The sequence below is a fragment of the Proteus sp. FME41 genome, from assembly GCF_014897315.1.
In the GTDB taxonomy this organism is placed as follows: Bacteria; Pseudomonadota; Gammaproteobacteria; order Enterobacterales; family Enterobacteriaceae; genus Proteus.
The window spans coordinates 346,030-535,782 of sequence record NZ_JABUYL010000001.1 but is presented as its reverse complement, the minus strand read 5'-3'; the positions used below and the strand labels follow the sequence as shown (position 1 = coordinate 535,782).

At 35.9% G+C, this 189,753-nt stretch carries 193 protein-coding genes, 3 tRNA genes, 5 pseudogenes and 1 other annotated feature (1 of these 202 only partly in view); of the genes and pseudogenes, 79 read left to right on the top strand and 122 right to left on the bottom strand.

Features of this window, described 5'->3' with window-relative positions; all coding sequences use genetic code 11:
* The 6 genes and pseudogenes from INT04_RS02640 to INT04_RS02615 form a co-directional block, all read right to left on the bottom strand.
* Positions 1–962 (bottom strand): annotated as a pseudogene (locus INT04_RS02640) (hypothetical protein); the annotation flags it as partial.
* Positions 963–1,407: 445 nt separating this feature from the next.
* Positions 1,408–1,947: an Ail/Lom family outer membrane beta-barrel protein gene (locus tag INT04_RS02635; protein WP_193014579.1), complete on the bottom strand. Its 540-nt coding sequence runs from the start codon at positions 1,945–1,947 to the stop codon at positions 1,408–1,410.
* Between the two features lie 334 nt (positions 1,948–2,281).
* Positions 2,282–2,818 (bottom strand): Ail/Lom family outer membrane beta-barrel protein, encoded by a 537-nt coding sequence (locus tag INT04_RS02630; protein ID WP_193014578.1) that lies wholly within the window; start codon positions 2,816–2,818, stop codon positions 2,282–2,284.
* 296 nt (positions 2,819–3,114) lie between these two features.
* Positions 3,115–3,714 (bottom strand): pentapeptide repeat-containing protein, encoded by a 600-nt coding sequence (locus tag INT04_RS02625; RefSeq protein ID WP_193014577.1) that lies wholly within the window; start codon positions 3,712–3,714, stop codon positions 3,115–3,117.
* Between the two features lie 59 nt (positions 3,715–3,773).
* Positions 3,774–4,091 (bottom strand): hypothetical protein, encoded by a 318-nt coding sequence (locus tag INT04_RS02620; protein ID WP_193014576.1) that lies wholly within the window; start codon positions 4,089–4,091, stop codon positions 3,774–3,776.
* Positions 4,092–4,160: 69 nt separating this feature from the next.
* Positions 4,161–4,457 carry a putative quinol monooxygenase gene (locus INT04_RS02615; RefSeq protein ID WP_193014575.1) on the bottom strand — a complete coding sequence of 99 codons (297 nt, stop codon included), beginning with the start codon at positions 4,455–4,457 and terminating at the stop codon, positions 4,161–4,163.
* A 342-nt stretch (positions 4,458–4,799) separates the two neighbouring features.
* Here INT04_RS02615 and leuE point away from each other — a divergent pair, with 342 nt between their 5' ends.
* From leuE to ttcA, 3 genes are all read left to right on the top strand, one after another.
* Entirely contained in the window at positions 4,800–5,441 is a 642-nt protein-coding gene (gene leuE / locus INT04_RS02610; protein WP_193014574.1) for a leucine efflux protein LeuE, read from the top strand.
* A gap of 278 nt (positions 5,442–5,719) precedes the next feature.
* On the top strand, positions 5,720–6,277 hold the full coding sequence (locus tag INT04_RS02605) for a 4Fe-4S dicluster domain-containing protein (RefSeq protein WP_193014573.1): 558 nt from the start codon (positions 5,720–5,722) through the stop codon (positions 6,275–6,277).
* A 290-nt stretch (positions 6,278–6,567) separates the two neighbouring features.
* Positions 6,568–7,491 (top strand): tRNA 2-thiocytidine(32) synthetase TtcA, encoded by a 924-nt coding sequence (ttcA, locus tag INT04_RS02600; RefSeq protein ID WP_193014572.1) that lies wholly within the window; start codon positions 6,568–6,570, stop codon positions 7,489–7,491.
* 310 nt (positions 7,492–7,801) lie between these two features.
* Here the strand turns inward: ttcA and zntB are convergent, their stop codons facing one another.
* The gene (zntB, locus tag INT04_RS02595; RefSeq protein ID WP_193014571.1) at positions 7,802–8,785 is read right to left on the bottom strand and encodes a zinc transporter ZntB; all 984 of its coding nucleotides are present in this window, start codon (positions 8,783–8,785) and stop codon (positions 7,802–7,804) included.
* 377 nt (positions 8,786–9,162) lie between these two features.
* On the opposite strand from zntB, the gene INT04_RS02590 reads away from it, so the two are divergent.
* The gene (locus INT04_RS02590; protein ID WP_193014570.1) at positions 9,163–9,504 is read left to right on the top strand and encodes a DUF4377 domain-containing protein; all 342 of its coding nucleotides are present in this window, start codon (positions 9,163–9,165) and stop codon (positions 9,502–9,504) included.
* A gap of 264 nt (positions 9,505–9,768) precedes the next feature.
* On the top strand, positions 9,769–10,329 hold the full coding sequence (locus INT04_RS02585) for an Ail/Lom family outer membrane beta-barrel protein (protein ID WP_193014569.1): 561 nt from the start codon (positions 9,769–9,771) through the stop codon (positions 10,327–10,329).
* A 650-nt stretch (positions 10,330–10,979) separates the two neighbouring features.
* Here INT04_RS02585 and INT04_RS02580 read toward each other — a convergent pair.
* A complete protein-coding gene (locus tag INT04_RS02580; protein ID WP_193014568.1) occupies positions 10,980–12,599 on the bottom strand; it encodes a peptide ABC transporter substrate-binding protein in 1,620 nt (539 codons plus the stop codon).
* Positions 12,600–12,823: 224 nt separating this feature from the next.
* Between INT04_RS02580 and tpx the strand changes: the two genes are divergently transcribed.
* On the top strand, positions 12,824–13,327 hold the full coding sequence (tpx, locus tag INT04_RS02575) for a thiol peroxidase (RefSeq protein WP_193014567.1): 504 nt from the start codon (positions 12,824–12,826) through the stop codon (positions 13,325–13,327).
* 69 nt (positions 13,328–13,396) lie between these two features.
* Here the strand turns inward: tpx and tyrR are convergent, their stop codons facing one another.
* The 8 genes from tyrR to pspA all read right to left on the bottom strand — a co-directional run bounded on the left by tyrR (position 13,397) and on the right by pspA (position 20,087).
* Positions 13,397–14,962 (bottom strand): transcriptional regulator TyrR, encoded by a 1,566-nt coding sequence (gene tyrR, locus INT04_RS02570; protein WP_193014566.1) that lies wholly within the window; start codon positions 14,960–14,962, stop codon positions 13,397–13,399.
* A 154-nt stretch (positions 14,963–15,116) separates the two neighbouring features.
* Positions 15,117–15,536, bottom strand: coding sequence for a hypothetical protein (locus INT04_RS02565; RefSeq protein WP_226893918.1), 420 nt, complete (start codon positions 15,534–15,536; stop codon positions 15,117–15,119).
* A gap of 470 nt (positions 15,537–16,006) precedes the next feature.
* Positions 16,007–17,050: a YcjF family protein gene (locus tag INT04_RS02560; protein ID WP_193014565.1), complete on the bottom strand. Its 1,044-nt coding sequence runs from the start codon at positions 17,048–17,050 to the stop codon at positions 16,007–16,009.
* Positions 17,047–18,441, bottom strand: a complete 1,395-nt coding sequence (locus INT04_RS02555; protein WP_193014564.1) for a YcjX family protein — start codon at positions 18,439–18,441, stop codon at positions 17,047–17,049. Before INT04_RS02555 ends, INT04_RS02560 begins: the two co-directional genes overlap by 4 nt.
* Complete coding sequence (pspD, locus tag INT04_RS02550) at positions 18,422–18,676, bottom strand: phage shock protein PspD (protein ID WP_193014563.1); 255 nt, start codon at positions 18,674–18,676, stop codon at positions 18,422–18,424. The genes INT04_RS02555 and pspD overlap by 20 nt, the downstream gene beginning before the upstream one ends.
* A gap of 119 nt (positions 18,677–18,795) precedes the next feature.
* Positions 18,796–19,152: an envelope stress response membrane protein PspC gene (gene pspC / locus INT04_RS02545; RefSeq protein WP_193014562.1), complete on the bottom strand. Its 357-nt coding sequence runs from the start codon at positions 19,150–19,152 to the stop codon at positions 18,796–18,798.
* A complete protein-coding gene (pspB, locus tag INT04_RS02540; RefSeq protein ID WP_193014561.1) occupies positions 19,152–19,382 on the bottom strand; it encodes an envelope stress response membrane protein PspB in 231 nt (76 codons plus the stop codon). The genes pspC and pspB overlap by 1 nt, the downstream gene beginning before the upstream one ends.
* 36 nt (positions 19,383–19,418) lie before the next feature.
* A complete protein-coding gene (gene pspA / locus INT04_RS02535; RefSeq protein WP_193014560.1) occupies positions 19,419–20,087 on the bottom strand; it encodes a phage shock protein PspA in 669 nt (222 codons plus the stop codon).
* A gap of 218 nt (positions 20,088–20,305) precedes the next feature.
* Here pspA and pspF point away from each other — a divergent pair, with 218 nt between their 5' ends.
* The 10 genes from pspF to INT04_RS02485 all read left to right on the top strand — a co-directional run bounded on the left by pspF (position 20,306) and on the right by INT04_RS02485 (position 30,663).
* Positions 20,306–21,319: a phage shock protein operon transcriptional activator gene (gene pspF / locus INT04_RS02530; RefSeq protein ID WP_193014559.1), complete on the top strand. Its 1,014-nt coding sequence runs from the start codon at positions 20,306–20,308 to the stop codon at positions 21,317–21,319.
* Between the two features lie 305 nt (positions 21,320–21,624).
* Positions 21,625–23,310 carry an ABC transporter substrate-binding protein SapA gene (sapA, locus tag INT04_RS02525; RefSeq protein ID WP_193014558.1) on the top strand — a complete coding sequence of 562 codons (1,686 nt, stop codon included), beginning with the start codon at positions 21,625–21,627 and terminating at the stop codon, positions 23,308–23,310.
* 3 nt (positions 23,311–23,313) lie between these two features.
* Positions 23,314–24,279 carry a putrescine export ABC transporter permease SapB gene (gene sapB / locus INT04_RS02520; RefSeq protein ID WP_193014557.1) on the top strand — a complete coding sequence of 322 codons (966 nt, stop codon included), beginning with the start codon at positions 23,314–23,316 and terminating at the stop codon, positions 24,277–24,279.
* Positions 24,266–25,159, top strand: coding sequence for a putrescine export ABC transporter permease SapC (gene sapC / locus INT04_RS02515; protein WP_193014556.1), 894 nt, complete (start codon positions 24,266–24,268; stop codon positions 25,157–25,159). Before sapB ends, sapC begins: the two co-directional genes overlap by 14 nt.
* Complete coding sequence (gene sapD, locus INT04_RS02510; protein WP_193014555.1) at positions 25,159–26,160, top strand: putrescine export ABC transporter ATP-binding protein SapD; 1,002 nt, start codon at positions 25,159–25,161, stop codon at positions 26,158–26,160. The genes sapC and sapD overlap by 1 nt, the downstream gene beginning before the upstream one ends.
* Entirely contained in the window at positions 26,150–26,959 is an 810-nt protein-coding gene (sapF, locus tag INT04_RS02505) for a putrescine export ABC transporter ATP-binding protein SapF (protein WP_193014554.1), read from the top strand. The genes sapD and sapF overlap by 11 nt, the downstream gene beginning before the upstream one ends.
* Before the next feature lie 207 nt (positions 26,960–27,166).
* On the top strand, positions 27,167–27,955 hold the full coding sequence (gene fabI / locus INT04_RS02500) for an enoyl-ACP reductase FabI (RefSeq protein WP_193014553.1): 789 nt from the start codon (positions 27,167–27,169) through the stop codon (positions 27,953–27,955).
* A gap of 167 nt (positions 27,956–28,122) precedes the next feature.
* A complete protein-coding gene (locus INT04_RS02495) occupies positions 28,123–28,827 on the top strand; it encodes a DUF3592 domain-containing protein (RefSeq protein WP_193014552.1) in 705 nt (234 codons plus the stop codon).
* A gap of 205 nt (positions 28,828–29,032) precedes the next feature.
* Positions 29,033–29,644, top strand: coding sequence for a glutathione transferase GstA (gene gstA, locus INT04_RS02490; RefSeq protein ID WP_193014551.1), 612 nt, complete (start codon positions 29,033–29,035; stop codon positions 29,642–29,644).
* Between the two features lie 470 nt (positions 29,645–30,114).
* A complete protein-coding gene (locus INT04_RS02485; RefSeq protein ID WP_226893940.1) occupies positions 30,115–30,663 on the top strand; it encodes a DUF4304 domain-containing protein in 549 nt (182 codons plus the stop codon).
* A 92-nt stretch (positions 30,664–30,755) separates the two neighbouring features.
* On the opposite strand, the gene pdxY is transcribed toward INT04_RS02485, so the two are convergent.
* The 4 genes from pdxY to anmK form a co-directional block, all read right to left on the bottom strand.
* A complete protein-coding gene (gene pdxY / locus INT04_RS02480) occupies positions 30,756–31,625 on the bottom strand; it encodes a pyridoxal kinase PdxY (RefSeq protein ID WP_193014549.1) in 870 nt (289 codons plus the stop codon).
* Between the two features lie 122 nt (positions 31,626–31,747).
* Positions 31,748–33,022, bottom strand: coding sequence for a tyrosine--tRNA ligase (gene tyrS / locus INT04_RS02475; RefSeq protein ID WP_193014548.1), 1,275 nt, complete (start codon positions 33,020–33,022; stop codon positions 31,748–31,750).
* Between the two features lie 132 nt (positions 33,023–33,154).
* Complete coding sequence (pdxH, locus tag INT04_RS02470; RefSeq protein ID WP_193014547.1) at positions 33,155–33,808, bottom strand: pyridoxamine 5'-phosphate oxidase; 654 nt, start codon at positions 33,806–33,808, stop codon at positions 33,155–33,157.
* A 43-nt stretch (positions 33,809–33,851) separates the two neighbouring features.
* The gene (anmK, locus tag INT04_RS02465; RefSeq protein WP_193014546.1) at positions 33,852–34,964 is read right to left on the bottom strand and encodes an anhydro-N-acetylmuramic acid kinase; all 1,113 of its coding nucleotides are present in this window, start codon (positions 34,962–34,964) and stop codon (positions 33,852–33,854) included.
* A 219-nt stretch (positions 34,965–35,183) separates the two neighbouring features.
* Here anmK and INT04_RS02460 point away from each other — a divergent pair, with 219 nt between their 5' ends.
* Complete coding sequence (locus INT04_RS02460; RefSeq protein WP_193014545.1) at positions 35,184–35,651, top strand: glycine zipper 2TM domain-containing protein; 468 nt, start codon at positions 35,184–35,186, stop codon at positions 35,649–35,651.
* Positions 35,652–35,847: 196 nt separating this feature from the next.
* Here the strand turns inward: INT04_RS02460 and slyA are convergent, their stop codons facing one another.
* Complete coding sequence (slyA, locus tag INT04_RS02455) at positions 35,848–36,276, bottom strand: transcriptional regulator SlyA (protein WP_193014544.1); 429 nt, start codon at positions 36,274–36,276, stop codon at positions 35,848–35,850.
* Between the two features lie 449 nt (positions 36,277–36,725).
* Complete coding sequence (locus tag INT04_RS02450) at positions 36,726–36,965, bottom strand: DUF1289 domain-containing protein (protein ID WP_193014543.1); 240 nt, start codon at positions 36,963–36,965, stop codon at positions 36,726–36,728.
* 182 nt (positions 36,966–37,147) lie between these two features.
* Between INT04_RS02450 and gloA the strand changes: the two genes are divergently transcribed.
* Together gloA and rnt are read left to right on the top strand one after the other, a co-directional pair.
* Complete coding sequence (gloA, locus tag INT04_RS02445; protein WP_193014542.1) at positions 37,148–37,555, top strand: lactoylglutathione lyase; 408 nt, start codon at positions 37,148–37,150, stop codon at positions 37,553–37,555.
* Positions 37,556–37,652: 97 nt separating this feature from the next.
* The gene (gene rnt, locus INT04_RS02440) at positions 37,653–38,291 is read left to right on the top strand and encodes a ribonuclease T (RefSeq protein WP_193014541.1); all 639 of its coding nucleotides are present in this window, start codon (positions 37,653–37,655) and stop codon (positions 38,289–38,291) included.
* Positions 38,292–38,424: 133 nt separating this feature from the next.
* Here the strand turns inward: rnt and INT04_RS02435 are convergent, their stop codons facing one another.
* From INT04_RS02435 to INT04_RS02415, 5 genes are all read right to left on the bottom strand, one after another.
* Positions 38,425–38,766, bottom strand: a complete 342-nt coding sequence (locus INT04_RS02435) for a Grx4 family monothiol glutaredoxin (protein WP_193014540.1) — start codon at positions 38,764–38,766, stop codon at positions 38,425–38,427.
* Positions 38,767–39,160: 394 nt separating this feature from the next.
* Entirely contained in the window at positions 39,161–39,625 is a 465-nt protein-coding gene (locus INT04_RS02430) for an OB-fold protein (protein WP_193014539.1), read from the bottom strand.
* 558 nt (positions 39,626–40,183) lie between these two features.
* Positions 40,184–40,579 (bottom strand): hypothetical protein, encoded by a 396-nt coding sequence (locus tag INT04_RS02425; protein ID WP_193014538.1) that lies wholly within the window; start codon positions 40,577–40,579, stop codon positions 40,184–40,186.
* Between the two features lie 162 nt (positions 40,580–40,741).
* Complete coding sequence (locus INT04_RS02420; RefSeq protein ID WP_193014537.1) at positions 40,742–41,098, bottom strand: hypothetical protein; 357 nt, start codon at positions 41,096–41,098, stop codon at positions 40,742–40,744.
* A gap of 40 nt (positions 41,099–41,138) precedes the next feature.
* Positions 41,139–41,657 (bottom strand): hypothetical protein, encoded by a 519-nt coding sequence (locus INT04_RS02415; RefSeq protein ID WP_193014536.1) that lies wholly within the window; start codon positions 41,655–41,657, stop codon positions 41,139–41,141.
* Positions 41,658–41,980: 323 nt separating this feature from the next.
* Here INT04_RS02415 and INT04_RS02410 point away from each other — a divergent pair, with 323 nt between their 5' ends.
* Both INT04_RS02410 and sodB read left to right on the top strand, forming a co-directional pair.
* Positions 41,981–42,799, top strand: a complete 819-nt coding sequence (locus INT04_RS02410; protein WP_193014535.1) for a sulfite exporter TauE/SafE family protein — start codon at positions 41,981–41,983, stop codon at positions 42,797–42,799.
* Between the two features lie 257 nt (positions 42,800–43,056).
* The gene (gene sodB / locus INT04_RS02405) at positions 43,057–43,635 is read left to right on the top strand and encodes a superoxide dismutase [Fe] (protein ID WP_193014534.1); all 579 of its coding nucleotides are present in this window, start codon (positions 43,057–43,059) and stop codon (positions 43,633–43,635) included.
* A 137-nt stretch (positions 43,636–43,772) separates the two neighbouring features.
* Here the strand turns inward: sodB and INT04_RS19530 are convergent, their stop codons facing one another.
* Positions 43,773–43,856 carry a YnhF family membrane protein gene (locus INT04_RS19530; protein WP_102949514.1) on the bottom strand — a complete coding sequence of 28 codons (84 nt, stop codon included), beginning with the start codon at positions 43,854–43,856 and terminating at the stop codon, positions 43,773–43,775.
* A 267-nt stretch (positions 43,857–44,123) separates the two neighbouring features.
* Between INT04_RS19530 and purR the strand changes: the two genes are divergently transcribed.
* The gene (gene purR, locus INT04_RS02395; protein ID WP_193014533.1) at positions 44,124–45,149 is read left to right on the top strand and encodes an HTH-type transcriptional repressor PurR; all 1,026 of its coding nucleotides are present in this window, start codon (positions 44,124–44,126) and stop codon (positions 45,147–45,149) included.
* 22 nt (positions 45,150–45,171) lie between these two features.
* Here purR and punR read toward each other — a convergent pair whose 3' ends face one another.
* Entirely contained in the window at positions 45,172–46,074 is a 903-nt protein-coding gene (gene punR / locus INT04_RS02390; protein WP_193014532.1) for a DNA-binding transcriptional activator PunR, read from the bottom strand.
* 118 nt (positions 46,075–46,192) lie between these two features.
* On the opposite strand from punR, the gene punC reads away from it, so the two are divergent.
* Positions 46,193–47,410 (top strand): purine nucleoside transporter PunC, encoded by a 1,218-nt coding sequence (gene punC / locus INT04_RS02385; RefSeq protein ID WP_193014531.1) that lies wholly within the window; start codon positions 46,193–46,195, stop codon positions 47,408–47,410.
* Between the two features lie 307 nt (positions 47,411–47,717).
* Positions 47,718–48,872, top strand: coding sequence for a cyclopropane fatty acyl phospholipid synthase (gene cfa / locus INT04_RS02380; protein ID WP_193014530.1), 1,155 nt, complete (start codon positions 47,718–47,720; stop codon positions 48,870–48,872).
* Between the two features lie 102 nt (positions 48,873–48,974).
* On the opposite strand, the gene INT04_RS02375 is transcribed toward cfa, so the two are convergent.
* Positions 48,975–49,634 (bottom strand): riboflavin synthase subunit alpha, encoded by a 660-nt coding sequence (locus INT04_RS02375; protein WP_193014529.1) that lies wholly within the window; start codon positions 49,632–49,634, stop codon positions 48,975–48,977.
* A 313-nt stretch (positions 49,635–49,947) separates the two neighbouring features.
* Between INT04_RS02375 and INT04_RS02370 the strand changes: the two genes are divergently transcribed.
* The 7 genes from INT04_RS02370 to INT04_RS02340 all read left to right on the top strand — a co-directional run bounded on the left by INT04_RS02370 (position 49,948) and on the right by INT04_RS02340 (position 55,351).
* Positions 49,948–51,321, top strand: coding sequence for an MATE family efflux transporter (locus INT04_RS02370; RefSeq protein WP_193014528.1), 1,374 nt, complete (start codon positions 49,948–49,950; stop codon positions 51,319–51,321).
* Between the two features lie 149 nt (positions 51,322–51,470).
* A tRNA-Val gene (locus tag INT04_RS02365) sits at positions 51,471–51,547 on the top strand.
* A 29-nt stretch (positions 51,548–51,576) separates the two neighbouring features.
* A tRNA-Val gene (locus tag INT04_RS02360) sits at positions 51,577–51,653 on the top strand.
* A gap of 29 nt (positions 51,654–51,682) precedes the next feature.
* A tRNA-Val gene (locus INT04_RS02355) sits at positions 51,683–51,759 on the top strand.
* Between the two features lie 463 nt (positions 51,760–52,222).
* Positions 52,223–53,635, top strand: a complete 1,413-nt coding sequence (pykF, locus tag INT04_RS02350; RefSeq protein ID WP_193014527.1) for a pyruvate kinase PykF — start codon at positions 52,223–52,225, stop codon at positions 53,633–53,635.
* A 152-nt stretch (positions 53,636–53,787) separates the two neighbouring features.
* Positions 53,788–54,846, top strand: a complete 1,059-nt coding sequence (locus tag INT04_RS02345) for a linear amide C-N hydrolase (protein WP_193014526.1) — start codon at positions 53,788–53,790, stop codon at positions 54,844–54,846.
* A gap of 265 nt (positions 54,847–55,111) precedes the next feature.
* Complete coding sequence (locus tag INT04_RS02340; protein WP_193014525.1) at positions 55,112–55,351, top strand: Lpp/OprI family alanine-zipper lipoprotein; 240 nt, start codon at positions 55,112–55,114, stop codon at positions 55,349–55,351.
* A gap of 94 nt (positions 55,352–55,445) precedes the next feature.
* On the opposite strand, the gene INT04_RS02335 is transcribed toward INT04_RS02340, so the two are convergent.
* From INT04_RS02335 to INT04_RS02285, 11 genes are all read right to left on the bottom strand, one after another.
* Positions 55,446–56,150, bottom strand: a complete 705-nt coding sequence (locus INT04_RS02335; RefSeq protein WP_193014524.1) for a hypothetical protein — start codon at positions 56,148–56,150, stop codon at positions 55,446–55,448.
* 162 nt (positions 56,151–56,312) lie between these two features.
* Positions 56,313–57,230 (bottom strand): L,D-transpeptidase family protein, encoded by a 918-nt coding sequence (locus INT04_RS02330; RefSeq protein WP_193014523.1) that lies wholly within the window; start codon positions 57,228–57,230, stop codon positions 56,313–56,315.
* A gap of 117 nt (positions 57,231–57,347) precedes the next feature.
* The gene (sufE, locus tag INT04_RS02325) at positions 57,348–57,776 is read right to left on the bottom strand and encodes a cysteine desulfuration protein SufE (protein WP_193014522.1); all 429 of its coding nucleotides are present in this window, start codon (positions 57,774–57,776) and stop codon (positions 57,348–57,350) included.
* Positions 57,777–57,799: 23 nt separating this feature from the next.
* Positions 57,800–59,038, bottom strand: a complete 1,239-nt coding sequence (gene sufS / locus INT04_RS02320) for a cysteine desulfurase SufS (RefSeq protein WP_193014521.1) — start codon at positions 59,036–59,038, stop codon at positions 57,800–57,802.
* Positions 59,039–59,048: 10 nt separating this feature from the next.
* Positions 59,049–60,356, bottom strand: coding sequence for a Fe-S cluster assembly protein SufD (gene sufD, locus INT04_RS02315; protein WP_193014520.1), 1,308 nt, complete (start codon positions 60,354–60,356; stop codon positions 59,049–59,051).
* Positions 60,331–61,077 (bottom strand): Fe-S cluster assembly ATPase SufC, encoded by a 747-nt coding sequence (gene sufC, locus INT04_RS02310; protein WP_193014519.1) that lies wholly within the window; start codon positions 61,075–61,077, stop codon positions 60,331–60,333. Before sufC ends, sufD begins: the two co-directional genes overlap by 26 nt.
* 44 nt (positions 61,078–61,121) lie before the next feature.
* Positions 61,122–62,624: a Fe-S cluster assembly protein SufB gene (gene sufB / locus INT04_RS02305; protein ID WP_193014518.1), complete on the bottom strand. Its 1,503-nt coding sequence runs from the start codon at positions 62,622–62,624 to the stop codon at positions 61,122–61,124.
* Between the two features lie 17 nt (positions 62,625–62,641).
* Complete coding sequence (sufA, locus tag INT04_RS02300; RefSeq protein ID WP_193014517.1) at positions 62,642–63,010, bottom strand: Fe-S cluster assembly scaffold SufA; 369 nt, start codon at positions 63,008–63,010, stop codon at positions 62,642–62,644.
* Positions 63,011–63,427: 417 nt separating this feature from the next.
* Positions 63,428–64,048, bottom strand: coding sequence for a hypothetical protein (locus tag INT04_RS02295; protein ID WP_193014516.1), 621 nt, complete (start codon positions 64,046–64,048; stop codon positions 63,428–63,430).
* A 170-nt stretch (positions 64,049–64,218) separates the two neighbouring features.
* Positions 64,219–64,632 carry a 1,4-dihydroxy-2-naphthoyl-CoA hydrolase gene (gene menI, locus INT04_RS02290; protein ID WP_193014515.1) on the bottom strand — a complete coding sequence of 138 codons (414 nt, stop codon included), beginning with the start codon at positions 64,630–64,632 and terminating at the stop codon, positions 64,219–64,221.
* The gene (locus INT04_RS02285) at positions 64,629–67,685 is read right to left on the bottom strand and encodes an FAD-binding and (Fe-S)-binding domain-containing protein (protein WP_193014514.1); all 3,057 of its coding nucleotides are present in this window, start codon (positions 67,683–67,685) and stop codon (positions 64,629–64,631) included. Before INT04_RS02285 ends, menI begins: the two co-directional genes overlap by 4 nt.
* A 216-nt stretch (positions 67,686–67,901) precedes the next feature.
* Here INT04_RS02285 and ydiK point away from each other — a divergent pair, with 216 nt between their 5' ends.
* A complete protein-coding gene (ydiK, locus tag INT04_RS02280) occupies positions 67,902–69,014 on the top strand; it encodes an AI-2E family transporter YdiK (RefSeq protein WP_193014513.1) in 1,113 nt (370 codons plus the stop codon).
* Between the two features lie 454 nt (positions 69,015–69,468).
* Here the strand turns inward: ydiK and ppsA are convergent, their stop codons facing one another.
* A complete protein-coding gene (gene ppsA, locus INT04_RS02275) occupies positions 69,469–71,841 on the bottom strand; it encodes a phosphoenolpyruvate synthase (protein ID WP_193014512.1) in 2,373 nt (790 codons plus the stop codon).
* Between the two features lie 220 nt (positions 71,842–72,061).
* On the opposite strand from ppsA, the gene INT04_RS02270 reads away from it, so the two are divergent.
* The 10 genes from INT04_RS02270 to INT04_RS02225 all read left to right on the top strand — a co-directional run bounded on the left by INT04_RS02270 (position 72,062) and on the right by INT04_RS02225 (position 83,573).
* Positions 72,062–72,928, top strand: coding sequence for a pyruvate, water dikinase regulatory protein (locus tag INT04_RS02270; protein ID WP_193014511.1), 867 nt, complete (start codon positions 72,062–72,064; stop codon positions 72,926–72,928).
* Between the two features lie 121 nt (positions 72,929–73,049).
* Positions 73,050–74,099, top strand: coding sequence for a 3-deoxy-7-phosphoheptulonate synthase (locus INT04_RS02265; RefSeq protein ID WP_193014510.1), 1,050 nt, complete (start codon positions 73,050–73,052; stop codon positions 74,097–74,099).
* Between the two features lie 339 nt (positions 74,100–74,438).
* A complete protein-coding gene (gene hemP / locus INT04_RS02260) occupies positions 74,439–74,600 on the top strand; it encodes a hemin uptake protein HemP (protein ID WP_319022954.1) in 162 nt (53 codons plus the stop codon).
* Between the two features lie 80 nt (positions 74,601–74,680).
* A complete protein-coding gene (locus INT04_RS02255) occupies positions 74,681–76,867 on the top strand; it encodes a TonB-dependent receptor domain-containing protein (protein WP_193014508.1) in 2,187 nt (728 codons plus the stop codon).
* Positions 76,868–76,937: 70 nt separating this feature from the next.
* Positions 76,938–78,965 carry a TonB-dependent hemoglobin/transferrin/lactoferrin family receptor gene (locus INT04_RS02250; protein ID WP_193014507.1) on the top strand — a complete coding sequence of 676 codons (2,028 nt, stop codon included), beginning with the start codon at positions 76,938–76,940 and terminating at the stop codon, positions 78,963–78,965.
* A gap of 39 nt (positions 78,966–79,004) precedes the next feature.
* Positions 79,005–80,054 (top strand): hemin-degrading factor, encoded by a 1,050-nt coding sequence (locus tag INT04_RS02245; RefSeq protein WP_193014506.1) that lies wholly within the window; start codon positions 79,005–79,007, stop codon positions 80,052–80,054.
* Positions 80,055–80,069: 15 nt separating this feature from the next.
* Complete coding sequence (locus tag INT04_RS02240; RefSeq protein ID WP_193014505.1) at positions 80,070–80,885, top strand: heme/hemin ABC transporter substrate-binding protein; 816 nt, start codon at positions 80,070–80,072, stop codon at positions 80,883–80,885.
* Positions 80,885–81,889, top strand: coding sequence for a FecCD family ABC transporter permease (locus INT04_RS02235; protein WP_193014504.1), 1,005 nt, complete (start codon positions 80,885–80,887; stop codon positions 81,887–81,889). The genes INT04_RS02240 and INT04_RS02235 overlap by 1 nt, the downstream gene beginning before the upstream one ends.
* On the top strand, positions 81,886–82,680 hold the full coding sequence (locus INT04_RS02230; RefSeq protein ID WP_193014503.1) for a heme ABC transporter ATP-binding protein: 795 nt from the start codon (positions 81,886–81,888) through the stop codon (positions 82,678–82,680). The genes INT04_RS02235 and INT04_RS02230 overlap by 4 nt, the downstream gene beginning before the upstream one ends.
* Positions 82,681–83,204: 524 nt before the next feature.
* On the top strand, positions 83,205–83,573 hold the full coding sequence (locus INT04_RS02225) for a helix-turn-helix domain-containing protein (protein WP_193014502.1): 369 nt from the start codon (positions 83,205–83,207) through the stop codon (positions 83,571–83,573).
* A 75-nt stretch (positions 83,574–83,648) separates the two neighbouring features.
* On the opposite strand, the gene INT04_RS02220 is transcribed toward INT04_RS02225, so the two are convergent.
* From INT04_RS02220 to INT04_RS02130, 19 genes are all read right to left on the bottom strand, one after another.
* Positions 83,649–84,668 (bottom strand): lipoate--protein ligase A, encoded by a 1,020-nt coding sequence (locus tag INT04_RS02220; RefSeq protein WP_193014501.1) that lies wholly within the window; start codon positions 84,666–84,668, stop codon positions 83,649–83,651.
* A 77-nt stretch (positions 84,669–84,745) separates the two neighbouring features.
* Positions 84,746–85,237, bottom strand: a complete 492-nt coding sequence (locus INT04_RS02215; RefSeq protein WP_193014500.1) for an NlpC/P60 family protein — start codon at positions 85,235–85,237, stop codon at positions 84,746–84,748.
* 150 nt (positions 85,238–85,387) lie between these two features.
* A complete protein-coding gene (gene arnF / locus INT04_RS02210) occupies positions 85,388–85,786 on the bottom strand; it encodes a 4-amino-4-deoxy-L-arabinose-phosphoundecaprenol flippase subunit ArnF (RefSeq protein ID WP_193014499.1) in 399 nt (132 codons plus the stop codon).
* On the bottom strand, positions 85,783–86,124 hold the full coding sequence (gene arnE, locus INT04_RS02205) for a 4-amino-4-deoxy-L-arabinose-phosphoundecaprenol flippase subunit ArnE (RefSeq protein ID WP_193014498.1): 342 nt from the start codon (positions 86,122–86,124) through the stop codon (positions 85,783–85,785). The genes arnF and arnE overlap by 4 nt, the downstream gene beginning before the upstream one ends.
* On the bottom strand, positions 86,124–87,788 hold the full coding sequence (gene arnT / locus INT04_RS02200) for a lipid IV(A) 4-amino-4-deoxy-L-arabinosyltransferase (protein WP_193014497.1): 1,665 nt from the start codon (positions 87,786–87,788) through the stop codon (positions 86,124–86,126). The genes arnE and arnT overlap by 1 nt, the downstream gene beginning before the upstream one ends.
* 7 nt (positions 87,789–87,795) lie before the next feature.
* Entirely contained in the window at positions 87,796–88,689 is an 894-nt protein-coding gene (gene arnD / locus INT04_RS02195) for a 4-deoxy-4-formamido-L-arabinose-phosphoundecaprenol deformylase (protein ID WP_193014496.1), read from the bottom strand.
* 9 nt (positions 88,690–88,698) lie between these two features.
* Entirely contained in the window at positions 88,699–90,681 is a 1,983-nt protein-coding gene (gene arnA, locus INT04_RS02190) for a bifunctional UDP-4-amino-4-deoxy-L-arabinose formyltransferase/UDP-glucuronic acid oxidase ArnA (RefSeq protein ID WP_193014495.1), read from the bottom strand.
* A complete protein-coding gene (gene arnC, locus INT04_RS02185) occupies positions 90,681–91,661 on the bottom strand; it encodes an undecaprenyl-phosphate 4-deoxy-4-formamido-L-arabinose transferase (RefSeq protein ID WP_193014494.1) in 981 nt (326 codons plus the stop codon). Before arnC ends, arnA begins: the two co-directional genes overlap by 1 nt.
* Complete coding sequence (arnB, locus tag INT04_RS02180; RefSeq protein ID WP_193014493.1) at positions 91,662–92,807, bottom strand: UDP-4-amino-4-deoxy-L-arabinose aminotransferase; 1,146 nt, start codon at positions 92,805–92,807, stop codon at positions 91,662–91,664. It lies immediately after the preceding gene.
* 132 nt (positions 92,808–92,939) lie between these two features.
* Complete coding sequence (locus INT04_RS02175; RefSeq protein WP_193014492.1) at positions 92,940–93,689, bottom strand: ATP-binding cassette domain-containing protein; 750 nt, start codon at positions 93,687–93,689, stop codon at positions 92,940–92,942.
* Between the two features lies 1 nt (position 93,690).
* On the bottom strand, positions 93,691–94,704 hold the full coding sequence (btuC, locus tag INT04_RS02170; protein ID WP_193014491.1) for a vitamin B12 ABC transporter permease BtuC: 1,014 nt from the start codon (positions 94,702–94,704) through the stop codon (positions 93,691–93,693).
* Positions 94,705–95,060: 356 nt separating this feature from the next.
* Positions 95,061–95,357 (bottom strand): integration host factor subunit alpha, encoded by a 297-nt coding sequence (gene ihfA / locus INT04_RS02165; RefSeq protein WP_023582381.1) that lies wholly within the window; start codon positions 95,355–95,357, stop codon positions 95,061–95,063.
* 4 nt (positions 95,358–95,361) lie between these two features.
* Positions 95,362–97,749: a phenylalanine--tRNA ligase subunit beta gene (gene pheT, locus INT04_RS02160; protein WP_193014490.1), complete on the bottom strand. Its 2,388-nt coding sequence runs from the start codon at positions 97,747–97,749 to the stop codon at positions 95,362–95,364.
* A gap of 14 nt (positions 97,750–97,763) precedes the next feature.
* Positions 97,764–98,747, bottom strand: a complete 984-nt coding sequence (gene pheS, locus INT04_RS02155; RefSeq protein ID WP_193014489.1) for a phenylalanine--tRNA ligase subunit alpha — start codon at positions 98,745–98,747, stop codon at positions 97,764–97,766.
* Between the two features lie 100 nt (positions 98,748–98,847).
* Positions 98,848–98,970, bottom strand: a sequence feature (Phe leader region).
* Between the two features lie 108 nt (positions 98,971–99,078).
* The gene (gene rplT, locus INT04_RS02150) at positions 99,079–99,435 is read right to left on the bottom strand and encodes a 50S ribosomal protein L20 (protein ID WP_036937406.1); all 357 of its coding nucleotides are present in this window, start codon (positions 99,433–99,435) and stop codon (positions 99,079–99,081) included.
* A 40-nt stretch (positions 99,436–99,475) separates the two neighbouring features.
* Positions 99,476–99,673 carry a 50S ribosomal protein L35 gene (rpmI, locus tag INT04_RS02145; RefSeq protein ID WP_004263702.1) on the bottom strand — a complete coding sequence of 66 codons (198 nt, stop codon included), beginning with the start codon at positions 99,671–99,673 and terminating at the stop codon, positions 99,476–99,478.
* Positions 99,674–99,767: 94 nt separating this feature from the next.
* Positions 99,768–100,307, bottom strand: coding sequence for a translation initiation factor IF-3 (infC, locus tag INT04_RS02140; protein WP_193014608.1), 540 nt, complete (start codon positions 100,305–100,307; stop codon positions 99,768–99,770).
* Positions 100,308–100,310: 3 nt separating this feature from the next.
* Positions 100,311–102,239 (bottom strand): threonine--tRNA ligase, encoded by a 1,929-nt coding sequence (gene thrS, locus INT04_RS02135; protein WP_193014488.1) that lies wholly within the window; start codon positions 102,237–102,239, stop codon positions 100,311–100,313.
* 265 nt (positions 102,240–102,504) lie between these two features.
* A complete protein-coding gene (locus tag INT04_RS02130) occupies positions 102,505–103,845 on the bottom strand; it encodes a hypothetical protein (RefSeq protein ID WP_193014487.1) in 1,341 nt (446 codons plus the stop codon).
* A 311-nt stretch (positions 103,846–104,156) separates the two neighbouring features.
* Between INT04_RS02130 and INT04_RS02125 the strand changes: the two genes are divergently transcribed.
* On the top strand, positions 104,157–104,597 hold the full coding sequence (locus tag INT04_RS02125; protein WP_193014486.1) for a PACE efflux transporter: 441 nt from the start codon (positions 104,157–104,159) through the stop codon (positions 104,595–104,597).
* A 4-nt stretch (positions 104,598–104,601) separates the two neighbouring features.
* Here INT04_RS02125 and INT04_RS02120 read toward each other — a convergent pair whose 3' ends face one another.
* Positions 104,602–105,291, bottom strand: coding sequence for an AraC family transcriptional regulator (locus INT04_RS02120; protein ID WP_193014485.1), 690 nt, complete (start codon positions 105,289–105,291; stop codon positions 104,602–104,604).
* A gap of 136 nt (positions 105,292–105,427) precedes the next feature.
* The gene (locus tag INT04_RS02115; RefSeq protein WP_088495790.1) at positions 105,428–105,766 is read right to left on the bottom strand and encodes a tRNA-binding protein; all 339 of its coding nucleotides are present in this window, start codon (positions 105,764–105,766) and stop codon (positions 105,428–105,430) included.
* 266 nt (positions 105,767–106,032) lie between these two features.
* Between INT04_RS02115 and INT04_RS02110 the strand changes: the two genes are divergently transcribed.
* A complete protein-coding gene (locus INT04_RS02110; RefSeq protein ID WP_193014484.1) occupies positions 106,033–106,629 on the top strand; it encodes a GNAT family N-acetyltransferase in 597 nt (198 codons plus the stop codon).
* A gap of 97 nt (positions 106,630–106,726) precedes the next feature.
* Positions 106,727–107,440, top strand: coding sequence for a MarC family NAAT transporter (locus INT04_RS02105; protein ID WP_193014483.1), 714 nt, complete (start codon positions 106,727–106,729; stop codon positions 107,438–107,440).
* Here INT04_RS02105 and INT04_RS02100 read toward each other — a convergent pair.
* A complete protein-coding gene (locus INT04_RS02100; RefSeq protein ID WP_193014482.1) occupies positions 107,437–108,108 on the bottom strand; it encodes a transglycosylase SLT domain-containing protein in 672 nt (223 codons plus the stop codon). The genes INT04_RS02105 and INT04_RS02100 overlap by 4 nt on opposite strands.
* Positions 108,109–108,326: 218 nt before the next feature.
* Between INT04_RS02100 and INT04_RS02095 the strand changes: the two are divergent.
* Positions 108,327–108,509, top strand: a pseudogene (locus INT04_RS02095) (IS3 family transposase); the annotation flags it as partial.
* A gap of 107 nt (positions 108,510–108,616) precedes the next feature.
* Here the strand turns inward: INT04_RS02095 and INT04_RS02090 are convergent.
* On the bottom strand, positions 108,617–108,880 hold the full coding sequence (locus INT04_RS02090; protein ID WP_193014481.1) for a hypothetical protein: 264 nt from the start codon (positions 108,878–108,880) through the stop codon (positions 108,617–108,619).
* The gene (locus INT04_RS02085; RefSeq protein WP_226893917.1) at positions 108,870–110,003 is read right to left on the bottom strand and encodes a PAAR domain-containing protein; all 1,134 of its coding nucleotides are present in this window, start codon (positions 110,001–110,003) and stop codon (positions 108,870–108,872) included. The genes INT04_RS02090 and INT04_RS02085 overlap by 11 nt, the downstream gene beginning before the upstream one ends.
* A gap of 237 nt (positions 110,004–110,240) precedes the next feature.
* Between INT04_RS02085 and INT04_RS02080 the strand changes: the two genes are divergently transcribed.
* On the top strand, positions 110,241–110,450 hold the full coding sequence (locus tag INT04_RS02080; RefSeq protein WP_193014479.1) for a hypothetical protein: 210 nt from the start codon (positions 110,241–110,243) through the stop codon (positions 110,448–110,450).
* 195 nt (positions 110,451–110,645) lie between these two features.
* Here INT04_RS02080 and INT04_RS02075 read toward each other — a convergent pair whose 3' ends face one another.
* Positions 110,646–110,996 carry a DUF2628 domain-containing protein gene (locus tag INT04_RS02075; protein WP_226893916.1) on the bottom strand — a complete coding sequence of 117 codons (351 nt, stop codon included), beginning with the start codon at positions 110,994–110,996 and terminating at the stop codon, positions 110,646–110,648.
* 112 nt (positions 110,997–111,108) lie between these two features.
* Here INT04_RS02075 and INT04_RS02070 point away from each other — a divergent pair, with 112 nt between their 5' ends.
* The 6 genes from INT04_RS02070 (at position 111,109) to INT04_RS02045 (ending at position 116,705) form a co-directional block, all read left to right on the top strand.
* Entirely contained in the window at positions 111,109–111,840 is a 732-nt protein-coding gene (locus INT04_RS02070) for a tyrosine-type recombinase/integrase (RefSeq protein ID WP_193014478.1), read from the top strand.
* A gap of 328 nt (positions 111,841–112,168) precedes the next feature.
* On the top strand, positions 112,169–113,026 hold the full coding sequence (locus INT04_RS02065; protein ID WP_226893915.1) for a metal ABC transporter substrate-binding protein: 858 nt from the start codon (positions 112,169–112,171) through the stop codon (positions 113,024–113,026).
* Positions 113,023–113,910, top strand: coding sequence for a manganese/iron ABC transporter ATP-binding protein (locus INT04_RS02060; RefSeq protein ID WP_193014476.1), 888 nt, complete (start codon positions 113,023–113,025; stop codon positions 113,908–113,910). Before INT04_RS02065 ends, INT04_RS02060 begins: the two co-directional genes overlap by 4 nt.
* Positions 113,911–113,912: 2 nt before the next feature.
* Positions 113,913–114,824, top strand: coding sequence for a metal ABC transporter permease (locus tag INT04_RS02055; RefSeq protein WP_193014475.1), 912 nt, complete (start codon positions 113,913–113,915; stop codon positions 114,822–114,824).
* Positions 114,821–115,678, top strand: coding sequence for a metal ABC transporter permease (locus tag INT04_RS02050; protein WP_193014474.1), 858 nt, complete (start codon positions 114,821–114,823; stop codon positions 115,676–115,678). Before INT04_RS02055 ends, INT04_RS02050 begins: the two co-directional genes overlap by 4 nt.
* Before the next feature lie 154 nt (positions 115,679–115,832).
* The gene (locus tag INT04_RS02045; RefSeq protein ID WP_193014473.1) at positions 115,833–116,705 is read left to right on the top strand and encodes a fructosamine kinase family protein; all 873 of its coding nucleotides are present in this window, start codon (positions 115,833–115,835) and stop codon (positions 116,703–116,705) included.
* Between the two features lie 132 nt (positions 116,706–116,837).
* Here INT04_RS02045 and INT04_RS02040 read toward each other — a convergent pair whose 3' ends face one another.
* Complete coding sequence (locus INT04_RS02040) at positions 116,838–117,377, bottom strand: YniB family protein (protein WP_193014472.1); 540 nt, start codon at positions 117,375–117,377, stop codon at positions 116,838–116,840.
* Positions 117,378–117,576: 199 nt separating this feature from the next.
* Between INT04_RS02040 and hxpB the strand changes: the two genes are divergently transcribed.
* The 4 genes from hxpB to INT04_RS02020 all read left to right on the top strand — a co-directional run bounded on the left by hxpB (position 117,577) and on the right by INT04_RS02020 (position 121,761).
* The gene (hxpB, locus tag INT04_RS02035) at positions 117,577–118,245 is read left to right on the top strand and encodes a hexitol phosphatase HxpB (RefSeq protein ID WP_193014471.1); all 669 of its coding nucleotides are present in this window, start codon (positions 117,577–117,579) and stop codon (positions 118,243–118,245) included.
* Between the two features lie 308 nt (positions 118,246–118,553).
* Positions 118,554–119,120, top strand: coding sequence for a metal-dependent hydrolase (locus INT04_RS02030; protein ID WP_193014605.1), 567 nt, complete (start codon positions 118,554–118,556; stop codon positions 119,118–119,120).
* Between the two features lie 243 nt (positions 119,121–119,363).
* A complete protein-coding gene (locus INT04_RS02025) occupies positions 119,364–120,755 on the top strand; it encodes an L-cystine transporter (RefSeq protein WP_193014470.1) in 1,392 nt (463 codons plus the stop codon).
* A gap of 142 nt (positions 120,756–120,897) precedes the next feature.
* Positions 120,898–121,761 carry a hypothetical protein gene (locus tag INT04_RS02020; protein ID WP_226944466.1) on the top strand — a complete coding sequence of 288 codons (864 nt, stop codon included), beginning with the start codon at positions 120,898–120,900 and terminating at the stop codon, positions 121,759–121,761.
* A gap of 86 nt (positions 121,762–121,847) precedes the next feature.
* Here INT04_RS02020 and htpX read toward each other — a convergent pair whose 3' ends face one another.
* From htpX to INT04_RS01995, 5 genes are all read right to left on the bottom strand, one after another.
* The gene (gene htpX, locus INT04_RS02015; RefSeq protein ID WP_193014469.1) at positions 121,848–122,726 is read right to left on the bottom strand and encodes a protease HtpX; all 879 of its coding nucleotides are present in this window, start codon (positions 122,724–122,726) and stop codon (positions 121,848–121,850) included.
* Between the two features lie 422 nt (positions 122,727–123,148).
* Complete coding sequence (locus tag INT04_RS02010) at positions 123,149–124,501, bottom strand: OprD family outer membrane porin (protein WP_193014468.1); 1,353 nt, start codon at positions 124,499–124,501, stop codon at positions 123,149–123,151.
* 946 nt (positions 124,502–125,447) lie between these two features.
* Positions 125,448–127,508 carry a carboxy terminal-processing peptidase gene (prc, locus tag INT04_RS02005; protein ID WP_193014467.1) on the bottom strand — a complete coding sequence of 687 codons (2,061 nt, stop codon included), beginning with the start codon at positions 127,506–127,508 and terminating at the stop codon, positions 125,448–125,450.
* A gap of 19 nt (positions 127,509–127,527) precedes the next feature.
* Positions 127,528–128,220 (bottom strand): RNA chaperone ProQ, encoded by a 693-nt coding sequence (proQ, locus tag INT04_RS02000; RefSeq protein ID WP_193014466.1) that lies wholly within the window; start codon positions 128,218–128,220, stop codon positions 127,528–127,530.
* Positions 128,221–128,315: 95 nt separating this feature from the next.
* Positions 128,316–128,813 carry a GAF domain-containing protein gene (locus INT04_RS01995; RefSeq protein WP_193014465.1) on the bottom strand — a complete coding sequence of 166 codons (498 nt, stop codon included), beginning with the start codon at positions 128,811–128,813 and terminating at the stop codon, positions 128,316–128,318.
* A 264-nt stretch (positions 128,814–129,077) separates the two neighbouring features.
* Here INT04_RS01995 and yebS point away from each other — a divergent pair, with 264 nt between their 5' ends.
* From yebS to INT04_RS01980, 3 genes are all read left to right on the top strand, one after another.
* Positions 129,078–130,346 carry a membrane integrity lipid transport subunit YebS gene (gene yebS / locus INT04_RS01990; protein ID WP_193014464.1) on the top strand — a complete coding sequence of 423 codons (1,269 nt, stop codon included), beginning with the start codon at positions 129,078–129,080 and terminating at the stop codon, positions 130,344–130,346.
* Positions 130,288–132,606, top strand: coding sequence for a PqiB family protein (locus tag INT04_RS01985; protein ID WP_193014463.1), 2,319 nt, complete (start codon positions 130,288–130,290; stop codon positions 132,604–132,606). The genes yebS and INT04_RS01985 overlap by 59 nt, the downstream gene beginning before the upstream one ends.
* A 209-nt stretch (positions 132,607–132,815) precedes the next feature.
* Positions 132,816–133,058: a DUF1480 family protein gene (locus INT04_RS01980; protein WP_193014462.1), complete on the top strand. Its 243-nt coding sequence runs from the start codon at positions 132,816–132,818 to the stop codon at positions 133,056–133,058.
* A gap of 303 nt (positions 133,059–133,361) precedes the next feature.
* On the opposite strand, the gene INT04_RS01975 is transcribed toward INT04_RS01980, so the two are convergent.
* The 4 genes from INT04_RS01975 to ftnA all read right to left on the bottom strand — a co-directional run bounded on the left by INT04_RS01975 (position 133,362) and on the right by ftnA (position 135,964).
* Entirely contained in the window at positions 133,362–133,703 is a 342-nt protein-coding gene (locus INT04_RS01975) for a YebY family protein (protein ID WP_193014461.1), read from the bottom strand.
* Between the two features lie 46 nt (positions 133,704–133,749).
* On the bottom strand, positions 133,750–134,646 hold the full coding sequence (gene copD, locus INT04_RS01970) for a copper homeostasis membrane protein CopD (protein WP_193014460.1): 897 nt from the start codon (positions 134,644–134,646) through the stop codon (positions 133,750–133,752).
* Complete coding sequence (copC, locus tag INT04_RS01965) at positions 134,646–135,038, bottom strand: copper homeostasis periplasmic binding protein CopC (protein ID WP_193014459.1); 393 nt, start codon at positions 135,036–135,038, stop codon at positions 134,646–134,648. Before copC ends, copD begins: the two co-directional genes overlap by 1 nt.
* A gap of 422 nt (positions 135,039–135,460) precedes the next feature.
* Positions 135,461–135,964, bottom strand: coding sequence for a non-heme ferritin (ftnA, locus tag INT04_RS01960; protein ID WP_193014458.1), 504 nt, complete (start codon positions 135,962–135,964; stop codon positions 135,461–135,463).
* Positions 135,965–136,665: 701 nt separating this feature from the next.
* On the opposite strand from ftnA, the gene INT04_RS01955 reads away from it, so the two are divergent.
* From INT04_RS01955 to INT04_RS01935, 5 genes are all read left to right on the top strand, one after another.
* Entirely contained in the window at positions 136,666–137,100 is a 435-nt protein-coding gene (locus INT04_RS01955) for a universal stress protein (RefSeq protein ID WP_193014457.1), read from the top strand.
* 305 nt (positions 137,101–137,405) lie between these two features.
* Positions 137,406–137,786 (top strand): DUF2628 domain-containing protein, encoded by a 381-nt coding sequence (locus tag INT04_RS01950; RefSeq protein WP_193014456.1) that lies wholly within the window; start codon positions 137,406–137,408, stop codon positions 137,784–137,786.
* A gap of 273 nt (positions 137,787–138,059) precedes the next feature.
* Positions 138,060–138,620, top strand: a complete 561-nt coding sequence (gene cyaB / locus INT04_RS01945) for a class IV adenylate cyclase (RefSeq protein WP_193014455.1) — start codon at positions 138,060–138,062, stop codon at positions 138,618–138,620.
* A 459-nt stretch (positions 138,621–139,079) separates the two neighbouring features.
* Positions 139,080–139,679, top strand: a complete 600-nt coding sequence (gene nqrE, locus INT04_RS01940) for an NADH:ubiquinone reductase (Na(+)-transporting) subunit E (RefSeq protein ID WP_193014454.1) — start codon at positions 139,080–139,082, stop codon at positions 139,677–139,679.
* A gap of 709 nt (positions 139,680–140,388) precedes the next feature.
* Positions 140,389–141,987 carry a methyl-accepting chemotaxis protein gene (locus INT04_RS01935; RefSeq protein ID WP_193014453.1) on the top strand — a complete coding sequence of 533 codons (1,599 nt, stop codon included), beginning with the start codon at positions 140,389–140,391 and terminating at the stop codon, positions 141,985–141,987.
* 99 nt (positions 141,988–142,086) lie between these two features.
* Here the strand turns inward: INT04_RS01935 and INT04_RS01930 are convergent, their stop codons facing one another.
* A complete protein-coding gene (locus tag INT04_RS01930; protein WP_193014452.1) occupies positions 142,087–142,824 on the bottom strand; it encodes a phosphatase in 738 nt (245 codons plus the stop codon).
* Between the two features lie 276 nt (positions 142,825–143,100).
* On the opposite strand from INT04_RS01930, the gene INT04_RS01925 reads away from it, so the two are divergent.
* Entirely contained in the window at positions 143,101–143,535 is a 435-nt protein-coding gene (locus tag INT04_RS01925; RefSeq protein ID WP_193014451.1) for a hypothetical protein, read from the top strand.
* Between the two features lie 77 nt (positions 143,536–143,612).
* Here INT04_RS01925 and INT04_RS01920 read toward each other — a convergent pair whose 3' ends face one another.
* The 4 genes from INT04_RS01920 to INT04_RS01905 form a co-directional block, all read right to left on the bottom strand.
* Positions 143,613–144,476 carry a lipase family alpha/beta hydrolase gene (locus tag INT04_RS01920; protein ID WP_193014450.1) on the bottom strand — a complete coding sequence of 288 codons (864 nt, stop codon included), beginning with the start codon at positions 144,474–144,476 and terminating at the stop codon, positions 143,613–143,615.
* 193 nt (positions 144,477–144,669) lie between these two features.
* Entirely contained in the window at positions 144,670–145,014 is a 345-nt protein-coding gene (locus INT04_RS01915; protein ID WP_226893914.1) for an antiterminator Q family protein, read from the bottom strand.
* A 270-nt stretch (positions 145,015–145,284) separates the two neighbouring features.
* Positions 145,285–146,061: a type I methionyl aminopeptidase gene (gene map / locus INT04_RS01910; protein ID WP_193014449.1), complete on the bottom strand. Its 777-nt coding sequence runs from the start codon at positions 146,059–146,061 to the stop codon at positions 145,285–145,287.
* Positions 146,062–146,078: 17 nt separating this feature from the next.
* Positions 146,079–146,276: a ParD-like family protein gene (locus tag INT04_RS01905; protein ID WP_193014448.1), complete on the bottom strand. Its 198-nt coding sequence runs from the start codon at positions 146,274–146,276 to the stop codon at positions 146,079–146,081.
* A gap of 362 nt (positions 146,277–146,638) precedes the next feature.
* On the opposite strand from INT04_RS01905, the gene INT04_RS01900 reads away from it, so the two are divergent.
* Both INT04_RS01900 and INT04_RS01895 read left to right on the top strand, forming a co-directional pair.
* Positions 146,639–147,394, top strand: a complete 756-nt coding sequence (locus INT04_RS01900) for a hypothetical protein (protein WP_193014447.1) — start codon at positions 146,639–146,641, stop codon at positions 147,392–147,394.
* A 228-nt stretch (positions 147,395–147,622) separates the two neighbouring features.
* Positions 147,623–148,162 (top strand): AAA family ATPase, encoded by a 540-nt coding sequence (locus INT04_RS01895; RefSeq protein ID WP_193014446.1) that lies wholly within the window; start codon positions 147,623–147,625, stop codon positions 148,160–148,162.
* A gap of 50 nt (positions 148,163–148,212) precedes the next feature.
* Here the strand turns inward: INT04_RS01895 and INT04_RS01890 are convergent, their stop codons facing one another.
* The 4 genes from INT04_RS01890 to INT04_RS01875 form a co-directional block, all read right to left on the bottom strand.
* Positions 148,213–148,458, bottom strand: coding sequence for a hypothetical protein (locus INT04_RS01890; RefSeq protein WP_193014445.1), 246 nt, complete (start codon positions 148,456–148,458; stop codon positions 148,213–148,215).
* 42 nt (positions 148,459–148,500) lie between these two features.
* Positions 148,501–148,902: a hypothetical protein gene (locus INT04_RS01885; protein ID WP_193014444.1), complete on the bottom strand. Its 402-nt coding sequence runs from the start codon at positions 148,900–148,902 to the stop codon at positions 148,501–148,503.
* A 348-nt stretch (positions 148,903–149,250) separates the two neighbouring features.
* The gene (locus INT04_RS01880) at positions 149,251–149,784 is read right to left on the bottom strand and encodes a dihydrofolate reductase family protein (protein WP_193014443.1); all 534 of its coding nucleotides are present in this window, start codon (positions 149,782–149,784) and stop codon (positions 149,251–149,253) included.
* Between the two features lie 215 nt (positions 149,785–149,999).
* Complete coding sequence (locus INT04_RS01875) at positions 150,000–150,281, bottom strand: DUF5339 domain-containing protein (RefSeq protein ID WP_193014442.1); 282 nt, start codon at positions 150,279–150,281, stop codon at positions 150,000–150,002.
* 916 nt (positions 150,282–151,197) lie between these two features.
* Between INT04_RS01875 and yedE the strand changes: the two genes are divergently transcribed.
* Together yedE and INT04_RS01865 are read left to right on the top strand one after the other, a co-directional pair.
* Positions 151,198–152,283 (top strand): YedE family putative selenium transporter, encoded by a 1,086-nt coding sequence (gene yedE, locus INT04_RS01870; RefSeq protein WP_193014441.1) that lies wholly within the window; start codon positions 151,198–151,200, stop codon positions 152,281–152,283.
* Positions 152,273–152,524, top strand: coding sequence for a putative Se/S carrier-like protein (locus INT04_RS01865; RefSeq protein ID WP_193014440.1), 252 nt, complete (start codon positions 152,273–152,275; stop codon positions 152,522–152,524). Before yedE ends, INT04_RS01865 begins: the two co-directional genes overlap by 11 nt.
* Positions 152,525–152,718: 194 nt before the next feature.
* Here the strand turns inward: INT04_RS01865 and INT04_RS01860 are convergent, their stop codons facing one another.
* The 8 genes from INT04_RS01860 to cspA all read right to left on the bottom strand — a co-directional run bounded on the left by INT04_RS01860 (position 152,719) and on the right by cspA (position 156,754).
* Complete coding sequence (locus INT04_RS01860) at positions 152,719–152,940, bottom strand: YdcH family protein (RefSeq protein WP_036937520.1); 222 nt, start codon at positions 152,938–152,940, stop codon at positions 152,719–152,721.
* A gap of 238 nt (positions 152,941–153,178) precedes the next feature.
* On the bottom strand, positions 153,179–153,517 hold the full coding sequence (locus INT04_RS01855) for a hypothetical protein (RefSeq protein WP_193014439.1): 339 nt from the start codon (positions 153,515–153,517) through the stop codon (positions 153,179–153,181).
* 500 nt (positions 153,518–154,017) lie between these two features.
* The gene (locus INT04_RS01850; protein ID WP_193014438.1) at positions 154,018–154,359 is read right to left on the bottom strand and encodes a hypothetical protein; all 342 of its coding nucleotides are present in this window, start codon (positions 154,357–154,359) and stop codon (positions 154,018–154,020) included.
* A 53-nt stretch (positions 154,360–154,412) separates the two neighbouring features.
* A complete protein-coding gene (locus INT04_RS01845; RefSeq protein ID WP_193014437.1) occupies positions 154,413–154,571 on the bottom strand; it encodes a hypothetical protein in 159 nt (52 codons plus the stop codon).
* A 256-nt stretch (positions 154,572–154,827) separates the two neighbouring features.
* Positions 154,828–155,337: a GNAT family N-acetyltransferase gene (locus INT04_RS01840; RefSeq protein WP_193014436.1), complete on the bottom strand. Its 510-nt coding sequence runs from the start codon at positions 155,335–155,337 to the stop codon at positions 154,828–154,830.
* Between the two features lie 98 nt (positions 155,338–155,435).
* On the bottom strand, positions 155,436–155,795 hold the full coding sequence (locus INT04_RS01835) for an MmcQ/YjbR family DNA-binding protein (protein WP_193014435.1): 360 nt from the start codon (positions 155,793–155,795) through the stop codon (positions 155,436–155,438).
* Positions 155,796–156,393: 598 nt separating this feature from the next.
* Positions 156,394–156,534, bottom strand: coding sequence for a hypothetical protein (locus INT04_RS19290; protein WP_413465692.1), 141 nt, complete (start codon positions 156,532–156,534; stop codon positions 156,394–156,396).
* 7 nt (positions 156,535–156,541) lie between these two features.
* Positions 156,542–156,754: an RNA chaperone/antiterminator CspA gene (cspA, locus tag INT04_RS01830; RefSeq protein WP_193014434.1), complete on the bottom strand. Its 213-nt coding sequence runs from the start codon at positions 156,752–156,754 to the stop codon at positions 156,542–156,544.
* A gap of 1,770 nt (positions 156,755–158,524) precedes the next feature.
* Between cspA and INT04_RS01825 the strand changes: the two genes are divergently transcribed.
* Entirely contained in the window at positions 158,525–159,088 is a 564-nt protein-coding gene (locus tag INT04_RS01825; RefSeq protein WP_226893912.1) for a hypothetical protein, read from the top strand.
* Positions 159,089–160,428: 1,340 nt separating this feature from the next.
* Here the strand turns inward: INT04_RS01825 and INT04_RS01820 are convergent.
* The 3 genes from INT04_RS01820 to INT04_RS01810 form a co-directional block, all read right to left on the bottom strand.
* A complete protein-coding gene (locus INT04_RS01820; protein WP_193014433.1) occupies positions 160,429–160,887 on the bottom strand; it encodes an Hsp20 family protein in 459 nt (152 codons plus the stop codon).
* 203 nt (positions 160,888–161,090) lie between these two features.
* The gene (locus INT04_RS19475) at positions 161,091–161,393 is read right to left on the bottom strand and encodes a glycoside hydrolase family protein (RefSeq protein ID WP_193014432.1); all 303 of its coding nucleotides are present in this window, start codon (positions 161,391–161,393) and stop codon (positions 161,091–161,093) included.
* 150 nt (positions 161,394–161,543) lie between these two features.
* Positions 161,544–161,831, bottom strand: coding sequence for a hypothetical protein (locus INT04_RS01810; protein ID WP_193014431.1), 288 nt, complete (start codon positions 161,829–161,831; stop codon positions 161,544–161,546).
* Positions 161,832–161,869: 38 nt separating this feature from the next.
* Here INT04_RS01810 and INT04_RS01805 point away from each other — a divergent pair, with 38 nt between their 5' ends.
* Complete coding sequence (locus tag INT04_RS01805; protein WP_193014430.1) at positions 161,870–162,997, top strand: phage integrase Arm DNA-binding domain-containing protein; 1,128 nt, start codon at positions 161,870–161,872, stop codon at positions 162,995–162,997.
* A 303-nt stretch (positions 162,998–163,300) separates the two neighbouring features.
* Here INT04_RS01805 and INT04_RS01800 read toward each other — a convergent pair.
* A pseudogene (locus INT04_RS01800) lies at positions 163,301–163,468 on the bottom strand (NADP-dependent isocitrate dehydrogenase); the annotation flags it as partial.
* Positions 163,469–163,827: 359 nt separating this feature from the next.
* On the opposite strand from INT04_RS01800, the gene INT04_RS01795 reads away from it, so the two are divergent.
* On the top strand, positions 163,828–166,047 hold the full coding sequence (locus INT04_RS01795; protein ID WP_193014429.1) for a retron Eco8 family effector endonuclease: 2,220 nt from the start codon (positions 163,828–163,830) through the stop codon (positions 166,045–166,047).
* Between the two features lie 143 nt (positions 166,048–166,190).
* Entirely contained in the window at positions 166,191–167,372 is a 1,182-nt protein-coding gene (locus INT04_RS01790) for a reverse transcriptase domain-containing protein (RefSeq protein ID WP_193014428.1), read from the top strand.
* 198 nt (positions 167,373–167,570) lie between these two features.
* On the opposite strand, the gene INT04_RS01785 is transcribed toward INT04_RS01790, so the two are convergent.
* The 7 genes from INT04_RS01785 to INT04_RS01755 are packed head-to-tail and all read right to left on the bottom strand — an operon-like array spanning position 167,571 to position 174,000.
* Positions 167,571–168,212, bottom strand: coding sequence for a hypothetical protein (locus INT04_RS01785; protein ID WP_193014427.1), 642 nt, complete (start codon positions 168,210–168,212; stop codon positions 167,571–167,573).
* Positions 168,209–168,472, bottom strand: coding sequence for a hypothetical protein (locus INT04_RS01780; protein WP_004242500.1), 264 nt, complete (start codon positions 168,470–168,472; stop codon positions 168,209–168,211). The genes INT04_RS01785 and INT04_RS01780 overlap by 4 nt, the downstream gene beginning before the upstream one ends.
* Positions 168,457–168,708: a hypothetical protein gene (locus INT04_RS01775; protein ID WP_004242498.1), complete on the bottom strand. Its 252-nt coding sequence runs from the start codon at positions 168,706–168,708 to the stop codon at positions 168,457–168,459. The genes INT04_RS01780 and INT04_RS01775 overlap by 16 nt, the downstream gene beginning before the upstream one ends.
* 3 nt (positions 168,709–168,711) lie before the next feature.
* Entirely contained in the window at positions 168,712–172,374 is a 3,663-nt protein-coding gene (locus INT04_RS01770; protein WP_193014426.1) for a DUF1983 domain-containing protein, read from the bottom strand.
* A complete protein-coding gene (locus tag INT04_RS01765) occupies positions 172,374–172,772 on the bottom strand; it encodes a DUF6950 family protein (RefSeq protein ID WP_193014425.1) in 399 nt (132 codons plus the stop codon). Before INT04_RS01765 ends, INT04_RS01770 begins: the two co-directional genes overlap by 1 nt.
* A gap of 56 nt (positions 172,773–172,828) precedes the next feature.
* Positions 172,829–173,410, bottom strand: coding sequence for a hypothetical protein (locus tag INT04_RS01760; RefSeq protein ID WP_193014424.1), 582 nt, complete (start codon positions 173,408–173,410; stop codon positions 172,829–172,831).
* On the bottom strand, positions 173,410–174,000 hold the full coding sequence (locus INT04_RS01755; protein ID WP_193014599.1) for a hypothetical protein: 591 nt from the start codon (positions 173,998–174,000) through the stop codon (positions 173,410–173,412). Before INT04_RS01755 ends, INT04_RS01760 begins: the two co-directional genes overlap by 1 nt.
* A gap of 151 nt (positions 174,001–174,151) precedes the next feature.
* Here INT04_RS01755 and INT04_RS01750 point away from each other — a divergent pair, with 151 nt between their 5' ends.
* Positions 174,152–174,343, top strand: a complete 192-nt coding sequence (locus tag INT04_RS01750) for a YqaE/Pmp3 family membrane protein (protein WP_004242485.1) — start codon at positions 174,152–174,154, stop codon at positions 174,341–174,343.
* A 24-nt stretch (positions 174,344–174,367) separates the two neighbouring features.
* On the opposite strand, the gene INT04_RS01745 is transcribed toward INT04_RS01750, so the two are convergent.
* The 7 genes and pseudogenes from INT04_RS01745 to INT04_RS01715 form a co-directional block, all read right to left on the bottom strand.
* Complete coding sequence (locus INT04_RS01745) at positions 174,368–174,598, bottom strand: DUF4035 domain-containing protein (RefSeq protein WP_004251574.1); 231 nt, start codon at positions 174,596–174,598, stop codon at positions 174,368–174,370.
* 160 nt (positions 174,599–174,758) lie between these two features.
* Positions 174,759–175,925 carry a phage major capsid protein gene (locus INT04_RS01740; protein ID WP_193014422.1) on the bottom strand — a complete coding sequence of 389 codons (1,167 nt, stop codon included), beginning with the start codon at positions 175,923–175,925 and terminating at the stop codon, positions 174,759–174,761.
* A gap of 3 nt (positions 175,926–175,928) precedes the next feature.
* Positions 175,929–176,597, bottom strand: coding sequence for an HK97 family phage prohead protease (locus INT04_RS01735; protein WP_193014421.1), 669 nt, complete (start codon positions 176,595–176,597; stop codon positions 175,929–175,931).
* 17 nt (positions 176,598–176,614) lie between these two features.
* The gene (locus tag INT04_RS01730; RefSeq protein ID WP_193014420.1) at positions 176,615–177,883 is read right to left on the bottom strand and encodes a phage portal protein; all 1,269 of its coding nucleotides are present in this window, start codon (positions 177,881–177,883) and stop codon (positions 176,615–176,617) included.
* Positions 177,883–179,615 (bottom strand): annotated as a pseudogene (locus tag INT04_RS01725) (terminase large subunit). Before INT04_RS01725 ends, INT04_RS01730 begins: the two are co-directional and overlap by 1 nt.
* Entirely contained in the window at positions 179,569–180,036 is a 468-nt protein-coding gene (locus INT04_RS01720) for a phage terminase small subunit P27 family (protein ID WP_193014419.1), read from the bottom strand. Before INT04_RS01720 ends, INT04_RS01725 begins: the two are co-directional and overlap by 47 nt.
* A 118-nt stretch (positions 180,037–180,154) precedes the next feature.
* Positions 180,155–180,493 (bottom strand): HNH endonuclease, encoded by a 339-nt coding sequence (locus INT04_RS01715; protein ID WP_109395512.1) that lies wholly within the window; start codon positions 180,491–180,493, stop codon positions 180,155–180,157.
* 280 nt (positions 180,494–180,773) lie between these two features.
* Between INT04_RS01715 and INT04_RS01710 the strand changes: the two genes are divergently transcribed.
* The gene (locus tag INT04_RS01710) at positions 180,774–181,085 is read left to right on the top strand and encodes a hypothetical protein (RefSeq protein ID WP_193014418.1); all 312 of its coding nucleotides are present in this window, start codon (positions 180,774–180,776) and stop codon (positions 181,083–181,085) included.
* A 353-nt stretch (positions 181,086–181,438) separates the two neighbouring features.
* Positions 181,439–182,020: a hypothetical protein gene (locus INT04_RS01705; protein WP_193014417.1), complete on the top strand. Its 582-nt coding sequence runs from the start codon at positions 181,439–181,441 to the stop codon at positions 182,018–182,020.
* A gap of 43 nt (positions 182,021–182,063) precedes the next feature.
* Here the strand turns inward: INT04_RS01705 and INT04_RS01700 are convergent, their stop codons facing one another.
* The 5 genes from INT04_RS01700 to INT04_RS01680 form a co-directional block, all read right to left on the bottom strand.
* Positions 182,064–182,528: a lysis protein gene (locus tag INT04_RS01700; protein WP_193014416.1), complete on the bottom strand. Its 465-nt coding sequence runs from the start codon at positions 182,526–182,528 to the stop codon at positions 182,064–182,066.
* A 2-nt stretch (positions 182,529–182,530) separates the two neighbouring features.
* Positions 182,531–182,689, bottom strand: a complete 159-nt coding sequence (locus INT04_RS01695) for a hypothetical protein (RefSeq protein WP_193014415.1) — start codon at positions 182,687–182,689, stop codon at positions 182,531–182,533.
* Positions 182,671–183,141 carry a lysozyme gene (locus INT04_RS01690; protein ID WP_193014414.1) on the bottom strand — a complete coding sequence of 157 codons (471 nt, stop codon included), beginning with the start codon at positions 183,139–183,141 and terminating at the stop codon, positions 182,671–182,673. Before INT04_RS01690 ends, INT04_RS01695 begins: the two co-directional genes overlap by 19 nt.
* Complete coding sequence (locus INT04_RS01685; protein ID WP_193014413.1) at positions 183,141–183,410, bottom strand: hypothetical protein; 270 nt, start codon at positions 183,408–183,410, stop codon at positions 183,141–183,143. Before INT04_RS01685 ends, INT04_RS01690 begins: the two co-directional genes overlap by 1 nt.
* A 184-nt stretch (positions 183,411–183,594) precedes the next feature.
* The gene (locus tag INT04_RS01680; protein WP_193014412.1) at positions 183,595–183,897 is read right to left on the bottom strand and encodes a hypothetical protein; all 303 of its coding nucleotides are present in this window, start codon (positions 183,895–183,897) and stop codon (positions 183,595–183,597) included.
* 21 nt (positions 183,898–183,918) lie between these two features.
* Here INT04_RS01680 and INT04_RS01675 point away from each other — a divergent pair, with 21 nt between their 5' ends.
* Positions 183,919–184,473 carry a hypothetical protein gene (locus tag INT04_RS01675; RefSeq protein WP_058336192.1) on the top strand — a complete coding sequence of 185 codons (555 nt, stop codon included), beginning with the start codon at positions 183,919–183,921 and terminating at the stop codon, positions 184,471–184,473.
* A 149-nt stretch (positions 184,474–184,622) separates the two neighbouring features.
* Here the strand turns inward: INT04_RS01675 and INT04_RS01670 are convergent, their stop codons facing one another.
* The 3 genes and pseudogenes from INT04_RS01670 to INT04_RS01660 form a co-directional block, all read right to left on the bottom strand.
* Positions 184,623–185,045, bottom strand: coding sequence for a hypothetical protein (locus tag INT04_RS01670; protein WP_193014411.1), 423 nt, complete (start codon positions 185,043–185,045; stop codon positions 184,623–184,625).
* Between the two features lie 578 nt (positions 185,046–185,623).
* On the bottom strand, positions 185,624–186,133 hold the full coding sequence (locus tag INT04_RS01665) for a hypothetical protein (RefSeq protein WP_193014410.1): 510 nt from the start codon (positions 186,131–186,133) through the stop codon (positions 185,624–185,626).
* Positions 186,134–186,702: 569 nt separating this feature from the next.
* A pseudogene (locus INT04_RS01660) lies at positions 186,703–187,065 on the bottom strand (Hsp20 family protein).
* A 405-nt stretch (positions 187,066–187,470) separates the two neighbouring features.
* Here INT04_RS01660 and INT04_RS01655 point away from each other — a divergent pair.
* Positions 187,471–188,559 (top strand): Fic family protein, encoded by a 1,089-nt coding sequence (locus INT04_RS01655; protein ID WP_193014409.1) that lies wholly within the window; start codon positions 187,471–187,473, stop codon positions 188,557–188,559.
* Between the two features lie 7 nt (positions 188,560–188,566).
* Here the strand turns inward: INT04_RS01655 and INT04_RS01650 are convergent, their stop codons facing one another.
* Entirely contained in the window at positions 188,567–188,767 is a 201-nt protein-coding gene (locus INT04_RS01650) for a hypothetical protein (RefSeq protein ID WP_193014408.1), read from the bottom strand.
* 288 nt (positions 188,768–189,055) lie between these two features.
* Positions 189,056–189,753: the 3' portion of a helix-turn-helix domain-containing protein gene (locus INT04_RS01645; protein WP_193014407.1), read on the bottom strand. 415 nt of this gene lie beyond the right edge of the window; only the last 698 of its 1,113 coding nucleotides appear in the window; its start codon lies beyond the right edge, outside the window; it ends in the stop codon at positions 189,056–189,058.

The window sequence follows — 189,753 nt, the reverse complement described above, 5'->3', positions numbered from 1 at the left end:
GTTGCCGTCGTTTTGGCCTCTGTTGCCGTTGTTAATGCCGTCGTTGCCGTCGTTTGGGCCTCTGTTGCCGTTGTTAATGCCGTTGTTGCCGTCGTTTTGGCCTCTGTTGCTGTCGTTTTAGCCTCTGTTGCCGTTTCATTTACCGCTTTTAACTGAGCAATATTTGCCACATCAGTATCTTCGGCGCCGCCTGCAACATTAGTGATTCGACGATAAGTATCTTGTTCACCAAAATCGCCACTTACTGCTTTTTGCCCTATTGATAATTCCCCAATATTTTGTCCAGCTCTATCGTTATCTTTCAAAAATAAGGCTTTATCTTCAGACATTTTTCCAGCAACAGAGTTACCCCCTAATGCAATAGAATCTTTTGCATCATTAACCACTCTTGCATCCGCACCAATGGCAACACTGTGGTTAGTTTTTAAACCACCAAATAACTCATCACCTTTGCCTGCATTAGCATTGTTACCAATACTGATACCACCGTTACTCTGTTTTGCAGCGTCACCAATTGCTATACCACCTAAACCATCTGAAACCGCCTTAGAACCGAAAGCAAGTGATCCTTCACCTTTAGCAACAGCGGCATTACCAAATGCAATTGCAGGAGCGCCTTGTTGACCTTCTGCATCACCATCAGCATAAGCACTATTACCTATTGCAATATCAGAATCATATTTTGCAACAGGTGGTCTTGCTTTATTATTAGGAAGGAATTTATTCGGATTTTCAATGGGGATCTCTTTATCATCGGCAGTATTACCAATGATAATTGAATTATTTTTAACGTCAGTATCAATAAATCCAGAGCCTATTTTAACGCCATCTGATTGTTCAACAATAGCTGTCGATACATTTGGCATCGAAATTGGAATATCAAGGTTTTCGTTATTATCTATAGGTGCTGCTTGTGCAAAAAAAGGTGCGAGGGCTAATACAATCAATGATTTTTTAAACATGATAGAACCTCAATGGTTTAAGCGAAGCAGCCTTGAATATAGCGTGAGTAAATAAAAACTTTCGACTAAAGATAAATCAATAAAAGACAGTATTTGGTTTTTTATTATTTAATCTAAAAAAGAATAGCTTCATTTTATTCTTATTTAGATTAATCACACATGTCACAAAAAATGAAAATTAAGTAAAAAACACATAATCAGTTAATAATCTCCTCCATAACTAAAAAAACAGAGTTAATAATTGTAGTGTTGAAAATTTCATTTTAGAATTACACAGATAAAAAGAAAGAAATTCAGTATGAGTTAGATCACTAAAATGAAATTTATCTTTAGAGAAAAATATATTTAGTAGATAAAAATTAATGTTTAATTTATTTTCATTTTATAGAAACGAAAAAAGGCCACATAATGTGGCCTTTAAAGAAGAAACCTATTTTAAATAAGATTAAAAACGATAACCTAAACCCACCACCCAAGTACCAAATTCGATATTACTTAGCTTTGAATACTCGTAAGAAGCGTCAATTGCTAAGTTAGGAACTGGATTATATTGTAATCCAACACCATAGCTATTAGATACTTTATTAAAGTTAATATTTTGATAGTTAGCATCAAACTCTAAATTCATTTTAACTGAGCTAACACCAATTAAGCCATAAACATTAATATATTCACCTAAACGATAACTAGGCCCAACAGATAATAAATAATAATCATAATGTATATTCCCTTTATTAGAATTAAGATTAAAAGAATATTTTTCTTTATTATAGACAAATGAACCGATTACACCCCAGTTATCATCTAACTTATAATCATATTTAATATTAACGCCTTTAGGTGAATCTGTAACCCTTTTGCTATCTAGTTTCATCTCACTTTGCGCATAGCCTAATGACAATGTATTTTTCAGTATTGCAGTCGCATTAAATGTTGTTATTGATAAAAAAACAGCAGTAATTGGAATAACTAATATATTTTTCATTAGAAACCTAAGTATTATTTAAAATTTGGCTGTGAGATGAATTAACCAAATATAATTTCAATTATATTTAATTTTAATCACCATCATTTAAATCGCACTTGAAATAATAAATCAAAATAAAAAACAGATGAACATTTTATTTTCTATACAATAGCAATAAAAATATTATTATTAACAACAATCAATATAGAGGGGTTTTAGTTAAAGAAAGGGAAATAAAAAGCATTTAAAATTAAAAACAATCATTAATTTTAATATTATTGAAATTTTATCTTATATAAAATCAAAAGGCCACATAACGTGACCTTTTAAAATATAATTTATTGACTAAATATTAGAATCGATAACCAACCCCTAAAACCCAAGTACCGAATTTTGCATCATCTAATTTTGAGTACTCATAAGATGCATCAATAGCTACGTTTGGGATTGGATTAACTTGTAATCCTAATCCATAAGCCATAGATGTTTTACTGTATTCATCATTACCATAATAATATTTATCTTCTTGATTAGCATGACCAAGACCAATTAAACCATAAGCACTAAAATAGTCATTAAAACGATAGCTAGGGCCAGCTGTTAATGAAACATAATCAATTTCAGTTGAGCCAATTTTTCCCCAGCGACTATAAAAATTATAGGTTAATTTTGTATATGTCAGTGATCCAATAACACCCCAATCATTATCAAATTCATGGTTATATTTAAAGTTAATGCCTTTAGGATTATCAGCAAATTTATTGCCATCTAATTTAATTGAGCTTTGAGCATAACCTACAGACAAAGTATTATCTAATGCGGCTTGAACACCAAAAGAAAATGTAGAAATAGCTAGCGCAGAAGCAGCAAAAAATAAATTACGTTTCATCTTTATTCTCTATATAAAAAGGACAGATACAATGGAGCTAAATTTAGCTCTCTTATAAATTAAGCATAATATTTGATAAATATTATTTATAAATAATACGATATTAATAATTTATTATAAAGGCATTCTTATTAATAAAAGAATAATTAAAACACTATCCCAATTAACAATAAACCTACCGTATTTTTCACCATTCTTAAGTAAATATTAAGATTATAAGCTTAGCCACTATCAATAAAGTGACTTAAATAACACCACTGTATTTGCTTTAAATATGATTTTTTAATTCTTCACTGCTAATCGACCAATTTAATATCAAGATACCTTAATAGCTCAAGAGCTTCGATTTTAGAAAATATTGCTTTTTCAATTTTATTCTGGTGAATATCGATACCAAAAGAATGAGAGCCAGTAAAATCAACGCTCTCTAAATTTGTTTGCATAAACAAACTATTCGAAAAATCAGAATTTATCATCACTGATTTTTGAAGATCTGTATTTCTAAAGTCGATGTCATGTAATCGGCATTCTTCAAAAATAGATTCACTCAATTTTAATCCAAAAAAATTACAGCCACTTAAAATACTATTTTTAAAACTGAGTTGTGAATAAAGATCAAATTTAGGCCAATACGCTTTTGTCCAATCAATGCCAACAAGTTTACACTCAACAAATTGAGTATTAGAAAATCGAGTATTAGGGATATTCGCTAAACTTAAATTACAACGTTCAAATAAGCAATGCACAAATTTGCAGTGAGATATTTTAGCTGATGAAAAATCACACTGATAGAATTCACACTCTTCAAATATTATTTCGTTGAGCATTAATTCACTAATATCAAGCTTAGTAAATATTTTCTCTAAATATTCCTGATTATCTTCTAAATTTCCCATATCTCCCCCGATAAAAATGATAAAAAAAAGGACTCTCTTTATTTTAATATTCTTCTTTTTTATGCATAATTAGCAAGTTGCATTTTTAACCAGAATTTTTGTTGGCATAAATTAAAAAACTCTTTTCTATAAGGTGAAATATATTTGTTATTTGACTCAATAATTTCCCATGTGATCCAGCACTCAGGGCATTGGGTATCATTATCATAATGTTCTGTTTCTATCTCTTCAGTACATTTAAGAATAACACCATCATTAAATAACCAAGCCTGTGTTGCTCGAATTATTTCAGTCAAATCATCCCGACACTTGTGGGAGCTTAAAATTTGATAGCCCTCTTCTTGGTTTACAATTTGAGAAATATACTTCGCTAACATCATCATCTCTCTTGTTTTATTTCTTATTATTTAGTGTATTCACTCTAAATGAGACAAGTTTTATTACTTTTAATTTTCATCAAAAGCATCAGCCATAAGCAAAAATTTAGGTTTGGCTTTTGTATAAGCATTAATCATAGGAACTAGTCGCTGAAAATGCTCACTTGCACAATGTATATCAAGCGCAGCATGATCTGGCCATTGTTCAACAAAGACAAAGTGACCTGGATCTTTTTCATCAACATATAAATTATAGCTAATACAAAGAGGCTCTTTCTTAGTCGCTTCAACAAGCTCACGATAAAGAGGTAAAACAATTTCTATCGCTTCTGTTTTAATAAAATCTTCAGCAATTACTTTTAACATCACATTCTCCTTACCGTAATTGAATAACACAAAACACTGTATAAAAACACAGATAAATATAGCCTAGTTAACTTAAGAGATCTAGACTTTTTACATAAGAAAAATACTTCTTATAATTAAACCCTTACTCTTTTTTAGCAAGACGCAATGTATAAAAAAATAAAACGATGCAGCAACCAGTTTAAAATAATAAAAAAGGTCTGTTTTTCATACAGTAGGCAGTAAATATCAAATATTTATTCTCAATATCGATAAAAATATGCGTTTAAATAATACTGATTCTCTTTATATAATAGTCATTCATTAAGTGATACAGAGAAAGTAAGATTTTTGGGGGTTAACGTGTGGCTTGAACAATTTGGTGTACTCAATATCTGGACATACCTTGCAGGCATGTTTTTTATTATCCTTGTACCTGGTCCTAATACTCTCTATGTGTTAAAAACAAGCGCATCCGGTGGTGTTAGTGATGGCTATCGTGCTGCATTTGGTGTCTTTTTAGGTGATGCTATTCTTATTTTTCTCGCCTTTATTGGTGTTGCATCGGTCATAAAAGCCTCCCCTGTGCTGTTTACTCTTGTGCGATTTTTAGGTGCTTTTTATCTTCTCTATTTAGGTATAAAAATTATCCATGCAACTTTTTTCTCAAAGAAAGCGCATGTAGAACAAACAACTGGTGTGCAAAAGCATGTTTTTAGAAAAGCACTTACATTAAGTTTGACTAATCCTAAAGCAATTTTATTTTATATTTCTTTTTTCGTACAATTTATCGATTTTAATTATGCTCACACTGGATTATCTTATTTAATTCTAGCTTCTATGCTTGAAACTTTTAGTTTCATTTATCTCTCTTTTTTAATATTTGGTGGCGTAGCTCTTGCTCGTTTCTTTGGTTCACGTAAAAATATGACAAAATTAGGCAATGGTGTTATCGGGCTTTTCTTTATGGGTTTTGCGACTAAATTAGCGACATTATCATCATAATTATTGAAAATAGATTTTAATTAGAGAAAAGGCAATCATTATATAGATTGCCTTTTTTCTATCCATTTATTAAGCCTATTTACGTATATTAATAAGTGTATTCACCCATTACTTATTAAATACTATTCATTCTCATTCTATTTCAATTAAAAAAAACGTTTTTTATTTTATTCTTTTTATTAAATTTTAATTATTTGATATAAATTTGATTAATATTACTAAAAGACTCTTCATACGGATATATCATAAAATACATATCCTTATAGATAGGTATTGAGATGAATAGCCAAATTGTTATTGATTCTAAAAAATGTATTGGCTGTAAGACCTGTGAAGTAGTTTGTTCAGTTGGCCATACATTTGAAAAGGACGGAAATGATTTCCTCAATAAAAAGAATTTTCATCCTAGAATTCATATTATTAAATTAATGCATCAGTTTACAGCCTCAGTTTGTCATCAATGTGAAGATGCACCTTGTGCTCAAGCTTGCCAAACAAAAGCATTAGTCCGTGGTGAAAATTTTGTTGAAACACATCCTGAAAATTGTATTGGTTGTAGGGCTTGTCTTTTAGCTTGTCCGTTTGGTGCAATTGAACTTGAGAAAAAAGAACAGACTCCTCAAACTTCATTTTTAGACCTTGGTCAATACTTTCAAATTGATATCGTTAAATGTGACTTATGTCATCATAGAGAGCAAGGTCCTGCTTGTGTAGAATTTTGCCCTCAAGACGCTTTAATGCTTGTCTCTGAAAATGAACTGACACAATTAACGGCTGAACGTAGAAAAAAATCTATTTTACGTGAAGATGTTAATATGCATGGAATAACACTTTAATCTCTTAATAGCCTTATCCGTTATATAAGGCTATTACTCTCTCTTTTTGGTTGCTCTGAAGTTGCTTAACTGTAGTTATTTATATCGAAACTACCCAACCATCTGGTATCATTGGCAACTTATCAATTTTCTTGCCATAAATAACTTTGTGTTTCAAACACTTTACCGGTTGAGATAATAAATATCTCATTGATTTTTAATGTTTTTTAAACTTAAAAAAACAGTAATGTAAAGACAAAGTCTTGGTTAGCAAGTTACAGAATAATCAGCAACGATATAGAACCGTAAAAATGAGCATCCCAAAAGAGCAATATAATTTCAACAAGCTACAAAAACGCTTACGCCGTGATGTTGGGCAAGCTATCGCTGACTTTAATATGATTGAAGATGGCGACAAAATCATGGTCTGTCTTTCTGGTGGTAAAGATAGCTACACGCTACTTTCTATCTTGATGAGCCTGCAAAAAAGTGCGCCAATTCACTTTTCGCTTATTGCAGTAAACTTAGATCAAAAACAACCCGGATTTCCTGAACATATTTTACCTGAATATTTAAATGAGCTTGGTGTAGAATATAAAATTGTTGAAGAAAATACTTATGGAATTGTCAAAGATATCATTCCTGAAGGTAAAACAACCTGCTCTTTATGTTCTCGTTTACGCCGTGGTATTTTATATCGCACAGCAACAGAATTAGGCGCAACTAAAATCGCTTTAGGCCATCATCGCGATGATATCTTAGAAACGTTATTCTTGAATATGTTTTATGGTGGCAAACTTAAAAGTATGCCACCTAAATTAATGAGCGATGATGGCAAGCATATCGTTATTCGTCCCCTCGCTTATGCACGAGAAAAAGATATTGAACGTTTCGCGCAAGCAAAACAATTCCCTATTATTCCGTGTAATCTTTGTGGTTCACAACCTAATCTTCAACGTCAAGTTATTAAAGAAATGCTAAAGGATTGGGATAAACGCTACCCAGGTCGCATTGAAACTATGTTTAGAGCAACACAAAATATTGTCCCGTCTCATCTCTGTGATACACATTTATTTGATTTCGCCAATATTAAACATGGTGATGAAGTCATTAATGGCGGTGATTTGGCCTTCGATAAAGATGAGATCCCTGCAATTCCAGTGATGTTCCAAGAAGATGATAATGAACGCCCTGATTTTAGCCAAAATAAGCTTGATATTATTGAAGTAAAATAATGTGTTATCTCCTGAGCCTTGCCATTTTCAAGGCTTAGGATTTTTGTGATGAAATAATTACCAACAATAAATTTAAGCAAAAAAAAACCGATGTTAATAAACATCGGTGTAATAATGGTCAATTATTCTGTATTAAGAACTCAATATGAGAAAAACTACAATTATGGAGCACAACGTTCATCGCTCAACGTTGTATTCACCTGCGAGAGTTATAATGCCAGATGTTGTATTTTAAAAAATTGATATATCTCAAACAGGACTAGAGAATTCTTTTTTAAATCCATTTAGTTACGATTAATTCTCTGAAAATTTACAACCATCTACTACGTTTTAACCACCAAGTAACAATCACAATCAAAACAAAGAGTGATAGACAAAATACGGTAAAACCATAAGGAAATTCATTTCCTGGGATCCCGCCCAAATTGACACCAAATAACCCTGTAAGAAAAGTGGTGGGTAAAAATAGCATTGCCATAAGTGACATTGTATAAGTTCGTCTATTCATCGCATCAGCCATCATTGATGTAATTTCGTCAGCGATAACTGCAGTACGAGAAATACTGCTGTCTAAATCTTCTAAACGCCGGGAAAGTCTTTCTGATATTTCTAACATCGTTACTCTATCACTATCACTCATCCAAGGAAGTTTCTCGATAGAGAGTCTTGAAAAGACATCTCTTTGTGGTGCCATATAACGACGTAAAACAATCAATTGTTTTCGGAGTAATGCCAATTCGCCTCTTGCCGGTATTTGTTGATCGAGGATCATATCTTCAAGTTCAATTAATTGATCATGTAAAGTTTCGACAAATTCCCCGATTTCATCAGTGACAGCATCCGCCATGGTAATTAACCAATCACCGCTACTTTCAGGCCCATTGCCTACATCTAAAGTATGAATAACAGAATCAACAGAATTAACTCGACGATGACGACTAGACACTATTGTTTGGCTATTAATATAAATTCTAAATGCCACAAGTTCATCAGGTCGATCATCTGGATTATTATTAATTGTTTGCAAATTGATGACGATACCTTCACCAATACGTTGAGCCTTTGGTCTAACATTTTCCGCTAATAAGATATCTTTAGCTATGGCTGGAAGTAGTTCTGTCTCTTGTATCCATTGAGCACTTTGTGGTTTGCGGTAATCTAAATGTATCCACAGCGGATTTTCATTAGTTGCAACCGTCTCAGACGTTATTTCAATTACTCCCCCATGCCCATTAAGTTGCGCAGTATAAATTGCATCTGAATCATGCAAGACAGAGTCATTAATTGTTTTCATTTAGTTTCCTCCATAATCTTTGCGTTAAAAACGCTATCTTAATTCAGTGTTCAACTGTCAAATAATAATGTGTCTATCTTCACTTTATATAATTATTTTTCAATATGTTATTCTATTTATCTTCTAATATATTGTATATCAACACTATTTTTTATAATTACGCTCCTGTTTTTATTTGTATTTTTTACTTTAGGATTATTACACTAAATCTAATGCTGATAGTTACGCTACTATATCAATAGTTGAAATGCCTAGAGATAACTTATTTTATTTACAAGAGAAAAAGTTATTTGCTGTAATTTATAATAATTATCAGTCTGGTGTATACTAAATCTTATCTAATACATTTGTTGTACCCTAAAAATAAGGTCATCAATATGAAAAAGTTTCTCGCTATTCCTTTATTTTTACTTTTAGCTGGATGCAATGACGCAACGTCAACAGAAAATGCAAACACTGCAGCGGCTGCTGATACAACAAAAACACTTCTCGTCGATTCACAACTTTATGACTGTGTGGGTGTTGCTCCAATGAAATGCATGAAAGTGAAAGAACTCCCTTCTGGTGAATGGTCACTATTCTATCAAAACATTGAAGGTTTTGAGTATAAAGCAGGCACGGAATACACATTAAAAGTGAATGTGACAGATGTCCCTAATCCTCCGGCAGATGCACCAAGTGTAAAATATACGCTAGTCGAGATTGTAGATAAGAAATAGCCTCTCCTACTAACACTCACAATAAGCAATACACGCTATTGTGAGTGCCTTTTATTAAGATTATTTTGCTGATAACCTCTATTAAGTAAGTTTAATTAAATTTATGTTATTTTAATAATATGCTATTTATATGACTTTAATTTTATTAAGCATTTAAAATAAGCCTGCAAACTATTTTTAAGAGTAATTTCAAACAATTAATATTGAAATAAATGCTTAATTTACTAAAAATAGAGCTTCTTACCTCAACATAGAACCTCTATAATGAATAAATTAATTCTTATTTTAATTAGCTTCGCTTTATCTTATACCTCTACATCACATGCTTACAATAAAACGCATACTCTCTATGGGGGGTATATTTATGGGAAAATAAAAGGTGATACTGCAAAAGGACCGATTATTAGTTATCGTTATGAAACAGAAAATACTTGGGGACTATTAGTTTCCCTGCTCTATTTGAACTCAGATCATAAAGAGCCTTTTAATGATCCCCGTTTTACCCTTCCATCAATAATAAAATACAGAAATAAAACGACGGCTCTATTAGTCGGCCCGACTTATAGATTATCATCAAAAATTTCCATCTATGCCCAAATGGGCCCTAATAAATTGAAACATCAAGAAGATAAGTATCATCCTGAAATAAACACAACAGATACACATATTGTTAATACAACAAGCGTTATTGGTCATATTGGCATCGATTATAACCCACTAAAAGATGTTTCACTTAATTTTGGCTACCTTTACTCAGATACCACAGCAAACAAACGTCACATTGAGTTAAATAGCTTACAATTATCTCTGGGATATCGTTTTTAAATTTTATTTAAAAAATGTTGGTAATCAGTAATTTAATTTAACAATAGCAAAGAAATAAATAGAGAGCTCATATACAAAACTCTTCAACATTACAATAAATACATTAACTTTTATTGCCATTAAGTATTTACATCTATAAATAAAAGATACTGCAATATTTAACATCAAGCACATTGCACAATTAGTCAAAACAATACTGCAAAAATGTATTAACATAGTCCCTGCAATGTTTATTCCTTTTGAGTCTCCTTCTGTTTTTTATAACAGAGGGATTTTTTTTGTTATAAATATTTTATTAATCACTGTAACAGTTAGATACAATAAAAAGCGTGCAAAAAAAGGATTAAGAATATATTTTATATTCAGACAATAAATAATCTTGCTTTATTTTGCTACGCCCATTTTTAAAAGGGGTTCTTTTTTGTTTATGTCACCTACTTATTTTTCATTTCTTCATCTCAATTATTATTTATTAATAAGAATAAATGATAATTATTATTTTTTATTATCTATTAGATAAAAAACGCCCTAAATCGAACACTCAAATTAGGGCATTTTTCATTTTTATGATCCATTAGAGGATTATTTAAACTTTTTATTTAAACTCTTTATCTAAACTGAGATTTAATTCGTTAATCATACTGTTTAAATTAATGTTTTAAGATATAGAATGTATGACTATAAGCAACATCTTCAGGGTTCTCAATAGGGTAGCCTTTTAGCCACGGTTTTATTAATCGCCCATTTGTATATTGATAAATAGGTGCAATTGGCGCATCTTCAGCAATAATTTGCTCTGCTTTGTTGTAGAGGCTATTTCGTTCATTTTCATCAATTGCCATACCTGATAACATCAATATTTCATCATATTGCTTATTTTGGTATTTAGGAATATTACCCGTATGTTTAGAGCCTAACAAACTTAAAAAGGTCGATGGCTCGTTATAATCACCGACCCATGAAGCTCTAATCACATCAAAATCACCTGTATTTCTGCTGTCTATATACGTTTTCCATTCTTGATTTCGTAATTCAACTTTAACACCTAATTTTTTCTTCCACATGGAAGCGACTGCAATAGCAATTTTCTGATGATTTTCTGAATTATTATATAGCAATGATAATTTTAATGGGTTATGAGGACCATACCCTGCAGCTGCTAATAATATTTTTGCTTGGCTATCTAATTCATCCTGACTATATTCATCATAAATTGTCGGCTCTGGCGTGAAATTTGCCGTCACATCAGGCGTAAAACGGTTAGCTGATCTTTCACCTGTCCCTAATACCTTTTCAGTAATAATTTTTCTATCAATTGCCATCGCTAACGCTTTACGTACACGAATATCTTTTGTTGGCCCTGATTGAGTATTGAAAGCATAATAATAAGTACCTAATTGGTCGGGAATATAAACTTCATTAGGAATATCTTTCATTAATTTATGGTATAAATTTTTAGGAAACGACTCTGTTATATCAATATCGCCTGCTAGATAACGTTTAGTCGCATGTGACTCATGATTAATAGGAACAAAAGTAACTTTTGTTAACACTGTATTTTGATGATCCCAATAATAAGGATTAGGTGTTAATACAATTTTTTCATTAACCACTCTATCTTTTAAAATAAAGGCGCCATTACCGACTAGATTTCCAACGTTGATCCACTTTGCGCCATACTTTTCAACACTATGACGTGGTACAGGGTATAACGAAAAATTAGTCGTTAAACTTGGAAAGTAAGAAATGGGCCGATCTAACGTTACTTTTAACGTTTTTTCATCAATCGCTTCTACGCCTAATGCACTTGGCTTTAATTTTCCATCAATAATTTTTTGGGCATTTTCAATAGAAGCAAGTGATGCATACCACGCAAAAGGAGACAGATTTTTAGGATCAACTAACCTTTGCCAGCTATAGACAAAATCTGTAGCCGTGACTTTCTCTCCATTTGACCATTTGGCATTATCACGTAAAGTAAAGATCCACACACGGTTATCTTCTGTGCGCCAACGCTCAGCAACACCAGGAATAGGACGCCCGTGTTCATCCTCTATCGTCAATCCTTCAAATAAATCACGTTGTACCTGTGCCTCTGTTAATCCTACAGCATTAATAGGGTCAAGAGATGCGGGCTCATCTTTTAAATGTCGAACGACTTCCTGTTTATTATCGAGAATCGTTCCTGCTGGCACTACCGCCGCATTTACCTGCGGTAGGAGTAATCCTTGAACGACAAGTGCACATGATATGACGAATGTTTTGCGCATGTCTGTTTCGTCCTGTAGTCTGTATGAGAATGAACTGCACAATTATAAGAGCCTGATAAAAAGGCACAATCACTGATTACAAATATTTTATAAATTTTTATGTTTTTGGTGAGTACTATGCAAATAGTGACAAATTTTAATAATGGTTAAACATTAACAAGAATTTTCGTTAATAATTTAGTATTAATAATAGTAAGTCTGATAACTCATAGAGGAGAACAACAATGGCACATCAAGTTACTTTACAAGGAAATGCTGTAACACTGGCAGGCAAATTTCCAGCAGTAGGCCAAAAAGCAGCAGATTTTTCTTTGGTGGGTAAAGATCTTAATGATGTTTCTTTAGCAAACTTTGCGGGTAAACGTAAAGTTCTCAATATTTTTCCAAGTGTAGATACGGGTGTTTGTGCTGCAAGTGTTCGCCAATTTAATAAAGTAGCAAATGAATTAAACAACACCGTTGTTTTATGCATTTCAGCTGACTTACCTTTTGCTCAAGCTCGTTTTTGCGGTGCTGAAGGTTTAGATAATGTTGTCACATTATCAACAATGCGCGGTGCTGAATTTAAAGAGAATTATGGTGTTGCAATTACATCAGGCCCATTAGCTGGCTTAACAAGCCGTGCAGTTATTATTTTAGATGAAAATAATACGGTTATCTATACTCAGCTTGTTGATGAAATTACAACTGAACCTAATTATGATAATGCATTAAATACATTGAAATAATACGTTATATATAAAAATAGACGAGCGTTATGCTCGTCTATTTTTTATTCAGAAACCTTAAACCGTAATTTAGTTTTCAGTTTTTTCATTCTTTTTATTAGTGAGGTTATATTCTCTTAGTTTATTTGCAATTGCTGTATGAGAAATACCTAGGCGTTTTGCTAATTTACGCGTACTCGGATAATCACGATATAAACGTGCTAAAATCGAAGCTTCAAAACGCTTCGTCATTTCATCTAATGAGCCCTCTAATAAATCCTCATCAAATAAAACATCTGTGGTGTGTTCTGGTAAGGTAATATCTTGAACTCTTAGTGTATTTCCTACTACTTGAGACATCGCTTGATAAATAATATTACGTAATTGACGAACATTTCCAGGCCAAGAATATTGTGTTAAATAAGCAGAAAACTCAGTAGAAATCGATGGCATACCTATTTTTTGTTCTTGACAATATTGGTTAATAAAATGAGTTGCAAGTGGCATGATATCGTCTTTTCTCTCTCTTAAAGGCGGTAACGTCAACGTTAAGACATTTAATCGATAATAAAGATCTTCTCTAAATAATCCTTTCTGCACAAGCTCCCACAAATTTTTTTGTGTCGCACAAATAATACGTACATCAACTTTTACTTCATGTTCTTCACCGACTCGGCGAAATGTTCCATCATTTAGAAAACGTAATAACTTAATTTGCATTTGAGGCGACATTTCACCAATTTCATCAAGTAAAACTGTTCCCCCCGTTGCTTGTTCAAAAAAGCCAGTTTTACCTTCTATTGCATTAGGATAAGCACCTGCGGCATAACCAAATAATTCACTTTCAACAACATCATCGGGCAATGAGGCACAATTTAAGCCTAAAAATGGGTATCTTAAGCGATTGCTTAGAAGATGACAGGCCTTAGCAAGTAGGTCTTTTCCGGTTCCCGTATCACCAACAAGTAATAGTGGGTCATCCATAATGGCCATTTTACGAGCACGTTCAATCAACTGCTTCATTTTTGGTGTTACGGCAATGATTTGATCAAATCCACTTTGGTCATTCACCATTAACTTTGGATGATCATAAATTATTCCGCGATATTTCAATAATACAAAGGCCCCTACACAATGATTATACTGATTATCATCTGTTATTTTTATAGGCACTATTTCCATTTCAAAACTTTGTTTTTTTAACGTTATTGGAACCATTTGAATCAAATGTTCTTTTTGTTCCAAAAAACGATGAATATTAAAATTAGGAATGAGTTGATTAAATGTTTTTTCAGAATCATCGTCTGGAGCAAGCCCAAATAGGTGTCGAGTCGCTGGATTTAATAACTTAACCTTGCCTTTCGTATCAATAGAAAAGACAGGAACAGGTACGGATTCTAATAATGTCCAAATTGCTCGGTGTTCTTGTTCTGACGGCATAAAAGCCACGGTACGAACATCAATAACACCTTTGATTCTTCTTATTTCAGCCATAAGCGGTTGAAATATATTAAAATCTATTTGGGAAAAATTCAGGTAAATAAGACCTATTGGAAATATTTCGATTCCACGTAAATCGATATTTTTTAATACGAGCAGATCTAATAATTCTCGGGTTAACCCGATGCGATCTTCACAAGTGACCTCTAAACGCATTATAAACCTTCTTAATACTGAGTGACCCTGAACTAATTCTAGATATTATACATAAATATCAACGAAATAAAGTGCCTTGTCAGCAAAGGTTGACACCACTAGCATTTATTTTTACACAACTAAATTAAAATTTTGATTTTCAACCCACCATTTTTTATGCTTTAAAGAAACCAAATAACGAAAATGAAGCCTTTTTTATTATTTTTTTTAGCTCAAAATCAATAAGATATTCGATATCTTTTATTAAAGGGCTTATTTCTCGGCGGATCATTTTTTTGATAGTTTTACATCCATTTTCAAAACAAAAAAGCAGGTATTCTAATGCGTTTATCGCCTTCTCTTTTTTATCTTGTTCTGATAGATATTCAAAAAATTGCGACGTATCTTTAATTTGAAATGACTTAGACTGTTCTTGATGTTGTTTCTTTTTAATTTCGTCAATCGTTTCACTCAGAATAGGAATTAAAATACTTAGGTTATTATCAAGTACAATAACATTTAAAGCTGAGCTAATATAAATTCTACGTCTTTGTTTTGATAATTTTTTGATAACTGAAATAGGCATCTCTTTCATTATCTGGCCTCATTAATTATATTTTTACTTTTCTATTCTTGAAATCATAATGTAATACCAGAAGAAAAATCTGATATTACTTTTTTATAAAAATGTCATTTAATATGATACAGCATACTAATTTTTAAAAATCTTTCTTTCAAAAAATAATTTTCACCATCAAAAAATGAATAAAATACAATGAAATACAAAGAGCTATAGTAAATAACTCTTCGTGTTTTTAATATTATAGTTTTTTAAACAAGCTTTTTTTATCATTTTAAATAAAGCATTATAGCGAAAATTTATTTATTACAATAGTTTTCATTATGGAATATGAATATTTAGACTTATATTTTATCCGCATGGTCTTTTTATATAAATAATTCTTTTTTTCATAAAAAAAACACCCAAAATGAGTGTGCAAATTTCGGGTGTTTTTCAATAATCTGTATTCTTTATAAAGAAGAAAATAATAATAATGTTATATTTTACTCTTTTTTCTTACTACCTATCGTACTTTTTAATTTACCGATTAGTTCTTTCCTAAAATCACCCAGCTTAGGTTTGTTATCATCCATCCAAGGTAAAGGACGACATAACTCCATTGCTTTAATTCCCAAACGTGCTGTTAATAAGCCAGCACCGATACCTTGAGCCGCTCGTGTTGATAACCGAGCAGCAAGATCTTGAGAGAGCCAATCCATTCCTACTTCTCTCACTAATTCGGTAGCACCAGCAAATGCAATATTGACTAAAACCAGACGAAATAATTTTAAGCGGCTATAGTAACCCAGTTCTATGCCGTAAATTTCAGCAATACGATTAATTAAACGTATATTGCGCCAACCAATAAAGGCCATATCAACCATGGCAAGCGGGCTTACTGCGATCATTAAGGTAGATTCAGCCGCAGAGCGGCTAATTTCAGCTCTCGCCTGCTTATCTAAAATAGGTTGAACTAATTGGCTATAAAGCGTTAATACTTCGCTATCATTATGCGTATCATGCAGTGCACTTTGCCAACGAATTAATGCAGGATGTTGTGAATGAATACCCGCTTGCTTCGCCAATTTTTCACAAAAAAGCCGGCCATTTCCTATGCCGTGACTATAAAGTAGCTCTTTGGCTTTATCTCGTTCATCCGCACGTTGGCGTAAACGATAAATACGGCACCACTCTGTTATTATAGAGCCGATTCCAGCAACAACAATTAGCCCTCCTGCACTTGCTGCACCTAATGCAATCCAATCAGAGTTTATCCAAGATTCATAAATCCACTGCCCTGTTTGGGCAATAACACTAACCCCTAAAATTGTACTCGCAACTGTTAATAACCGTTTCCATACACTTTTTTTAGGCTTTAAAATAGACTGAACATCACCTTCTAATTGTCCTTCGTTTTCTGCCTCTAATTGTGGATCTATAGGTAGAAATTGTTCATTTTCCTGAAAGCCAATACCTTTTTTTAAGGTTACTTCTTCTTGAAGTATGGGCTCTTTAAAATCAATTCGTGATTTTAATGGCTCATTCATTTTAATTTATCCCCTAACAAAAATTCCATTGCACTATCCATGCGAATATGAGGAACCGCACTATCTCTTGATATTTGTTGTGGTCTAAAAGATTCAAAACTAAAACCTTGTTTCTGCCAAAACTCTTTTTCAGGTAATCGTTTAGGCACTTCACCTGGAAAATACACTAAAGGCTTGTTATCACTTAAACGGAATCCTTTTAATGCTGGAATTTTTTCACCTTGGTGATCAACAATACCGCTTTCTGTTGCTGCAATAGAGGCGAGTCCCATACAATCAATACTTATTCCTTCAAAAATAGCATTTTGTTTAGCATCTTGAATAAGTTGCTGAAGCAATGAAACTAAATTTTCATGTTGATCAATCGTAATATGATCAGCCTTAGTCGCTGCAAATAAAAGTTTATCAATACAAGGCGAAAATAAACGTCTTAGTAATGTTCTTTTACCATAATGAAAACTACGCATTAATTGTGTTAAGGCTTGTCGCATATCATTAAAAACATCTGCGCCTTGATTAAGAGGTTGCAAGCAATCCACTAAAACAATTTGTCTATCAAAGCCCTGAAAATGGTCACGATAAAAACCTTTTACCACATGCTGACCATAATATTCATAACGCTGCTTTAGCATACCGATATTCGTGCGTTTATCTGCACTCTTTAATTTAGTAATATCGTATTGTTGCAAATCTATCCATGGAAAAAACTGTAAAACAGGGGCACCAGCTAATTCACCTGGCAAAACAAAACGGCCCGGCTGAATAAAATGAAGCCCTTCTTTTTTACATGACAATAAATATTCAGTGTAAGCAGCTGCAATATCCGCTAATAATGTTTCATCAGCGGGTGCGAAAGGATCACATTTTTTAAGAAGTGATTGCCAATTTTGTTCTGGTGATGTTCTTTGGTGATTAACCTTATTTATTTGCTCTGACCATTCAAAATAGTCTTGTTCAAGCATTGGCAAATCTAATAACCACTCACCCGGGTAATCCACAATTTCTAAATAAAGTGATGATGTTTCTTTTATAAAACGGGTTAATGACTCACTAGAACGATAACGAAGCTGCAAACGAATTTCACTCACCCCTTTCGTAGGAACAGGCCAACTTGGTGGCGTGTGATAAAGTGATTCCATACCTTCATCATAAGTAAAACGGGGAATATTTAAATTATGTTGGGGAATACGTTTTACACCCAATAATTGCTTATTTCGTGCAGCAGAAAATAGCGGTAAACGAGCCCCTGTATGTACATTAATAAGTTGATTAACTAAAGAGGTAATAAATGCCGTTTTGCCACTTCGGCTTAATCCAGTTACGGCTAAGCGAAGATGTCTGTCAACACCACGATTAATAAAAGCTGTAAGTTCATTTTGTAGGCGTTTCATGTTTCTCCCAAGACACTTGACGCGATAGCTTATTTAAACCTGCTTTAATGACAGGCTCCGCTATCAATAGAACCAACCAACGTAACGGTTTGCGACTTACACATTTTAATATACCGCCAGTTATTGCCGCTGGCCCAAATAAAGTCAATAACATTAACCCAAATGTTAACCCTTTTTTGATAAATTGGGTGAGTTTATTTGTTTTTAAAGTGGCATCGAATTGATTGATATTCATAGCACCCTCCTTAATCAGGAATTTAACACTCTTACAAAAACTACGCTAAAAAAGAGAAAACAACTCAAAGAAAGACGCTCCTAAATCGGAGCGTCATATCAGATTAAATGGCTAAAATATTACAGATCTCGAAAGCGTTTATTTAACTGATAAGTAGAAGAAGTAATATAACGTTCCATTTGTTGTAAACGTTTTTCACCTTGTGTTAATTGACTATCAACGCCACTTAAAATTTCTTTTAAACTTTCTTGTTGCTCATCACCTTGCTGGTAATTAGCTGGCGCTGGTTCCATAAAGAAACTCAAAACAAGATAAGCAACAATTGTTAAGCCAAAAAATCCAGCAAAGAGCGCAATTACCGCAATAACCCTGACAAGTAAAACAGGAATATTAAAATAATGGGCAAGGCCTGCACATACACCACGGATCACGCCTTCTTGTGGCAAGCGATACAATTGTTTGCTTTGTACCGTCATTATGATTGCCTCCAGTTAGGATGTTCTGCATCAAGTATTTGTTCTAGCGTCTTAATGCGTTCCTGCATTTGCTGAGCCTTATCCACCAGCGCGCTCAGTCGCTGCATTTCTTGTTGGGTTAACTGAACATTCCCACCACTTTTCTGATTGCTGTAATGCAACCACAGCCAGATAGGGAGAACAAATAAAATAAAAATGGTCAGTGGTATTCCCAGAAATATATAGCCCATTACATATCCTTTATAAGATGGTTATTACGCTTGCTGTTACTCTTTGTTGATATTGATTTTAGCTTTTAATGCCGCTAATTGCGCGCTAATTTCATCATCAGCTTTTAATTCAGCAAACTGTTGGTCTAATGATTTCTCTTTACCTAACCCATAACTTTGAGCTTCACCTTCCATATGGTCAATACGTCGCTCAAATTGTTCAAAACGTGCCATTGCTGCATCCATCTTACCGCTGTCTAATTGACGACGAACTTGACGTGATGAATTTGCTGCTTGATGACGAACCACTAAAGATTGCTGTTTAGCACGTGTTTCTGTTAATTTATTTTCTAACTCGTTAATTTCACCTTTTAAGCGAGTTAACGTCTCATCAATAATAATCAACTCATGTTTTAATGTGTCATTAACTGATGCAATGCGTTGTTTTTCAATCAATGCTGCACGAGCTAAATCTTCTTTATCTTTAACTAACGCTAATTCAGCTTTATCTTGCCAATCCTTAATTTGTTTTTCCGCTTGTTCGATACGGCGTTCTAAACCTTTCTTTTCTGCTAAAGTGCGTGCAGAAGTGGTTCGAATCTCAACTAACATGTCTTCCATTTCTTGGATCATTAAGCGGATCATTTTTTCAGGATCTTCCGCTTTATCTAATAAAGAAGCGACGTTGGCATTAATAATGTCAGCAAAACGTGAAAATATACCCATGATGTTATCCTTAATAGCTATGCTAATTAGTAACGTTAAATTATTTCATTAAATGGCGCTATCAATGATAACGCTCGGCTTACTCTAGTTAATACAATTTACATGCCAACTTTGAAACTTCACTTAACTTATTAATAATAGATGATTTATTCTATTCGTCTATTTTCCACACATCTGATAAAGTGGTAAAAAATACCTTGCTATGGTGAATTTAACCAATGAATGAGAATTTAGAGACAATAATCGGTGTTGATAGTCAATTTATTGATGTATTAGAACAGACCTCTGCGCTTGCTCAATTAAAAAAGCCTGTCTTAATAATTGGTGAACGAGGCACGGGTAAAGAATTAATTGCACATCGGCTGCATTATCTCGCCCCTTGGTGGCAAGGGCCTTTTATTTCGATCAACTGTTCTGCACTTAATGACAACTTGCTTGATTCTGAGCTTTTTGGTCATGAAGCGGGTGCCTTTACTGGTGCTAAAAATCGCCATCAAGGTCGATTTGAACGTGCTGATGGTGGCTCTCTTTTTCTTGATGAATTAGCAACGGCTCCTATGCTGGTACAAGAGAAATTACTTCGTGTCATTGAATACGGTCATTTAGAGCGGGTGGGTGGTAGTCAATCACTGCATGTTGATGTTAGGCTTATCTGTGCAACAAATGCTGATTTACCGGCAATGGCTGAAGAAGGTAAATTTCGTGCCGATTTACTGGATAGATTAGCTTTTGATGTTATTCGGTTGCCCCCGCTAAGAGAGCGTCGGGCAGATATTATGTTACTTGCTGAAAATTTTGCTATTTCGATGTGTCAAGAATTGGGACTCCCCTTTTTTCCTGGCTTTAGTGATAATGCATGCCAAGTGCTTTTAGACTATGCATGGCCTGGTAATATTCGTGAACTAAAAAATGTTGTAGAACGTTCAGTTTATCGCCATGGCACCAGTGATAAAGTACTAGATAATATTATTATTAACCCTTTCGCTGGCCTTCAAACATCGATACCCCAACTCTCCCCATTAAAAAAATTCTCTAAAGAAACGATAATCTCTTCTTTTTCATTACCTGCTTTACCTCTCGATTTACGTCAGTGGCAAAATGAAATGGAAAAAAATCTAGTCAATAATGCCTTAAAAACGTGTTTATATAATCAAAAAGAGGCCGCCGAAAAATTAGCATTGAGTTATGATCAATTTAGAGGATTAATTAAAAAGCACCAAATAACAACATAATCGAATAATAATAAATAAATTTTTTATTATCTATGGATATAAAGAAGGGTAGGAAAAAATGATAGGCAAAAAAAAAGCCAGCACCCGAGCTGGCTAGTAAAAAAATACTGGAAGCAATGTGAGCAATGTCGTGCCCTCTGCGGAAAACCTCTTACCGCCGAAGGACAATACGGATGATAATCTTTATCATTAGCATTTGTAAAGCTTTTTATTGAGAATTTTTCTCACTTTGTTTTTTTGACTATTTGGGGATAGAAAGTTTTTTAAGTTACAATAGCAAAATCGTTTCTCTAAAAGACATTATTATGCGCCCTATTTTATTTATTGGTACTCTGCTACTCAGTATTGTAAGTACAGCTTGCATCGCAGAGATAGCACCGAAAATGCCAGAGCTCTCCGTAAAACAAGAGCCAACTCCAATTAATCAAAATGGCTTTGTTTATTGTGTTGATGGCAGTATAAATACGTTTAATCCACAGTTATCGAGCAGTGGATTAATTATTGATCCCCTCGCTGCACAACTTTATGATCGTCTTTTAGATGTTGACCCTTACACTTATCGTCTGATCCCTGAAATTGCAGCACGTTGGGAATCATTAGATAATGGGGCGACATACCGCTTTTATTTACGTAAAAATGTCTCTTTTCAGCAAACATCATGGTTTACACCGACACGAAAACTCACCGCAGATGATGTCATTTTTAGTTTTGAAAGGATGATTGACCCACAAAATACATACAATCAAATCAGTGGTGGAAAATACCCTTATTTTGACAGCCTAAGTTTTGCTAATAATATCCAATCAATAAAAAAACTTGGTCAATACACTGTGGAATTTAGCTTAAAAGAGCCTGACGCCTCTTTTTTATGGCATTTAGCGACGCATTACGCCCCTGTTCTCTCTGCTGAATACGCACAAAATTTAGAAAAAGTAGGCAATCAAACACAACTTGATTGGAAACCGGTAGGCACTGGGCCTTTCTTTTTAGATGAATATCAACCTGGGCAATTTGTTCGTTTATTTAGAAATGAAAATTACTGGAAAGGTCAACCTAAGATGCAACAAATTGTGATTGATATGGGTGCAGGTGGTACAGGCCGTATTTCTAAATTATTAACGGGTGAATGTGATGTTTTAGCCTATCCAGCAGCAAGTCAATTAAAAGTTTTACGTGATGATCCTCGACTAAGATTAACACTCCGTTCTGGTATGAATATCGCTTATTTAGCGTTTAACACCAGTAAACCACCGTTAAATGACCTTAAAGTACGTCAGGCCATTGCTTATGCGATTAATAATGAGCGGTTAATGGAGTCTATTTATTATGGAACAGCAGAAACAGCCGCATCAGTGCTTCCTCGCGCCTCTTGGGCATATGATAATCGTGCAAAAATTACAGAATATAATCCTGAAAAATCAAAACAGATCTTAAAAGAATTAGGTCTTGATGGCCTTAAATTGAATCTTTGGGTACCAAGTGCATCACAATCTTATAATCCAAGTCCATTAAAAATGGCAGAGCTCATTCAAGCTGACTTAGCCCAAGTGGGTATCCAAATGAATATTCGTCCTATTGAAGGCCGATATCAAGAGAAAAGCATGATGGATCGCACTCATGATATGACTTTGTCAGGTTGGTCAACTGACAGTAACGATCCGGATAGTTTCTTCCGCCCACTTTTTAGCTGTGCAGCCATTGGCTCACAAACTAATCTTAGCCATTGGTGTTTACCTAATTTTGATGAAATTCTGATGAAAGCGCTTTATAGCCAGCAACTTGCATCAAGAATGGATTATTATCATGAAGCACAAGACATTCTTGCCCAAGAATTACCTGTTTTACCTTTAGCGAACTCTTTACGTATGCAGGCATATCGTTATGATATTAAAGGATTGCTATTAAGCACCTTTGGTAATGCATCTTTTGCTGGTGTTTATCGAGAAGCAGAAGTAGATGAGCAAAATCACAAGAAAGAGGCTGTAAAATAATCCATGATTATTTATTCAATACGTCGATTACTTTTATTACTTGTGACACTGTTCTTTTTGTCGCTAGTGAGCTTTAGCCTAAGCTATTACACGCCCAATGGCCCATTAAGTGGTGCATCATTAATGGATGCCTACGTCTTTTATGCTCACAACATGATTCATTTTGATTTTGGTATCTCCTCCATTAATGGTGAGCCAATTAAAGTACAACTGATTGAAGCGCTCCCAGCCACAATGGAACTCTGTACATTGGCTTTTCTTTTTGCCCTTCTTGTGGGGATCCCTGCGGGTATTATTGCGGGTGTTTGGCGAAATAAATCCGCTGATATTATTATTAGTAACTTTGCGCTATTAGGCTTTTCTGTGCCTGTATTTGGACTTGCCTTATTATTAACACTTTTCTTTTCACTAAAACTCGGTTGGCTTCCTGTCTCTGGTCGTATTGATCTACTTTATAATTTACAGTCTATTACGGGTATTGCATTCGTTGATGCTTGGTTATCAGACTCACCTTATCGCCAGCAAATGATAGTTAACGTGTTACAACATCTGATTTTACCTGTAACAACACTGGCTATCGCCCCTACGACCGAAGTTATTCGATTAATGCGTAACAGTACAGAAGAAATTATGTCAGAGAACTATGTGAAAGCCGCCGCAACTCGAGGCCTCTCACGTTTTACAATTATTCGTCGTCATATTCTCCATAATGCTTTACCCCCAATCATCCCTAAATTAGGCTTACAATTCTCTACCATGCTAACCCTTACGATGGTGACAGAAATTGTATTTAACTGGCCTGGACTGGGTCGCTGGTTAGTAACAGCAATCCGCCAACAAGATTACTCTGCGATTTCTGCGGGTGTAATGTTAGTGGGTTCAATGGTTATTATTGTGAATGTGTTATCCGATATTGTGGGTGCAATGAGCAACCCAATGAAACACAAGGTGGGATATGCCTTTAGATAGCCAATTTTATAAAGAGAAAAAAACACCCACACCGGCAGCAGTGATTTGGCAATGTTTTTCTAAAGACGTTATCTCAATGGTAGGGTTTTACGGTGTACTTTTTCTCTTAATCTTGAGTGTTATTGGTCCCTATATTGCGCCTTATGCTCTTGATCAACAATTTTTCGGTCACCAGTTAACACCACCATCTTGGTATCAAAATGGGAATGTTTCCTATTTTTTTGGTACTGATGACTTGGGGCGTGATGTCTTTAGTCGGATTTTAATTGGGACAAGCATGACCTTTGGGGGGGCGTTTATCGTCACCTTTGCAGCAACATTAATGGGCTTAATTATTGGCTGCGTTGCCGGAATGACACATGGCTTAAAATCTGCCATTCTCAATCATATTTTAGACACTTTATTATCGATTCCCTCATTGCTACTGGCTATTATTGTCGTGGCGTTTGTAGGAACAAGCCTTGGTCATGCCATGATAGCAATTTGGCTGGCATTACTACCCCGTTTAGTTAGGATGATTTATTCTGCAGTCAATGATGAATTAAATAAAGAGTATGTCATTGCCTCTCGGCTTGATGGCGCATCCAATATTTCTATTTTATGGTATACCGTACTGCCTAATATTACGCCGGTATTGGTTTCTGAATTAACGCGGGCTTTCTCGATTGCTATTCTTGATATTACTGCCTTAGGTTTTCTCAATTTAGGCGCTCAGCTTCCTTCACCTGAATGGGGAGCCATGTTAGGCGATTCACTCGAACTTATTTATGTCGCCCCATGGACAGTGTTAATTCCAGGCGCAACAATTATGATAAGTGTTTTATTGGTGAACCTACTCGGTGATGGTTTACAGCGTGCCATAAATGAGGGAGTTGAATAATGCCTTTATTAGATATACGCAATTTAACCATTGAATTTATGACACCCGATGGCCCAGTTAAAGCCGTCGATCGTGTTTCGATCACCTTAAATGAAGGTGAAGTGAGAGGCCTTGTTGGTGAGTCAGGATCAGGTAAAAGTTTAATTGCAAAAGCCATTTGTGGTGTCACTAAAGATAATATTAGTGTAACAGCCGATCGCTTCCGATTTGATGATATTGATTTACTTAAATTATCGCCAAGAGCGCGACGTCGTGTTATTGGCCATAATATCTCAATGATTTTCCAAGAACCTCAATCTTGCCTTGATCCTGCTACAAAAATCGAACAACAACTGATTCAAGCTATTCCTGGTTGGACATATAAAGGACATTGGTGGCAACGCTTTCATTGGCGAAAACGTCGTGCAATTGAATTGTTACACCGTGTAGGTATTAAAGATCACAAAGATATTATGCGCAGTTATCCTTATGAATTAACAGAAGGTGAATGCCAAAAAGTGATGATTGCCATCGCTATTGCCAATCAACCTCGATTATTGATTGCGGATGAACCCACTAACGCGATGGAGCCTGCAACACAAACACAAATATTTCGCTTACTGACTCGTCTTAATCAAAATAATAATATGACCATTCTTTTGATTAGCCATGATTTACAATGGATAAGTAAATTAGCCAATAAAATTACCGTTATGTATTGTGGTCAAACCGTTGAGACTGCCCCACCTGATGAATTACTCGTGACACCTTATCATCCTTATACTCAAGCATTAATTCGCTCTATTCCTGATTTCACTAACTCATTGGTACATAAAAGCCGTTTAAATACATTACCCGGCGCCATTCCCTCTCTTGAACATTTGCCTGTTGGCTGTCGTTTAGGCCCTCGTTGTCCTTATGCTCAACGCCAATGTATTGAAGCCCCTCGATTACGTTTATTTAAAACCCATGCTGTGGCGTGTCACTTCCCGTTAAATGTGGAGCCAACTGATGTTCGATAAACTGCTTGAGGTAAAAAATCTATCAAAAACATTTCGCTATCGCACTGGATTATTTCGACGCCAGCAATTAGAAGCCGTAAAACCAGTTAGCTTTACACTTGAACCTAAGCAAACATTAGCCATTATTGGCGCTAATGGTTCAGGAAAATCAACATTGGCAAGAATGTTATCGGGGGTAACAGAACCTACAGGCGGTGATATCTTTATTAATGGGCATCAACTTACATTTGGTGATTACCCTTATCGTAGTCAACGAATTAGAATGATATTTCAAGATCCCACTAACTCTTTAAATCCTCGCCAGCGTATAGGGCAAACATTAGATATTCCTTTACGCCTTAATACCGAATTAAGTGCCATAGAACGTGAAAAGCGAATTTATCAAACGTTACGTCAAGTTGGCCTTTTGCCCGAACATGCTAATTACTATCCTCATATGTTTGCATCGGGTCAGCGTCAACGGATTGCGCTTGCAAGAGCCTTAATTTTACAACCTCAAGTGATTATTGCTGATGAGGCAATAGCATCATTAGATATGTCATTACGATCACAAATTATAAATTTAATGTTAGAACTGCAAGAGACGCATGACATTGCCTATATTTATGTGACACAAAACTTAGGTATGACCAAACATATTAGCGATAAAATTATTGTGATGGATAATGGTGAAGTGGTTGAACGAGGTAATACGGCAGAAGTGCTTGCCTCACCTTTACATGAAGTCACTCGTCGATTAGTTGCAAGCCATTTTGGTGAAGCCCTAACAGCAGAAGCTTGGCGCCAAGATTTGCCTTAAGTGTAAACAATATAAGTATTATGTTAATTGCACATTATTTCACCCTTTTTCCTTAACTCCTCGGAGGTGCTAGGGAAATTAAACAAATTTACAAATGTCGTGGTAGAATCAGCCACGTTTATTAACAATAAGCGTGATAACCGAACAGATAAATAAAACTGTGAATGATGTTATTATCGCGATTTACGAAAAAACAAGGATACAGCTATGGGCTTTATGACCGGCAAACGCATTCTTATTACTGGTGTTGCTAGTAAATTATCAATTGCTTATGGTATTGCCAAAGCTATGCGTGACCAAGGTGCAGAACTTGCATTTACATACCAAAATGAAAAACTGAAACCACGCGTTGAAGAATTTGCAGCATCATTAGGCTCAAATATCGTATTAGAATGTGATGTGTCAAAAGATGAAAGCATCGATATCATGTATGCAGAACTTGCAAAAGTTTGGCCTAAATACGATGGTTTTGTTCACTCTATCGGTTTTGCTCCTGCTGACCAATTAGATGGCGACTATGTTAATGCTGTCACTCGTGAAGGCTTTAAAATTGCTCACGACATTAGTGCGTACAGCTTTGTTGCGATGGCTAAAGCAAGCCGTGAAATGCTAAATCCAAACTCTGCGCTATTAACATTGACTTATTTAGGTGCAGAACGTGCCATCCCTAACTATAACGTGATGGGTCTGGCTAAAGCATCTTTAGAAGCTAACGTTCGTTACATGGCAAACGCGATGGGTCCTGAAGGCATTCGTGTTAACGGCATTTCTGCAGGTCCAATCCGCACATTAGCGGCATCTGGTATCAAAGATTTCCGTAAAATGTTAAGCCATTGCGAATCAGTAACCCCTCTACGTCGCACTGTAACAACTGAAGATGTAGGTAATACTGCTGCATTCTTATGCTCTGATTTATCAGGCGGTATTACAGGTGAAATCATTCACGTAGATGGTGGCTTTAGTATCGCTGCAATGAATGAATTAGAACTGAAATAATTCTGTTTACACATAATAAAAGCCAGCCCCCAGAATGAAGGTTGGCTTTTTTATTATCACAAAATACAATTATTTTTTCATTTCATATGACATTTTTTAGTTTATTCCTATAATCTTTTCTTTTGTTAAAGATAAAATAGTGACATATTAATAAAAGGATTTAATGTATGAAGAAATTTAAATTCCTGTTTTATATCTTTGCTATTATTGGTGTGATTATTTTTATTGTCGCTTTATTTGTATTCAAATCAGAATTAAATTTAGTAAGAAATGGAACAGAAACAACGGGTGTTGTTATTGACCTGAGCATGAGTAAGTCTTCTGATAACGGAAGTATTTATCACCCTATTATTAAATTTAATACCGAAGATAATAGAGAAATCATATTTCGCTCACCAGAGGGGAGTAGCCACTCTCGCTATCATCTTGGTGAAAACATTAGTATTATTTATCTACCTAATGATCCACAAAAAGCAACAATTAATAACTTTCTAGGCTTATATGGTGCAGGGACTATCTTAAGTGTTTTTGGATTCGTATTTGCCTCAACAGGGTTTATCCCTTTGTATTTTATCAGAAGAAGAGCATCAAGAAATCAACGATTGAAACGTGATGGTATGCCTATTAATGTAAAAATATCTGAAATTATTATTAATAATAATCTTCGGATTAATCACCGTTCACCTTATCAAATTATTGCAGATTATCATGACACATTAAACAATCGTTTAATTCGTTATAAAAGTGGTTATCTTTTTTTTGATCCTACTCCTTATATTAATAGAGAGTTCGTTACAGTCTATGTTGATAAAAGAAAACCCGAAATTTATTATCTTGATATTTCATTCCTACCCTCATTTGAAGAATTGTAATTAGATACTCTTTATATATTATAAATATAAGGAGTATCTAATTCTGTAATTAACAGCCTTGTTCACAGATTTACAAAAGCCTTTTTTATTCGCATCATTTGAGTTTGCTAATTTCTTAGAACCTCTTATTATCTTAAGTTAATGAAGATAATTTTTGACCTCTGTAAATCATTATCACCACTTTATTGATAGGGAGCTATTCAATATGAAATTGTACTACACACCGGGTAGTTGCTCACTTTCCCCTCATATCGTCTTACGTGAAACAGGCCTAGATTTTTCTATTGAGCGTATCGATTTACGTGCTAAAAAAACAGAATCAGGTAAAGATTTCCTAACTATCAACCCCAAAGGACAAGTTCCTGTTCTTCAATTAGATAATGGTGATATTTTGACGGAAGGTGTTGCAATTGTTCAATACCTTGCAGATTTAAAACCTGATAGAAACTTAATTGCCCCTCCAAAAACATTAGAACGTTACCATCAAATTGAGTGGTTGAACTTTCTTGCGAGCGAAGTGCATAAAGGTTATAGCCCGTTATTTTCACCTGATACACCTGAAAGCTATCTGCCTGTAGTTAAAACTAAATTAAAAAGTAAGTTTGCTTATATTGATGATGTATTGAGCAAACATAAATGTGCATGTGGTGAACATTTTACGGTGATTGATGCTTATTTATTTACATTAAGCCAATGGGCACCTCATGTTGGTTTAGATTTAACTGATTTAACACACTTACAGAACTACCTAAAACACATTGCACAACGACCTAATGTACACAGCGCGCTAGTCACTGAAGGATTAATTAAAGAGTAATCATTGATCCTTTTAAATTTAAATAGCTCAAGTAAAATCAATTTACCTGAGCTATTCTCTTTTAAACGTACAGACAATAAATGTGGTTATCTAAAGTAAAACATTTTTATATCTATATCTAAAAAGTCATTAAGCCATAGCGAGTTAATACATAAATGGAATTAAAATACATTGTAAAAATGGATAAAAAACATACACATTTTTTGTTAAAAGCGATCGAAACAGTGAAATACAGTGAAATACAGTGATATTACTCACGCGAGAAGCGTTGAAATAGAAAACCCTTATATTGAGTTTGAAGACAAAATTCACACTCAAAATGGACAATCGTTTTATACGATCCACTTCTACCAATAAGAAATAACTCAAAATAATTGGATGAATGCAACAGCAGGTAATTCAGGTAGGATTAATGTTGATTTAGATATTAATACCTGTGAAGTGATCCGCGTTTATGGTGAGCGATAGTGATGAATGAATTTAGCCAACTTTTTGTTAAACAAGGTTTTATCAAAATCAATAATATTAATGTTTACCAATCATCTAACTTCTTTATCAAATCAGTAAATATACAGAGAAAAACAACAGGTGATAAATATTTTATTAACTTAGGTGTTTCTCCTATTATTCCTAATCTATCCCCCTTTTCTCATAAAGAAATCGATGCATTTATTCGTTTTAGGATCCATTCTGAAGGCGGTTTTAGCATCGATACAATCCATGATTATCATTTTATAGAAACACTATTTAAAACAAAGATAACTGATTTTTTTGATCATTTTTTATCGATTGATGATGTATTTTCACCTATAACACCAATCATGATAGAAAAGGCCCTTTTACCTACTTATTTAACACAGACAATAACCCAAGTTTCCTTAAGTCATATTTGTGCCAAATATTGGTTAGCGAAAAATGATATTGATAAGGCTAAAGCATTTGCTCATTATGGATTAAGTAAAATAAGATTGGGTGGTGGAATAAAAAAAGTACTCAGGGAAATTACGTTACTGGAATAATAGGATATTGATTTCAAAAATATAGAAAACTTACTAAAAACGGAAACGATTAAGCCTCCGTTCTTATTTCAATTAAATGTATTTTATTGCAATTAATCTATCTGTGTTGCACAGAATCTATGTGTTGGGTGTACCATTTGATCTTGAGCTGCAACGAGTTGCAGTTCGTACTCATTCATTTCTTTAGTTTTTAACATTACTTCATAAACCGCTGCCGCAACATGTTCTAATGCCGTTTGTAACTCTATACCTTTGAGTAAATCCACCAGCATTAAACCACTGGTTAAATCACCAACACCTACAGGTTGGCGCTCACCAAAATCAACCAATGGGCGACTTACATGCCAACTATGTTCTGCAGTGACTAGCAACATTTCAAATCGATCATGACGATAACCTGCACGAGATAAATGTTTAACCAACACAATTTTAGGGCCTCGTTGGCACAATTCGCGTGCGGCATTCACACATTCATCAACATTATGTAAAGCCTTTCCACCCGCTAAAGTTTCAAGTTCTAATAAATTAGGTGCAATAATGTCACTAATAGGGAGAGATTCTTCACACAGCACGCCAGACACTTCAGGCGGCACAATACAACCTTTCTCAGGATGTCCCATTACCGGATCACAAAAATACCATGCGTTAGGATTAGCTTGTTTCACTTTTTTGACGATATCAACAATACGCAAGCCCTGCTCAGCCGATCCTAAATAACCACTTAACACGGCATCGCACTGTGAGAGTTTGCCGATGGCGGCAATACCGTCAACAATGTCAGTGATGTGTTCTGCTGACATGACACAGCCTGTCCATTTTTCTGGATATTGTGTGTGGTTTGAAAATTGAACGGTATTTAAAGGCCAGACATTTACTCCCATGCGGCGCATAGGAAATTCAGAGGCACTGTTACCAGCATGACCGAAAACAACGTGAGATTGAATAGAGAGTATATTTTTCATGACATAAACCGATTATTGTGAATACACACAACACCCAAGCTTTATCATCATAGGCGAGGTATATACGTTTATTTATTATTATTAAGAAAAAGGGCAACTCATTAGCTGCCCTTTACTGTCAATTATTTCCAGATAACGAGGCAGTAGTGTTTTTTACCACGACGTAAAATGGAGTAATGACCAAATAAGAAATCTTTTTCTTCAAAGACATACTCAGGGTTGTCTTGTTTTTCGCCATTAATTGAAACAGCGTTAGAGCCGATCATTGTACGAGCCTGACCACGAGAAGGTACTAATTCTGCGTTAACCAATGCTTGTTGCAAATCACTGTCTTTTTCTAGCTCAATTGTTGGCATACCATCTTGTGCTAATTGTTCAAGGTCAGCTTGAGTTAAATCTGCAATCGCACCAGAGAATAAGCTTTCTGTAATGCGTTTAGCCGCAACTAAACCTTCTTCACCATGAACTAAGCGCGTTACAAGTTCAGCTAATACACGTTGAGCACGAGGTGCTTGACCGCTATTTTTGTCTTCATCTTCAAGAGCATTAATTTCATCTATACTCATAAAGGTGAAGAATTTTAAGAAGCGATAAACATCAGCATCTGCTGTATTAATCCAGAATTGGTAGAATTTGTATGGGCTTGTTTTCTTAGGATCTAACCAAACCGCACCACCTTCTGTTTTACCGAATTTGGTTCCATCAGATTTAGTAATTAGAGGTACAGTCATACCAAATACTTGTTTCTGATTGAAACGACGAGTCAAATCGATACCTGAAGTAATATTACCCCACTGATCAGAGCCACCGATTTGTAATTCAACACCTAAATGCGTATTTAATGACGCGAAGTCATAAGCTTGTAATAGGTTATAGGCGAATTCAGTAAAAGAGATACCAACATCATCACGGTTTAAACGCTGTTTAACCGCTTCTTTGTTGATCATTTGGTTCACAGAGAAGTGTTTACCGATATCACGCAGGAATGTCAGCACATCCATTTGACCAAACCAGTCATAGTTGTTTGCTAATTCCGCACTGTTTTCACCACTGTCGAAATCTAAGAAAGGCGACACTTGCTTACGAATTTTAGCGACCCACTCGTGAACAGTATCTTGGGTATTCAGTTTGCGCTCGGTGGCTTTAAAACTAGGATCTCCAATCAGACCCGTTGCACCACCCACCAACGCCACAGGCTTGTGCCCGGCTAGTTGGAATCGTTTTAAACACAGCAAAGGAACCAAATGCCCCAAGTGCAGGCTATCAGCGGTAGGATCGAAGCCACAATAGAGGGCGATAGGACCTTGCGCCAAACGCTCTACTAAAGCTGCCTCATCCGTGACCTGAGCAATTAGCCCACGCTCCTGCAATTGTGTGATTAGGTTCTTGCTAGACATCAATGACTCCATCGGTTTATTGTTTTTTGTCTATTTAAAATATAAGTGAAACACAAGTGGTATAGCATAAAGCGCCACTACGTTAAGTACCAGTAGAAAAAGACTTTTTTATGCAAATTTATCAGTACACCATTAAGGTGCTAATCGTTCGATATTCCATCCCTGTGGTGATTTTTGGTAGATAAAACGATCGTGTAGACGATTTTCTCGTCCTTGCCAAAATTCAACAGACTCAAAAGTCACACGATACCCCCCCCAAAAACTCGGTAATGGAATGTCTCCGTTTTGAAATTTTTGCTTTAATTCCATGAATTTACTTTCTAACACCCCTCTTGCTGAAATACGAGAAGACTGTTGAGAAGCCCACGCTGCAATTTGGCTATCTTTAGGGCGACTATGAAAATATTTCAATACTTCAATAGTAGAAAGTTTTTCCGCTTTCCCTAAAAAACAGACTTGTCTTTCTAAAGGATACCAAGGAAATAACAAGCTAACTTTTTGATTATGTTCTAAATGACTTGCTTTGCGACTGCCTAAGTTGGTGTAAAAAACCAACCCTTTTTCATCAAAATGCTTTAACAACACGATACGCTGATAGGGCTGCCCATTTTCATCAACAGTAGCAACACACATTGCAGTAGGATCACTCAATCGTGCCTCACAAGCCTGTTTTAGCCATTTTTCAAACAAAACTAATGGCTGCTCAGTTAATTCATGACGTCGTAATCCGCCGTTCATATATTCACGACGTAAATCTGCAACATCAATAAAATCAAGTTCTGTCATTTTTCACTCTCTCTTTTGAGAAACTGCATTCAGCATATCACGCTTAACGAGGATTTGTAGGGTAAATCGCCCCTAAAACAGTTTCTCTTGATGCCCCTGTTACAGAAGGTAAATTTCCAGATTCATTCGCGATTGTTCGAGCAGCTAACCAAGCAAATGCAAGGGCTTCCATATCATCGCCACTTAAACCATATTTGTCTGTTGGTGCCACTTCTGTACCGGGTAATAATGAGGCTAAACGATGCATAATTTGCCCATTTCTTGCCCCACCACCACAAACTAAAAGGCGTTCACATCCCCCACTTAATTGTATTTGTTGTACAATACTGATAGTGGTTAATTCGACTAAGGTTGCTTGTACATCTTCAGGGAAAACATTCGGTACTCTTGCAAGATGATAGTTTAACCATTGTGTATTGAAATATTCTCGCCCAGTACTTTTAGGCGCTGAACGTGAAAAATAAGGATCTGAAAGCATATCCTTTAATAAAAGAAGGTTTACTTTTCCTGTTGCAGCCCACTGTCCATTATCATCATAAGGTGTTTGGTTATGTATCCAATTCCAACTGTCCAACAACATATTACCAGGGCCTGTGTCATATCCTTTAACGGCAACACCTGGCAATAACAATGAAATATTAGCGATCCCCCCAACATTTAGAATAATACGTTTTTCAATGGGGTGTCCTAATACAGCAAGGTGAAACGCGGGTACTAACGGCGCGCCTTGTCCACCATAAGCAATATCTCGACGACGAAAATCACCAACAGTTGTAATTCCCGTTAATGCAGCTACACGATTATTATCACCAATTTGCATCGTAAAGGGCATATCACTTTCAGGCTCATGCCAAACTGTCTGTCCATGGCACCCTATCGCTGTAATATCGCTTGCACTGAGTTTTACTTTTGCAAGTAACTCTATAATCGCTTGAGCATAGAGCTCACCTAATTGAGCATCTAATAAGCCGATTTCATGCAAAGTAGTAGGTTGTCCTTGGCAAACAGCTAAAATGCGTTGGCGTAAAGGCTGCGGATAAGGCAGAAAGTGATTTGCTTGTTGTGCAACAAACTTATTACTGATTGCAGCTAATACAACATCAACACCATCTAAGCTTGTGCCAGACATCACGCCAATGTATCGCCCTGCTCTCATGTTCTTTTCCTTATAATCAAGATGATGCAAATTTTTAACATATAATGTTATATTCTCTTTTTTCAGAAATCTCTTCTGTTTTTACTGTCGGTCTTTACTATATAGTAAGCTATATATTATTAAAATCAGTGTGACACTCGCAAAAATAGTCTATAACTGATACTAAACAACATAGGTGTAATCTGAGCCATTTACCTCGGATTTTCTTTAGGAGTAATTATGTTTAAGCATTTACTTATTGGTCTTTTTACAATGACTGTTCTTACTGGTTGTGTGAATACAAGTTCACTATCAGGTGATACTTACACTGCAAGTCAGGCGAAACAAGCACAAAATATTACTTACGGTACCATTGTTTCTGTTCGTTCGGTTAATATTCAAGCTGGTAGTGATGAGAATATTTTAGGTGCTATTGGTGGTGCTGTTCTCGGCGGTATGTTAGGTAACACAATTGGTGGTGGTACTGGCCGTAACCTTGCAACGGCAGCAGGGGCAATTGCGGGTGGTATGGCAGGACAACAAGCACAAGGCGCATTAAACACCACGAAAGGTGTTCAAATTGAAGTACGTTTAGATAGCGGTAAAACTGTTGCTATCGTTCAAAAAGCAGATAACACAGTTTATAGCCAAGGTCAGCGTGTTGCCGTGATTGGTAACGGAAATAACTTGACAGTTTCTCCTCGTTAATAAATGACAAATAAATAACAAAAACAGGCAACTCAAACGTTGCCTGTTTATTATGACTTAACAATAACTAATTTAAAGAGAGATTTAATACATAACCTATCTATTTATTAACTTCATATAATAAATCACATCTCAATTATTATCACAATGGTAATTAATCTTTATTTAAACAGATTATATATTAAATTTGAAATTATTAGTCATTTAATCTATTTATATTTTTTTCTAATTTTTTAATCGTACTCATTAGTTTTTCAATTTCATCTCGTGGGATATCACCTAATATTTCTTGTCTCGTCTGTTCTATGACAGTATAAACCTCACTAATAAAAAACTCTGACTCTTTCGTTAATTTTATACGTTTTGCTCTACGATCATTTGTACAAGTATGCCGGCAGATTAATTTTTTTTCTTCCAGTTGATCTAATGTTCTCACTAAAGATGGCTGTTCTATTCCTATTGCTTTAGCCAATTGAATTTGTGACTGCTCGGGGGGTAATTGGCTAATATTATACAAGGTGACCCAATGGGTTTGGGTTAATTTTAATGGCTTGAGACGATGATCAATTAAAGCGCGCCATAATCGAACTAAACGCGATAAATCAGCTCCTAATGTTGATTCCACTTATCTCTCCTTAATTAGCATTTCAGTCAACTTATTACAAAAACTAGATATTCATTTTAAATACAATATTATCTATTCTTTTTAATTAAAAGATTACTTTTAATTACAATATAGTTATATATTCTATTTATTAGATAAGTAATTATTTTACAGGCTTAATTTAATCATATTCTTTCCAAGAGCGAAAGTTCATAAAGAATAACCTTGTTATAAAAACTAATCTATATTTTTTTACATAATAATAATTATTATTTCACGGATAATATCATCAAACAAAAAAACACCTTTATTATCATGCAATTATAAAAAATAACCTCTGAGAATGTTTTAAAATGACATGATTGTATTAATAAAGAAAAAATAATAAACCACCTAACTATAATAAATACCGAATATGAATTAAGTGAATAGCTAATTATTATTTTAATATTAAAAAATAAGTATAATTTTTAAAATAAAGTGAGTTGATTATTTTCTTTTTCTATTGAAGCTTCCCCTTTTTTTGACTTTCTTAAATAACGTTGCTGGCAAAGGCGTAATATATTCCGTTTATCTTGCTGACTCATTGTTGACCAATTAAACCGTTCTTGCCGATTCCGATAACACCCTATGCAATATCCTTGTGCGTTCATTTCACAACGTCCAATGCAAGGACTAGGAATATCAAAAATTTCTAATTGTTCTTGCATTTGATTTCCCCCCCCTATTGTTTGCTACTATAGAGTATAGTTAATAGAGATATTATCTGCACACTTCCCATTAAACTGTTAGTGACGTAGTAAAATTGAACTTTAGGGCTTGAACGCGTTATAGTACTGCGCCATCAGTTTATCTGTAGGGTTTAATCATTAAAAAAATACGTGAGGTTTATATGCGAGTACTTCATACCATGATCCGTGTAGGCGATTTACAACGCTCTATCGATTTTTATACCCAAGTTCTAGGTATGCAACTTCTACGCACTAGCGAAAATGAGGAATATAAATACTCGTTAGCTTTTGTTGGTTACGGGGATGAAAGCACAGGTGCGGTTATTGAGTTAACTTATAACTGGGGCGTAAACAGCTATGAAATGGGAACTGCTTTTGGGCATGTGGCATTGGGTGTTGATGATGTTGCAGCAACCTGTGAAGCCATTCGTCAGGCGGGTGGAAATGTTACCCGTGATGCAGGCCCTGTAAAAGGTGGTTCAACGGTCATTGCTTTTGTTGAAGATCCTGATGGGTATAAAATTGAACTCATCGAAAACAAAAGTGCAAGTCACGCACTAGGTAACTGATTTTTATTTAAGCCAGAAGGCATAATTTATTTATCTTTCTGGCTCTTGCTTATTATTAATTTCCGATACTCTATTCTCATCGGATAAGTACAACTTGATGCCTGATATAAATAATCCCAATAAACTTTGTAACCGTTTTCGAGGTTACTATCCTGTTGTCATTGATGTTGAAACAGGTGGATTTAATGCAAAAACAGACGGTTTACTTGAAATTGCTGCCATTACATTAAAAATGGATGAACAAGGCTGGTTAAAACCTGATAACACGCTACATTTTCACGTTGACCCCTTTGAAGGTGCTAACTTAGAACCTGCGGCCTTAGAATTTACAGGCATTGATCCAACAAACCCACTACGTGGTGCTGTCAGTGAATATGAAGCACTGCATGCTATTTTTAAAATGGTACGTAAGGGCATGAAAGACGCAGATTGTAATCGTGCGATTATTGTGGCTCATAATGCGAATTTTGATCATAGCTTTGTCATGACAGCAGCAGATCGTGCAGGATTAAAACGTAATCCATTTCACCCATTCGCCACCTTTGATACCGCAGCTTTAAGTGGTTTGGTGTTGGGGCAAACGATTTTAGCTAAAGCATGTATTACTGCGGGCATTCCTTTTGATAGTAAATTAGCTCATGGGGCGTTGTATGATACTAACCGCACATCATTGCTTTTTTGTGAGTTAGTTAATCGTTGGAAAAAACTCGGTGGATGGCCATTACCTACCCCCTAGAACATATCGTCTTACTCGTGAATTTATGAACAACAAAAAAGCCAGTTCACACATTGTGAACTGGCTTTTTTTTCGAAGAACAGATTGCTCTTTACTGGTTTCAGTATAAAAAACAGGAAACCTTAAAAATCAATTATTGTGCTTCTTCTTCGCCGCGGTATTTATCAGCAGTCTCTTTCAATAACTTTTGTAATTCACCACGTTGATACATTTCTAAGATGATGTCACATCCACCAACTAATTCACCATCTACCCATAATTGTGGGAAAGTTGGCCAATGTGCATACTTTGGTAATTCTGCACGAATATCTGGGTTTTGTAGGATATCTACATACGCAAAACGCTCACCACAAGCAGAAAGTGCTTGAACAGCCTGTGCAGAAAAACCGCAACTTGGTAATTTTGGTGAACCTTTCATGTATAAAATAATTGGGTTTTCTTTGATTTGGCGTTCAATTTTTTCAATAGTCGTCATTTATTACGTCCTTACAGCCTTTTATATTCGATATGCTTTATAGGGGAAAACATGGAAGAAGAATACCACTTTATATTAGAAAGCTCTATATAAGTTTAATTATCCATATAAAACAAAGCATTAACATTACATCATGATGATATTAATGAGAGAATATACAACAAAGAAAATAATGTGTGATAAATAAATCAATACGTTACATATTTTTCTAAAAGATTAGAAAAGATAAATAGAGATACGATAAAAATAGGTATTTACTTCATAACACGACTTTCAGTATTCATTGTTTATGGGTGATAATGCATAGGCAAAACAAAAAGCCTCAATTAAGAGGCTAAGAGCATTTTACATGGGAAAGTATCGATGCTCAGATTGGCTTAGTCCACATTGCTAACTACTGTATGGTTCCATTGTCTAAAAGGATCAAGCAACCCAATGCATTTGTAATATCAGTTATTTCACCTTTTATTTTTACCGTTTGTCCTTTCTTAATTTTAAGGACATTATCTTCTTCACTTGGTTTTAAAGTGTATGAAGCACTGATTTTATTTTTAAATGAAATAGCAACGACTTTAGGTGGTGTTGGTTTATAAAGGTCGTATCTAACCACTTCATCCAGACTTGTGATAGTGGTCACTCTTCCTTCCAAAATAACCCACTTACCTCTCCATTTTTTCTGAGCGGCTATTTCATTATCACTAAAATCCTTACATATTCCTGCATAACTAGCTTCTGTTACCGCTGATTCCATTGAAGGAACTATTTGGTTTACAGCACTATTAACAGAACGAATAGCCTCGTTTATTTTACACCCTGACAACAATATGATTATAGATAATAATAATACTTTCTTTTTCATGTAAATACCTTTATAAAGTCAAAAAAAGATAGATAAAAATATAGATTTAATGAGATTAATAACTATTCTAGCTAAATAAAACAACGTCCTTAACAATATTATTGAGAAATATATAATTTTTTAAAATAGTTTGAATTTTGATTTGATAATAATTGAAATATAAAAAGCCACACTATAACTTTTCAATTATTTTTAAAAATAAGAAAAATCCTGCTGTTCTAAATTTTTATAAAAAAATAAAAAAACTCATCCAATTAAGATAATTAGCCATTTATTCTCTTATCAGCTTATATTTATCATTAATTTATTTAGTGTTTTTTACACCTCACTGATTATGTTTTAATTAGAGACCAAAATATACTTTCCTATGAGAATTTAATATTGTCAGATTGAATATACAGATTGAAATATAAAATTTATTATAAAAACATATTTTAAACACGCCATAGGTTTCTTTATTGGAGTATATTCAGTCATATATTTTTTCACATTAAAAAATGGGAAGTGGACACCACCTATCGTTGCGGTTTACTTCCCATTATTCATACCCAATAATATTTATTGCACTTGACTCACTTTTAGTTGTAAGGCAAAAACAGGATCTGTTGTGCCACACATTGTACGCCCAACAGTCGCTTTTATTTTTATGCGGGCAAGGCCACTTTTGGGGGCAACTCCTTGTAAATGAGCAACGATTATCGGTCGGTTTTCCTGATGAGTAACATGACTTTGCCAGTCATTTTCTGTTATTAATGGAATTAAGTCTCCATCCTGATTTTTTGACATTAATGTCACTGAGATCCACGACGGATTTTCAACAATAAAGTATGGTGATAAACCAACAAATTTACCTATTTCAATTTGTTGGTTATACGGTTGTTCAACAACAGCCTCAGGTATAAATATTTTCTCTTCAACTTCAGAGGGGGTAAATAAAATACTTGTGCTACACATCGCGCCATAAAAGACACTGCAACTGCTTAGCAGTCCGCATAATATGATAATAAATATATTTCTCGTTAATTTATTTATACAAAGTCTTTTAAAGATAATACATCCATGCATTGTTTTACCGCTCCATTAAAAATTATTTAAACGTTATGTCAGATTGTCTATTTATTGGGTATTAAAAACCCTTTCTTGCTGCCAATCAAGCACCGAGATACCCATTTCATTTGCTATTTTAATCACAATAGGAAGTGCTTCATCGACTTTTGAATAAACAAAGCCAATGACAGGAATTTTAGCTTCAAAATTATTACGCAGAGGCCCATCACACCAAATACCGTCCTCTTCTTCCTCATCAGAGAGATCACAAATGCAAGGGAAAATCTGAGAAATAGCGTGGTAAAAGCTCAACATTAAAGGGCTAATATTTACCGTTTCATCATCTTCATTCTGTTCAAATACATCACATGCTTTTTCAAAATCAGATGGAATAGGAAAATCAAATAATGCAACATTATAACTCATTTTAGTCTCCTGATTTTTTACTTTTTATTGAAAGTAAATGTCAATAGGTATCGTAGGTAGTGCGAGAAATATATAGATAATAAGGTTGATGTGAGTACGATATTTCAATATTTCCCTCTTTAGCTTCAATGCCTTCTAGCTCAGAAAAAACAAACGTATTATCTTCGTTTTCAATTTCAATTTTTTCTAAATTTTTGCAGTTATTTATTCCTGTTAATAATATTTTTTTATCTTTAACTAATGAAAAAATATTTTTCCCTTTTTGGGCTAATAGCGCACAAACAGAGTCTAAATCATTTCCTCCAAAATAAGATTGATATACACCTATTAATTTTCCATTATAAAATTTTAAGGCATTTTTATCAGAATCTTTATCAAATGGGGATTGGTTACGAAAAATACAGGTAACTAGCTCATCTTCTGTATCACACATACCTTCTTTTATAAAAGGAATATCATCTATTGACCTGCCAAACTCTAATTTTAATGGCTCATTACTACTGAACCCAAAACCTGTTAAAAATGTCACTATGACAATAACCATATAGACCTTTTTCATTTCACCCTATCCTTTTAAGGCTTATGCATGAAAATAATATTTAAAAGCTAAGCTACATAAACATTAAAAATATTTATTAATTACATGTTATTTCATTATAAAAACATAAAAAATCAAACCTAACGTAAGAATATTTTATCATTTCACATTATTCACACAACCATCCATACCTTTATTTCGGCTAATAGCGATCTTAAAGGTAATTATTATGAGTGAGTTGTTGATTATTCATTGTAGTATTCCTGTATAAATTGAATTTTATTTATAAGGAGAATCTGACATTATCTAACTCTTTACATACTACATATTACTGAGTCTTTATTATGGACATGATTCTGCTGTTTCTCTTCGTCGGATGTGTTACCGGTTTTTTTGCTGGTTTGCTTGGAATTGGGGGGGGCGCAATCATTGTTCCCGTAGTTATGTATGTGGTAAGCCAGCAAGCAATTCCTACTGATATGGTGATGAAAATAGCCTTATCGACTTCATTTTCCGTTATTATTTTCTCAACGGCCTCGTCAGCCTATTCTCACCATAAACGCAACGCTATTTTATGGGAGCAATTTCCTTTATTAGCTATTGGTACGCTTATCGGTATGCTAGTGGGTACATTTTTTGTACAAAAAATGTCAAATACGATATTACAGATCGTATTCTGTATTTTTATGGTATACACCATTTATGGGTTATTAACTAAAAAGAAAGAGTCTGAACGTATCGAAAACGTAAAAGACCCCATTGTTTCAAAACCCGCTTTAACGAGTGGTGGCACATTAATTGGTTTTATATCAAGCTTTATCGGAATTGCAGGTGGCACGATAACAATCCCTCTGTTAAGTCATTGGGGCTTTAATACTCGTAAATGCATTGCAACATCATCAATGATTGGTGTCATCATTGCTTCTATAGGGACAATTATGGGGATCATTTACGGTTGGAATCAAACAAATATTAATGACTATTACTTAGGTTTTATTTATTTACCTGCCTTGATCGGAATAAGTATTACCAGTGTGATCTTCGCGCCTGTTGGCGTAAAAGTTGCTTATCGACTTCCCATACCAAGAGTTCGCCAAATATTTGCATTATTTCTATTCTTAGTTGTAGTGAAAATGTTGTATACGCTTATCATCGAGCCATAATCAATAATACTTTCTATTATCACCATCTATGTTTACTACTTTACGAGATGCTCTATGAGTTATAGTCTTATGAGTATAACTAATCTATATGGCTTATAATTATAGATAAAAGATATTTAGCTGTTATTTCAGTAAATTTTTGTTAAAATAATTAGCAAAATAGCAACAAATTAGTGATTCATTTGCCTCATTTTATCAATTTAGATGAAGTGATTTTAGGCACAAAACCCGAAATAGATAGTATAAAGGAGTACGCAATGTCTTTCGAATTACCAAAATTACCTTATGCGTTAGATGCTCTTGAGCCACATATTTCTAAAGAAACCTTAGAATATCACTATGGCAAACACCACCAAACCTACGTAACCAACTTGAACAATCTGGTTAAAGGCACTGATTTAGAAAGCAAATCTTTAGAAGAAATTATCAAATCTACTGATGGCGGTATCTTCAATAATGCTGCTCAAGTATGGAACCACACTTTCTACTGGAATTGCTTAGCACCAAACGCTGGCGGCGCGCCAACAGGTAAAACTGCTGATGCAATCAACAATGCATTTGGCTCTTTTGAAGAGTTCAAAAAACAATTTAACGATGCGGCCGCAAAAAACTTCGGTGCAGGTTGGACTTGGCTCGTTAAAAAAGCAGATGGTTCTCTGGCGATTGTTAATACATCTAACGCAGCAACACCAGTTTCAGGTGAAGACAAACCTCTGTTAACTGTTGATGTATGGGAACATGCTTACTACATCGATTACCGTAACGCTCGCGTTAAATATTTAGAAGAGTTCTGGGCACTGGTTAACTGGTCTTTTGTTGACGCTAACCTGGCTTAATTGCATGTGATAATCAAAGATGAGTAATTAAGATTCATTTTTGGTGACATAATAACAAAGGGCCTTCAGCCCTTTGTTATATTCAGATATTCGATAATTTATAACTTAAATTAATCGGATATTTTATAAAGCAGTGATTAGAACATCATAGTTGAAAATAAGACGATCATAACAAGTGCTGCTACTGCTGTACTCAAACCAAATTTCAGATCCGTATCCATCTATTCTCCCTCAAAATGATTATAATACACGTTATTAACCATAACCTTGTCATGGGTAATTATTATCACATATCAATATTTGCTAAAATAGCGACCAGTGCACAATTTATAACATTGATTAATACTTTCACTTTTGAGCTAGATCATACAAAATTCACAGCTAATCGCTAAATTATTGCCAGTGTTTGCCCTATGTATGACTATACTGGCAGTTAAACCATAAAATTAGATAAAACAGACCAATGAAGGTCAGGAGTTTTCCACACCATGGCAACAATAAAAGACGTGGCAAAACGCGCAGGCGTATCAACCACGACTGTTTCTCATGTGATCAACAAAACACGTTTTGTTGCTGAGAACACACGGGCAGCAGTTTGGGCTGCTATTAAAGAATTAAATTATTCGCCTAGCGCCGTTGCGCGTAGTTTAAAAGTCAATCATACCAAATCTATTGGCCTGTTAGCCACGTCCAGCGAAGCTCCTTACTTTGCTGAAGTGATTGAAGCCGTTGAAAATAGTTGTTATAGCAAAGGCTACACACTTATTTTATGCAATTCACATAATAATCTCGATAAACAAAAAGCCTATTTAGCTATGTTGGCACAAAAACGCGTTGATGGATTATTAGTGATGTGTTCTGAATATCCCGATCACCTTCTCTCTTTGTTGGAAGGTTACCGTAATATTCCAATGGTTGTCATGGATTGGGGTAAAGCACGCGGTGACTTCACTGATACCATTATTGATAATGCATTTCAGGGCGGATACATTGCGGGTCGTTACCTTATTGAACGTGGTCATCGTGATATTGGTATCATTCCAGGCCCATTAGAACGCAATACGGGGGGTGGTCGCTTACAAGGCTTTTTAAAAGCAATGGAAGAAGCCAAAATCACCGTAAAAGATGAATGGATTGTACAAGGAGACTTTGAGCCAGAATCAGGTTACAAAGCGATGTGCCAAATGCTAAGCCAGAAACAACGTCCTACGGCTGTTTTTTGTGGTGGTGATGTGATGGCTATGGGGGCAATTTGTGCCGCCGATGAGTTAGGTTTACGTGTTCCTTTTGATATTTCGATTGTGGGTTACGATAATATTCGTAACGCTCGCTATTTTACACCCGCATTAACCACCGTCCACCAGCCAAAAGAGCGATTAGGTCAGATGGCATTATCAATGCTGCTTGATCGCATCGTAAGTAAACGCGAAGACGCTCAAACCATCGAGGTTCATCCAAGATTAGTTGAGCGCCGTTCAGTTGCTGATGGCCCTTTTATCGACTACCGTCGATAATTATTATTCAGCACCCTGATTTCTAGCGAAGCCATTCCTCATTTAAGGTCTGGCTATCTCCAAGATAATCTAACAACCACGTCAAAGCGGGCGATTCACTTTTATCGACCCACGTCAGGCAGCATGGGCTGTCTGGCAATGGTTGCGCAAGTTCTAATGTAACAAGCTTACCTTGTGCAATTAATGTTTCCGCTCGATGCCAAGGCACCATACCGACACATAATCCTGCTAATAAGCACTCAAGCCCCATCCCCCAAGTAGGCACAACCATTCTTCGTTGATTATTTAACGCCCACGTGTCACGTTTTGGCAAACTCCTTGAAGTATCTTCTAAGCATAAACTAGGATAAGGTCGCATTTCATCATCCGTTAATGGATGTTGTGCTTTTGCTAAGGGATGATCAACATGACACACACAGCGCCAAGGCATAAAGCCCATATCTCTAAAGCTATAACGTTCTCCTATAGGCGATGCTCTTGTTGCGCCAATAGCTAAGTCAACTCGACCATTAACTAAGGAATCCCATACACCATTAAACACTTCAGGGTAGACATACAGCTCAATATCAGGAAAATGACGATAAAAATCGAGAATAAGCTGTTGTGTTCTTTCGGGTTTCACAATGCCATCAACGGCTATACTAAATTGTCCTCGCCACCCATTAGAAACCTGTTGACAAAGGTGTCGAGTGTCATTCATTTTTTTGATAACAGATCGCGCTTCTTTGATGAAAATTTTACCTGCATCGGTTAATTCCACATCACGGTGGCGACGCTCAAATAAAGGAACGGCAAGCCATTCTTCTAATTGCCGAACAGTGTAACTAACGGCGGAGGGCACTCTGTGCAATTCTTGAGCAGCGGAGCTAAAACTTCCTGTTCTTGCGACTGCATCGACAACTTCTAAAGAGTATTCTGACCACATAGAGTTTATTCCTTTGAAAATTTTTCACAGCATTAACCAAATATTCCCGTTTCACAAGTAAAATAGGTCTTAGTTACAATACATAAAATGTTCTACATCACATAGCATAGAAAATAAAATGAATTCAAAAACTGCCACACAATCAAAAACACCTATGAGCTTTATGGTATACCTAGCGGGTCTGAGTATGTTGGGTTACTTAGCTATCGATATGTACTTGCCTGCATTTGGGATAATGCAACGTGAACTCTCTATCAGCGAAGGCGCTATCAGTAATAGCCTAAGTATCTTTTTATTTGGCTTTGCTGTTGCTCAATTACTTTGGGGACCGCTCTCTGACAAAGTGGGCCGTAAGCCTATTCTACTTATCGGTTTAAGTCTTTTCTCTTTAGGCTGCCTTGGCATGCTGTGGGTTGAAAGTGCAACAGGCTTACTTGCAATGCGCTTCTTACAAGCTTTTGGTGTCTGTTCTGCTGCTGTTATCTGGCAAGCATTAGTCATTGACCGCTTTGATGAATCTCGCGCGCAACACGTTTTTGCCTTAATCATGCCATTGGTTGCCCTATCACCCGCCCTTGCCCCTTTGATTGGCGCATCGTTATTAAATCATGGCGGCTGGCGTATGATTTTCATGCTGTTAATGGTCGTAACCCTTGTTTTAATGATACCGACATTAATGCTGAAAAACATTAAACAAAAATCTGTTACTGACACAAAACAACCTTCAGCTTCATTTATGACTTTACTAAAATCACCTATCTATACAGGTAACGTATTAGTTTATGCATCTTGTAGTGCTGGTTTTTTTGCTTGGTTAGCAGGTTCTCCTATTATTCTTGAGAAGATGGGCTACTCACCACAGGATATCGGTTTAAGCTATATTCCACAAACTATCGCATTTATGGTCGGTGGTTATGGTTGTCGTATTTTACTATCAAAAATGACAGGTAAAACACTGCTACCAATATTGCTAATAGGCTACGCAGTCAGCATGACAGCATTGTATCTTGTGGCTAAATTTACTGAGCCAACATTAACCACGATTTTAATTCCGTTCTGTATTATGGCGGCAATGAATGGTGCATCTTACCCAATCGCTGTCTCTAACGCGTTATCTGCTTACCCTGAAATTAGTGGTAAAGCAGCTGCATTACAAAACGCACTCCAACTTGGTCTTTGTAGCTTAGCCAGCTTTATTGTCTCTGCCTTTATTAGCCAACAACCCTTAATTAATACGACAGCAATTATGGCGTTGACTGCCATTCCAATGGCGGTTGGTTACTTTATTCAGCGAAATAAATCCGTTAGCAAACACACAGTTCAAACGGCAGAATAATCCCCTTTCAGTTTTTAAGAATCATCTTAAAAAGGCCATTTTATAAAAAATGGCCTTTTTCTTTTCTAGAGAAAACCACACTACGTCTCTATACTTATTAATACGCTATTACAGCGTTTTATTTATTTTTTCTTTCGGATTTTGAGGCGTTAAACCGATCATTAGCTGATTATGTCAGATTAGTTGTCTTATTAATTCTATTCGTTCACTCTTTATTGAACACGATACCATTTTAATACTGTCAATCTGCACACATCCTTTCTTGGCCTTATGTCTCAAAACCCGCTTAATTTACGCCGGAGAGTATATGAGTACATCTTGTGTAGAAGAAGGCCGAAAGACCTCCAATGATCCTTATAAAAGGATCGCGATAGAACTATTAACTCACGCAGACATTCGAGTGAATGGCTCTGAACCTTATGATATTCAGGTTCATAATCAAAATTTTTATAAAAGAGTATTACAGCAAGGCTCATTAGGTCTCGGTGAAAGTTATATGGATGGTTGGTGGGATTGTGAGCGACTTGATATATTCTTTCATAAAGTTTTACGTGCAGGTCTTGAGAATAAGCTGCCACAAAATCTACGCGATATTATCAAAATCGCGACAGCCCGCCTTTTTAATCTACAAACACAAAAACGAGCGTGGATGGTAGGTAAAGAGCATTACGATCTTGGTAATGATTTATTTACTGCCATGCTTGATCCTAATATGCAATATTCCTGTGGCTATTGGAAAAATGCAGATAACTTAGCGCAGGCGCAAGAACATAAATTAGATCTCATTTGTCGAAAATTAGATTTAAAACCTGGGATGACCTTATTAGATATTGGGTGTGGCTGGGGAGGTCTTGCCGCTTATGCCACAAAACATTTTAGTGTTTCTGTCACGGGCGTTACTATTTCCGTTGAACAACAAAAAATGGCACAAGCTCGATGCCAAGGACTCGATGTTAATATTATTCTTGAAGACTACCGTGATTTACAGGAAAAATTTGATCGCATCGTTTCAGTGGGTATGTTTGAGCATGTTGGGCCTAAGAATTACGCTACCTATTTTGATGTCGTTCGTCGTAATTTAAAGGAAGAAGGCTTATTTTTACTGCACACCATTGGATCTAACCTTGATAAAGTGAATGTGGATAGTTGGATCAGTAAATATATCTTCCCAAATGGTTGTCTACCTTCTATTCAAAAAATTGCCCATGCGATGGACAGCAAATTTGTGATGGAAGACTGGCATAACTTTGGTGCAGATTACGATAAAACGCTAATGGCTTGGTATCAGCGTTTTCTAGTCTCTTGGCCTGATATTGAATCTCATTACACACCCCGCTTTAAACGTATGTTTAGCTATTACCTTAATGCTTGTGCAGGTGCCTTTCGTGCCAGAGATATTCAGCTATGGCAAATCGTACTAAGCCCTAAAGGTCATATTGGCGGTTTGCAAATCCCACGTTAATTCTTTTTTTATAAAAAGAGAAAAGCCAGTTTGATTGATAAACTGGCTTCTTCTTTGGTTATCTTTTAATAGCAACAATATTAATCATTAATTATGTGAAGCTTACTCTTCATTTTCACTTTGTTGTTGTGCTGCTAATAAAGCTTGTTGCTGTGCTTGTTGTGCCATAACACGTTCGACTGTATCGACAATCGCCTGAGTTTGAGGATCAAGTTCGATATTCACTTTATCACCGAGACGTTTACGACCTAATGTTGTTCTATCACGTGTTTCAGGGATGAGATGCACACAAAAGCGGTTATTAACCACATCACCAATTGTCAGGCTAATACCATCAATACCGATAAAACCTTTATGTAAAATATATTTCATCAATGCTTTATCAAAAATACGAAACCAAATTTGTAAGTTATTTTCTGAAGTAATAATTTTGGCAACTTCAGCGGTTGTCACAATATGCCCAGACATCACATGCCCACCAATTTCATCACCATATTTAGCGGCACGCTCAATATTAACTTCCGAACCAACTTTTAACTCACCGAGGTTAGTTAGACGCAATGTCTCTTTCACTAAATCAAAACTAATCTGTGTATCTTCAATTTTAGTGACAGTTAAACAGCAACCATTATTCGCGACAGAAGCACCTGTCTCTAAATTGCCGACTAACGCTTTGGGTAATTCAATGATATGGGTACGAAAATCGCCTTTATCTTCGATAGCAACAACCCGCCCTTTTCCCTGAACAATACCTGTGAACATCTGACATCTCCTTGATTCGATAAACTGGTAAACTCAAATTAGGTTTATGCTATTTAGAATAACATAGCTCGTATTAATACAAAGGAACAATTACCGCATTTATTCCGTGTCGATAATTGACGTTAAATATAACGTAAAAACACTTAATAAATTATCAAAATCCTGTGTTTAAAAAGCGAGACTTCTTTCGTTGCTAATTAAACTTTTATCATTAGAATATGCGTTCTTGAGGATCTCTTTACGTCATTTTAACAATGCGGCGTTTGTTCTCTTTCTTTCCTATCGTTTTCTTATAATAAATAAAGGTGTATGCGTGCAGAAGTACATAAAAGAAGCGCGTAGCTTACTTGCTCTCGGTATTCCCGTTATCATCGCGCAATTTTCCCAAACGGCAATGGGTGTAGTTGATACTGTCATGGCGGGTGCTGTAAATGCCACAGAAATGTCTGCGGTAGCAGTGGGTACGTCTATTTGGTTGCCAACCATTTTATTAGGTCAAGGCATATTAATGGCATTAACGCCAATCGTTGCACAACTAAATGGCTCCGGGCAACGAAAACATATTGCTGATCGCACACAGCAAGGTTTTTGGCTCGCAACATTCTTATCGATCATGGTTATTGCCATTCTTTATAACAGCCGATTTATTATTGAAGCACAACATGATATTGACCCTGAATTAGCAGAAAAAGCCATTGGTTTTATTCATGCGATTATGTGGGGTGCCCCAGGTTGTCTTTATTACCAAGTACTTAGAAGCCAATGTGAAGGATTATCCAAAACAAAACCAGGTATGATAATCGGTTTTGTAGGCTTATTGATCAATATTCCTGTTAACTATGCTTTCATTTACGGTAAATTTGGTGCGCCACAATTAGGTGGTATTGGTTGTGGTGTCGCAACCGCCTCTGTTTTTTGGGCAATGTTCTTGATGATGCGTTATTACGTTCGCCGTGCGCCAACACAACGCGATGTTCAGCCTAAAAAACGTTTTGTACTTCCTGAACTCAACATCATAAAGCGTATTACATTTTTAGGGCTGCCTGTTGGTTTAGCGTTATTCTTTGAAGTAACTCTGTTTGCCGTGGTTGCTTTGTTAGTATCACCTTTAGGCGTGACCGCCGTTGCAAGCCATCAAATTGCACTGAACTTTAGTTCACTCATGTTTATGTTCCCTCTTTCATTGGGCATAGCTGCAACCATTCGTGTAGGTCATAACCTAGGGCAACGCTCTACAGAACAAGCTCGTATTTCAGCCATTACATCTCTTGCGGTGGGTTTAATGCTGGCAAGCTGTACTGCCATTTTCTCTATTATCTTTAGAGAAAAAATCGCCTTAATGTATAACGATAATATTGAAGTAGTGACATTAGCCTCACATCTCATGTTGTTTGCTGCACTTTACCAGCTATCAGATTCGGTACAAGTCATTGGCTCTGGAGTGTTACGTGGCTATAAAGATACGCGCTCTATCTTCTTTATCACCTTTATCGCTTATTGGGTTATTGGCCTGCCTTCAGGTTATTTATTAGGGCGTACTGATTATGTTGTAGAAGCCATGGGCCCTGCCGGTTTCTGGATTGGCTTTATTCTTGGTTTAACCGCATCAGCAATTATGATGGGTTCTCGCATTTGGTGGATCCAACGTCAATCTGATGAAGTGGTGTTATTACGCTCAGAGCGTTAAACAAAACGCTTATTTTGGCAAGGGAATGGCACAAATATCAACAAATAGCTTTAAATACGAGCAGTTGAATATAAATTTGTGTTTTTCCTCTTGCCAGAATCGGATCATCTCGTTAATATTCGTCCCCGTTGTAACCCAAAATAGATAATGCGTCCATAGCTCAGTTGGTTAGAGCACCACCTTGACATGGTGGGGGTCGGTGGTTCGAGTCCACTTGGACGCACCATTTATTTTTCAGCAACATTTCAATACAGTGCGTCCATAGCTCAGTTGGTTAGAGCACCACCTTGACATGGTGGGGGTCGGTGGTTCGAGTCCACTTGGACGCACCATTTATTTTTCAGCAACATTTCAATACAGTGCGTCCATAGCTCAGTTGGTTAGAGCACCACCTTGACATGGTGGGGGTCGGTGGTTCGAGTCCACTTGGACGCACCATTTCTATTTCTCTATTTCTTTTTTATACTTCTTGCCTACCCTACAAAATAATTAATTCAGCTTGCAATATTTTATTGCGCAACAAAACGCTTAAAAAACAAGCAGTCAGCACCGTATTTTGATCACATCACTTAAATTTACCTTTTTTCGATTTTCTTCATAGAAATTAACCTCTATAATACAAAACATAATTTTGTTGAAAGGTTTCAGCGTATTGATTTTCGGGCATCTTTAGAAAACAGAACAAATGAATCGTGATAGACTATAATGTAAGATGTCTGCCAACCTTTACTACAAAATAGTGACAAGATTTTTATGATGTTGCTGGAACCATTAACATGTTGCGCAACTTACCCGTAGAGATGAATTTATTCATCCTGTTTCGCACTGTTGATGCCGTTGATAAAAATAGCGACATTAATCCCTATTCATCCATTACAATACAACCATTAAATAGACTGCCATGAAAAAGACAAAAATTGTTTGCACCATCGGGCCAAAAACCGAATCTGAAGAAAAACTGAATCAATTACTGGACGCAGGCATGAATGTTATGCGTCTGAACTTCTCTCACGGTGACTTTGAAGAACATGGTAACCGTATCAAAAACCTGCGTAGCGTTTGTGCTAAAACAGGCAAAAAAGCAGCTATCTTATTAGATACTAAAGGCCCAGAAATCCGTACCATCAAATTAGAAGGTGGTAATGATGTGGCTTTAGTTGCTGGCCAAACGTTCACATTCACCACAGACAAATCTGTTGTTGGTAATAAAGATCGTGTTGCGGTGACATATGAAGGTTTCGCAAAAGATTTAACTGTAGGTAACACCGTATTAGTTGATGATGGTCTTATCGGTATGAAAGTCACTGCGGTAACTGATACTGAAGTTGTTTGTGAAGTTTTAAACAACGGTGACTTAGGTGAAAACAAAGGTGTTAACTTACCTGGCGTTTCTATCGGTTTACCTGCATTAGCTGAAAAAGATAAACAAGATCTGATCTTTGGTTGTGAACAAGGTGTTGACTTTGTTGCCGCATCTTTCATTCGTAAACGTTCAGACGTTGAAGAAATGCGTGCGCACTTAAAAGCACACGGCGGCGAAAACATCATGATCATCTCAAAAATTGAGAACCAAGAAGGCTTAAATAATTTCGATGAAATTTTAGAAGCTTCTGACGGTATCATGGTTGCACGTGGTGACTTAGGTGTTGAAATCCCTGTTGAAGAAGTTATCTTTGCACAAAAGATGATGATCGAAAAATGTAACGCTGCACGTAAAGTGGTTATCACTGCAACGCAAATGTTAGATTCAATGATCAAAAACCCACGCCCTACTCGCGCTGAAGCGGGTGACGTTGCGAATGCTATCTTAGATGGTACTGACGCAGTTATGCTGTCAGGTGAAAGTGCGAAAGGTAAATATCCAGTAGAAGCTGTGACTATCATGGCAACGATTTGTGATCGTACAGACCGTATCATGAAATCACGTCTTGAAGTAAGCCAAAAAGGTGCGAAACTGCGTGTTACTGAAGCGGTATGTCGCGGTGCGGTTGAAATGGCTGATAACTTAGATTCACCACTTATTGTTGTTGCTACTTTCGGTGGTAAATCAGCACGTTCTATCCGTAAATATTTCCCAACGGCACCAATCTTAGCCTTAACAAACAACGAAGAAACAGCTCGTCAACTATTGTTAGTTAAAGGTGTCACAACTCAGTTAGTTAACGAAATTTCTTCAACTGATGACTTCTACCGTATCGGTAAAGAAGCGGCATTAGCAAGTGGTTTAGCTCATGCTGGTGACCGTGTTGTCATGGTAACAGGTGCACTGGTTGATAGCGGTACAACTAACACTTCTTCTGTTCACGTTCTGTAATTTAATAGTACGTTAATAGTGTAAACGCCACTTTTAAAGTGGCGTTTTTTTTATTATTCACTTTTAACCTGCTCATTTTTTCTCTTGTCATCATTATTTCTTCTATCCTTTTAATATCCCTTTTTTATTTATATACAAATTAAGGATATAAAATGCTGGATGACACAATAAATACCAATGTCTTTGCTTGCACAACTCTTGCTATCACTGATAAGAAAAATCGAGTCTATCATGGTAGAACAATGGAGTTTTCAGCAGATAAACCTGCTTCAATATTGGCTTATTATCCTAAAGCACATACTTTTCAACAAAATGCCCCTGACGGTACACCAGGACTAAAATATGCGGTTAAATACCCTTTTATCGCCATTACAGCGCCGATTAATTTAGCAGGAACAAAAGATGTGCTTGAAGGTGTAAATACTCAGGGGCTTTCTTTTAGTTTGAATATGCTCCCTGACTCAAAGCTCGATGATATTAACCCAGAACATTACGCAACATCAGTCCCTATTGCGGCAATTGGTGAATGGGCTTTAGCACAATATGCAAACGTTGATGAGTTAAAACAAGCTATTCCTAAAACAGCTTTTTGGTCACAAAAACTCTTACTTTTACGCAATTTACCTAGTCCTTTTCATTATGCCTTTTATGATAAAAGCGGAGCTTGTATTGTTGTTGAAGTTTCTGATGGTCATTTGCATATTTATGATAATCCGACTTATTGCATGACTAATGGCCCTTTATTTCCATGGCATCTTACTCACTTAAATAATTACACTCACCTTTCTAATGTTAATATTTCCACCAGTACACTGGGAAATATTAAAGTGAAACAACCCGATAGCGGGATTGCTTTAGCATCATTACCCAGCTCTGATACGTCTGTAGATAGATTTATTCGTGCCGTTTATTACACAACCTACTATCACAAAGTTGCTGATCCTGATATGCAACTTGTTGAGCTTTCACATATTATGAATCGTTTTGATCGTCCTAAAAATTCCACGATCGATCCGCTACTGGGTCACGACACGTTAACATCGCTTCATACCAGTGAATTTGCCGTATGGACCACACTTACAGATTTAACACGCGGGATCCTTTTTTTTAGAGGATACAACAATCTTAATTTCCAGAAATTCACACTTAATTCGTTTGAAAATGAAGCAGAACCTATTTTCATAAAAGTAAATTTAGAAGGTGCTTTATAAGTAAAAATAGAAATAACAATAAAAAACCACAGATAAAATGTTTTTCTATCAGACTTTTATGAATAAAATTCTTTTGTGAAATAACACGCATTTTTTGTACTGAATATTTGCGTTTTAGGTGTTATTTTTTCTATTGTTCAATTAATGAATAAGTAGAATATGGTAAATAAATCCTGCATTTCCTTATATCTGTGCCATACTTATTCATGGCTTCATATAAATGCTACTTGTTCCTTAACACAAACTAATAATAGAGGTTGTCACTATGAAAGCGAAACTTGTACTAGGTGCAGTAATTCTGGCTTCAGGCTTATTAGCAGGTTGTTCTTCTAGTAATAATGCACAATTAGATCAAATCTCTTCTGATGTAAGCCGCCTGAATACTCAAGTTCAACAACTAAGCAGTGATGTACAATCTGCTCAAGCTGCTGCAAAATCAGCTTACGATGAAGCGGCTCGTGCTAATCAACGTTTAGATAACCAAGTCACTACTTATAAAAAATAAGTTGACTCGCCTATACGCTGAAAACAATTTTTAGATAAGCATTAATTACAAAGCCCTAACATAGTTAGGGCTTTGGTTTATATGCCATAAGATTTTACATAAAAAAACTCTCTTTTAAATTTTCTTGGATCTTGTCGTATCTATCAATTTTATATTCTATTTTTTCTTTCGATATTTCTTTTTGCGAATGTAATGTATCTTTATGGTTTTTATTTATATTTTTAAGGAGTTCAATAACATTATCGTTTTGAGTCATTTGCCGATCACTTTCAATAATAAAATTATTACTAATTAATTCAAATATCTGTGATTTTAATAAATCATTATGACCAGGATTAATATTCTTCTGAATAAATTTATCAGCCTGTTGATAAACCTGATACAGTGTCGCCAGTATTATATTAACTGATTTATCAGGATGGCCGTGCGTGCACGATAGTGTTTTATGTGTTTGATTCAACAATTCATTTTTTATGGAACAGAATAATTTAGTCACATCATTAGTCAATGTTTTATGGGTGAACCTAGTACTAATACACCCACTGCCATTCAATTTTTTTACATCTAATACTTCATATTCATAATTTTTTGTTTGTGATGAGATCCGCTGAATTAGCTCACCACATGTTTTATTCGTATTCTGTTGTCTTTTCGCTTCACTTCCCATAAAAAAAGTTTCTGTACTATTTTTTATTGCAGCGACTACATTTGCCAATTGACTACATTTATTTTCAACACCAATAGTAATACGTTCAGAAATACTAGCCGTACGAGGAGTATTATTTGAGCCGTTTATCATAACATCTATTTCCTTATATCAATAAAAGAGGCTATTCATATTAAAGATAATAACGTTAATTTAATGTTAAAAATACGCCTTTTGCCCTATGAGTGTGTTTTCAACTTTATCACTCATATAAAAAAACAGATGCCTTAAGCATCTGTTTAATAAAATATTGTATTAATATAATGTTACATCAACAGGAATACCCGAACGTCGAATGAGCTCAGCATCCGCTTTGTCTTTATCTACCTTGCCACTTTCATACCAAGCATTAAATTGTTTAGTAAAAGTAAGCGGCATAGTTTGTGGATCGTCATCTTCATTACGTGATAATGGCTGATGAACTTCAATAAATTGCCTGCCATCTGCCGTTTCTGTAAATTTAATCGGTTTGTTAATGATTTGGACTCGACTGCCTTTTGGCACCACATTGAATAGGGTTTCAATATCATTAGGGCGTAAGCGAATACAACCTGAACTCACTCTTAAACCAATACCAAAATCTGCGTTAGTACCATGAATAAGGTATTCACCTCGACTGTGTGACAGTCTTAACGCATATGCTCCCATTGGGTTTTCAGGGCCAGCAGGAACCACCGCAGGTAATGTGATCCCTTTTGCTGCATAATTTTTACGAATATTTGTTGTCGGTGTCCAAGTAGGATCTTTTATAAGTTGAGAGATAGTGGTCACCATTTCAGGTGTTTCTCGCCCTAATTGACCAATACCAATGGGATAAACATCAACCGTTCCTCCCTCTTTGGGATAATAATAAAGCCGTAATTCAGCAAGATTGATCACAATACCTTTACGAACAGTGTCCGGTAAAATCATCTGCAACGGAATAGTTAATGTTTTCCCTGCCTCAGGTAAAAGAGGGTCAATACCTGGGTTTGCTTCCATCATATTAAGCAATCCAACTTGGTATTCAGACGCAATTGCTTCAAGTGAACGTTTATCATCAGGCACAATGTACGACTGGTTATCACCAATAATACGCTGGCCATCAGCAGGTAGCAGGTATTCTGTGGCATAAGATAAGTGACTACTTATCCCTAACAGTGATACACCCAAGAGAGTTAACCATTTTTTCATCGTTTATCCCGTGTGTTAGAAATAAAATAAACTGACTATTATGATGATAACACTATCATTGTTATGCTATTCATATAATTAGTCAGTTTAGATCATTAATGTGGGATCGGGTAACATTTACGCTACAGTGTATTCTGAAAAACGCTTAATAAGTGTTGTTACCATTGCATGCAAACCTTGCGTACGAGATGGCGTTAAGTGACTTTCTAGTGCTAATGATGAGAAGTAATGTTTGATATCTGTCGCAAGTGCTTGTTCGATAGTTTTACCTTGAAATAAGATAATCACCAAAGCAACAAGCCCTTTCACAATGCCAGCGTCACTATCGCCCGCCAGCACAAGTTGTTTATTCTCATTAAGAGAAACGGCTATCCACACTTGGCTTTGACAACCTTCAATAAAATTAGCTGAAATACGTTGTTCATCTGTTAAAGGAGTGAGACGCTCACCTAATTCCATCATATAAAGATAACGTTGTTCCCAATCCTGACAACGGGAAAAATTGCGTAATAATTTTGCTTCATCTGGCAAATTAGCAACTGCCATGAATAACCTCTTTGTTTTAATCTTTAACCTAATAGCATTTCGACACGCAATAGCGCATTCACCAGTGCATCTATATCATTTTTATTGGTATACAGCCCTAAAGAAGCGCGACACATTGCAGAAACCTGATAATAATCCATAATTGGCATCGCACAATGATGTCCTGTACGAATAGCAATACCATAATTATCAAGAAAAGCACCCACATCATAAGCGTGATGTTTACCTAAATTAAAGGCTATCACACCTTGGCGAGAATCATTGCCATACAGCGTTAATGATTTTACTTTTTGTAGCTGTTCTTGTGCATACTCCATTATGCTATTTTCATATTCTGCAATATTATTCATGCCTAAATTTGAAAGATAGTCTAATGCTGCACCTAAGCCAATCATCCCCAGAATGTTAGGAGTGCCTGCTTCAAAACGCCAAGGCGCATCCGCATAAGTAATATCACCATTGATATGGACATGTTTTATCATTGCACCACCGCCTTCCCAAGGTGGTAACTCATCAAGTATGGCTTTTTTACCATACAACAACCCAATGCCTGTAGGGCCATAAAGTTTATGCCCACTACAAACAAAAAAGTCACAATCAAGCTGTAATACATCGATAGATTGATGCATTGCACTTTGAGCACCATCCACCAACACATGTAACTCACCACCTTGTTCAATGGCATAGCGACGAGCATCATCAATAATTTGTACAATAGGATTAACTGTGCCTAATACGTTTGATTGGTGAGTTATGCTAAGTAATTTAGTACGCTCATCAATTAAATGAGGTAGCTGAGTTAAATCGAGTGTGCCGTCTTGTAATAATGGCAAAATACGAACATTAAACCCATATTGTTTTGCTAGCATATACCACGGAACAATATTCGCATGATGTTCCATTTCAGTAATGATGATATTGTCACCATCATTTAAGAATCGTTGGCTATAAACATTCGCAATTAAGTTAATCCCTTCTGTCGTTCCTTTGACAAAAATGATCTCTTCTTCACTATTAGCACCTAAAAAATTACAGGCTTTTTTACGAACATCTTCAACTAAGGTTGTTGCATTTGCACTTAGCGTATGAATGCCGCGGTGAACCGCGGCATATTGTGTTAAGGCAAATTGCGTTTCATGTTCAATGACGCAAGCCGGTTTCTGAGCACTTGCGGCACTGTCGAGATAGACCAGAGGTTTTCCTTTCACCTGTTGTGAAAGAATGGGAAAATCATCTCGTGCTTTTTCAATGGAATGCGTCATAATTGCCTATTTATACCTCTAATAAGCGCTGATTAATTCTGTCTAATACCCGCGCTTTAATTACACTGTTTTCTAATGATTCAGTTAACTCAGCAGCAAATGCATGGATGATCATTTTACGTGCTTCACTTAATGAAATACCGCGTGAGCGCAAATAAAACAACTGTTCATCATCGATTCGCCCTACGGTTGCACCGTGGCTACATTTCACGTCATCAGCATAAATTTCAAGCTGTGGCTTAGTATCGATTTGTGCTTTCTCGCCTAACAACAGATTGTTATTGGTCATTTGACCATCTGTTTTTAATGCTTGCGGTGTTACAGTGATCATTCCGTTAAATACCGCCTTTCCTGCATCCATTGCAATCGTTTTATGCAGTTGACGACTTTGACAGTTCTTCTCACCATGTACTAACCATGTACGAGTATCAGCAATTTCACCTGCTTTAGGTAACACAACGCTATTCATTGAAAGTGCTGTATTTTCACCCTTAAGCGCAGAACTGGTGTGATGTCGGCTAAGCTTACCGCCTAATAAAAAAGCATAACTATGAACCCGAGCATCACGGCCTACTGTGAGATCGTTATGAGCAAAATGCTGACTTTCTGCATTTTCAAAATTTAATTTGATATGGTTAAAAGAGGCGTTATCACCGATAGTTGCCGTTAATCTAGCACCTGTAAAATGACGATTTTCATTATCACTGCTGATATAGTGCTCAATCACTTGCATCTGTGTATTTGCACCCACATCAAGGTGAAAACGATAATTCGCGCTATTCACCTCTGTTTTATGCTCGCCCTGAGTAATATTGAGGATATAAAGCGGCTTATCTGCAATAACCCCCTTTTTCAGCGTAATTAACAAAGGGTGTGGTGCCAAACTTTCAACTAAATGTAAGAAAATTTCACTATTGATAGCTTCTGGTAATTCGCTCTGATTATCCAATAACGTCACTTGGTAAGGGCCAAATTCTTTGCTGCTTTCTATTGGTGAAAATGTACCATTTACCATCACAACACGATAGCAATCAAGCGATAAGGCATGTTCAGCGATTAAGTTTTGTACCTCAAAAGGAGGTAACTGTTGATAGTGCTGTCTTAACGTCTCGTCTAATGGCGTATAATGCCAATCTTCGTGGCGATAAATTGGAAAACCTACTTTTTCCACTTGCAACCAATGATGGCGTGCATTCAGGCTATCTTCACCTTTACGTTGATGATATAACGCCGAAAACATCTTTAATGCTTGTTGATTACGCAATTCAACTTGATGCTGTTTTTCACGCTTTTCATTGAGGGTCAATAAGCCAGCCATAACCTTGTTCCTCCAATTTTTGCGCCAACGAGAAATCACCTGATTTAATAATTTTCCCTTGATAAAGCACATGTACAAAATCAGGTTTAATATAATCAAGAATACGTTGATAGTGCGTAACAATAATAAAGGCACGTTTGCCATCACGCAGGCTATTTACACCATTAGACACAATTTTTAATGCATCAATATCAAGGCCTGAATCGGTTTCATCTAAAATACACAATTCAGGCTCTAGTGCCGCCATTTGTAAAATGTCGTTACGTTTTTTCTCACCACCAGAGAACCCTACGTTAACAGAGCGTGTTAACAAATCTTGTGGCATATCCAGTAATTTAATTTTATCTTCAATAAAGTCTTCGAAATCAAACCGATCTAACGGCTCTTGACCACGATATTCTCTTACGGAATTCACTGAAGATTGTAAGAAAAACTGATTACTGACACCGGGTATTTCAACAGGATATTGAAATGCCATAAAAACACCTTCGCCCGCACGATCTTCTGGTTCTAATTCTAATAAATTTTTATCTTTAAACGTGATCGTACCTTCATCAACTTCATACTCATCACGACCAGCAAGCGTTGCAGACAAGGTACTTTTACCTGAGCCATTTGGGCCCATAATCGCATGAACTTCACCGGCACGAACATGCAAATCTAATCCTTTGAGGATTTCATTGCCTTCAACACTGACATGTAAATTTTTAATATCTAACATAATATATGCCTTCGGTATCTTTATACCCAGAATTTGGTTAATGCTTAACCAACGCTATGTTCTAAGCTGATTGCTAATAATTTTTGTGCTTCTACAGCAAATTCCAGCGGTAATTCTGAGAACACGTCTTTACAAAATCCATTTACAATCATTGAGATTGCATCATCTTCACTTAATCCACGTTGGCGACAATAAAATAGCTGATCTTCGCCAATACGTGACGTTGTCGCTTCATGTTCAAGCTGCGCTGAGTTATTCATCACTTCAACATAAGGAAAAGTATGCGCGCCACACTGTGTACCAATTAACATGGAATCACATTGTGTAAAATTACGTGCATTTTGCGCACCAGGGAGTATTTTCACGAGCCCTCGGTAACTGTTTTGACTTTTACCTGCCGAAATACCTTTAGAGATAATGGTTGATTTGGTATTTTTGCCGATATGGATCATTTTAGTGCCGGTATCTGCTTGCTGATTACCATTGGTTAGTGCAACAGAGAAAAATTCAGCCGTTGAATTATCTCCTTTTAAAATCACACTTGGATATTTCCATGTAATGGCAGAACCTGTTTCTGACTGAGTCCACGACATTTTGGCATTTTCACCTTCGCAGATAGCACGCTTAGTCACAAAGTTAAGAATACCGCCTTCACTATCTCCACCAGAAAACCAGTTTTGCACTGTGGAATATTTTACTTCGGCATCTTTATGAATGATAACTTCAACCACAGCCGCATGTAACTGATAAGTATCACGAACGGGTGCTGAGCATCCTTCGATATAACTAACATAACTGCCTTCATCTGCGACCAAAATCGTCCGTTCAAATTGGCCCGTTTGTGCTGCATTTATCCGAAAATAAGTCGATAATTCCATTGGGCAACGTACCCCTTTTGGAATATAGACAAAGGTACCATCAGAGGCAACGGCGGCATTCAGTGCAGCAAAATAGTTATCATGGCTAGACACCACCGTACCTAAATATTGGCGCACTAAATCAGGATATTCTTGAATTGCTTCGCTAAATGAACAGAAAATAATGCCATGTTCAGCAAGCTCTTCACGATATGTTGTTGAAACAGATACAGAATCAAAAATTGCATCTACTGCAACCGCTTGCCCTTCTCTTACAGGCACACCCAGTTGATTAAAAGCGTCTTCAACTTCTTTGGTTAAATAATCTTGAGCAGCTTGTTTATCACTGGCTACCGCTTCATTTGTTCCACCAGCACAACTACCATTAGCGCAGCATGAGCTACACGATGGTGCTGAATAATAGCTATAATCCTGATAATCAAGCGATGGATAATCAGCTTTCAACCAATGAGGTTCTTCCATTTCTAACCAATGGCGATAAGCATCTAAACGAAATTCCAGCATCCACTCTGGTTCGTTTCTTTTTGCCGATATTGCTCGCACAACCGCTTCATTTAATCCTTTTTCTAAGGTATCGGTTGATATATCGGTATAAAAACCTTCTTTATAGTGATGATCACTTAGCCATCCCTGAACTTCATCACCAATTTCAACATTGCTCTGAGACATAATCTGACTTCACTATGTTATACCCCGAAGCTCTCACCACATCCGCAGACGTTTTGAGCTTTAGGATTATTAAATTTAAACATTTGATTAAGTCCTTCACGAACATAATCAACAACCAGTCCATCGATAAATGGCATTGCTTTCAATGAAACAAATAGTTTTGCACCATTATGTTCATACACAATGTCATCTTCATTTGGGCCGGTAGCGAGTTCAATAACATAACCATACCCAGTACAACCAGAGGGTTTGATATTTAAGGAAAGCCCCTGTTTTTCAGGGTTTTTCTCAACTAAATGGCAAATATGCTTTGCTGCGTTATCCGTCAGTTCAATGCCTTGCCAAGTTGTGTCATTAAGAGAAAAAGTTTCAACGTTGTTTGTCATTTCTGACCTCATTTTGAAAGGAGATTGATATCTTTCCTGACACTAATGGTAATGATAACCCTTATCACTTCAACCATGTCTTTTGAAAGGATATTATGCAAATGTATGTTTTTTGTTCTATTATTGCGTTAAATTTGTTAAATATTATTTCTAACGCTATGTAATATAACATTTTTGCCTTTTTTTATGACAAAAATAAAACTTTTCATTTTTCTTTTATTTCGCACAATACGCATATAAGTTGCACTATAAATGCACTTTATATGTTATCACTGAAATCGAGAGAAAAAAGCATAAAAATGTGTATTTACGCCACCGTATTTACACCCTACTGTTTTTTATTTTTATGCTTGCTTGAAGAGATAAGATAGCACCACTTGTGTAGCGACTTCTTATTGTATTGTGTGCTCTTTGAATTTATTCATTTATAGAAATTGTTTGGATATATTTATTTGTACATTCAATCATTTGGCTATACTTTTGTTTATGAGACTGGCTGTTTATTTCGCTAATAAATTGTAACTGCCATACTCGGTTTGTGCCAATATCTGCCACTAAAACGCCCTCGTAACTGACATTCTCTTTTGCTAGCTTTCCTTCAAACAACACATGTCTACTTTCAACATCAAGGATCGTTAATGGTTTTATTGATGTTGAAATTTCATTCATGCCATCTATTATCGCGATATTATCGATAATACCTTGAGCACCCGCCTCTACATCGTAAGTCATTGCATCGATCATTTTAAAATAAACCAGACGAACCTCTGACAAATCACAAATAGGCTGCGATTTATAGACTATCATTTCAGTTGTGACATCCTGAACATTATCAGGTAATAATTTAAAGTAGTTTTCAGTATCTTCTCTGCTCATTGAAAATGAGGTGGGATACGTCATATTAAACCCAGATACTGTTTGTACAGGAATATGGCTTATATTATTACTCGCCTCAGAGGTTGAATTATTATCACATCCTGTAAGTAGCAAACCGGTAATTAATAATACTGTGGTGTTTAATTTTGAAATAGTTAACATTGTTGAGTGTCTTATCTTTTATTATGAAGATAATGATTATCATTAAAAATAAAATTTTTATAAAGAATATTTTCTATTTTCTCTCTTTTTTATTCTTTTTGACATTATCTATAAACATAAAAAAACGCATAAAGCGAGTATTTCACTTTATGCGTTTCATTTTTTATCTTTTAAGAAATAACAGAGGTGGTTAATCTTGAAATACACACCTGACGATTTTCATCATCAAATATTTCTATTGACCAAACCTGATGCGAACGACCTAAATGAATCGGTTTACACACACCTCTAACCTTACCTTCTCTAGCTGAGCGAATATGGTTAGCGTTAATTTCTAGACCCACAATTTTCTGTTCACCTTCGGTACACAGATACCCCGCAACAGATCCCAGTGTTTCAGCTAAAACGACAGAAGCACCACCATGTAAAAGCCCTAAAGGTTGTTTTGTACGGTGATCAACCGGCATTGTTCCTTCAAGATAATCATCACCAAGGCACGTTAATTCGATACCTAAATGACTCATCATATTATTTTGCCCAATATGATTAAGATGCTCTAGTGTAGTTTCACGTTTCCATATCATGGCATAATCTCCAGTAGCGCCTGTAGTGGGTGTTTTAGCTCAATATTATCAATACGTTTTACTTGGCTACGACATGAGTACCCTGTACTTAAGCAACGCATAGTGGGTAATGTTTTTAATGCATTACCCCATGAGAGTTGGTAAATTCCTAATGAATTTTCATAATTATTCAGCTCATGTCCATAAGTTCCTGCCATTCCACAACATCCTGTGCTAACAAATTCGAGTTGCTGTCCATAACGTTGAAAAATTGTCTGCCACTGTTTCATGCTTAGTGGAAGCGCCGTCACTTCGGTGCAGTGGCCGAAAAGATACCATTTTTCAGCATCATCGCGAACAGCTATTGGTTCATTCACTAATTTATTTAGCCATTCATGAACAAGTTGAACATTAAAATCACCACGCTTATCACCCAGTATTTCACGATATTCATCGCGATAACAAAGCACTAATGCTGGATCAACCCCCACCATTGGAATACCTAATTGAGCAACACGATTAAGCATGGTTGAGGTTTTTTGCGCTGTTTTACTAAATTGTTGTAAAAAACCTTTAATATGTTGCGCTTTACCATTCGGTGAAAACGGCAGCAAAACAGGTTTAAATCCAATTTTTTCAATCAGTTTGATAAAATCAGCAACTACTTTTGCATCGTAATAGCTGGTAAAAGGATCTTGCACCACCAACACATAATGACTCCGTTGCTTATCTGATAAGCGCTCTAAATCTTCTAGCGTCATCGTTAAAGCTTGATGACCTGCGAGTTGCTGTTTTAACGTTGGTGATGATAGTAATGGTAAATCGACCATACCAATCGTATGTTTACTTAATGACTGTATCAAGGGTTGCTTCATAAAGAAATTAAAGAACCCCGGCGCTTTAGCCATTATTGGCGTTGTTAGTTCAACATTAGCAACAATATGGTCTTTTAATGGGCGTAAATAGCGCTGGTGGTACAGTTCCGTAAATTTTGAACGAAATGATGGCACATCAATTTTAATCGGACACTGAGTTGAACATGCTTTACAGGCTAAACAGCCATTCATGGCTGCTTTCACCTCATGTGAGAAATCATATTCACCACGTTTGGCTTTCCATGTATTGCGCGTCTTTTCTATCAAGCCCCTTAAACTTGGCTTGTTATTTTCAAGACTTGATTCAAGTTGTTTTGGGCTAACACCTTGCTCGGTTAATAACCGCAACCATTCTCTCACAAGTGCCGCTCGTCCTTTAGGTGAATGAATGCGTTGTCCGCTAATTTTCATTGAAGGGCACATTGGGCTTTTCGCATCAAAATTAAAGCAAAGCCCATTACCATTACAGTCTAAAGCTCCTTTAAAATCTTGACGAACAGATAATGGAATAGTGCGATCAAAGGTGCCTCGTTTAAGGGTATCAACCTGTTTCATAGGTTCATCAACCTCTAATGGAGGGCAGATTTTCCCAGGGTTAAGTCTATTTCGAGGATCGAACACCGTTTTGATTTGGCGCAGTTCATGATAAAGCGTTTCGCCAAAAAAATCAGGACTGTATTGCGCTCTAAAACCTTTTCCATGTTCGCCCCAAAGCAATCCACCATATTTAGCAGTCAATGCAACAATGTCATCTGAAATAGATTTCATTAATAGCTCTTGTTGTGGATCACACATATCCAGTGCAGGCCTTACATGTAAGACACCCGCATCAACATGACCAAACATACCGTAATTGAGCTGATGTCCATCGAGCAACGCCCTAAATTCTGTAATATAATCTGCAAGATGTTCTGGTGGTACACAGGTATCTTCCACAAAAGGAATTGGCTTTGCCCGCCCTTTTGCATTACCTAATAAACCTACCGCTTTTTTACGCATAGCATAAATACGGTTAATATCTGCTAAATCATCACACACTTGGTAGCCAATAACGCCACCTTTCCCTTCTTTCATTAATACGTCTAAACGTTGGCATAATGATGTCACTTGAGAATAAATCAATGCTTTATCATCACCGGCAAATTCAACAATATTAAGCCCTTGCATATCTTTATCAGGCACATCCGTGATCAATTCTTTGACGGAATGCCACACAATATCTTCACGAGCAAGGTTTAATACTTTGGAATCAACTGTTTCAACAGAAAGTGCGTTCGCTTTAACAAGAAAAGGCGCGTTACGTAATGCTGAATCAAAAGAGTCATATTTTACATTCACTAAACTGCGCTGCTTGGGGATCGGTGTAATATCCAGCGTTGCCTCTGTAATAAACGCAAGCGTTCCTTCTGAACCTGTTAATATTCTTGTTAAATCAAAGCGTTTCATGTCATCACTAAAAACATGGCGCAAATCATAACCCGTTAAAAAACGGTTTAGTTTAGGAAATTTTTCAAGAATAAGTTTTCGTTGCTCTTTACAACGCGATAAAACGGTTCGATAAACCTTACCCATCGCTGAGCTTTCTTTAGCAATATTTTCAGCAAGAGCAGTATCCATAGCACGGGTTTCAAGGAGTTCACCGCCTAAAAGTACAGCCCGAACACCAAGAACGTGATCAGAGGTTTTACCATAAACCATAGAACCTTGCCCTGATGCATCGGTATTAATCATGCCACCTAATGTGGCGCGGTTACTGGTAGAAAGCTCTGGCGCAAAAAAGAAGCCATACGGCTTTAAAAAAAGGTTAAGTTCATCTTTTATTACACCCACCTCAACTTTTACCCAACCCTCTTCTGGGTTTATCTCAATAATACGTTTCATAAAACGAGATAAATCAACCACAATGCCGTCAGTTAAAGCCTGTCCATTGGTTCCTGTTCCACCGCCTCTTGGCGTTAGTGAAAGTGAGTGAAAACGAGGTTCATCAACTAACCGTGCTATAATAGTGACGTCGGCTGTTGAGCGAGGAAAAACAACAGCCTGTGGCAATAGCTGATAAATACTATTATCTGTTGCCATAGTGAGTCTATCAGCGTAGCTGCTGGAAATATCACCAGTGAAACCATTTTTTCGAAGAGTATCAAGAAATTCAATTGTGAGTTCACTAACTTGCGGTGCTTGTGATATACGTGGGATCATGTGTTATAGCTCTTTAATCTAATAGTCCACATTGCTTAATTTTAGACGTTGAAATGTATGCCAATAGGTACATTGCTTCATTTTGTACTTTCAGACCGATACCTGTTCACCTTATCATACAATTCTGGCAAATTGCGTAGTGATATAAACAACGTGATATTTGCAATGTTAATTCATCTGCTTCTAGCATTTTTATTCGTGTAGGGATTTAAAACCATGGAAAAACCGCAGATCCATACAGATATACCCAAAGTTTTATTCACTGTTCTTTTTATTTCTTTTTTTATTATCGCCAGTTTTTGGATACTTAATCCCTTTATCGTGGGCTTTATTTGGGCTGGAATGATTGTTGTTGCGACATGGCCATTACTTCTTATTATTGAAAAACGTGTAAAATATCGTTGGCTATCTACCATGATAATGATGATCTTGATATTACTGATCTTTGTTATTCCCATTATCTTGTTAATTAGCAGTGTTATCGATAATAGTGCGCCATTAATTGAATTAGCAAAATCACCTTCGAATATTCAGCCTCCTCAACTATTGTGGTTAAATGATATTCCCATGATAGGAAGTAAACTTTATGACACATGGCACTCTATTCTTGTCTCTGGTGGCAATGCGTTAATCACCAAAATCCAACCTTATGTTGGGCAAGCGGCAAACTGGTTTTTTGCTCAAGCCTTAAATATCGGTCGATTTGCCTTACATTTAGGTGTGATGTTGTTATTTTCTGGCTTACTGTTTTTACAAGGTGAAAACGTTGTTGCTTGGTTACGCCATTTTGCGATTCGCTTGGCGGGCCAACGTGGTGATGCGGCTATTTTACTGGCATCCATGTCTATACGTGCAGTGGCTCTAGGTGTGGTATTAACTGCGTTAATTCAAGCCATTGTTGGTGGTGTTGGCCTTGCTGTCTCTGGTGTACCTTATGCTACCGTATTAACCGTTATCATGTTTATTTGTTGTCTCGCGCAAATAGGGCCTTTATTAGTGCTGATCCCGTCCGTTTTATGGCTATTCTGGACGGGTGATACCACTTGGGGCATCGTAATGGTAATTTGGGGCGGTGCGGTTGCAACCATGGACGGTATATTACGACCTTATTTAATCAAAATGGGAGCTGATTTACCGATGGTGTTAATTCTCACTGGTGTTATTGGGGGGATTTTAACATTAGGTATGATTGGATTATTTATCGGCCCTGTTGTTCTTGCTGTTGCACATAGTTTATTAAATGCATGGATTAATGAAGTACCAAAACCTAATCCTGATTTAACTGAAACAGTAGAATTTATGAATAAAAACTTTATCGAAAAAGAATAAATAATAATAGACCATGTAAGTGTAGCTACTTACATGGTCTAAAATAACCGCTCAAAGTTTAATAAAGATTATCAATTTAGGAGTAATTTATTATATTTTTATATTCAAACTTACAATTTGAAACAAATTACATTTTTTTAAACCTGTTTGTTACCAGCAAGTTATATTCACTTTTAAATAAACCAATATTCTTTTTATTGAGATAATTCTTAGAGCATAACTAACGTATTTCTCTTAATATAAATATCAACGAAACAAATGTTTCATCGAATTAATGATTTCGCCTTTCATATTAATAAATTAATTGGCGGGATGAAAGAATATAAAATATTGCTGTGTGTAGTCTTTGCCTGTCAGCCCATGATAGGCTTTTTTTTTGCCTATTATTTAATAATTGTATAAAAAAAGCTCACATTATTTTGTGAGCTTTTACTTATTGATGATTATATTAATTCTATTGTGCTAATTTAACCCAAGTTTTAATTACGGTATCTGGATTTAAGGATAAACTATCAATTCCTTCTTCCATTAACCATTGTGCGAAATCTTCATGGTCAGAAGGGCCTTGTCCACAAATTCCCACGTATTTACCGTTACGCTTAGCGGATTGAATCGCCATTGATAATAACGCTTTCACAGCATCATTACGCTCATCAAACAGCGAAGACACCACACCGGAATCACGATCAAGTCCTAATGTTAATTGGGTCATGTCGTTAGAACCGATAGAAAAACCGTCAAAATGTTCTAAGAATTTATCCGCTAATAAAGCATTTGATGGGATCTCACACATCATAATGACTTTTAAGCCATTCTCACCTCGTTTCAAGCCATTTACCGCTAATTCTTCAATCACTTCTTCAGCTTGGCGTACTGTACGAACAAATGGGATCATCACTTCGACATTATCTAAGCCCATATCATTACGAACTCGTTTTACCGCTTCACATTCTAAGGCGAAACAGCGGCGGAAATCATCAGACACATAACGACCTGCACCACGGAATCCTAACATCGGATTTTCTTCATGAGGCTCATACCGATCGCCACCCACTAAGTTGGCATACTCGTTAGATTTGAAGTCAGATAAACGTACAATAACGCGTTTAGGCCAGAATGCTGCGGCTAATGTCGCAATCCCTTCCGTTAATTTACTAATGTAATATTCAACAGGAGATTCATAACCTGCCATCATCTCGTTAATTTCCGCTTTTAACGCATCGCTTTGATCGTCATATTCTAATAATGCACGAGGATGAACACCAATCATACGGTTGATGATAAATTCTAAACGTGCCAGACCTACACCATCATTGGGTAAACCTGCAAAATCAAATGCCCGATCAGGATTGCCGACGTTCATCATGATTTTCAAGTCAAGTTCAGGCATGTTATCGATTGCGGAGCTCTGAATAGAAAAATTCAGTTTACCATCATAAACAAACCCAGTGTCGCCTTCAGCACAAGAAACGGTAACTACTTGTCCTTCAGTAATGCATTCTGTGGCATCACCACAACCAACAACCGCTGGAATGCCCAACTCACGCGCAATAATCGCCGCGTGGCAAGTTCTACCTCCACGATTAGTTACTATTGCGGAGGCCTTTTTCATGATAGGTTCCCAATCTGGGTCTGTCATATCGGTAACAAGTACATCACCCGCTTCAATTCTATCCATCTCGTTTAAATTATGAATAACTTTGACTGTACCTGTACCAATGCGGTGACCAATAGCACGACCTTCAATAATAACAGAACCACTTTCATTTAACTGATAGCGCTCCATCACTTGCTGGTTTGAACGCACCGTTTCAGGGCGTGCTTGTACGATATACAAACGACCGTTATGTCCATCTTTAGCCCACTCAATATCCATTGGACGACCATAGTGACGTTCAATCAATACGGCTTGTTTAGCCAGCTCTTGAACTTCATCATCAGTCAAAGAAAAACGATTGCGCAGTGATTCTGATGTATCTTCAATACGGACTTGTTTGCCATGCTCAATACTGTCTGCGTAAACCATTTGGATCTTTTTAGAACCTAAGTTACGACGCACAATAGAAGGAAGGCCTTTTGCTAAAGTTGGCTTATGTACATAGAACTCATCTGGGTTAACTGCGCCCTGTACAACCATTTCACCCAAACCATAAGCTGATGTAATAAAGACAACTTGATCAAAACCAGATTCTGTATCAATGGTAAACATCACACCAGAAGAGGCAAGATCAGAACGCACCATACGTTGAACCCCTGCAGATAATGCAACACCGCGGTGATCATAGCCCTGATGAACACGATAAGAGATTGCTCGGTCGTTAAATAACGAAGCAAATACATGTTTAATCGCAATGAGAATGGCATCAATACCTTGAACGTTTAAAAACGTCTCTTGTTGGCCAGCAAAAGAAGCATCAGGCATATCTTCTGCTGTTGCAGATGAACGAACAGCAAAAGAAGCCTCTGACTCACCTTCACTTAATGTGAGATAAGCATCACGGATATCTTTTTCAAACTGGGGTGTAAAAGGTGTATCAATTACCCATTGGCGAATTTGATTACCTGCTTGGGTCAGTTGATGAACATCATCAACATTAACGCTATCAAGCAATTCATAAATACGCTGATTGATACCGCTCTGTTCCAGAAAATCATTAAACGCTTGCGCTGTGGTAGCAAACCCATTAGGAACAGAAACACCCAGTTCCGCTAGGTTTGTGATCATTTCACCGAGGGAAGCATTTTTCCCACCAACACGATCAACGTCATTCATACCTAATTGGTTATACCAAAGCACATTGCACGGGGTGAGGCTATTGCTGGACATTGAGAACAATCCTTTTTTAAACAATTATGAGAGAGAGAGAAAAAAAAGAAAAACCCGCTGTCAAAACGACAACATAAATAAGCGTATCACAATGTTACAGTGAATATGGAAAGGTGAATCGATCAACCAGAAAACTTTATTTTTTTATCCTTTATAATCACTAAAAACACTATAGATAATATTGTTTGATTTGCTAATTCAGCTAAAAAAGGTGAGTGTTATGATATTAAGCTTGAACTCTATTAATTGTGATAATAATGAACCTATTGATAGAACAGTCTTTTTTATCTCTGATGGTACAGCGATTACAGCCGAAGTATTAGGTCACGCCGTACTTTCTCAATTTCCATTAAAAATGAAAAGTTATACATTACCTTTTGTTTCTACTGTGGAAAGAGCTGAAGAAATAAAACAGAAAATCACTGAAATTTATAAAAAAAGTGGCGCTAAACCTCTTGTGTTTTATTCTATTATCAGCCCAGAAGTTAAGCAGATAATAAATAGCAGTGAAGGCTTTTGTCAGGATATTGTGCAATCGTTAGTGTCCCCACTTGAAAAAGAAATGGGTATTAAAGCCTCTCCAAAATTAAATAAAACACATGGGCTAACCGAAAAAAACCTCAGTAAATATGATGCGCGAATTGCTGCAATTGAATACACACTCTCTCATGATGATGGAATATCATTACGTAATCTCGACCAAGCACAAGTTATCTTAATTGGTGTTTCTCGTTGTGGAAAAACCCCCACCAGCCTCTATTTAGCCATGCAATTTGGTATTCAGGCTGCCAACTATCCTTTTACTGCAGATGATATGGATTTCTTAAAATTACCCAATGAATTAAAAGAGTATCAGCATAAATTATTTGGGTTAACGATTGCACCAGAACGCCTTGCCGCTATTCGTAGTGAACGTCGTGAAAACAGCCGTTATGCGTCCATTCGTCAATGTAGAATTGAATTATCAGAAGTAGAGGCTCTTTTTAGAAAAAACAATATTCCTTATCTCAATACAACCAATTACTCTGTAGAAGAAATTTCAACCAAGGTAATTGATTCTATGGGATTAGCAAGAAGAATGTTCTAGCACTGAATAGTGCCTTTTTTATTGGGTTTTCTCTGAAAACGCGGTTGAAATTAGCTGAATTTCGTTTATTGTGATCTTAATCACTGGGTAGACTTACCCTGTATATTTATTGAGATGAATTATGTTAAAGACAGACGAACTACGGACTAAGGTTTTAGACAGTCTGATAACACCAGAAACCTTAGCAAAAGAGTTCCCCATTTCTGATGAGATTATCAATAATATCACATCAGCACGTAAACGAATTGAAGCGATCCTCACAGGTGAAGACAAGCGACTTTTAGTGATTGTGGGTCCTTGTTCTATTCATGATCCTAAAGCAGCAAAAGAGTACGCCACTAAACTTAATCAGCAAAAAGAACGTTACCATGATCGTCTAGAAATTGTCATGAGAACCTACTTTGAAAAACCACGTACTGTTATTGGTTGGAAAGGCTTAATTTCTGATCCTTATCTTGATAACTCTTGTAATGTTAATGAAGGCATTCGTCTTGCAAGAAAATTATTAATTGAAATTAATACGTTAGGCTTACCTACTGCAACTGAATTTCTTGATATGGTTACTGGACAATATATTGCTGATTTAATCAGTTGGGGAGCAATTGGTGCGAGAACCACAGAAAGTCAGGTTCATCGTGAAATGGCTTCAGCTCTTTCTTGTCCTGTTGGCTTTAAGAATGGCACTGATGGCAATACCCGCATTGCCATTGATGCTATTCGTGCATCGCGGGTTGGTCACACCTTTTTATCGCCTGATAAAAATGGTCGCATGACTATTTACCAAACTAGCGGTAATCCTTATGGTCACATTATTATGCGTGGTGGTAAAAAACCAAATTACCATGCAAGTGATATTGCGGATGCTATTGATGCACTAAAACAAGTTGATTTACCTGAGCATCTCATTATTGACTTTAGCCATGGTAATTGTGAAAAAATTCATCGTCGCCAACTTGAAGTGGCACGAAATATTAGCCAACAAATTAAAGATGGCTCACAAGCGATTGTTGGTATTATGGCGGAAAGCTTTTTACAAGAAGGCTCACAAAAAGTGGTGCAAGATAAACCGTTGGTTTATGGACAATCGATCACTGATCCTTGTTTAAGTTGGAGTGATACCGAACAATTGCTTGAATTATTAGCACAAGCGGTTGAAAGTCGATTTCAATAAGCTGACTAATCCTGATAGAGTTTAACACTTTTCAACGTTAAAACGCTCGATAACATCATCGGGCGTTTTGTATTTTAAAAGGAATTACTTTCCCATTTTTCGTCTCTCTTTACCCTAACTATCACTTCTTGCTAACTTTTGTATTTTAATAAAAACATAAACCTATTTTATTCCATTGTTTTAAATTTCATCAGATACCGCTTAGCCACTCACAATATGACTTAAATTTACCTGTTTACGTTAAAAAAAGCTTGTCTAAACACATTTGTTAACGATAATGATTATCATAATGATAACGCTTATTACTCTTAGTGTATTATGAATAAAAAAGCTAATAATTTGGATAGTTCTTTTATCAAACAGAATGCTCATTCTTCATTAATTCAATCTATTAATAGCACTGAATTATTGGGTAAAGATGGTGTGGTTTATATTCAACACAACGGAGAGTTGTATCAACTACGCCAGACAAAAGCAGGAAAACTGATCTTGACTAAATAGTCATTTTTAACAATAACCGCAAGCCACCTACACACTCAGCTAGGCAGCCAGCTAAATAACTCCATATACAAGGACTTTTTATGGACATTTATGGTATGTGTATGCTGAAAAAATATTACAAATATTCAGGTATCGCAACAGCACTTTGCCTGTTGTATTCTCCTATTGCCTCTGCACACATTGAAAATACAGAAACGGACTCTCTTACTGTTATTGGTCATTTAACTGATAAAACAGTTCTCGACTTTCATTCCATTATTGATAATTCGACACCTCAATCACAAACAGCATCAACAACAGGTGAAATGCTAAATAAAGTGGCAGGTGCAACGATATCAGGTACTGGCGTAACAAATGGTGCCAATATCTTTATGCGAGGTTATGACCAGAAAGGCGTTAAAATTCTGGTCGATGGTATTCAACAACCATTAGAAAATACCATTAATAACTTAGGTGGTTTATTTCTAGATCCCTCTTTAATTAAACGAATTGATGTAAAACACGGCACTTCATCGACTTTGCATGGTGAAGGTGCAATAGGTGGCGTCATTTCATTTAATACCCTTTCTCCTCAATCAATATTAAATACAGACCGCAAATTAGGCGCAAAACTATTTAGTTCAATGTCGTCTGCTGATCGCCATTTTTCTTATGGTGGGGTCATCGCTGGAAGACATGATATTGCGGAAGGTTTATTTGCTTACAGCCAACGTCAGCGTGGCCCTATTCGCTTAGCGAATGGCGATAAAATGGAAAATAGCGAGCATATTAAAAACTTTTTTGCTAAAGCTTATTTTTACCCTACTGAAAATCAAACATTAATATTCTCAGCCCGTCATTATCAGAATGGTGGAGAACAACGCGAAGTCTTGCACCGTATGGGCGGATTTGGCAAAAAAGAAAGTAACCGAGTAGAGCGTGAATCTAAACAAAAGAATTATTCAGTAACTTACCATTATGAATCAGACACAAATACTTGGGTTAATTTAACCAGTCATTTGTATTATTCTCAATTCAATATCAACCAAACCTTTTTAACGGATACTTCTCTTTCTGATTACCAACGTAGACAAAATCAACAAGGAAAGATAGGTCGAAATGAAGATAGAACACAATCAACTTATGGATTAAAAATTGAGAATAGCTCTCTATTTTCCTATTCAGAGCAGTTAAATCAAAAAATCACCTTTGGTACAGAAGCTTATCAGCAAAAAATGGTTTCTAACCAATCAGCCAAGAACTTTCCTCTCGCAAAAATGGTTTATGCCGCAGGTTGGCTAGAAAGTCAGCTTTCAACACCTGCTTTACCTTTAACATTAACCACCGGTTTGCGTTATCACTATTATAAAAACAAACCACAAAGTGCATTAAATTCACTTTTAGAAGATTTTAAACAACATAAACCCGATTTTCATCAAACAAGTGAAAGTGATGTTAGTAAAAATATTGCCCTAACATTTACACCAACAAAATGGTTGCAACTTTATACTTCTTATTCAACGAATATAAGAGTGCCGACATTAAATGAAATGTTTAATGATTCACTTCATTTTGAAATCCCAGCTGTTTTTGGTCGCTCAGCAAAAGGATTTTGGATCCCCAATCCTAATCTTAGCCCTGAAAAAAATCGCACTTGGGAATATGGTGGAAAACTCACGTTTTCTCACTTATTAACATCTAATGATGAGTTTTCTCTGAATGCAGCTTATTTTGATACAAAAGCGATAGACTATATTACTTATGATATTTGGGATGCGCGCGTATTAACGAAAAAGCTTCATCTACAAGCCATCAATATTCCTCAAGCACTTATCGATGGTATTGATCTCGGCTTACACTATTCACATCCATTAATTTCTCTAGGGTTGAGCTATAACCGTACACATACCCTTGAATTAACGTCTCATGAAACAATTTCACCTGTTCGTCCTGAAATACTGACCACCTTTATCCAGCTTCCTATTGCTAGAACCTCATTTTCACTGGGGTGGTCTGGAAAATTTGCCAGTGCAACTGAAAATAAAGGGACACATAAAGGACGAGCGCCTCATGTGAAAGGAAAAACAACCAATCGAATGCAAGAGCTTATTGCTCAATATCCGGGGTACGGTGTCCACGATTTTTCAATTGGTTATCAATCTCAACATAATAAAGATATTCAAGCCGCATTGGTACTTGCTAATGCCTTTAACCGAGAGTACTTCTCGGCACTTGGCGTGCCACAAGAAGGCAGAAATATCAAAATGTCCGTCAGTTATCGCTGGTAGATGAGGAGCAATGATTTTTATAACAAAGGGCTGTTTTAACAGCCCATTAAAATAACGGAGATTCATCTGCATGTCTCGGTCATCCCTATTGATTAAATTTAGTTTGCTGGCTGTTACTGTTTCTTCTGCTTGTGTATCAGCACAAGAGAAAACACAAACTAACGAGGAGAAAAAAACAGAAGTACTTACCGTTTATGCGACAGGTAATGAGCGTGATAGCTTCACATTACCGATGATGTCAACTGTTATCAGAAATAACAATGCATTGTCAGAAACCGCAGGCAGTGCTTCGGAGCTACTTCGCCATGTACCTGGAATTTCAATTTCAGGCGCAGGTCGTACTAATGGTGAAACCATCAGTATGCGTGGATACAGTAAGAATGGAATATTGACACTTGTAGATGGTGTACGCCAAGGAACAGACACTGGCCATATCGACAGCATTTTTGTTGATCCACTTCTGATAAAACAAGTTGAAGTGGTTCGAGGCCCTTCTGCGTTGTTATATGGTAGCGGAGCACTTGGTGGTGTTATCGCTTACGATACTGTTGATGCCAGCGACCTGCTTTCAAAAAATGAACACGGCGGTGTACGTGTTACCGGTTTAGGCAATACAGCTCAACATAGCCAAGGTTTAGGTGTCACTGCTTTTGGTAGGTACGATAACCTAGATGGTCTCATTGCATTATCGGCCCGTGATAAAGGTGATACTCGTTATGGTGGAGGTTATCGTGCACAAAATGATGAAACCATTATTAACCTACTCTCCAAAGGGCGTTGGCTCATTGATGATAGTAATACGTTAAGTGGTCAATTTCGCTATTACCATAATGATACTCATCAACCTAAAAATCCTCAAATCGCGGGTAACCCAACATCTGCTAATGTAGAAACTGACCGTACGACAACACAAAAAGATGTACAGTTAACATACCAATATAATCCTTCAGATTTACAATGGATTAATTTAAAAACACAAGCTTATTACAGTGAAATTGATATCAACGCCAAAACATTACAAAAAGGATTTGAAGGTCGAGAGCAGAAAACCTATGGCGTAAAACTTGAAAACCGCTCACAAGTAGGTATGCATAACTTTGCATCTCACGGACTTACTTATGGCGGAGAAGTTTATAAGCAAAAACAATCACCAAGCCAAAATGCGGAAAGTTTTCCACAAGCCGATATCCGCTTTATGTCAGGTTGGGTTCAAGATGAAGTCACATTACGTGATTTGCCTGTCTCCTTAATTTTAGGGACACGTTTCGATAAATATAAAAGCCAGAACGATCGTTATGATGACATTACTGCTGACAAATGGTCATCAAAAGGGGCTATCAGTATCACACCAACAGATTGGTCAATGCTTTATACCTCTTACTCACAAGCTTTCAGAGCGCCAACCTTAGGGGAAATGTATAACGATGCAAAACATTTTGATGCGCCATTTCCAGGAGCACCAACAAACTATTGGCGCCCTAACCCAAATTTAAAACCAGAAACCAATTCAACAACTGAATATGGATTTGGTTTTCAATTCGACGACTTATTATCTAATAATGATAATCTGAAAATTAAAGCCGCCCATTTCAATACTCGTGCAAAAGATTATATTGATGCAGATGTCGCTATTTTTCAGGGGTATACACAATCTACAAATATTCCAAGAGCAACTATTTGGGGGTGGGATGTTTCAATGAGCTACCAATCAAAATTTTTCAATTGGGACTTAGCGTATAACCACACCAAAGGAAAAGATAATGCCACTAATGCCTCAATTACCTCAATTGAGCCTGATACATTAACTAGTCGCTTTGATATTCCTGTACCAAATACGGATTTCTCTGTCGGTTGGGTTGGTCAATTTACCAAAAAAACCGACTTTACTCAGCATGACCGTTTTAACCGCCCAACCAATCGCCAACAAGCAGGTTATGGCGTTAATGATTTTTACCTTCGCTATGAAGGTAGTGCCTCATTAAAGGGGCTAACAACCTCATTTGTACTGGGTAACACATTTGATAAAACTTATTACTCTTCTGCAGGTATTCCTCAAGAAGGCCGTAATGCAAAAGTACTTATGAGTTATCAGTGGTAATTAACAATAAAATCAACGATAGATACAATAGGAGTTTCTGTGAATAAACCTCTTTATGAGCGCTACCTGCAAGCGAAAGCGGATAAAAAAGCATCTTATACACGTGATCTAGCAACTTATCTTAATGTCAGTGAAGCTGAGTTAATTCATGCTCGTGTTGGGTATGATGCAAAACGTCTACGTAACGATGTACAAGAATTACTAAAAGCGTTAAGTAAAGTCGGTGAAGTAAAAGCCATTACTCGTAACGATATCGCCGTTCACGAGCATCTTGGTGAGTACACTAATGCACGCTTTAATGATCATGCTGGCCTAATTTTAAACCCTCGTGCAATGGACTTACGCTTTTTCTTCGCTTATTGGTCAAGTATTTTTGTACTTACTGAAGAAATATCAAAAGGCACTCGTTATAGCATTCAATTTTTTGATATGCATGGCGATGCATTACATAAAATCTATGCAACCGACAACACCAATATGGATGAATGGAATTCGCTAATTCAATCATTCTTATCGGAAGACAATCCCGCTCTCAACATTACCCCTATCGAACCTTATTCAAACACCCCTGTTAGTCATGAATTAGCTGAGCAACTTGAGCAACAATGGCGTTCAATGACCGATGTTCACCAATTTTTTAAATTACTAAAAGAGAATAATTTGAGTCGCCAACAAGCCTTCAGAGCCGTTGCCGATGACCTCGCTTATCAAGTGGATAATAGCGCATTAAAAACGCTATTAACACTCGCCAAAGAAGCACAAAACGAAATCATGGTGTTTGTAGGAAGCCGTGGCTGTGTGCAGATTTTTACAGGAAAAATTGACCGTTTAGTACCTCATCGATTTGAAAATAGTGACCAAGTCTGGATCAACATTTTTAACCCTGCTTTTACCCTTCATTTAATTGAAAGTGAAATTACTGAAAGCTGGATCACTCGTAAACAAACTCAAGATGGCTTTGTTACAAGTCTTGAAATCTTTGATAGTAAAGGACAGCAAATTGCTCAACTTTATGGGCAACGTACTGAAGGCACCGCAGAACAACAACAATGGCGTGAACAAGTGAATACACTCACTAAAATCGCCTAATCGGAGAATGAATTAATGAAAAAATGGCTTCTTTTGATCCTGTGTAGCGTCATGTCGTTTGTCAGTTCTGCCAATGAACGCATTGTCACTATTGGTGGTGATATCACAGAGATTGTTTTCGCATTAGGAGCTGGTGAGCAAATTATTGCAAGAGACAGCACCAGTTTAGTTCCTGAACAAGTGAAAACACTCCCTGATGTGGGTTATATGCGCATGCTAAATCCTGAAGGTATCTTATCTGTCAAACCAACATTAATTATTACCAGCGAACTAGCGCGCCCTTCTTTAGCATTACGCCGTATTAAAGAAGCAGGAGTAACGGTTAAATCGATTACGGGTACACATTCATTAGAAGCCATTAATGACAAAATAGACACCATTGCCACAATTTTAAATAAACAAAAAGAAGGCAATCAACTAAAAGAAAATCTCACCCAATCTATTAACCAAATACCCACAACTTCCATAGATAAAAAAGTTATTTATATCATGAGCCATGGTGGTGTTATTCCTATGGCTGCAGGCCAAGATACCGCTGCGGATACGATTATTTCGTTAGTCGGAGGTAAAAATGCCATGCAAGGGTTTACTAGCTATCGTCCGCTTTCTCAAGAAGGGGTTATCGCAAGCCAACCCGATATTTTACTGGTTACCAAAGAAGGTATTAAAGGAATTGGTGGAATAGAAAAGCTTTGGGAGCTACCCGGAATAAAATACACCCCTGCAGGTAAAAATAAGCATTATGTCGTGGTCGATGATATGGGGTTACTAGGCTTCACCCTTTCAACACCTGAAGTCATGCATCAAATTCGTCAAGCATTGGAGCAATAATGTCTCGTTTTCGTTCACCGTGGATGAGTATGTTAGTTTTACTTTTTTTACTCACCACGGTTACATTAATTTCTGTTAACAGTGGTGCATTAGCACTTTCATTTCATACATTATGGAATAGCTCTTTTGATGATATGGAGTGGCAAATTTGGCTTGATATCCGTTTACCTCGTGTATTGTTAGCCATACTTGTTGGAGGAGCATTAGCAATATCGGGTGCCATCATGCAAGGGTTATTTAGAAACTCATTGGCTGATCCAGGCTTACTTGGTATTAGCAGTGGTGCTGCACTTATGGTTGCCATTGTTATTATTATACCGTTCTCTTTTTCGCCAGCCTTTGCATTTTACAGTCATATTGTTGCCGCCTTTATTGGTGGCTTAATTGTGGCAATGATCATTTTCTCATTACATCAATTAAGTGATGGTAATTTAGCGAGACTACTCCTTGCAGGTATCGCCATAAATGCACTCTGTATGTCCTTTATTGGTGTATTAAGTTATATCAGTACAGACCAACAATTACGCCAATTTTCTCTTTGGATGATGGGCTCATTAAGTCAAATAGACTGGAAAACGTTATCTATTGCTGCTTTAGTGATCATTCCCGTTAGCATTTTAGCCTGCTGGCAAAGCCACAAATTGAACTTATTACAACTTGGTGACGAAGAGGCACATTATTTAGGGCTAAATGTCAGAAGAACTAAATTTATATTGTTATTACTCAGTGCCATTTTAATCGGTTGCGCCGTCGCACTGAGTGGTGTCATTGGATTTATCGGCCTTGTTGTTCCTCACCTTATTCGCATGCGTATTGGAAGTAATCATGTGTGGTTATTGCCTGCCACAATATTGGGAGGTGCAACACTGCTATTAGCAGCCGATACATTATCAAGAACATTAGTCTCTCCTGCTGAAATTCCCGTGGGGCTCATTACTGGGTTAATTGGCGGCCCTTATTTCCTTTGGCTTATCTTAAGACAACCCGCAGGAAGAATGTCATGATTGAAGAACACAATATTCCATTGCTTTATGGAAATAATTTAACTTATCGAATTGGCAATAAAACCATTATAGATGATGTATCACTTTCACTTAATGCCGGTGAGCTTGTCACGATTATTGGTCCAAATGGTGCTGGAAAATCTTCGCTATTGCGACTACTAACTGGCTATGCGACACCCACACACGGTGAGTGTTACTTTAAACAAAAAACCTACTCCCAATGGAATAGCCAAAAACTAGCACAAAACCGCGCAGTTATGCGCCAAAATAGTCAGCTTTCATTCTCTTTTTCTGTAGAAGAAGTCGTTTCGATGGGAAGAACCCCTCATGGGCAACAACATAAAAAAATCGCAATTGAAACCGCATTATTGCAAACAGATTGTTTAAAGTTTAAAGACAGGGACTATCGTCAATTATCTGGTGGTGAGCAACAACGAGTACAACTTGCTCGAGTATTAGCGCAATTATGGCATCCTACACCACAAAAAGCGGTATTATTCCTTGATGAACCAACATCAGCTCTTGATCTTTACCACCAGCAGCACAGTTTACGTTTGTTAAAACAATTAGCAAAAACACAAAATTTTATGGTGTGCTGTGTATTGCATGACCTAAATTTGGCCTCCCTTTATGCTGATAGAATTTTATTATTGCATCAAGGGAAACTCGTTTGTGAAGGCACTCCACATAATGTCCTCACAACAGAAAATATTCAAAAATGGTATGGGGCCGATGTCAGTGTTGATATTCACCCTGAGCTTTCATACCCACAAGTTTTTCTTCGCCCCTGACATAGCACTGCTGCCCTCTTTTTACTAAGCCACCTTTTAGTGTAATTTTCTAAATTGTGGCTTCATCAATTTACTCTTTATCACCTTATTTATGACCTTTCGAACACATTAAGTATCATTACGTTAATTAATTAATAATTCTTACCCTTTATTTTTCTTATTCAATCAAATAAATTGACTTTAAAATACACCTTAATCAATGATTAGCTTTTATTGTATGCAAAAAAACATAACAGTTTTGATAAAAACGATGATAACAATTATTTTATAAAATATAATTAATCAATAAATTCAATAAAATAAAAACGAATCAATATATTTTTTTTAATCAAAAAAATTCATTAATCTATACTATACTTGAGATATATAGTTTTCACCAATCATTGTGATAATGATTATCAGTAACGAAAAGCACTTTTTGCCTACCTGTTATTTTCCCCATGCTTAAAATAGGTTATAAATAACATACGTTACTATTCTATTTAATTGGGCACTGTGTCCCCACCCTTTTTGTGGGAGGTTTTATGGCTGAAAATGTCGTTAATGATATTCTGAAATGGTTAGAAACTCAGTTACAACGTAACGAAGGTATAAAAATTGATACAATTGCAAATAAAAGTGGCTATTCAAAGTGGCACTTGCAACGCATTTTTAAAGATTTTAAAGGCTGTACATTAGGCGAATATGTTCGTAAACGTCGCTTATTAGAAGCAGCAAAATCATTACAAGAAAAAAATATGTCTATTTTAGACATTGCTTTAATGTATGGATTTAGTTCTCAAGCAACATTTACTCGTATCTTTAAAAAGCATTTCAATACGACACCGGCTAAGTTTAGAGAAAATGGCACCATGCCAGATACTCATTGCTTTATGTCATGTGAAAATCACTAGTAATTTAGCATTATATTACTTGTCATAAAAAACCAGCTAAAAAGCTGGTTTTTTATTTTAAAATCTTTATAAAAATTAGGCTATTGCCGTTATAAGCCACTCTTGTAGCTCATTAAGCTCTATTTTATTATTAGGATAACGCTGAATAAGTTGTTGAATAAGTCTATTTAAAGACTCGGGCGTATAACGTTGTCCAACTAACATCTCGGATAATGCCTCTAATGGTGCAGGATCTAAACTATCCGTATAAATCTGGCTTCGAATAACATTACCGCGCTCAATATCAAAATGCAGCTCGATCCCTCCCCACTTAAAACGATTATCTAAGAGGTGTGAGAATGCAGGCGCCTGCCCAAAATTCCATTCCCAGCTACTTTGCTTTGCAAATGTTTCTTCAAAACTAGGCAAATCAGGCAATTTTTGTGGTGAAATAATCTCAGCTTCAACGCGCTCACCATAGTATTCAAAAAAGCTTTCAGTGATCATCTCACATAATTTCTCATGTGTTATCTCTGGTTTTAGCTCAACTAAATTAGCGACTCTAGAACGTACTGAAGTAATACCTTTAGCTTGGAGTTTTTTAGGATCTGGATTTAAGTAATTAGCGAGTCTAGATAAATTGGCGTTAATTAACAGAGTACCATGATGAAAACCACGATCTTTTGTCTCTTTATAAGCCGAGCCTGAAATCTTTCTTTCACCTTCTTCTTGCGGTACCACTAAATCATTACGCCCAGACGCCGTTGCTTCTATGCCAGCTTTTGATAATCCATCAAGAATAATTTGTGTTGAGATTGTTTTATTATATTCCGGTTTTCCCGCCATAAAGGTAAAACAGGTATTTCCGAGATCGTGAAAAACAGCGCCACCACCACTAGAACGGCGTGCTAATTTTACGCCATCTTCATCCATTTTACGGGTATTACACTCTTTCCATGGATTCTGCGCTCGACCAATAACCACCGTATTATCGTTACGCCAAAGAAAAAGTACACGTTGATCAGCGGGCATTTGTCTAAAAATACACTCTTCAACGGCAAGGTTAAACCAAGGATCATAAGACTCGGAAATTAACAGACGCAATTTGCCTGACATAAGGAATACCTATATGAAGAAAATAAGGGATAAGATACCATAACTCTCAATATATTAGGGCCTTAAATGGCACGAAATTACAACCGTCTAGCTTGCCAAAACGTTTTCTTCCAATAAACATTATCAAGCGATGAACGTGTCACCCCTTGACTAGTTGATGCGTGAATAAATGTATTATCAGTATCATAAATACCGACATGAAGCCCATTTTCACCCCCACCCGTTTTGAAGAAAACCAAATCTCCCGGCATTAAATCATTTTTATTGATTTGAGTACCATATTTAGTTTGATCAATGGTCATACGAGGAAGTTTGATATCAAAACGATCACTATAGGTTTTATACACAAAACCAGAGCAATCAATACCTGAAGGGGTCATTCCACCATAGCTATAGGGAGTGCCATACCATTGTTCAAGTTGGGACTTTAATTGCACTATCACCATGATAGGATCAGAAAGTTGAGTTTTTAATGGTGGTGCAGGTGGGATACGCTTTGATGGGCTAGATGAACATCCAGCTAGCAGGATAACACAGAGTAAGAAAGGATAGAAAACGGACTTTCTCATTGCATTCACCATTATTATTACGAGAGATTTTAAAATCTATCTGCTTTTTTAAGCAAAAACAAGTTATTGAAGATGAATGCGTAAAGATTAATAGAATAAATCGCACAATAACCAACAAAACACAGAAAATAAATTCCAAACAGCACTCGTTTAATGCGCTACTGCATCTTTGGTTTTTTGGCTAATTAACCAAACACCGACCATAATAAAGGCCACACCCAGCGTTTTTGTCCATGAAGGTGTTTCTTGAAACCAAGGTAATACGACCGCAAGAATATAGACAAAAACATAACTTAAGCTAATTAATGGATAGGCTTTATTTAAAGGGATCGTACGTAATGTGAAGAGCCAACAAACCATAGAAAGGACATAACCTACAAGACCAACACACACGATAGCAAGTGGTGTTATATTCGCCCATAACCATGAGACATCAAACCACTGTTTTTCTAGCTGTAAATCTGGCAGCTCAGACATACCAAACTTTAACAATAATTGAGCCACCGTCACTAATAGCGCGCTTCCAATTGCCCATAAATAGCCTTTCATGCTTGCATACTCATCAATACAATACCAACCATAATTGACGCAATTCCAATCCAATGTTTTATATTAACTGGCTCTTTATAAACAAATTGCCCTATTAATGTCACCACAATAAAATTAATACTCAACATAGGATAGGCAATACTGAGAGGAAGAATTTGTAATAATCGTAACCAAAATAGCATGCCAAAACCAAGCATTGTAATGGCAACAAAAAGCCAGAAAATTGTTTTTCTGGCTTTTGTTAATGAGTCACTTTGCCAGCTAACCACTGCTTGCTTTTGGCAAACCTGCCCTATGCAGGTCAAAAAGCTTACAATTAGCAATAAAACAAATGACATCAGTTACGCTTCTCATAGGTTAAAATAGCGACTCGATGGTTTGTTACTAATTCTTCAGGTCTTGGCAACTCTGCTAATTTTTTGGGATCTTTAAATGTAATAACGACTGAGACTTTACCTTCTTTTCTTGCCTGTTCTAACCATTGAGCAAAATTATCAGGTTTAATTAATTTTTGTTGAGAGTCAGGGTATTTTTCAACACCATACGTTAGCTCACCCGTTCTTTCATACAGGTAAATATCGCTACGTTGTAATTCCCATGCTAATCCAGCACCAACTCCCACACTGTTACTCACGATATATTTGCTAGAGTTTAACGTATCCATATTTTGACGAATAAACTCTTGTGGTAACTTACTGTCAACGCTGCTGTTTGGAATAGCCTGTCCAATACATAAACTCACGCCTAATGAGCAAGACGCCGCCCATAACCAGTGCTTACCATTAAGTGTAGAACAAAGATAACCAATAATACCCCATAAAGAGAATGCCACTATGGCTAATACCCATTTGGACCATTCATAAGGCATATAAATAGGTTTTGAAGAAACCAGTTGAATAATCAAGATCGCAATAACAACAGCAACACCAATAAAAATGTTGATATAACCATTAATACGCAATGCTTTCATTCTAAATTTACGCGCACAATCAACACCATATTTTGCCATTAGCATGGCAAGTGGCGCCATAAAAGGCAGCATATATGTCGGCAACTTCCCTTTTGCAATACTAAAAAAGAGAAATGGAACAACAAACCAGCACAAGAGAAAGAATAATTCAGGACGTTTACGTCTTTTCTTCCAAGCCCCCATCAATGCACCAGGTAATAACCCAAGCCAAGGGATCACACCCAATAAGACAACAGGAATATAATACCAAAATGGAGAGCTATGCTGTGCATCATCACCAGAGAAACGCTGAATATGCTCAATCCAAAAAAAGTAATTCCAATAATCTGGCTCAGCTTTTGCAACAGCTAATGCCCATGGCAAGCTAATGAGGGTAGCACTGAATACCGCCAGCAAACCATAAAGCAACATCTGAGTAAATTGTTTTTGATAAAGCGTAATAGGTATCATCACAATGACGGGAATAGCCAAAGCTAAAAATCCTTTCGTCATAAAGGCCATACCGCAAGATAAACCTAACGTTAGCCAAGCTAATATTCGTGTTTTTACCGTATTCGCTTTCAGTGCCCAAAAACAACAAACCATACTCGCCGTGATCCAAAGCGCCAACATAGGATCTAATACACTGTAGGTCCCTACACTAAACACTAAGAACATGGATAAATAAATTAGACTAGAAACAAAAGCAACTTGACGATTACGCCACATCATTCTTGCGAGTAAATAGACAAGTAAGGTGCTTAATAGAATAGAAATGACCGAGCCAAAACGGACGGCAAAATTAGTGTGACCAAAAATTAATTGGCTGACATTATTAATCCAATAACCTGCTACGGGCTTTTCAAAATAGCGAATATCAAGCATATGAGGAACAATCCAGTTCCCGCTCACCACCATTTCACGGCTAATTTCCGCATAACGGGTTTCATCTGGTTGCCATAATAACCGGCTATTCAATGGAAATAAGTAGGTAAGAACAAAAAAAAGAGCCAAGAGGATGGCCCCGATTTTACTCGCCCGGTTATTCAACATAGTTTCGTTAGACCTCTTGTTGGCACCCTAACCAGCCTTCTCGACCTGGAAAGTCAGATCGAACAACTTTACCTATCGGAAGCGTTTCTTTATCTTGTGGTAATAAATCGCTTAATGGACAGAATTCGATGCCTTCATTTGCAATCATTGCCAATAACTGCTCAAACTGAGCGGCCTTTGACATTCCTTCAACTTCAGTGTGGATAGTATAAACAGGTATTCCACTGTCTTTTTTGATTTCATCAATAATAAACTGATTAAAATCCTCATCCTTTACTTTTGTGCCGACGACTTCATCATAAGTTGGTAATGTTACTGGAATTTGCACCGTACCGATAGAACCATTTTCTAAAATAGGCCTAAAAGGATGCGTTCCTCGACAATCGCTATTATAATCGAACTGAAAAGCTTCTTTAACTGTTAATACGCGTTCATCAGCTCGCCACCCAGCAACTGCTGAACATTTTACAGGGTTTTCAAGTGCTTTTTCTAGTGCTTCAACACCTAAACGAACTTGTTGCATTAATTCTTCTGTAGACCAACGCCCTACTTTAGCTTGCCAGCCTTGATGATCCCATGAATGTAATCCGACTTCATGCCCCGCATCTTGGGTTTCTTTCATCAAATAGCCTAGATTTTTAGCAATTTTTTTACCTGGCCATGCCGTACCTGCTAATAAAATATCTAAACCATAAAGCGATGCAGCATTCGATCTCAGCATTTTCCATAAAAATTTCGGTTTTAAAAGGCGCCATAAATGGCGCCCCATATTATCTGGGCCCACACTAAAGAAGAAGCTGGCATGAATGTTATATCTGGCAAACACATCCAGCAGTTGCGGAATACCTTGTTTCGTTCCTTGATAAGTATCCACATCAACTCTCAAACCAACTTTCTTCATTATGTGTTCCTATTTATTGCCTAATTCTTCAACCGCACCACGTAAGAAGAAGTCTAATGTTTCTTCTACTGTCTGGCGGGTTTCAATACTTGGTTTCCAATCCAATAAACGCTCTGCATTTTTAATGCTTGGCTTACGGTGTTCAACATCTTGGTAACCTTTACCATAGTAACTGCTACTTTCGATTTTCTTAAAGCCCGCGAATGGAGGGAAATGTCCACGTAATTCATGTTTTTCAAAGCAATCTAACAGCATTTCTGCTAATTCACGGATACTGGCTTCGTTAGTTGGGTTACCAATATTGATAATTTGACCATCACATTTATTATCACGGTTTTCAATAATGCGGAATAAAGCTTCTATACCGTCATTAATATCAGTGAAACAACGTTTTTGTTCACCACCGTCAACCAACTTAATAGGTGAGCCTTCAACTAAATTCAGAATTAATTGTGTAATGGCACGAGAACTACCAATACGCGCTGAATTCAAGTTATCAAGACGAGGTCCCATCCAGTTAAATGGACGGAATAACGTAAATTTCAGACCTTCTTTTGCACCATACGCCCAAATAACTCGGTCTAATAACTGTTTAGATACAGAATAAATCCAACGTTGTTTATTAATCGGACCAACAATCAGACGTGAATTATCTTCGTCAAACTCCTTATCATCACACATACCGTAAACTTCTGATGTGGATGGGAAAATAATACGTTTATTATATTTAACACAATAACGTACAATTTTTAAGTTTTCTTCAAAGTCTAATTCAAATACACGTAGAGGATTACGGGTATATTCAATTGGCGTTGCAATCGCCACTAATGGCAGAATAACATCACATTTTTTAATGTGGTATTCAATCCATTCTGTATGAATGCTCACGTCACCTTCAATAAAGTGGAAACGCGGATTACCAATAAAGCGTTCAATGGCAGAAGATCCGATATCCATACCATAGATATCGTAATTATCATCTTTTAATAAACGCTCGGTTAAGTGATTACCAATAAAGCCATTCACACCTAAAATCAGAACACGTTTACGACGCTTAACAAGAGCGGTTGCTTTTGGCCCAACACGAACATCGGTCACGATACCCATTTCAGCGGCTAAACGGCTACCTTGAACATATAAGCCATTTTCACTTTGACCGGTTATCACTTCAATCGCGCCTTGCGCGCAAGCAATAACTAAAGGTGATGTTGAAATAACAGTACCTGGACGTTTGCCTTGATTATCAGCAACAGTGCGTGAACGCCAGATAATCATTTTACGTTCACCTAAGAAAGTAAAGGCACCTGGATAGGGTTCTGTTACAGCACGGACTAAATTATGAACTGCTTTTGCATCCGCATTCCAATCAATTAAGCCATCATTGGCACAACGGCGTCCAAAGTATGTTGCTTGGCTTTCATCTTGGGCTGTTGTTGAATAATCACCTGATGAAATATGTGGTAATGCACTAGATAATAACTTCTCAGCAGCTTCTCTTACTTTTTCATGCAAAATTAGCGAAGTATCATTTTCTGTAATGGTCACTTTTTCTTGAGCAACGATATCTCCAGCATCGGCTTTTGCCGTCATTTTATGCAGAGTTACACCCGTTTCAGTTTCACCATTAACGATCGCCCAATTAATTGGCGCTCGACCACGATATTTTGGTAATAAAGAACCATGTAAATTAAATGCGCCTTTAGGTGCCAAATTTAGGATCTCATCACTTAACATGTGACGATAATAGAAAGAAAAAATGACATCAGGTTTCATTTCACGAATACGTTCAATCCACAATGGGTGATTGACATTTTCAGGTGCAAATACCGTCAATCCCATTTCTGCACTCACACGAGCAACGGATGAGAAGAAATGATTTTCATTAGGATCATCAGTGTGGGTAAATACAGCCTGAATATCATAACCTGCTTTTTCAAGTGCTTTTAAACCAACACAGCCAATATCGTGATAGGCAAATACTATTGCTTTCATTAGTCTTTTTCCTGATCTTCGTTGGGTTTGTTAACACCAACCACTTTTTGGATAAAATACCGAGGACGCGCTCTTACATCATTATAAATCCGGCCTATATATTCACCTAATAAGCCCATTGCAACGAACTGCGCACCGATAAACATAAATAAGATTGCGAAGAGTGTGAATACACCTTCAGCGGCCCACATGGCACCGAAGATAATACGTAAAATAATTAACAGTAACGCTAAGACAAAGCCAGAAACAGCAACGACACTGCCGACAATACTTAATAGGCGTAAAGGAGCCGTGGTAAGGCAAGTTAAGAGGTCGTACATTAAATTAATTAGCTTTAAAAAGCTGTATTTTGAATCACCATATTCACGCTCCGCGTGGGCAACATCAATCTCAATCGTACGACGAGCAAATGTGTTCGCAAGAATAGGGATAAATGTACTTCTTTCGTGACACTGTAACATCGCTTCAATAATGTGACGGCGATAAGCACGTAACATGCAGCCATAATCCCCCATAGAACGCCCCGTCGCCTTGGTTATCATGGCATTAATCATTTTTGATGCGGTTTTACGGAACCATGAGTCTTGACGATTACGACGACGAGTTCCAACAACATCATAGCCTTCTTCAGCTGTTGTAACGAGTCTTGGGATCTCTTCTGGTGGGTTTTGTAAGTCGGCATCCAATGTAATGACTAAGTCGCCATCAGCTTGGTTAAAACCCGCCATAATTGCAGAGTGTTGACCATAATTACGATTTAAAATAATCGCAATAACGTGGTTTTCTTCTATTGCTGCGGCTTCTTCTAGCATTCTAGCTGACTGGTCACTACTACCATCATCAACAAGGATTAGTTCATATTCTTGTTCTAATTGTTTACAGCTTTTAATGGTACGTTCTAGAAGTTGAGGAAGACTTTCTTCCTCATTATAAACGGGGATAACAACCGATACTTTTTTGATTTTATCAAATGTTGACACTTAGATATGCTCCGAAAGAATTTCATTGATCGCATCTACAACGCGAATAACATCTTCATTACTCATATCAGGAAACAATGGCAGCGAGCATAACGTTGCAGAGTTCCACTCTGATTGAGGAAGGGATAAACTAGGATAGCACTCACGATAATACTTTTGTGTATGTGCAGCGCGGAAATGAAGCCCTGTTCCAATCTCTTTTTGCTTCAGTTTTTCCATAAAGTTATCACGATTGATACCACAGCGCTTTTCATCTACCCTCACCATAAACAGATGATTAGCATGTAGATGTGAATATTCAGGGATATCCATCATCTCTAGTGGTGAGTTTTTGAGTTTTTCTCGATATAACGCAACTAACTCAGCTCGTTTAGCATTCATCTCATCTAAACGTCTTAATTGCACCACAGCAATAGCGGCATGAATATCAGATAAATTGTATTTATACCCCGGCTCTACTACCTCGGCTTGTGGTTTACGCCCTTGAATTTGTCTATCAAAAGCATCAACCCCTAAACCATGGAATTTCAAGCAACGCACTTTATTGGCTAATTCGTCATTATCTGTAACAACTAATCCACCTTCAGCGCAAGTTACATTTTTAATGGCGTGAAATGAAAAAATAGAGGTTCCTTTTTCGCCAATCCATTCATTTTTATAGCGAGTACCAATTGCATGTGCCGCATCTTCAATAAGAGGGATACCTGCATCCTGAGCTACTTTTCTTAACGCATCAAGATCACAGGGTGCACCTGCATAGTGAACAGGAATAATAGCCTTTGTTTTGGGTGTAATGGCTTTTTGAACATCTTCTGCACTTACCATCAATGTATCGCGGTCAACATCAATCATGATAGGTGTTGCACCCAGCAAGGTAATCATATTAATGGTTGATACCCAGGTTTGAGAAGGTGTGATTACCTCATCACCAGCGCCAATTCCCATTGCCATTAGAACAACATGCATACCCGCTGTTGCGGAGCAAATCGCAATAGCATGTTTACTACCAAATTTTTCACAAAAATCTTGTTCTAATTGATGGTTCTGAGGGCCTGTTGTAATCCAACCTGAACGCAGTACAGCTTCAACGGCTTTGATCTCTTCATCGCCAATCGCAGGGCGAGAGAAAGGAAGGAAGTGACTCATAAAAATGTAGCCTAATTAATGAATGAATAAAAACAATTATATACAAACTATTGCTTGCAGGCATCCGTCTTATTAAGAATATATTAAAAAAACCTTAATAATTACTTGGAGATAAGCTTCACAATAGTCATATTATTGAAAAACCCGCCAATCAATATGATTAGTATCATTAATGCATTTGATATTAGTGTTAAATGTGGTTGATAATAATTTTTCGTCCAACAGAAGTATAGATGAGCCAGAATTAACCAAATTGCCATTTTTCATGAGCCAAACCCTATCTGCTTTCTGATATGAGTGATTTAAATTATGTGTACTCATAATAATAGCACCACCTTGTTGGCAAAATATATCAAGCCACTTGTCCAAAATCGCCAATTGTACGATATCTAAATTATTCGCAGGTTCATCAAGTAACATTAACTTTCCTTTTAAATCACTTCTTGACCACAATTGGATAAATGCACCAGCAATCCTGATTCGTTGCCATTCCCCCCCAGACAAATGATGAATTTTTTTTGATAATAATTTATCAATTTGAAAATCATTTAACAGTGCATTTAATTGCTTATCATCCATTTCAGATAATTTATAATATAGCGAGAGATAATGAAAAACAGGCATAAATGGCAAAGCCTCTAATTGTTGTATAACAATGCTTTGCATCCTAGAAAGATCATTATATTTATAATGTCTTATTGAGGTTTCGTTTAGAATGATTTCGCCACAAAAAGGATGTTCTCCTGTAATAGTCATCAGAAGTGTACTTTTTCCAGCGCCATTGGCACCGATCAAGTGAATACGTTCACCGTAATCTACTTGTTCTGTAAATGCGTTGAGCCGATTATCAACACTCAATTTATCAAGTTTAAGTAACGTCATATTACAAACGCCCCATCTCTTTTGTTGCTAATAACCAGATAAATAAAGGTGCGCCAATTGTTGCAGTTATTACACCGATAGGAACTTCTGCACCATTTAACATTAAGCGAGATAACAGATCTGCGAGCAATAATAATCCGCTCCCTGTAAGCAAACATGCAGGTAGCAATATTTTATAATGAGTTATCCCACACAACCTTAATAAATGAGGGACAATAAGCCCTACAAAGCTAATAGCCCCCGCTAAAGCCACACTAATCCCAATCAATAACCCAACAGCTAAAATAAACCAATTTCGCCATTGATTAACAGATATACCTAATTGCTTAGCGCTAAATGAGCCTAATGATAAATAATTAAGAATATCGGCTTGCAAAATAAGAAGTACGATAACGGGGATCAGCGTCCAAAATAAAGCTTGATGGCGCCAATCAATACCGCTAAAACTTCCCATCAACCAATACATTAATTGTCTTAAATCTAAAGCCGAACTGAAATAAACCAACCAAGTCATTATTGCACTCGCCATAACCCCTAATGCCACACCAATTAATAATAACTGGGCATTTGAAAGTTTTCTTATTTGAGCAAAAAACAGTAATAATAGAGTAATACCTAATGCGCCTAATACTGCCGCACTGCTTATTAGCCAGATACTTGAACCTAGGTGTAAAACAATAAGTAAGACAACACAGACACCCGCACCACTGCTTACACCTAATAACCCAGGCTCTGCTAACGGATTTTGAAATAAAGCCTGCATAATGGCTCCTGCAATAGCTAAACTCGCACCAACGATCATCACGGCAAGTATTCTGGGCAAACGAATTTGCCAAACAAATAATTTAGCGTCATCGGTTAACCATTGGTGTGGAAATAACTGAATTTCACCTACAGAGAGAGAAAAAACAAAAAGAACACATAATATTAACGCCATAAAAAGTAATTTTTTTCTACCATCAATATGCTGTCTTTTTTTTAGTGCAATAAGCGGATTATTTTTATCATTACTCATATCATTCCCTATCATTTTTACTACGTTCCTCATTGTTATTTTTACGTTTTTTTTAACAACATAGCCTGTTTACTTTTGATGATAAAAAGTTAATTTCACCCTTTATGCATCATAGTCCACTAATAATGAAAATATAAACTGATGATAATAATAGCTTGATGAATACAAAATAGGATAAATAGAAAGAGGTAAAAAGGTTAATTAAAAAGAAGGGAAAACAAACAGAACAATACCTTATCAGGATAGATAAACACGATTAAATCGCCCCCCAAAAGGTACAATTAATCAACAATAATAACAGAAGAAAGATAAAAAAACGGCCTTCAATAGAAAGCCGTTTTGGGTGTTTTTAATTTTTACTCTTTTGGTGTTGCGCTCTCAACCCGGCTTTTTAACTTTTGTCCAGGGCGGAAAGTAACAACACGGCGAGCCGTAATAGGAATGTCTTCCCCTGTTTTCGGATTACGACCTGGGCGCTGATTTTTATCACGCAGGTCAAAGTTTCCGAATCCAGACAGCTTCACCTGTTCTCCATTTTCAAGAGAACGACGCACTTCCTCAAAAAAGGATTCTACAAGGTCTTTTGCATCGCGTTTGCTAACACCAAGTTTTTCAAACAGATTTTCTGCCATTTCAGCTTTTGTAAGCGCCATAGGTCTAGTCCCTCAAGGATGCTTGGAATCGCTGTTTCAATGCTGCTACACAGTGACTCACTGTTGCAGCAATCTCATCTTCTTCCAGTGTATGCTCGATATCCTGCAAGATTATGCTAATAGCGAGGCTTTTATAACCCTCTGCTACTCCCTTACCACAATACACGTCAAATAAGTTTATGCCAACTATTTGATTTCCGCCAACTTTCTTACATTCAGCTAAAATATCTTCTGCAGCAACATCATTCGGAACAACTACAGCGATATCTCTACGATTCGAAGGGTAACGCGAAACTGCTTTTGCTTGTGGTAAACTACGGTTTGCAATTGCATTCCAACGTATTTCGAATACTACCGTACGACCGTTTAAATCAAGTTTGCGTTCAAGCTCTGGATGAACAACACCAATACAGCCAATATATTCATTTCTCAGATAAATCCCAGCACTTTGTCCCGGATGAAGTGCCGAATGATTAGCTGCTTTAAATGTAATTTCATCTAGCTGGCCTGTCAATTCCAGAATTGATTCAATATTACCTTTCAAATCAAAGAAATCAACAGTTTGCTTCTCTAAAGTCCAATGTTCTTCATAACGGTTGCCCGCGATCACACCAGCCAACATAAGTTCCTGACGTATTCCATATTCTGCTTGATTATCAGGAACAAAACGCAGACCTGCTTCAAATAACCTAACTCTAGATTGTTGACGGTTCTGATTATAAACAGTCGTAGTCAATAATCCGGTCAGGAGAGACAGTCTCATTGCTGACATATCAGATGAAATTGGATTAGGTAGAATGAGTGCTTCTTCATTCGGGTGTAATAGCGCCTGAACCTTTGGATCAACAAAGCTATAGGTAATTGCTTCTTGGAAGCCATTATCTACCAGCATTGTTTTTACGCGTTTTAATGGCAGATTTGCTTCTCGATGATTGGTCATGATCAAATCGGCACGTAGTGGTACGTCAGGAATATTGTTGTAACCATAAATACGAGCAACTTCTTCAATCAGGTCTTCTTCGATTTGAACATCGAAACGCCATGAAGGAACAGTGGCTAACCAACCATCATTTTCAACAGAAACGGTGAAACCTAAACGAGTTAATGAATCAAGAACTTGTGCATCATCAATCACGTGACCTAATAAGCGGTCTAATTTTTTACGTGTCAACTTAACAGGTGCAATAGTAGGTAAATGTGCATTATTGGTCACATCAATCACTTCACCCACTTCACCACCACAAATTTCTAATAGTAGTTTAGTTGCACGTTCCATCGCATTGTATTGAAGCGCTGAATCAACACCACGCTCAAAACGGTGAGATGCATCCGTATGTAAGCCATAACGACGTGCACGGCCTGTAATCGATAATGGTGAGAAGAACGCACATTCTAAAAAGACATTCTGGGTTGCATCATTGATGCCAGATGACTCGCCACCAAAAATACCAGCCATACCTAATGCCTGTTTTTCGTCAGCAATGACTAACACATCATCTTTTAATGTAATTTCATTGCCATCAAGTAATGTGAGTTTTTCACCTTCTTTACCCATGCGAACAACAACAGCACCTTCAACACGGTCAAGATCAAACGCGTGTAGCGGTTGTCCCATTTCGAGTAAAATTAAGTTAGTAATATCAACAATAGGATCGATAGAACGAATGCCACCACGACGTAATTTTTCTTGCATCCATAAAGGCGTTTTTGCTTTCACATTTATATTTGTGAAAACACGACCTAAATAACGAGGGCATGCTTCTGGTGCTTCAACGTGAACAGGAAAGGTTGCTGAAGATGTAGCCATAACAGGCGACATATCAGGTACTTGGCATTCCATTTTATTAAGAACTGCGATATCACGTGCAACACCCATAATACCCAAGCAATCAGCACGGTTAGGTGTAATGCTAATCTCTATCGTATTATCATTTAATTTTAGATATTCGCGAATATCCATACCAATAGGTGCATCAACAGGTAATTCAATAATACCTTCATGATTTTCTGAAATAGCTAATTCAGAAAATGAACACAACATTCCTTCTGATGGTTCACCACGTAACTTAGCTGCTTTAATTTTAAAATCGCCTGGTAATACTGCACCTACTGTTGCTACAGCTACTTTCAGACCTTGACGGCAATTAGGTGCACCACAAACGATGTCTAATAATCTATCGCCACCTACGTTGACTTTTGTAACACGTAATTTATCAGCATTTGGATGTTGTTCACATTCAACAACTTCACCGACAAATACACCGTGAAAATCACCGGCAACAGCGTCAACGCCATCAACTTCAAGGCCAGCCATTGTTAACTGTTCAGAAAGTTCTTCGCTACTAATCGCTGGGTTTACCCACTCACGTAACCAAAGTTCACTGAATTTCATGAGATAATCCCACCTTATTTAAACTGTTTGAGGAAACGAAGATCGTTTTCGAAGAATGATCGCAAGTCGGTGACACCGTAACGCAACATAGTTAAACGTTCCATACCCATACCAAACGCAAAACCTGAATAGACTTCAGGATCGATACCTACATTACGCAACACATTTGGATGAACCATACCGCAACCCAACACTTCTAACCATTTACCATTTTTACCCATCACATCAACTTCAGCTGAAGGCTCTGTAAATGGGAAATAGGAAGGGCGGAAACGAATTTCCATATCTTCTTCAAAGAAGTTTTTTAAGAAGTCGTGCAGTGTTCCTTTTAAATTAGTAAAGCTAATGTCTTTATCAACAATTAAGCCTTCAATTTGGTGGAACATTGGTGTGTGCGTCTGGTCGTAGTCATTACGATATACACGACCAGGTGCAATAATGCGAATAGGAGGCTGTTTATCTTGCATAGTACGAATTTGTACACCAGAAGTTTGTGTACGCAATAAACGTTTTGCATCAAACCAGAAAGTATCGTGATCGGCTCTTGCAGGGTGGTGAGCTGGAATATTTAATGCATCAAAGTTATGATAATCATCTTCAATTTCAGGGCCTGATTCTACAGAAAACCCTAGTTCACCAAAGAAGGTTTCAATACGCTCAATAGTTCGGGTAACTGGGTGTAACCCCCCATTTTCAATACGACGACCAGGTAAAGAAACATCGATTTTTTCAGCAGATAAACGTTCGTTTAACAATGCCGATTCCATCTCTTCTTTACGAGCATTCAGCGCTTGCTGAACCTCTTGTTTAACCTGATTAATAACGGCCCCTGCAGCTGGACGCTCTTCAGCAGGTAAGTCGCGCAGCGTGGACATCTGAAGCGTTAAATGACCTTTTTTCCCCAAGTATTCAACACGAACCGAATCCAGCGCAGCAACATCCTGTGCCTCTTCGATAGCTGCTTTAGCTTGAGCAACGAGTTCAGCGAGATGTGGCATCGTTTCCTCTTCCTTTGACCTGATGAGGTCTATTAGTTGTTATCAATGGTGACGAATAAAATTGCCCTTTTTGGTTTCTAACCCTGTATTGAGATCTGAAAACAAAAAAGCCTCCATAGTGGAGGCTCTGGCGCTACTTTTCGTTTCTTCTCTTACGCGCAAAAGCCCCTTAATTTAGGCGCTAAAGTAAAAAAAGAAGCGGAAAAAAGCGATAATTAACATGAGTAATATCTCTTAAAGTATTAACTTATTGAATTTGTATCATTAAGCCACAAATATAGACAAAATAAAAGAGGGAGAAAACTCCCTCTTCCATTGACTTAATAAATAATTAAGCCAGAGCACCTTTCGCTTTTTCAACTAAAGCAGCAAATGCTACTTTGTCGAATACAGCGATGTCAGCCAGAATCTTACGGTCGATTTCAATGGATGCTTTTTTCAGACCATTGATGAAACGGCTATAAGACATACCGTTCTGACGAGCTGCTGCGTTGATACGCGCAATCCACAGCTGACGGAACTGACGTTTTTTCTGACGACGGTCACGGTACGCATATTGACCAGCTTTGATAACAGCCTGGAAAGCTACACGATATACACGTGAACGTGCACCGTAATAACCTTTAGCTTGCTTTAAAATCTTCTTGTGACGAGCACGGGCAACAACGCCGCGTTTAGCACGAGCCATATTAAACTCCTAATGTCTATATTCTGTTAAAAAGTGATACTTATGCGTACGGTAAGCAAGCTACGACCAGACCTAAATCTCCTTTAGAGACCATGCCTTTTGGACGTAAATGACGTTTACGCTTAGTTGATTTTTTAGTCAGAATGTGACGGAGGTTAGCATGTTTACGCTTAAAGCCACCACCAGCAGTTTTTTTAAAGCGCTTAGCTGCGCCGCGTACTGTTTTAATCTTTGGCATTTCTATAATCCACTTCGCATTGTTAATAACATAAAATAATGAGGCGAATAGCAATCAGCCATTAAAGGCTGACGCTATTACTTGAATTGCCCGACTATTTCTTCTTCGGCGCAAGCACCATGATCATCTGGCGACCTTCAATCCGGTTAGGGAATGATTCAACAGTTACCAGTTCATCCAAATCGGTACGGATACGGTTAAGCATTTCCATACCAATTTGTTGGTGAGCCATTTCACGACCGCGAAAACGCAGTGTGACTTTGGCTTTATCGCCATCTTCAAGAAAGCGAATCAGGTTGCGTAGTTTGACCTGATAGTCACCTTCATCTGTACCAGGACGGAATTTAATTTCCTTGACCTGAATAACTTTTTGTTTCTTTTTCTGTTCTTTGAGAGTCTTACTTTTCTCATAGAGGAATTTGCCGTAGTCCATAATACGACAAACCGGCGGCTCGGCATTAGGACTAATTTCCACTAAATCAGCACCTGCTTCCTCGGCTTTCTCAAGAGCCTCTTTCAGACTAACAACTCCAATCTGCTCGCCATCTAAACCTGTTAAACGAACTTCATGGGCGCGAATCTCACCATTGATGCGATTCTGACGCGTTGATTGAATTCTTTTTCCGCCTTTAATACCTTATTCCTCCAACTGATGAAGACTTCTGCTTCTAATTTCTTGCAGAAGCTTTTCTTTAAATTCGTTAACGTCAATACTGCCAAGGTCTTTTCCTCGGCGAGTACGAACCGCCACTTTGCCTGATTCGACTTCTTTATCACCACAGACAAGCATGTACGGAACACGACGTAGAGTATGTTCACGAATTTTAAAGCCAATCTTCTCATTTCTCAAGTCTGCTTTTGCACGAATTCCGGCATCTTGCAATTCTTTGACGAGTTTTTGTACATAATCAGCCTGTCCATCCGTGATATTCATCACGACAACCTGCTGTGGTGCTAACCAAGTTGGGAAGAATCCTGCGTATTCTTCTGTCAGAATACCAATAAAACGCTCTAAGGATCCTAGCACTGCTCGGTGTAACATAACAGGTACTTTACGCTCGTTGTTTTCGGCAACATAAGATGCGCCTAAACGACCTGGTAGTGAGAAGTCTAATTGTACTGTACCACACTGCCATGCACGATCTAAACAATCGTAAAGTGTAAATTCTATTTTAGGGCCATAAAACGCCCCTTCGCCTGGCTGATATTCAAATTCAATATTGTTATCAGTTAAGGCTTTTGCTAAGTCTGCTTCTGCAACATCCCATAATGCATCTTCACCGATACGTTTTTCGGGGCGAGTAGACAGCTTAACTACGATTTTTTCAAATCCGAAAGTAGAATATACATCATAAATCAATTTGATGCAGTCATTTACTTCACTTAAAATTTGTTCTTCTGTACAGAAGATGTGCGCATCGTCTTGTGTAAAGCCACGGACACGCATTAAACCGTGTAATGCACCTGAAGGTTCATTACGGTGGCAACTACCGAATTCAGCCATACGTAATGGTAAATCACGGTAAGAACGTAAACCTTGTTTAAAAATTTGTACGTGACCTGGGCAGTTCATTGGCTTGATACAATATTCACGATTCTCAGAAGATGTCGTGAACATATTTTCTTTGTAGTTTTCCCAGTGACCTGTTTTTTCCCAAAGAACACGATCCATCATAAATGGACCTTTCACTTCTTGGTAATCATATTCTTTTAATTTACAACGTACAAATGTTTCTAGCTCACGGAAAATAGTCCAGCCATCATTATGCCAGAAAGCCATACCCGGCGCTTCTTCTTGCATATGATACAAATCAAGCTGTTTACCAATTTTACGGTGGTCACGTTTTGCTGCTTCTTCTAAGCGATCTAAGTATGCTTTTAGCTGTTTTTTATCAGCCCAGGCAGTACCATAAATGCGTTGTAGCATTTTATTATCGCTGTTACCGCGCCAATATGCACCTGCAATTTTCTGTAACTTAAAGTTATGACAGAAACGCATATTTGGCACATGAGGTCCACGGCACATATCAACATATTCTTGGTGATGATAAAGACCTGGCTGTGAATCTTGACTGATATTTTCATCAAGAATAGCGACTTTATAATCTTCACCGCGAGAAACAAATGTTTCACGAGCTTCAGCCCAGCTTACGGATTTTTTAATAACATCGTAATCTGTTTTCGCCAACTCTAGCATGCGTTTTTCTAGAGTTTCTAAATCTTCCTGTGTTAGAGAATGGTCTAAATCCACATCGTAGTAGAAACCATTTTCGATAACAGGACCAATCGCCATTTTAGTTTGTGGCCATAATTGTTTAATGGCATGCCCTAATAAGTGAGCACAAGAGTGACGAATAATTTCAAGACCGTCATCGTCTTTTGCGGTAATAATTGCCAGATTTGAATCGTGTTCGATTAATTCACAGGCATCTACCAGTTCACCATTAACACGGCCTGCGATACATGCTTTTGCAAGCCCAGGGCCGATATCTGCAGCGACATCCATGACAGAAACTGCATTTTCAAATTGACGTTGGCTTCCGTCAGGAAGAGTAATAATTGGCATTTAAAATCCTTATTTACAGTGGTGACCCATACGCAAGATCACTTGTAAGCTTTTTATTTCATCTATATTCAGTACGTTACGACAATTTCTCACTTTACCTCGCGAGGTTTGCACACAGTGGTATATCTATTCATTATATAAATATCCATAGCATCACTGAGCCTTATCGCAACTCAGGGGGGATATTATCACAGACAGTGAAGATTTATACATTTATCTGCCTCTATTTCTCCAAGAAAACACGAAATAAAATCGCAACAATATCTTACTCATCACATTGTATTAATTGGTTTGATACCCTTTTCTCTATCTCTTTTTTATCATCTCTATTTTCGATGACATGATTATATTCAAGATGTCGGAGCAAATAACTAAAGCAGGTTTTTTCTTTGCCATGATCATCCGCCAAGTAATTATATCCATTACATTTATAATCGCTTGTATTCACTAGATTATTATCCAATAACGCTAGAATTAATTTCTGACTTCCATTACTAAAAATAAAGGTATTTATATCAAAGGGCATTATCCCTTCATCACAACCAGATGCGGATAATGTTGATGTATCCATAAGAATTTGAGTAAAGAGTTCAGGATTTTTCTTTCCTTCATCAATAACATATTTGATGTCATCTTCAATAATTGCAAAACCTAATTTAATAAAAGGATCATTCTTATCAAGATACTTTTCAAGATATTGTGCATATTTTAATCGGTGATTCCTTAATGCATATATAAACTCTTTTCGATCAAAAATAATATAGCTTTTGAATTCAGGACGCTGTTGGAGAATATAATCAATCTTTTTCGCATAATCATCAAAGGAGCCTGTATACATTAATCCTTCTTGAAAAGTTTGTATTATGGTATTACCAAGTTCCTTTTTCTCCTTTTCAGGAAGAGTGCTATAAAATTTCTCATCGATAAATAAATCAACAACATTTTCATTCCATTCTGCTATTGAGAATTCATTGTCAAACAATGGGTAATTAGTCAGTTTATAAAATAGAGCGAGTGATGCTGTCTTCTTATTTTGTTTTACACATTCAGTTAAAAACCAGAGTGATTTTTTATCAAATGTTTTTATCAAAGCTTTGTTATAAAAAAAATCGACTTCAATGCTATAAGGATCAGGGCAACTCCCTTTCCAAATTTTATCTAATGCTTCTAAGTCACCTTTTTGTAAAAGCTGAATAACTCTCTCTTTTTTATCTCCCATCATTTTTTGTGGAAAATAACTTACATTATAAGCTAAAAATGACAATATGAAGGCTATCCAATAGCCCACTATTTTGGGGTTTCTTTTTCTGACAATATGAAGATAAATAAAAGGGAGACAGAAAAATAACAAGCCTAAAAAAACAAATTGAGGTTCATTACTCTTAATAAAATCGAGTTCACCTGTTGAAATTAAAGTAGCATTAAAATAGAAAACTATATTAATTAGTATTAAAATCAAAGAGAATAAGATGGATTTTTTTAGTGGCAGTTGGATATATTTAAATGCAAATATCACAACAAAAAAATAATAAACAGGTGCTAAATATAAAATAGCCATTGCAATAAAAACGACAGTCATTATAAAAACAGCAATTTCACCACTCATAAGCATCCTTATTTTTCATTACACAAATATACTTAATTAATATATTTATTATTTTCCTATCATTTGCATAATCATATTATAGTGTGAATTTTTCATTATTCTGTGTTCCTCTTCGTAATTTCCATTATAGGTAATACTTATTATTTAAACTATAAACATAGATACATCAATCATCAAAAATATACTTATCACTTTGCAATTTATAACTAGTTTCATTACCATCAGTACCCATCAAGCGGAAACCGTGGCTTTAAAAATAACATTCTCTGGGGCGGGCCAGAACCTTCATTGTTAACATAAAGGTGTATAACGTGTTTTATCTAAAGCCCCGCCCTCGTAAGTTGGTTTATGCTATAACCTTTGAAACTCTCGCGATTTTATTAAGCACTGTTTTGCTGGCAATATTAAGCCAAAGCCAATCACATAATTCACTGCCCGTTGCAATCGCTGTTTCTGTTATCGCCTTGATTTGGAATTATATTTTTAATTCTTTCTTTGAATTTTTTGAGTTAAAACTAAACATAGAAAAACGTACAATTATGATACGCCTTATCCATGCGATTAGCTTCGAATTAGGTCTGTTCTTCTTTACCATTCCACTTTATATGTGGTGGTATAATGTAGGCTTTATCAAAGCAATAAGTATGGAAATCACCATATTAGTATTCTTCTTTATCTATACCTATTTATTTACGTTAGCTTTCGATAAATTATGTCCTCGCGTTTACCCAGTAGAAAATAAAACAATGTAATACGTCAATCTTGTCGATACTCTGTAGGGCTTTTATTAAAATATTGGCGAAATGCCTGACTAAATGCCGAATGTGAATCATACCCTACCGCTAGAGCAATGTTCTCAATATTTGTAGGTGTATATTTTAATAATTCCGCAGCTTTGCTCAGCCTTTGTTGAACCACATATTGCATGACAGTCATTCCCAACTCTGCTTTCATTTTACGCTGTAACGTACTGGCTGACGTATTAAAAGCTAAGGCAATATCATGTGTTGTTAATGGTGTATGTAATTTATTTAATAACCAAGCATCAAGACTATCACGCCAACTTTTTTGTATTTTTATTTGAGCAAGTAGAAGACGTGTAATAGTTGAATATTGTTCAGGAGATTGAGGATATTGATGTAACCACTCTAATAACCCAATAGCAGACGGTGATAATGTAAACTGCCCCCCTTTCTCACTCAATTGCCATTGTGAGGTCACAGGTAATTCTAAAATAAGATTTTTATTATCTTTATTGCCAGAAAAAGCATGGTTGATAGTGGGAGGAATAATTAAATAATTTTGATTAGAAATAAGAAATTCTTCCCGATTGAAATTAACTTCCATTGAACCTGAGAGTCCAAAAATAATCTGCCATAAATTATCATGCTGATGAGATACCGTCTCTTGTGTATAACATCGCAAGTGTAATTGAGGTAATAGCAAAAGACACGCCTCCGTTTCCATGCTCTATTTGATTAATACTATATCAAAACGCAACAGAACATTACCATCAAAGAGTGTCTTATCAAGAGGCTTATTATATTACTGCTTCTCGTTATAAACTGAATTACCCATACGTTTAAGCTAAACGCGAACCATTTGGTAAAGGCAAATTAAATTCAGCCAATACAATTGCTCCTGTTTCATCAGGGGCTCCTGTAATTAAAACTTCAGATTTTATACCTGCAATGCGTTTAACTGGGAAATTACACACACATAAAATACGACGACCAACAAGTTCTTCGGGTGTGTAATTTACCGTAATTTGAGCACTTGAACGCTTTATGCCTAATTCGCCCAAATCGACTTCCATAACATAAGCTGGTTTATTAGCTTTCTTATTTATTTCTGCGCTAATAATCGTTCCTACTCTCATTTCTACACGTAGAAAATCATCCCATTCAATTAAATCTGTCATCTTTTTACCAATTTATTGTGTTTACGGTCATATCTCTATTACTGGATTATAGATTAACACGCATTATGCTGGCTCACCTGTGGTGAAACTGTCATTCTCTGTTGAGAAAGAATCACTCACACTCTTTTTTCTCTATTTTCATCATTCTGAATTTTGCCTACTTTTTAATAACCGTTTAAATAACCATATCAATTCATAAATTTGTTATGTATAAAAAGTATTCTTAAGAAACGCACTTTTATTAACAGCCTCAGAGAATATTAATTATGAAAAAAATAACAGAATGGATAACGCTGGAAGGAAAACTTGTTCGCCTAGTGCCTCTGAGCATGGAACACTACTCAGATTTACATGAATTAATTCAAAAAGATAGGCCTGATAAACTTTGGTATACCACAGTGCCTTCAACAACAGAATTACAACATGATATTGAACATAAACTTCAATTACAGCAAAAGGGCTTAATGTTGCCTTTTACTATCATTTCTCAATCGACTAATCGCGTTGTTGGTATAACGACCTTTATGAATATTGATAACCAAACACCAAGGCTGGAAATTGGTTCAACGTGGTATGCTAAACAAGTCCAGAGAACAGGTATCAATACTGAAGTTAAATATCTATTACTAAAATATGCACTAGAAGATTTGCAATGTATTGCCGTTGAATTTCGTACCCACATATTAAATCAAATAAGCCGTAAAGCAATTGAACGCCTAGGTGCAAAACTCGATGGTATTTTACGCAACCACAGATTAACAACTGATGGGCAAAAACGAGATACTTGTATATATAGTATTACTGATTACGACTGGGGCTCTATAAAAATACATTTAGAGTGGCTAATGAAGAAATACCAATAAACATTGAGATTATTATCTGTAAAAATAACTTTTTTGCTGTTTAATTTGTTATCATAATTGCTCCTTAATTACCTGTTATTAGGAGCCTTTATATTCCATGCAATCTGCTTACCAGTTTTTTCAGGCTATCGGTCTTGGTCTTATTTTACTTTTGCCTTTAACCAATCCCTTAACGACGGTTGCACTTTGGCTTGGTCTTTCAGGAAATATGACCAAAGAGCAGCGTAATCAACAATCTTTAATGGCATGTATCTATATTTTTCTCATTATGACTATCGCGTTTTATGCGGGTCGCGTCATAATGACAACTTTTGGGATTTCTATTCCCGGTCTTCGTATTGCGGGTGGGATGATAGTGGCCTTTATTGGTTTTAGCATGCTATTTCCTAATACTCCGAATGTGGATGACCCTCTTTCTGAAGATAATAATCCCCATCGAAATCCTAAAGAACCTAATATTGCCTTTGTTCCTTTGGCAATGCCTAGTACCGCAGGGCCCGGAACTATAGCAATGATAATCAGTACAGCAGCATCCATACCTTCGCGTACTGACATTGCACAATGGGTATTATATATTGCACCAATAACCACATTCTTTTTAATCAGTATTATTGTTTGGCTATCACTTCGTGGCTCTACCAAAATTATGAAATATTTAGGTCACAGCGGTATTGATGCTATTTCTCGTGTTATGGGATTCTTATTAATCTGTATGGGTGTCCAATTTATGATCAACGGCGTACTTGAAATTATTGCTGATTTACCTGCTTTATTAAAACAAGCCCAAGCGGTCGCTAATTTACCTGATTAATTATCGCCTGCGTGGTAAGCCGCCCTGACTTTTGCTAAATAACGTGGTGCTTGAGATGCTGGATGATTTTTTTCAACATAACGATAAAAATCATCCGCACTCATTGAGTTAATTTTAGCAATCGCATTATTTCTATCTTTATCAAACGTTCTTAACAACGCACCCGCACCATTTACATAAGCAAGGATCGTCGCATAATAAAGTGTTTCGGGGTTCATAATCCCTTCAAGATGACGCTCTCTTAGTAATTGAATATAAGCTGTTCCTAAATCAATATTGATTGCGGGATCTTTTAATTGTGAAGTTGTTGGTTGCCCTGCCTTTCCTCTATTTTGATAAACATCCCTTCCTGCTGTTGATGCTTTAATTTGCATTAATCCAACCGCATTTGATTTACTAATCACTTCGGGCCTAAAGTTAGATTCAACTTGGATAATCGCTTTTATCAATGTTTCATCAACGTCATAACGGTTTGAGGCTTGTTGTATATGGTTATCAAAGGGTGTTGATTTCCATTGTGCCGTTGAAATTGAAGCATTATTAATGCGGCTTTCCGTTGGTTTTTGACTTAAAAATCGAGAGTTCTCTTTTTGAATAGGTTGACGAGCATGATCAGCACAACCCGCAAGAAGCAAAATGGCCAAAGAAAAGATGATTTTTACTTTCACGTTTAATCCTTTTGCATAAATAGTTACACATAAAACACATTCACTATATATATCAATCAATTGTAATAACAAGGCGTTATTTTAGTATGAAAATACATGCTAAAATATGACAAAGCATGACAGATAAATCAATATATTACAGCTTTTAGTGAGTGTGTTTTATCTTAAATTACTCCATCTGTAGTGGTTTAATAAATTTGGCCACCTGAATAGAGGTGAATAGTCCAATGGAGCGCTTCTTTAGGGGCCTGAAGAACGAGTGGGTACCAGTGACTGGCTACATAAACTTTAGTGATGCTGTCCATGCAATAACGGACTATATCGTCGGGTATTACAGCGTACACAGACCTCACGAATATAACGGAGGGTTATCACCAAACGAATCTGAAAAGAGATACTAGAAAAACTCTAAAATGATGGCCAGTTTTAGTTGACCACTACAAACGATTCAATGCGGGTGAACGGTACCGGTGAGAGCGACCCCTCACCGACTTCGTAATGACATTTGCTATCTTATTTTTTTATGAACAACAAATAACAGCGCAAGCAAAATTGGGGTGCCCAGATATACATAAGCCATCGTGTTTTGGTGGTAGGTGCGTAAATCCTCTACAAAAGCACGCCAAACGGTAATAAGTTCATTATCTCCCATCACCATGTAGTTGTATGTAAAGCTTAAACTAAACCCAAAATCAAAGACGGCCAATCCTAAATAAAATATTAAAACCAACAGGATGATCAAAAACCATCTTAAAAACGTTCTATTTATCATAAGTGCTACCTAATACACCACCACCCATTTCACCGCCATCATAGCTCGTAGCCTTTCCACCAACATTGGCGGAAGAAGTGGCAAATTCAAAAAAATGAACCAACCCACCTTTATCTAATGGCGTTAAATTATCAATGTTTGGATACTGTTTATGAAATTCACTCGTAACTTCAATGACATCAAGCTTATTAAAATTATTTTTCTTACCTTCCAAAAAACTCTGAAATGAAAGGGGCACCGTGAACGCCTCTTCTCGCTCGATCGGATACTGTGTTCTTATTGGGGTATAACTCTCTTCAAATATCCGTGTGCCAGATTGCTTCAACCCTTTTACTGTATGAGTTGTGCAATTATTACCTGAGACATCATAAACATCTATAGACCTTCCGTTTCTACGAGTCAACTCACCTGCTTTTTCAGGGAGGTTAGGGGGGCTGCCTGATTTCCAAAGGTTATTAAAATAGGTTTCTGTTTTGTCTGTGTCCGCATCTGTTATTTTAAAAACCCTTGCATTCGTTATATATAACTCATCTCTGATGTATTTTCGAGCATCCTCACCGGTCATATATAAAAGTATTCCATCACCCGTTAAAGTTAATGGTCCAGGTGTTCCGTAGCGACCATATGAATATAATGAAACTTTATTATTTTTGTGGATTGTTATAAATGAATGGCCTGAGCCAAATGTTTCCGTCCACACAAACACTCCATCATAGAGCAAGTTATCTGAAATCCTGCATTCACCAATTAAAGGTGCTGGCGTTACGGGGTTGATCAGACTGCCAAAGCTGGTTCCCTGTGAAGGTGCTGATGCTGCTGGGGCTTGAGTTGCAAAACGACTTGGCTGCGCTTGTGCAGGTCCACTATGAGCAATAACCTTATTAGAACCTGTCGGACAGCCACATTGTACCATTGAGTCATGTACGGCTTGAAGTTTCCCATGATTTAAAAAACCTTGCTGCCCAGAAACAACGGTACCTGCCTGTCCACATTTTGGGCAATTTGTTGTCGGATCACCCACTCTTAAGGCTTTTTTATTAAAACAAGTGACCGTTTCGATGGTTGCGATACAAGTTGCTCCAGTCGTGGTCTTGTCTCCATTTAGCGCCATTGCTTTACCCATAATGATGGGCCTTACTCCAGACATAACACCTACAATGTGTGATATGGCAGTTCTATATAATTACTTAATGAAGATAACTCATTAATGTTAGCTGTTAATCTAACTAGAAACAATCTAATCATTACCGCTAACCAACTTCCAAATCCACCGTTACTTAGAATTTCGCCGCTCATCCACCCCATGATTTACTGGGTAAGGCCATCATTCATAGCCGGTCAACTTTTATCGGAGAAAGCCATGAGCATTAAAGAAAAAAATCTGGAATTACTGTACAACGCCTGGCTGTCCCGTTCGGTATCCTGGGAGTTCGACAGTGAGGATGAGCGGAAGGCTCAATGCCGTAATTGGGCTAAATCGTCTTTAGAAAGCATCACGGATGCCGAAGAGTTTGACCAGGATGAAGCTGATTACATCCTAGATGACGAGCTCACGCTCTGGACTGAATAACTTCGCCTAACCCCTTCGTCACCGGACGGTCTGATGTGACAATGAAGGGGTAAACAAATCAAACAGGCAAATCGTTAATAGGTAGCCAACCGCAACTTTATTGCAGTAATTAAACTAGGTGATTTGATGATTTGCGGTGGCTATATACGAAAAAAGCCGCACTAGGCGACTTACTTAATAGATGTTTGATTGAGGTTAGGCAGCGCTTATTGTTTCTATGTACCCTTGCTTTTTTAATAAAAGCATTTGATTATTGTTAATTGTGCCGCCTTGATAAATCGAATATGCGATTCTAATTAAGAATATAAACCCAGTAAGATCCGCATTTCCAGTCATTTCCGCAACAGCTCTTGCCCAGTAAGATAAAGTTATAATTATAATACCGACAAATAACCACAGGATAAAACCACCCCACATTTTTCTATAGAGATACACCCAAAACCCAAAGAAAAATGCAGTCCATGAAAAGCCATTCTTAACTACAACAATGCTACTATTATTTTTAAATGTTATATATTTAAGATTTTTATTCATTAAATCAGGCATAGGTTATTTCTTACTTAAGTTAAATCTTATTAATAGAATACAGTAGAAAACATACCATCATGCCAATTTTTATTAAACCACTACATACAAAGAAAAATTAAATGATCGAGATTTGAAAGAAAAAACACTTGCTGATTATTCATCAAGAATAAATCTGATTAAGCTAAATTTTGAAGATAAAGATATTACCGAAATAACAGCAAGAGATATTGCGCATTTTATTTCTGAATACCCTAAAAAATCGATGGCAAAGCTACTAAGGCTAACACTGTCTGATGCTTTTAATGAGGCGATTGCTGATGGCGTGTTAACAATAAATCTTGTATCTGTTACAAGGTCACCGAAAACTAGTGTTCAAAGGTCAAGATTGTCGCTAGAAGAATTTAACTATGCACTGAATAACATCAGAAAGAAATATCGCTTGTTATTTTTGTTATCAATACTGACAGCACAGCGCATTGGTGATATTACAACAATGAGGTGGGATGATATTAAAAATGATCGACTGTATATTACACAAATAAAAACGGGCGCAAAGATAGCAATACCCCTTGATTTAAGGCTAAACACCATTGGCTACTCATTACGAGAGGTTCTTGATTGCATTGATAAAACAAAAGAAACTATTTGTGATGTAAGTAAAGCCACTTTGCGTAATCGTTTCTCAGGGGCGCTTCCGGATAGTGAGAACAAAACTACATTTCATGAGATCAGAAGCTTGTCAGCTAGACTATATGAAGAAGAAAAAAGCGCTGAGTTTGCACAAAAAATACTAGGTCATAAATCAATGCAAATGACTGATAAGTATCTAGATGATAGAGGTAATGGCTATACCGAATTGTGAGCTAATAATGAGCTTTTGTGAGTATTGAAAATTAACCCATTGATATGTAATAAAGAATATTTAAATCACCTTTTGCATAAATAGTTACGATCTATTGTTAATTTTTGTGACAAAACCCGACAATCTACTTAACATTTATTGGAATACATGGTGTTATCTTATTTCTCATCGTTATCAAATGAAGCTTTTGCACAGAGATAACTTGACTTTTTTGAAATGATATTGATAATCATTATCAATTGAGAAAATAACTCGGCAACTATAAGGCAATAATAATATGGATATATTCCGCTCTGTAAATAAATTTTCACTTACGGTTTTATGTCTTATGACATCCGTATTTTTATTAACACCTGCACAAGCAAAAGATAAACTTAAAGTGGTCACCACTTTTACTATTATTCAAGATATCGCTCAGAATGTAGCCGGAGATGCCGCAATTGTCGAGTCAATTACAAAACCCGGCGCGGAAATTCACGATTATCAACCGACACCAAAAGATATTGTAAAAGCCCAAAAGGCTGATCTTATTTTATGGAATGGCTTAAACCTTGAACGCTGGTTCGAGCGTTTTTTTAATGAGTTACGTAATGTTCCTGCGGTTGTGGTAACAGATGGCATAACACCAATGGCGATTAGTGAAGGCGCTTACAAAAATAATCCAAATCCACACGCGTGGATGTCACCGAATAACGCATTAATTTATATTGAAAATATCCGCAAAGCACTGGTTGAACACGATCCTGATAATGCAGCAATTTATAACCAAAATGCCGCAAATTACGCAGAAAAAATTAAACAACTTGATGCGCCATTAAGAGAAAGATTAGCGCGTATTCCACAGCAAGATCGCTGGCTTGTTACTAGTGAAGGTGCATTCAGCTATTTAACGAATGACTATGGTTTCAAAGAAGTGTATTTATGGCCAATCAATGCTGAAGAACAAGGTACACCACAACAAGTTAAATATGTCATTGATACCGTAAGAAAACACAATATTCCTGTCGTATTCAGTGAGAGTACAATTTCAGATAAACCCGCTAAACAAGTCAGTAAAGAAACTGGCGCAAAATACGGTGGCGTCCTTTATGTTGATTCACTTTCTGCTGAAGGTGGCGAAGTTCCAACTTACATTGATTTAATTACTATCACTGTAGACACAATTGCGAAAGGATTTGGGCAATGAGTAAAATAAAAGCGAATCCAACGTTGACAGTTGATAATGCCACTGTCACCTATAACAATGGTCATACCGCCATTTTTGATGCGAGTTTCTCTATCACGGGTGGCACTATTTGTGCTCTCGTGGGCATTAATGGTAGTGGTAAATCGACTCTGTTTAAGACCATTATGGGACTGGTAAAACCCTCTAAAGGTACCGTGACATTAAACGATAATCCTATCCAACAAGCGTTAAAGCAAAATATGATTGCCTATGTCCCACAAACAGAAGAAGTTGACTGGAATTTTCCTGTTCTCGTTTCTGATGTTGTGATGATGGGCCGTTATGGAAAAATGGGGTTTTTTCGTATTCCCTCAAAACACGACCATGAAGTTGTTGAAGCATCGCTAGAACGTGTTGGCTTATCAGGATTAGGTCATCGTCAAATTGGTGAGCTTTCAGGAGGTCAGAAAAAACGTGTTTTTTTGGCACGAGCAATGGCACAAGAAGGAACGGTTTTATTACTTGATGAACCGTTTACAGGTGTAGATGTTAAAACAGAAAACGCCATCATTGAACTATTGCGTAATCTGCGCGAAGAAGGTCATTTAGTTTTAGTATCAACCCACAACTTAGGAAGTGTACCTGAGTTTTGTGACCATGTTATTTTAATCAATAGAACCGTATTAGACAGTGGTCCAACAGAAACAACCTTTACACAAAAGAATTTAGAACACGCCTTTGGTGGTGTGCTTCGTCATATTAGCTTATCAGGTTCTGATCTTCATGATGATGATGATCCACGTTCACTCACCGTTATTACAGATGATGAACGCGCTGCAGTCTTCTATGGTCACCAAGAAGAACATACACCAGCGCACCAAAGCCAGCGCAAACAAGGAGATTAGCCATGCTAGATTTACTCCTACAACCCTTTGAATATAACTATATGGTGAAAGCTATCTGGGTAAGTGCCTTAGTGGGTGCTGTCTGCGCATTTCTTTCATCCTACCTCATTTTAAAAGGTTGGTCATTAATGGGAGATGCCCTTTCCCACTCTGTTGTTCCTGGTGTTGCGGGGGCTTATATTTTAGGTCTGCCTTATGCTGTCGGTGCTTTTTTTACTGGCTTACTTGCCGCATTATCAATGACATTTATTCGCCATATCACTCGCCTTCGTGAAGATGCAGTGATCGGTTTTATTTTCTCTACTTTTTTTGCCTTTGGTTTGTTACTGGTTTCGCTTAAGCCGACGGCTGTCAACGTTCAGACCATCATTCTCGGAAATATTTTAGGCATTGCAGATGAAGATGTCTGGCAAGTGGTTATTATTACAGGCGTTTCTTTTCTAGTCTTATTTTGTATCTGGAAAGATCTGCTCGTTGTTTTCTTTGATGAAGTCCATGCAAGATCCATCGGTTTATCACCTTTAAAATTAAAAATTATCTTTTTTACACTATTAAGTGCATGTACTGTTGCTGCGCTTCAAACTGTAGGTGCCATTCTTGTTATTGCTATGGTTGTCACACCTGGCGCAACAGCTTATTTACTCACAGACCAATTTAAACGACTCGCTATTATTGCTATCTGTATTGGTACAACCACCAGTGCCGTAGGTGCTTACCTTAGCTACTTTTTTAATGGTGCAACTGGTGGCGTTATTGTCACCATGCAAACCGCACTATTTTTATTAGCATTCTTATTTGCCCCTAAACACGGCATGTTAGCAGCACGTCGTCGCGCACGCCAAAGCTCACAACAGTTAATCACGCAATCTCATCAGCATAAAGACGAAATAAAGCAAGAAGAGGTGAAACTATGAATGAGCTAATCGAGTTTTTTATTGAACCTTTTCAATATCCTTTTATGCAACGAGCCATTATTGCAGCAGTCATTATTGGTATCGCCTGTGCTATTTTATCTTGCTATATGGTATTAAAAGGTTGGTCATTAATGGGAGATGCTATCTCTCATGCCGTTTTACCTGGTGTCGTACTCGCTTATGTTACGGCCATTCCATTAATAGTTGGCGCCTTTCTTTCAGGGTTATTTTGTTCTTTTGCAACGGGCTATTTAAAAGAGCACAGCCGCATTAAAGAAGATACTGTGATGGGTATTGTATTTTCAGGTATGTTTGCCGTAGGTTTAGTCATTTTTGCAAGCGTTGATACTGACCAACATTTAATGCATATTTTATTTGGTAATATTTTAGGTATTACACCTGATGTATTAACTCAAATTAGTATTATCTGTTTAATCACCATCACTATCATGCTTGTTAAGCAAAAAGATTTTATGCTTTATTGCTTCGATCCTAATCAAGCAAGAATTGTTGGTTTACCTGTCACATTATTACATTATGGATTGCTCTCTATTTTAGCATTAACTATTGTTGCCTCAATGCAAGCTGTCGGAATTATTCTCGTTGTTGCAATGCTTATTTCACCGGGGATCACCGCATACTTATTAACACGTCGATTTTCTCGGATGATACTGCTTGCCGTTATATTTTCTGTCGCATCAAGTGTTATTGGTACATTTATAAGTTTCCATATTGATGGTGCAACAGGCCCATGTATTGTGCTAACTCAAGCTATGTTCTTTATTATTGCGTTACTCTGTAATCAGATTAAATTAGCGAAAATAAAGCGACAAACAAAACCCGCGAATGCCTGATAATATCCTTTATCTTTGCAAAAACGGGATAATCATCCCGTTTTTTAGCTTTATACTTTATTGATTTAATTAAAGTGTTATTGTCATAGTATAAACATCGCTCGTTATTATTTTATTTGGGTCTACTAAGTAAACAACTTTGCGAGGTGTAAGTATGTGGCAGAATGTAGGTCGTTTACTAGAATCAAACTTAGGTTTTTCAGCAAAGATAGTCGAAAAAACTCATCTTTCTAGTGGTGATATTCATCATACGTGGAAAATTCATTATGGTGATACGCCAATCTTTGTAAAATCTAATTTACGTGAGTTTCTGCCTAATTTTAAAAATGAGGCAGAACAACTCGACATGTTGGCAAAAAGCCAAACCATTCGTACTCCACGTGTTCTCGGTATTGGAAATAGCAAAGATACTAGCTTCCTTCTCCTTGAATTTTTACCCATTCAACCCTTTACACCTCATAGCGCCTATTGTTTTGGCCAGCAGCTAGCACGACTTCATCAATGGGAAGAGCAACCCAGTTACGGTTTCGATTTTGATACACAAATAGATACAACGCCTCAATTGAATGGTTGGGAAAAACGTTGGAATCATTTTTACTCTGAAAAGCGTATCGGATTTCAACTGCAACTTGCATCAGAAAAAGGAATGGTTTTTGGTGATATTGATGAAATTACTCAAATTATCAATCACCGTCTTGCTGACCATAACCCACAACCCTCCTTGCTTCATGGTAATTTATGGCCTAAAAACTGTGCTGCTATTGGTCAATCAGAAGGAACTGTATTTGATCCGGCTTGTTATTGGGGGGACAGAGAGTGTGATATTGCCATGTTACCACTTTGTACTGCAGTGCCGGCAAATATTTTTGATGGTTACCAAAGTGTTTGGCCTTTATCTGATAAATTTCTATCGCGCCAACCCATTTATCAGCTCTATTTTTTCCTTAATCGCTGTAATTTATTTGGTGGAGAAGATAATTATCTTGAAGTTAGAAAAATTATCGATGAACTATTAGCATCATCCTAATAAAAAATAGAGAAATACATGTACTTTATCTCTAAAAAACTGAAAATATAACCTCGCCAAATTCAATTACGCGAGGTTTATTTTCCTTTTTGTTAAGATAAATGAACCATCCTTGTTCATTCTAAAGCTAAATTACCATCCTAAGAATTTCAGTAAAAAATAGCCAATTGCAATTACAATAATGGGTGACAAATAAAGCACCATAATTTGAGTAAATATCGTATGTCGCGGTAATTGAATATTTTTTTGTAGCTCCTCTGAGGTAACGCCACTTTTCATTGCTCTCTCGATAATAAGCTGATCTTGTATATTCTCTTTTAAATACTTAACTTGGCGATAAATTCGTAAGCCTGATGCACTAAACGCTAAGCCAACAAACATAAAAAGAAAAATAACGAAAAAGGTAATATTTTCTTGGCTAAACCCCATTTGTGTATTGGGGATAGGTGAATTTCGCCAGAAAAAATCTAAGAAAGGTGTATTAAATTGCACCATTTCAGCTAATACACGAAAAAAATCATTAATCACTGCATTAACACCATCACCACTAGGGCGTGGTATCGCCGCCAGCCCAATCAGTGAAACTGTTGTAGAAATAAAGGCAGGAATAAAAATAAGCCACCCTAATACTCGTTTTGATATGGCATATAGTCCTGCATATTGATAACTCATCACACCCTCACTAGTAGAATTCGTCAATATTTATCTATTTATCGTAGTCTAATTAACGGCTAAATTGGCAATAAATTAATAGTTGCTATTTTCTCTATTTATTTTACAAAATAAATAAGAAACTGATTAAAAAGATTTTCCTCATAACTCTTGCTACAATCGCCATTCGACAACATAGACCTTATTTATGGAGAGTAACATGTCTTTTAAATTTCCTATTGAAGCTGCTATTTTTGATATGGATGGTTTGTTAATCGATTCTGAACCATTTTGGCAGCAAGCAGAACATGAGGTCTTTGCTGAATTAGGCGTCGATTTATCCCTAGCCTCTGCTATGCCTGATATGGTTGGGTTAAGAATAAACGAAGTCATCGATTTATGGTATAAAGCATCACCATGGCAAGGTGTTTCAAAACAAGAAGCAAAACAAAGAATGGTTTCTCGTGTAGTCAAGCTGGTTGAAGAAACTAAACCTCTGCTACCGGGTGTTGAACATGCTTTAGAACTTTGTAAATCATCGGGGCTAAAAATTGCATTAGCATCAGCTTCTCCTGATTTTATGCTTGAGCGTGTATTAGAATTATTCAATATTCGCCATTATTTCTCAGCCGTTGTCTCTGCCGATGCATTACCCCACAGCAAACCACATCCTGAAGTTTATCTCAATGCCGCTAAAGCACTTAATCTTGATCCCATTCATTGTGTCTCATTAGAAGATTCTCGTAATGGTATGATTGCATGCAAAAGCGCAAGAATGCGTTCTATCGTCGTACCAGCCGCAACACAATTTAATGATAAACAATGGGGGTTGGCTGATGTGAAAATTGCCTCACTTAATGAGTTAACACAACTACATTTATTAGGCTAGTTCCCATCAATAAAAGGGATGTTTTACTTTATTAGATATCCCTTTTATTCAGCTTTTAATACATGCCTCATCAATTCTACTTTTTTTACTCTTTACATTTTTTCACTCATTTGGATTAATTCGACTAGCATTAATTTTACCTTTTAGGTTTTTATCCTAAATTCGATCATTTTTAAATCAATCAAATAAAATATTCCTGTTATTACTTAATATTTAAGGTAATTTCTATCTTTTTTGGCTGTTAGTTATCGTCAAAACCTTTTATACTTTATCACTGTATAAATGAACAGCAAATGAACAGACAGGGAATGACCGCAGAAGGACACCTACTTTTTTCTGTAGCAACGCTTGTGTTAGCACAGAAACTTGAAATAACGCCAGCTCTTGCTCATGGTGATTGGTTTCACATGATCCCTGCTGTCTTATTAGGTTCACTTTTACCCGACTTAGATCACCCTGGCTCTATCCTTGGACGATTGTTCCGCATTATTTCTCTGCCCTTATCAAAACTGTGTGGGCACCGAGGTTTTACTCATAGTCTGCTGGCATTTTGTGGTTTAGCCATTTTATGGGAAACACAAGTTTCACCACATTGGGAGGTTTCTGCTGATATCTTCCATGCACTTTTACTTGGTTATCTAAGCCATCTTATTGCTGATATGTTAACACCTGCGGGTATTCCTTTCTTGTGGCCTTTGAAAATGCGTTTTGCACTGCCAATTTTAGGTAAAAAAAATAACAAAAAAGGAGAGCGATTTATTTCTGTTCTTATCCTTGTTGGCGCGCTTTTTTTACCGCCCCACCTCACTATTACACTCCCTTCGCAAGTCAACAACTGGTTACAGATGTACCACGACAAGCGTACTAATTTTTAACACCCCCTGACAAAACCCTACATTTCTCTATCTATTTATAAATTACCCCCTCTTTTTATGCCTATTTTTCTTGTCTTTATAACTAAACGGCTATATAAAAGAATAATAAATTATAAAAGGTTATTAACAATCCTGTTACCCTATAACGAATTGATGCTGTTATATCCTTTCTTACTATCTAAGAACTCATATCGCATACAATCGTCGAAATTATATAAATAAAGATCTCGTTGGAGAGTTAAGATGAATTTTCCGTTAATCATTAACGTACTCGTCTTTGTTGTGTTATTACTCGTCTTGGCTAAATTAAGCCAACGCCAGTGGAGCCTCTCAAAGAAAGTACTTGTTGGTTTAGTTTTTGGTGTTGCTTTTGGATTAGCGTTACACGCATTCTATGACTCACACGATCCTATCATTAAAGAATCTATTCTTTGGTTTAATATTGTGGGTAATGGTTATGTCCAGCTATTACAAATGATCATTATGCCTTTAGTATTTGCTTCTATTCTTAGTGCAGTTGCTCGTTTGCATCAAGCGTCATCACTAGGTAAAATCAGTGGCTTAACTATTGGTACTTTATTATTTACTACCGCTATTTCTGCATTAATTGGTATCGTAATCGCTAATTTATTCGGTTTAACCGCAGAAGGCTTGGTACAAGGTGAACAAGAAGCACAACGCTTAATTGCACTTGAGCAAAATTACATCGGCAAAGTTTCCGATTTAACAATGCCACAGCTTATTTTGTCGTTTATTCCTAAAAACCCATTTGCTGACTTAACAGGTGCTAGTTCAACATCGATTATCAGTGTTGTTATCTTTGCCACTTTCTTAGGTATGGCAGCATTAAAATTACTTAAAGAAGATAAACCTCGTGGCGAAAAAGTTTTAGCCGCGATTGATTGCTTACAATCATGGATCATGAAACTGGTTCGTATTGTTATGATGTTAACACCTTATGGTGTCATGGCGCTGATGACTAAAGTTGTTGCTAGTTCGAATATGCACGACATAATTCAATTAGGTAGCTTTGTTGTCGCCTCTTATGTTGCTATCGGCTTAATGTTTGTAGTTCATGGATTATTGGTCAGTTTTACAGGCTTAAATCCGATCAAATTCTTCAAAAAGGCGGGTCCTTTATTAGCATTTGCCTTCACAAGCCGTTCAAGTGCAGCCAGTATTCCGTTGAATATTGAGACACAAATCAAACGTGTAGGTGTGCCAGAATCTATCGCAAGTTTCTCATCCTCTTTTGGTACAACGATTGGCCAAAATGGTTGTGCAGGTATCTACCCTGCAATGTTAGCTGTCATGGTTGCTCCAACAGTGGGGATTAACCCATTAGATCCAATGTGGATTGCCACTTTAGTTGCTATTGTAACCGTCAGTTCTGCCGGTGTTGCAGGCGTGGGTGGCGGTGCAACATTTGCAGCTCTTATCGTTTTACCTGCAATGGGCTTACCAGTGACATTAGTTGCTCTGTTAATTTCTGTAGAGCCATTAATTGATATGGGACGTACTGCATTAAACGTGAGTGGTTCCATGGCCGCAGGGACAATTACTAGCCAATTAATGGGACAGACCGACAAAGAAATCTTCAACCAAGATGAAGAAACAGAATTAACGGTTAAATAAACCTTTAAATTTTATCTTGACCGAAAAAGCCAGTTCACATATTGAACTGGCTTTTTTGTGTATTTCGATTAAGTTAATTATCTTCAATTTGCATAATTTAACTATGCCAATAAAAAATCTATAAACATAATAAGGTAGCATCGTGCAAAAAATTATGAGAGTTCTGCGAAAACTCTATAAATATGAAAATAGCCAATATGATCCTGAGCGCCAAGTTTCTCTTTATCGTCTCAATGTTCTTTCAGAAAAACAGCAAGCCTTATTATTTGAAGTGAATTGGCAACCTAATATTATTGAAAATTTTGCTGATCACTCTGATGTTATTACTAAATTGAATAGCTTGAAGAATAACCCTCTACTCACACAAAAACGGTGCTTAGATGCATTTGTTGCTGGTGTTGGTGGCAGCTATCTTAGAGGGCGCTCTGTTTTAGGCGCCTTTCATAAATTACAAAATTTACCATTACATGATTATGATGAAAAACCGCAATATGCCTGTTGTTGGATTTGTAGTGATGCTGACCAGCAAAAACATATTAATGACAGCTATTTTCAATATTGCCTCTATTTCGGTAATTCTTATACGGGCAATCCCTCTTATGCTTACTTGAATTTAAAACATCTATTGACCGTCCCCCCTGTCAATCCAACGCCCGCGGATAAAGAGATCTTTCAACAATTACTCCATTTATTACGCCATGCGCCTGAAGATGAAACACCGGGTAAATTTGAAAAACGGTTAAATGAGGCAAAATTAATTTCTGGTGATAGATATACCAAACGAGGTATTTTGCACTCACTTGCCTTAGTGGGTGTTATTCCTAATGCCTATATTCCATTATCTTTAGATCATTGGGCTAATTTCGGCGACATTACCATTGCAGAAAATCTGCTTAATAACACCAAAGGCCGCTCTGATATGGAAATGCCATGGGCAGGCTGGAAAGGTAATCTTAAAATTGATGAAGAAAAAGTGGTGACATACTTTGGTGAGTACTTAGATTAATCCCTCCTATTCATCATAAACAGAAAGCGCCCAATACTTTCATATTGAGCGCTTTACTTTGAAAGTTCACGATTAAACTCTCAATCTTATTTCAGATACTCACCGTTGCGTAGTGCTTCAATACGCTTATCTAATGGTGGATGAGATAAAAATAATTCGCTGAATGACTTATTACGTCCATTAATACAGAAAGCCATCATGCTGCTCTCTTCTTGTGGCTCATAGCTCGTTTTTAAACGTTGCAATGCTGCAATCATCTTCTCACGACCAACAAGCTTTGCAGAGCCTGCATCTGCATGGAATTCACGATAACGAGAGAACCACATGGTGATAATGCTCGCTAGGATACCGAATACAATCTCTAGTACCATTGAAACCCCCATATAGACCCATGGGTTACCATTGCTATTTTCACTCTCTTCATCATTAGAAATAAAGTTAGCAACAAATTGGGCAATAATACGCGAAATAAAGATAACGAAGGTATTCACAACGCCTTGTAGCAAGGTCATGGTTATCATATCGCCATTAGCAACGTGGCTAATTTCATGTGCAATCACAGCCTCTGCTTCATCACGACTCATGCTTGCTAGCAAACCGGTACTTACCGCCACCAGCGATGCATCACGACGAGCCCCTGTTGCAAACGCATTAATATCAGGTGCATCATAAATTGCCACTTGTGGCATTTTAATTCCCACTTGCTCAGACTGGCGTCTTACTGTGTTTAATAACCAACGCTCTACTTCTGAGGTTGGGTTTTCGATAACTTGGCCACCCACTGAACGTAATGCCATCCATTTTGACATTAACAGTGAAATAAATGCACCACCAAAGCCAAATAAGCCCGCCATGATCATCAAGCCTTGAACACTACGACCTTGTATACCTGTTAAAGATAAGATGATCCCAAAAACAAACATTACGGCTAAGTTTGTTAAAAGGAATAACGCAATTCTCATCATATTGATACTGTTCCTATTTTATCTAATTATCACATTGCAAAAACTATCTTATAAATAAGGCTTTTTTAGATTTTATCAAGTCTTTTAACTTATTTAATATTAAAATCGATATAACTTTACATTTTGATAAAAAGAATAGCCAATGAACACCCTATATTAGGCATCATTTAAAACTTAAGTATAATGTGAGATTAGTGCTAGAGGATGTGATTTTTCTGTTTTGTCAGACTGAAGAGATTACTTTAGGAACAGTTTGTATCGTTTAGTATGTGGGTGATGAGTTCACCATAAAAAAGCAATGCAGATTAGCATACCGAAGCCATAATTTACTCACAACGGTAAAGCAACTTTCTCTGTATTTTTATGCACGACTTACAATGTATATAAGTCGTGCATCTGATATAAGCAATAAGCTCAATAAACTACATTTTGAAACGATATGTTGTTGTCATAGAACCTGATAATGAGTGAGCACGTTGTGAGTGACCATCATACAGTTTTGGTGTGGTGTAATCGTTTTCTTGCTGGTGGTGCCAACCAATCCCCCCACTTAAGGAAACAGAAAGATTCGCTGTTGGTTTCCAGTAGCTAAATAAACCAAACTGTCCTTGTTTTAATCTTTCGCCTGAGTAGCTAAATTCACTATAGTTAGTACGCGCACCAACAGACAGCTCTTTGCTAACTCTGTATTCAGCTTCCAAGGCACCCATAACTTCACCATCACGTACATAGTCAATATCAGCGTAAGCTGGTGAATTAAAGCGTCCACGGGTATTACCAATTGGATTACGTGCAAATTGACCAACACCATTCGCTTTTTCAGCGTCGGTATAAGTTACACCAGTACGTAATGTCCACGGAGATTCAGGAATACGCCATTCCATGGTGCCCGCAAAGTGCCATGCATCATTATCAAAGTTACGTTTACCTTTATTAGCATCACTTAATGTACGTTTTCCATCGCTACCATAATCGTGGTAATAAACTACACCACCAATGGTGAGATCTGAGGTTAATTTATATTTTGTTTCTAAACCTTGTTGACGGAATACATCATCTGCCTGACCGTAGAAATAAAATACTTTTAATGGTTTTGAGTTGTAATTGATACCACCGGTAAGGACATGGTCGATATTATGTCTAACGCCATTACCATCGCTGAAATACATTCTGTCTGTATTTGGGCTATCACGACGCATCACTTTACCGTCAAGAAACAGTAAATCTAAGCTCCAATCACCCATTGCAGTGTTAGTGGCATAACCATTATAGCTGTTTAATGAAAGGCGCTGTGAATTAGAAAAAATACCTGTGTTTTTCAGGGTAAACCAACCTGCTTTACCATTAATTAAAACAGGATCTAAATCAAATTTAACTTTTGCGAAACGTTGACCAATTTTGTTATAGCCTTTTGCTTCACCATCATCATTGTATAAGATTGCACGAGAGGCGAAGTCTTTACTTGCGCCTAATTTGATACCACCATAATAAGAAACATCAAATCCGAGGATGCCCCCCAAATAACCAGATCTGAAATCAGCTTGGAAGTTTTGTCCCCAAGCATTAGCAACTTGCTTTCTATAACGCTGCTCTTCTTTATCAAAACGGTTTTCAGTTTTTAGGTATTTCCACATATTAATAGCAGAAAGCTCAAGTTCAGAATCTGAAATAAGTGAATTCTCTTTAATTGAATTTTCCCAATTCCCTGCATTGGCAGCGCTCACAGCTAAAAGGCAAGGAGCAAACATAAACAATACTATTCTTTTTACTTTCATTTTAATTCAACCTGGTTAATAAATATTTGAGTTAATTTATATTGGCTTATATTTAATAAGTTCAAAAAAAGCACCACTTCTATATTTAGCTAAAAAAACAACCATCAATTAAATTCATGGTTGTATCAATTTCAAACATTAAAATTATTTTTGGGCATAAAATTTCAATATGGCTATCTCACCATATTGGTATTTACTTATTTTTTCGTAATAGAAACCTTTTAAGCAAATTATAGATTATTTGCTTTTTAGTTATTATCCCTTACGTAGAAAACCTGATTTTGAAAATATAATAATTAAGTTATACACCCTACTCTAATAATACATTTTGAACTCATAAAATAAAGATAACTCATCATTAAGGTAAGATTTTTAGCTGTTGCGTTGATGTCTCAAAGAGACACTAAATTTTTAGTATCTCTATGCTATAGTAATTTTATGTCAATTTAAGCGATCATTGTCACAATATGTTACATTTATTGCAATAACCGAACTATTAAATGAGATCTTAATCACAACAAATGGCTAATTAAACTTTTCATTCTGTTTTTTAGATATAAAACCATTTTTCATCATCATTTAAAGTGTTATTCACCTAAAAATCAATGGAGTGTTTTTTTATTTATATCTAACAAAACTTATTTGAAATGTATTCTCAATTAAAAATTATGTTGCATAAAGTTAAATTTAAATATCTATATATATTAATAATTGTTTATATTACTGGTAACTTTATGTAGTAAATAGCTAAAATGTATTGAGAAATAATGTAATGAGCCTCCCCCGCCAAGAAGATATAAGCTTACTTTTTTGAGAATACGTTTGATGACTCTCCCAATAGACATTGATTAACAATGATAATTTTTATATTTCGATTATATTAGGATATAAAAACCCCCCAATAATTGGGGGGTTACTTTAAGTACCCGTATTTATCACTGATAACTTAATTTAATAATTTTTTAGGCTTAAGCACTTTTGAGAGGTCAACTGCAATTTTTGCAGTTTCATCTAAATAAGGGTCTGGGCCTTCATAATCTTTTGGTAAATCTTCAAGTGATTTTAACAACGGCTTACCTTCTAATTTAAAACGCTCATTGATGCGATTTAATTTAATGGTTTCAAGCTCTTTGTTTTCTTTCTCTCTTTCGGCAAAGTTCAAAATAACAAACTTATCTTCACCTTTTGCTTTAGCATCATTATAACGTTGAATATCATCAAAAATGTATGAAAACTCTCTGTCATTTGCAATACGTTTAGTGTGCTGTTCAGTCAATGGCGCTAATGCTATTTTCAATTTGTCTGAATATTCAGATAACTGATAACTTGCTGGAGAAATACTATCCCAAGGTAATGCGTTATCTTCAAAGCTCTCACCCATATCGGTACTATCAAAACTTGGTAATAACAAGTCTGGTGTCACCCCTTTAAGTTGAGTACTACCACCGTTAATTCGATAGAATTTTTGAATGGTATATTGTACTGAACCTAAACCAGGCCAGTCTGGGCTAAGCATCTGGTCGTAAACACGTGTTAATGGACGATATTGCTGAACGGTTCCTTTACCAAAGGTTTGTTCACCCACAATTAAAGCACGCCCATAATCTTGCATAGCTGCCGCGAAAATCTCAGAAGCTGAAGCACTAAAGCGGTTTACGATAACAACTAATGGGCCTTTATAGTAAACAACATCATCTCTATCGAAATCTTGTCTTACTCGACCATTGTTATCTCTAACTTGCACCACAGGGCCACTTGGGATAAATAAGCCTGAAAGTGAAATAGCTTCTGTTAATGCACCCCCCCCATTACCCCGTAAATCAATAACCAAAGATGATACATTGTCTTTCGCTACTTTTTGCAGTTGTGTTTTGACATCATTAGTTAAACCGACATAAAAACTTGGAATATCTAAAATAGCAACCTTTTCGCCATTAATGACTTTTTCAGTCAATTTAACGGCTCTGTCTTCTAAACGAATTTGTTCTCTGACTATGGTGATCGTTCTTGGTTTGGCGCCTTTCTCATCAGAGATCACCTCTAATTTAACTTGGCTCCCTTTCGGTCCTTTAATCAGAGCAACAATATCATCAAGTCGCCAACCCACAACGTCTACCATTGGTTTATTTTGTTGGCCTACAGCAATAATTTTATCCCCAACTTTCAACTCTTTACTTTTGGCTGCGGGTCCACCAGTCACCATTGAGTTGATCATAGGATAATCATCATCCATCTGTAATACAGCACCAATACCTTCTAAAGAAAGGCTCATTTCAGAATCAAAAGCTTCTGTATTTCTTGGTGATAAATAACTGGTATGCGGATCAATTTCACGAGCAAATGCCGACATAATAATTTGGAAAACGTCTTCGCTTTGACTTTGTGTCTGGCGACGTAAAGCGGCTTTATAGCGTTTAGTCAACGTTTCTTTAATTTCACTGTCTGTTTTTTCAGATAGCTTCAGTGTTAGCCAATCGTATTTTACTTTTTCATCCCAAAGCTTATCTAATTCAGCTTGAGTTTGAGGCCATGGTGCTTTTGTTCTGTCTAACTGAAACTTATCCTGACCAGTTAAACCCATGGGCTTATTAATGCGGTCTAATGCATATTGAAAACGCTCAAAGCGTCTTTTTTGCGCTAAATTGAAGAGATCATATAGCGGTTGAAGCTCGCCTTTTTTCAGATAATCTCCCACTTTGTTTTTTTCTTTATCAAATTGGGCAATATCTGACGCCAGCAACACATTGTGGCTATAGTCTAATAAATTAAGATAGCGGTTAAAAATCTTTTCAGAAAAGCTCGCATCTAGCGAGAACTGACGGTAATGAGAGCGTTCAAAACGAGAGGTTACTCGCTCGCTCACAGTAGAGTGCTGTGGCTCTTGCTTTAATTCGGGTAACTGATCAATAGTTGCTATTGCTGGAGTGGCTGGTTTCTCAGCCATCACAACAGAAGTACCTGTTAACGTTAATCCGATTGCAAAAGCCACATTTAAAAGTTTGTTCATGCTCTGGTTGGCCTCCGTATCAGAACTTTAAATGTTCCGTGCGTACATTCATTGCCAAACCGTTAGGCAATTGTACACGTACACCCTCTTTTGCGATCTCTAACACTGTCGCACTCATCACACTACTGCCGACGTTAACTTTCAGCGACTGACCCACAGTAAGAACTGAGGTATCTGTAACTGGAATTAACTTTTCAGTGTTTGGTTGTGGTGCTTTACGAGGTGTTTGAGTCGCTTTTTGAGGACGAGGCTGCCGTTTTTCACCGTCTTTAGGTGGCTGACGACGCGTATTATTTGGCTTTTTCGCTGCCGGACGTTTACTGGTCTCCTTATCACCTTCAGCTTCGCGCTTTTTAGCACGTTGTTCAGCTCTTTGGGCTTGAACGCGCGCCTTGGCTTCTGCTAATTGTGTACGAGCATGTTCAATATGCTCAGCTTCCAGCTCGCCGCAGTCATTACCCTCCAAATCGACACGTTTTGCTCCTTCTTTAACTCCATAAAGGTAGCGCCAACTTGAGGTATACAAGCGTAATGCCGAACGTAACTGTGTTTTACTCAATTGAGTCTCATCTTTCAGATTCTCAACGAGATCTTGAAAAATACCGACTTTCAAAGGGCGAGCTTCGCCTTCAGCGATAAAACACTTAGGGAAACGTTCAGCTAAAAAAGCGATGATTTCTTTACTACTATTCAACTTAGGTTGATTTTCCATGAAATTTCCTGATTACAACGGTTTTGCCAACCAGCGCAGGCATGAACAAGCGACATTATAATAGTGTTGCCAACAATTTCTATGGCAAACGCCTGTTAACTTACACAAAATTCACAATATTTTGCTGTATGACAAGTTTTTAAATGCTCGCAGAGCACGTCACACAACGCTTTAAGCCCATTTTCATCTTTTTTATCAAAACGATCAAAAATAGGGCTATCAATATCGAGAACGCCGATAATTTGTCCATTTACCTCTAAAGGCAGAACAATTTCAGACTGACTTGCACTGTCACAAGCAATATGACCACTAAATTGGTGAACGTCACTCACTCTTAAAATTCTGTTTTCAGAGTATGCAGTTCCGCAAACTCCTTTCCCAAAACCTATTCTGACACAAGCAATTTTGCCTTGAAATGGGCCAAGAACTAATGAATCTCCATCATTAAGATAAAATCCAACCCAATTTATCGTATCTAACTTCTCGAAAAGAAGTGCGCTGGTATTAGCAAGTGATGCGATAAGATCATTTTCACCAGACAACAAGGCTGACAAATTATCAGTGAGTTCCTGATAAAAAAGCGATTTTGGCATCATTAAACCTTATTTACGTAACTAAAATAGATAACATACTCATAATTTAGCCTATTTTATCTTGAGGTTGAATACTCCACTTTCAAGAATTAGGTAAAAAACGATAATATGCCCTTAACACTCACAAAAAAATCAGACACTGAGTATTGTAAAATGAAAGGCGTAAATATAATAAAAATGATAACTTGTGAACCATTGAGTATAGGTACTTTTTTTTAGCTTAATCAAACGATAAGTCTGAAGAAAGTCAACTTAGGCGAATTAATGAGCAATACCGTAAACAATAACGCAACTGTGGAAACAAAATCAATACACTGCCAAGAGTGTGATCATCTTGTGACACTTCCTCTTACACTTAAGCGTGGCGAAGATGCTTATTGTCCACGTTGCCAAGCCAAACTCTCTTCTTATCGGGATTGGTCATTAACTCGTCTATTAATTTTATCTATCACAATGTTAATTTTGGCATCAATCGCATTTACTCAGCCATTAATCAAAATTTATCTATTAGGTACAATGATAACCGCAAATGTACTTGATGGTATTCGTATGATGTCAGAGCAAGGTTCTCCTCTTACTGCAACCATGGTTGCGTTTTGTGCAGTTGCTGCACCACTCAGTCTGCCTATTGCTATTTTATATCTTCATTTGGGCGCTCGTTTACGTTTTAATTTACGCCCCGTGTTATTAATGCTCGGTAAACTAAAAGAGTGGGTAATGCTAGATGTCTATTTGATTGGGCTGGGTGTTGCAACAATAAAATTAGGTGACTACGCAACTGTTTATGTTGGTAATGGTTTAATTGCCTTTGTTTCTTTAATGCTACTGAGCTTATTAATGTTGATTAACATTAATATGGACCAACTTTGGCAACGCTTTTATCCACAAAAAGAGATCTCGATAAGCCCTGCCACATGCCATGCCTGTCATTATCATTTTAAAAAAACGCCCTCAACGCATTGTCCTCGCTGTAGATCTTGCTATAACCTAAGGCAACCAATGAGTTTACAAAAGACATGGGCCGCATTAATCACAGCAATTATTTTATTATTACCGGCAAATTTATTGCCTATTTCTATTTTTTATTTAAATGGCCAGCGTCATGAAGATACCATCTTTTCAGGTGTACTTTCCTTAGTGAATTCAGGCAATACCCCGATTGCAATTATTGTTTTTATCGCCAGTATTTTTGTACCTTTTTTCAAAATTATTATCATGCTAGGTTTATTATTAAGTATTCATTTTCATTCTCGTATTGATCCTCTTTTTCGTATGAAATTATACCGTTTTGTCTCTTGGATAGGCCGATGGTCGATGCTTGATCTCTTTGTTATCGCACTAATGATGTCATTAATTAATCGAGATCAACTAATGACATTTACAATGGGTCCTGCTGCTTTTTATTTTGGTACTGCCGTTATTCTTACTATCCTTGCCGTTGAATGGTTGGATAGTCGTTTACTATGGGATACTTATGCAACACGAAGAAAACGACGTTCAGGAAACACAAGCCCAAATACGCCGCAAACGTAAAATTTCGACATTTTGGCTGCTTCCTGTTATCGCTATTTTTATTGCAAGTTGGCTACTTTTCCAACATTGGCAAGACAAAGGCGTACAAATTACTATTGATTTTCAATCTGCATCAGGGATTGTCTCCGGTCGTACACCTATTCGCTATCAAGGCGTTGATATAGGTATTGTTAAAGATGTCACGCTAAGTGATGACTTACGTCGCGTTATTGTCACTGCGGATATCCGTAAAGATCTTGCCACCGCACTACGTAAGAACACACAGTTTTGGCTTGTAACGCCTAAGGCGAGCCTTTCCGGTGTGTCCGGATTAGATGCATTAGTCGGTGGTAACTATATCAGTATGCTACCTGGTGAAGGTGAAAAGCAGTTTACATTTATTGCACAAGACGTTCGTCCCCAAGCAAACATTGATAAAAACCAACAGTTGATTACTTTAACCGCAGATAAATTGGGCTCACTGAATGTTGACTCTCAAGTTTATTATCGTCAAGTCCCTGTGGGTAAAGTATATAGTTATGCCATTCGCCCTGATAACCAAGGTGTTTTTATTGAACTTAGTATTGATAAACAATATGCCCACTTAATTCGCCAAGACAGTCATTTTTGGAATGTTTCTGGATTTCAAGGTAATTTTAATTTAAAAAGTGGCGTGTCCGTTAAAATGGAAAGTGTTTCTGCCTTAATTAATGGTGCTATTGCTTTTGATTCTCCAGAAAATAGCCTGCCCGCACAGGAAAACCAACAATTTGTTTTACAATCAGCAACTTCTGTGGATGCGGGTAAAGCGATATATGGTGAAGATGGTTTAATTATTTCTCTCACCAGTGAAGAAAGTTGGGGTGTTGATGCTGGGCAACCTATTCTCTTTAGAGGTATTACAATTGGACAAATTATTCAACGTAATATGAGTGATGACGGTGTTATCTTTGACGCCATTATTGCTCCTGAATATAAGCATTATATTTATGAGAATAGTAAGTTTGTTGCTAATAGCCGAATTAACGTCAATATGGGTTTAAACGGTATTGATATTCAAGGAGCATCTCCTCAAGAATGGCTTGAAGGAGGTATACATCTTATCCAAGGCAATAAAGGCGCGCCAAAAGAACAATACCGCCTTTATCGTAACGATTTTTTTGCTAAAGCCAGCATCAATGGTAATGAATTACCCATTACATTGACGTTAAAAGCGTCAAGTCTCCCAGGTATTCAGAAAGGTTCTGTTGTTCTTTATCACCAATTCCAAGTGGGTGAAATCACGGATGTCAGACCGTTAATGGATGAATTTGATATTGATGTTTATATTTCTAAACAATATCGTCACCTTCTTACGGAAAAAAGCGTTTTCTGGACCGAAGGTGCAGCGAAAGTTTCTGTCAATGGTTCGGGATTAACTGTTGAAGCTACACCATTAAATCGAGCATTAAAAGGCGCTATCAGTTTCGATAACTTTGAAAATATCAATAATAATGCTTCACGCTACAAACTCTATTCTTCAGAAACCAGTGCGCGAGCTATTGGTGCTCAGATTACCTTAAAAACCTACGATGCAAGTAAACTATCTGAAGGCATGCCTATTCGTTATTTAGGTATTGATATTGGACAAGTTGAATCACTCATTCTTTCATCTGATAGAAAAGCGGTAACAGTATCTGCTGTTCTTTACCCTGATTATGTAAAAACCTTTGCAAGGTCAGGTAGCCGATTTGCTGTTGTCACACCAGAATTAACGGCTTCAGGATTAGATAACCTTGATTCTCTTATTCAGCCTTACATTAAAGCAGAACCTGGTAATGGTGGCGTATATCGCCAGTTTGAATTACAGACATCAAATATCACTGACTCCCGCTATCTTGATGGATTAAACCTAGTCCTAAATGCAACTGAAGCAGGCTCTGTGCAAATTGGTACGCCAATTTATTATCGAGGCCTTGAAGTGGGCGCGGTAACAGGTTTAGAGCTAGGAAGCATGTCAGATAGAGTATTAATTCACATTAGAATTAGTAAGAAATATCAATACCTTATTCGTAATAACACTGAGTTCTGGCTCTCTTCTGGATATAATTTCTCGTTTGGTTTAACGGGAGGTGTTATTCGCAGTGGAACATTCAAGCAATTTATACGTGGAGGAATTACATTCGCAACACCACCTTCCACACCATTGCAAGCGAAAGCCAAACAGGAACAAAACTTTATATTAAATGCAAAAGAACCCAAAGATTGGGATGAATGGGGAACGGCCATACCAAAACCATAAAAATTAGATAATTTCGCCTCATTTTAAACCATTTATTTAAAGCGGATCACAAAAAACGATCCGCTTTTTTTATTTTAAAGATATATTTTGGAAATAGATTCCATTTATACTATGCTTAATTTTGTTTGGTCAAAAAGCATTCTTTACAAGAAATGTTCCAACAAAATCAGTGGAACACAACACAACATCGCCTAAACTGGAGCTATATCATGAAAAATACAACGTTAAAAATTGCTTGTTATGAAATCGAAGATATCACTTTGAAACACTCTTCCGATAATCAATTAACTTATATTCATATTCCATGCGATTATGATAAAGAGTTTTGTATGCAATTAGATGGATGGGATGAGAACACCAGTATTCCAGCCCAATTAAAAGATAAAAATATTCTGCTTTATCGTCATGCTTATGACAAAGATAGCCATCATTGGATATTAAAAGTGGCATAATGAGATGCTAAAGCGAAATAAAAAAAGCCAGATAAATCATTTATCTGGCTTAGGGAAAAGGCTCATTGCGAGCCGTGCGCTAAAAAGTGATTACTGGTTACTGCATAAACAAAATTGAGAATTAACTCAGACTTTTCTATCTTTACAACTCACTGTTAAATATTAGCTAACAATATGTAAAGATCCAGTAAACAACATAGCAACACGCTCTTTTCTATTAAAAATATTTTCCACTCATTCTTTTCTTATTTAAATCAATGAAATAAAAAACAAAAGACTCATATAATAATATCAATCACTTGATTAATTATTGTCACAAAGTGATTTAAGTGCACCTTGTATAGGTTCTAGTGACTTTTTCTTTTCAGGGTATTTAGGATCAGGAAGTACGATAATATCAATTAATTGGGCTTTTACTTTTCCACTTTCCATTTGTTTCATTGCAATTTCATTAAGTGGATACTGCACTAATGTAGCAGGATTAATCACAAACCATGCACCATCAGCACGACAATTGAGCATCACCTCTTCTCGTGTAAATGGCCAATTATCGCCAAATTGAAGTTTACTCACAGTGGAAATAGGTGCAGAGAATGCCTGAAAAGAGAAAAGTATTAACATCCCCGCCAATAAGAAACGTTTCATGTTCATGTCTCATTAAGAAGTTAGATTTTTATGATTATATAACAATCTATACCGGTGAGTTAATCGCAAAGATGGCAACAGTAAAAATAGCCATAGTACCAAGTAATAGTTCAAACCAGCTATTAATCAGCAACCATTGGAAATTATTTTTTTTACGGAGGTGAGGTACCAAAATATAACGATTAACTACAGCTAAACCTAGCATTAATACAACTAAACTAATTTTAAGCCATAGCATGCTTTGATATTCGGATGATAATTGCGTTACAGGCCAACCTGGAATTAGCATAACCGCACTAATAATACCTGTGATAATAACAAGCAATACGGCGATATGACCAAATAAAGAAAATCGCTTCATTGTACCGATAATAGGCTTGATCATACCTTCTGCAAGTTCATCTTTATTACGTAAAAACTGTAAACAAGCAACAAAAGGCCATAAGCCACCAAACCAATATGCCGCGCTAAGAAGATGGATACTTTGATTAATTTTATAAAATATCGCGTCTGAACCGGTAAACATTGCACCATGGCCAATAGAGGCATGTAGAACCAACATAATTGATGCAATAATTAATAATGCAATATTACGAATATAACGTTGGTGTATAAATAGTATAGCTAAAGCAATTGTTGCTAATACTAATTGCCACTGCCAAATTTGACCAAATGAAGTACCTAATACCGCTTTCCATATATTTAGTGACCAAGCATCCTCCCATCCATCACCCATAATACCGGATTGCACTGTCATCCATAAATATGTGGTAATAAAAACCGTGATAGTACTGATCGCTAATGCTGGGCGTAAGCGAACTTGAATAAGTGGAATAAACTTATCTTTTGCGAGAATGGCAGCCGAAAAACTCAGTCCGAACATAAACATGACTGCCACAAAATGGAAGAAACGGCATAAAATATAAACGTCTTCAGGTGTCATTATTTTACACTAAATTGATAAGAACCTTTTGTCTTGTGTCCATCAACAGAAACCACATTCCAATCAACTAAATAATTACCTTCTGCTAATTCGCTTTCTAAAGGTAACAATAATTTAGTGTTGTTCACAGGATCTAAGCTTAACTTACCTACAGTGATCGCTTTTCCATCAGCATTAGTGACTTTAATTTTACTAAAAGCAAGTTCAATGCCTTCAGAAAAATCAAGTGTAATTACTTTAGGTGCTTGAGACTGTTCAATGGCAGCGCCTTCGGCAGGCAATTGCGATTTTAATTGTGCATGCGCCAGAGCTTGTTGGTATGACATACCCAAGAATAAAACAGCAATAGCTGATAATTTACCCCAAGATGTCTTAAGTGTGTTTAATGACATAATAACCTCTTAAATTACAGGTGATTTTTTATTTATTGAAATATTTTATAGCAAATTTACGTCAAGATCTTCGCTTCTTGATATTTGAAATAAAAGGTTGTGAACTAGCACTCAAAATATATGTTATTTAAAGCAGTTTCTGTTTCAAATATCACTCATTTTTACATTTCAAAAAAATATAATACTCATATTGACAGTCTAAACAGTTCAATACGTAACCAAATTAAGTCAAAAGTGAAATCCCCCCTCTGTATAAATAATATCTCAAAAAATCCAATTTGCATAAAAAACAAACAAATATAAAAATAGGAAATAAAAAAACGCCCTGCCGTTTATTCACAGCAGGGCGCTACAATTAGGGGGATACTCTTTAGTAACTTAAGATTATCTTAATATCTAATAATCAATCGTATTGTTAATAATTAAACATGTGCAGATGTTGATAATGTGTTCAGATCTTTATCTAACAAGAATAAAGCCTTACCACTGTTACCGACCATCGCTAATTTATCTAGGATTGATTTAAATAATTTCTCTTCTTCATGCTGTTCAGCAACGTACCATTGTAAGAAATTAAAAGTCGAATAATCCTGAGTAGTCATTGCAACATGCGCTAATTTATTAATTTCGGCTGTAATATGCTTTTCATGTTCATAGGTTTTATCGAATAAATCTGATAATGATAAAAATTCTGATGGTGGCGCTTCAATAGCACCAAGTAGAGGCATTGCACCTGTATCACTTAAATAATCGAATAGGCGGTGCATATGTTCCATTTCTTCGCGAGAGTGCGCTTTTAAAAATTTAGCCGCACCATCAAATCCTTTATCGTCGCACCAAGCACTCATTTGCAAATAAAGATTTGCCGAATAAAACTCTAAATTAAGCTGTTCATTCAATTTATTAATCATATCTTGATGTAACATATTTTACGTCCCTTACGATGAAAATTAACATTATGGATATTATGCACACTTAAAAATAAAAATATAGCTATTTAAATATAGTTTTATTTAATTTTTCAATTGATTACCCTGTAATAAAAATAAAAACCAATCTCATTTGCACTCTGTTTTTTTTATTTGCACCATAACTAAATAATACTTATTATCATTAAGGATATATTGATATAAAACACAATTAAAAAAATACAACTCGTTGTAAAAAAAGGTTATTTTGTAATTATCTTAAATTAAATCCTCAATAAGAATTGCTTACTTATTTTTACTAAAAATTACCATAGTGTTATTTCATATTTAATAAAAATTATAAATTTAATTACAAAAACAAGATATTACTTTAATAAATTAATTTATTTTATATAGCATAAAAATAATTTTAACATTGCTTATAATAGATAAAATTTCTTATTATTATCATTTCTAGCTCTTATTTATATTATATAAACTAATTTAGATTTTCTCCTACCGAATACTGACTCAATCAGTTTACTATTTTCTGCATTTTTTCATATAAAAAATACATAACTCGCAAAAAATAAAAATATTCCTAATTTTTGTACAGTTTTTGATTTTGGCTGATAAGATTAGTAAGTAACTGATGTTTGTATGTACAAAAAAATTAATATCAAAGCCCTAATCATAATAAAGGTTAATTAGGAGCCACTATGACAAAAACAGTGTTAGTACCCGTTGATTTTACAGAGCTTGGCTTATTAGACAAAGTTGTTTCTCACCTAAAAGCACTATCTGTTGCTGATAAACTAAATATTCATTTTTTATCCGTCATTCCAAGTTATGAGTCTTTTGTTGGATTTGCCTTCGCTGGCCAAGACAGACTTGCAAGTGACAAGCAACGTATTGAAATTGCCCTATCAACACTAAAAGAAAACTTATCGCACATTGACATTCCAAACAGTACCACCCAGTTTTATGTTTCTATTGGTAATCCTCGCGATAAAATTTTAGAAACAGCGAAAAAAACGCAAGCAGAACTCATTGTTATCGGTTCTCGTAATCCTGGGATGAAAACTTACCTTCTGGGCTCTACTGCATCGTCTGTGGTTAGCTATGCGGAATCATCAGTATTAGTCGTACGTTAATAGCTCGCTTCATTCTCCATAAGAAATCTGGAATAAGCTATAATCCAGATTTCTTATTCCTTATCTCACAAAATGGCTACAAAATAATATTTTATAATTTTTATTTTTAAGAGTACGTATCAACGATATATTCTTAGAAAAACGTTAGAAAATAATATTAAACTCTCTCGCATTAGCATTTATTATATAAACATCTATATTAATCATCTCTAAAAGATTTATATTGTTCACAATATTAATTTATGTAAAAATACTTTCCTTTCCATTAAAGCTATATTTAATCAACACGGGTAAAAGGAATTAACATGAATAATGAGTATTCTGAAAAATGGCAAGAACGTTTTTCATTTTTTGATAAATACGGTTCGCCTAAAACACCAGAATTTAAAGCAGCCTATAAAGCACTCCCTTTTGGCAAGCGCATTCTTATTGGAATGAATATCTGGGCATTTTTCTTTGGTTTTATTTACTTTCTTATTCTTGGGTTATGGCGTAAAGCATTAACACTATTCGCAATTAATATTGCTATTTTTGTTATTGTCGGATTATTACCTGTTAATAACGGCGTGATCAATGCTATCGGTATCGCTGTTAATATTTTATGGGCAATAACTGCTAATTATGCATATTACTTGAAAGAAGCCAAAAACGATCAGAGTTGGAACCCGTTTGAAGGTGTTTTATAAAAAATGATAAAAGGGACAATATGTCCCTTTTTAGTTTTAGTTTTAGTTTTAGTTTTAGTTTTAGTTTTATGATAATTCAGATTTTCCCCTATTTATTCCACATTCACTCTACTTTTTACTCACTTTAATTATTATTTATATCAACATCACTAATAATTTAACTTTAATATAATTAAAGAAATCTATCTTAAAATAACACTAAAGTTTGATTTTCTAATCAGAAGAAGCTTGAGTTAATGTTATTATATGTTAACGATAAATTAGGAAAAAATTATGACTAATCACTTTCAAGGAAAATTTGAAGCAGAGCTAAAATATCATCTTCAAAAGCCACAAGATTTTATCAAAGCATTGCAAGGCGCTGGTGCAACATTATTCGCTTCCGAAAATCAAGAAACAGATTGGTATATGGAGCCTATTAGTACCCAATTTCCTGTACTAACCATAAGTTTATGTATAAGAAGAATGTCACCTTCTGGAATAAATCTTCTCATCGTTAAAGGTCCCGATTTATCACAATGTGAAGCGGTACGTATTGAAGATGCGGAAAAAACCGTATCGATGTTTACAACACTAGGTTATCACTGCATTCTAAATTACACCAAATCAAGAGAAATCTATTTCTTAAATGAATTTCATATCACTATAGATAAATTAGATAAGTTAGGTTCATTTGCTGAATTCGCTATCATGACGGATGACCAAAGCAAACTCCCTCTTTACACTGAACAATTAAAAAATTTAGCCCTACAGTTCGGTTTTAACGAACGCGATCTTGAGAAAAACAGCTATAAAACACTTATGGTGACTGCCCTTCAGAGTAGCCTACCCTAAAACCCTTGGGGCTTTTTCGCCGTATATTCCCGCCCGCACTGGGCGAGGATTTACGGCAGAATGATTTGATTTTGATACTAGTCTTACCAAAATAACTTTTTTCTTTAATCTTTTTATTAACATATAAGGTAAAAATTTATCACCTCATATTTTTAAAAAAACAAAACATCAAAAACAACACTCATTTCGAAATAATAAACTATAGATATAAGTCTAGAAAATAATAAATTTTATTAACTGTGCCATAATGCAGAAATACTTACTTCAGTGTTAAATTTTTATAAACCTTATTTTTTTCATAATCTTCTCAATAAATTTTTATTTAATGTTTAAAAAATCTCTTATTTTAGGCAAAAAATGTCATTTGGATCTAAAATCAAAGATATTTTTATAATACTACTTATATTAATATGATGTTTTTATTACAATTAATAAAAAAATTTATTACTAGGAGGATTTATGCTTGAAAATTACCTTAATATCTTTATTAAGGCGACTTTTATTGAAAATATGGCACTCAGTTTCTTTTTGGGAATGTGTACTTTTCTTGCCGTTTCGAAAGAGGTTAAAACCTCATTAAAGCTAGGCCTTACCGTTACCGCTTTACTCATTATTGCCACACCAATCAATAACTTAATTTATCATTTTATTTTAAAAAAAGATGTAATTGTCGAAGGTATTGATCTTAGTTTTCTTAGATATATTACTTTTATCGGCGTTTTAGCTGCTTTAGTTCAAATATTAGAGATGTTTTTAGATAAATTTATTCCTTCGCTTTATCATTCTTTAGGAATTTTTCTACCTTTATTGACTATTCATTGCGCTATCTTTGGTGCCACTATATTTATGGTTGAACGTGATTATACGTTCTCAGAATCAATTATATATGGTGCAGGTTGTGGTGTGGGTTGGCTACTTGCAATTATTGCTCTATCCGGTTTACGTGAAAAAATGAAATACTCCGATATCCCTAAAGGATTAAGAGGGTTAGGTATCACCTTTATCACTGTCGGTTTGATGTCGCTTGGCTTTATGTCTTTCTCTGGTATTTCACTTTAAAAATATCTTTATTCCTAATTTTTATGTTTTACTTAATTTGAATTTTTATACATCATTAGTCTCATCTGTAATATCACTATTATCTATAAGCGGAAGGCTAACACCTTCCGTTTATAGTCGTTAACTCTGTTTTCTTACTTATCCCTTCCTTTCGTCTTTTCTATTCATCTTTACTCATCACACAAATAATTCTTACTTATTCTTATATACGGAAGAAAAATAATTTTATTTATAACTCTTTAAATTATTATTACTTTTTTATTTTACGAATAGAATTACTTACGCTATTAAAACCTAATTGTTTAAAAATAAAAAATTAGGTCACATTAAATTAATAATAAATCAACAGGTTAAGGTTTTTCCTTAAAAAAGTCGTATTACATCATTTCTATTTTTTATTTCAACGTTTAATACTTAATTAAAATTAATTAAAAATCAATACATTAGAGAGTGGAAACAATTGAGTTAATAAATTTATCAATAAGAACAATAAATAACCATAAAGAATATTTATAAAATGCCGATACTCTTTTTAGTATTTGAAAAATATCAAAAGGATATATGGCATTAAATCAAAGAGTGACCTAAAAGCATATGTTTACTCATTTCTTATAACTCTTTGTCTATACCAATTACAGGAAGTAAAAATAAAACTTAAAAATCAATAAATTACATAGTTATATTTTTATAAAAAAGGAAATAACATTACATGTTTAAGAACTTCAAACAGCGTTATTTGCCAAACGTCTCATTCAATATGTCGAGTTTAAAAACAACAACTTTAGTTTGGCTTATTACAGGCTCTTTAGTTTTACTTCTTGGCTTAGCTTGTATTCTCTTTCTTTCATCAGTAAATGATTACCGAAGAAATCTAAACAACCTAAATGATATCTATAATGAACAATCACTATTAAATACTACTTGGGAAAACCTACTACAAACACGTAATACCTTAAATAGAGCAAGCTCTCGTCATTTATTAATTATTAATAAAATGGCTACTGCAAATACTGATATTTCAGCTTTATTACAACAAACTAAAGAAAAATTACAACATATCGAAAATGCTTGGGAAAGTTTTAAAAAGGTGCCTCACAACATTGAAAATGAAAACTATTTACAACAACTAGAACAGAAATATACTGAACTTAACGCCGCACTCATTGAATTTTTAGCCTTTTTAGAACAAGGCAAAACATATGAGTATTTAAATCAACCGACACAATCCTACCAAGATAACTTTGAGCAGGCTTACACTCGCTATCATCAGCAATTACAAAAACATTACACCAACTCATTAAATGAAGGAGAGCTACTTTATGATAAAATTATTTACAGCTTAATTATAATTACGTTCCTTATTGTTATTTTCTCTTTCTTAGTTCAGATTGTGTTAAGAAAAAATTTCATTTCACCGCTAAATGCCATAATAAAAAATATCGAAGACATCAGTAATGGTGAATTAGCAACCAATGTGACAACAAAAGGTCTATTTGAGATAAATATCCTCACTGCTAATATTGAAAAAATGCGGAATCAAATAAAACAGATTGTAAATAACATCAATCACAGTGCAAGCCTTATCAATTCAGAGCTAAATGAAATTGCTGCTATGAACAACAATCTTGCGGTACGAGTTGAACAACAATCGGCTGCAGTACTTGAAACGTCCGCAGGAATAAGACAATTAAGTGTAACCTCAAAACAGCATGCAGAAAATACACAAACATCATGCGAGCTCGTAACAAAAACAGATTCAATGATCCATCAGAGTAATGAAATGCTCGCTAATGTAGTTGAAAACATGCATGAAGTTGTCACTTTCTCTGAGCAAATTAATGATATAACTTCTACCATTGATAATATTGCCTTCCAAACTAATTTATTAGCGTTAAATGCTGCTGTAGAGGCTGCTAGAGTGGGTGAACATGGTAAGGGGTTTTCGGTTGTCGCTAAAGAAGTTAGGGAATTATCAATTAGTTGTAATTTAGCTTCAAAAGAGATCAAAGTCCTTGTCGCTAATTCAAGCAAAAAAATAAATCAATGTTTTCAGTTAGCCGCTGACGCAAACGATAATATGGTTGATATTTCTAAGCATACTGAAAATATTAATGAAATGATCCACGATATTTCTATTTCAACCAATGAACAAAGTAATGGCATTGTCCAAATTGAAGATGCAATAAACCAATTAGATCAAACAACACAAGCTAACTCGACAATGACGAGAGAATTAGTAGGTTCACTAGACTCTTTACAAACACAATCTGACAGACTAAAACAGGAGTTAACTGTTTTCCATCAATAATCTATATTCATTGACTTACTTATAAATTCTAAATTTTATTTTCAATAAAAAGCTATCTTAGGATAGCTTTCTTATTTTTATTATTTATTTAATACCACATTAGAAATGATTAAATTCAGGAATTTCTTTTTTACCATGTGATTTTAAAAAATTTAACACTCTTCTTGGTGTCGTGTTTAATATCCGCTCTTGAGGAAACTCTATCTCAGTTAATACATCTAATACTCGATCAAAATTGCCTAATGAAGATGCAATGTGCGAGTCAGACCCTAAAGCAATTAATCCACCTGCATCACGTACCGCTTTTGCTATTTCTATACAGTTTTTCTCACTTCCCATTCTAGAGTGAATAAATGATGAATTATTCATTTCCAAAGCAACATTACAAGCTGCAGCTACTTTTGCTACTTCAATGATATCAATAGGGTATTTTGGATTTCCAGGATGAGTTATTATTTGAACGATGCCACTTGTTATTGTCGCCACTAAAGCTTTTGTATTATCCACAAGACCTAATGATCCCATGACCGGATCATGAAATCCAGCAAGTACAATATCGAGTTTATTGCTCATTCTCTCACTACAATCAGTTTCACCTTTTATATTTTTAATATTGGCTTCTATACCATAAAGAATACCCACACCATCGATAATACGAGGGATCACTGGTAAATTAGAAAAATGCCATTCGTGAGGTGCATCATCCATATCAGGGCCATGGTCAGTTATTGCAAATAATTTTATCCCCTGCTTTTTAGCTTGCTGAAAATATTCACTAACTGTACTGTAAGCATGTGTACTGGCAATAGTATGAGCATGTAAATCAACGGGATACATAAATAACTCCTTTCTAAAAACACCTTAAAATCGATTAGTAATAGCAATAAAAATGGGAAGGAGCGGATATGCTACATTTTGTCTGCTTTCCTTTTTTCCCACTCTAGCAAGAAATGAAGATAAATTTTGATAAATATGCTTTAATCTTTAACATATTATTTAATATCAATTAGATAAATAATGTTTCATTTTAGGGCTATACACCATTATTTTGAAAATATATTGAATTATGTCATTTCATTCTGAATTTAGTATTCAATTTTAAAAAGGTTATTTATGTTCAACTATCCAGCAGTCGCTCATTTTGATGAAGAAAGTGAAACCTACGAAATTACATACCGTGATTTTGATAATATACATGCTGTTGCTTATACAGAAGATGATATTGAACTAGAAGCCTCTGATATTTTACATGTCGGCCTTGAAGAGTTTATTGCAAGCAAAATGCCTATTCCGGTACCATCAAAAGTACAACCAGGTGATTTTATTGTTTATTTACCGCTCATTAGCTGTTTAAAAATTGCTTTACATAATGCAATGTTAGAAACAAAAACTAAAAAATCTGATCTTGCAAGGAAAATGAATCTATCTAGCGCACAAATAGAGCGTTTATTAGAAGTTAATCAAACATCAAAAGTAGATAGCTTAGAACAAGCTCTTTATTTATTAGGTTATGGTATTTCTATCAGTGTTAATAAGAATTGCTCATAATATCATAGCTAAAAATGGCTCTAATAAAAAATTAGAGCCATTTAATTACATCACGATTAATGGGTTGCTATAAAGAGTTACAATTTTTTACTTACTAAGAATTTCGCATGATTAGTATAAATGGCAATAATATCTTCTCCACGTCCTACTAACCCAGCAACCTGATTTACCATATCAAGATGATCTTCTGCATAATCATCTTTAATTAGTTTACCTAATCGCATACTAGTCCGACCGACTAAACCATCGTTTTGACGCTCTGCAAAAAATGCACTTAATACGCGCATTGCTGCATGAGTAGGATCCAGTAAATTACCTTTTTCACCAGCAATTAAACCTTGGATATAACTACCGAATGAATAGTAATGAACACCATTTACGATTTCTTTGCCTTCACCACCACGAACTTCCGGTAATCCTTGTGGGTATTTTTTATTAAATTCAGTAACATTTTCGGTTGTTAATGCTTCTAATGCTGCCACAGCGTCTTGCGGATTACCACGGTTACCCGAAAACGTAGAAATAATGGTACCAATGGCTTTCATTACTGCATCAGCAATATATTCTGGCACACTGTCTTTACGCATAATACGTCGCACTAGATCGGCAATTTCTGAACCATGATTGACACCATTGACAGACGTTACAGAGGCAATATTTTTAGCGTGCTTTGCGGCAACATAACGACAAGCTAATGGACCTTGGCTATGACCAATTAAGTTTACTTTTTTAGCTTTCGTTTCTTTCAGCACTTTTTGCACAAATTCCCAAAGTTGTTCACCACGAACTTCATTCGAATTAAATGCAGAAAGAGATGCAGTAAAAACTTTATGACCATCCTTTTCTAATGCATCAGTGATGCCATAAAAATAGGGATAACCTACGATATCATCAAATCCAGATAAACCATGAACTAAAACAATCGGGTATAAAGTTGACATATTTTCCACTCCTTGGTTTTAAATTAATTTATTTAATTTGCTAAACATCCTATTAGCAATACCTATAACAAAAATTAGAATATAAAAATTATTATACAATATTACATTTTAATATTCTGCTTGTTATAAGTATGATTAGATTAATCTATAATTTACGATCGTAAAGCATTATTTTAATTTATTGCAGATAATCTTAATTAAGACTAGAAAACAGTAACATACCTTCAACTATACCTTCTGCTTTTTTTATTTTTTTTCCAATATAAGTATCTGAACACGATTCATATTTTGCAAGCTGAATAAATGTTTTACCAAAAACATAATAGTCAATAAGCAGTTGATATTCCTCTCTACTGTGCTCCCTGAGTATTGACATTAATTCATTGATTATTATTGCTTTATGATGACAACATTTTTTTCTTAATCTTATCCTCTCAGGAATAACGTCCCTTTTATTGCCACTCAATAAATTAACAATCTCTTGATTATCAGCGATCCAAGATCCCCACCCCGCTAATACTTTTGATATATTTTCCATATTACATCCTTGTTTTTATAAGGTGATAATTGCATCCTGCAACTATTTAGCAATAATTAGCTTAATATGAATATAATGATAAAAGTTTAATTTACAACTTAGTTTTATTCAGATATTGAAGTAAATCATTAATCGATTAATAGAGGTATGAAAATACAATCAAACAGAAATTCTCTTCTAGCTATTTAAATTTAAAAAAGAAATGATATTAAAAATATAAATACTCTTTACTTTTTATTAAAATAGCTAGAAATAGAAAAGCATTAACAATTAGGGTAATGTTTCTTCAGGACGTAAAGTCAATACTTCATACCCATTCGCTGTAACTAAAATAGTATGTTCTGATTGAGCTGATAATTTTTTATCACGAGTGACTACCGTCCAACCATCTTTTTTAGTTTTAATTTTCGCACCACCTTGGTTTATCATTGGTTCAATCGTAAAAGTCATACCTTCTTTTAATTCAATACCTTGTCCTTTAACACCATAGTGTAATACTTGTGGTGCTTCATGCATTTCTCTGCCGATTCCATGACCACAGTATTCTCTTACAACACTATATCCATGACTTTGTGCGAGACTTTGAATAGCATGACCAATATCACCTAATGTTGCCCCTGGTTTTACTTCTTTAATACCTTCCCACATTGCTTGATACGTTATTTGTACAAGCTTTCTCGCAATAGGTGATGCCTCAGGCATAATATACATTTTACTTGAGTCAGCAATAAATCCATTTTTTTCTAATGTAATATCTACATTTATAATATCTTTACTTTTTAAACGCTCATCTACCTTTGGTACGCCATGGCAAACAACTTCATTAATAGACGTATTTAAAACATATTCATAATCATATTGCCCTTTACTTGCGGGCCTTGAATGAAGTTCATTAACAATAAAATCTTCTACTTTATCGTTAATTTCCAGTGTAGAAACACCGGGAACAATAAAATCATCAAGCATTGTAAAAACTTGCGCTAACAAACGTCCTGATTCGCGCATCAATTCAATTTCATCTGTCGTTTTAATCGTTATCTTATCCATTATTTTTCCTTTTATTCTTACTCGACTTCTTGCTTGATGGTCTCTTTTTTCAGCATTTCATTAATAATCATTGGAAACGTTTTATCTGGGTTTAATTCTGCTTGAATACCAATTTTTATCCAGAATTCTGCCTGAGCATTAACAGAGCGTGACATCACATTGCTTGCTTTTCGCAAGTACTCATGTAATTCATCAGAAATTTTTACAATACCCACACCAATCCTTATATACAGATCATAATAAAACATATACGTTATATAATAGAATTAAACCCTTCTTCTTTCAATTGCTATTCGATATAACCATAGGCATAAAATGCCTAAATAAGAAAACAAGGAGAAATACGAGAAAATAAAACTCAGAATAAAGAGGTTATACTTATGCTTTTCATGTACTTCGTTACACCCATCTATAAATTTATAACATTTAGCTTCAGACTAGCCTAAATTACAGCTATTTATTTTTAAATATGACTAACCTCAGAATTAGCTGAGAGACAAATTAGAAAGCAAACGCTAATTTAGTATTAATAAAATTTAGAAACGAATTTCGTATAAATACTAAGGAAAGCAAGAATATGAATCTATTTAAAACCATCGCATCACTTTCGTTATTAAGTAGTATTTTAATACTAACCTCAGGCTGTACAACAATTGAGAGAAATTATCCCACAAGCTTAAGTGTCGCCAACGAGCAAACTGAAAACAGAGCTCTTTCAACAAAATGGGGAGAAAGCTTATCTTCTGTTACTCAGCATGTTGATGCATATCGATTATCAGATACTCCCTCACAAACAACCTCAATATACTATCAAAGTGGAAAACCTGCTGATTCTTATTCAAAAAACACACGTATAAATGAAAGCCCAGTACAGATATCTATATTAACGGAAGATAAAAAAACAATGCCACTGTATAGTGCGCAAAACAACCAACACTTGTTATATGGTAAAGAGAATGATCGTTATATTATTTTCTTACATAATACCAGCCCACGCAAAATATATGAGGTAATTATCACTGTTGATGGTTTAGATGTTATTAGCGGTACAGCGGGCTCTTATCAAAATAGAGGTTATTTATTAAGACCAAGTGATACGTTATTTGTTGAAGGATTTAGAAAAAATGATCAGCAAGTTGCTGCTTTTCGTTTTAGCTCTCCTGATGAGGGATATGTAAATTATAATACGCAAGGTGATAAAAAAAATCAGGGAGTAATTGGTGTTGCACTTTTTGAATCAGAAGAAGGCCAACAAAAAGTGATGAAAAAGTGTAGTTATTTACCAAACCCTTTCCCAAATAGTCACTATGCACCTGAACCGTGTATTCCTTAATCCTTATCCATTCATTTTTTTATTTTAAAGATAGCGTAAATTATTACGCTATCTTTTTGAGTCCTCACAAAATAAGATACTCAAGACTATATTAACATTTCATGTTAGTACACTTTATCTAGTTCCCTTTTTTATGTATATTTAATCCCTAATCACCCTCATGTTAACTTCCTCTACATATCATCCCCCTTTATCATTATTAATTATATAAACTTATTAGGAATTATTATGTCTGAAAAACCGCATCGTATTATATTAACTGGAGGTCCTGGCTCTGGGAAAACCACACTAATAAATGAATTTAAAAATAGAGGCTATCCTTGTTCTTTAGAAGCAGGAAGAGCCATTATTCAAGACCAAAGTATTATCGAAGGAAATGCATTACCATGGATAGATCCTAATGCTTTCGCACATTCAATGCTAATTTGGGAGCTGCGTTCATGGCATGAAGCAATTAACAAAAAACTAATTTATTTCTATGATAGAGGGCTCCCCGATATTGCAGGATATTTATTACTGTGTGGTTTAACTATCCCAAAATACCTTGATAAAGCAATTACATTATTTCGTTATTCAACGAATGTGTTTATTGCACCACCCTGGACTGAAATTTATACTCAAGATAAAGAAAGGAAACAAACAGAAAAAGAAGCAAAAGAGACTTATCTAGCTATGATAGCCGTTTATAAAAAGTATAATTATCATTTAATAGAGCTTCCTAAAATAGAAACAGCCCATAGGGCTGATTTTATTTTTAATAATATCTAAAAATTTATTATCAGCCAGTAGTAATTACTGGCTGATAATAATGTTAGTTTTTAATAAGAAGCCATAATCCGTAAATCAGGTTTTTCTCCCCGCATAATGGCACGTTGTTGTTCGTGAACAGCCTCATTAATTGCTTTTTGCTCTCCTGGTGTTCGGGTATTTTTACCACAAACTAAAGTAGAACACACAGGACTCCCTAATCTGTGACTTCCTGAATCACCCGCACTAAAAGTAACGTTATCAGTTGCACAACCCAATAATAAAAAAGATAATAATAAAGTGATTACTATGCGCATATTTTTCCATATGAAATTAAATTTCAACTTGATATTAAAGTATTAATAAGCATCAAAGGTATAATGTGGTTTTTGTTTCCATTTAAATTCAACTGTTTGTTTTTTTTCATTCCAAAATGGCTCAGGAACAGGCATGGTAAAACTTATTTTTTGAATAGGCTTTATTGTTGAGTTATCATTATTGAGATATTGATTATTTACTAATGACTTTGAGTCATTTAAACCAATCTTAAAAATCTGTCCAAATTTTTGTTTTTCTTCTTGCACTTCCATCTCAAAACGAGATTGCTTTCCTAACATAAAAACCAAGTTATTATTAACTGGTTTACTATCAACATGAAAATTATCAGTATGTATTTCAGTTAATTTGGTTTTAGCTACTTTGCTTGTAGTACAACCCGTACTAACAAATGCAGAAAATAATAAAAATAAAAAGTAATGCATAATATAAATATCAATAAGAAATAGGAATTAATAATTATTTCATAAAAATATTCATCAATAAAATAATTTTTATTATTTTAATAAAAAAAGAAAAATAGACTTAAAAAAGCACCATATAAAATAAATTAAACTATAAATTACAACAAAAAACAAAATAAATGGTTGGCATAAGTAAAATACAAAGTTAGGCCAAAAAGTATTCAATTCATTATTAATATACATACTTAAAACTAATAATGAATTACGTATGAATAATTATAAATCCATGTTTTTAATGTGGATATAATTTAAGTCAACAAAAATGGACATTAAAGAATGTCCGATTAATAAAAATAAGGTTATTTCATTCTATTTTTTTATTTTATAATGTGATTTCACAAGAGAATTTAAATATACTTCTGTTTTATAATGTGTAAACTCTATCTTGTTGTTATTAGACGTAAACAAAGGTATTCCACTGCCTAATAAAATAGGCACTTTAGTTATTATTAATTCATCAACCAAGCCTTCACCAATAAAAGACTGAACTGTTTTTCCACCATCAATATACACTCTATTATAATTATTAAATTTAAGTGTTTTCACTATCTCAGAAGTACTTCCTGATAATATATTAACATTGCTAGGTAATGATAGAGGTAGTTTTTTAAGGGTATCGCTTAGCACAAAAACTGGTTGCGAATATGGCCATTTAATATCAAATCCCATTATTGTTTCGAACGTTATTCTTCCCATAACAATAGCATCTATTTCACTAAGAAAATCGGTAAAACCAAAGTCTGAATTTTCAGGATTCTCAATGTTAGTAAGCCATTCAATGTTACCTTGCTTATCAGCAATATAACCATCTAAACTTGTTGCTATATAAACTATGATATTCATTTTTCATACTCTTTTTTAGAAAGGATATATTAAATTACCATTAAATAAAAAAATTTAAAATAAAAAGAAGCGAAAATAATAGAAAGGCGATAAAAATTAATAAGCTCTTAATTTTTAATTTTAGAAATAAAGAATGAAGTGCATACTTATAAATATAATAAAAAAAAGCCTTATAGTTTTAAACATCTATAAGGCTTGTAGTTATAACGTATAACTTACTGACCTGCAGCCATTTTTTTCATTTGTTCTAATGAATCTAAAGCTTGCTTACAAGTACTTTCTTGAACGTCTTTAGGTAATGCAGCAAATTGTTCTTTAGCTTGAGCATATTGTGCTTTCATCGCTTCAGCTTGAGCTTTAGTTGCATCATTTTTTGCCATTAACTCAACATAAGAGTCAGTTTCTTTAAAATAATCTTCGCATGATTTAGATAAATCAGCAGAAACAGCAACAGAAGAAAGTGATAATAAACCCAATGCTAAAATAAGATTTTTCATAAATATCCTTTAAGTTTAATAAATAGTTAGAAAGAGATTCTATTGTTTTTCTTGAGTTTAGATTATCTCAAGAAAAATAAAAAATAAGGATAAGTATTATCTTAATTAAAAAATAAAATCACATCCAATAATGAGTAATTTAAAAACAAAATCAAAATAAGATGATTAATATTAGCCATCTCTTCTTTTAATTAACAAAAAAAATTATTATTCTTTAATTAATATGCTGTTATGAATTTTTAAAGGAAGAAATTACACAAAATAGCATAATCAAGGGTGTATCTAAACAATCATAGTTATACATTTACTTTTCGATGCAATAAAACAAATTTAACTCACAAATATAGATAAAAATGGAAATTACCAGTATAGACTGGCACGCTTATGGAGTTTTTCCTACCTTTCATGCTCCTAAAAAGAGTAATATAGATATAGTGTTCTATTTAACTTGATTTATAGAAAATAATTTGGAAAGTGATTTTTCACAAGAAAACATCTCTAAACATTAGGTGTTATACGTAAAAAAGAAATGGATGGATGAACACTTTTATAAGTTAGAAAATAATAATTATTTTTAGGTTCTCAATGTATTTTATCTCAAAGATTATCTTATTGTATGAAAAGCCTTGAGAATATTGTGGTAAAAATCCACCTTTAATTATAAACACACATCTAAAATAGAGTAACAAATAATAATTAATTACTTATTTTAACTTTTATCATCATTATATGAAATAAATCATTTAAACAACCATTAACTTATTACGAATTAAATTAACATCCTCTTAATTTAATTCTATTTTTATAATTTTGACGTGATCTATATAAAAGAATCATATGTCACACTTATATATAGTTACTCTGTACTTAATAGGTTCTATTAGTCAGGGGTACGCCCCTTCAACGGAGGCATTTAATGTCTATAAAATGGGTTTTGATCATATCTGGAATTGTTATTGGTGCTATTTCTTTACTTCTTGGTGTTAATGGAAATCCACCTAATATGGGTGTTTGTGTCGCTTGCTTTATTCGAGATAGTGCGGGCAGTATGGGATTACACAACACCGAAACAGTACAATATCTTCGTCCTGAAATATTTGGTTTTATTCTTGGCTCATTTGCTGCCGCCCTTCTGTTTAAAGAATTTCAATCAAAAGCGGGTTCAGCCCCCATTATTCGATTTGCGTTGGGTTTTTTAATGATGGCAGGTTGTTTAGTTTTCTTAGGTTGTCCATTAAGAATGGTACTTCGCATTGGTGCTGGTGATTTAAATGCTGTAATAGGATTAGTTGGATTAATAATAGGTATTGGTGTTGGTAGTCTATTTGTAAAAAAAGGATTCTCTTTACCAAGAAATTATCGTCAATCCTCTGCCGAAGGTTTTATTTTACCTATTATTTGCATAGTCCTATTTGTTTTATTCTTATGGAATAGTGATATTTTCAATGCCAGTGTAAAAGGTCCTGGTGCAAGTCATGCTCCTGTATGGATGTCTATAATAGCAGGGCTTATTATTGGATTTATTATTCAACGAACTCGATTTTGTTTTATTGGAATGGCAAAGCACGTCTTTCTATCACGTAATTATAATATGGCATTTGGTGTAATAGCATTAACAGTTGTTGTTTTTTTAGGCAATCTCTACTTAGGAAAATTCAATCTTGGTTTTGAAAATCAACCTATTGCACATAATGATGGTCTATGGAATTTCCTCTCTATGGCACTTGTAGGCCTTTGTGGTGTGTTTATTACAGGTTGCCCATTACGTCAACTTGCTAACGCAGGACAAGGCAACTCCGATGCTGCTATAAGTGTAATGGGAATGTTGGTCGGCGCTGCATTTGCTCATAATTTTTCTTATGCATCAAGCCCTGCTGGCGTTACCGATAATGGCAAAATTATTGTTATTGTTGGTTTAGTTATTACCATCACTATAGGTGTTCTTTATACTTATACTGTAAAAAAAATGCAGGATAATGAGATTAATAAAAATGACGCATAATTATTTATTTCTTTTCCATGAGCAATATGCTGTAAAAAAACTTTATCACCAACTTCAGCAAGATAATTTTTCAGTGATGATTATTGATGTGCCTAGAAAATTATCATCAGAATGTGAATTAGCAATATCGACTTATCTTTCTGAAAATGAAGACTATAAAAAATTTATTAATAATAACATTAGAGCCATTTATAAAGTAAATTCAAATCATTTCGATCTACTTTGGCAAGATAAAAACTAAATAAAGCACTCTTACATTATCTACTTTTCAAAAGTTAAAAGGCTACATTTTTGTAGCCTTTCACTATAATAAAATCTGCTACATACGAGTAAGTAATTACATTTATTAGATTATTTAAAAGATAAAAACCACCCGTATTTAAACCGGATGGTTTCTATAATTAAATATCCATAAAATGACTCTTTGATCACTCGTCATTCTTCTTCTGGTGGATTCTTGAGGATCTGGTGAATTTCCTCTTTTAGCCTTAATTTTTGTTTTTTTAACTCTACGACCTCTTCACCATAACCTCTTCTATCTTTATGTTCCAATCTTACAATTTTATGGTCAAGTTCGTTATGTTGTTCAAAAAGAGCTCGAAAGTGAGGGTCTGTTTGGCGGAGCTTTGAAATTAAATCACGATATTCTGGAAACATAAATAGCTACCTTCCTTATCAATTGTGAATTAAATACTCTTTTCAGTTTCACTCAAACAGATTGGGCTGTCATTGCCTTTATGTTAAAAGTAAGACCAATATCAATTAATATTTTTCATTTTAAAAATAGTTGAACATTTTTATATTAAATACGTATATTATGGTAACTAGTGTATTAATTGGTAATTTTACCTAGTATTAGATTATAAAATAGTCATTAATATTTATTTGAAGTTATCTACTCAAACCAAACATCTTCATATCCTTCTTTATCAATAATAAATTTATATCCTTCGGGTAGATAAAGATATTTTATTACTTCTGGCAACAATTCATTTAAATGGCTTGTATGCAGTGTTTGATAAAAATCATCTCTTTTACAGTGTTCACCGCAATAAAAAAACCAGCTTATTGTACCGTCTTGAGGTCGTTTTATGCGTGCCCCAAAGATAGGATTTGCATGTAATGTATCTAAAGCAATTGCAACCATATCTTCTGGCGACATAGGCAAAGCCTGATACTTTTCACATAAGTTTTTTTGTTGCTCAGTAATGGCTAATTCATTGTTTTTATTCATTATAAAATCTTAAAGTTAAAAAATAGTCTCTTAAATAGAATTTATCAATATAGAATTCTAATCTACCTATCGTTATCAAACGAATATTGGAAAAAATGAATAAATATTCATCTATTAATGCAAAAGATAAAAGAGAGATAGAATTATGAAAATTTACACTAAATAAAAGGATGAAAAAACATCAATTTGATTTAGAAACAAACAAATAAAAGCATTAATACCTTTTTTATTGGAAAAAAAGCATTTATTGTTAATTTATAAAATAAAAAATCGCTACATTTATAGTGATCTCTTATAGTAATTTATACCCATCTATTTGAGTCACTAAGCCCAATGCCGCCACATTGGGCTTTCCTTATCTATTGATAATAAGCATAATTTACAATTCTTCCATGATAAATATATCTATCCTTTTATCTTTTGCAAAGAATAGTTAGGATTGATATCCTCAAATTAATATACTCAGTCATAGCGTTTTAGCTAAATAAACTCTATAGGGATTACTTTAAAAAAAGAGGTAAAGCCATTACTCCAACAATTAAAGCAACAATTCCATGTAATATCATTGCTATTTTAGTTCTAACTACATTCACACACTCGTTTTTACGACAGCTTAACCATTCATTAAGTGAAATAAAAAAGCAGATAAGACAATAAAAACCAGCACTAAATATAATAAAAACTGAAGTTATTGCTCTAGATAAACTTGACCATCCCCCTGAATTGGAATGTGGGCTTAACTCATTATAAATAAGCAGTCCAGTAACTATTAACAGACCTATCCAAAATGCCATTAGAATACCTTTTCCAACAACCTTTATTTCAACTTTATCGTTTTCCATATTTATTAGCCTTTATATTTAAATTATTATCCACTCTGTTTTTTGGGCTTTCCTCACTTATTATCAGCTAAATTTTCTTGTTCTTTTAATTTTGAAAGAGCTAATTCTTTCATCCAATCTGCAAGTAATGGCATCGTTTTTATTGAATCCAATAATGCACGCTCTTTTTTTGTTAAACGAATCACAATCACTTCAGTTTTCATTGCGGACATAGTAACGTTCTCCCCTTTTGTTGAGTTGGGGAAATATTGACATAAAATATCGACAGAACGGTCTGACTTACAGGATTTTACAAAGTCATCATTTAAAGATGTAATAATGAAATAGTTGAAATATCGTCCACTATTTGTTTTTAGAAAAAATTTAATACTTTTACAATATATTTTAATAAAAAATAAGTATTATTTTTATTTCAATACCTCAAAAATCCCATTATTTAAGTCTATGGTCTTTTTTATAAAATATAAATCAGATACATTTATCTAATGTATAAATATGATCATCAAAAACCACACCATTTATAACGCAATTATCTTTCAGAATTTCAGTAAGAATAAATCCATTTTTTTCTAATACACGTTCTGATGCCCTATTCCCTGCAGTCACAACAGCTTGAAACTTTGTCAAACTAACCAATTCAGGCAAAGCTAATAGTTGAGCTAATGATTTGGTACCTATAGATTTTCCTGCGTGTTCTGGTGCAATGATATAACCAACCACAGCCAGTTTTTCTTTATCTTGGTGTATAAGCTTCAATCCCGTAAAACCTAAAGATGCGTTATTTATTTTATTACGGATAGTAAAGAACAGCCAATGTGAGGATGATAAATCCCATTCAGGCAACCGATTATTAAAAGCCTCTCTTATTTGCTCTTCACTCATCGTAGTTGATACATACTGCATAGCCTCAGGCGAGCGATATAAACGACTAAAAAGCAGCCAATCATCTTCAATTATTTTTGTGAAAATAAAGTCCATACGTTATCCAGAATAAATATAGTAATATATAAATTAATTGTATATTACTATAGGTAATAAGTAATGATAATTTTAGACTACAAATTATTTTCTATCATTTATTTTTGAGTCAAATCATAGCTTTCAGAAATTAAAGATTGCAATTCTTTTTCATTAAACTCGCAATTTAGTTTAATAGAAACCCAATGTTCTTTATTCATGTGGTATGCTGAATAAACCCCTTTTTTTAATCGTAAAGATCCAACGAGGTTTGGCATAGCTTTTAGATTAATGATATCAATTATTTTATTCTCCCCATCATCAGATAACTTATTTTCTGAAACATCCATGATAGCAGCAAACCACTTTGAATTATTTTTATGTCTAAAAATTGCATAATTTGGATATTTGCTCCATAAATATTCAGGAGTTACATTATAATTTTCTTCAATATAGTCAATGAGCTCTTTTCTATTCATTACTCCTCCAGTTCAGCAAAATATCTAAACTTAAATATAGACCTATCATGTCTTATGAATCAACTGATTATTAACACCACTACTAGTCCCCCTTTGAATAATCAGTAAATTAATAGATATTTTAAAGTTAAGGCAGATGCTTTACTAAAAATAATATTTTTAAACAACAATTGGTTATAGCTATCCATTAACAATAATTATCATTTATGGCTTATCAGCTAATTTTTTAAATATTTATAAGATACACATGAATAATTATTATTTTTTATAAAATCAGAAAGAATTATTGCTATATCAAAATAGAATAAACAAGAAATTCAAAAGGTTATCGTGGATGGATATAAAAAACGATTTGAAAAAAATTGAAGTAATGTTTACAAAAAAAGTGCTGAAACGATTTGCTGATATTCAAAATAAGAAAATAAGAAAATAAGGAAATGAAGAAATGAAGAAATGAAGAAATGAAGAAATGAAGAAATGAAGAATATATACTCTTAATGGCCTTAATGTTTTTAAGTATTATCAGTACCCTATAATAATATTTAAATAAGAAAAAACCCCGCCAAAGCGAGGTTTTATATATTTAACTATTTAATGCTTAACTTATTTGAGCTGCCATTACACTTTTACAAAATATACATCTTGCGCCGTGTGGGTTGTTCACTGTCACATCAAATTGTGATGTTCTATATTGTGAACCGCTACAACAAGGGCATTTAAAATAGAGGCAAATAGTTATAGCGCCCTTAGAGTGCTACCACATTGCCAGCAGAAGGACCTTTCATACCATTTTCCATGGTAAATGAAACTTTTTGGCCTTCAGCTAATGTTTTGAAGCTATCGCTTTGGATTGCAGAGAAATGTACGAATACATCTTTGCTGCCATCTGCAGGAGTAATAAAACCAAAACCTTTACCTTCATCAAACCATTTTACTGTACCAGTCATTGTATTAGACATAGAATTTCCTTTAATTATTTAGATCGCCATATGGCATGTTCGGTTTGTTTTTTATTTTTACTTATGGGATCAATTAGAAGGAATTCGCAATGAAGTGGTATCGAGGATAGCGCTAAACGGGAACAACCTTAATCTTACTAACATAAATAGGCCTGTACTTCCAAACCAGTGATGTCATTAAGCCATAGAAAAGCGTATATAGCAAATTTTATTTTTAAAGATAGCACTTTTATTATCTCCAATGCTCCCGATATCTATTTTTCTAACACATTTTTAAATATATGCCGTAACGTATTTACAGATATCACATTCATACCACGCGGAACGAGAGTTACCCGTTGTCGTGACTGTCTTCGTTAATTCATGAGAGAACCACATGAAATACGGAAGTTGATAGATTCAACATCATCAGGGCACCCCAACAAAGTATTATCTTCAATGCCATACTAGGATAAGCTTCCACAGCTCACTTTTAAAATCTGATAAATATCGATTCAATTGATCAGCAGTAAATTCAGATGAGCCAATATAAATAGTGCAGCTTTGGCTGCCAAGACCAACTTTGACTGCTCCAGCAGTCCTGTGGAGTGTTCTAGTCCATTGTTTGATGTCTTACTGCCAACTTACAGCTTCAATCCACCAAGATTTTCCTGAATCTTTATCTTTGATATTCTTCAGCTGAACCCGAGAACCATCCATTTAATATCACGCAAGCGACTAATTTCATTTTTGGCATTCGCTAACTCCTGCATATATTGAATATCCAACTAGTTTAGTCGTATCACTTGTGGGCTTTTTTATTGAACATCAATATAAACATATTGATACTTTTATATGATAAAAAAATATTATTATCATATAAGTATTGAATTTCAATTCTATTTTATTTATTAATAATAAGGTCATTAATGCTGTAGAGTTATAGATTCTAAGTTGTCCATTTAGTCAATATGCTGTTCTCTTCATTATACGATATGAGTTAGCATTATTTTCCTTTTAATCCATCTTCTCCAGATGGATTTTTTTTGCCCCTACATAATAAAATATCTTCATGAAAGTATAGGGAACTTCAATTAAAGTAGAATAACTTAAATTTATTATTTTAGTGATTTTTTATAATTGTGATTAATTTCACTTTTTTCCATTAAAAAGATCTATGTAATAGTAAATAGGGATTATATGGGGGTACACTATAATAACAATTATGATTCATCGGCGTTCTGTGTTCTTTAAACCATCATTATTGATGGTTTTTTATTAAAAAATAAAATTAATTTATTGCCTAGAGTACATAATCATTGCTCTCGAAAACATTAATATAAGATAAATATTTTATTCCATTCTTATGAAAAAAATCTGATCTATATTCCCCATCTCGACTTAATTTTTCAACTTAACCATAGCAAACAAATATTATTTTTTAATATTTTTTTATTTTGATTTGATAAAACACAAAATAAGCATTGAAAATTAATTATTTTTATAATACAAAAACAACTCATAACCTTTTTTACATTATAACTAAATATAACTCACACTCTCCCCCAACTCACTCTTGGGGGCTTTTTTATCGAACAGCGATATAAATATCTTGATCTTTTTTTGAAAAATCAAATAGATATTAATATACGTTATATACAAAATGGCTTCATATATTTACACATACGATTCACCTTCGAAGCATTTTATAAAGGATACAGCTTTATTAAAAAATAAAACTAGGTAATTAAATATTATTGTTCTTTTAGATGTTTATGAAAGGAAAAAATTATGCCTAAGAAATTAATCATTATTACAACAATATCAATATGTTTACTTTCCGGCTGTGCAGTTAGATTAGCATCCCCACCTGAAGATTATCAAGGCTCTGATTTTTCACGAATTAGGGCTAAAAATTATGCATATCCGCTTACAATGAACATCTATGAAAAAGATGGAAACTGCTATAAGCAAACTGATACAAAAAGTTTGGGGCCCGGATTTAATATTATTGGTATAAAATCAACATATAACAAAAAAATACCAGGAATGCTACCTCCCTCAAAAGAAATGCAAGGATTAGACGCTCTAGAGTATAAAATAAAAGCTAATCAACGGATTGAATTAGAATATAAAGCAGTAACATTCCGTTCTCAATACACACAAACAATTAAAACATACCGGCATAAATTTATACCTCAAGAAGGTCATGACTATGATTTATATGACGGAGATTTTGGAATAATAACCATCTTTGATTTAACAACAAATAGCTTTGTAAATCATGGCTGGGGAGATGATCAGGAATGCAAAGGTAAAGTAAGTTACTGGACAGGTAAAATGAACTATGACTAAAACTAATAATATTACTTACAACCTTATTAAACTCCGTTTATTTTGTGCAAGCTATTTCTAAAAAACTGAGTGAACAAACTCAAGATAAATTTATTTTTAACGATCTATCCCTGCAAAGCGGGGTTTTGCATATTCGACTATTTAATATTTAAAAATAACCTTATTTAATTTAGGGTTGATACGAATTAGTACGACATGACTTACATTGCTTCTTGCGTTTATTTTATATATCGATATGACTCCTAGCGTATCAGCATTTTTTATTGTGTTTTGGGTAATCTTTTCATACTTGCAATTTAGATATATATGATCGAATTCAACCTAATACTGCTATGACTTAAGGCTAAATCTAGTCCAATAACAGTCCGCTCAGTGCCAGGAACGGACTTTTCTAGTAGGCCTGTACAATGAGTAGAGGGATATGGCACAGTCACTACGCTGTAGATAAAAACATGTTTTAAAAAACAGTGTTGACATTAAATATCAAATGTGTAAATTAGTATTCAACAGCACAATGAAAGTAGTTAGTAAACTATTGAATAGAAAGTAATTATCGGAAAACCATTTTGCTTTACAGGCCACGAAATTTGTTGTTTGGGATGTACTTGCTTTCCGGCCTTGTAGTGATTGTGCTGGTTCGCAAAATGGTAGTGTTAGCGCGACGATGTAAGGCCTTGTTTTTTAGTTGATGCTGACGGTTTATTTATAATAACCGTATGAGCAATAGGCAACGCATCAAAGAGTATATGTCGCGAGGGGATGTGCTTGTTTAAATTGCCACGCTTAGGTTCTGAAAGTGCAGGCAGTTGTATAACGAGATAAATAGAGGGAGGATTTTAGTATTAATGCCCAATATTATCTGTAGTAAACGGGTACATTTGAAAGCGGTATAAATAGCAGTATCATTTATTAAGTTTATTAATGTTAAATTTGAATTCTGAAGTACTTTAAAAGCCCTGACTGCAATGGTTAGGGCTTTTAAGATTACTCCCTCGTTTCAATTGTAAGTTCTCCCAAGAAATCATTAATAATACTAACCTTGATAATTTCTCTAGATGAACCCCTCGATGCACTATCAGTATAGGCACGCTGTAACCTCCTACTCATTAATCATATTTCCTCAATGTTAGTCTTACGATTAAAGTTGTAAGAAGAACTGCCAACGTCAGTTCCTCACCCAGAGCAGACGTTCAGCTCTAATTGCGTTTTACTTACGAACTCTGTCAACTTAAGTCTGACCAAATACAATTTAGAACCCCCGACAAAAATAATTAAGGCTACACACCATGCGTAGCCTTAATCTTATTTACATTATCTAACTTAATTAGCTTTTATCTTAATTAGTTTTTATCTTTATTCTCTATCGCTATTGTTTGCCGTTTTTCTTCTTCCGGTAACTCATACTCAATAGCAATAGTCAGAAGTCCACTTGATAAATCAGCTTTTTCTATTTTAACATTCTTACCGAGGTCAAACTGCAACGTAAATTGCCCTTGAGATATGCCTCGGTGGATCCATTTATCATTGTCTTCTTCTGATTTTTCTTCTTTTTTCCCTTCAATCAATAAACGACTACCTTTCAATGAAACCGATAGGTCATTTTCTTGATATCCAGGCACACTCACTGTCAGTTCATAATGGTTATCATCAATCTGTTTCAGGTTATAAGTCTGTACAGGTGATGCAATTGGCTTACTGCCTGTTAACTGACTAAACAGGCGATCTATCTGATCAAAACGATTTGAAACTAAGTTGTCAGATAATGTTGGGAATAATGAAAAAGGTTTAATGTTAGGCATATAACTCCTCCTTCAGTATTTAGTGAATTATGGGCAGTATCTTATTTACCCAAAATATAAATATGAACGAGCAAGTGTTTTTCAAGCCCTAAAACCTAAATTTTTTATCTTTGACCAACATGGGTTTGTAGATAGCAAAAAACCTCGCCGAAGTGAGGTTTTGTATATTCAACTATTTAATGCTTAACTTATTTGAGCTGCCATCACACTTTTGCAAAAGAATATAAAGAAGCTTTAGTGTGATTATCAAGAGATTCCTTGATTAGAGCATCGACTTTTGGTTGTATTTTAATAAAATCTTTTTGTAATAAAGCATCACATTCTTGCTGTGTGTATAGTCTATTCTGAATGATGTCATTGCCAGTATGTCCATAGCAAACCGTCAAAACACCTGCAATATCATAATAGGATTTGTATTTTATTCCTTCTAAATAACTAATAAGTGTTAAGGCTATAGTAACGGCACTAGTGCTACTTAATACAATTGTTTTCCGTTTTAATTGCACTTAATATCCTTTTTATTAAAAAGTATTATTTCATAAATATAATTAAATCTTAGAATCAAACTTAACATTTAATTATGTTATCATTAGAAAAATAAAACTTAGAGATAAAGTATAATGAAAAAAATCAATATAGATAGAATAATTAAAAACTTATCGGACAAGGATATAAAAAAAATAGATCAAATTTATAACAACCAAACTAATAAAGAAAAAAGTTTTAGTTAGTTCATAAACCTCTTTGCTCCGTTTTCTTAATTGAGAATAAGCAGACATTTCAGTTTCATACTCAATTTCTATTTCATCGAGATACTGCATTATTTCTGGCAGATAACCTACACCAAATGCCTCTTTTGCTTTTCCTCTAAAGCTGTTAGGTGGAATGTGGCAAGTCAGAGAAGATGCTGACTTGGTGGATATGCTAGCGACACCTTCAATCAATACCTTTGACGATCCAATATTAAGGAAGATATTAAAAGATGAGCGGACGACCTCGTGAGAAAAACATTGATATCCCAAATTTATATACAACGTATCATCCAAGAATGCGAAAAATGTATTGGCGATATCGCCACCCTATAACAGGTAAATTTCATTCCTTGGGCGCTGATGAAACTCAAGCGCGATTAATCGCCATCGAAGCCAATAGCCGTATTGCAGAACAAAGAACGCGTCAAATTTTAGCCATCAGTGATCGTATTGCAACTGATAAAGATGAATCAATTACCGTTGCCACATGGTTAGATCGTTATTTGAATATCCAAAAGGAACGTTTAGATCAAGGAGAGATACAACTTGCCACCTATCGGCAAAAGAAAAAACCTATCGCTCTTATGCGCCAAAAACTGGCTTTACTTCCACTCGCAAAAGTGGGCACTCGAGATTTGGTCAGTATTCTCGATGAGTATAAAGCCTTAGGACAATCGCGTATGGCACAAGTCGTTAGATCCGTTTTTAGTGATATATTTAAAGAGGCACAACATGCCGGTGAAGTGCCACCCGGTTATAACCCTGCATTGGCAACCAAAAGACCAAAAACTCGGATCAAGCGTCAAAGATTGACTTTAGATGAGTGGCGTCAAATTTATGATTTAGCTGACAAGCAACATCGTTATATGGGCAATGCGATGCTCCTTGCTCTCGTAACCGGTCAACGTATTAGCGATATCTCACGGATGCGTTTTCAAGATATCTGGGATGACCATTTGCATGTGGTTCAAGGTAAAACGGGCGCTAAAGTGGCCATTCCCCTCTCTTTACGCAATCAGGCCATTAATGTTTCACTTAAAGAAATCGTTGAACGCTGTCGTGATCGCGTGGTGAGCCACTACTTAATTCACTATTTTCGAACCACATCGCAAGGACAACGAGGAGGCTCTGTCACAGCGAATACGATGACAACGAATTTTACCAAAGCAAGAAATAAAATTGATATTGATTGGGAACAGGGAACACCCGCTACCTTTCATGAGCAACGTTCATTATCAGAACGTATATACCGAAAGCAGGGTATCGATACGCAAGCTTTATTAGGGCATGCGACTCGCGCACAAACTGATCGTTACAACAATGTTCGTGGCAAAGAATGGATAACCATCGCGTGTTGATCTTATTTCTGACTTTATTTTAATCCATCAGATAATCTGCAAATGATAATTATCGCCACTTTTATCATGCGGTTTGCAGATTATTTTTCTTCTTTTTCATGTCCCCGTAAATAAAACCTCATCACCTCTTTTTATTGTTTCATTTTAACGCTAACGTTTTATCTAATGTTCGTTGAGTTTTGCTACATCTGGCTAGTTTTAATACAAAAATACGCATAAACACATTACTCGTACTTATAAGAAAGCCTGTAACAAAAACGGGAACACTTAAGTTCCCGTAATCAATTTACAACGCTAATTATATTACATATGTTTGATAATCGCGTCACCAAACTCGCTACATTTCAGCAGTTTAGCACCTTCTAACTGACGTTCGAAATTATAAGTTACAGTCTTAGCAGCAATCGCGCCTTCTGTGCCTTTAATGATTAAGTCAGCCGCTTCTGTCCAACCCATGTGCCGTAGCATTATACCCATAATAATTTCGTAACTTATTAAATAAGCTATAATTATTGAGGGTGATAATTTGTTTCTTATGTGATCTTGGTTTGTATGTAACTGGTTGATTTTTAATTTGGATTGGGGGAGTTTTGGGGAAGTGGAAATTGACAATACTTTGTACCATCATACATAATTTATATAACTTGTCCCAAAAAAATCTTACTTATATTTATAATGAAAAATTTATCAATTCTATACTTTTTCACCTCCTTTCCTAAATACCAAATAGTTGATCTATATATTGGAAAACTCACTTACTGTTTCTTCATTATAAAAAAAAATATATAATAAGGTAATTTTCATATAAATTAATTAAAAGGTGATAAGTAGTGAGTTTAAAATCTATAAAAATAAAGAATTTGTTGTCTTTTAAAGATTTTGAAATAAAAGATCTTACAGATATAAATTGTTTCATTGGTAAAAATAACGTAGGGAAATCAAATGTTTTAAAAATCATCTCTTTTTATTATGATGCACTAAAAGGAGAAAATAAAAAAAATTTACAACTAAATTCAAAATATTCAAATCATGGAGAAATAACAATAACTTTTGATACAAGTAGGCTAGAAGATATAATTAGAACAAACAAAAATAGAAGTCCTTATCAAAAACATATTTATAAGTCAATTTATAAAAGTGAAGTAGAATCACTTTATTACCTAAATAAAAGTAATAAAAATAAAAAATTTCTTACTCTAACATTAATTCTGCATAAAAATAATTCGATATCATGGTCAAATAATGATAAAAATGTAAGAGAAATCATATCCAGAATCTATCCCTTTTTTGCAATAGATACTCGTAGGTTAGACCTTTATAATTGGAAGTATTTATGGAATGTTGTAACAAAATTAAAATTTTTAAACACAAAACAATTATCTAGAGATGAAATAGTTTCATTTATAGATTTAAATATTTCTCAAAAAAGCAATTCCTATAAGGATTATGTTAATACTATTAAAAATATTACAAAAACTTCACCGTATGAATATCAAGATCATTTACTAAATTATATTAAAGTTGGTTTGGAAGGACATACTTTTAATATAGATGGTAATGAATTAGACACACAATCAGATGGAACTAATTCACATAAGTTTCTAGAAATTTTTCTTAATTTAGTAATTGCATTAACAAGAAGAGAGTTTATAACTCCCATCATATTAATTGATGAACCAGAAATAGGATTACATCCTAAAAGAAATGAAGAATTAATAGATAATTTAGGAAACATATATCATAAACTTAAAAATGATACTGGTGAGTGGGAAAAAGGAAAATATAAAACTCCTTATCCAACCATGATATTTACAACACACTCTCCCAATATTCTCAAAACAATTATAAAACAATTCAATCGACCAAACGAACATAAAATATATCACTTCACAACAGAAGATAATAATACATGTTGTTCAATTATGAAATCATATTTTAATGATGAAAGATTTATAAATGTATTTAATGATAATGAAGCCAGGTTATTTTTTAGTAATTTCATTCTCTTCGTTGAAGGCGAAACTGAACTCGAATTATTCGGAAACTTAAACTTAAGAAAGCTATTTCCAAAATTAAATAAAATAGATGTATACAAGACAAATGAAGTAATGTTAAATGCAATAAAGCCAAGTAATTCTAATGTATCAATACCATATTTAGTATTATATGATGCAGATAAAATGGTTAGTGTTAATTTTAGAAACGGTTCAATTAATTTTCTATCTAAAGAAGTAAATATATTTACTATAAAAGAGAAATATAAACTAAGTTTTTATGGTTCTAAACGATATCATTATTATAAAGAGTTTAAAAGCATATTAAAATTAGATAATAGACAAAATGAATTAACAAAAAATAAAATATCATTTGAATTGATGGAAAAAACCATAGAAAAAGTTAATAATATTATTACAAAGACAGAAAGAATAAAAATAGCCAACAACACTACAGAGGGTTTTTTTATAAATGAAAATAGCTATAAATTATTTATTCGATGGTTAATAAATGAATTTATTACTCATGCAAAAGTTGGCTCCAAAGGAGATCCGAATAAAATTATAAGTATCCATCAAAATAAACCCGCTAAAGATTTCAATATAATCAAATGTTTTAAAGCAATTTTCAACAACTATCCACTAAAGCATAAATTAACAGATGTGAATATGAAATTTGCAGAAAAAGTTAAAAAAGATTTTTTAAAAGAAATGGGAAAAAAAGTATTAGCTGAAAAATTAACAAAAAAAGAAAAAATAATTATTTTAAGAATGGCTTTTGAAGGAAAGTCAGATACATTATGTAGTAAAGAGAATGAAAACTACCAACACATACCTCAAAATATTAAAAGTTTGATAAAAGAAATTTCAGATAATATTATTGGAAAACTTCCATATGGCAGTTCAAAAACTGGGGGGTGGGTAACTAGTTTCCTCGACTTTTCAATTAAAAACATGAAAGAATTTAGTACAAATCCCCCCCCCACAATGCAGTTTAAGTATACATTCCCTGAACTATACAGTATAATATCAGAAATTTCTTCTTCGATAGATTAAGGGAATTTGCTGATAGTTTATAGTAAATGAAGCCTAGTGCTTCCTAGTCCCATTATGTGCTAGTAGTCCATCCGTATTCCTGGAGCTACTTTTAATGCACGTAAACGTGAAAAGACGTTCTTGGTATCTTAGAAGAGATTGCAATGAAAAAAATTTTATTACATCCAAGTGTTGTTGAACTATTAAAAAATTTCAGTAACTATACAGATAGTAAAGGAATTCTTCCTTTACTATCTTCTCATGTTAAAGAATTTAAAATTGGCAAAAGATTTGTATACACGTTATCAGAAAAAATATCTCCCAGTTATAAACATATAATAAGAGCCATCCACACACAAAATCTCGCTAAAATACCCGTCAATCAATCAGCTACTGCTTATCTTAAAGGTAAATCATATTTTGATTTTATAGAGCCTCATAGGAATAATTATTTTTTTATAAAACTAGATTTGAAAAATTTCTTTCACTCCATTAGCGAAGATGTAATAAAAAGCAATTTTCTAGAGTATTTTTCAGATGAAATAATATTTCCAAATAGCACACAAACTCACGCAGAAGCGATCTATAATTTAATTAAAATAGACTTATCAGAAAAAAGTTCAAATAAGAGATTCATAAAAAAATCAATTCTTCCTGTAGGATTTCCCTTATCCCCTATCATTTCTAATATTGTTTTTCGAAAAATAGACTTATTAATAGAAAAATTTTGTGATGAAAAAAATATTGTTTACACTCGCTATGCTGATGATATGCTTTTTTCTTCCAAAGGAAAAATAGAATACAACCCTTTTTCAACTAAAAACAATAAATATCTCAATCCATATTTACATTCAAAAAACTTTTATGATGAAATATCATTTATCCTTAGTATTAACAACTACAAAATAAATAAAAATAAAATAAAAAAATCCGTACATACAATGTCATTAAGTGGATATACAATAACAGGTAGTAATTATTCTGATATAAAAGGATTCATTAGCATTTCAAATAAAAAAACAAAAATAATAAGCAAATTAATTCATGAGTTAAAAATAGAAAATACAGATGAAGATAGAGATAGAGATAGAGATATTTTAAAAAAATGTTTCTCTATGATCCCGCCAAAACCAAAATATAGAAAAAAAACAGATGAATTTATCAAAAAATTCTGTGAAAATATGATAAACAACAAATTACTAGGTTATAGGTCATTTCTAATTTCCATACTAAAATATGACAAAAACCATGATTGCATTAACATTGAAAACAATGAAAAATATAATAAATTATTAAATGAAATCAATATAATTATAAGAAAAAGATTATCGTTGAATGATTTTTAGATAATTGCCACCTGACATTTGGTGGCTTACTTAATTGCATATAATTTAAATAGTCAATGACTATATCATCATTCCCTTCATTATTGCTATATATTTTTATTAATATCTTTTTTTTCTTGAATTTCATAAATTACTTTTGTTTTTACATATAAAACAAACCATTTAGATCGTTTTTTACATTCATTAACTAAACTCTTTCTACCCACCATACTCCCTCACATCAATATAAAAATACTGCTTACCTAATGAGGTTGTTGACATCTGTCCTGAAACTATCATGGAATGAGGAATAATACGGTTACCTCGGCCACAAAGAGTTACTCTAATCGTTTTTCCTCCCATCGAATCCATCATACCAATCTGCCCTATTGTTGTGATTAATACCGCACAAGGGCATCCGACATCCACACCATTCCAATTATTTCCTGTGAGTACAAAGTTATTTCCCTCTAATAAATTAAGTGGTCTTTGGCTTGAAGCGTGTGTAATAACACCTTTATGATAGATTTGAATCCCCCATTTTTGAGGGTGAAGTGAAATATGATAAGAAGACTTCACAAATACATAGAGCTCATATTCTGCTGAATTACCTTGAATAGTATCGATTAAATTCACACACCACGCATTGTTCTCATAAATTACTTCAGATAATCCACTTAATGATGGATTAGAGGAATTAAGAACTCGAATAAAAATAAGTGGCACTGCGTTATTATTACCTTCGATAACTTTAATTAGCCCTGGCTTAGTTTTTATCTTTTTTAAAAATACGGCTGATTCATAGGGTGTTAATTCTTCGGTAATGCCCTGATTAAAAAATAATGCACCATATTTACTCATTTAATTAGTACCATAATAATTCCATTAATCGATTGACTACCACGTAGAGAATTCCACGAGATTTTATTATTCTCGACTCTAACAGTGAAATAAGATCCTCGATTTCTAGCTACAATATAGGCGGCCAATGACCGCCCTTTAGGAATATTATTATAAGTTTTACTGCCATTTTGAGTGACCGCTATTTGGTCAAAAATAAACGAACGCCCTGTGATTTTTATTGGTTTCCCTTTTTCATATATTTCTATTCCCCACGACATGAGAAATCCTCTACGGCATCAGGAGATACCCATCCTCCCAAGAATTTAAATCCTAATTGAGGTACAGCATGATAAAGAGGCCCTTTAATGGTTTCTCTCTTTTTATCAAACTTTACTAATACAGGTTGTTGATAATGAAAAGTTTTTATTTGGTAAACACCTTGGCAATCAACTTTCTTATATCCAGAGGTACACCCTGACAATAATAATGCTGTAATTAAAACAATAAACTTCATACGCTACCCTAAATAACCTATTTTTGCCGCTAACTGATTGTTTTCATCGTAAACATAAATAGTATTATTCGTGATCACTAACCGCCCTTTTGTTCCTCCTGAGTTAATATCTAACCGTCCACGAAATACTGCATCATTTAATTCCACATTCCCTGTTGTGGCATCAATATTAAATCCTTTCTTGCCCGCTGAATAATTAGTGGATGTGATTTTTTTACCTACTGATAATTTATCAATAGTTGCCTTGCTAAATAACGCATCATTGAAAAAAGCTTGTCCATTTTGGATCACAAACGGTGTCACCACTTTGCCGTTTAATGACGATATCACTGCAAAGTTTTGGGCATTAACCAGAAATTGACTATTTCCTTGTGCATTAAATCCTAAGCCAATGCCAGTAATGACTTTATTCCCTTTGCTATCTTGTTGGACTTTCATTGTCCATGATGCCGAAATTTTACCATTTATGTCTGTGACCACTTTCGAAGTTTGTTCGATTTTGGCTGAACTTGTACCCACTTGGCTTTCTAAACGAGTGATTTGCTGAACGGTCGAGGTCACCTTACCTGAAACCTCGGTCACTTTGGTTTCGAGTTGGCTTACCGCATTCGCCGTTGCATTGGCTGTCTGTTCGCTGGATTTAGGTACTTCATTCGCCACAAACCCTTTTGGTGCCACCGATTGTTTGTTAGTGGTGTAAGTGCTGGTGATAATTTGATGGTTAACACTCTTGTGTTTAGTTAACTGATATTTTGCCCCTCCCCGCAAATAAATATATTCCACGGAACCATTTATTAATTGAGCTGGCCCCATCACAGGAGATTGATTTGTCCATCGCCAATCAAAATTATCAATGATGCGGTTTTCAGACTGAGTTCCCCATCCAGAACCACTGACTTGCCATTCCACAATCATGGCAAAGCCTTTAGTGCTGTGAGTCGCATAGCTGGGTTTATTGTCTGAATATTGCCCTAAGGTTCTAAAGACCTTAAAGGCATAACGACGAGAGGTCGCTAATGGCAAAATAATTGGATAATAGGTGTTTTCATTGAGTTTTGATAAATCTAAATCCACCACCACAGACTCCATTAAATCGGCTTTCACTGTATCTAATTTGCTGGATAACGTTTGTACCTGTGAGGCTGCAGACGTCACTTTGCCATCAATCTTAGATACTCGCGTATTTAACGCATTAACCGCACTGCTATCGGCTTTCCCTTTCAAATTTGAATTGAGCGTTGAAATCTCTTGCGTTTGTGCTTGCTGTTTCGAGGTGAGGGTTTCTAGTGACTTATTAATCGCAGAAACATTCCCATTCATCCGTGTTTCCAATGATTGTCTGGCTTTAGCTTCCGCTTGGTCACCTGTAACTCGCGCTTGCTTCTCGGCGGAGATAAGTCCTGCGGTGACTTTCGATAAATCATTTCCGGTATAGTCACCACGAAGTTGAGTGGCTAAGAATTGGCGTTGTTGAGCCTCCGTTTTATCAGCTTCAGCGCGAGCTTGTTGCTCTTGGTTAATTACCGCTCCTCGCGCAACTTGCTCCGCTAAAATCGCATCATGGTTTGCTTTCACTTGCGTGTTTAATTCAACAACAGCTGATTGGTTAGCTTTGCTGTTAATTTCACCCAATAGGTCTTGTGCGAGTTGATCTCGACTAATTTGCCCAGCTAATTCTTCAAGAATTAAATCGGTTTGAGAAGAGCAAACACCATAAGCTTCCACAAACGGTGATTTACCATAGCTGTTGATTGTTCGAACATAAAAATAATACGTATGCCCTGCTTGTAAATTCTCTTGCGTCCAGAAATTCCCTTGGCCAACTTTATTTGTTTTGGTGATCACTTCATTTTCAGAAAGATCAGCGAGCTTTTCCTCACTAAACCAAAATTCAAAGGTATAACCAAAGACAGCACTATCGCCTTGTTTCGGTACAACAGTCAGATTAAATAAGCCAGAGGTAACATCAATATGTTCAGGAGGCGGTGGTGCTTGAATGGCAAAGTCACTGATAGCGGGTGCCGACATCGCACCGGCAACATTTGTTGCTCTGACTTCAACACGATAAGTCCCTCGCGCTAATCCGTTAATATCAACACGCTCAGCCGGCACCTGAATAGATTGAATAACATTGCCTTCTTGGAGAATAGTAACGGTGTTATAACGTACATCAGACGCCACATTCTGCCAAGAAAGCGTACCTTGCACGATGTCACTGACAGCAAGTGGAACAAAGGTAAGATTAATCGGTGAAGCAACACCACCTGTGGGTAAACTCACAAACGGCGGACGTTCGAAAGGCTTGCCAATCACATCTTCATATAAATAGGCACCATCCTCTTCCAACGTTAAAGCCACACCCTCTAAAGCATGAAAAGACCATTCGGCAATACGGAATTCCAGCCCACTAATCCCCAAAGAAGGTAATTCTAAAAGCACAACTTCCCCGGGACGATAAGCATAGCCGTCTAAGTTCATCGTGAGTTGAACCCGTCTTCCTGCTTTCTTTTTGCGAAGATATTGGCGGGCTAATCGTTGGGCTTGATAAGGGCTAGTAACAAAACGATAATCGATGTTCTCCCGAATTTCTAAGCCATCCTCTTTCACCCATTCGTCCACAATCACAGGCGTGAAATCGGTTTTTGTGTACAACTGTTCGGCATCAATAAATGTGCCATACACCGCATTGGTCGCGTCTTTTAAGCCTGTTTCAGGGGTACAAGTGACAGTGCCAATCAATTGTGATTCGGTAATGGTTTTTATTGCCGGCCCATAATAAGCGCCAATTTGGATACTGTGTTTTCCTGCGGTGAATGTCGGTTCGGCATTAATGCATTTGTGCATCGCTTCCAAAATACTGGATGGACTCTCATTTAAGTCATAGGCACCATTAAGGGTATATCGCGACTCAAATCCGCCTTCTGGCAGACTCACTTTTTCATCACATAAATCGGCTGCCTGTTTAAAGCTGTCAAAATCAATATCCGTATCAGGCACTTTTAAATAATAGCGGTAATAATCCAAAATGACTAAAGCCCCATTATTACTCCATGCAGTTTGCCCAGTGCGAGGATCAAACAGATGTTTTCCCCAGACTTCACATTTCACATTGGGTAATCCATAAGGGAATTTTTCTTGGTCAAACGTGAGTGTCACACGTAACCACGCTAGACCTCGACCAATCATATCCTCTTTCCATGACGGGCAATTTTTAAGCATAAAGGGATCGGCATTTTTCCTATCGTTATGTAATTCCCATGAGGCTTTATCACCAAACGTCTCAATGAGATCATCACTCAACCAAATCTTCCCGATTTTCTCTATGGGGTGCCCTGCCAGAGCCAATGCCAGTGTGATTTTTTCATTTTCATCTTGTTCCCCCGCTTCTTCTTCGGCGAAGAAAAGCAAACCCGATATCACTGTTTTTCCGACAATTACGGTTTCAGGCGCAGACGATGAACGTAACATCTGTTTGCGTTCACTGGTATCTCGATAATTCATGGAAGGCAGTTTAGGCTTAAAGATAAGCGAACCCGCGACTTGAACCGCAACGCCTGCTGCCATCAGTGCCATACCCATCGCCGAGGTGACGCCTCCGGTAAATAGCCCAGCAATCATTAAGCCTGCACCCACGACTTTTGAAATTAATCCACCACTTCCCCCCATTATTCCACTCTCCACGCTTTGATTGGGTTAATCTGCACTGGCTTCACACCTTGTGGGGTTACGCCCCAATAATGCCCCGCCCAGACCACGGCTAAACTGTCACCGTCCTCACCTTTGAACAGTACGAGGTCACCACGCTGAACCCGCTCAATCTCAATGGACTTGAAATAGCGTGATACGGCTTTCTCTAAGGAGCCAAATTTGGATTTGAGCAGGTTGAAGGCTTCGGCTTTGGTTTTATAGTGATTGAGATAAGGCCTTATTGGAGAGAAACCGCATTGTGCGTAAATACATTCAGAGGCGAAAATACAACAATCAAATTCCCCCCATGAAAAAGGGCGACTCATCGCCGCCCTTATGGTTTCAGGTAATTTAAGTGTCCAGTTAGGTTGTTTCATGTACTGACCTTAAATAGCAAAAAACCCACAAAAGTGGGTTTAACAAGACAATAAGATTATTTATAAATAAATGCAGGTGCATCTTTCTTGCTGCCCCAATAAATCGCCCGTTCAGCTATTTGAGCAACATAACGAAAGATACGATCACCTTGTCTTCGAGATGACCACGACTCATCGGTGAATCTATCAGGTAACCCGATTGACCATCGCTCGAATCGATTAGAAACATTAACACATACGGCATTTTCTTCGCCAGACACCACATTGACAGATGTGATTTGTCCGACAAATAAGACTTCAGCAAGCAACGGTTTTCCCTCTTCACCAATGGCGACCATCATCAATCGGACTTCGCGTCCTCGACTTTGCTCATTCATCACCATACCCACCAGCGATTTATCAAAACCCGTTAATTTAAGCTGTAATTGTGGAGGACTGGTTGTCTTATTCTCTTTTAGCTGACTGATTTCCCCTAAACTTCCTACACCTAAATAGGTTTCCCCCGCAATAATCAGTTGCCCAACACCGGTATGCGCACAGGTGACGCCTGATTTCAAATCGAGTCTGGCTGCTAAAACGATATAAGCCCCCTCATTAATCGCGTTGACCATGGCATCAGAAAATGGATGATATTGCATTAGTACAACACCTCCTCAAAAGATAACGTGATATTGGTATACCCCAAGCGACGATGCTGAAATTTACCCTGTTCATTATCAACGAGCCGAAATACTCCAAAAGGACGCTCAACTTCGAGCATTTCATTGACGGTAGGTGACGTTCTTAACATCGGTGAAATAGGAATATTTGCACGTCCTTGATTATCACTGACCACATCCGTCACCACCATTTTGAGTTCATTGCCCACTGTTAAGCGATCCCCTTGCTGTAACACGCGCATATTGCGCTTCCAGTCCTTTGTTTCTAGCCGATGACCTAATTGGCTCGGTATTGCAATACGAGGCGAACCATATCCATAACGCCCTTTTCTTATCCAACTGGCTATTTTGACTCGTCCCGACATCCCATCCAATGAAGCCACCAGCGCTTCTAACTGGCGCGATTTCTCTTCATTTAAATTATTAAATGTCAGTTCACAACGCCAACGGCTTCCCGGAAAGCGTACCGTCTGGCTACTTCCATTAAATGGCGAGGTAAAGGTTTTGCTGTTACTCAATAATTGCCAGTTTTCCTGTGTGGGGATCACCTCTTTTGGCCATTCCAATATTTAATCTACCTAATGCTCCCGCCATAAATTCAATCCTTGGTATGAACACTACAAAAGCAAACTTTCACCCTGAATAAATGCAATATTCCTTGTTATTTGCTATTGATTTAATTATTGATAAACTGAAATTTCGAATAATAGAGGGGGTTTTATGAGACTTATTCTGGCGTTATTACTACCTTGGTTACAATTTTTCACGATTGGTCGCCCATTCGCTGGCATCTTCTGCCTTATCCTACAAATCACCTTAATTGGGTGGATCCCTGCGGCTATCTGGTCGGTTTATGCCCTTTCTCAATACAATACGGATAAAAAAATTGAGAAAATGTCTCGCGGTGGTTAACGATTAAGCCCCACTCATGTGGGGCTATCGATTGGCCAATACACTCTCAGTGACGTTATCCCACACCTCTTCTTCCGTGATTTTCTTCTTCCACATCGGCATAAAATCCATCAATTCCGGCGGAGACGTTTTCGGATCACGATTTATCATCGCGAGAAGATGCGCCACTTGTGCCATCCGATAATCCTCTCGCCATAAACCAAAGGGTTGTTTGCGATAAAAAGCTTCATATTCACACAAGTGGCTTTCAGGCATTTGCTCGATTTCTGTGAGCGTTTTTCCCAGAGCCGACGACAATATCAATTGAAATTGTCGTCGGTCTCCGAGTTTTTTTTCGCTATTCCCCGCTTCTGCTGTAAACACCGCATTAGAGAACCCTTGCCCTAATCGATTGTTACCTACCCCGACCTATTACTTAAGCACTTCTTCCAGACGTTGGAAAAGTCCCTTTAATTAAGGCTTGAGGGCGATAATGGGCTAATGCTAAACGCTCTTCACACAAAATGGTCAGCATATTTTTCACAAAGTTATCACGATCTTCTCGACTCACTTCGATAACTGCATTCATTCGATCCCATACTTGAGACGCCAAATCAAATGCACCAACAGTAAACTCACCTTGTTTTTGTGCTTTTGTTGGAACAACAGGTAATCCCCACATTACATTTGAAGTAAAGGCTTGTGGGCCACCAAAAATATAACGCCCTTCTTTATCTTTCATTAACGCAATGGCATGCCAATCACGAGGATTTAAAATAATACCAGAGGCACTAAATTCAGATTCTGTTACCTGATAAATGGCATGAGCAATCAGGTCAGCATGCGTGTCGCCCGTAGCACTCAACGTGGTATCATAGGCAGTGGCAACATGATTAATCCCCGTCAAATTATCCGCTGTACCGTCACCATTGAGTAATTGATCCTCTTCCACTAATGCTAAGCCATACAATAAGCGGTTATTAACGTAAGACTGTAACTGCACAGCATCATCCATCACTTGGCGAGACGCTTGGATCCAATGAGCAATAGTGATCACATTTGCCGTTTGTTTTTCAAACGTCAGATTAGATTCTGGCTTTTGTGCCTTTTCTTTCACGGGTGCCGCGCTATTGGTAAATAGTTTTTCACGTACATATTCCAGTGAGTTACTGGAAATACGACCTTGAGCTAATAAATCGCGAATAACTAAACGACGCATACCCGGCATAATAATACCCGGTACTTGCATAGGCTGAATGAGAACTCCGGCTGAGCTCGCATCACTGCCTAATGATTTATTAAATGTTTTCACTTCATAAGAAGCCTGACTCCCATTCCATGATTTTGTCAGCGCTTCTGCTGCTCGCTCAGAAAAATCTTTTTTCGCATTAGGATCATCAGCGCTCGTTGCCCCTTTCTGCTCTAAATCAAACAGACGTTCACCGGCTTTTTTTAACTCCTCTTGAACTAAGACTAAATCTGTTTGTAATTGCTTTGAAACTGCGCCAGTAGCTTCAATTTCTTTCTTCTGTGCATCGAAGAGCTCTTGCACCTTTTTTTGTGATCCTTCGATGGCTTCTTGGATAATAGCTAAGTCAGACATATTCTATCCTTTCAGATTAAATGCATTAATTTGGTTAACAATGGATGCGACTAGAGATTGTTGAGTGTCATCGGACTCACTCCGAATAGCGGATTTGAAGCGGGAAATAAAACCTACTGCTTCTGATTTTGATAAACCGGCTGACTCTCTCAGCCAATCCTCAATATCTCGGATCGTTAATAACCCATCGATGCTCTTGAGTGATGAAACCTGTGCTTGGTCATTAGCGGGAAATGTACAAATACTGATTTCACGTAACAGGGAGATGTTTTTAAAAATACGACCTGAAGGTGTTCGCTCAAAGTCATTACGCAGACAACCGAATCCGATAGAAAGCCCGTCAACCGTGCCATGCTTCATTGCCGCTTTTAGATCTTGAGCCGCACTATGACCGGGTGTCAGTTGTCCTCTTACACGTAACCCTTTTTGATCTTCCTCCATGTACTCCCATTTCCCCACAGGAAGCTCCCAGACTCGATGGTTATAAAACATAGCGACTTTTTGTTTTTGCTTATCTAAAACATGCTTAAACGCACCGGGTAAAATAATGTCACCGTCGAGATCTTGATGACTAAATACGGAGGCATAACCTTCGAAAATGCCTTGTGTGTCATCTCCCGTAAATTTGATTTCCGCTTCATCAAAATTCAGTGTTTTTCTAATATCAGGCATTGAACCCCCATAAATAATTAAGCCCCACTTTCGTGAGGCTCTTTATTGAGTTGGTTAATCGGTAAATATTGTGCTTGCCGGTAAGCGACATCTCCACCTTCAAGAGGAGGATAATTATCGAGCCGTCGCATTTCATTAATGGTTCTTAGCCCTGATTCTCCCATCGCTTTCATAAACGCGGCGCGTGAAGTGGAATCGCCACGCAATAACTCATCAAGGTTATGTTCAGCATGGTATTTCCCCACTTCGGGTGGTTTTAGAAGCCAACGCGCAATGCAATTTTCCCATCGGGAGATATAGGGTTGTAAGGTATATTGAAGAAAACCTAAGTTTTGTTGCTCAATACCTGTTCCCCAACTTGTTGATTTTTCAACATCACCGACTAAGTGCGGTGGAACCCCAAAGAAACGAGCCAATTCACTGACTTGAAATTTGCGGGAAGACATTGTTTCTGCATCTTGAGGACTAACACCAATATCTTGTGCTTGAAATCCCCCTTCTAAGATCCACAATCGTTTTTTAACGGGACCACCCGCAATTTCTTTGAAATTCTCTTCAAGTTGGCTACGTTGCTCTTTATTCAATACCTTATCGCCCGTTGTCAGAATTTTAGGAGACTTAGCTCCATTAGCATAAAACTCACGTTGTTGATCTTCCATCGCAACGGCCGTGCTTGCTGTCTTACACGCATAAGCAATAGGCGACAATCCAACTAATCCATTAAAACCAAACCCTTTTAAATGAAAAATTTCGTGTTGTTTAAATTTGGCAAATTCATGATCACGCTGATATTTATAGATAATATTCTTCCCCTCCATGCGTACATCCATATTGGCAGACAACAGAGGAAGCAAGCTGATCACATCACCGACTTTATTTCGCTCAATCAACGCGAAAGCATTACCATAAAAGCAAAGTTGCATAGTCATTGCCTCTCGGAATTCTTGAGCCGTCATATATTGATTGGGCGAATATCGCAGTAATCGAGCCAATGGGTTACTTAAATCAACTTTGGTTCTATTTCCTTGCTTATCCGTTTCAAACACATCCAGTGGCAAACAAGCCGTTAACGTCGAAATTAAGCTAACACAACGCCAAACCGTGGATATTTGGAGTATTCGCTCATCATTTACAGAAGAGTCACCAAGCGAGCCTTGCGCTGAGATAACGCCTGATTGTGAACCTTGTTCAGGTGTCACGAGTCTTCCCCCGACAAAGAAAGAAGCCAGACGCGCAAACCAACCATGATTAGTGCGCAAATCGATTGAATATTGTTTATCTGTCATCACATACTCAATGGGTTAGAGAAAAAATCATCAAGGTTGCCATCATCAACCTCACCTTCCGCAGCACCAATCGCCATTGCAGATGCCACCACACCATCAATTCGACCAGTACTTTTTTTCTTGGCAAAGACGCGGTTATCTTTTTGGTCAGCCTCAAGCACAGCGGATGCGGCATTCCATCTCAAACAAGGATTGGTGTGGATCTCAATCTTCTTGTCATCAATGAGCTGTTCAAACAGTTCGATAGAGTGTGGCATCCATAGCCCTGAGTCTTTAGCTTTGTAATATCCTTGTCCATGCGGAGTTAAAGGAACCGTCACACCCGCTTCATCGAGTTTGGGTTCAAGGTATTTAATGCGATAAGGGTCAAAGGCAATGGCTCTCATGCTGACGTGCATCGCCATTTCAGCAATGCGTTCTGCCACAAATTCATATCTCACCGCATTCCCTGGAGTGGTATGCATAAAACCTTGCCTTACCCATAAGTCGTAAGGCACTCGGTCGGTTTTTGCTCTATCCAATAAGGTGTCTTTGGGTGTCCAAAATTCGACATAAAGACGTTTAAGACGAGGGAAATACAAGGCTAATGCGGTTAAATCTTTGGTTCCTGATAAATCCAATCCGCCATAACACTCTTCACCCTGAAGATCATCGAAGGTGAACGTGTTTTCACATCGCATCCATGTTTCACTGTTAATCCACGGATTATCGGCATCCACCCACTGACAAAAATTAAGCCGACGCACAATGCTTTCTTTCGCGGGCATACCTCGGGCTTGTGTCACTTGTTCGCGTAAGTAGCGATCAGAAAAGGTGTAGCCCAATGACGGATTGGCTTTCCCCCAGCAAGACTCATCCTTAAAGGGATCATCGCCTTCATCCAGTGAGCAAATATAGGAAAAGAAGCTGTCGTCTTCGATAGTGCCTTCGGCAACTTTTCGCCCGTATTCATGGTAGTCATAACACACACTGGTTTTATCATGGCCACTGTTGGTGATCATAAATATCAAGGCTTGCCGCCGACCTTTTGTACCCGCTCGCATCATCTCGACGGCAGTATTATTTTTATGCTCATGGATTTCATCAATCAACGCACAATGGGGACGAGGCCCTGATTGCCCATCATCCGAACTAATCGGGCGAAAGAATGAACTTGTTTTCAAATAAGCCAAGTTCCACTCTTTGCCTGTTCCGCCTGATTTGGTGATCCGCTGACTTAATGCGGGAGATTGATCAACCATCGCCACGCATCACGAAACAAAATCATGGCTTGGTCTTTTTTCGTAGCTGCTGCATACACTTCGGCGCGCGGTTCACTGTCAGCGACTAAACAATACAACCCAACGCCACCTGCCATCGGTGATTTTCCTGAACCTTTGCCTGATTCAACGTACACCATGCGAAATCGCCGTGTACCGTCAGTCATTTTCCAACCAAAAATAGAGCCAATCACAAAGCATTGCCAAGGCAATAAAATAAACGGCTTCCCTTCATGCTCCCCGCCATTGAGTTTTAAGACTTTCGCAAAAAAGTCGATCACTCTTTTGACAGCTTCAACATCCCAGACTAATCCCCGTTGCTCGGCTTCATTTAAATCTTTGAGATGACGCACACATGCATGACGAATATCAGGCCCCGCTAAAATTTTGCCTTGATGCACGTCTTGTGCGTATTGCGTTGCCGGATCAACCGAAATATTGGTTGAGCGGATCTTCCTCTTCTTCTCCACCATCCATCTTCACCTTCGAACGAGCGGCGGGGGTTAAACCAAACTCGACTAAATAACTTTTAAAGCGGCGATCTGCATCAGCCAACATGGCAACGGCAGGATTCGCTTTAATTAAGAAATCCCCTAATTGCGTTTTTGTGGTGTATGTCCGACCTTCAATGGCAATGGTATCTCGCAATTGAAGAATATCGGCGTAGATATCACACAGCCGTTCTAATGCCAGCGTGTCAGCCACGGTTAAAATACCCATTCCATCGAGTAATAAGGTTAATTTTGCCCACGCCATTTTCCCCCAATCCGTTAAATGTTCGGGTGGGCTTGGAATTTCACGTTTGGGTTGGGGTTCTTTATCGTTGAGTTTTCGTTTTCCCGGATTACCGGTGACCACCTTCAAGTGGGTCGGTTTCGGGCGTCTTCCTGTCATCGGAAACTCCCAGAAAAAAACTTTTCATTTCGCGGTTGTGCACACAAATGAGGGCGCTAGGTAATCAGGGCGAAAGCGTTTGAACTTTTACCCCGCCCCCACCCTGTATTTCATGGTGTTATTGATGCCAATGAGAATTGGGATCGAGAGGAATGCCATCCGCATTACAGCCAATGACTTTGCCACTCTTTTCGATACGTTGTTTGGTTGAGTTATGATGCAGTTCGCATAGGCTTTGAAAGTTATTTTTATCCCAGAATAAGGCTTGAGCTTTTGCGATACGTTCTTTATCACCTGATTCAAGTGCTTCTTTAAGACGATGTGGAGTAATGTGGTCAACTACTGTGGCAGCAGTAATGCGTCCTTGCTCTTGGCACATAACACAAAGTGGATGTTCATTAAGAAACGCTAATCGCACCTTTGCCCAGCGACCACCATAGACATTGCGCTTTTTCATGGTTTATCCCATTACAAATTTTCCCCAATAAAAAAACCACCAGCGGTTAACTGATGGCTATCCATTATTATCAACTCTCTTAAATAGATAATTTTTACAAATTAAAATAAAAATACATACACCAATCTAATAAATCAAATAATAAAAACTAGCATACTATATAATATTTGCTATATTCTATCTAACAATTAAATTTAATAGAAATTAAATGAATTTCAATTCATATCTAATTAACGACATAAAACCTTAATCTATTATTTATATTTAAAAGGATAATATAATGAATAAATTATTACTAATAGTTAGTATACTGTTTTTAAGCTCCACTACTTACGCAGCACAAGGAACTATAAAACTAGCCAAAGACTTTAAAAATATAGCTGAATACGTTAAATATCTCAATGACACGATCGTTAGTTCTGAACAATGTAGTGAACTTATAGATTCTTATAATAATGCAACTCTTATTGGTATAACAAATTACGCGTTATTACCAGACAGTGATGCTCTAGAGGCAGTTAAAAATAAATGTAGTGAAATAAATAAAAATGCAACAGAAGCAATCATTTCTGGAAATAAGATTGCGCACTAAAATGATATAATAAATGAACTACAATTAAGCTCTATTCATCTATTTCCATTTAAATAGAGCTTTATTAACAACAAAAAACAACCTATTAATTCCTGTAATTATAAATACTATATATTAAAATAACCTAGTACCTATCTAATTATTTAATTTGATTCTTCTCTGAGTAACCAATTATTTTTCTTAGTTCTCTTTCGCATAACTTCTTCAGATATGATATTTTATGTAACTACTTTCATAAGAAATAATAAACTGACTTGATTGCCATCCAAGCTGAGCTTTTAGTCATAATTTCTCTATATATTAATTATCATGATAAGATTTACGTACAATCCAAACAAAAATATCATTTACTAATGAAAACATCCCAAATAGATACCATTACTTCAACTTTAATTGACGCAATCAAAAATCCACGAGTTAAGCAAAAACTACACGAACTTAATTTATATTTTTATAATCGAAAACATGAGAATCAGATTAGGGATGAAATAAGCATTGTTATCAATGAGAACTCTGATTACTTAGCAATGACAGAACATCCCAAAAGCAGGAATGGTGCAGTGGACTTATCTCTTTATCCGGTAAATAAGGATGAATCTAGTTTGATTGCTACTATTGAATTTAAACATCATTATCCGAAGGATCTAACCATACCGGCAGTTCAAAATAGCATTATTTCTGACTTAACTCGTAATTTATCCAGTCAAACAAGTCATTTTATTCACATTATTCAACAAAGAAAAATGCGTAAAAAACCACCCGTTAGCGACGTAAAATTCTTGCAAAGAAATTCAGACGATATTGCTTATTACACATGCCTTTTAGAGAGTTTAGATAAATTCCCGTTAAAATACAATAAAAACAGCCACTCAATAACCATAAAATCAGAATTTATTGAGTCCACTTATACTTTCGATATCTACTCTCTTATGTGATAGATTTAATATATAAATTAAAGGGGTATGGATATAAAAAACTCTAATCACCTACACACTCCTGCCTGATGTAATCCTGCAACCCTTTAATCATTTGCTCTGACTCTGCAATTCGCTCTCTGAGTAACCAATAATTTCGGATAGCGGTGTCAGTAGGTCGGGCGGTGGTTGCATAAGCCAAGCTGGTGGAGGGAGTGGTTGTGACTTTGGGACACTCGGCTTTGATATACACCCGCTTAGGATGACGCTCACTAATATCACGCAAACGACTAATTTCATTCTTAGCATTCGCTAGCTCCTGTGTATATTGAATATCCAGTTGGTTTAATCGCATTATGCGTGCTTGATAATCAGTGTTAATAGACTTCTGTTCTTCGAGTGCAATCGTTAGTTCTTTGTTTTTTTCTATCAACAGATTAATCCTGTTAGCTTGCCTGTTAATCACCCAATAGCCACCCACAATGATGCCTACCATCACAATGACGACATAGAGTTTCCCGTATTTCATGATTAGTACCGATGATGTGAGAGTGCAATCTGACAGCGTTTTTCTAAACTAATGTGGTCTTTAGTACATGTGTTATCAATCAAGAGATAAATACCACCAGCAACGGTGATGAATAATGCAAGGATAAAGCTAATAATGATGATTAAAGGTTTCCATGACATAGTGCTGACTCCGCCTCTCGACGACTGACAAGCCCTCGCCAAACCTTTCCACCCGCATAAACCCAGCGTTTCATTTCTTCACAAGCACTCGATCTATCACCCGCGTTTAGTTTCTTGAGTAATGTTGAACGAGCAAATGCGGTTGTACCCACATTAAAAGCAAAGGAATATAAAGCGGCTTTGGTGTAGTCATCGAGTGGCACTTTGATTAATGCATCGACTTGCTGTTGTGTCTTAATAAAATCGTTTTGTAATAAGGCATCACATTCTTGTTGTGTGTATCTCTTACCCTGAATAATGTCTTTGCCTGTATGCCCATAACAAACTGTTAGAACACCCGCCACATCACGATAAGGTTCATAACGTACACCTTCAAAATGGGCTATTACTACTAACGCGATTGCTGTTGCCCCTGCTGTTGTTAACGCAGCTATTTTCTGTTTGAGAGACATTAAATATCCTTTGGCACTTTCACCATTAATTCAGCAAGCCTTTTTAATGTTTCGGTCGGGTTTTGTGGATCAACATGACGAACAAGCTCTTCAAATAATTGAGTGCGTTTTCGTTGTTCTCGACGTGTCATAAAATAAGTAGCTAAACCTAGAGCCATGCTAAACACCATCCCGATAACGAATCCCCATTCATATAACGAGAGGCTGGCAAAAAATGCCGTTAAGCCTGCGGTTCCATAAGTTACATTGGTTAATTTATCCATACGCATAGTCACCCCCAGAGGAGTGTCCGTTGATGATTAGTGTGAGAAAGTTAAAAGTGAAAATATAAGGCTTAATTAAATTAATGATTCAGACCAATGTGGTTGGCTGAATGAATGATCACAGGCTATTCAAGAATTCAGTGGGATCATTAAAAATATTCAGGTGCTCGCAAATAACCAAACATTCCAACTAATCGAAATTCCTTTCATAAAGAGAACATTCCAAATTAAATATCTCATCTTTATATCTTTGAATAACGCTACTTATAACCTCCTGTTGTATACCGGTAAAAGAATTCCATATAGCCAATAAAGATGTATCATGATCCGACCAAGTTTCACCTATAAAAATTTTATCTTTTATCATCGACTTAAAAATATCATTATCCTCCGTATTCACTTCTGATACATTATTATCAGGTAGGCGCCCAATAACGCAGGCTATATGGCCATTAGGATCTGCCAATCCAATGGTTTCATTTTTTATTTTCATACAAAGTCCTATGAGGAAAGAATGAATACTAAAATATTTGAAAAATTATTTCTTGCCGATGATAAAACTCGAAATGCTGTATTAACAATTTGTGAGACCGATACTCCCCTCGTCTCAGTTTTAACACTACATTTAACTTGTGAAAATTTTTTAGAAGCTTTTATATCAGCTCATCTAAATATTGAGGATTTGTTTGCAGAAAAACCAGAAAATATTAACGATGTTAGATTTAGAATGTCCTTTGAACATAAAAATAAGCTAGCTCAGCGATTAGGTATGCCAAAACAAGCATATGATGCTTTTTGTCATATTGATCAGATAAGAAATCAGTTTGCACATAAATTATTACATGCGGAAATACCCGCAGATAGAATAAATAAACTTTGCACTCTTATCGATTCAATACGCTCTTCAGAACAAGAATTAAAATTAGAAGATGAAGGTATACACTATTCCCCTTCTAATGCAAAAAAAACATTTACCTATCGAATGTCTGATCCCGATATTCCTCAACCGTTAAAACTTTGCATCGCATACTTCTCATTAATAAGAAGAGTCTCGATGATGTATCAATAATTATAAAAACCTACTTATAAAATAGTATGTAATTTGCCATAAACTCTTATAACTAAAAATATGAACTCTCTGGAGTTTCGGGAGAGTTCAACCTGTAAGAGCTAATTACAAATCAACATATTTATTTTTTGCTCTGTTTACTCAAAGTATCAAACAGCTTTCGACACATTAAATGCCCTTAATAAACCTTCAGGCAACTGCTCTTCCAGTAACGCATTAGAAACAATCACAAGACCATACATAGATATCCATGTATTCGTTTGTTGTAACTGTCCTTGAATAAATTGCTTCGCTTTCTCTAACAAATAAACACAACTCTCTTGTGTATTTTTGCGCCAATAAGATTCAATCGCCACCAGCAATGGGTCACCAGCATCATTAATCTTTTGTGTACCGATTCGATATTGTTTTTTACCTGCGGGAGATGTCGTGCAAATTAATTGCGTCAGTTGTTGAGTATCACCATCAACCGTATGAATATTTGCCGTTAAAATGGTTGAGATATTCATTTCACTGTCTGTTTCTGAGGAATAGTGAAGACTAAACTGTAATTCGCTTATCTCTTTTGACATAACATTTACCGATTTATTTTAGTTAATAAGGTGCCGACTCACAGCTCTTGTGTGAACGGTATAAGTGGGTGTTGATTCTGTGGTTGGCGTAGATGAAAAGGCTACAAAGTAACCTTATTTAATTTAGGGTTGAATATATTAATGAGAATAATTATCATTACATATGTATCAAATTGACAGGTCTGATACGAATTAGTACGACATGACTTACATTGCTTCTTGCGTTTATTTTATATGCCGATATGACTCCTAGCGTATCGGCATTTTTTTATTTTGTGTTGGGTAATTCTTTTATACTTATAATTTAGATATTCCGCTCAGATTTGACCCAAGACTGCTATAATTCAAGGCTAAATCTAGTTGTAGTGACAGAGTCGATATATTTATCCAGCATCTCGCGAGTTTCATCGCTAAATTTTCCTGTAGTTCATAATTCAACATTAACATCTGCATTTGAGTAGCTGCGCCTGGCAAACTTACGAAATACGGGTATTTGATGGGCAATCTAGTATTTTATTACTTCGTGTTTAACAACTGAGTAGGGTTTATACCCTTTACATTCAATGAAATATAGCTAATTAGGCTCCGAGAAAAAGGTATCTTCCGCTATATGGCATAATTATTTGTAGTAATTCTATCGCGTTCCGAAGATTTTCTACTTGGGCATTTAGCAACGTGATGTCTTTAATACCATGAAATAAATTATTTCGATACCTATAGACAATTAAGAGGCACACTTCGATTTTATCTTCAAAAGAAGTTTCTTTATTTCTTAGTACATCAAGTGATTTCTCAGTTTGTGAATCATCTCTAAAATAGAGGTAATCGAAATGCTTTGTTGGCTCACCGCTTTCATGTATATAGCGTTTAGACCAATATGATAGTTGGGAGTCGATCGCATCTAATGGCATATACCTTGCGACTCGCTTTGAAAAAGCTCCAATCTGATCTACAACATTCTCATTATAAGCTTCTGAAGCCTCAAAAATTGACCACATAAGAGTGAAATCGGATACTGCTTCGAGTGTATTAGGTTCAAGTTGTGCTGAGTGTCGTATGTTTTGTTGAATCCAATTAGATACTTCCACTGATAATTTCCTTTCGATAGAGTATTTATTCAATATGAATTTTGAGATTTTAGTCAAACAATTAAGCCGGGCACGGACATGACATGTCCTTATAAGACCCGTGTCATTTGGCAAATGATATACTGGTATTTTTATGACTGATATAGCAAAAGATGAACTTTTGGCAGATATCAGGATCAGATCACCACATTCCAGCTTGATAAGTCGACCATTCAGTCATGGTACGACAAACCTCCCGCTTCGTTGTCCGGATTATTCCAGCATCAGTAGCGGGGAATAATCCGTCAGCATCCCGTTTAAAAAACTCTAGGAGAGACACGATTACTCACCTAGTTATCAATTCTGAGCCAGCGACTGATGAATTAGAAGGCATAGTGATTTGGAAGTCCATAATCTGCACTTAATCACCACAATTCAATTAGTCATCTTGTAGCCCTAACTTCCTCTACTCGCTCAAACCAGTTCTCAATCTATCTACCCTAGTTCAGACCAAATACAATTAAAAACCCTCACAAAAACAATTAAGGCTACACACCATAATGCGTAGCCTTAATCTTATTCACATTCAATTATCTTTTGTCTTTATTTTCTATCGCTATTGTTTGCCGTTTTTCTTCTTCAGGTAACTCATACTCAATAGCGATGGTCAGAAGCCCACTTGATAAATCGGCTTTTTCTATTTTAACATTTTTACCGAGGTCAAATTGCAACGTAAATTGCCCTTGAGATATGCCTCGGTGGATCCATTTATCATTGTCTTCTTCTGATTTTTCTTCTTTTTTCCCTTCAATCAATAAACGGCTTCCTTTCAATGAAACCGATAAGTCATTTTCTTGATATCCAGGCACACTTACTGTCAATTCATAATGGTTATCATCAATCTGTTTCAGGTTATAAGTCTACACAGGTGATGCGATAGGCTTACTTCCTATTGTCCACTTCCCCTAAAAAGAGTCCCCTATAACTGAAAAAACTCTTAATTGGTTACTCATCTTTCTTTTTACAATGAGATAATTTCACATGAAATGTTGGAACGACAAGTTCTTAATATAGTAAGTAATAAACTGGAAAACGTATTAATAAATACTAAGAGATAGATCCCAATTTTGTACTACGGCTAGAGCTGATAATAACAAAACTTAAAGCTGGTAGAATCAATAGCAGAAGCATAGTCTGTATAGAATCCATCCCATAAGAGAAACTATATCATTGTATAATTGTGGTTAGCTTCCGCCGTTTCAAATTATACCGTCGTGCCATCACTATTTTGAATACAAAGATGACTGGATAATCAATTATATAGTATGATTAAAGCCTGTTTTCAGACAGGAGCATTAATGAATATTTATAAGATTGGTTGGCTCTACCATGGCGAAACCGTATATAAATCTGCCTCAGAGCTCTGCAACATCTATAATGTCAACATTATTCACCTAAAAAAAGTGATTAATGATGGTCATATAGAGCATTTTTTCTGGAATAAGAAAACCCGAGAAATCATTAGAGGAAAAGGAACTATCAAGAATGCTCCTTGGCTCCTATCCATGGATTGTGAATACATTACTCACTCTAGGGAACCCAAAGGAGAAATTCAACTTGGAGATTCCGTCATGGTGCATCGAAAATTCACACATAATGAAGAGTCTTTCATTTTTGGATATGTCACTGGGTTATTTTTTCTTGGAGATAAAAAAACATTAGAGATAACAAGAATATCACTGGATACCAGAATTGATGGTACAACAATAAAAGTTCTCCATAGCGAATCATCACCTGTTTTTTTCCTTAGTGACGGAATTAATGATCGCCATGAGTACATCGCTCCAACCAACAACTTGTTAAAAATAAAATACAAATATCAAATAGATGCAGTTGAGTTTCTTCTTGGCAATTTAAATACACTAAGAATTATTCGCGAAAAATACAGCAAACGCCAGCTTCCGCTGGCTGAACTAGCATTCCGCGATGTTCACCATGCCATGTTTGCAATACTTTATCCATGGGGAGGCATATATAGAACACATGATGTTGTGGTTGGGGATAGAAATAGAGAAACTCTACCATCAAGAGACATTACTAAATCCATGAGATCCTGTTTTCGACGAGTATCAAAACCAAGGTTAGAAAAGATCCGAACTAAAGAAAGCTTAGCGATGTTACTAACCGAATTGCATAAAGAACTGGCATGGATCCATCCTTTTGAGGATGGTAATGGACGCGCCATCAGGATGTATTTGCTGATATTATCTATGTCTATGGGTTTCCATATGGATTTATTTAAACTAAATGGTAATAAAAAAAGCAAAACGTTCTATCATTATGCAGTTAGAAAATCTATTTACGATTCAAATAACAGGTATCTCTACCGAATTATCTTCTTTTCACTTACAGAGATAACAAAAAAAATTGAACAAAAAACAAAATAAATATTTTTTAATAGTGACAATAAGATTTTTCAAAAGAATGAATCGTTTCTATAGGGTTCTGTCCTTCAAAAGGAGCCCTATCTCCTTCAAGGTACATTGAATTAACCATCGTATTATAAATAATTGAGATCATTTCATCTTCAGTCAGTTCATATGCCGCATCATCACTATTTCTGAGTTCAAATTTTACTGCACCATATTTTTTCATTCAATATCCCCCACAATGCTAACATGCTTTATAGCTTAAACCGCATAAAAAGTCAACATCCGCTGTGGATGCGATCTATATCACGGCAGTTACTACAATAACGTCTAGTTATGTAAACCAATATCCCAAATTATAGAGTCATTAACATATCTAATAACTAGAACATAATCTGTCACTGAACTAGGATGTTACTACCTAGACAGAATTTAGGCTATTTAGAATTTTTGACAAAAGCAATTATGGCTACATATAAAAAATATAAGTAGCCATATATACATACGATAACAATTACTTAATTAATTGTAATTTTGGTGTGAATTTATTTTTAGATCTCTGTATGTCTTCATTACCACTAATTGCTTCCATAAAGAAATTATTATTAAAAGTCAATGCACTCAGCTCATCAATTGGTAATCTTAATTGTTTTAATATTTCACCTCGTTTAACCCCTTGAGAACGTAATGTAGAAAATACCTTATCTAATATTAAGGATTTTTCACGTCCTGGCATTCCTTCAGGTTCACTAGTTCGATAACCACGCCGAGCTAACTCAATAGATAATTGTCTATAATGCCATTCACTAGATAACCCAACATCAAATGTACGCCGTACCAACGCGGCTAAAGAAACTTTCCAATTCTTTTTCATGGAAATTAATAATTCTAATGGAGGCATTCTTGGAATTGTCGCTAAAATACTACGCTCAGGCATTAGAAATGCTGATGCAAAACGATCTGCATCTAATTCAGCTTGTCGCCCATTATTACTAGAATGTTTATGAAGAACTAAATGACCTAATTCATGCGCCGCATCAAAACGACTACGTTCCGGTGTTTTCATTGTATTTAAAAGTACAAAAGGTTTTTCATCCATCCAGAATGAAAAAGCATCAACTTCAAGACAATTTTCAGCTAAAGAAAAAACTTTTATACCATTGGCTTCAAGCAAATGAATTACATTAGATATTGATAACTCACCTATACCCC

Bases quoted from the DNA above. Each gene is read 5' to 3' on its own strand.
- INT04_RS02060 (WP_193014476.1), top strand. From the start codon at position 113,023: ATGAGTAAAATAAAAGCGAATCCAACGTTGACAGTTGATAATGCCACT.
- INT04_RS02635 (WP_193014579.1), bottom strand. From the start codon at position 1,947: ATGAAAAATATATTAGTTATTCCAATTACTGCTGTTTTTTTATCAATA.
- INT04_RS02620 (WP_193014576.1), bottom strand. From the start codon at position 4,091: ATGTTAGCGAAGTATATTTCTCAAATTGTAAACCAAGAAGAGGGCTAT.
- rpmI (WP_004263702.1), bottom strand. From the start codon at position 99,673: ATGCCAAAGATTAAAACAGTACGCGGCGCAGCTAAGCGCTTTAAAAAA.
- nqrE (WP_193014454.1), top strand. From the start codon at position 139,080: ATGCTTGAAAATTACCTTAATATCTTTATTAAGGCGACTTTTATTGAA.
- INT04_RS02605 (WP_193014573.1), top strand. From the start codon at position 5,720: ATGAATAGCCAAATTGTTATTGATTCTAAAAAATGTATTGGCTGTAAG.
- INT04_RS02105 (WP_193014483.1), top strand. From the start codon at position 106,727: ATGCAATCTGCTTACCAGTTTTTTCAGGCTATCGGTCTTGGTCTTATT.
- INT04_RS02050 (WP_193014474.1), top strand. From the start codon at position 114,821: ATGAATGAGCTAATCGAGTTTTTTATTGAACCTTTTCAATATCCTTTT.
- sodB (WP_193014534.1), top strand. From the start codon at position 43,057: ATGTCTTTCGAATTACCAAAATTACCTTATGCGTTAGATGCTCTTGAG.
- INT04_RS01825 (WP_226893912.1), top strand. From the start codon at position 158,525: ATGCCTAAGAAATTAATCATTATTACAACAATATCAATATGTTTACTT.
- INT04_RS01930 (WP_193014452.1), bottom strand. From the start codon at position 142,824: ATGTATCCCGTTGATTTACATGCTCATACTATTGCCAGTACACATGCT.
- INT04_RS01980 (WP_193014462.1), top strand. From the start codon at position 132,816: ATGAAAAATACAACGTTAAAAATTGCTTGTTATGAAATCGAAGATATC.
- sufA (WP_193014517.1), bottom strand. From the start codon at position 63,010: ATGACAAACAACGTTGAAACTTTTTCTCTTAATGACACAACTTGGCAA.
- pspC (WP_193014562.1), bottom strand. From the start codon at position 19,152: ATGACGGTACAAAGCAAACAATTGTATCGCTTGCCACAAGAAGGCGTG.
- INT04_RS01700 (WP_193014416.1), bottom strand. From the start codon at position 182,528: ATGAAATACGGGAAACTCTATGTCGTCATTGTGATGGTAGGCATCATT.
- tpx (WP_193014567.1), top strand. From the start codon at position 12,824: ATGGCACATCAAGTTACTTTACAAGGAAATGCTGTAACACTGGCAGGC.
- INT04_RS01655 (WP_193014409.1), top strand. From the start codon at position 187,471: ATGAATATTTATAAGATTGGTTGGCTCTACCATGGCGAAACCGTATAT.
- punR (WP_193014532.1), bottom strand. From the start codon at position 46,074: ATGTGGTCAGAATACTCTTTAGAAGTTGTCGATGCAGTCGCAAGAACA.
- rplT (WP_036937406.1), bottom strand. From the start codon at position 99,435: ATGGCTCGTGCTAAACGCGGCGTTGTTGCCCGTGCTCGTCACAAGAAG.
- INT04_RS01785 (WP_193014427.1), bottom strand. From the start codon at position 168,212: ATGAGTAAATATGGTGCATTATTTTTTAATCAGGGCATTACCGAAGAA.
- INT04_RS01735 (WP_193014421.1), bottom strand. From the start codon at position 176,597: ATGCCTGATATTAGAAAAACACTGAATTTTGATGAAGCGGAAATCAAA.
- cspA (WP_193014434.1), bottom strand. From the start codon at position 156,754: ATGTCTAATACAATGACTGGTACAGTAAAATGGTTTGATGAAGGTAAA.
- INT04_RS01745 (WP_004251574.1), bottom strand. From the start codon at position 174,598: ATGCCTGAAAGCCACTTGTGTGAATATGAAGCTTTTTATCGCAAACAA.
- INT04_RS01670 (WP_193014411.1), bottom strand. From the start codon at position 185,045: ATGTCAAAAGAGATAAGCGAATTACAGTTTAGTCTTCACTATTCCTCA.
- INT04_RS02435 (WP_193014540.1), bottom strand. From the start codon at position 38,766: ATGACGACTATTGAAAAAATTGAACGCCAAATCAAAGAAAACCCAATT.
- arnF (WP_193014499.1), bottom strand. From the start codon at position 85,786: ATGAAAGGCTATTTATGGGCAATTGGAAGCGCGCTATTAGTGACGGTG.
- INT04_RS02555 (WP_193014564.1), bottom strand. From the start codon at position 18,441: ATGAAACGCCTACAAAATGAACTTACAGCTTTTATTAATCGTGGTGTT.
- ppsA (WP_193014512.1), bottom strand. From the start codon at position 71,841: ATGTCCAGCAATAGCCTCACCCCGTGCAATGTGCTTTGGTATAACCAA.
- INT04_RS01855 (WP_193014439.1), bottom strand. From the start codon at position 153,517: ATGAATAAAAACAATGAATTAGCCATTACTGAGCAACAAAAAAACTTA.
- INT04_RS02330 (WP_193014523.1), bottom strand. From the start codon at position 57,230: ATGAAAAAATGGTTAACTCTCTTGGGTGTATCACTGTTAGGGATAAGT.
- INT04_RS01780 (WP_004242500.1), bottom strand. From the start codon at position 168,472: ATGTCGTGGGGAATAGAAATATATGAAAAAGGGAAACCAATAAAAATC.
- INT04_RS01845 (WP_193014437.1), bottom strand. From the start codon at position 154,571: ATGTCCGCAATGAAAACTGAAGTGATTGTGATTCGTTTAACAAAAAAA.
- INT04_RS02130 (WP_193014487.1), bottom strand. From the start codon at position 103,845: ATGAGTGGTGAAATTGCTGTTTTTATAATGACTGTCGTTTTTATTGCA.
- pdxH (WP_193014547.1), bottom strand. From the start codon at position 33,808: ATGACAGAACTTGATTTTATTGATGTTGCAGATTTACGTCGTGAATAT.
- gloA (WP_193014542.1), top strand. From the start codon at position 37,148: ATGCGAGTACTTCATACCATGATCCGTGTAGGCGATTTACAACGCTCT.
- INT04_RS01790 (WP_193014428.1), top strand. From the start codon at position 166,191: ATGAAAAAAATTTTATTACATCCAAGTGTTGTTGAACTATTAAAAAAT.
- copD (WP_193014460.1), bottom strand. From the start codon at position 134,646: ATGACACCTGAAGACGTTTATATTTTATGCCGTTTCTTCCATTTTGTG.
- INT04_RS02590 (WP_193014570.1), top strand. From the start codon at position 9,163: ATGAAAAAGTTTCTCGCTATTCCTTTATTTTTACTTTTAGCTGGATGC.
- INT04_RS02425 (WP_193014538.1), bottom strand. From the start codon at position 40,579: ATGTGTAGCACAAGTATTTTATTTACCCCCTCTGAAGTTGAAGAGAAA.
- INT04_RS02265 (WP_193014510.1), top strand. From the start codon at position 73,050: ATGTTAAAGACAGACGAACTACGGACTAAGGTTTTAGACAGTCTGATA.
- INT04_RS19530 (WP_102949514.1), bottom strand. From the start codon at position 43,856: ATGGATACGGATCTGAAATTTGGTTTGAGTACAGCAGTAGCAGCACTT.
- INT04_RS01840 (WP_193014436.1), bottom strand. From the start codon at position 155,337: ATGGACTTTATTTTCACAAAAATAATTGAAGATGATTGGCTGCTTTTT.
- hxpB (WP_193014471.1), top strand. From the start codon at position 117,577: ATGTCTTTTAAATTTCCTATTGAAGCTGCTATTTTTGATATGGATGGT.
- arnE (WP_193014498.1), bottom strand. From the start codon at position 86,124: ATGTCATTTGTTTTATTGCTAATTGTAAGCTTTTTGACCTGCATAGGG.
- INT04_RS02065 (WP_226893915.1), top strand. From the start codon at position 112,169: ATGACATCCGTATTTTTATTAACACCTGCACAAGCAAAAGATAAACTT.
- pspA (WP_193014560.1), bottom strand. From the start codon at position 20,087: ATGGGTATATTTTCACGTTTTGCTGACATTATTAATGCCAACGTCGCT.
- INT04_RS01740 (WP_193014422.1), bottom strand. From the start codon at position 175,925: ATGTCTGACTTAGCTATTATCCAAGAAGCCATCGAAGGATCACAAAAA.
- INT04_RS01690 (WP_193014414.1), bottom strand. From the start codon at position 183,141: ATGTCTCTCAAACAGAAAATAGCTGCGTTAACAACAGCAGGGGCAACA.
- INT04_RS02565 (WP_226893918.1), bottom strand. From the start codon at position 15,536: ATGAAAGAGATGCCTATTTCAGTTATCAAAAAATTATCAAAACAAAGA.
- sufD (WP_193014520.1), bottom strand. From the start codon at position 60,356: ATGGCTGGCTTATTGACCCTCAATGAAAAGCGTGAAAAACAGCATCAA.
- INT04_RS02430 (WP_193014539.1), bottom strand. From the start codon at position 39,625: ATGAAAAAGAAAGTATTATTATTATCTATAATCATATTGTTGTCAGGG.
- INT04_RS01895 (WP_193014446.1), top strand. From the start codon at position 147,623: ATGTCTGAAAAACCGCATCGTATTATATTAACTGGAGGTCCTGGCTCT.
- anmK (WP_193014546.1), bottom strand. From the start codon at position 34,964: ATGAGAGCAGGGCGATACATTGGCGTGATGTCTGGCACAAGCTTAGAT.
- copC (WP_193014459.1), bottom strand. From the start codon at position 135,038: ATGTCATTAAACACACTTAAGACATCTTGGGGTAAATTATCAGCTATT.
- INT04_RS01710 (WP_193014418.1), top strand. From the start codon at position 180,774: ATGAATAAATTATTACTAATAGTTAGTATACTGTTTTTAAGCTCCACT.
- menI (WP_193014515.1), bottom strand. From the start codon at position 64,632: ATGATATGGAAACGTGAAACTACACTAGAGCATCTTAATCATATTGGG.
- pspD (WP_193014563.1), bottom strand. From the start codon at position 18,676: ATGAATATCAATCAATTCGATGCCACTTTAAAAACAAATAAACTCACC.
- INT04_RS01850 (WP_193014438.1), bottom strand. From the start codon at position 154,359: ATGGAAAACGATAAAGTTGAAATAAAGGTTGTTGGAAAAGGTATTCTA.
- INT04_RS01730 (WP_193014420.1), bottom strand. From the start codon at position 177,883: ATGACAGATAAACAATATTCAATCGATTTGCGCACTAATCATGGTTGG.
- ttcA (WP_193014572.1), top strand. From the start codon at position 6,568: ATGAGCATCCCAAAAGAGCAATATAATTTCAACAAGCTACAAAAACGC.
- INT04_RS02040 (WP_193014472.1), bottom strand. From the start codon at position 117,377: ATGAGTTATCAATATGCAGGACTATATGCCATATCAAAACGAGTATTA.
- map (WP_193014449.1), bottom strand. From the start codon at position 146,061: ATGGATAAGATAACGATTAAAACGACAGATGAAATTGAATTGATGCGC.
- INT04_RS01935 (WP_193014453.1), top strand. From the start codon at position 140,389: ATGTTTAAGAACTTCAAACAGCGTTATTTGCCAAACGTCTCATTCAAT.
- ydiK (WP_193014513.1), top strand. From the start codon at position 67,902: ATGGAAAAACCGCAGATCCATACAGATATACCCAAAGTTTTATTCACT.
- sapD (WP_193014555.1), top strand. From the start codon at position 25,159: ATGCCTTTATTAGATATACGCAATTTAACCATTGAATTTATGACACCC.
- htpX (WP_193014469.1), bottom strand. From the start codon at position 122,726: ATGATGAGAATTGCGTTATTCCTTTTAACAAACTTAGCCGTAATGTTT.
- INT04_RS02580 (WP_193014568.1), bottom strand. From the start codon at position 12,599: ATGCGCAAAACATTCGTCATATCATGTGCACTTGTCGTTCAAGGATTA.
- INT04_RS01695 (WP_193014415.1), bottom strand. From the start codon at position 182,689: ATGTCATGGAAACCTTTAATCATCATTATTAGCTTTATCCTTGCATTA.
- INT04_RS02025 (WP_193014470.1), top strand. From the start codon at position 119,364: ATGAATTTTCCGTTAATCATTAACGTACTCGTCTTTGTTGTGTTATTA.
- INT04_RS01650 (WP_193014408.1), bottom strand. From the start codon at position 188,767: ATGAAAAAATATGGTGCAGTAAAATTTGAACTCAGAAATAGTGATGAT.
- INT04_RS02270 (WP_193014511.1), top strand. From the start codon at position 72,062: ATGATATTAAGCTTGAACTCTATTAATTGTGATAATAATGAACCTATT.
- INT04_RS02220 (WP_193014501.1), bottom strand. From the start codon at position 84,668: ATGTCAGGCAAATTGCGTCTGTTAATTTCCGAGTCTTATGATCCTTGG.
- INT04_RS02010 (WP_193014468.1), bottom strand. From the start codon at position 124,501: ATGAAAGTAAAAAGAATAGTATTGTTTATGTTTGCTCCTTGCCTTTTA.
- pspF (WP_193014559.1), top strand. From the start codon at position 20,306: ATGAATGAGAATTTAGAGACAATAATCGGTGTTGATAGTCAATTTATT.
- cfa (WP_193014530.1), top strand. From the start codon at position 47,718: ATGAGTACATCTTGTGTAGAAGAAGGCCGAAAGACCTCCAATGATCCT.
- pspB (WP_193014561.1), bottom strand. From the start codon at position 19,382: ATGGGCTATATATTTCTGGGAATACCACTGACCATTTTTATTTTATTT.
- cyaB (WP_193014455.1), top strand. From the start codon at position 138,060: ATGACTAATCACTTTCAAGGAAAATTTGAAGCAGAGCTAAAATATCAT.
- INT04_RS02240 (WP_193014505.1), top strand. From the start codon at position 80,070: ATGAAAAAATGGCTTCTTTTGATCCTGTGTAGCGTCATGTCGTTTGTC.
- INT04_RS01920 (WP_193014450.1), bottom strand. From the start codon at position 144,476: ATGTCAACTTTATACCCGATTGTTTTAGTTCATGGTTTATCTGGATTT.
- fabI (WP_193014553.1), top strand. From the start codon at position 27,167: ATGGGCTTTATGACCGGCAAACGCATTCTTATTACTGGTGTTGCTAGT.
- INT04_RS02055 (WP_193014475.1), top strand. From the start codon at position 113,913: ATGCTAGATTTACTCCTACAACCCTTTGAATATAACTATATGGTGAAA.
- INT04_RS02295 (WP_193014516.1), bottom strand. From the start codon at position 64,048: ATGTTAACTATTTCAAAATTAAACACCACAGTATTATTAATTACCGGT.
- INT04_RS02085 (WP_226893917.1), bottom strand. From the start codon at position 110,003: ATGGGTAAAGCAATGGCGCTAAATGGAGACAAGACCACGACTGGAGCA.
- INT04_RS01950 (WP_193014456.1), top strand. From the start codon at position 137,406: ATGAATAATGAGTATTCTGAAAAATGGCAAGAACGTTTTTCATTTTTT.
- INT04_RS01925 (WP_193014451.1), top strand. From the start codon at position 143,101: ATGTTCAACTATCCAGCAGTCGCTCATTTTGATGAAGAAAGTGAAACC.
- sapA (WP_193014558.1), top strand. From the start codon at position 21,625: ATGCGCCCTATTTTATTTATTGGTACTCTGCTACTCAGTATTGTAAGT.
- ftnA (WP_193014458.1), bottom strand. From the start codon at position 135,964: ATGTTACATCAAGATATGATTAATAAATTGAATGAACAGCTTAATTTA.
- INT04_RS01995 (WP_193014465.1), bottom strand. From the start codon at position 128,813: ATGCCAAAATCGCTTTTTTATCAGGAACTCACTGATAATTTGTCAGCC.
- INT04_RS02255 (WP_193014508.1), top strand. From the start codon at position 74,681: ATGGACATTTATGGTATGTGTATGCTGAAAAAATATTACAAATATTCA.
- punC (WP_193014531.1), top strand. From the start codon at position 46,193: ATGAATTCAAAAACTGCCACACAATCAAAAACACCTATGAGCTTTATG.
- ihfA (WP_023582381.1), bottom strand. From the start codon at position 95,357: ATGGCGCTTACAAAAGCTGAAATGGCAGAAAATCTGTTTGAAAAACTT.
- INT04_RS01885 (WP_193014444.1), bottom strand. From the start codon at position 148,902: ATGCATTACTTTTTATTTTTATTATTTTCTGCATTTGTTAGTACGGGT.
- yebS (WP_193014464.1), top strand. From the start codon at position 129,078: ATGAGCAATACCGTAAACAATAACGCAACTGTGGAAACAAAATCAATA.
- INT04_RS02450 (WP_193014543.1), bottom strand. From the start codon at position 36,965: ATGCAAGAACAATTAGAAATTTTTGATATTCCTAGTCCTTGCATTGGA.
- INT04_RS02030 (WP_193014605.1), top strand. From the start codon at position 118,554: ATGACCGCAGAAGGACACCTACTTTTTTCTGTAGCAACGCTTGTGTTA.
- INT04_RS01805 (WP_193014430.1), top strand. From the start codon at position 161,870: ATGAGCGGACGACCTCGTGAGAAAAACATTGATATCCCAAATTTATAT.
- INT04_RS01770 (WP_193014426.1), bottom strand. From the start codon at position 172,374: ATGGGGGGAAGTGGTGGATTAATTTCAAAAGTCGTGGGTGCAGGCTTA.
- INT04_RS01750 (WP_004242485.1), top strand. From the start codon at position 174,152: ATGAGACTTATTCTGGCGTTATTACTACCTTGGTTACAATTTTTCACG.
- INT04_RS02115 (WP_088495790.1), bottom strand. From the start codon at position 105,766: ATGACAGATTTAATTGAATGGGATGATTTTCTACGTGTAGAAATGAGA.
- rnt (WP_193014541.1), top strand. From the start codon at position 37,653: ATGCCTGATATAAATAATCCCAATAAACTTTGTAACCGTTTTCGAGGT.
- INT04_RS01720 (WP_193014419.1), bottom strand. From the start codon at position 180,036: ATGACAGGAAGACGCCCGAAACCGACCCACTTGAAGGTGGTCACCGGT.
- INT04_RS01975 (WP_193014461.1), bottom strand. From the start codon at position 133,703: ATGAAACGTTTCTTATTGGCGGGGATGTTAATACTTTTCTCTTTTCAG.
- INT04_RS02230 (WP_193014503.1), top strand. From the start codon at position 81,886: ATGATTGAAGAACACAATATTCCATTGCTTTATGGAAATAATTTAACT.
- zntB (WP_193014571.1), bottom strand. From the start codon at position 8,785: ATGAAAACAATTAATGACTCTGTCTTGCATGATTCAGATGCAATTTAT.
- INT04_RS02285 (WP_193014514.1), bottom strand. From the start codon at position 67,685: ATGATCCCACGTATATCACAAGCACCGCAAGTTAGTGAACTCACAATT.
- sufC (WP_193014519.1), bottom strand. From the start codon at position 61,077: ATGTTAGATATTAAAAATTTACATGTCAGTGTTGAAGGCAATGAAATC.
- arnT (WP_193014497.1), bottom strand. From the start codon at position 87,788: ATGTTGAATAACCGGGCGAGTAAAATCGGGGCCATCCTCTTGGCTCTT.
- INT04_RS01765 (WP_193014425.1), bottom strand. From the start codon at position 172,772: ATGAAACAACCTAACTGGACACTTAAATTACCTGAAACCATAAGGGCG.
- INT04_RS02045 (WP_193014473.1), top strand. From the start codon at position 115,833: ATGTGGCAGAATGTAGGTCGTTTACTAGAATCAAACTTAGGTTTTTCA.
- INT04_RS01685 (WP_193014413.1), bottom strand. From the start codon at position 183,410: ATGCGTATGGATAAATTAACCAATGTAACTTATGGAACCGCAGGCTTA.
- prc (WP_193014467.1), bottom strand. From the start codon at position 127,508: ATGAACAAACTTTTAAATGTGGCTTTTGCAATCGGATTAACGTTAACA.
- INT04_RS01955 (WP_193014457.1), top strand. From the start codon at position 136,666: ATGACAAAAACAGTGTTAGTACCCGTTGATTTTACAGAGCTTGGCTTA.
- tyrR (WP_193014566.1), bottom strand. From the start codon at position 14,962: ATGCGTTTAGAGGTCACTTGTGAAGATCGCATCGGGTTAACCCGAGAA.
- sufB (WP_193014518.1), bottom strand. From the start codon at position 62,624: ATGTCTCAGAGCAATGTTGAAATTGGTGATGAAGTTCAGGGATGGCTA.
- INT04_RS02415 (WP_193014536.1), bottom strand. From the start codon at position 41,657: ATGAAAAAGGTCTATATGGTTATTGTCATAGTGACATTTTTAACAGGT.
- arnA (WP_193014495.1), bottom strand. From the start codon at position 90,681: ATGAAAGCAATAGTATTTGCCTATCACGATATTGGCTGTGTTGGTTTA.
- proQ (WP_193014466.1), bottom strand. From the start codon at position 128,220: ATGGAAAATCAACCTAAGTTGAATAGTAGTAAAGAAATCATCGCTTTT.
- sufS (WP_193014521.1), bottom strand. From the start codon at position 59,038: ATGACGCATTCCATTGAAAAAGCACGAGATGATTTTCCCATTCTTTCA.
- INT04_RS02460 (WP_193014545.1), top strand. From the start codon at position 35,184: ATGTTTAAGCATTTACTTATTGGTCTTTTTACAATGACTGTTCTTACT.
- INT04_RS02075 (WP_226893916.1), bottom strand. From the start codon at position 110,996: ATGCCTGATTTAATGAATAAAAATCTTAAATATATAACATTTAAAAAT.
- pdxY (WP_193014549.1), bottom strand. From the start codon at position 31,625: ATGAAAAATATACTCTCTATTCAATCTCACGTTGTTTTCGGTCATGCT.
- INT04_RS01875 (WP_193014442.1), bottom strand. From the start codon at position 150,281: ATGAAAAATCTTATTTTAGCATTGGGTTTATTATCACTTTCTTCTGTT.
- INT04_RS02340 (WP_193014525.1), top strand. From the start codon at position 55,112: ATGAAAGCGAAACTTGTACTAGGTGCAGTAATTCTGGCTTCAGGCTTA.
- INT04_RS01675 (WP_058336192.1), top strand. From the start codon at position 183,919: ATGAATACTAAAATATTTGAAAAATTATTTCTTGCCGATGATAAAACT.
- sapC (WP_193014556.1), top strand. From the start codon at position 24,266: ATGCCTTTAGATAGCCAATTTTATAAAGAGAAAAAAACACCCACACCG.
- INT04_RS02345 (WP_193014526.1), top strand. From the start codon at position 53,788: ATGCTGGATGACACAATAAATACCAATGTCTTTGCTTGCACAACTCTT.
- sufE (WP_193014522.1), bottom strand. From the start codon at position 57,776: ATGGCAGTTGCTAATTTGCCAGATGAAGCAAAATTATTACGCAATTTT.
- INT04_RS01860 (WP_036937520.1), bottom strand. From the start codon at position 152,940: ATGTTTCCAGAATATCGTGATTTAATTTCAAAGCTCCGCCAAACAGAC.
- INT04_RS02225 (WP_193014502.1), top strand. From the start codon at position 83,205: ATGGCTGAAAATGTCGTTAATGATATTCTGAAATGGTTAGAAACTCAG.
- pykF (WP_193014527.1), top strand. From the start codon at position 52,223: ATGAAAAAGACAAAAATTGTTTGCACCATCGGGCCAAAAACCGAATCT.
- INT04_RS01890 (WP_193014445.1), bottom strand. From the start codon at position 148,458: ATGCGCATAGTAATCACTTTATTATTATCTTTTTTATTATTGGGTTGT.
- INT04_RS01775 (WP_004242498.1), bottom strand. From the start codon at position 168,708: ATGAAGTTTATTGTTTTAATTACAGCATTATTATTGTCAGGGTGTACC.
- INT04_RS01835 (WP_193014435.1), bottom strand. From the start codon at position 155,795: ATGAATAGAAAAGAGCTCATTGACTATATTGAAGAAAATTATAATGTA.
- INT04_RS02110 (WP_193014484.1), top strand. From the start codon at position 106,033: ATGAAAAAAATAACAGAATGGATAACGCTGGAAGGAAAACTTGTTCGC.
- INT04_RS01865 (WP_193014440.1), top strand. From the start codon at position 152,273: ATGACGCATAATTATTTATTTCTTTTCCATGAGCAATATGCTGTAAAA.
- INT04_RS02630 (WP_193014578.1), bottom strand. From the start codon at position 2,818: ATGAAACGTAATTTATTTTTTGCTGCTTCTGCGCTAGCTATTTCTACA.
- thrS (WP_193014488.1), bottom strand. From the start codon at position 102,239: ATGCCAATTATTACTCTTCCTGACGGAAGCCAACGTCAATTTGAAAAT.
- INT04_RS01820 (WP_193014433.1), bottom strand. From the start codon at position 160,887: ATGCCTAACATTAAACCTTTTTCATTATTCCCAACATTATCTGACAAC.
- INT04_RS02335 (WP_193014524.1), bottom strand. From the start codon at position 56,150: ATGATAAACGGCTCAAATAATACTCCTCGTACGGCTAGTATTTCTGAA.
- gstA (WP_193014551.1), top strand. From the start codon at position 29,033: ATGAAATTGTACTACACACCGGGTAGTTGCTCACTTTCCCCTCATATC.
- sapF (WP_193014554.1), top strand. From the start codon at position 26,150: ATGTTCGATAAACTGCTTGAGGTAAAAAATCTATCAAAAACATTTCGC.
- INT04_RS02090 (WP_193014481.1), bottom strand. From the start codon at position 108,880: ATGATAAATAGAACGTTTTTAAGATGGTTTTTGATCATCCTGTTGGTT.
- INT04_RS02560 (WP_193014565.1), bottom strand. From the start codon at position 17,050: ATGAATGAGCCATTAAAATCACGAATTGATTTTAAAGAGCCCATACTT.
- INT04_RS01915 (WP_226893914.1), bottom strand. From the start codon at position 145,014: ATGGAAAATATATCAAAAGTATTAGCGGGGTGGGGATCTTGGATCGCT.
- INT04_RS02625 (WP_193014577.1), bottom strand. From the start codon at position 3,714: ATGGGAAATTTAGAAGATAATCAGGAATATTTAGAGAAAATATTTACT.
- INT04_RS02080 (WP_193014479.1), top strand. From the start codon at position 110,241: ATGAGCATTAAAGAAAAAAATCTGGAATTACTGTACAACGCCTGGCTG.
- purR (WP_193014533.1), top strand. From the start codon at position 44,124: ATGGCAACAATAAAAGACGTGGCAAAACGCGCAGGCGTATCAACCACG.
- INT04_RS02235 (WP_193014504.1), top strand. From the start codon at position 80,885: ATGTCTCGTTTTCGTTCACCGTGGATGAGTATGTTAGTTTTACTTTTT.
- pheS (WP_193014489.1), bottom strand. From the start codon at position 98,747: ATGCCACATCTCGCTGAACTCGTTGCTCAAGCTAAAGCAGCTATCGAA.
- INT04_RS01900 (WP_193014447.1), top strand. From the start codon at position 146,639: ATGAATCTATTTAAAACCATCGCATCACTTTCGTTATTAAGTAGTATT.
- INT04_RS02495 (WP_193014552.1), top strand. From the start codon at position 28,123: ATGAAGAAATTTAAATTCCTGTTTTATATCTTTGCTATTATTGGTGTG.
- tyrS (WP_193014548.1), bottom strand. From the start codon at position 33,022: ATGTCTAGCAAGAACCTAATCACACAATTGCAGGAGCGTGGGCTAATT.
- sapB (WP_193014557.1), top strand. From the start codon at position 23,314: ATGATTATTTATTCAATACGTCGATTACTTTTATTACTTGTGACACTG.
- INT04_RS02175 (WP_193014492.1), bottom strand. From the start codon at position 93,689: ATGACGTTACTTAAACTTGATAAATTGAGTGTTGATAATCGGCTCAAC.
- INT04_RS01715 (WP_109395512.1), bottom strand. From the start codon at position 180,493: ATGAAAAAGCGCAATGTCTATGGTGGTCGCTGGGCAAAGGTGCGATTA.
- arnD (WP_193014496.1), bottom strand. From the start codon at position 88,689: ATGAAGAAAGTTGGTTTGAGAGTTGATGTGGATACTTATCAAGGAACG.
- INT04_RS02485 (WP_226893940.1), top strand. From the start codon at position 30,115: ATGAATGAATTTAGCCAACTTTTTGTTAAACAAGGTTTTATCAAAATC.
- INT04_RS02250 (WP_193014507.1), top strand. From the start codon at position 76,938: ATGTCTCGGTCATCCCTATTGATTAAATTTAGTTTGCTGGCTGTTACT.
- INT04_RS01985 (WP_193014463.1), top strand. From the start codon at position 130,288: ATGCAACACGAAGAAAACGACGTTCAGGAAACACAAGCCCAAATACGC.
- INT04_RS02215 (WP_193014500.1), bottom strand. From the start codon at position 85,237: ATGAGAAAGTCCGTTTTCTATCCTTTCTTACTCTGTGTTATCCTGCTA.
- INT04_RS01680 (WP_193014412.1), bottom strand. From the start codon at position 183,897: ATGAAAATAAAAAATGAAACCATTGGATTGGCAGATCCTAATGGCCAT.
- INT04_RS02615 (WP_193014575.1), bottom strand. From the start codon at position 4,457: ATGTTAAAAGTAATTGCTGAAGATTTTATTAAAACAGAAGCGATAGAA.
- INT04_RS01880 (WP_193014443.1), bottom strand. From the start codon at position 149,784: ATGAATATCATAGTTTATATAGCAACAAGTTTAGATGGTTATATTGCT.
- btuC (WP_193014491.1), bottom strand. From the start codon at position 94,704: ATGAGTAATGATAAAAATAATCCGCTTATTGCACTAAAAAAAAGACAG.
- INT04_RS02420 (WP_193014537.1), bottom strand. From the start codon at position 41,098: ATGAGTTATAATGTTGCATTATTTGATTTTCCTATTCCATCTGATTTT.
- pheT (WP_193014490.1), bottom strand. From the start codon at position 97,749: ATGAAATTCAGTGAACTTTGGTTACGTGAGTGGGTAAACCCAGCGATT.
- INT04_RS01760 (WP_193014424.1), bottom strand. From the start codon at position 173,410: ATGCAATATCATCCATTTTCTGATGCCATGGTCAACGCGATTAATGAG.
- arnB (WP_193014493.1), bottom strand. From the start codon at position 92,807: ATGAGTCACTTCCTTCCTTTCTCTCGCCCTGCGATTGGCGATGAAGAG.
- INT04_RS02410 (WP_193014535.1), top strand. From the start codon at position 41,981: ATGGACATGATTCTGCTGTTTCTCTTCGTCGGATGTGTTACCGGTTTT.
- INT04_RS02585 (WP_193014569.1), top strand. From the start codon at position 9,769: ATGAATAAATTAATTCTTATTTTAATTAGCTTCGCTTTATCTTATACC.
- INT04_RS02375 (WP_193014529.1), bottom strand. From the start codon at position 49,634: ATGTTCACAGGTATTGTTCAGGGAAAAGGGCGGGTTGTTGCTATCGAA.
- yedE (WP_193014441.1), top strand. From the start codon at position 151,198: ATGTCTATAAAATGGGTTTTGATCATATCTGGAATTGTTATTGGTGCT.
- INT04_RS01705 (WP_193014417.1), top strand. From the start codon at position 181,439: ATGAAAACATCCCAAATAGATACCATTACTTCAACTTTAATTGACGCA.